Below are 230,686 nucleotides of genomic sequence, written 5' to 3' on the forward strand. Positions count from 1 at the left end.
CGCCCTGGAGGCGGCGATCACCCTGGCCGAGGAAGAGGGCGAGTACGCGGGAGCGGGTGTCCTGGTCACCGGCTCCGTGATCACGGTCGGCGAGGCCCGGCTGCTGTTGGGGAGGGGCTGAGCCATGCGCACCCTGTGTGCCAGCACGCTGATCGGTGAGTTCTTCGTGATCGGCTTCGCCGGTCTGGTCGCCATGCAGACCTCGGACGTGCCCACCGCCACGGTCTGGACGGTGAGCGGTATCGCCATGCTGCTGTCGGTGCTGCTGTGCGGCATGCTCACCCGCCCCGGCGGCGTCCAGCTCGGCTGGGCCCTGCAGATCGCGCTGAACGCCAGTGGTTTCGTCATCCCGACGATGTTCTTCCTGGGCGCGGTCTTCGCCGGTCTGTGGTGGTGCTCGGTGCACTTCGGGCGCAAGGTCGACCAGGCGAAGGCCCGCTGGGCGGCACAGGCCGAGGCGCAGCCGCAGTCGCCCGGCGCCGGGGCCGAACCGGCGTGATCCCGCCGGGCCCGGCGCTCGGTGCCGGGCCCGCCGTCGACGCCCCGCCGGTGCCCGCAGCCGCGGGCCGGCCCGCGCGCTCCCGTCCGCCGAGCGCCACGGTCCACTCCGCGAGCCCCCGCGATCCCGCCGCGCGCCCCCGCGCCCCCGTCCGCCGGGTGCCCCGCGCGACACCGCGTACGGCCCGGTCACGACGCCCATGTAGCTTTGGTGCACCGCTGACCGTCCCAAGCACACAAGGAGCCCCTCCGTGAGCCAGCGCACGCTCGTCCTGCTCAAGCCCGACGCCGTACGCCGCGGCCTGATCGGCGAGATTCTCGGCCGCATCGAGAAGAAGGCGGGCTGGACGATCAGCGCGCTGGAACTGCGCTCCCTGGACCGCGCCATCCTGGAACAGCACTACGCCGAGCACGTCGGCCGCGACTTCTACGAGCCGCTGGTGGCCTTCATGTCCTCCGGCCCGGTCGTCTCCCTGGTCGTCGAGGGCGAGCGGGTGATCGAAGGCGTACGGGCGCTGGCCGGCCCGACCGACCCGATCAAGGCGCCCAGCGGCTCCATCCGTGGCGACTTCGGGACCATCACCCGGGAGAACCTCATCCACGCATCGGACTCCGAGGAGTCCGCCGAGCGGGAGATCAAAATTTTCTTCCCCCATTTCTCCTGACGGCCCATCGGCCCCGAACCCCCTCGTGACCAGGGGCGACCGACAAATCCTCGGTCGCCCTTCGGCATATGCGGCGCAATCAGGGGAACGCATCCACGCGACACGACGTCCCATTGAGGGGGGCGGGTAGGTCTTCCGCCGACAATGGCGGAGGAACCTCGCACCGTGTTCGAGTGGGCGCCACCGCGCGACTACGATGGAAGCTCCCGCGCCTTACAGCGCATCACACCTGCCGACCTCAAGTAAGCATTCGCTCCAGTTGGGAAGGCCAGACGTATCCTCATGGGGAACAACATGTCGTTCATCGGCCGTGACATGGCTGTCGACCTCGGGACCGCCAACACGCTGGTGTACGTCAGGGGTCGTGGGATCGTCCTCAACGAGCCGTCGGTCGTGGCCATCAACACCAACACCGGCGGCATCCTCGCGGTGGGCGCCGAGGCCAAGAAGATGATCGGCCGGACCCCCGGCAACATCGTCGCGGTCCGCCCCCTGAAGGACGGGGTGATCGCCGACTTCGAGATCACCGAGCGGATGCTCCGCTACTTCATCCTCAAGATCCACAAGCGGCGGTACCTGGCCCGTCCGCGTGTCGTGGTGTGCGTTCCCTCCGGCATCACGGGAGTCGAGCGCCGTGCCGTCATCGAGGCGTCCACCCAGGCCGGTGCCCGTCAGGTGCACATCATCGAGGAGCCGATGGCCGCCGCGATCGGCTCCGGCCTGCCGGTCCACGAGGCCACCGGCAACATGGTCGTGGACATCGGCGGCGGTACGACCGAGGTCGCCGTCATCTCGCTCGGCGGCATCGTGACGGCGCAGTCCATCCGTGTCGCGGGCGACGAACTGGACAATGCGATCATCCAGCACATCAAGAAGGAGTACAGCCTCCTGCTGGGCGAGCGCACGGCCGAGAGCATCAAGATCACCATCGGTTCGGCGTACGACCTCGAACAGGACGAGCACACCGAGATCCGCGGCCGGGACCTGGTCTCCGGTCTGCCCAAGACCGTCGTCATCTCGGCGGCCGAGGTCCGCAAGGCCATCGAGGAACCCGTCAACTCCATCGTGGACGCGGTCAAGACGACCCTGGACAAGTGCCCGCCGGAGCTCTCCGGCGACGTCATGGACCGCGGCATCGTGCTCACCGGCGGCGGCGCCCTGCTGCGCGGCCTGGACGAGCGCCTGCGCCGCGAGACCGGCATGCCCATCCACATCGCCGAGGACCCGCTGGACTCCGTCGCACTGGGTTCCGGCAAGTGCGTCGAGGAGTTCGAAGCACTCCAGCAGGTACTGGACTCCCAGCCGCGCCGCTGAGGAAACCCGGTCTGCCGTACGGGTGATTCCACCGCCGCACGGCAGATCGCTGATATACAGGCACAACGCCGAAACGAACACGCTGCGCACAGCTCACCGCCGAGCACGGCACGGCTCACCGCCGGGCACGGCACACAAGCGCCGCCCGTACGAGATCCGTCACCGGCCCGTACGAGCGGCGCACACAAAGGCACAACGAAAAAGGCACAACGCTCACTCTCCCCAGCGAGACCGGCGCGGGCCCGCGGCCGGCCGGTCCTACGAGGAAGGACACGGCCGCCGCACGTGAGGGACACACGAGAGAGCCGGCTGCTGCTGGTGCTGCTGGTCGCGATCGCGTTCGCGCTGATCACGGTGGACATCCGCGGCGGCGAGCAGTCCCCGCTCCATGGCGCCCGGCAGATCGCGGCCTCCGCCTTCGGGCCGGTCGAAAACGGTCTCGCCGGCGTCGTCGACCCGATCGGCAACGCCGTGGGCGCCGTACGCGACTCGGGTGAACGCCACACCCGCATCAGCGAACTGGAGCGGGAGAACGCCCTGCTCAAGGCGAAGCTCGGGTCCTCCGACCGCAACCGCAACCGCGCCGCCGAACTGGACAAGATGCTCAAGAGCGCCGGCGCCGGCCAGTACGGCATCAAGGGCGCCCAGGTCATCGCCATCGGCGCCGCCCAGGGCTTCTCCTGGACCGTCACCATCGACGCCGGCGCCCGCGACGGCATCACCCGCGACATGACCGTCCTGAACGGCGACGGGCTGGTCGGCCGGGTCACCACCGTCGGCCCCGGCACCTCCACCGTCCTGCTGGCCACCGACCCCGACTTCACCGTCGGCACCCGCATGGAGAAGACCAACGAGATCGGCTTCGCCAACGGCCAGGGCGACCGCTCGCTGCGCGTCCAGCTCCTCAACGGCAAGGCCGACGTCAAGAAAGGCGACCGCCTGGTCACCTTCGGCTCCAGCGCCGACAAGCCCTTCGTCCCCGGTGTCCCGGTCGGCGAGGTCGTCAAGGTCGAGCCGTCCAACGGCGACCTGACCCGCACCCTCCAGGTCCGCCCGTACGTCGGCTTCACCCAGCTCGACGTCGTCGGCGTCGTCGTCCAGCCGCCCCGCGAGAACCCCCGCGACGCCGTCCTGCCGCCCAGGCCCGCCAAGCCCAGGCCGACGCCGACGGTCACCGTCACGGCCACGCCCTCCGCGAGCGCCACCCCCAGGAGCTGACCGATGCGCATCAACCGGATCCTGCTCTCCACCGCGCTGGTCCTGGTGGCCCTGGTCGTCCAGGTCAGCGTCCTGGCGCGGCTGCAACTGCCCGGCGCCGTACCGGACCTGCTGCTCCTGGTCGTCCTGGGCCTCGCGCTCGCCTACGGGCACGTCGGCGGCGCCCTCGTCGGCTTCGGCGCCGGCCTGCTCGCCGACCTCGCGCCGCCCTCCGACCACGCCATCGGCCGCTACGCCCTGGTCCTGTGCGTCATCGGCTACCTCGCCGGCCTGACCCGGCCCGAGAACGGACACCACCGCTCGGTGGCCGTACCGCTGATGGTCGTCATCGGCTCCGCCATCGGCTCCACCCTGCTGTACGCGGTCGTCGGCTCCCTCGTCGGCGACACCGCCGCCCGCCATGTGGGCCTGGCCGGGCTGCTGTTCAGCGCCACGCTCTACGATCTGCTGCTGGCTCCCTTCGCCGTGCCGGTGGTCATGGCACTGGCCCGCCGGTCGGAGAACGATCCGCTGGCCGCGGACGGAGCCGCCCAAAAGGGTGGTCCGTCCAAGGGCCGCGACGGCGCCTACGGCTGGATCAGCCCCGGCAAGGGACTGAAGGCCAGCCGTACGATCCGTACGTCCAAGGTGGCCCGGATCGGCGGCCAGCGCGGCGGACTGCTCGGCAAGTCGGCCCGTAACAAGGCCGGCCGCATCAAGGGGGTCAAGCGACTGTGAGGCGGCAACCACCCAACGGCGACGGCGACCACGAGGGGCGGCGGTGAGCAACATCCCCGAGACCGGACGGACCTCCCGCGTCAGGATCCGCCTGATCGCCATTCAGATCCTGGTCTTCTCCCTGCTGCTCACCCTCGGCGGCCGGCTGTGGTACCTCCAGATCCGCAACGGCCAGGAGTACGCCGCCGAGGCCCGCAGCAACCACGTCCAGCAGGTCGTCCAGCCCGCCACCCGCGGCTCCATCCTGGACGCCCGCGGCGTCCCGCTGGCCGACAACCAGACCCGCCTGGTCGTCTCCGCCAGCCGCACCGAACTGCTGAAGATGAAGGACGGCGGCAAGGCCGTGCTCGGCCGGCTCTCCCAGGTCCTTGGCATGTCGCAGCAGGAGATCCGCAACAAGGTCCGGCTGTGCGACGCCAAGACCCCCCAGCCCTGCTGGAACGGCTCGCCCTACCAGCCCATCCCGATCACGGACGAGGCCACCACCCAGCAGGCCCTCCAGATCCGCGAGCGCTCCGAGGACTTCCCCGGCATCAGCGCCGAGCCCACCGCCGTACGCCGCTACCCCGCCCCCGGCAAGGCCAACACCGCACAGGTCCTGGGCTACCTCTCGCCCGTCACCGACGCCGAGATCGAAAAGGCCAAGAACACCCGCTCGCCCCTGCTGCGCGCCGACCAGATCGGCCGCTCCGGCCTTGAGCGTACGTACGACAGCGCGCTGCGCGGCAAGGCGGGCGTCACCCGCTACGAGGTCGACAACCTCGGCCGGGTCATCGGCAAGGCCAAGAGCGACCCGGCCGTCCCCGGAGCCAACGTCGTCACCAGCATCGACGCCCGCGTACAGGCCATAGCGGAACGGGAGCTGGACCAGGCCATGAAGGACGCCCGCAAGGAGTTCGACAAGAACACCGGCCGCAACTACAAGGCCGACGCGGGCGCCGTGGTGGTCATGGAGAACAAGACCGGACGCATCATCTCCATGGCCTCCAACCCCACCTACGACCCCAACGCCTGGGTCGGCGGCATCTCCGGCAAGGACTACCAGAAACTCACCGGAAAGGACTCCAACTACCCGCTGCTCAACCGCGCCATCCAGGGCCAGGCCGCCCCCGGCTCGATCTTCAAGGTCATCTCCACCTCGGCGGCCGTCAACGCCGGCTACGACTTCAACGGCAACTACGACTGCTCCAGCTCCTTCAGCATCGGCCGCCAGGTCTTCAAGAACTTCGAGTCCAAGAGCTACGGGCCGATCAGCCTGGGCCGGGCCCTGGAGGTCTCCTGCGACACCGTCTTCTACGGGCTGGCCTACCAGCAGTGGCAGAAGGACGGCGGCAACGACCCCAAGAACCCCAAGGACTGGTTCTACCGGACCGCGCACCAGTTCGGCCTGGGCAAGGAGACCGGCATCGACCTGCCCAACGAGGTCACCGGCCGGGTCCCCGACCGCCGGTGGAAGCAGGCGTTCTGGAAGGCCAACAAGGACGTCTGGTGCAAGGAGGGCAAGAAGGGCGGCGACTACGTCCAGCAGCTCTCCTACGAGAACTGCCTCGAAGGCAACCGGATGCGCGCCGGTGACTCCGTGAACTACTCCATCGGCCAGGGCGACACCCTCGTCACGCCGATACAGATGGCGACGATCTACTCGGCCATCGCCAACGGCGGCACCCTGTACAACCCGACCGTCGGCAAGGCCGTCATCAGCGCCGACGGCAAGAAGATCCAGCGGATCCAGCCCAAGGCACACGGCAGGCTGCCGGTGACCTCCCGCACGCTGGCCCAGATCGACAGCGCGCTGGCGGGCGTGGCCACCCGCGGTACCGCCGCCTGGCGCTTCCAGGGCTGGCCGCAGGACAAGATCCCCATGCACGCCAAGACCGGTACGGCCGAGGTCCACGGCAAGCAGACGACGTCGTGGTTCGCGACGTACACCAAGGACTACACCGTCATCATGACCATCGCCCAGGGCGGTACGGGCTCCGGCGCCTCCGGACCCGCCGTACGCAAGATCTACGACGCGCTGTACGGCGTGGACGACAAGGGCGCCATCGACCGGAAGGCGGCCCTGCTGCCGCAGCCGGAAACCAGGCTCCCCAAGATCGAGAGCGACGGCCAGATCCAGGCCCAGCCGGTCAAGCCGTACGTACGGCCCTCGCCGTCGTCCTCGGCGCAAGCGGAAAGGCCCGTCCGGTGAGCGGCACCCCCACCTCCCGTACGTACGCCATCCGCCGCTACTCCCCGGAACTGGGCACCTGGGGCAAGCTCACCGCGCGCGACTCCACCGTCCGCCGCCTGGACTGGATACTGCTCCTGGCGGCGCTGACGCTCTCGCTCATCGGCGCGGTGCTGGTCTTCTCCGCGACCCGCAACCGCACCGAGCTCAACCACGGCGACCCGTACTACTTCTTCCTCCACCACCTGCTGAACACCGGCATCGGACTGGCCCTGGCCGCCGGCACGATCTGGCTCGGCCACCGCACGCTGCGCGGCGCGATCCCGGTGCTCTACGGCCTGTCCGTGCTGCTCGCCCTGCTCGTCCTGACCCCGCTCGGCGCCACGATCAACGGCTCGCGCTCCTGGCTGGCGATCCCCGGCGGCTTCTCCCTCCAGCCCGCCGAATTCGCCAAGATCACCATCACGCTCGGCATGGCGATGATCCTGGCCGCCCGGGTCGACGCGGGTGACCGGCCGCACCCCGACCACCGCACCGTCGTCCAGTCGCTCGGCCTGGCCGCGATCCCCGTCGGCGTCATCCTCCTGATGCCCGACCTCGGCTCGGTGATGGTCCTGGGCGCCATCGTCATGGGCGTCCTGCTGGCCTCCGGCGCGTCCAACCGCTGGATCCTGGGCCTGCTGGGCACCGGCGTCGTCGGCTGTCTGGCCGTATGGCAACTGGGCCTGCTGGACGACTACCAGATCGCCCGGTTCGCCGCCTTCGCCAACCCCAGCCTGGACCCGGCGGGCGTCGGCTACAACACCAACCAGGCCCGGATCGCCATCGGCGGCGGCGGCCTGACCGGCTCGGGCCTCTTCCACGGCAGCCAGACCACCGGCCAGTTCGTCCCCGAGCAGCAGACCGACTTCATCTTCACCGTCGCCGGCGAGGAGCTGGGCTTCCTCGGCGCCGGTCTGATCATCGTCCTGCTCGGCGTGGTCCTGTGGCGTGCCTGCCGCATCGCCCGTGAGACCACCGAGCTGTACGGCACGATCGTGGCCGTCGGCATCATCGCCTGGTTCTCCTTCCAGGCGTTCGAGAACATCGGCATGACCCTGGGCATCATGCCGGTGACGGGACTTCCGCTGCCCTTCGTCTCCTACGGCGGCACGTCCATGTTCGCCGTCTGGATCGCCATAGGACTTCTGCAGTCCATCCGCGTCCAACGCCCGGTATCGGCCTGAACCGTGCGCCCGGCCCTGCCGGTCCGCGTACCCCTCCTGGGATGCGCGGACGGCATGAACCAGTAAAGTATTCGCTCATGTCGAAGCCCGATGAGCTGCTCGTCGATATCGCCTCCAGGGTGGAGTCGGAGCGCAGCAATCAGATGTCTCTCACCGTGGTGGTCCAAGGAGCCGTCATCACCGGACGGCTGGCTCCCGAGGCCGTGTGGCACCAGCGTGTGGCCGAGGTGCTGGAAGGGTCGGAGCGGCTGGGGGCGTTCTCCGCCCTCTTCAGCCACCCCGCGGGGAAAACCGGCGCGCCGGAAGGCGACGAGCCGCCCACGCACCTGCATTTCCATGTCGCGCGCATCCTCCAGGGCAGCATCGGCATTCCCGAGACCGGCGGAATGTACCGCGTCGCCATCAAGGATGTGGGGGCGTGGACGGTGGGTGATTTCAGCTACTCCGACCACTGAAGCCGGTCACTGCCGGGGGCGTCGGTGCTGTCCCGGTCGCGACCACGGAAGACAGCCGCCCGGCCGGGATGTCCCGGCCGGGCGGTTTTTCGCGTTCGGCCATCACCTTCGGCCTTTGCGTACGGCCTTTGCGTGCGGCTTTTTGCATACGGCCTTGGCGTGCGGCCGTCGCTTCGGGTACGGGCCCCGGCCCCGGCCCCGGGCAGGTCTTATGGGCCCGGGTCAGGCCGCAGGGGCCAGGCGCGCCTGGCCGAACAGCAGCGCGTACCCCTCGGGAAGCTGGTGCAGGATGCGGCGCAGCAGGCCGGGGTCGATGTGGCGGGTGAGCACGGTCAGGACGGAACCGGCGTCCCAGCGGGCCGTGGCCTCGGTGGCGCCGTCGACGCCGGACGCCTCGGCGAGGGCGCGGGTGAATTCACCGGCGGTCAGCGGCTGCGGCGAGGGAATCTGTGAGACGAACGCGACGGCGGCCTCGTCGGGGAGCAGGCGGGCGAGTTCGACGCGTTCGTCACCGACCAGTTGCCGGCCCAGTGCCGCCAGTACGTCGTGGACGACCCGCTCGGTCATCCGCTCGGTCGGGTAGCGACCCTCCTTTTTCACCGCCTTGACCAGTTCGTCATACCTCATGACAGCCTCCCGATGCGGGGCGGAGTGGCACGGATCTCTCCTTCCGGATCATGACTGCGCCCGGAACCTTAATCGAGTGGACTACAGTTGTCTACTGTGACGAGTACAGTTTTTCGCCATGCGGCACAGTAGGTGTGCTGCCCTCCTCGGCCCTGCCGTCACCGTTCGCCGTTGTGCCAGGCAAGGCGCGTTGGAGGGTCCGCACTCTTGCCGGGGCCTGGCGGGGCTTGTGGGCATCAGCGAAGGTACGGGGGCATCGCGAGGGTGCCGCGGGGGCGTCGAGAGGGCCCGCGGCGGCGAAAAATCTATCGCGACGGACGTAGACAATCGCATGCGTGGCCCCTAGGCTCGTTCCTGTAGCCAAGTGACAGCACAAGGCCGGTGTACGGCGTCGGCAGATGGTGTTGAATTTCTCGGGGCCCTGGTGCCGTACGGTGCCGGGGCCCTTGGCACGTCCGACCGACGAAGAAGAGGTGCGATGACTTCAGAGCCCCAGCCGCGCTCCACCGACAAGCTCGATGACGACGACTACCCCGCCTACACCATGGGCCGCGCCGCGGAGATGATCGGCGCCACCCCGGCCTTCCTGCGGGCCGTGGGCGAGGCCCGGCTCATCGCCCCGCTGCGCTCCGAGGGCGGCCACCGCCGCTACTCCCGCCACCAACTGCGCATCGCGGCCCGCGCCCGCGAACTCGTCGACCAGGGCACGCCCATCGACGCCGCCTGCCGCATCGTCGTCCTGGAGGACCAGCTCGCCGACGCCCGGCGGCTCAACGAGGAACTGCGGCGCCCGGGCGCCGGAACGGACCGGCCGGCCGACGCGTGAGGCGCCCGCGGCGCCCGGGCGCCGGCCCCTGGGACGCACCGAAGCACCCACGCGTCGGCCCCCGGACGCGTCCGCACGCCGGGGGCCGACAAAGCGATGAAGCGACAGGGACGCGAGGCGTCAGGCTGTCTGCTGCAGAGCGCGCAGAGAAGCGGTGAGCTGGTCCACCTCCTCGGAGGTGTTGTAGAGGGCCAGGGACGCCCGGGCCGCACTCTCCAGCCCGTAGTGGGCCAGGGCCGGCTGGGCACAGTGGTGGCCGGCGCGGACGGCGATGCCGTCCCGGTCCAGCCAGTCGGCGACGGTGGCCGGGTCGTGCCCGGCCAGGGTGAAGGTCAGTACGGCGATACGGTCCGGCGCGGTGCCCAGGACCCGCAGGCCCGGGACGGTGGCCAGGGCCTCCATCGCGTACTGCATCAACTGTGTCTCGTACGTGGCGATGGCCTGACGGTCGAAGGACGTCAGCCAGTTGAGGGCGGACAGAAGGCCGACCACGCCCGCGATGTGTCCCGTACCGGCCTCGAAGAGGTGCGGTTCGGGGCGTAGTCGGTGCGCTCGAAGGAGACCGAGTCGATCATGTTGCCGCCGCCCTGCCACGGCGGCATGGATGCCAGCACCTCCGGCTTCCCGTACAGCGCGCCGATCCCCGTGGGGCCATAGAGCTTGTGGCCGGAGAAGGCGTAGAAGTCGGCGTCCAGGGCCTGTACGTCCACCGGGAAGTGGGCGACCGCCTGGGCGCCGTCGATCAGCACCTTGGCCCCGTAACGATGGGCCAGCGCCGTCATCTCCTCGACGGGCGGCACGGTGCCCAGGACGTTGGAGGCGTGGCTGATGGCGACGAGCTGGGTGCGGCTGGACAGCCGGTCGGCGTAGGCCGCCTGGTCGATCTGACCGTCCGGCAGCAGCGGCAGCGGGACCACCCGCGCGTGCCGTTCGGCGGCGAGCATCTGCCACGGCACGATGTCGGAGTGGTGTTCGAGTACGGGGACCAGGATCTCGTCACCCGGCCCGATGTTGGCCTTGCCCCACGTCTGCGCCACGAGGTTGATGGCCTCGGTCGTACCGCGTACGAAGACGATGTTGTCGGGCGAGGCCGCGCCCAGGAAGTCGGCGGTCGCCGCCCGGCCCGCCTCGTACGCCTCGGTGGCCTCCCGGGCCATGGTGTGGGCACCGCGGTGGATGTTGGAGTTCATCGCGCCGTAGAACGCGGCGAGCGCCTCGATCACCTGACGGGGCTTTTGGGTGGTGGCCGCGTTGTCCAGCCAGACCAGCGGGCGGCCGTTCACGGTCCGGTGCAGGATCGGGAAGTCCTGGCGGGCCGCGTCGGGGGAGAAGGCCCCGGACGCCCGGGTGCCGGCGGTGGCCGGCATGCCGGAGGCGGTCGGCAGGCCGGCGGGCATGCCCGAAGCCGCGTCGGCGGGCATGCCGGTGGGAACCCCGGAGACCGTCCCGGTCGGCATGCCGGTCGGGGTGGCGGGTACGGCGGGCGCGGTGGGTACGGCGGCAGCCGCCGGCACACCCGGCACCGCGGTCATGCCCGGCACCGCGGTCATGCCCGGCACCGCGGTCATGCCCGGCACCGCGGTCATGCCCGGCACCGCGGTCATGCCCGGCACCGAGGGAACTCCCGGGACGGCGGGAACGCCCGGAACCGAGGGGGTCGTCGGCAGGCCCGGGACCGACATCATCCCCGAGACGTCGGACATGCCCGGGACGCCCGGTGCGCTTGGTGAACCCGGCACGCCCGGTACTCCCGGTACTCCCGGTACTCCTGGCACCGCCGGCACGCTCGCCGCGCCCGGAACCGACGGCATCCCCGGCATCCCTGGTATCCCCGGCATCCCCGGCATCCCTGGTAGGCCCGGGACCGCCGGAGCATCCGCCGTGCGTCCCTCCGGGCCCGTACCCGTCCCCAGGCCCGTACTCGTCCCCGGACCCGTACCCGTGCCCCTGCCCGTAACGTCAGGAGTAGTCATGGTAGTTGGACACCTCGACGTTCTGCAGTACGGCGATGGCGTCCTCGACCAGGACCGCGGTGTTGAAGTACGCCGTCACCAGGTACGAGGTGATCGCCTTCTGGTCGACGCCCATGTTCCGTATGGACAGGCCCGGTTCGGCCTCGTCGGGCACCGACGCCGGGCGCAGGCCGACCACGCCCTGCTCGGCCTCGCCGACCCGCATCAGCAGGATCTCGGTCGTACCCGCTCCGTTCGGGCCGGTGATGCCCACCTTGTCCGAAGGCAGCAGCGGCACTCCGCGCCAGGTCAGCAGCGGGCTGCCGAACCGGCTGTCCGTCACCGGGGGCACACCCCGGCGGGTACATTCGCGGCCGAACGCGGCGATCGCCCTGGGGTGCGCGAGGAAGTACGCGGGCTGCTTCCAGACCTTGGCCAGCAGCTCGTCCAGGTCATCGGGCGTCGGTGCACCGGTGCGGGTTTGCACCCGTTGCCCTGGTGCAACGTTGTTGAACAGCCCAAACTCCGGGTGGTTGAGCATCATCGCCTCTTGGCGCTCGCGCAGCGCCTGTACGGTCAGGTTGCTCTGCGCGCGGGTCTGGTCGATGGGCTGGTTGTAGAGATCGGCGACCCGGGTGTGCACCCGCAGCACGGTCTGGGCCAGGCTCATGTGGTACTCGCGCGGGGTGTCCTCGTACTCCACGTACGTACCGGGGAGGGCGGGTTCGCCGACGTGGCCGGCGGCCAGGTCGATGGGAACCTCGGCCCCGGCGGGGGGCGTCTGCCCGGAGCAGTGGGCCTCCAGCGCGCCGCGCACGCCCTCGTCGCGCTCCGTTATGCGCTGCAGTGCGCCGCGCTCGATGCACAGCGCCACGCCGGGAGTCAGGGCACGCAGGCAGTAAGGCAGCGGCTCGTTCTTCGACCAGGCGTCCAGGTCGAAGAACTGTCCGTCGCCGACGATCTCCAGCAGCGCGTCCTCGCCGTACCGGCCGGTGACACGCTTCTCCACGCGCCCGCGCACCAGGATCCACAGCCGGTCCGCGGGGTCGCCCTCCGAGGCGAGCAACTGTCCGCTCTCGAAGGTGACCTCGGTGGCGGCCTGCGCCAGTTCGCGCAGCGCTTCCTCGTCGGCCTGGCGCAGGTAAGGAACCTCGCGCAGGTCCTCGGGGACGATGCGGTGGCTGCCCTCCTCGGTGTACGTGCTGATCCGGTCGTCGCCCAGGATGAACGTACGGCGGCGGTTGACCCGGTAGACGCCGGCCTCGACGTCCACCCAGGGCAGCGCGCGCAGCAGGTAGCGCGGGGTGATGCCGCGCATCTGCGGGCTGGTCTTGGTGGCGGTGGCGAGCTGCCGTGCGGCATCGGGACTCAGCGACAGGCGATCACTCATCGTGACTCCTCATCAAGAGGCGTGGGCTCCGGCCGTCCGGGGCACACGGGTGGATGACGGCCCGATCGTCCGAGGGGCCCGTGCCCGCCACAAGACGGCCTTTGTCTGGACCAGGCCGGAAACGCACCACGCGCACGGCACGCCACACTGTGCGGTGACAAACGTTTTGTGACCCCTGGGCCCATGGCCATGCCCTGCGCCTCCGCGCCGTCTTCGCTCACCCGCTCCCCTCCCCCTCTCCAGGGGCTGCCCCCGCGCCGTACACGCGACTAGATTCGATCCATGGCGGAGACCGTGCGGGAAATCGAGCGGAAGTACGAAGCCACTGACGGGGCCGGGGTGCCCGACCTGACCGGCGTGACCAGCGTGACCGGCGTCGCGACCGTGACGGACGAGGGCACCGTGCACCTCGACGCCACCTACTACGACACGGTGGACCGGCGGCTCGCCGCCGACGGCAGCACCCTGCGGCGGCGCACCGGCGGCGCCGACGCGGGCTGGCACCTGAAACTGCCGGTGGCCCCCGGCGTACGGGACGAGGTGCGGGCACCGCTGACGGACACGCTGCCGCCGGAGCTGGCGGCGCTGGTCCGCTCCCGGGTCCGCGGCGGCGAGCTGGCGCCCGTCGTACGGCTGCGCACGCGGCGTACGGTCCGGGTGCTCAGGGACGCGCGGGGCACGCCGCTCGCCGAGGTCGCCATCGATGCCGTACGGGCGGAGCGGCTGGCCGGGGCGGACGGGGCCGCCGGGGCAGCCGCATCTGCTGGGTCCGACGGGCCTGCCGGAGGCAACGGGGCGGACGGGGCCGAAAGCACAGGCGGTGTGAATGGGGCGGTCGGCGCGTCCCGCCGAGGACGCCCGCACGCACGCTGGGTCGAGATCGAGGTCGAACTGACGGAGGGGGGCGACCCCCGGCTCCTGGACGCCATCGACACCGTCCTCACCGGCGCGGGGCTGCGCCCGGCCACCGCGGCGTCGAAACTCGCCCGGGCGCTGGCCGAGACGGCCCCGCGACCGCCCGACGGAACACCCCGAGAGCCCGGATCCGCCGAACTCGGATCCGCCGAGCCCGGGTCCGCCGAGCCCGCCTCCGGCAAGCGCGCACCCGCGAGCCGCCGCCGTCGACGCGCGGGGGCGGCGCCCCCCACCGCGGGCGACACCGTACTGATGTACGTACGCGACCAGGTGCGGGCGATCGTCGAGCTGGACCCGGCGGTACGGCGCGACCTGCCGGACTCGGTGCACCGCATGCGGGTCGCCACCCGCCGGCTGCGCAGCGCCTTCCGGTCCTACGGCACGCTGCTCGACCGTTGCGTCACCGACCCCATCGGCGACGAACTCAAATGGCTGGCGGGGGAGCTGGGAGCGGACCGGGACCGCGAGGTGCTCTGTGAACGGCTGCACGGGGCCCTGGGCGAACTCCCCCGGGAACTGCTGCTCGGCCCGGTGGAGGCCCGGCTGACCATCTGGTCCCGGCGCCGGCAACTGGGCTCCCGGTCCCGGCTGATCGAGGCACTGGACGGCGAGCGCCATCTGGCGCTGCTGGAGGAGCTGCACACCCTCCTGGAGGACCCGCCGCTGCGCCCGGCCGCCGCCCGGCCGCCGAAGAAGGTGCTGGCCAAAGCCGTACGCAAGGACTACCGGCGGCTGGCGCGGCGGATGGACGCCGTACGCCACGCCCCGCCCGGCCGGGAACGGGACGAGGCGCTGCACCGGGCCCGCAAGGCGGCCAAGCGCACGCGCTACGCGGCGGAGGCGGCCCGCCCGGCGCTGGGCGGCCCGGCGAAGAAGTTCGCCGGGCGCGCCAAACGGGTACAGCAGGTGCTGGGTGATCACCAGGACAGCGTGGTGGCGCGGGAGGCACTGCGTGAGCTGGCGACCCAGGCGCAGGCGGCCGGTGAGGGCGGCTTCGCCTTCGGGGTCCTGTACGGACGGGAGGAGGCGCGGGCGGCGGACCGGGAGCGGGAGCTGCCGGGGGTGTGGAAGAAGGTCTCCCGCCCCAAGCTGCGCGCCCGGCTCGGCCCGTAGCCGTCCGACCCGTAACCGTACGCGCGGTCGATCGTTGTATCGGTGTACGGCTGCATGGCTGACCGGCCCGCCCCGGCGGAGCCGGTCACCGAACCAGGGGGGGAAGAGATGACACGGCAGGTGCATGCCACGCGGGTGGCGCAGGGCGGCTGCGTTCGGGTGACCGGGCCCGGCCGGGCGCGGGTTACGCTTGAGAGTCGCCCCATGCCAGCTCACGAAGGTTCGAGATGTCTGCCGAGTCGGTCTTCCCACAGCTTGAGGCCCTGCTCCCGCATGTGCAGAAGCCCATCCAGTACGTCGGCGGTGAACTGAACTCCACCGTCAAGGACTGGGACTCCTGTGATGTCCGCTGGTCCCTGATGTACCCGGACGCGTACGAGGTCGGACTGCCCAACCAGGGCGTCATGATCCTCTACGAGGTGCTCAACGAGCAGGAGGGCGTGCTCGCCGAGCGTACGTACAGCGTCTGGCCGGACCTCGAAGCGCTGATGCGCGAGCACGGCGTGCCGCAGTTCACCGTCGACGCCCACCGCCCGGTCGGCGCCTTCGACGTGCTCGGCGTCTCCTTCTCCACCGAGCTGGGCTACACCAACCTGCTCACCGCCCTTGACCTCGCGGGCATCCCGATCGAGGCCAAGGACCGTACGGAGGACCACCCGCTGATCCTGGCGGGCGGCCACGCCGCCTTCAACCCCGAGCCGATCGCGGACTTCCTGGACTGCGCGGTCATCGGCGACGGCGAGCAGGCGGTCCTGGAGATCACCGAGATCATCCGCGCCTGGAAGAACGAGGGCCGGCCCGGTGGCCGCGACGAGCTGCTGTTCCGCCTCGCGAAGACCGGCAGCGTGTACGTCCCCAAGTTCTACGACGTCGAATACCTGGCCGACGGGCGCATCTCGCGCGTCGTCCCCAACCGCTCCGGCGTCCCGTGGCGGGTGTCCAAGCACACCGTCATGGACCTGGACGAGTGGCCCTACCCCAAGCAGCCGCTCGTCCCCCTGGCCGAGACCGTCCACGAACGGATGTCGGTCGAGATCTTCCGTGGCTGCACCCGCGGCTGCCGTTTCTGCCAGGCCGGCATGATCACGCGTCCCGTACGGGAGCGAAGCATCACCGGCATCGGCGAGATGGTGGACAAGGGTCTGAAGGCCACGGGATTCGAGGAGGTCGGCCTGCTGTCGCTGTCCTCCGCGGACCACACCGAGATCGGTGACATCGCCAAGGGACTCGCCGACCGGTACGAGGAAGACAAGATCGGTCTGTCGCTGCCGTCGACCCGGGTCGACGCCTTCAACATCGATCTTGCCAACGAGCTGACGCGCAACGGCCGCCGGTCCGGCCTGACCTTCGCGCCCGAGGGCGGCAGCGAACGCATCCGCAAGGTCATCAACAAGATGGTCTCGGAAGAGGACCTGATCCGTACGGTCTCCACCGCGTACGGCAACGGCTGGCGCCAGGTGAAGCTGTACTTCATGTGCGGCCTGCCGACCGAGACCGACGAGGACGTCCTCCAGATCGGCGACATGGCCGTCAACGTCATCGCCGAGGGCCGCAAGGTCTCCGGCCAGAACGACATCCGCTGCACCGTCTCCATCGGCGGCTTCGTCCCCAAGCCGCACACCCCCTTCCAGTGGGCGCCGCAGCTCAGCGCCGAGGAGACGGACGCCCGGCTGGAGAAGCTGCGCGACAAGATCCGCGGCGACAAGAAGTACGGCCGCTCCATCGGCTTCCGCTACCACGACGGCAAGCCCGGCATCGTCGAGGGCCTCCTCTCCCGCGGCGACCGCCGCGTGGGCGCCGTCATCCGCGCCGTCTACGAGGGCGGCGGACGCTTCGACGGCTGGCGCGAGCACTTCTCCTACGACCGCTGGATGAAGGCCGCCGAGGAGACCCTGCCCGCCTACGGCGTCGACGTCGCCTGGTACACCACGCGCGAACGCACCTACGAGGAAGTCCTGCCCTGGGACCACCTGGACTCCGGCCTGGACAAGGACTGGCTCTGGGAGGACTGGCAGGACGCCCTGGACGAAACCGAGGTCGAGGACTGCCGCTGGACCCCGTGCTTCGACTGCGGCGTCTGTCCTCAGATGGACACGTCCATCCAGATCGGCCCGACGGGCAAGAAGCTGCTGCCGCTGTCCGTCGTCAAGTAGCGGCCGGGCGTCCGGGGACGCCCACCGTACGCCGGGTCGGCCCGGCCACCGCCATGGTGCGGTGGCCGGGCCGATGTGCTGTGCGGACCGCCCGACCGGGCCGGTGGGGGTGCAACCACGGGGAACCGTGGGGCGTGAGCGGAAGTGGGTGGGGAGTCGGTGGATGGTTTGGGCGGGGGATGGGTTGGAACGGGGGAGCAGGGGTATGAGTGGGGCGCGCGGGGAGGTCCGGGTGGAGGACGGGGCGTACGCGGCGGGTGAGGGGTGCCTGGTCAGGGTGGTCCGCGTTCCGGTGCGGATCGTGGTGCTGGTGGTCGTGGTGCCGGTGCGTGTGGTGTGGGACGCGCTCGTGGGCTGCGGGAAGGGATTGGAGCGGGTGGTGCTGCGCCCTGTGGGGCGTGGGATCGGGTGGCTGTGGCGGACGCTGGTGGCGGCGCCCGCGCGTGCCATCGGTACGGGCCTGGGGTGGCTCGGACGGACGCTGGTGGTGGCGCCGCTGTCGTGGGTGTACCGCTCTCTGCTGACGCCGCTCGGTCGCGGGATCGCGTGGTGCCTGCGGGGGCTCGGCGCGGGAGCGGCCTGGCTGGGCAGGGCGCTGTTCGTGTGGCCGTGGGCCGCGCTGTGGCGGTATGTGATCGCGCCGGCCGGGCGGATGACGGGCGCGGGGCTGGCCTGGCTGTGGCGGCATCTGGTCGTGGTGCCGGCGGGGTGGCTGTACCGGTCGGTGCTGACGCCGGTGGGGCGGGGCATCGCGTGGGTGGCGCGGGGGACCGGGGCCGGGATCGCCTGGGTCGTGGCAGGGGTCGCGGGCGGGGCCGGGCTGCTTTTGCGGGGTGTCGGCGCGGTGCTGTTGTGGATCGTGCGCTGGACCGTGGTGGTGCCGGCCGTCGCGCTGTGGCGGTACGTGCTGCAGCCGGTGGGGCGCGCGGTGGTGGCCGCGGTGACCGTGGTCGCGCGCGAGGTCGGGGACGCGCTCGGGCACTGCTGGCGGGCGGCGGGGTTTGTCTCGCGTGCCGTCGGCCGGTTCCTGGGAGCCGTGCTGTACACCCTGCTCGTACGGCCCGCCCGGTGGGTCCACCGGACGGTGCTGACGCCGCTCGGCCACGCCGTACGCGACGGGCTGTGGCGTGTGGCGCGGCGGATCACGCGTGATGCGGCGGCGGCCGTGACGGGGGCGGTACGGGGCACCGGCCGGGCCATCCGGCAGGCGCTGACCGCCGTCCGGGACAGTGCCCGGCGCACCCGCGCGGACATCCGGCGGGCGCTGTTCGGCGCCCCGGAAAGAGCCGGGGCGGCCGGGACCGCCGGGGCCGCCGAGCGGGGCGAGCCCCTCCGGGAACCGGCCGGGCCACGGACACGTACTCTAGGTAGCAGTACGACCGCACTCACGAAGGACTGAGCGACACTGGGCAAGCGACAGCCCGAAGGCCCGCCGCCCGCACCCGCGGTGCAGCGCATCCGACTGCGCTACACCAAGCGAGGCCGCCTCCGGTTCACCAGCCACCGTGACTTCCAGCGCGCGTTCGAGCGAGCACTGCGCCGCGCCGAGGTCCCCATGGCCTACTCGGCGGGCTTCACCCCGCACCCCAAGGTGTCGTACGCCAACGCCGCACCGACGGGTACGGGCAGCGAGGCCGAGTACCTGGAGATCCAGCTCGCCGAGCGCCGCGACCCGGCCAGACTCCGCGAGCTGCTCGACGAGTCGCTCCCGGCGGGCCTGGACATCATCGACGCCGTCGAGGCGCACACCTCCGGCCTGGCCGACCGACTCCAGGCGTCGGTGTGGGAGATCCGGCTCGACGGGGTGGCGCCGAGCGCGGCGCAACGCGCCGTGGAAGCCTTCCTTGCCGCGGAAGAGGTGCAGGTCGAACGCCGTACGAAGAACGGCATCCGCACCTTCGACGCACGCGGCGCGGTGGCCCGCCTTGAGGCCGCCGGACCCCGGGGCGATAGGACCGGCGGCGATGCCTGTGCGATACTGCGGCTGGTTGTTCGGCATCTGACACCTGCCGTACGACCCGACGACGTCCTGTCCGGCCTCCGAGCTACGGCCGACCTGGCGCCGCCGGTCCCCGCAGCGGTGACCAGGCTGGCGCAGGGGCTGCTCGATGAGGAGACCGGCGCGGTGACCGACCCGCTCGCGCCCGACCGCGACGCCGCCACGGCCGCCACATCAACGGCCGCCGGCTGAGTGCCGCGATGAAGGTACCTCCCACACGCGGGGGAGCGCCGGACGGTACCGCGTAGGGACCGCCGTCGTCGCGTCGCCGATCGGCCAGGGAGCCACCCCGGTCCGGCGGACGCACTGACCAGGAGACTTTCGCCGGTCCCGGACACGGGCCCGGCGAGCGAGACGACAGCTCCCGTGCGGCGCCCGCGCCCCGGTGAGCGGAACCGCGCACATCACGCGGGCCGCGACCGGAACCAGGCGTGGCGCCCGGGAGCGTGACGGGAGAACCGCCCGCATGCTCGAACCCATTGAGCCCACAGAACCTGCCGCCCCTTCGGAGCAGCGCTCCGAAGGCGCCGGGGGGAACACCCCCAGCGACACCCTGCCGCCGCGCCGCCGGCGCCGTGCGGCCACCCGGCCCGCCGGCCCGCCGTCGGCCGCCGCCAGCGGGAGCGGTGACGCGGCGATGAACGGCACCCAGCCGACCGCCGCCGCACCTTCCACCGCCGCTGCCCCTGCCCCTTCCGCCGCTGCCGACGGGTCCCCGGCGGAGACCGGCGAGAGCGGCGCCACTGCCGAGACCGGTGCGACCGCAGCGCAGGCCGAGCCGGCCGCCCGTACGCGTCGCCGGGCGACCCGTAAGGCCACCGCTCCGGCGGGGGCGCCGCGGGTGAAGACCGACGAGGCGCCCGAGGCCGCCGAGCCGCAGCCCGCCGCGGAAGCCCCGGCCGTCGCCGAGCCGCGCGCCGAGGACGAGGCACCGGCCGCCGCGGAGGCGCCGCGCGGCCGTACCCGCCGTCGCGCCACCCGTAGGGCATCGGCCCCGGCGGGCGCCCCGGAGCAGGCCGCGCCGTCGCTCACGGCCGCTGACGACAACACGGCCGACGCCACCGACGCCACCGTCACCGACGCGGAGGAGGAGGCTGCCGAGGAAGCGGTCGCCGCTCCGGCCGAGGAGAGCAAGCCGGCCCGTACGCGCCGTCGCGCCACCCGTAAGGCCACCGCCCCGGCGGGCCCGCCGCAGACCGCGGCCGGCACGGCTGACACGGCCGGCCCGGCACCGCAGGCGCCGGCCGCCACCTCCGTCGCTTCCGAGGCCGCGTCCGCCGACGCACAGGAGGCTGCTGCCGAGGAGGCGGTCGCCGCTCCGGTCCAGGAGAGCAAGCCGGCCCGTACGCGCCGCCGTGCCACCCGTAAGGCCACCGCCCCGGCCGGTTCCCCGAAGGCCGCCGCCGAGGAGCCCGAGGACCGGTCCGCCCCGGCCGCCGCCGCTCCCGTGGAGCCCGCTGCCGTGGCCCCCGCCGAGGCGGGCACCGGCGAGCCGGACGCCGACGCGGCGCCGCGCCGCCGTACCCGCCGCCGTGCCGAGCGCGCCGCCGAACCCGTACGGCAGGACCACGCGGCCCAGGAGCCGCGGACCGCCGAGGAGCCCGCGCAGGAGACCACGGCGGCTCCGCAGGCCCCGGAAGCCCCGGCGGCCCCCGCGCGCGGCCGTCGCCGGGTGCAGAAGCCGCCGACCGCCGTCTTCCAGGCGCCGGTCTTCACCGAGCCGATGTTCCAGACGCCGGAGACCGCCGCCGCTGCCGCTGCCGCCGCCGCGCGCTCCGCGCAGGAGGAGGAAGAGGCTCCCGAGCAGGACGAGCAGCCCGTCTCCGGCAGTACTCGCCGTCGCCGCCGCCGTGCTCCGGCCGCGGTGGAGGCCGAGCAGGTGACCGCCGTCGAGCCCGCCGGCCGGCCGGTGGCCGCCGACGAGGAGACCGAGGAGGACACCGAGGCCGCCGAGGACGAGCACGGCGAGTTCGCCGACGCCGCCGAGGACGAGTCGGGCGACCGCCCCTCCCGTCGCCGCCGCCGCGGTGGCCGTCGCCGCCGCCGCGGTGAGTCCGCCGACGGCATGGACGAGCAGGGCGACCAGGAAGTCCAGGGCGCCGAGGAACCGTCCGGGGCGGAGGAGCCGGCCGAGGACCAGGACGCCGCGGAGCGCGTCGGGGCCGCACCCGTCGAGGAGGCCGAGGACCAGCAGGGCGGTGGCTCCAGCAGCAGCCGCCGTCGCCGTCGCCGCCGTCGCCGCAGCGGGGACGCGGTGGACCTGGAGACCGCTCAGGGCGATGACCCGGAGCGTACGGTCGTCAAGGTCCGTGAGCCCCGGGAACGCCGCGCCAAGGACACCGAGCCGTCCGACGAGGTGCAGTCGATCAAGGGTTCGACGCGCCTGGAGGCCAAGAAGCAGCGTCGCCGCGAGGGCCGCGAGCAGGGCCGCCGCCGGGTGCCGATCATCACCGAGGCGGAGTTCCTGGCGCGCCGCGAGGCCGTCGAGCGCGTGATGGTCGTCCGCCAGAACGGCGAGCGCACCCAGATCGGTGTCCTTGAGGACAACGTGCTCGTCGAGCACTACGTCAACAAGGAACAAGCGACCTCGTACGTAGGCAACGTTTACCTCGGCAAGGTTCAAAACGTCCTGCCGTCGATGGAGGCCGCTTTTGTCGACATCGGCAAGGGCCGCAACGCCGTCCTGTACGCGGGCGAGGTCAACTTCGAGGCACTGGGCATGGCCAACGGGCCGCGCCGTATCGAGACCGCGCTGAAGTCCGGCCAGTCCGTCCTGGTCCAGGTCACCAAGGACCCGATCGGCCACAAGGGCGCCCGGCTGACCAGCCAGGTCTCCCTCCCGGGCCGCTACCTGGTGTACGTGCCCGAGGGCTCGATGACCGGCATCAGCCGCAAGCTCCCGGACACCGAGCGGGCCCGGCTGAAGCAGATCCTCAAGAAGATCGTCCCCGAGGACGCGGGCGTCATCGTCCGTACGGCCGCGGAGGGCGCGAGCGAGGAGGAGCTGGCGCGCGACGTCACCCGGCTGCAGGCGCAGTGGGAGGAGATCCAGAAGAAGGCGAAGAGCGGCAACGCCCCGACCCTGCTGTACGGCGAGCCGGACATGACCGTCCGTGTCGTGCGTGACATCTTCAACGAGGACTTCTCCAAGGTCATCGTCAGCGGCGACCAGGCGTGGGAGACGATCCACGGATACGTCTCGCATGTCGCCCCCGACCTCACCGACCGCCTCCAGAGGTGGACCTCCGAGGTCGACGTCTTCGCGACGTACCGGATCGACGAGCAGCTCATGAAGGCGCTGGACCGCAAGGTCTGGCTGCCCAGCGGCGGTTCGCTGGTGATCGACAAGACCGAGGCCATGGTCGTGATCGACGTCAACACCGGCAAGTTCACCGGCCAGGGCGGCAACCTGGAGGAGACCGTCACCAGGAACAACCTGGAGGCGGCCGAGGAGATCGTGCGCCAACTGCGGCTGCGCGACCTCGGTGGCATCGTCGTCATCGACTTCATCGACATGGTCCTGGAGTCCAACCGCGACCTGGTGCTGCGGCGGATGCTGGAGTGCCTGGGCCGGGACCGTACGAAGCACCAGGTGGCCGAGGTCACCTCGCTGGGCCTGGTCCAGATGACCCGTAAGCGGGTCGGCCAGGGGCTGCTGGAGTCCTTCTCCGAGCCGTGTGTGCACTGCAACGGCCGCGGTGTCATCGTCCACATGGACCAGCCCTCTGCGGCCGGCGGTGGCGGCGGCAAGCGCAAGAAGAAGGGCAAGGGCACGGGGAACGGCGGTCAGCACGACCACCAGCACGCCGACCAGCACGAGCAGCAGGACCAGCACGAGCACCAGGAGCACCCGGGTGGGGAGGCGGCGTACGCCGAGGACCACACGGCGCAGGAACTGGAGCCCGCGCCGGTGACCGAGGCGGAGCTGCGGCCCGCGGTCGCGGACACCGACGAGTGGTTCGGCAGCCCGGCGGAGGCCGAGGCCGCCGCCACGGCCGGTGGTGCCCGGGGCAGGGGCCGCCGTCGCGCGAGCCGTAAGGTGTCCGCTCCGGCGGGCGCGCCCAAGGCCGCGCAGGAGGCCGCCGCGATCGTGCTGCCCTCCGGACCGGCCCGGGCGGCCGAGCCCGAGCCGCAGCCGGAAGCGGTCGTGGAACCGGCCGCGGAGCCGGTGGCGGCCGAGTCCGCGCCCGAGCCGGCGCCCGCCCGTCCGCGCCGCCGGGTGACCCGTAAGGCGACCGCTCCGGCGGGGCCGCCGCAGATCTCCGAGGAGGCCGCGCCGGCCGTCGGTACGGCTCCGGCCGCCGCGGAGAATGCCGCGCGGACCGGGTCCGAGGCTGCTTCCGAGGCCGCGGGCGAGCCCGTGGCGGAGGTGGTGACGACGGCCGGCTCCGCCGACGAGGCATCCGCCGGGAGCGCCGAGGCGGCTTTGGAGACCCCGGAGGCCGAGCCCGTGGCCAAGAAGACCGCGAAGAAGGCTGCGGCCAAGAAGACGGCCACGAAGAAGACGGCCGCCAAGAAGACCGCGGCGAAGAAGACCACGGCCAAGAAGACGGCGGCGAAGAAGACGACGACCCCCGCCGCCAAGAAGACGACCACCGCCAAGAAGGCGGCGGCCAAGAAGACCACCACGAAGAAGGCGACGACGAAGAAGGCGGCGGCCAAGAAGACCGCAGCCGCCGAGCAGAGCGCTTCGTCGGTGTCGGCTTCGACGGAGGACTGAGCGGCGGCGTGCCCCGGGCCACCGACGGCCCGGGGCACGGCCGTCCCCCGAACCGGTTCCGGCCGGTTCGCCCCCTGGACCGGCCGCGGCCGGTTCGCCCCCGGACCGGCCCGGAGCCGGTTTGACCCCCCGGTCAAGGCCCCGTAACCTTGACCGTCGGCGTCTGTAGTACGCCACACCACTGAGCAAACACCTCCCGGCCCGCCGGGAGAGGCCGCTCGTCCACTCGGATTCCACGGGCCCGCAAGAGCCTGTGAGAGCGGCTGGCATCAGAGGTCCCGTTTCTAGCGAGAGAGAGTTCCGCGTGTACGCGATCGTGCGCACCGGCGGCCGTCAGCAGAAGGTCGCTGTCGGTGACGTCATTGAGGTTGACCGCATTTCCACCAGCAAGGTCGGCGACTCCGTCGAGCTCTCCACGCTGCTGGTCGTCGACGGCGACTCGGTCACCAGCGACCCGTGGGTCCTGGCCGGCGTGAAGGTCCAGGCCGAGGTCGTGGACCACCACAAGGGCGACAAGATCCGCATCCAGAAGTACAAGAACAAGACCGGTTACAAGAAGCGGATCGGCCACCGTCAGTTGCACACCGCGCTGAAGATCACCGGCATCGACGCTCCGGCGAAGTAAGGGACTGAGGAGACATGGCACACAAGAAGGGCGCATCGTCCACTCGGAACGGTCGCGATTCCAACGCTCAGCGGCTCGGTGTGAAGCGCTTCGGCGGTCAGGCCGTCAACGCCGGTGAGATCCTGGTCCGCCAGCGCGGCACCCACTTCCACCCGGGCACGGGCGTCGGCCGCGGCGGCGACGACACCCTGTTCGCGCTGGCCGCGGGCGCGGTGCAGTTCGGCACCCACCGTGGTCGCAAGGTCGTGAACATCGTTCCGGTCGCTGAGTAATCAGCCCGGCCGGGCGATCGCCCCACCGCACCGCACCGTAGCCCGGCCGCACCGGGCGGCGGCCCGGTGAGAAGGGGCGGCAGTTCAGCAGCACCACTCCGAGGGCGGACCGCCTTTCTCGCTTCGTGCGGGAAGGCCGGTCCGCCTTCGGCGTGTTAGTACAGAGACATTCCCGTACGTATCTGGAGGCACCCACCATGACCACCTTCGTGGACCGCGTCGAGCTGCATGTCGCCGCGGGTAACGGAGGCCACGGCTGCGCCTCCGTACACCGTGAGAAGTTCAAGCCCCTGGGCGGTCCGGACGGCGGCAACGGCGGCCGTGGCGGCGATGTGATCCTGGTCGTCGACCAGGACGTCACCACGCTCCTGGACTACCACCACCACCCCACCGCAAGGCCACCAACGGCCAGCCGGGCGCGGGCGACAACCGCGAGGGCAAGAACGGCAAGGACCTGATCCTGCCGGTCCCGGACGGCACCGTCGTCATGAGCAAGAACGGGGAGGTGCTCGCCGACCTCGTCGGGCAGGGCACCACCTTCATCGCGGGCCAGGGCGGCCGTGGCGGCCTGGGCAACGCGGCGCTGGCCTCGGCCCGCCGCAAGGCCCCCGGCTTCGCGCTGCTGGGTGAGCCCGGCGAGACGCGCGACATCGTGCTGGAGCTGAAGACCGTCGCGGACGTCGCGCTGGTCGGCTACCCGAGCGCCGGCAAGTCCTCGCTGATCTCGGTGCTCTCGGCCGCCAAGCCGAAGATCGCCGACTACCCCTTCACGACCCTGGTCCCCAACCTCGGTGTCGTCACGGCCGGTTCGACCGTTTACACGATCGCCGACGTGCCCGGTCTGATTCCCGGCGCCAGCCAGGGCAAGGGCCTGGGCCTGGAGTTCCTGCGGCACGTCGAGCGCTGCGAGGTGCTCGTCCACGTCCTGGACACCGCGACCCTGGAGTCCGACCGCGACCCGGTCTCCGACCTGGACGTCATCGAGGCGGAGCTGGCCCAGTACGGCGGTCTGGAGGACCGGCCGCGGGTGGTCGTCCTGAACAAGATCGACATCCCGGACGGCCAGGACCTCGCCGACATGATCCGGCCCGACCTGGAGGAGCGCGGCTACCGCGTCTTCGAGGTCTCGGCCGTCTCCCGTACGGGCCTGAAGGAGCTGTCGTACGCGCTGGCGGACATCGTGGCCAAGGCCCGCGCCGCCAAGCCCGTACAGGAGGCCACCCGTATCGTCATCCGGCCCAAGGCCGTGGACGACGCGGGCTTCACGGTCACCCCGAGGGCGAGGACCTCTACCGCGTACGGGGCGAGAAGCCCGAGCGCTGGGTCCGCCAGACCGACTTCAACAACGACGAGGCCGTCGGCTACCTCGCCGACCGGCTCAACCGTCTGGGCGTGGAGGACGCGCTGCTCAAGCTGGGCGCGCGGGCCGGTGACGGCGTGGCGATCGGCCCCGAGGACGACGCGGTCGTCTTCGACTGGGAGCCGACGATGGCGGCGGGCGCGGAGATGCTGGGCCGGCGCGGCGAGGACCACCGTCTGGACGCGCTGCGGCCGGCCGTGCAGCGCCGCCGGGAGCGCGAGGCGGAGCGGGACGAGGCGGAGCAGGAGTTCCGGGGCTTCAGCCCGTTCTAGCGGGGCGCCGCTCACGGCGGGCGCCGGCCGTAGGCGTACGTACGGCGCCCGCACGGCCGACACGCCCGCACGGCCGACACGCCCGCACGGCCGACGCAGCGCAGTCCGTGGTCCGCCATCAACAGGCAGCAGTCAGCGGCTCGTGGCGCGTCGACAGCTCATACGTGCGGCGCCTCAACAGCTCATAGGGGAAACCCCGGGAGAGGAATCCCGGGGTTTTCCCCTATCCGGGTGAGCCGGGACCTCCGGCCGCCCCCGCGCCCCCGGCCGCCCCGGATGACCCGGCAGCCTCGGCGGATTCGGAGAACCCGGCGGCCCCGAAAGCCCCGGCGGTGGTCTGCGCCGCACCGACGTCCCTCTGGGAACGCTGGCCCGGAATCCCGTTGAGCCGGTTCTCCACCCGGGCGCGCCGCTCGTCGGCCTTGACGCACAGCGCCAGCGCGGCCCGCTGGAAGCGGACGGCCGACGGCGGTACGGACGGGCCCAGGAGGTGCTCCTTGAGCTCGGCGCGGGCCGCCGCGAACGTGTCCTTCTCCGGGTGGCGTACGGCCTCCAGCAGGCCGGTCACCCCCCGTGCCGCGGGCGTGAGGATCGTGGCGGCCCGCACGGTGGGGAAGTGCGCCCGGAAGTCCTCCTCGCTCATCCCCGAGGTGTTGACGACCGCGTACGGCTTCTCGCTGGAGAGGTAGTCCGACACCACGCTGGAGACATCGCTGATCAGCACGTCCGCCTGGTTGAAGCAGCCGAACACGCCGGGGCGGGCGGTGGTGACCACCCGGTGTTCCCACTCGGGGAAAGACGCCCAGTAGGCGTCCTCCCAGGCCGCCACCGCGGCGGCCACGGCCGCGGCACGGCCCGCCGGCGCAGTGCCCTGGAGCCGCATCCGCTCCACCTCGTCCGCGCTGCCGCGGAAGTCGGAGGTGGTCAGCCGGTCCAGTTCGGCGGTACGGCGCTCCAGCTCGGCCGTGGCTGCGGGACCCGGCAGCGCACCCCCGCTCACTGTTGGCCTGCGCGATCATCGCCTGGATCCGGGCGTCGGCGGCGCCCGCGCGCGGGTCCACGGTCCCGGTCATCGGGTGCGGCTTGTAGAGCAGCCGCACCCGGCGGTCGGCGAGCAGCTCGCGGACGATGTTCTCGCCGGCCAGGACGACCGAGGTGTTGCCCGGGTTCCCGTCCCAGCCCTCCCACGTCGGCGCGTACAGGACGGTGGTGTACCGGCCGAGCGGCGCGCCCTCGTACGGCCGGACCGGCGCGAGCTGGGGCCGCCCCACCTCGACGACGTCCTTGTCCTCCACGCCGATGTCGGCGAGCTGGTAACGGTCGCGCGCCGCGGGCCCGGCGACCCACACCTCGTCGTACGCCTTCGCGTACGGGTTGCAGGAGGAGAGCTTGTCGCTCTCGCCGTGGTTGATGAAGGCGTGCTTGATGGAGGGGACGCGCAGGATCTGGGAGGTCTTGCCGGAGTTGGCCGGGTGCAGCAGCACCTTCAGCGAGGAGCGCTCCAGGCGCAGGAGGTGGGCGACCTTGGGGATGCACAGCACCGGCACGTCCGTCGCCTCGACCTTTTGCACCATGAACCGCTCGCGCAGGATGACCACCGGCCTGCCGTCCAGGCCGGCGAGGGTGCTCAGCCACATGTTGGCCTGGTAGGCGGAGGCGGAGCCGCCGGAGAAGTACATGCCGATGGTGGGCCGGTAGGCGGCGAGCCAGGAGTCCAGCCACGTCAGCGCCGTACGCTCGTCGACGACGCGCTTATGAGGCAGCAGCCAGGTGGCGAGGCGGAGCGTGCCGCCGACGGCCAGGAGCAGCGAGAGCGCCACGCCCGCACCGCCCCAGTACGCGTCCGCGGTGAGCGCGGTGACCGTCAGGCCGGCGGTGCCGGGAAGCGAGAAGCACAGCAGGCGGTGGCCGGCCCGGCGGGAGAGGAGACGCGGCGGGGCGTTCGACAGGCACAGCGCCGAGACGTCGATGTTCCGGGTGACGAACGGGAGCGTACGGTTGCGGCGCACCACCACCGCGACCGCCTGGCACACGAAGTGGGCGCCGTAGAAGAACAGCAGCGCCACGGTCAGCGGTGCCTGCTCCGTGAGCGGGTCGATGCCGCCGATGTGCAGCAGGCCCACCAGGACGAGCAGGTCACGCAACAACTGGCGCACCGTGACGTCACAGCGGATCCTGCCGAGCGCGGAGAGCAGTCCTGGCCGCGCGTACTGCAGGACGAGGTCGAGAACCAGGTTGACCAGGGAGGCGGCGGCGAACAGCGGGACGACGGGCAGCAGGGCGCCGGCCAGTTGGGCGGTGAAGGCGACCAGCAGGGAGAGCGGGGCCACGAGCTGTACGGCTCGGCGTGGGGGGAATCCGGCTGATGGCACGGGGCGGGGCTCCTGGCAGCAGGACGGTCAGGTGGGGGCCGTGGGGGAGGGTGGCCGGGGCGCGCGCTGCGACGCCGCCCGGGCGGCGGAACGGGACCGGGGAGACCCGACCGTATGACCTTGCCGGCCTTGGTGACAATCTGCTGTGGCTCTCATCGCAGCGTAATTGGACCATTCGAGGGCAACCTGAGCGGCCCGTGGATCGTCCAACGAACTTACCCTCTTGCGCTTCCCGACCGGCTCAACCGCCCGGCACCCGGCGTTGCCCGTGGCGTCGTCCGTGGCCGCTGTCCGTGATGTCGTCCGAGGTGTTGTCCGTGGTGGCGTCCGGCGCCGGCGGTCGTGCGGGCCGCTGCCGTAGATTGCGTGAAAAAGACGCCGGGTGCGCGACCACCCGTACATTTGCTCTTACGGATCGCTCGTACGGACCGTGCGACCGTGCGCCCACGGCACGGAAGCCGGGCGGCGACACGACCGGGCGGCAGATCGCGCCAGCAGATCGCGCGAACAGATCGGGCGGTCAGAATTCGACGGCGGAACTCGCCGACGAACTCGACGACGGAAGTCGCGGACGAATACGACGACGGAAGTCGCGGACGAATTCGACAACGCAACGTGGCGAGGGAACTCGCCAACAGGACTCGGCACAGGGGTACACAGGTGGCAGGCGCAAGGCAGGACGTGACGAACGCCCGCAGGATCGTGGTCAAGGTCGGCTCGTCCTCGCTGACGACGGCGAGCGGCGGACTGGACGCGGACCGCGTGGACGCGCTGGTGGACGTGCTGGCCAAGCACCAGGACAAGGAGATCGTGCTGGTCTCCTCCGGAGCCATCGCGGCCGGGCTCGCCCCCCTCGGACTGGACCGGCGCCCCCGCGACCTGGCCCGGCAGCAGGCCGCCGCCAGCGTCGGCCAGGGACTGCTGGTCGCCCGCTACACCGCGTCCTTCGCGCGGTACGGGCGCCGGGTCGGGCAGGTGCTGCTGACCACGGACGACACCAGCCGCCGCGCCCACTACCGCAACGCCTTCCGCACGCTGGAGCAGTTGCTCGCCATGGGTGCCGTACCGGTCGTCAACGAGAACGACACCGTCGCCACCGACGAGATCCGCTTCGGCGACAACGACCGGCTCGCGGCGCTGGTCGCCCATCTCGTACGGGCCGACCTCCTCGTGCTGCTCTCGGACGTGGACGGGCTCTACGACGGCGACCCGGCCACCCCGGACACCTCGCGCATCACGCAGGTCGCCGGGCCGCAGGACCTGGAAGGGATCTCGATCGGCAGCGCGGGCCGGGCCGGGGTCGGCACCGGCGGCATGGTCACCAAGGTCGAAGCGGCCCGGATCGCCGCCGCGGCCGGCATCCCGGTCGTCCTGACCTCGGCCGTGCACGCCGCCGAGGCGCTGGCCGGCGGCCCCACCGGCACCCACTTCCTGCGTACCGGGCGCCGCTTCGCCGACCGGCTGCTGTGGCTGGCGCACGCCTCCACGCCGCGCGGCGCGCTCGTCCTGGACGACGGGGCGGTACGGGCCGTGGTCGAGCGGCACTCCTCACTGCTGCCGGCCGGGATCGCGGCGGTCGAGGGGGAATTCACCGCGGGCGACCCGGTCGAACTGCGGGACGCGCGGGGGCGCGCGGTGGCCCGCGGGCTGGTCAACTTCGACTCGCGCGAAATCCCTCGACTGATCGGCCGCTCGACCCGTGACCTCGCTCGTGAGCTGGGTCCGGCGTACGAGCGCGAGGTCGTGCACCGCGACGACCTGGCCGTACTGCACCAGTGACGGCCATGTGACGCCCATCTGACGACGATGTGACGGCCGTTGCGACCGGACCAGACGTAAGCGCGGGCCTCCCGGACGCGCGGGAGCCCGCCGGGACCGAGGCGTGGACACGGGACAGGCGCGGGGGCGACCGCGACGGACAGAAGGCTCCCAAGACCGGTCTTTCAACGGGGACCTTCTCGAAAACGCCCCCGCGACGGCCCGCGGACTGGTCAACTTTCTTCTGGGGGCGCCGGCAGGGGAGCGGCGACCCAGGCGCGTGAGAACGCGCGACACCCGGGAGAGACCGCACCCAATCGGCTCCGCCGCGCGCGAGCGGAGCGATACGCATAACAGGAGGCCGCCGGTGAGACGAGGGCGCCCAGGGGCGCTGCCCCGAGGGACGGCGGAGCGCGCACTGACCAGCGTCGGAACCGGCGAGAACGACGCCGGCGCCGAACGTGACCACGGCACGGAGCGGAACACGGCGGCACGGGAGCAGCCGACGACGGCCCGGCGGGAGGCCAGTCGGCTGTGGCACATCACTCTCAGCGTCTCGGGGGCCCAGGCGCCCGTGCAGGAGGTGCGGCGGGGGCTGGAACAGCTCGCCCACGACCACCCCTTCCTGCTGACCAGCCGCTACGCCAACGATCACGCCGAGATCCGCTACTGGGAGGAGGCGCGGGACCTGCACGACGCCGCGGCGGTCGCACTGCGCCTGTGGGGCGAGCACCGCTCGTCGGCGAGGCTCCCGCCCTGGGAGATCGTCGGCCTCGAAGTCATCGACCGGGAGACCTATCACCAGCGCATCGCGGAGGGCTACGGTCCGCCGCCGGCCTCACCGGTGGGCGTCCACCCGTACTGACGGCACGGCAGCCGTTATATGTGTGCCACGGTTCAGATCCCGGTGACGTCACGTGTCGATAAATACACGTGGCGTGCGTACGCCGGCGTCCGGTCGGTGAACGACTGTCGTCGGCAATGGAAGTCGACACGGATACGTATCGACAAACAGCCTTTACGGAAAGTGACGACGGTGACCTGGGCGACCGACAACCGCCCCACAGCGACGTCGCCGCCGTCGCACGTCACCCTCATATGGCCGCACGTCACCCTCATATGCACGTGGGGCACTGTCACTGACACCGTCACTGCCACCGTCACCGATGACCACGAGACGGCCGACGTCATCCACGCCAAGCGCCGTCATTCGCGCCGCACGGGCGCCGTCCCGTCCCGCGGAGTGGAATCCGCCAGGGCCACGGTCACCCGTCGGGCTAGGCTGCGCCCATGACCAGCAGCGCCGCCACTCCGCAGTCCGACACCCCGCAGTCCACGCCCGTCCTCGACACGGCCCGCCGCGCCAAGGAGGCCGCGGCCGTCCTGGCCCCGCAGCCGCGGACGGCCCGTGACGGCGCGCTGCTCGCCATCGCCGACGCCCTGGTGGCCCGTACGGAGGAGATCGTCGCCGCCAACGAGGGGGACGTCGCCAAGGCACGCGCCGCGGGAACCCCCGAGTCGGTCGTGGACCGGCTCACGCTGACCCCGGAGCGGATCGTGGCGATCGCCGCGGACGTACGTGACGTGGTCGCGCTGCCGGACCCGCTGGGCGAGGTCGTGCGCGGCTCGACCCTGCCCAACGGTCTGGACCTGCGACAGGTCCGTGTCCCGCTCGGCGTCGTCGGCATCATCTACGAGGCGCGCCCCAATGTGACGGTCGACGCCGCGGCGCTGTGCCTGAAGTCGGGCAACGCCGTGCTGCTGCGCGGCTCCTCCTCCGCGTACGCCTCCAACAGCGCGCTGGTGGAGGTCCTGCGGGACGCCGTCGCCTCGGCCGGGCTGCCCGCCGATGTCGTTCAGTTGGTGCCCGGTGAGAGCCGCGATTCCGTACGCGAGCTGATGAGGGCGCGCGGACTGGTCGACGTGCTGATCCCGCGCGGCGGTGCCTCCCTGATCCGTACGGTCGTCCACGAGTCGGTCGTCCCGGTGATCGAGACCGGCACGGGAAACTGCCATGTGTACGTGGACGAGGCCGCCGACATCGACATGGCCGTCGACATCCTGGTCAACTCCAAGGCGCAGCGGCCGAGCGTGTGCAACGCCGCCGAGACGGTCCTGGTGCACGCGGGCATCGCGGACGCCTTCCTGCCGCGCGCACTGGCCGCCCTGACGGGGGCCGGGGTGGTGGTCCACGGTGACGAGACCTGGCAGCAGGCCGGTCCCGGCCTGGTGGCGCCCGCCACGGACGAGGACTGGGCGACGGAGTACCTCTCGTACGACATCGCGGCGGCCGTGGTGCCCGACCTGGACGCGGCGGTGGCGCACATCCGGCGCTGGAGTTCGGGTCACACCGAGGCCATCGTCACCACCTCGCAGGCCGCGGCCCGCCGCTTCACCCAGCTCGTGGACTCCACGACCGTCGCCGTCAACGCCTCGACCCGCTTCACCGACGGCGGCCAGTTCGGCTTCGGGGCCGAGATCGGCATCTCCACCCAGAAGCTGCACGCCCGCGGCCCGATGGGCCTGCCCGAGCTGACGTCCACGAAGTACATCCTCACCGGCGACGGCCACACCCGCTGACCCGGCGCACCGGCCGTCGGCCGGGCTGCGGCGGGTGCTCCGTACCGGGCACCGTACCGAGCGCTCCGTGCTGGGCGCGCCCGCCGGCGCAGCGTCCCGCCCGGCGGGGCGTACCCAGTGGTCCGGTACGAGCCGCAGGCGGCGCGCGTGGAGTTCCGCGCGCCGCGCGCCGACCGTGGGATTCCCTTACTCCCTGCCCAAATCCGGCCGCCACGGTTAACCTGGACCCGTGCCGGACGACGTGGGGGGCAAGCCGTTCCCGGACGGTCAGGAGCCCGACGAGCACGACCAGGGGAGCCACGGGGAAGCGGACGTGGGTCCCTCCTCTCCGCTGGACCGCGCTTCCTCCATGGACCGCGCCTCGCCCGTGGACCGCGTCGAGGACGTGTTCGCCTCCGTGGTCTTCGACGAGGACTTCGTACGGGCCGCGCCGGTCCATGAACCGACCGCCGTGGAACGGATGCTGGCGGCGGCCCAGGCCCGTGCCGAGGCCGAGGCGGCCCGCTCCCGGTCCGGCTACGGCCCGGACGCCAAGGAGCCCGAGGACACGGACGGCCCCGACGACCTGGCCCGCCACGCTTTCGGTCCGGTCCCCGACGAATTGCGCGGAGTGGGGCCCGGCGAGGAGTACGAGCAGTACCGGGAGTACGGCGTACACAGCCCGTACGGCCTGTACGGCGGGGCCCTGCGCCCGTACCGCGGCGGTCCGCGCTGGCACCGCCCGGTCGCCTGGGTGCTCGCCGTCCTGATGGGCATCGGACTGGTCGCCCTCGCCTTCGCCGCCGTCTACCGGGGAACCTCGGGCCGGACGCAGAGCCCGGCGCCGCCGCCCTCGACCAGTGGGGTCGACGGGGCGCGAACCGTGCACCCCGGCGCGCTGCCCTCGGTGTCGGCCGACTCCCACCCGCCGGCCGCCTCCGCCGTACCGCGGGTGAACTGAGCAGGCAGGGGCGAAGGGGGAGAAGGCGAACGGGGAGGAAAGAGAGGAAAAGCGGGCGGCTGCCGCGGGGGCTCACCGGGCGGTCCGGGGCGACGGCGTACAGGCGCTCACGCGGGGCGCGTTCGCCCTGCTCACGCGAGCCCGGAACTGATGTACGCAAAGGCCGGACGCCCTCCGGCAGATCGGCGAAAGTTGACGTGTACCAGGGCGTTTACCTACGCCTCCGCAGACCTACTCTTGTTGTATGGCCGGGCCTGGTGACCCTCCCGAAGGGACCCCCGAGGGCGCCGCGGGAGGCGGAGAGGACGAATACCGCTCCATCGTTTTCGATGAATCGTTCGTCCGGGCTGCACGCCTTCAGGAGTACTCCGCGCGCGAGCGGATGGGCGACCACGCGCGCGCCGTACGCACCCGGCACACCTGGCCCCGCGCCGGCGGACCGCGGCAGGCGTTACTGCTCGTCCTGCTGATAGCCCTGGCCTTCGGCACCGCCATCTACATGGGCGTACGACACCCCTACAAGACACCCGAGCCGGTCCGGGCAGAGCCGCTGCGCACCACGGTCCTGCCGCTCGCGCCGACCGGCGCGGTGCCCGGCGCCACGCCGGGCGACCTGTTCGCGCACAGCCCGGCCGCGGAGTTCCGCGTAGGGGCGGCCGGCATCAACCTGCCCGCCGCCGAGCGCACCGACCACTTCTCCGACGGCCAGATCATCACCGCCCTGACCATCGCCAAGGACTACATCGTCCGCTCGTCCATCGACCCGGCCACGCTGACGCACGGATCCGTGCGGCCCGTACGGCTGCTGCTCAATACCAGCCAACTCGACCAGTTCGACCGGAGCATCGCGCACCCCGCCGACGACGGGCGGCACGCGGCGACCGGCTGGCTGGTCCGTTTCGACCCGGCGCGGACCGAACTCGCGGACCCGGGCGTCCGCGTCAACGGCGTCCTGGGCGTCACCGAGACGACCTCCAACACCCTGGAGGTCACCGCCGATTACACCTTCGTCTACGCCGTACGAGCCGTCACCGGCGCCGCCGCCCACCGCGACCGGGGACCAGCCGACCAGGGCACGGCCGGCAACCACGCCGCCGACAAGAGCGCCACCGGCGACCACACGACTGACAAGAACACGACCGGCAAGCACGCGTCCGATCAGAACGCATCCGGTGACCACGCCGACAGCACAGCAGCACCCGGTACGGCCGTACGCGCGGGGGAGCAGCGCGCGCAGAAGCCCGGCGTCGCCTCGCTGTTCACCGTACGACGCGAGCTGCGCTTCCGGATCGGGCGGGACGACCTGAGCGATCACCGCCTGGAGGTGCTGCAGAGCAACCTCCAGGCGGGTCCGCTGGCGTGCTCCTCCGAGCCGGCCGACGAACTGCGTCCCCTGCTCGCCGGGCAGCGCGCCGGTGACGCCCGGCCCGCCGGCACCGACCCGTACGCCCGAGGCCGTACGAACACCGCGCTCTGCGGCGAACTGGCCGCTACCGCCCAGCCGACCCCGGCCCGTCCGGCCCGTTAGAACCGTTCGCGCCACCGGATCCCGCGGATCCGCCCGAACCACCGGAACCGCCGCGGAAGACCGTGTCACGCAGCTTGCTGCCCAGGTCACCGGCGCCGCCGGCTATGTCGCGCACCAGACCCATCAGCGGATCCTTGCTGTTGCGCACCGACTCGGCGTAATGCGCGGCGGACTCCCGGAAGGAGTCGGACACCGAGGCGTCCTTGTCCTCCTCACGGCGCGGGTAGTGACCGTCCATGATGCGCTGGTAGTCGCGGCCGGCCGCCCACTTCTTCAGCTCGGCCGCCCGCACGGTGGTGAACGGGTGGCTGCGCGGCAGCACGTTGAGGATCTTCAGGACCGAGTCGCGCAGGTCACCGCCCGCCTCGTACTCCTCGGCCTGCTTGAGGAAGGCGTCCACGTTCATCTCATGGAGGTGGTTGCCGCCGGCCAGCTTCATCAGGCCGCGCATGGAGGCCCGCAGGTCCTGCCCCACCAGAAGACCGGCGCGGTCCGCGGACAGCTCCGACTTGCGGAACCACTCACGCAGCGCCGTCACTATCGCCATGATCGCCACGTTGCCGAGCGGGATCCAGGCGACCTTGAGTGCGAGGTTCGTCAGGAAGAGCAGGATCGTGCGGTAGACGGCGTGCCCGGACAGGGCGTGCCCGACCTCGTGGCCGATGACCGCGCGCATCTCCTCCTCGTCGAGCAGCTCGACCAGACCGGTGGACAGGACGATGACCGGCTCGTCCAGACCGATGCACATCGCGTTGGGCTGCGGGTCCTGATTGACGTACATCGGCGGGACCTTCTCCAGGTCCAGGATGTAACAGGCGTCCCGCAGCATGTCGTTCAGATGCGCGAACTGCTGGTCGCTGACCCGGACCGAGTCCGAGAGGAACAGCAGTCGCAGGCTGCGCTCCGGCAACAAGCCGCTGAGCGCCTTGAAGACGGTGTCGAACCCGCTCAGCTTGCGCAGCGCGACCAGCGCGGAGCGGTCCGCCGGGTGTTCATAGGCACGGGATGAGATCCCGGGGAACCGCCTGCGGTCCCGGCTCGGTACGCGCTCGCTGCCGCCTGGGCTCTCCGTCATTGGGGCCTCCCCCTGCTCGATGCGTCTGTTCAGACTAGAGGACGCCACTGACAGGCGTTTGGATGCCCGGGCGTACGCTGGCGAGCGCATCAATGCCCGTACATGCCCGCACAAAGGGAGCACGACAGCCATGCTGAACACGAGTGTGCTGCTCGCCGCCGCGGCGGCCCAGACCTCGAAGGACGACGGCCCGGGGTGGCTCCTGCGCACCGTCATCGTCGTCGGCGTACTGGGGGCGGTCCTCCTGGCCTGGGTGCTTCTGCGGGGTTACGGCCATCAGGGCGGTGACGGGAACGAGCCGCGCAGCGGGAACCGGGCCAAGGGACAGGGGCCCGGCACAGGCTCCGGCACGGTTCAGGGATCCGGCGCCGCCAAGGGCCCGGGCACCACGAAGAGCTCAGGCACCACGAAGGGCCCGGGCACCGGCAAGGGCAGCGCCCCGGGCGGCCGTGAGGACGGGAACGGGGACGGCGGCACCAACTGATCCGGCCCCGTCCGGCGGGCCGAACCGGCCCGATCGTCTCCGATCAGGCTGCCGGCCGGTGCGTGCTGGAGGCGGGTGACGCCTGCTCCGGACGGCCCGCACCGCCCTCGCACGGACGGCCCGCACCGCCCTCGCACGGCCGTGCGCCGCACCCGTGGAGCGGAGTCGGCGTGATGTCCGCACCGGCTCGCGCTTACGATGTGGCGGAAGTCTCTGCCACCCCATCCCGGATTGGTCCTGCCGACGATGAGCCTGAACAGCACCGCACAGTCCCTGGTCGCCCTCGCCGAAGGCGGGAATGAGGGCGGCGGGCACGCCAGCCTCAGCCCCTTCGTGACGGGCGGCGGCGCCCTGATCGCCCTGCTCCTCCTGCTCTGGATCGTCACCCGCTTCAACCGGGACCGCTGAGGACGGACACCGGGCGCCCGGTGGTACGCGGCGCCCAGTAGGGTCTGCACGCATGGGAGAGCAGACGGAGCCCGTGAAGCGGCGGCTCGGAGTGATGGGCGGAACCTTCGACCCGATCCATCACGGACACCTGGTCGCCGCCAGCGAGGTGGCCAGCCAGTTCCATCTCGACGAGGTCGTCTTCGTACCCACGGGACAGCCCTGGCAGAAGAGCCACAAGAAGGTGTCCCCAGCCGAGGACCGGTACCTGATGACGGTCATCGCGACCGCGTCCAACCCCCAGTTCTCCGTCAGCCGGATCGACATCGACCGTGGCGGCAACACCTACACGATCGACACCCTCAGAGAACTGCGCGCCCTGAACCGCGACACGGATCTCTTCTTCATCACCGGTGCCGACGCGCTCAGCCAGATCCTGACGTGGCACGACGCCGAGGAACTGGTCTCCCTCGCCCACTTCATCGGAGTGACCCGGCCCGGACACGACCTCGCCGATCCCGGGCTCCCCGAAGGCGGGGTGTCCCTGATCGAGGTGCCCGCGCTGGCCATCTCCTCGTCCGACTGCCGCGCGCGCGTCGCCCAGGGGGAGCCGGTGTGGTACCTGGTGCCTGACGGTGTCGTGCGCTACATCGACAAGCGTGAGCTGTACCGCGAGGACCGCGCCGACCAACACCACCGTGGTGACCGCTGACGACGGCCGTCGCCGGCACCGCTGACGACGACCGCCGAAGGGCCTACGGAAAGGGGCACCGGTGAACGACCGACAGGACCCGTACGCGCCGCGCGACCCGTACGCCCCTGAGCAGCAGGCCCAGCAGGGGTATCCCTACGACGCGTACGACGCCTATGGGCGGCCGGTGCACCAGGAGGTGCCACGGCAGGTCTCCTACGACCAATACGGACAGCCGGTTTCCTACGACACGTCCTATGAGGGTCACGGTTCGGCCGCCTACGGTACGGGCGGCCCCGCCGCGTACGAAGGACGGCGTGAGGGGCACGACAGCCGGTACGACGCGGATGAGGGCCGCTACGACGGGCACTACGGGAGCCCGGCCGCCGGCTCGTCGTACGACCCCTACGGACAGCAGCACCACGGTGCAACACCGCAGCACCACGATCCCCATCAGGGATACGCCTACGACTACGACTCCTACGGGCGGCAGGAGCAGCAGTCCCCGTCCTCGCCGTACCCGCAGCAGTACGACCCCTACGGCCGGCCGGAGCAGCCCCGGCACACCCACGGGCAGGAGTGGATCCCGCAGCAGGCCACCCAGCCGCCGTACGAGCCGACCTCCTACGAGCCGACCTCCTACGAGCAGCAGCAGTACCCGAGCCACGACCCGGCCCAAGGCCAAGGACACGGCCAAGGGCACAGCCAGGGACAGGACCCGAGCCAGGGACAGAGCCAGGGCCAGGGGCACAGCCAGGACCGGCACGAGCACCGGGACCGGCAGCAGGACGGGGAGGCGGACCAGCGGTCCCGCTCCCACGCGTACGACGGCCCGGAGCCCTCGCACCACCGCGCCCCGGCCGACGCCCCCGCCTCAGGCCGCGCTTCCGGATCCGCCGCCACCGACCGGGACTCCTCGGCGCCCGATTACCGCACCGAACAGTTCTCGTTCATCGAAGAGCCGACCGAGGACTCCGAGGACGTCATCGACTGGCTGAAGTTCACCGAGAGCCGTACGGAGCGCCGCGAGGAGGCCAAGCGGCGTGGCCGCAGCCGCGTCATCGCCCTGGCGGTCGTCCTGGCCGTGCTGCTCGTGGGCGGCGTCGGTTACCTGTGGTGGGCGGGCAAGCTGCCCTTCGGACTGTCCGGCTCCGGCCAGGACGCGGAGAACGCCGGCGGGGCGCAGAAGCGCGACGTGCTCGTCGTCCACCTCCGGGACGGCAAGGGCGGCAAGAGCGCCACGGCGCTGCTGGTGGACAACGAGACCACTCATAAGGGCACCACGGTCCTCCTCCCCAACGACCTGGTCGTCACCAAGGACGACGGGACCCCGACCACCCTGGGCAAGTCCGTGACCCAGGAGGGCACCGAACCCACCAGGGAGTCCCTGAACACGCTGCTGGGCGCCGACGTGAAGGCGAGCTGGCGGCTGGACACCCCGTACCTGGAGAACCTCGTCGAGAGGGTCGGCGGCATCACCCTGGACACCGACGCGACCGTGCCCGGTGCGAAGAAGGGCGATGCCGCCCTGGTCACCCAGGGCACGGGACAGACCCTCAACGGACAGGCGGCGGTCGCCTACGCCACGTACCAGGCGAAGGGCGAGCCGCAGACCAAGCAGCTCCTGCGGTTCGGGCAGGTCATGCAGGCCACGCTGAAGAAGGTCTCCAGTGACGCGGACGGCGCCACGGCCACCGTGAAGTCCCTCCTCCAGGTGCTGGACCCGCCGCTCACCGAAGGCCAGCTCGGCAGTTCCCTGGCCCGGCGCGCGGAACTGGCCAAGGCCGGCGCCTACCGCACCACCGTCCTGCCGGTGCAGCCGGACGGCACGCTCAGCCGACAGACGGCCGACAGCGTGGTCAAGGACGTCCTCGGCGGCACGGTCAAGAACACCGATCCCGGCGCCACCGCGCGGGTCAGCGTCCAGAACGCCAGCGGCGACAAGGCGGCGACCGGCCGGGCACGGGTCGCGCTGCTCAACGGCGGCTACTCCTTCGTCGACGGCGGCAGCGCCGCGGCGCGGGCCGGCTCGGAGGTGACGTACGCCGACGCGGGCCACAAGGCCAAGGCCGAAGAGGTCGCCAAGACACTGGGCCTGCCGACGAGCGCCCTCAAGCAGGGCAAGGGAGCCGCGAACGCCGATGTCACGGTCGTCCTGGGACGTGACTACAAAGGGTGAGTTCCGAGGCGTCAAGGTGACGGAAGTGCCCCGCCGGGACTGAAGGTGAAGGACAAGCCTTCAGGGGACCGCGGGTGGCGAGGGTGCCCTCGCCACCCCGGCCCGCGGCACTCATATGGGCGTCGGGGCAGGTCAGCACCGGTGATCGAAAAAACACGCGGGAGTGTCGGCGGTCCGTGAGACCCTTGTTGGGTACCTGACCGCCGACCCGGCCGTGGTGTACGGGGGCCGCCCCCGCGACCCGGCGCGGGGAGGTCTGCCTCCGACCGGAAGTCCCGCTTGTGACCGCCACCGACCGTTCCATCGAGCTCATCAACGCCGCCGCCCAGGCAGCCGCCGACAAGCTCGCGCACGACATCGTCGCCTACGACGTCAGCGACGTCCTCTCGATCACCGACGCCTTCCTGCTGGCCTCGGCCCCCAACGACCGCCAGGTCAAGTCGATCGTCGACGAGATCGAAGAGCGGCTGAACAAGGACCTGGGAGCCAAGCCGGTGCGCCGCGAGGGCGACCGCGAGGCCCGCTGGGTCCTGCTGGACTACGTCGACATCGTCGTGCACGTCCAGCACAGCGAAGAGCGCGTCTTCTACGCCCTTGAGCGCCTGTGGAAGGACTGCCCCGAGCTCGACCTCCCCGAGGAGGCCAAGGCCACCCGCGGCAAGGCGGCCGAGCACGCCCGGGCCACCGCGGCACAGACCTCGGCGGACGAGCGGGACGGAGAGCTGAGCTGAACGGCACCAAAGGCGGCCGGGGCCGCCGCATCGTCCTGTGGCGGCACGGCCAGACGGCCTGGAACCTGGAGCGCCGCTTCCAGGGGTCGACGGACATCGAACTGACCTCCGTCGGCGTCGACCAGGCCCGCCGCGCCGCCCGCCTGCTGGCGGCCCTCAAACCGGACGCGATCATCGCCTCCGACCTGAAGCGGGCCGTGGCCACGGCGGCCGAGCTGGCCGCCGTGACCCGCCTGGACGTGACGTACGACGCGGCACTGCGCGAGACGTACGCGGGCGCCTGGCAGGGGCTGACCCACGAGGAAATCATCGCTCAGTACGGCGAGCAGTACGCGGCATGGAAGCGGGGCGAGCCCGTACGGCGCGGCGGCGGCGAACTGGAGACCGAGGTCGCCGACCGCGCGGCTCCGGTCGTGGAGCGCAACGCCGAGAAGCTGCCGGACGGCGGGACGCTCGTCGTCGTCAGCCACGGCGGAACGATCCGCACCACCATCGGGCGGCTGCTGGGCCTGGAGTCCCACCATTGGGAAGGGCTGGGCGGCCTGTCGAACTGCTGCTGGTCCGTCCTGGGCGAGGGCGCGCGGGGCTGGCGCCTGATGGAGCACAACGCCGGCACGCTGCCGGAGCCGGTGCTCGGCGACGACGCCTGAGGGGCCCCGGGAGCGGGCCCGTAGAGGGCCGCGACGGGCCTTCGGACGGGGGCGACCGACCGGATTTCACATTTGGCCAGGTCGCAGGCTAAAGTTCTTCTTGTTCGAGGCGCCGCCGGGAAAACCGGAGGAGCAAAGAACAAGACCCGGGGCTATAGCTCAGTTGGTAGAGCGCCTGCATGGCATGCAGGAGGTCAGGAGTTCAATTCTCCTTAGCTCCACAGCCCGGATGATCCCGTCTCCCAGTGAGGGAGGCGGGATCATCGCGTTTGCGCCTCCCCCGTCGCTCCTGACGGCGTGGCCGTGCCCCTGTCCGTTCCCGCCGGTGACGTACGTCTCATAGGGGAGACGGCCGACGGACGACGTGACCGATGCCACGCGCAGGACAGCGTAAGAGGGCGCGGAACGGGCGCGGATCTCCACACGGCTGCGGGACTGACCTGATCGACGGTCCGTGGCAGAATTCGGACGGCGTCGGCAGGGGAGGAGACAACGCGATGCCCACGAGCACCTTCGAGGAGATCGACGGCCTGCCCGTCGACGACCTGCCCGTCGCCGTCCTGCCCGATACGGCCGAGGCGCAGGACCATGAACGGCTGCGGGGACACACGCTCCGCTCCACCGGCCCGGCCTCCACCCCCGGAACCGCCGGCCGTGCCGCCCCCGGCGCCGCGGGCGCCGTACTGCGCTGCCCCGCCTGCGGCTCGGAGCATGTGGCGCAGGTGCTGGGCGACAACGGCGGGGTCTCCTTCGTCTGCACGGCCTGCGGCCACAGTTGGAGCTGACCGATGGGCGCTCACAGCAGGAAGTGCGACTGGTGCGGCAGCGGTACGCCCATCGTCCGCGACATGGAGCCGATCAACTCCGACTACCAGTACTGGTGCGAGGAATGCGCGCGGGCGCTGATCATAAAAGGCGACCCGATCGAGACCTACCGCGAACTCGACGGCGAGCCGATCTACGGCCGTCTGCTGGACGAGCACTGCACCCTCAAGCGTTTCTACTCCTTCGCCACCGCCTGACGTGCGCATTTTCACCGGCCCCAAGATTTTTTCGGAAAACGCGGAACTCCCGGCGGTTCGTGGGGCGTTGTATGTCGCAAGAGCTGCCGCCGGAAACGGCCGGCGGCACGGGGGAAGCGACACGGGGGTCGCATCTTGTCCGACACGACGATCAATCCTGTCCACGCAACGTACGAGACCGAAGGCGCCCAGGAAGCCGGCCCGGACGCCGGCAAGCGGGAAGCCGTCGCCGAGCTGACGCCCTTCCTCGACGCACTGCGCGTTCCGCCGACCCTGCGGCCCAGCCGCAAAGACGGTCTGCGCGGCATCGACGTCAACCTGACCGCCGCATGGGTGCGCCTGCACTCACAGCTCCCGCCGACCAAGGTATGGGCCTACGACGGCCACTTCCCAGGGCCGACGATCGAGGTACGGCGACATCAGATGCTGCGCATCGCCTGGACCAACCGCCTCAGTGGCGCGTACCCGGTCACGGTGGCCGAGGCGACGGCGGGCATCGACGAGCCGGGCCGCAAGGCGAGCACCCTCCTCGAAGGAGCCGATCAACTCCCGCCCTGGACGGTCACCCACCTCCACGGCGCCCGCACCAACGGCGGCAACGACGGCTGGTCGGAGAACGCCGTCTCGCCAGGTGACGCACAGCTCTCGGAATATCCCAACGACCACCGCGCCACGTGCTGGTGGTACCACGACCACGCCATGGACATCACGAGGTGGAACGTCTTCGCGGGCCTGGCGGGCATGTACCTGATCCGCGACGAGGAGGAGGACGCACTGCGCCTCCCCAGAGGCGAGCGCGAGATCCCGCTCGTCCTCATGGACCGCAACCTCGACACGGACGCCGACGGCCGGCTGACCGGCCGGCTGCTCCACAAAACCCTGATCGTGGGCAAGGACCGGGACGGGAAGAACCTCACCCTGCCCTTCACGGGCCCCTACACCCTCGTCAACGGCACGATCTGGCCGCATGCGGAGGTGGACGCGCGCTGGTACCGCTTCCGGCTGCTGAACGCCGCCAACGCCCGCATCTTCGACCTCCGCCTGGTGGACGACGAGACCGGGGCGCCCGTCACGGGAGCGATGTACCAGATCGGGACGGACGGCGGACTGCTGCCCCGGCCGGTCCCTGTGGACGCCGGGCTGTCCGTGGCGCCCGCCGAGCGGATGGACGTCCTGGTTGACTTCGGCAGGCTCCGCGGCCGTACGCTGCGGCTGGTCGACGCCGCGCCCGGCGTGACGTACCCGCAGGTCATGCAGTTCCGGGTGGGGAAGGACAAAGTACGTGACCCGTTCGTCCTGCCCGGGGTGATCTCCTCGTCCTTCGTGCGGCTCACGCACGACAACGTGCCCGATCACGAGCACCGGCTGATCGCCCTCACCCCGCCCGGCCCGGTCGGCAACGGTCACCCGGAACTGTGGGAGATGCACCAGATCGATCCGGACGGGGTGCAGATCCCCTCCGAAGGCGTCATTCAGATCCGGGGCGCCGACAAGAAGGTACGGACCTACCGGCGCGGCGCCCGGATGTTCGACGACGCACTGGGGTTCCTGGTCAAGTACGGCGACTGGGAGCAGTGGAGCTTCCTGAACCTCGGCGGCGCCGGCACCCATCCGATGCACATCCACCTCGTCGACTACCAGGTCCTCAGCCGGGACATCTACCCGGAGGACCCGAACAGCCCGTACGACAACACCATCGGGGGAACCCGCTCGCCTCTGGAGTACGGCGGCACGGCGCCGATATCACCGGGCGACCAGGGCTGGAAGGACGTCATCCAGGTCCACCCGGGCCAGATGGTGAACGTGATCGGTCAATTCCACGGTGCGCGGGGCCGGTTCATGTACCACTGCCATCTGCTGGAGCACGAGGACATGGGGATGATGCGCCCGTTCGTCGTCATGCCGCCCGAGGTCGTGAGGTTCCATCACCACCAGCCGGGCGGCCACGGCCACGGCCACGGGGGCCATTGAGCAGCCCGTACGGCCATGGAGGTCACCGACCGGCCCCTACGGACACGGAGGCTACCGACCTGCGCGTACGACCACGGAGGTCACCGACCCGCCGGGGGCCGCGAATCCGGCACGTTTCCGGTCCGCCGGAACGCCGGCCGGAACACCTGGCGGGCAGCCAGCAGGAGGAAGGCCAGCCCGGCGAGCTGATAGCCGCCGGAGAGCAGCATCTGACCGGCGTTCTGGTGGAGTTCCTCGTGCTGGTGCCAGCGGTGCGGGACCCACCACAGCGCGTACGAGCAGAAAAGGAGGGAGAAGACGCCGGCCGTCACCCACCAGCGCCGGTCCGGCCGGCCGGCCGGGGCAGCGCGCCGCCGTGCCTGGGAGCCGAGCAGGATCACCATCGGTACGCACCACACCCAGTGGTGCGACCAGGAGACGGGGCTGACCAGAAGGGCGGTTGCCGCGCAGGCGACGGACGCCCAGGCCCGCCGGCCGTGCAGCAGCGCGGTGACGGTCACGGCCAGGCCGAAGGCGGCGGCGAGGGCCGCCACCACGAGCCAGGCCAGGCCGGGGTCGTGGGTGTGCAGCAGCCGGGCGAGCGCGCCGCGCAGCGACTGGTTGGCGGTGATCTCCACCTCGCCGACCCGGTCGGCGGCGAAGACGATCTCGGTCCAGAAGCGGCGTGAGTCACCGGGCAGTGCGACGGCGGAGACCACGACGGTCGCCAGGAAGGTCAGGGTGGCCACGGTGGCCTGCCGCAGCCAGGGGTTCCACGGGCTCCCGGGGCCCCCGGACATGCGGACGCCACCGCCGGACCGGGGGCCGCCCGGGGCGGGGTCGCCCACGCCGCCGGGACCGTCCGTCCGCGGTCCACGTCCTCGGCCCGTACGCAGCCGCTGCCCGGCACGTACGAGCCCGGCCAGCGCCAGGAGGACGGCGAAGAGAGCCGGGGTGAGCTTGATGCCCGCCGCGACGCCGATACCGGCACCCGCCCACCGGTTGGTGTCCTTGCGGGTCATGTCCCACAGCACGAGTACGGCGAGAAGGAGGTTGATCTGCCCGTAGCGCAGCGTCGTCCATACGGGTTCGCACCACACCAGCACCGCGGAGAGCGCGAGCGTCGCGGCGAGCCGTGGTGTGCCGTACGTCACCCGGAGCCCGCCCCGGTCCGCCGTGCGGGGCCGGGCACGCGGAAGGCCGGCCAGGCGCAGGGAGAGATGGACGACGGCGACGAGCAGCAGCAGATTGCCCAGCGTGGCGAGTATCTGCATCTCCCGGACACCGACCAGCGTCAGCGGGGTGAACAGCAGGGCCGCGAAGGGCGGATAGGTGTTGGGGAGGTTCGCCGAGGTCGCCACCATGTCGTACAGGTCCTCGCCGTTGCGGGCGGTCCAGCCCTCGGCGCGGTAGACCATCAGATCGATCATCGTCACGTGCGCCAGGCGCTGCGCGGTCCAGAAGGCGGCGAAGGAGACCAGGCACGCCAGCGTCGCGCAGGCGACCGGACGGCGCCGCACGAACGCCCGCAGAGGGGAGGGGGCGCGGGCGTCGGCGGGCTGTTCCAGCTCCAGCGCGGTCACGGCGTACGGCTCCCCAGGAACGAATCGGGCACGGTTCGCCGACAGTACCTCGCGTCGCTCGAACACGGTGCCGGGACGGATTTGGCATAAGCCCGGGGAGCCGTGTAATGTAGGCGATGCCGCAGCGGGGAACCGAAAGGGAAACCGAAGCGGGCAGGACCTGGGGCTATAGCTCAGTTGGTAGAGCGCCTGCATGGCATGCAGGAGGTCAGGAGTTCAATTCTCCTTAGCTCCACAGGAATCAGAGCGGGCCGTCCAATCGGACGGCCCGCTCTGTCATGTTCTCCCTCCTCTCCTGCACCTCTCTCCTCTTCTCCTCTTCTCCTCTTCTTCTCTTCTTCTCTTCGATCTTCGTCCCTTTCCGTCTCGGTTCCGTCCGGCTCTGCTCGCCCTACGCCTGTTCCAGCCGCAGGGCGAGCGCGGGGCAGCGGCGTACGGCCCGTTGGGCGCGCCCTCGAAGCCGGTCGGCCAGCGCGCCGTCGGCGATCACCGGGTAGCCGTCCGCATCCAGCCGTACGGCCTCGGGAAGCAGCCCGGCACACAGACCGTGCCCCTCACACAGCGTCCAGTCCACCGCCAGCCGCTCCCGGCCGGCCGGACCGCCCGTCACTTCACCCGCCGTGCCGCCCGCCGACGGCATCGCACCGGACGGCCCGGGCAGCGGCAGCATGCCGACGGTGTCCCGGCCGCAGCCGTCGCCCAGGACATGCGCGGCCAGGTCGTCGGTGAAAGCCGTGAGCGCGGAGAGCACGAAACGCGCGGCGCCGTCCGGGTGCTTGCACGCACCGCGCCCCCGTACACCGCGCGCCGCAGCCCGCAGCGACTCCAGCGCCTCCCGCCCGCCTCCCGCCAAGGTGTCCGCCAGGATGCCGGCCAGCGCCGGCAGGCCCAGTCGGCATGGACCGCACTGGCCCGCGGACTCGGCCGCCAGCCAGTACGCGATCCGCAGCGTCTCGCCCAAGGGACAGGTGCTGTCGGGTACCGGCAGCACCGCGCCCGCGCCCAGCGCGCCCCCGCGAGCCGCGAGCGCCTCCCGCGAGACCGTCGCTTCGTACGCGGCTGGTGCATCGAGCCAGGCGCCGTGATAGCCGCCGACCAGCACGCCCCCCAACGACGGTTGTGCACCGCACATCTGGAGGACATAGGAGAGTGGCACCCCGCTCGGTGCCTCGACAACAGTCGGGGAGGGCACGGCGCCGGACACGGTGAGCAACAAGGTCCCGGGTTCTTCGGCCGTACCGGTCGTGCCGTAACGGTGGGCTCCCAAGCGGGCGGCGACGGCGAGTTGCGCGAAGGTCTCGGCATTGGAGACGAGGGTCGGCACACCGCCGAGCCCGGACTCCGCGGCCCGCGTCCGCCGCCCGGGGGGCAGTGCCGGGCCGCCCTCCGCAGCCCGGATCAGCGCCGAGGCCTCACCGGAGACCAGGCGCTCGGGGGCGCGTACGACCCGCGCGCGCAACGTCCGGCCGCGCCGGTCACTCAGCCCCCGCTCGGCCAGCGCAGCTCGCACGGACTGCTCGGTGGTGTCCTTGGTCACACCGGCCACCAGGACCCGGGCCCCCAGCGCCTCGGCGACGAGCAGCGCGCCGTCCAGAACCAGGTGTGGCGCACGGCACAACAGAACGGTGTCCTTACGGCAGGCGGGCTCACCCTCGCACCCGTTGACGACGACAGCCGGCCGGGTCCCTGTGCGCCGCGTGTGCCGTACGACAGCCTCCAGCTTCCGTACGAGCGGGAATCCCGCGCCGCCGCGCCCGCACAGGGCGATGTCACGGGCGAGTGCGGTCAGGCGGTCCTCGGAAAGGGCGGGCAGTGAGCCGTGGGCCAGGAGGTGGTCCTTGCGACCGAGCCGCTCGGCGTCCTCGAAACCAGCGGTCAACCGAGGCAGACCCAGAACCCGTACGGGTGGGGTGTCCGGAAGCGGAGCGGCGGTCATGAACGCGCACCGCTCCACCGGGCGAGGCGCGCGGGCGCGCGATGAGCGGCATGCGACTCGTCGCCATCGGAGCGTTCGGGCGCGGACACGGGCGCGGACACGGGCTCGGCTCCGAGGCAGGAGTGGGCGGATCGGAAGCGGGAGGACGGCTCGGGGTGGGCGGCGGGGACCGCAGGAAGGTCCGGGAGCGTGTCGTCGGAAAGCGGGTCGCGGGCCGGGCGGGCGCCGGCAGGCGGATGACTGTCTGGAAACACGCAGGCGTCACAGCGCATATGAGTGTCACGGTGCACGTCGATGCCGGCGTCGATGCCGGGGGGAAAGGCATCAACGCCGCGATGCGTGCCGGCTTCCTCCTCGGAAGGCGTATGCGTGTCAGGTGACTCGTACGGCAGCGCGTTGACGATCCCGTACGCCGGTGTGTGTGTCGACTCGTGCGCCACCTCATATGAGGGTGACGGCGACGGCGGCTGCGAAGACCCGTACGGCGGAGTCGGGTGAGGCTCGTATGAAGACGCGTGCTCGGTGGCGTACGGAAAGACGGGCGCCGACTCAGGTGACCGGGACGCCACGGGTGACATGAGAGGTGTCGTGGTTGACGAAGCCACGTACTGAAGGTCGTGAGGCTCATAGGAAGACCGCTGCGGGCGCAAGAAGGTCGCCTCGGCCTCGGCGACCGCCTTACGTACGCCACGGGCGCGGCGCCTCAGGATGAGGACGCGGGCCACGAGCGCGCCGAGGACCGCGATCAGGCACAGCGCATACCCGGCGGTCACCCAGGCCGAAGGACTGCGGCCGGCCTTGAGGCCGTGCAGCAGGGCCAGACACCAGGCCGGGTAGGCGCAGGCGTGCAGGGCGCGCCAGCGGCCCGACGCGCGCCCCCGCCCGGCGAAGGCACTGCGCAGTGCGCCCGTCGCCGCGGCCAGCACCATCAGGTAGCCGCTGAGCGCGCCGAGACCGATCAGGGCGGACGCGCTGAAGGGGGTGAGCGGCAGGAGCGCGTCGAGAAGGCGGGCGTGGCCCTCGCTGATCTTGACGGTGATGTGCAGCAGCAGGAAGCCGAGCGAGGCGGTGGCGACGGCCCGGTGGACGGCCTGGGCCAGAAGTCTGCTGCGTGCGGTCAGCAGCGTACGGTCCGAGGCGATCAGACCCCAGACCACCGCCGCGGTAAGAGAGACCAGGGCCAGCACACCGCCCGTACGGTCCAGGAAAGCGCGGAACGTGCCGAGGGTGGCGAGGAGAGGAAGGACGAGCAGTGCGAGTGTCCCGGCGGTGATCGCCGGGCGGGGTAAACCGCGCGGAAGACCGGGGAAGCTCGCAAGGCGCGGGCCGGAGGGTAAGCCGGGCAGACGTGAGCCGGGGGCCGGGCGGCTCCTGCGGTGCGGATGCATATGGGGAAAGTAGGGGGTCGTGCGGGGAAGTCGGGCGGGCTTTCGACAAGCGGGACCGGGTGGGCCGGACCGCTGCTAGCGTCGGTCCGTTGACCGTCAAGATGCCCGCTGCCCCAGAGGGGCCGCCGCCGAAACCGGCGAGACGTCCGAGTCCGTGCGGCGGCTGCAGACCGCAGTACCCGCCACTATCCGGAATGGCTGGCCGGGTGTCGCTGCCGTTCGGACACGCTCGGTCATGTGGCGACGGCCGGTGTACGTATGGACGGCGGGCGTACGTATTCAGGCCAACCGATGGTCCGTACGGGTAAAGCTGAGGCCAACGCTGAGGGGAACCTCCGCGCAGCCGCCACGCCCCCTGCGGTACCCTGGCGCCATGCGTGCCGTACGCCTTCTGCTTAGCGGGCCGCGCTGATCAGTACCGACCGGTGAAAAGTACGGTCGGCATCGGCGCGGCGTCCCCTCCTGTGCGAGGGGTCTTTTTGTTTCCGCGAATTTCCGCAGTACCCACAGCAGCAGCCGCAGGCAGAGACGATCGATGGAGCTTTGAGGACGATGAGCGAGACGAACTCGGCTGCCGAGGTGGCAGCCCCGCACCGCTATACGGCCGCGCTGGCCGCCGACATCGAGGCACGCTGGCAGGACTTCTGGGACGAGCAGGGCACCTATGAGGCGCCTAACCCCACCGGTGACCTGGCCGGGGATGCCGAGCGCCTGGCCCGCCCCAAGAAGTTCGTCATGGACATGTTCCCCTACCCCTCGGGTGCGGGACTGCACGTCGGCCACCCGCTCGGCTTCATCGCCACCGACGTCTACGCCCGCCACCTGCGGATGACCGGCCACAACGTCCTGCACACCCTGGGCTTCGACGCCTTCGGCCTGCCCGCCGAGCAGTACGCGGTACAGACCGGCACCCACCCCCGTGTCTCCACCGAGGCCAACATCGAGAACATGCGGCGCCAGTTGCGCCGCCTGGGTCTGGGACACGACCGGCGCCGCTCGATCGAGACGATCGACCCGGGCTACTACAAGTGGACGCAGTGGATCTTCCTCCAGGTCTTCAACTCCTGGTACGACGAGGAGGCGAAGAAGGCCCGGCCGATCGACACGCTGATCGCGCAGTTCGAGACCGGCCGGCGGCAGACCCCCGACGGCCGTCCCTGGAGCGCGCTGAGCGCCCGCGAACAGGCCGACGTCCTGGGTGAGTACCGGCTGGCGTACGCCTCGGACGCGCCGGTCAACTGGTGCCCCGGGCTGGGAACCGTACTGGCCAACGAGGAAGTCACCGCCGACGGCCGGTCCGAGCGCGGTAATTACCCGGTCTTCAAGGCCAAGCTGCGTCAGTGGAACATGCGCATCACGGCTTACGGCGACCGGCTGCTGGAGGACCTGGACGCGCTGGACTGGCCCGAGGCCATCAAGCTGCAGCAGCGCAACTGGATCGGCCGGTCCGAGGGTGCGCGGGTCGACTTCCGGGTCGCGGTCGACGGCACGGCCGCCACGGGCACGGACAATGCCTCCGGCGACAAGAAGATCACCGTCTTCACCACCCGACAGGACACCCTGTTCGGCGCCACCTATATGGTGCTGGCCCCCGAACACGACCTGGTCTCGGGCCAGGACTCGATCGTGCCGGCGGCTTGGCCCGAGGGCACCCACGAGGTCTGGACCGGCGGGCACGCCACCCCGGCCGAGGCGGTCGCCGCCTACCGCAAGCAGGCCGCCGCCAAGTCCGACGTCGAACGCCAGGCTGACGCCAAGGAAAAGACCGGCGTCTTCACCGGTGCGTACGCGGTCAACCCGATCAGTGGCGACCGGGTGCCGGTCTTCATCGCCGACTACGTCCTGATGGGCTACGGCACCGGCGCCATCATGGCCGTCCCGGCGCACGACAGCCGCGACTTCGCCTTCGCGCGCGCCTTCGAGCTGCCCATGCGGTGCGTCGTCGAGCCGTCGGACGGCCGTGACACCGACCCCGCCACGTGGGACGACGCCTTCGACTCCTACGACGCGAAGATCATCAACTCGTCCGGCGAACATATCTCGCTGGACGGGCTGGTCGTCAACGACGCCAAGGTGAAGGCCACCGAATGGCTGGCCGCCAACGGCATCGGCGAGGCCACGGTCAACTTCCGGCTGCGTGACTGGCTGTTCAGCCGGCAGCGCTACTGGGGCGAGCCGTTCCCGATCGTGTACGACGAGGAGGGGGTCGCGCACGCGCTGCCCGAGTCGATGCTGCCCCTGGAACTGCCCGAGGTCGAGGACTACTCGCCGCGCACCTTCGACCCCGACGACGCCGACACCCAGCCCGAGACCCCGCTGTCCCGTAATGAGGACTGGGTCAACGTGGAACTGGACCTGGGCGACGGCGCCGGACGCAAGCGCTACCGGCGCGAGACCAACACCATGCCCAACTGGGCCGGCTCCTGCTGGTACGAACTGCGCTACCTGGATCCGAACAACGACCGGGCGCTGGTCGACCCGGCCAACGAGCAGTACTGGATGGGACCGCGCGAAGGACAGCCGACCGGTGGCGTCGACCTGTACGTCGGCGGCGCCGAGCACGCCGTACTGCACCTGCTGTACGCCCGTTTCTGGTCGAAGATGCTGTACGACCTGGGCCACATCTCCTCCTCCGAGCCCTTCCACAAGCTCTACAACCAGGGCATGATCCAGGCGTTCGTCTACCGGGACCAGCGGGGTATCGCGGTTCCGGCCGCCGAGGTCGAGGAGCGCGACGGCGCGTACTACTACCAGGGCGAGAAGGTCAGCCGCGTCCTGGGCAAGATGGGCAAGTCCCTGAAGAACGCCGTCACGCCGGACGAGATCTGTGCGGAGTACGGCGCGGACACGCTGCGGCTGTACGAGATGGCGATGGGCCCGCTGGACGTCTCGCGGCCGTGGGACACCCGGGCCGTCATCGGCCAGTACCGCCTGCTGCAGCGGCTGTGGCGCAACATTGTCGACGAAGCGACCGGCGAGACCACGGTCGTCGATGACGCCGAGCCGGACCAGGACACGCTGCGCGCGCTGCACAAGGCCATCGACGGCGTCAACCAGGACCTGGCGAACCTGCGCTTCAACACCGCCATCGCCAAGGTGACGGAGCTGAACAACCACCTGACCAAGGCGGGCGGCCCTCTGGCACGGTCGGTGGCGGAGCGGCTGGTGCTGCTGATCGCACCGCTGGCGCCGCACATCGCCGAGGAGCTGTGGCGCAAGCTGGGCCACACCGACTCGGTGGTGCACCAGCCCTTCCCGGTCGCCGACCCGGCGTACGTCGTGGACGAGACCGTGACGTGTGTCGTGCAGATCAAGGGCAAGGTCAAGGCGCGCCTGGAGGTCTCGCCGACCATCTCGGAGGCGGACCTGGAGGCGGCGGCGCTGGCCGACCCGGCGGTCGTGGCGGCACTGGGCGGAGCCGGCATCCGCAAGGTGATCGTGCGGGCACCGAAGCTGGTCAACATCGTGCCTGCGTAAGCGGTCCGACGCGACGGCGGGCCGGCCGTTTTCCGGCCGGTCCGCCGGTTTGCGGTCTGGCGGTCTGCCGACTTGCGGACCTGCCGGTCCAAAGGAGTAGGCGGTCTGTCGGTCTGCGGGTGTGGCCGGTCCGTCGGTCGACGGGCCGGCCGATGTGTCGATCTGTCGACAGGCCACGGCCAAGGGCAATGCTGTTTGCGGCTAAGGGATGTCCACTACGGGCAGGTTGGGGGTTCGAAAGGAACCACCGGCCTGCCCGAGGCGTTTACCGTTGAGGGGCGGGGGCAAAAGCTCCGGCCGTGTCCAGGCCCTGACCGCGTCATGGCACATCCGTCGGGATGGCTCCTCGACCGTGTCGCGGACCGACCGCCGTGGACTCGCGTCACAGAAACCTCTGAGGAGAGAGCCCATGGAAGCCGCCATCGCGATCGTCGGGCTGCTGGTCCTGCTGTTCGTCGTGGCGGGCGTCATCCTGACCGTCAAGGCCGTCAAGGCGGCCAAACGGGGTGTGGACCGTACGGTGGCGCAGGCGCGCAGGGCCGTCGAGGACACCAGCCTGCGGGCCCGGCAGTTCGCACAGCCGGGCATGGTCGGAGAGCTGGCGCAACTGCGGCTGTCGCTGCGGACCTCCATGCGGGCCACCCAAGAAGCACTGCGGGCCGGATCCTCCCAAGATCCGTCGCTCAGCGAGGCATTGGGGCTGTTCGAGCGGCTCAGCGCGCACGGCCACGAGCTCGATGACGACCTCAAGCGCCTGGAGCGCGAGCCCGACAAGGCGAGCGTCGCCTCCCGGCTGCCGGAGCTCCGCGAGCGTACGGAGCAGATCACGCAGTCCGCGGAGTCCCTGCGCTGGGCGGCGCGCGACCGGGCCCGTAAATTCGCCGACGACGACCTCGGTGCGCTGCGGGACCAGATCGACGTAGAGGCCGGCGCGCTGCGGCACTGGACCGAGGACCCGCTGGCGGACCCGTCCGGAGCGCCTGCCGGGCCGACGACGGCCTCCTCGACCCCGACGGCGCCGTCCGCGACTCCCTCCCGCCCGTCCGCGGCCCGCTCCGACGGCGCCTCCGCCGCAGGTGACTCCTGGGGGCCGGTGACGGACGAGCCGCCCGCCATAACGGCGCGGGACCCACGCGCCCAGGTCACCCACCCCTGGCAGAAGGCACCCCGCAAGAAGGAGACGAGCTGACGGGCCAAAGGCGCGTGTCCGGCACCGCGCGTCACGGCCTTCTTGAGCTGGGCCGGCCCCTTGGCGGATCCTTGGTCAAACCTGGAAGATCTTGAGAAGGGGCCCGCACTGTCGGGCATCCGGATCCCCGGATAACCTCCCAGTCATGTCCCGCCATGTCGCGATCGTCACCGATTCAACGGCCTACCTGCCGCGGGCGGCACTGGAACGCCACGGCATCACCGCCGTGCCGCTGACCGTCGTCCTGGGAGACGAAGCCCTGGAGGAGGGCACCGAGATCTCGGCGAGATCGGTTGCCCAGGCCCTGCAAAAGCGCACCTCCGTGACGACCTCGCGGCCCAGCCCGCAGACCTTCGCCGCCGCCTACGACGCGGCGGCCCGGGCGGGTGCGAACGGCATCGTCTCGCTGCACCTGTCCTCGGAGTTCTCCGGTACGTACGACGCGGCCGTGCTGGCCGCGAAGGACGCCCCGGTACCCGTACGGGTGGTGGACACCGGCATGGTCGCCATGGCGCTGGGATTCTGCGCGCTGGCCGCGGCGGAGACGGCGGACAGCGGCGGAAACCTGGATGAGGCGGTGGCCGCCGCCGAGAAACGCGCCGAGGGAACCTCCGCCTATTTCTACGTCGACACCCTGGACTACCTGCGACGAGGCGGACGGATCGGAGCAGCGCAGGCACTGCTCGGTTCGGCGCTCGCCGTCAAGCCGCTGCTCCAGCTCACGGAAGGCCGTATCGAGCTTCTGGAGAAGGTGCGTACGGCTTCCCGGGCCATCGCCCGGCTGGAGGAGATCGCCGCGGAATGTGCGAGGCAGGGGCAGGTCGACATCGCGGTACACCACCTGGATGCGGCGGAGCGAGCGGAATCACTGGCACAGCGGCTGCGGGAGCGGGTGCCGGGGCTGCGGGAACTGCATGTGAGCGAGGTGGGCGCGGTCATTGGTGCCCATACAGGGCCGGGGCTGCTGGGCGCGGTGGTCTCCCCCAGGTGAGGGGCAGGGAAGGCCGCGATCGACGCCGTGGGGCCCACGCAGTGGTCGGCGTGTGCTCGGGCCCTGGGCCGGGGCGTGCCGGACGGAACCCGAGATGCGGGCCAACGGCTCGCCCTACCTCCTTCGAGTGACGAAGTTATCCACAACTCGCGAGTTACCCCCAGGAATTGGCGCTGCTCAGCGCGCTTTTCCCATCCCGCCTAACGTCCTCGGGCATGACGCACCGACCTTCCTCCGCCACCACGGGCCCCGGCCGGACACCCGGCTCCGACCTTCGCGACCGCCACCGCAACCGCGGGCGCTCCCGCACACACCCACCGTCCTTCCCCGTCCTCCACCCGCCCCCTCTCCTCTCTTCACCCCGGCGTTCCGCCGAAGCCGTCCGGCGACCCATGCGGGGGCGGGCCGCCCGCCGCGCCGAGACCGTTGCGGCAGCGCGCGCCCGGGCCCAGGCGCTCTTTCCCGAACCACCCGGCTGGGCCGAACAAGCACCCTGCCCAACACCGGACGACAAACCACCGCCCACACCACCGGCGCGCACTCCCTCACCCACAACAAACACCGCCTCCTCCCCGTACGCCTGCAACACCTCCGCCACCGAACCCGGACGAACAGGCCCGCCCGGAACCACCACACTCGCCGGCCCCGTCACCGTCCCCCCGCCCTCCTCCACCTCCGACTGGCCGGAACCGGCTTCAGCGGATGACACGGACGACACCGCGCCGCCCTCCGCGGTACGGCGCCCAGGACGGCGGGAAAGGGCATGGGTGGCGGTACGCGAACGACTGCCCCTGTGGGTGCAGTTGAGATGCGGGACCGATCCCAAGGCGCTTCTCGGCCTGACCGTCGTGCTGGTGGCGGCGGTGGCCCTCGCCGTCCAGCATTTCTGGTCCGCGCGCCCCCAGCCCGTACGGGCCCCGGCCGCCGCACCGCCCACATCGGTGCCCGTCCCCGCGCTCCCTCCGCCCTCCACCCCGGCGGCGGCCGGTGCACCGGGCACCGCGGGCAAGCCCCTGGTCATCGATGTCACGGGAAAAGTCCGCCACCCCGGCATCCACCGACTGCCCCAGGGCTCACGGGTCGCTGACGCCCTACAGGCCGCCGGCGGCGTACTGAGGGGCGCCAGTCTCCGGAGCCTGAACCGGGCACGCCTGTTGACCGACGGCGAACAGATCATCGTCGGCGCGGCCGGCTCCAGTGGCCAGAACTCGTCGAGTACGGACTCCGGCGCCGGCCTCGGCGCCGTACCTGGGCCCGGTGACGCGAACGGGGGATCCGTGACCGGACCCGCCGTAACCGGCCCGGTGAGCCTCAACTCGGCGACCGCGCAACAACTCGACGCGCTCCCCGGCGTAGGCCCCGTCCTGGCCCAGCACATCATCGACTTCCGCACCCAGCGCGGCGGGTTCACTTCGGTGGACCAGCTTCGCGAGGTGAACGGCATCGGTGACCGACGCTTCGCCGACCTCCGACCCTTGGTGCAGCCATGAGCACTCCACGCAATCCGGTCCACGCGTCGGCAGACTCGCCGCACGGAGCCAGCGACCCCCGCCGGCAGGAGCAGGCCGACCTCCGCCTCGTAGCCCCCGCCCTGGCAGCCTGGGGCGCCTGCGCCCTGGCTCTGACAGCCCCGCCCCAGGTGGTGACGGCGGCCTGTGTCACCGCCCTGGTCCTCGCCGCTCTCGCCCTCTGCTCCGCCCTCCGCCACCCCCGCACAACTCCGAACCCCCAGAGCCCCGATACGGACGTACGTCCCGTAGCTCCCGCCCCGGACAACCGAGCCGCCACCGCCACTCCGCAGCCCCCTCCCGCACCATCCCACCCGACAGCGCCCGCACCCGCCGCACCGCATGCGAGGGCCCCGGAGCTGGGGACCCGGCCGTCAGGGACCCGTCCACCTGGGACGCGGCCGTCCGCATCACCGACGCGTACCCATCCGTCTCACCCAAGGGACGAGGACCAGCCGCTCTCACCGACCCGTAGGCGGCGGGTACCGGGGCGGACCCCGGAGCACCGCGTCACACGACACCGCGTACCGGGCGTCAAGGAGCTGGGACTCCGGGCACCGAGGCCGCACGGCCGACGAGCCGGAGCCCCGACCACACGAGCACACGGAACACCTTCACGGCATTCGACCGAACCGACGTCACGATCACAGGAACCCAAGGCCGCAACCCAAGCAACTCACGAGCCGCATATGTCTCCCGGGGTGCCGGCCCCCGCTCCATCACGGCCGCAGCAGCAGATGCCCAGCGCCCCCGTCCCCGCTCGCGCTCCCGCCCCCGCTTCCGCGGCCCGAAGCCGGGGTGCCGACGAAATCGAGATCGACGCTCCCAGCGGTCATCACTCCGCCTCTTGGCAACCGGACGGCCCCCGTGGAAACGAGCCTCAAGAGCCGCCGGGACCTCGCCCGCCTGCCGAAACGCCGGCGAAGCAGGAGCAAGGTCCGAAGTCGCGGGTCGGCGGGATGCCGCTGGTGCCTCGGACACCAACGTCCAAGGTAGTCAAGCCGACGGGTCCCAGGACGCTGACCCCCAATACGCGCACTCTCCGCATTCCTGCGTCCGTTTCCCCCAAACCCGGCACGCCGACCCCAAGCACCTCAGCGCCCGCACCACAGGCCCCAACGACACGACAGCCGAGCTCCCATCAGGTCCGCGACGACCACGGCAGCCAGGAGCCTTGCGGGTCCACGCCGACGGGAGGCAGTGACGGCCGCGGACGCCGGCGGTGGTCAGGGAATGCGGGAGCGCGGGTGGCGTTGGCGGGCGTACTGCTATGCGCGGCGGCGGGAGCCGCGTCGGCAGCGCTGCACGCAGCGGACCTGCGACGGGGACCACTGCCGGACCTGGCACGCCGGTACGCCCACGTCACGGCCGAAGTAGAAGTCACCGGCGACCCACGGACGACTCGCCCGAAAGTCCTCGGTTCCCAAAGGATGCCGCCCCTACTGACGTTCACCGCCGACGCCGTCCGCGTCATTGCGGCCAACGGTGAAGTGACCAAAACCCACACACCGGTCTTGGTCGTCGTACATCAGCACCAGCGACAGCAAGAACAACTCCACAAGCCAGCGAAGGGAAGAACCGGCGGGGCATCGGACGAGGCGCGGCAGCACGCGGCGGCCTGGCGTGGGCTGCTGCCCTCCACCCGGATCCGCGTCACGGCCCGCACAGCACCGGCTCTGACATCCTCCGACGGCATAGCCGCCGTCCTGCGAGTGTCCGGTGACGGGCCCCCGCAGGAAGTGGCTGCACCGTCCGCCCTCCAGCGGCTGGCCGGGGATCTGCGATCCGGTCTGCGCCGGGCGACCGACGGCCTCTCACTCGATGCCCGCGCCCTGTTACCCGGCCTGGTCGTAGGAGATACCTCCCGTGTACCGCCCGACCTGGACGACGCCTTCCGAGCCACCGACCTGTCCCATCTGCTGGCCGTATCCGGAAGCAACCTGACCATCGTGCTTGCGCTACTGATCGGCCCGCCCCACCTTGCCATACGTGCCGAACGGCGGGGCCTGGCGCCGCGCCTGGGACTGTCTCTGCGCCTTACCGCCCTGGTCGGCGGCACGATTGCGCTCGCCTTCGTCGTCGTCTGCCGTCCTGACCCCAGCGTGCTGCGCGCCGCGGCCTGCGGACTGATCACGCTGCTCGCCATCGGCACGGGCCGACGGCGTTCCCTGGTTCCCGCGCTCGCCGCGGCGGTCCTGCTGCTCGTTCTGTATGATCCCTGGCTCGCTCACAGTTACGGTTTCCTGCTCTCCGTCCTGGCGACCGGTGCTCTGCTCATGCTTGCCCCACGGTGGAGCGCGGCGCTCCAGCGCCGCCGGGTCCCGTCACGCCTGGCCGAGGTGCTCGCCGCGGCGGCTGCGGCCCAGGCGGTCTGCGCGCCCGTCATCGCCGTACTCGCGGCCAGGGTCGGCCTGGTGGCCGTCCCCTGCAACCTGCTGGCCGAGCCGGCTGTCGCTGCTGCCACCATCCTTGGCTTCGCCACTCTCGCCGCCGCGCCCTTACTACCGCCACTCGCCGGCGGACTCGCCTGGTGTGCCGGCTGGCCCGCCGTGTGGATCGCCGGCGTCGCCCGTACGGGGGCGGCCCTGCCAGGGGCGGAATTCGACTGGCCGGGTGGATGGACCGGGGGACTGCTGCTGGCGGCTGCGATCGTGGTCCTCGTGCTGCTTGGGCGCCGACTGCTGCGCCATCGCCTGCTGTGTGTGCTCTGCGCGTTGCTCCTGCTCGTCGTGGTCCTGCGGCCCGTCCTGTTCACCCGTGTCATCACCGGCTGGCCGCCCCCGGGCTGGCGAGCTGTCGCGTGTGACGTGGGTCAGGGGGACGGACTGGTCATCGCGGCCGGGGAGGGGACAGCCTTGGTCGTGGACACCGGACCGGAGCCGCGAGCCATCGACCGTTGTCTTACGGACTTGGGCGTCCACCGCATCCCGCTCCTGGTACTGACACACTTCCACGCCGACCATGTGGACGGGCTTCCAGGGGCGCTGCGTGGTCGCTCGGTCGGTGCGATCGAGACGACGTCGCTCGAAGAGCCGGGGTACCAGGTTGACTTCGTACGCCGCCAGGCCGCGGCGGCAGGTGCGCCGGTGATCCGCGCCGCGGCGGGCGAACGCCGTACCCTCGGCCCGCTGTCCTGGGAAGTCCTGTGGCCGCCTGTACTCCCTCCGTCCCTCCCGCCCGGGCCTCCTCTGCTCGCACCTGCAGCAAAGCTGATGAAAGGGGCGGGCGTGGGTGCGTCGACGGCCGGGAATGGCACCGCGCGGGCGACTCCGCGTCTTTTCGAGGGACCCAACGACGCGAGCGTCACCTTGTTGATCCGTACGGCCGGTTTGACGTTTCTTCTCCTTGGCGACCTTGAACCACCGGCTCAAGAAGCCCTGCTGTCCACCCATCCCACCCTGGGGGCAGTCGACGTGCTGAAGGTGGCGCACCACGGCTCCGCCTACCAGGATCCACACCTGATGCAGCGGCTCACCCCGCGCCTGGCCTTGATCTCTTGTGGTGCCGGCAACCCGTACGGGCATCCGGCACCCGGCACGATCCGCGCGTTGCGCTCGGAAGGAGCCACCGTGCTGCGGACCGATACCGAGGGCGCCATCGCGGTCGTCGGCAGCCCGGGCCGACTCGGCACTGTCGTGCAGGGCGGTGGACGTCGGCCGGCACGCTCAGCCGGCCGGCGGAGAGCCCGTGCTCGCTTCCCCGCATGAATGCCGCTGTCCTGCGCTGTTGTGCCAAGGGGCGGAGGGAGGGGGGTGTCTCCGGTCGGTGCTGGAGGTCGGCGGGTGATGAACCCGGATCTGTAGAATCCAGAATATGAGGATGAGTGAGGGCGTCGAGTGGGGCTTGCACTGCTGTGTGACGCTCGCGTGGCTCGGCGGGGACACGCCGGTGTCGACAGCCAGGCTGGCGGCCTCCTTCGAGCTTCCCCCGGCCTACCTGAACAAGCGCCTTCAAGCTCTCGTGCGAGCGGACATCCTGACCTCCACCCCGGGGGCCCGGGTGGCTTCCGTCTCGCCCGGCCTCCGGAGAAGATCTCCTTCATGGATGTCGTCGCCGCCATTGAGGGCACCGAAGACGCCTTCCGCTGCTCCGAGATCCGGCGCCGGGGCTCCGGGGCCGAAATGCCCGCACACGTCTACCGCCGCCCCTGCGGGATTTCCCAGGTCATGCACAAGGCGGAGCTTGCCTGGCGCCGTGAGCTCGCCAAACAGACCGTCGCGGACATCGTTGCCGGAACTCCGGAGTCGGTGGCCGAGCAGGTCCGGCGCTGGTTCGCCACCGAGAGGGTGGGTAGCTGATGGACCCCGAGCGTACTGACGCCTACCTGCGGCGGATCGGCGCCGACCGGCCCGCCGCCCCGGACGCCAAGGCGCTGCGTGACCTCCAGTTCCGCCATCTGCTGACCGTCCCGTTCGAGAATCTCTCCGTCCATCTCGGCGAGGACATCGTGCTGGAGGACAAGGCCCTGGTGGACAAGGTGGTACGGGCTCGGCGCGGTGGCTTCTGCTACGAACTCAACGGTGCCTTCGCGGCTCTCCTCAAAGCGCTGGGATACGACGTCCAACTGCTTGCCGCCCGTGTTTTTGGTCCCGATGGCGTCGGGATTCCGTACGACCATCTCGCCCTGCGGGTCGACACCTCCGCCGGACCGTGGCTGGTGGATGTCGGCTTCGGCCGTAACAGCCACTTTCCCCTGCGCTTCGACAGCCGTGACGATCAGCTCGATCCCGGTGGCGTCTTCCGTATCGAGGAGACGCCTGAGGGGGACCTGGACGTGTTGCGGGACGGCGCGCCGCAGTACCGCGTCGAGCCGCGCCCGCGCGCGTTGCGTGACTTCGAGGCCGGTAGCTGGTGGCATCGCACCTCACCCGCATCGCACTTCACCCGGTCCCTGGTCTGCTCGCGTCTGACGGAGACCGGCCGGGTGACGCTCTCCGGACGTACGTTGGTCACCAGCGGCCCCGATGGCGGCCGTGCGGAACGCGAGCTGTCCGAAGACGAGGTGCTTCCGGCCTACCGTGCGCACTTCGGGATCGTTCTGGACCGGGTGCCCGAGCTCCGAGCCCGCAACTGACCGGTTTGTATCGGAGTGGGCTCGGGGCGGGGCGCGTCCCGTTTCGCCTCGCTCTGCGTTGTGCGGATCGGCTCCGGGGTGTGTGGTTCGTGGACCGTCTCTATTCGGTCTCCAGCCAGCCTTCGTATGAGTCCGCCAGCTCATGGAGCCCGGCGGGGTCGTACGAGCCTGTCGGGTCTTCGAGTACCACCAGCCACTGGGCGTCCTCGGCGTCGTCCTCGCCGGCCAGCGCGTCCCGTACGAGCTGAGGTTCTTCCGCGAGACCGAAGCGTTCGGCCAGGGCTTCGGCCACTTCCTCGGCGGCGTCGCGATCGGGCAGTACCAGTACATGTCGAACATCGCTCACCGGATCATTGTCCGACAGCCCGGGGGTGAGGCGGGCGGCGGGCGTACCAGGTCGCCGGTCCACCGGCTGGTGGGTGACGGAGCGGTGTCAGTGGGCCGTGGGATGCTGGAGCGCGATGGCCAGGAAGACAGCAAACGACGACCCGCTCGCCCCCGTCACGCTCGCCGTGGGCCAGGAGGACCTGCTCCTGGACCGCGCGGTGCAGCAGGTGGTGGCAGCCGCCCGTGCCGCCGACGCGGACACCGATGTGCGTGACCTCGGTCCCGATCAGTTGCAGCCCGGCACCCTCGCCGAGCTCACCAGCCCTTCCCTCTTCGCCGAGCGGAAGGTCGTGGTGGTCCGTAACGCCCATGAACTGTCCGCCGACACGATCAAGGACGTCAAGGGCTACCTCGGCGCGCCCGCCGAGGAGATCACGCTGGTGCTGCTGCACGCCGGCGGCGCCAAGGGCAAGGGGCTGCTGGACGCGGCGCGCAAGGCCGGTGCGCGTGAGGTCGCCTGCGCCAAGATGACCAAGCCAGCAGACCGGCTGGCTTTCGTCCGTTCCGAGTTCCGTACGGTGGGGCGCTCCGCCACTCCTGAGGCGTGCCAGGCGCTCGTCGACGCCATCGGCAGCGATCTGCGGGAGCTGGCCTCGGCCTGTTCCCAGCTCGTCGCCGACATCGAGGGCGCCATCGACGAGGCCGTCGTCGCCCGCTACTACACGGGCCGGGCCGAGGCGTCGAGCTTCACCGTCGCCGACCGTGCTGTGGAGGGGCGGGCCGCCGAGGCCCTGGAAGCGCTGCGCTGGGCCATCGCGACGGGCGTCGCCCCCGTCATGATCACCAGTGCGCTCGCCCAAGGGGTACGGGCCATCGGCAAGCTCGCCTCCGCGCCGCGCGGTGCCCGGCCCGGCGATCTGGCCCGGGAGCTGGGTATGCCGCCGTGGAAGATCGACCGGGTGCGGCAGCAGATGCGTGGCTGGTCGGCGGACGGCGTGGCCACGGCCCTGCGAGCCGTGGCCGACGCCGACGCCGGCGTCAAGGGCGGCGGAGACGACCCCGAGTACGCCCTGGAGAAGGCCGTCGTCACCATTGCCCGCGCCGCCCGGTCCCGGTGAGGGAACCGGGGAGGGCGGCGTCAGCGGGTGCCGGAATCGGCCGGCTGCCGCTGTTAAGAAGCCGGGTGAAGGGTGGCCGGGTCCCGGGTGCACAGGTCGCATGGGCCCAGGGCACTGCGGCCTGCCGGGTGGGGCGGTCACGGCCGTGTGGCGGGTGTCAGTGGCGGAGTTTCTTCAGTGTTTCCGTCGTGCTGTTCTTCAGCATGTCCGCGATCTGGTCGGTGCTCGGCGGCTTGCCGGAGCTGCTGGAGGTGTAGCTGGACCAGGTCACCTGGTAGGTCATCCAGCCCTGTCGGACGCCGAGGAGCACATAGGAGCTGGTGCTGTTGCTCTCCTCGTTGCGGGTCACCAGGTACGCCTCGTCGCCGATGCCCGAGACCTGCGTGACCTTGTACGTGATCGAGGACTTCTGGCTCTCGTACGCGTGGTAGGTGTCCGCGAATTCCGGGGTCGGGTCGGCCTTCTTGTGCAAGGTGGCCGCGCTGTAGACCCACATCGAGGAGTAGTCGGTGCTGCTTCCGCTGCCCGCGCTGGACGGCTGGAGCTCGGTGTTGCACCACATGGAGTCCAGGGAGTTCTGCTGGATGCCGCTGTGCTGGGGGTTGTCCCCCTTCGAGCCCGCGCTGCCGGCGGGTTTCGTCTTGAAACCCGCGTTCTCATAGGGCGTGAGCGAAGTGATGGCGCACAGGTCGCTGGTGTACGAGTAGCCCGCGAGATCGGCGGTGGGCTGTGCGTCCTCCAAAGCGCCGGTGGCGAAGAGTACGGCGCCGCCCATCGCCAGGGCGCCGACGGCCCCGCCGAGCGCCCACAGCCAGCCGCGTGCGCCCTTCCCGGGGGCGTCGGGAGAGCCGGGTCCGCCCGGGGGCGTGCTGGGCGGCAGGCCGGTGCCGGGTGCCGGATAGCCGTACGTCCCGGCCGGGGGCTGGCCCGGGGACGGGTAGGGGGCCGACTGGGCGTACGGGTTCTGCTGCGCGGGCACCGGGCCGGCCGACTGGGCCGCCGGCCCCGTTCCTGCCGGGCCGCTCTGCCCCACCTGGCCGTACGGGCCCGGCGGTGGTGTCGGTGGCTGGGAGGGAGGCTGCGGCTGTGCGTAGGGATGGTTCTGATCCCCCGAAATGGACATGCGCCGCAGCGTAGCGGACCGGACCGCCCCCGCAGGACCAGGAAGCTTCGGTCCTCAATTACCGGTATGAGAGTCAATGTGACCAACGGCAGGGCGCCGCTCCGGCAGGCCGAGCGGCAGATGGCGGACCAGGACCTCACCTCAGGGCAGGACCCGGGTCCTGGCTGACGTCATCACGGCCCCGCCCCTGTCCGTACACGACAAACGGCCCCGCACCACCCTGGGGAAGGGTGGATGCGAGGCCGTGTGCCTGAGGCGTTGTTTCCGTTCCACGGACGGAACAGGTGCGCCGCACCCGCGTGGCGAACGCAGGCCGCGTGCGGCGCGGTGGTGCACCGGAAGGAGCGGAGAGAGGGGCCGCTGGGTCCCTGCCGGCGAAAGAAAGCTCTGAGGTCAGCCCTTGAGCGCGGCGACCTTCTTGGCCAGCGCGGACTTCTTGTTGGCGGCGGCGTTCTTGTGGATGACGCCCTTGCTGACGGCCTTGTCGAGCTTCTTGCTCGCCTCGGCGGCGGCGGTGGTGGCCTTCTGCAGGTCACCGGCCTCCACGGCCTCGCGAGTACGACGGATCGAGGTCTTCAGAGCGGACTTGACAGCCTTGTTGCGCTGACGAGCCTTCTCGTTGGTCTTGATCCGCTTCATCTGGGACTTGATGTTCGCCACGAAAGAGCCTTTTCAGGTTCGTTGGAATTTCGAGTCGCGCCTCGCACGTGAGAGGGCACAAAGCGCAGTGGACCAGGCTACCAGCAGTGGTCACGGCCTCCCAAACCGGACCGGGGCCGCCGCTCATGGGACGATAGGGGGCACACATATAACCGAGTCCCGCCTACCCGCGTTCACTGAATGGACCCTGCGTGCCCGCGACCCCTACGAACGTGCCGGAACCGAGCCGTACCGACCCGGCTCTCATCCGTAACTTTTGCATCATCGCGCACATCGACCACGGCAAGTCCACGCTCGCCGACCGGATGCTCCAGATCACCGGTGTCGTCGATCAGCGGCAGATGCGCGCGCAGTACCTCGACCGCATGGACATCGAGCGCGAGCGCGGCATCACGATCAAGTCCCAGGCGGTCCGGCTGCCCTGGGCGCCGAGCGAGGACAGTGGCAGGACCCACATCCTCAACATGATCGACACCCCGGGCCACGTCGACTTCACCTATGAGGTGTCCCGCTCCCTCGCCGCGTGTGAGGGGTGCATCCTCCTGGTCGACGCCGCACAGGGCATCGAGGCGCAGACCCTCGCCAACCTGTACCTGGCGATGGAGAACGACCTCACGATCATCCCGGTGCTCAACAAGATCGACCTGCCGGCCGCCCAGCCCGAGAAGTTCGCCGCCGAGCTGGCGAACCTCGTGGGCTGCGACCCCTCCGACGTGCTCCGTGTGTCCGCCAAGACCGGCATGGGCGTCCCCGAGCTGCTCGACAAGGTCGTCCGTGAGGTTCCGCCGCCGGTCGGCGTCAAGGACGCGCCCGCCCGTGCGATGATCTTCGACTCCGTCTACGACGCCTACCGTGGCGTGGTGACGTACGTGAAGGTCGTCGACGGTACGCTCAGCAAGCGCGAGCGCATCAAGATGATGTCCACCGGCGCCGCTCACGAGCTGCTGGAGATCGGCACCAACTCGCCCGAGATGACCGCCGCCGACGGACTGTCGGTCGGTGAGGTGGGTTATCTGATCACCGGCGTCAAGGACGTCCGCCAGTCCAAGGTGGGTGACACGATCACCCAGCTCAGTGGGGGTGCCACCGAGGCGCTGGGCGGATACAAGGACCCCAAGCCGATGGTGTTCTCGGGTCTGTACCCGCTGGACGGCTCGGACTACCCGGAGCTGCGTGAGGCGCTGGACAAGCTCCAGCTCAACGACGCCGCGCTGGTCTACGAGCCGGAGACCTCGGCGGCCCTGGGCTTCGGCTTCCGCGTCGGCTTCCTGGGCCTGCTGCACCTGGAGGTCATCCGTGAGCGTCTGGAGCGCGAGTTCGGCCTGGATCTGATCGCCACCGCGCCGAACGTGATCTACCGCGTGGACATGGAGGACGGCAGCGAGCATGTCGTCACCAACCCCAGCGAGTTCCCCACAGGCAAGATCGATCAGGTGCACGAGCCGGTCGTACGGGCCACGATCCTGGCGCCCAGCGAGTTCATCGGCGCGATCATGGAGCTGTGCCAGACCCGGCGCGGCAGCCTGCTGGGCATGGACTACCTCTCCGAGGACCGCGTGGAGATCCGTTACACGCTGCCGCTGGCCGAGGTCGTCTTCGACTTCTTCGACCAGTTGAAGTCCAAGACCCGCGGCTACGCGTCGCTGGACTACGAGCCCACCGGTGAGCAGATCTCGGACCTGGTCAAGGTCGACATCCTGCTGCACGGCGACAAGGTCGACGCGTTCTCCGCGATCACGCACAAGGACAAGGCGTACGCGTACGGTGTGCGGCTGGTCGCCAAGCTGCGCGAGCTGATCCCGCGGCAGAACTTCGAGGTGCCGATCCAGGCCGCCATCGGCAGCCGGGTCATCGCCCGTGAGACGGTCCGCGCGATCCGCAAGGACGTCCTCGCCAAGTGCTACGGCGGCGACATCTCCCGTAAGCGCAAGCTGCTGGAGAAGCAGAAGGAAGGCAAGAAGCGGATGAAGATGGTCGGCAGTGTGGAGGTTCCGCAGGAAGCCTTCATCGCCGTGCTGTCCTCCGACGACGGCGACGCCAAGGCCAAGAAGTGACCTCGCGTTGACGTCCGCGTACAGCCCGTGAACGAAAAGTCACTCTGGCGGGTGACTTTCGGGAGCCAGGATTGACTTTCTGGTGACCTCGGCGTCGTGTCGTACGACAGTGACGCCGGGCAAAGCGTCCGTCCCTCTTCGGGGCGGGCGCTTTTGTCGTACGCCGGGCATGTGGCGCAGGGAGTCGTACGCCCTGCATGTATGTGGCACCTATCGGGCTGGTCACATCCTGAACCAGTCGGCCGCAGCCCCTTACATGGCGGCGGATGGCGCTCTACCCTGATCACTGCTCGAAGGTTACTCGCGAGTCACCAGCAACGATGCGGGCCCCGGAGGATGCCGTGACGGACACCCAGACGTTGATCGAGAACCGGCCGTCCTCAGTGGCGGCCCTCTTCCTGGAACGCGTCGCGGCAACTCCTCAGGCCGAGGCGTTCCGCTACCCGGTGCCCTGCGCCTCCGGCCGGGGCCCGGACGAGTGGCGCTCGATGACCTGGGCCGAAGCCGCGCAGCGGGTGTACGCCACCGCCGCGGGCCTGATCGAGCTGGGCCTGCGCCCCGAAGAGCGGGTGGCGCTCGCGGCGAGCACCCGCGTCGAGTGGATTCTCGCCGACCTGGGGGTGCTGTGTTCCGGCGCCGCCACCACCACCGTCTACCCCAGCACCAACGCGGAGGAGACGGCGTACATCCTCTCCGACTCCGGCAGCCGGCTGCTGATCGCGGAGAACGCCGAGCAGCTCGCCAAGGCCCGCGAGAAGCGCGCCGAGCTGCCGGACCTGGCGCATGTCGTGGTCATCGACGAGGCGGACGCCAAGGCCGAGGAGGGCGACCCGCAGGACTGGGTGATCTCCCTGGCCGAGCTGGAACGGCGTGGCGCGGCCTACCTGGAGAGGAACCCGGCCTGCGTCAAGGACAGCGTGCAGTCACTGCGCGCCGACCAACTCGCGACACTCATATACACCTCCGGTACGACCGGCCGGCCCAAGGGCGTACGGCTGCCGCACGACTGCTGGTCGTACATGGCGCGCGCGATCCAGGCGACCGGGCTGGTCCTGGAGGACGACGTGCAGTACCTGTGGCTGCCGCTGGCGCACGTCTTCGGGAAGGTGCTGACCGCCGGGCAGATCGCGCTCGGTCATGTGATCGCGGTCGACGGCCGGGTGGACAAGATCATCGAGAATCTGCCGGTCGTGCGGCCGACCTATATGGCGGCCGTTCCGCGGATCTTCGAGAAGGTCTACAACGGTATCGCGGCCAAGGCGCGGGAGGGCGGCAGCGCCAAGTTCAAGATCTTCCAGTGGGCGGCCGGTGTGGCGCGCGAGTACGCCAAGGTCTCCCAGGAGAACTTCCGCCGTACGGGCAACGGCTCGGTGCCCTTCGCGCTCGCCGCCCGGCACAAAGTCGCCGACGCGCTCGTCTACAGCAAGCTGCGGGAAGCCTTCGGCGGACGGCTGCGCGCCGCGGTCTCCGGCTCCGCCGCGCTGGCGCCCGAGATCGGCTACTTCTTCGCCGGCGCCGGGATCCACATCCTGGAGGGGTACGGGCTGACCGAGTCCAGCGCCGCCAGCTTCGTCAACCCCGAGGCGTACCGCACCGGCACGGTCGGCAAGCCGCTGCCCGGTACGGAGGTACGGATCGCCGAGGACGGCGAGATCCTGATGCGCGGGCCGGGCATCATGCAGGGCTACCACGGGATGCCGGAGCAGACCGCCGAGGTGCTCGAACCGGACGGCTGGCTGCACACCGGGGACATCGGCGAGCTGTCCCCGGACGGCTATCTGCGGATCACCGACCGCAAGAAGGACCTGATCAAGACCTCCGGCGGCAAGTACATCGCGCCGGCCGAGGTCGAGGGTCAGTTCAAGGCGGTCTGCCCGTTCGTCTCCAATGTGCTGGTGCACGGCGCCAACCGGAACTTCTGCAGCGCGCTGATCGCCCTCGACGAGCCGACGATCATGGTCTGGGCCCGGGAGCACGGCATGGAGGGGAAGACCTACTCCGAGGTCGTCGCCTCCGAGGAGGCGCGGGCGCTGATCGACGGATATGTGCAGCGGGTCAACGAGGGGCTCCAGCGCTGGCAGCGGATCCGCAAGTTCCGGCTGCTGCCGCGTGACCTGGACATCGAGCACGGGGAAGTCACACCCAGCCTGAAGGTCAAGCGGCCGGTGGTGGAACGGACGTTCAAGGACCTGTTGGAGGAGATGTACGCGGGGACACGCGAAACCTGACGGGCACGCCGGGCGCGGCGGGCGTACCGGGTATCACCCCGGCCGCGCCCGCGCGCCCCCGCCTCGCTCCGCACTCCCTCCTGCGCGCCTGCTGCGTACGCGCACGCCCCATACGCGTACGCCCCATACGCGCCCGTACGCCACCCCACCCCGGCCAGGCCGATACCCCGCCCCGGCGGCACCTCCTGCTCACAGCACGCCGCGCTCACAGCACCCCCCGCTCACAGCACCCCTCTCACAGCACCCCGCGCCGCAGCGCCCGTACCGACTCCTCCATCCGTGCCACGCTCTGCGCCAGTTCGCGTACGTCCAATGTGTCGCTGTCGGCCAACTGCCGTTCCACTTCGCCGATCCGCTCCGCGAGCCGGCCGATCCGGTGGTGGTTCTGCTCGATCAGCCGCCGCAGTTGCCGGTTCTTGCGGTGCAGGTCCAGGAAGACACTGACCTTGGCGCGCAGCACCCATGGGTCGAACGGTTTGGTGAGGTAGTCCGCGGCACCGGTGGAGTAGCCGCGGAAGGCGAATCCGGAGTCGCTGTCGGTCCCGGTCAGGAAGATGATCGGGATGTCCTTGGTCTGGTCGAGGCGTTTGATGTTGGACGCGGTTTCGAAACCGTCCATGCCGGGCATCAGGATGTCCAGCAGGACGACCGCGAACTCCTGGCGCAGCAGTGCCTTCATCGCCTCCTCTCCCGAGCGCGCCCGCACGAGCGGCTCGCCCAGGGAGGCGAGGACCGCCTCCAGGGCGGCGAGATTGTCCTCCATGTCGTCGACGAGGAGGATCCCCGCCCGGTCTTCCGCGTCGGTGCAGGTTCCATTGGTCATCATGGGCCTCTGAGCCTTAAGGACCCCTACGGTGTCGCCTCGGGGTCGAGCGTGTCGGATGCGCCGTCCGCTGCCGGGGCGGCATTCTGCTGCCGGGACAGCAGCTCCACGGCCACCGTCAGCAGGCGGTCCACGTCAACGGGTTTGGGAACGTATTCGTTGGCGCCACTCTCCAGGGACTTCTCACGGTCGCCGGGCATGGCCTTGGCGGTGAGGACGATCACGGGCAGGTCGGCGAAGCGGGGGGTGCGGCGGATGGCCCGGATGGTCTCGTAGCCGTCCATTTCCGGCATCATGATGTCCATCAGGACGAGGTTGATGCCGGGGTTCTTGCCCAGCAGCTTGATGCCCTCGCGGCCGTGTTCGGCGTAGACCACCCGCATGCCCACCCGGCTGAGGACGTTGGTGAGGGCGAAGACGTTGCGGATGTCGTCATCCACGACCAGTACCTGACAGCCGGAGAGCAGGGTGCCGGCCGGGCCGGTCACCCAGTCCTCCAGACGGGAGGCGGTCGGCCACGGGGAGTCCTCCCGGCTGCCGGGCCCGCCGGTACGCGGCTGCGGAAGGGGACCGTTGAGGTACCGGGCGGTTTCGGGACGCTGGTCCTGCGGTGAGCTGTCCGGGGGCAGATCGGCGTATCCGGGGCACACGGCCGGTACGTACAGGGTGAAGACGCTGCCGTGCCCCGGCCGGCTGGAGGCGGTGATCCGGCCGCCCAGCAGGCCCGCGATCTCGCGGCTGATGGACAGGCCCAGGCCCGTACCGCCGTACTTGCGGTTGGTCGTGCCGTCCGCCTGCTGGAACGCCTCGAAGATGACCGGCAGCTTCTCGGGGGCGATGCCGATGCCGGTGTCGGTGACGGTGAAGGCGATCGAGTCGTCCTGGCCGCCGCGGTCGACCCGCAGGTCGATCTTTCCGGCGGCGGTGAACTTCACGGCGTTGGACAGCAGGTTGCGCAGCACCTGCTGGAGCCGCTGCTCGTCGGAGAACAGCTCCTTGGGGACGCTCTCGCTCACCGACACCTCGAAGGCCAGGCCGCGGTCCAGGGTCATCGGGCGGAAGGTGTCGTGCACGTAGTTCAGCAGCTTGATCAGCGGCAGCCGCTTGGGGCGTACGTCCATCCGGCCGGCCTCGATCTTGGACAGGTCCAGGATGTCGTTGATGAGCTGGAGCAGGTCGGAGCCGGAGCGGTGGATGGTCACCGCGAACTGCACCTCCTGCTCCGTCAGGTGCCCGTCGGGGTTGTCGGCCAGCAGCCGGGCCAGGATGAGCAGGGAGTTCAGCGGGTTGCGCAGCTCGTGCGACATGTTCGCCAGGAACTCGGACTTGTACTGGGAGGAGCTGGCCAGCAGCGCGGCCTTCTCCTCCAGTTCGGCGTTGGAGCGCTGGAGTTCGGCCTGCCGGCGCTGGAGTTCGTCCGTACGCTCCTGGAGCTGGCGGGCCAGCCGCTGGGACTCGCCGAGCAGGGATTCGGTACGGGAGTTGGCGACGATGGTGTTGATGGCGACGCCGATGGTGTTGACGAACTGGTCGAAGAAGGCGAGGTGGACGTCGGAGAAGCGGGAGAAGGAGGCCAGCTCGATGACGCCCAGGGTCTGGTCCTCGAAGAGGACGGGGATGATGACGACGGTCGCCGGTTTGGCCTCGCCCAGACCCGAATTGATCTTGATGTAGTCCGGCGGGGCCTCCTCCACCAGGATGCGTTTCTTCTCCAGCGCCGCCTGGCGCACCAGGCCGTGGTCCAGGGACCCGGGCGTGTCGAGGGTGGTGTCCTGTGCCGAGCCGTAGCCGGCGATGAAGGCCAGGTGGAGACTGTCGGGGTCGGTGTCGGCCAGGAAGAACGCGCCGTACTGGGCGTTCACCAGCGGCGTCAGCTCGCGCAGGATCAGATCGGCGACCTCCACCAGGTCGCGGTGGCCCTGCATCAGGCCCGCCAGCCGCGCCAGGTTCGACTCCAGCCAGTCCTTGGCGCGGGTGGTCTCGCGCAGGTTGGAGACCATCAGGTTGATGTTGTCCTTCAGTTCGGCGACCTCTCCTTGGGTCTCGACGGTGACGTTACGGGTCATGTCGCCGGCGGCCACCGCGGAGGCGACCTCGGCGATGGCCCGTACCTGCGTCGTCAGGTTGGAGGCCAGTTCGTTGACGTTCGTCGTCAGCCGCTTCCACGTGCCGTACACGCCCTCGACCCGGGCCTGGCCGCCGAGCCGGCCCTCGCTGCCCACCTCGCGGGCCACCCGGGTCACCTCGGAGGCGAAGGAGGACAGGGTGTCGACCATGGTGTTCAGGGTGGTCTTCAGCTCCAGGATCTCGCCGCGCGCGTCCACGTCGATCTTCTTGGAAAGGTCGCCCTGGGCGACGGCGGTGGCGACCAGCGCGATGTTGCGTACCTGGGTCGTGAGGTTGGAGGCCATGAAGTTGACGTTGTCGGTGAGGTCCTTCCATACGCCGGACGCGCCGCGGACCTGGGCCCGGCCGCCCAGGTTGCCTTCGGTGCCGACCTCGCGGGCCACCCGGGTGACCTCGTCGGCGAACGCCCGCAACTGCTCCACCATGCTGTTGACGGTGTCCTTCAGCTCCAGGATCTCGCCGCGCGCGTCGACCGTGATCTTCTTGGACAGGTCGCCGTCGGCCACCGCCGTGGTGACCTGGGCGATGTTGCGTACCTGGGAGGTGAGGTTGGAGGCCATGAAGTTGACGTTGTCGGTGAGGTCCTTCCAGACGCCGGACGCGCCGCGGACCTGCGCCTGACCGCCCAGGTTGCCTTCGGTGCCGACCTCGCGGGCCACCCGGGTGACCTCGTCGGCGAACGCCGAGAGCTGGTCCACCATCGTGTTGATCGTCGACTTGACCTCCAGGATCTCGCCCTTGGCCTCGACGGTGATCTTCTTGCCGAGGTCGCCCTCCGCCACGGCGGTGGCGACCAGCGCGATGTTGCGCACCTGACTGGTCAGGTTGTCGGCCATGAAGTTGACGTTGTCCGTGAGGTCCTTCCAGACCCCCGACACCCCGCGGACGTGCGCCCGGCCGCCGAGCCGGCCTTCGGTGCCGACCTCGCGGGCCACCCGGGTGACCTCGTCGGCGAACGCCGAGAGCTGGTCCACCATCGTATTGACCGTCAGCTTCAACTGAAGGATCTCGCCGCGCGCGTCGACGGTGATCTTCTGGCTGAGGTCGCCGTTGGCGACGGCGGTGGTGACCTGGGCGATGTTGCGTACCTGGGAGGTGAGGTTGGAGGCCATGAAGTTGACGTTGTCGGTGAGGTCCTTCCAGACCCCCGACACGCCCCTGACCTGCGCCCGGCCGCCGAGCTGCCCTTCGGTGCCGACCTCGCGGGCCACCCGGGTGACCTCGTCGGCGAACGCCGAGAGCTGATCGACCATCGTATTGACGGTCATCTTCAGCTCCAGCAGCTCACCCGCCGCCTCGACCGTCACCTGACGGGTCAGGTCACCGCGCGCCACCGCCGTGGTCACCAGCGCGATGTCACGCACCTGGGCCGTCAGCCGCGCCGCCATCGTGTTGACGGCCTCGGTGACATCCCGCCAGCTCCCCGACAGCCCCGCCACCTTCGCCCGGCCGCCGAGCCGGCCCTCCGTCCCGGACTCGCGGGCCACCCGGGTGACCTCGGCGGTGAACAGGGAGAGCTGGTCGACCATGCGGTTCACCGCCCGGCCCAGGCGGCGCCGGTCGCCGCGCAGCGGGCGGTTGCCGTCGTGCAGGTCCACCCGCAGCGTCAGGTCGCCGCCCGCCACCGCGTCCAGCACCTGCGTGGCCTGGGCCGTGGGGATGACCAGGGCGTCGATGATGGCGTTGGCGGCCTGTACGGAGGTGGCCCACGTCCCCGGACCGGGGCTCGCCGACATCCGTTCGTCCAGCCGCCCCTGCCGTACGACTTCCGAGCGCAGCCGCGACAGCTCGTCGGACAGGTGCTGGTTGCGGGCCGCGACCTGGTTGAAGACGGCGGACAGCTCGGCGAGCACCCCCTCGTGGGCGACCGGCAGCCGGGTACGGAAGTCCCCGGCCGACATGGACGTCAGCGCCGTCAGAAGCGGTCTGAGGTCCGCCTCACGGACCTGGTCACCACTTGACGCGCCCGACACTCGGGGAACTGCCGAATCCACTGCCATGACCGCCCACTTCAGTAACTCGGTGCTTATAGGCGCGCTCAGTCTGTCACTCTGGCAGTGGCGTGTTTGGCGCTATTGCGGAACTGCTCGGGAGTTGCTCAATGTGGACGCCGACTTCATCACCGAGGGACGTCGCCGGGGCGCGTGCGGCGGCCCGTACCGGAGCCGGTCAGCCCGCTGCCGGTACGTGCGGCGCGGGTGCGTGCGGGGAGCGGGACGGCACGGACGGCGGCCGGTCCGGCGCCGCGCCGGGCCGCGGCGCGCCCGCGTCCACCGGCCCCTTCGCCGCGGCGCCCGCGCCCGCCTCCGGGCCTGCGTCCGGGCCCGCGCCCGCCGCCGGTCTTCCCTCCGGCTCTCCTCCCGTCCTTCCTTCCGGTTCTCCTTCCGCTTGTGCCTCCGCACCGGCCGGCTCCTCTCCAGAGCAGGCCTCCGTTCCCGCCGGCGCCGGCCCGCCCACCGAGGCGGGCCGCGGTGGTTGCGAGGGCGGTTCCGGTACGGACAGCGACGCCGGCGGCAAGGCCCGCCCCGGTGCCGGGCCGGATCACGGCCCCAGGACCGAGGGCACCGCCGGTTCCGGGGACGGCAGGGGTTCCGGGCCCGGCCCCGGCCTCGGGACCGGTACAGCATCGACCGGTACGGCATCGACCGGTACGGCGTCCGTGCCCGGCCCGGGTTCCGCTTCCCGTTCCGAAAGCTCCCCCGCGAGCACTTCTTCCGTGAGCGCGTCCTCGTCCGCGGACACCGCCTCTCGCGCGAACGCTTCCGACGTCGACACCCACGGCGGTACGGGCCGCGCCCCCGACAGCGGTACGGGCCGCGCCCCCGACGGCGCGCCCGCGACGGCCCCCGGCCTCGGACCCGGAACCGGTCCGGGGTCCGGATCCGGCCCCGGCGCCGGATCCGGTATCGATGCCGCTGTCGATCCCGGTCTTGACTGCGGTGTCGGTTCCGCCGCGCCCGGCGGCGCGCACGGTGGAGGCGGCAGCACCCGCCGGGGCCGGCTGCCCGGCAATCCGAGCGCCGCCGCTGCCGCCCGCCAGTTCGTACGGGCCTCCCTCGCCGACTGGATCTCGCGGGGGCTCCCCGGCGCCGAATCCCTCGACGACCGCCTGGCCGACGAAGCGGTCCTCCTGGTCAGCGAACTGGTCACCAACGCGGTGGTGCACGCGGGCACGGCCGTGGAGCTGATGGCCCGGCTGGAAGCCGACGGGCCGCGCGCGGCGCTGGTCTTCGAGGTGTCCGACCACCACCCGGCCCGCGCCGTACGGGGCCACCACGAGACCGCGCCGACCGAGAGCAGCGGCCACGGCCTGCAACTGGTCGGCGCGCTCGCCGAGTCCTGGGGCGTGACCTACCGCCGCGACATGAAGAGCGTGTGGCTGCGGCTGATCGCCGACGAGGCGGACCGCCCGGACACCTGGAACCTGCCGTCCTCCTACGACGAGCAGGCCCTCCAGCGCGGGCTGCGCGCCGCCGAGCTGCTGGCGCCCTCACCGCAGCGTGCCGCGCTGCGCCGGGCCGACGCGGACTGGATCAACCACGGCGCGCTGTCCTTCCTCGCCGAGGCCTCCGACCTGCTCGCCGGTCAGTTGGACGTCGACCAGGCCGCCTCCGTCACGGCGCAGTTGCTCGTACCGAGACTGGCGGACTGGTGCGCGGTGTGGCTCTACGACGGGGGCGCGCCCGGCGGCGGCCCGGGGGAGGGCGGCCAGCCGCGGCTGGCCCGCGTCTGGCACTCCAACGAGGCGCGGATCGAGGCGCTGCGCATGGTGCTGGAGAAGGACCCGCCGGTGCCCGACCGGGCGGGCCGGGGCGGACAGCCCGCGGGTCCGGCCGGCCCCGCGGTGCCCTGGCCCTGGCCCCAGGAACCGTGCGGATACGGGCCGGGCGGCGCGGCGCTGGCCTGCCCGCTGGTCGCCGGCGGGCGCCGGCACGGCACGCTGCTGCTCGGCCGGGCCGGACTGATGCGCTTCCCCGACGAGGTCAGAGGGCTGATCGAGGATCTGGCGCGGCGCGCGGCCCAGGCCATCGCCACCGCCCGCGCCTACGCCCGCCAGGAGCGCATCAGCCAGGTCCTCCAGCGCAGGCTGCTGCCCGCCGGGCGGGTGACGGTGCCCGGAATCGAGTCCTCGGTGGTCTACGAGCCGCGCGAGGGCGCCTGGGCGGGCGGCGACTTCTGGGACCTGTTCGAGGCCGGTGGCGGACGCTGGTGCTTCGCGCTGGGCGATGTGTGCGGCAGCGGCCCCGAGGCGGCGGCGGTGACCGGCCTGGCCCGGCCCGTACTGCGTCTGCTGGCGCGGGACGGCTTCGGGGTCGCGGAGGTCCTGGACCGGCTCAACAAGACCATGGCGCGGGAGGCCGCCGACTCGGTGGCGGCGGTGGCGGCGGCGGTCGTCGCGGCCGGCAGCGTACTGGAGCCGGCCGTCGAATTCCGGGACGAGGGTGAGCAGGCCCGCTTCCTGTCCCTCCTGTACGGCGAGATCGTGCCCTATCCGGGGCCCGGCGGCGGCGCCCGCTGCACCCTCGCCAGCGCCGGCCACCCGCTTCCGCTGGTGCTGGGCGCCGACGGCAAGGTCCGGGTCGTGGCGGCCCCGCAGGTGCTGCTCGGCGTCATGGAGAACGCGGCGTACGAGAGCGAGTCCTTCGACCTCCTGCCGGGCGAGAGCCTGCTGTGCGTCACGGACGGGGTGACCGAGCGCCGGTCGGGCCGCCGGCTGTTCGACGACGAGGACGGGCTGGCGGCCACCCTCGCGGCCTGCACCGGCCTGAACGCCTCCGGCATCGCCGCATACCTCCGGCGCGCCGTGCACGACTTCGACTCGGCACCGCCGGACGACGATCTGGCCATGCTGGTGCTCCAGGCGGCCTGGCCCCAGTAGAAGCAGCCACCCGCCGACGCTGCCTCCGCCGGTGCCGTCCCCGTCGGTGCCGTCCCCGTTCCCCGTCGGCGCCGTCCGCCGTCGGCCCTGTCTACGGCCCATAGGCCACGTACCCCCACAGGCCCGCCCTTCCGCCCCCCCGTACACCTCCCCGCTCGGCCGGCCGGGGAACCCTCGGCATGGCGGACAATGGGAGGTATGCCTTCCGCACTGCCTGATGGTGAGCCCATGCCCGACGACGGGGCGCTGCCCCCTCATGCCCTGGCGGGAGCGGGCGGCCGGCCCCTCGGGTTCTATCTGCACGTGCCGTACTGCGCGACCCGCTGCGGCTACTGCGATTTCAACACCTACACCGCCACCGAGCTGCGCGGCTCCGGCGGCGCGCTCGCCTCGCGGGAGAACTACGCGCAGACCGTCGCCGAGGAGATCCGGCTGGCCCGCAAGGTGCTCGGGGACGACCCGCGGCCGGTGGAGACCGTCTTCGTCGGCGGCGGCACCCCGACCCTGCTGCCCGCCGCCGACCTGGGGCGGATGCTCGCCGCCATCCGGGAGGAGTTCGGCCTGGCCGAGGGCGCGGAGATCACCACGGAGGCGAACCCCGAGTCGGTGGACCCGCGCTACCTGGAGGAGCTGCGCGCGGCCGGGTTCAACCGTGTCTCCTTCGGGATGCAGAGCGCGCGGCAGCACGTACTGAAGATCCTGGACCGTACGCACACCCCCGGCCGCCCGGAGGCGTGTGTCGCCGAGGCGCGGGCGGCCGGCTTCGAACACGTCAACCTCGACCTGATCTACGGGACGCCGGGGGAGAGCGAGGAGGACTGGCGGGCGAGCCTGGACGCGGCGATCGGCGCGGGCCCCGACCATGTGTCGGCGTACGCGCTGATCGTGGAGGAGGGGACCCAGCTCGCCCGCCGCATCCGCCGCGGCGAGGTCCCGATGACCGACGACGACGTGCACGCCGACCGCTACCTGATCGCCGAGGAGGCGCTGACCGCGGCGGGCTTTGGGTGGTACGAGGTCTCGAACTGGGCGACCGGTGAGGCGGGCCGGTGCCGCCACAACGAGCTGTACTGGACCGGCGCCGACTGGTGGGGCGCGGGCCCCGGCGCGCACAGCCACGTCGGCGGCGTGCGCTGGTGGAACGTCAAGCACCCCGGCGCGTACGCCCAGGCGCTGGCGGCGGGCCGCTCACCGGGCGCGGGCCGCGAGGTCCTGCCCGAGGAGGACCGCCGCGTCGAACGCATCCTTTTGGAGCTGCGTCTCGCGGCCGGCTGCCCCCTGGACATCCTCGCCCCGGCCGGTGCCCGCGCCGCCGCCCGGGCGCTGGCCGACGGTCTGCTGGAGCCCGCCCCGTACCAGGCGGGACGCGCCGTACTGACCCTGCGCGGACGGCTGCTGGCGGACGCGGTGGTCAGGGACCTGGTGGACTGATCACTCACTTGAGTGAACTGGTTTCGCTACGCCGAGTGTCCGCCTGTGCCGTCCTTAGTCTGGCGCCGTAAATGCGGCGACAGAAAACGACAGGCCAGGGAAACGACCGCTGTGGATGAACGCCGGATGCCGGAGCTCTTGGAGAACCTTCAGGTTCCCGACGGCCTCAAGGCCGAGCTCCTCCGGGGGGAAATCGTGCTGACGGCGAGCCCGGATTGGGTCCACAACTGCATCGTTACGGATGTGATGGACCAGATCCCGCGACAGCGTTGGCGGCGCGTTCAGACGCAGGATGTCGACATCCTCGGTGAGAACAGCGAGCCGGTGCCCGACCTCGTGGTGCTGGAGCGCGGTGCCGGACCGGTGTCCGGGCGGCTGCTTCCCTCCGCCGTCCTCACGCTGCTCGTGGAAGTCGTCTCCAGGACCAGCGTCGAACGTGACTACGACATCAAGCGCTCCGTTTATGCGGCGGGCCGGGTTCCCGCCTACTTGATCATCGATCCCCTCATAGGACGGTGCGTCCTGCTCACCGAGCCCACCGGCAGCGGCGACGGCGCCGATTACGCCGTGCAACGCATCACCGAGTTCGGCGATCCGGTGCCGCTGGACCTGCTGGACGTCGGACTGGACACCCGTGCGTTCAGGACGCTTCCCCACGCTGGGCGGCACTCCCGGCCGTGACGAAGTCGATCAGTTCCTCCACCCGTCCCAGCAGCGCCGGTTCGACGTCCTTGTAGGAGCGTACGGAGGACAGGATGCGCTGCCAGGCCGCGCCGGTGTTCTGCGGCCAGCCCAGTGCCCGGCACACGCCCGTCTTCCAGTCCTGGCCGCGCGGTACGGACGGCCAGGCCGGTATGCCGACGGAGGACGGCTTCACGGCCTCCCAGACGTCGATGTACGGGTGGCCGACGATCAGGACATCGGGGTCGGTGACCGACGCCGCGATACGGGACTCCTTGGAGCCCGGAACGAGGTGGTCGACCAGGACGCCGAGGCGGGCGTCCGGGCCGGGGGAGAAGGAGCGCACGACGGCGGGCAGGTCGTCGATGCCCTCCAGGTACTCCACGACGACGCCCTCGATGCGCAGGTCGTCGCCCCACACCCGTTCGACCAGTTCGGCGTCGTGGCGGCCTTCCACGTAGATGCGTCCGGCGCGTGCCACCCGGGCGCGCGCTCCCGGGACGGCCAGTGAGCCGGATGCCGTACGGGCCGGGCGGCCGGCCGTGGCACCTCCCTGGGCGCCGCGGGGGCGTACGAGAGTGACGACCTGGCCCTCCAGCAGGAAGCCGCGCGGCTCCATGGGGAAGACCCGGTGCTTGCCGAAGCGGTCCTCCAAGGTGACCGTCGGACCCTGGGCGGATTTCTCGCACCGGACCACCGCGCCGCAAAAGCCCGTGGTGGCCTCTTCGACCACCAGGTCCACCGCCGCCTCGACCTGTGGCGCGGGCCGCTGCTTCTTCCACGGGGGCGTGAGATCGGGACCGTACTGTCTGCTGCGCATTGGACAGACGATAGGAAGCTTCGGCAGGTCAGGAGGGCGACACGCCGAAGCGGCGGCACAGCTCGGCACGCTGCGCACGGACGAAAGGGGCATCCACGACAGCGCCGTGTCCCGGGACGTAGACCGCGTCCTCGCCACCGAGGGCCAGCAGCCGGTCCAGCGCCGCCGGCCACCGGTCGGGCGCCGCGTCCGGCCCGGCCTGCGGTGCGCCGGACTCCTCGACCAGGTCGCCGCAGAAGACGACCGCGGGGGTGCCGGGCCCGGCGGGGACCAGGACCGCCAGGTCGTGGGCGGTGTGCCCGGGGCCGGCCACGGCCAGCACCACCTGCCGGCCGCCGAGATCCAGGACGTGTTCGCCGTGGACCGGGTGGCGCGGGCGGACGAGCAGATCGGTGGCCTCGGCGGCGGCGTCCGGGTCGGCCCCGTGCCGTACGGCGTCGGCGCGCAGGCCGTCCTTGTCGCGGGCCAGCAGCTCCGCCAGCCCGGCCGCGCCGAAGACCTCCACCCCGGCGAAGGCGGCCGTCCCCAGGACGTGATCGAAATGGGCGTGGGTGAGCGCTACGTGTGTCACCTCACGGCCGCCCGTCAGCCCGCGGATCTGCCGGCGCAGCCCGGCGCCGTCCGCGATCGTGGCGCCCGTATCGATGACCAGTACCCCCGCCGAGCCGATGACCAGGCCGATCGTCTCGTCCCAGCCGGGCATCCGGCGCCGTGCGACGCCCGCGCCGAGCTGTTCCCACCCGGCCTCTTCCCAACTCCTTTGCATACCAAGACGCTAGCCGTATCGCGGTAGCGTTGCCCGCCGGGCCGCGGCGGGAGCGACCCGGACGGAAGGGGGAAGGACGGCGGCGCCGGGCGGGCCGCCGTGAGAGGCGTCATGCCGACCGCCCTTGCCCTGGCCGTGTGACCCGGCCGTACACTGGCACAGGGTCTGGCACTCGGCCCCTGTGAGTGCCAGGCGGATGACCTGGAACAAGCCGAAGAAGACGGCCGGACTGGAGGTGTGCGCGATGCTCAGTGAACGCAGGCTCGAAGTGCTGCGCGCCATCGTCCAGGACTATGTCGGTACCGAGGAACCGGTCGGGTCCAAGGCGCTCACCGAGCGCCACAAGCTCGGCGTCTCCCCGGCCACAGTCCGTAACGACATGGCGGCGCTGGAGGACGAGGGTTTCATCGCCCAGCCTCATACGAGCGCCGGGCGGATCCCGACCGACAAGGGATACCGCCTCTTCGTCGACAAGCTGGCGGGCGTCAAGCCCCTGTCCACCCCGGAGCGGCGGGCCATCCAGAACTTCCTGGACGGCGCCGTCGACCTGGACGACGTGGTGGGGCGCACCGTCCGGCTGCTGGCACAGCTCACCCGGCAGGTCGCCGTCGTGCAGTACCCGTCGCTGACGCGCTCCACGGTGCGCCACGTCGAACTGCTGCTGCTGGCGCCGGCCCGGCTGATGCTCGTCCTGATCACGGACACCGGACGGGTCGAACAGCGCATGGTGGACTGCCCGGCGCCGTTCAGCGAGATGTCCCTGGCGGACCTGCGGGCACGGCTGAACAGCCGGGTCGTGGGCCGCCGGTTCACCGACGTCCCGCAACTGGTGCAGGACCTGCCGGAATCCTTCGAGCAGGAGGACCGCGGCACGGTCTCGACAGTGCTGTCGGTGTTGCTGGAGACTCTGGTCGAGGAGACCGAGGAGCGGCTGATGATCGGCGGAACCGCCAATCTCACGCGCTTCGGACATGATTTCCCACTGACCATCCGGCCGGTGCTGGAGGCCCTTGAGGAGCAGGTGGTGCTCCTCAAACTGCTCGGAGAGGCCAAGGACTCCGGCATGACCGTACGCATCGGGCACGAGAACGCCCACGAGGGCCTGACGTCCACATCGGTCGTCGCGGTCGGCTACGGTTCGGGCGACGAGGCAGTGGCCAAACTCGGCGTGGTCGGACCGACCCGCATGGACTACCCCGGAACGATGGGAGCGGTACGCGCAGTGGCACGTTACGTCGGACAGATCCTGGCGGAGTCGTAAGTGGCCACGGACTATTACGCGGTCCTGGGCGTACGGCGCGATGCCTCGCAGGACGAGATCAAGAAGGCTTTCCGGCGGCTGGCGCGCGAGCTCCACCCGGACGTGAACCCCGATCCCAAGACCCAGGAGCGGTTCAAGGAGATCAACGCCGCCTACGAGGTGCTGTCGGACCCGCAGAAGAAGCAGGTCTACGACCTCGGCGGCGACCCGCTCTCCCAGTCGGGCGGCGGCGGAGCGGGCGGCTTCGGCGCCGGCTTCGGCAACTTCTCCGACATCATGGACGCCTTCTTCGGACAGGCGTCGCAGCGCGGACCGCGCTCGCGCACCCGGCGCGGCCAGGACGCGATGATCCGGCTCGACATCGAGCTGGACGAGGCGGCCTTCGGCACGACCAAGGACATCCAGGTCGACACGGCCGTCGTCTGCACGACGTGCAGCGGCGAGGGCGCGGCGCCCGGGACTTCGGCGCAGACCTGTGACATGTGCCGCGGCCGGGGTGAGGTCTCCCAGGTCACCCGGTCCTTCCTGGGCCAGGTCATGACCTCGCGCCCGTGCCCGCAGTGCCAGGGCTTCGGTACGGTCGTGCCGACCCCGTGCCCGGAGTGCGCCGGTGACGGCCGCATCCGTTCGCGCCGTACGCTGACCGTCAAGATCCCGGCCGGTGTCGACAACGGGACGCGCATCCAGCTCGCGGGCGAGGGTGAGGTCGGCCCCGGCGGCGGCCCCGCCGGTGACCTGTACGTCGAGATCCACGAGCTGCCGCATCCGGTCTTCCAGCGGCGCGGCGATGACCTGCACTGCACGGTCACCATCCCGATGACGGCGGCGGCGCTGGGCACCAAGTGCCCGCTGGAGACGCTGGACGGGGTGGAGGAGGTCGACATCCGGCCCGGCACGCAGTCCGGCCAGTCGATCCCGCTGCACCAGCGCGGCGTGACGCATCTGCGCGGCGGCGGACGCGGTGACCTCGTCGTACACGTCGAGGTGCAGACCCCCACCAAGCTCGACCCCGAGCAGGAGGAACTGCTGCGCCGCCTCGCCAAGCTCCGCGGCGAGGAACGCCCCACGGGACAGTTCCAGCCGGGGCAGCAGGGGCTGTTCTCGCGGTTGAAGGATGCGTTCAACGGGCGGTAGGTCTGTGCCGACCGGGGGTCCGGGGGTTGCCTCCGGGTGAGAGGGGTCAGCCGGGGCAGCAGGGGCTGTTCTCGCGGTTGAAGGACGCGTTCAACGGGCGGTAGGTCTGTGTCGGCCGGGGGTCCGGGGGTTGTCCCCGGGTGAGGGGGGTCAGCCGGGGCAGCAGGGGCTGTTCTCGCGGTTGAAGGACGCGTTCAACGGGCGGCAGGCCCGGTTCAGTGGAGGGCGGTGGGCGTGACACGATGTGGTCATGCCCACCGCGCTGACCGATCTCTGCCGTCACCCGATCGTGCAGGCCCCCATGGCGGGAGGTGCCGCCTCCCCGGTGCTGGCCGCCGCCGTCTGCGAGGCCGGCGGTCTCGGCTTCCTGGCCGCCGGGTACAAGACCGCCGACGGCATGTACCAGGAGATCAAGCAGCTCCGTGGGCTGACGGGCCGGCCCTTCGGCGTGAATGTGTTCATGCCGCAGCCGCCGCTCGCCGATGTCGCCGCCGTCGAGGTCTACCGCGAACAGCTCGCGGGTGAATCGTCCTGGTATCAGACGCCGCTGGAGGAGATCGACCCGTGCGGCGGCGTGGACGACGGCTACGAGGCCAAGCTCGCCATCCTGCGTGAGGACCCGGTACCGGTGGTCTCCTTCACCTTCGGCTGCCCCTCCCGCGCCGTCTTCGACGCGTTCGCCAGGATCGGCACGTACACGGTCGTCACCGCCACCACCGCGGCCGAGGCACAGGCGGCCCAGTGGTCCGGCGCGGACGCGGTCTGTGTGCAGGGCATCGAGGCGGGCGGCCATCAGGGCACCCACCGCGACGACCCGCACGCCGACGCCACCGGCGCCGGCATGGGGCTGCTCTCGCTCGTCGCGCAGGTGCGCGAGGCCGTACAGATTCCCGTCATCGCCACGGGCGGGCTGATGCGCGGCTCGCAGATCGCCGCGGTGCTCGCGGCGGGCGCGTCGATGGCGCAGCTCGGTACGGCGTTCCTGGCCACCCCGGAGTCGGGCGCCCACGTGCTGCACAAGCAGGCGCTGACCAACCCCCTGTTCACCCGTACGGAACTGACCCGGGCCTTCTCCGGGCGTCCGGCCCGCGGCCTGGTCAACCGCTTCATGCGCGAGCACGGCCCGTACGCCCCGGCCGCCTATCCCGCCGTCCACCACCTCACCTCCGGCCTGCGCAAGGCCGCGGCCAAGGCGGGTGACGCACAGGGCATGGCGCTGTGGGCCGGGCAGGGGCACCGGATGGCGCGCGAGCTGCCCGCCGGGGAACTGATCGAGGTGCTGATGGCCGAACTGGAGGCCACCCGGCAGTCGTTGCGCGCGGGTGACGTCATGAGCGGCGGCATCGGCGGTGAGGTGAGCGGTGACAGGAACGGCGGCGTGAGTGGCGCGATGAGCGGCGAGATCAGTGGTGGCACGGGCGGCGACATCAGTGGTGGCACGGGCGGTGGCATGAGTGGCGGCATGAGCGGTGACATGAGTGGCGGCATGGGCGGCAATCCGGGAAGCGCGTCATGACGGCGCCGGTCTTCCTCGTGGAGAAGGTGCCGGGGCCCGGCGAGACCGTGCTGGACGGGCCCGAGGGCCGGCACGCGGTGTCCGTACGGCGGCTGCGCGCCGGTGAGGACGTGGTGTTGACCGACGGGCGCGGCAGGGCGGCCGAGGGCGAGGTGGTGGCGACCGAGGGCAAGGACCGCCTCGTGGTGCGGGTGACCGCCGGACGGACCGAGCCGGAACCCGTCCCGCACATCACGGTCGTCCAGGCTCTCCCCAAGGGCGACCGCGGCGAACTGGCCGTGGAGACCATGACGGAGACCGGCGTGGACGCCATCGTCCCGTGGCCGGCGGCGCGCTGCATCACCCAGTGGAAGGGGGAGCGGGCCGCCAAGGCGCTGGCCAAGTGGCGTGCCACGGCGCGCGAGGCGGGCAAGCAGTCGCGCCGGCTGCGTTTCCCCGAGGTCACCGACGCGATGACGACCAAGCAGGTGGCCGAGCTGCTGGCCGGGGCCGATCTCGCGGCCGTCCTGCACGAGGACCGGGTGGCGGACAGCGTGCCGCTGGCCACCGCCGAACTGCCCGCCGAGGGCCGGATCGTCCTGGTCGTGGGACCCGAAGGCGGTGTGTCGCCCGAAGAGTTGACGGTTTTCGCCGCGGCGGGGGCGCGGCCGTACCGGCTGGGTACGAGCGTGCTGCGTACCTCCACCGCCGGTACGGCCGCGACCGCGCTGCTGCTGGGGCGCACCGGGCGCTGGAGCTGAGCTACCGGCCGTGACGGGGCGCCGGCCGGCCGGTGGGCCGTTGCCCCGGCGCCCGGTGGACGGTCGGTGGCCGCCCGGTGGGCGCACGCCCTTTCAGGTGCCCCTCGGCCCGCCCGTCAGGCGCCCTGCGGGCGGGCCGGGCCCTCCGTCCCGGCCGGCCCGCGGGCGCCGAAGGCCCTCAGACCAACTGCGCGTCGAGGGTGATGTTCTTGACCCCGGCCAGCGCCTGGCTCACCGGGCAGTTGGCCTTGGCGTCCTGTGCCGCGGCCTGGAAGTCCTCCTCCGAGAGGCCGGGCACGCTCGCCCGCACGGTCAGCGTGATGCCCGTGATGCCCTCGCCCGGCTGGAAGGTGACATCGGCCTTGGTGTCGACCGACGCGACGGTGTAGCCCTTGCCCGCCAGGCCGTGGGAGAAGGCCATGGAGTAGCAGGAGGAGTGGGCGGCGGCGATCAGCTCCTCGGGGCTGGTGCGCCCGTTGGGCTGCTCGGCGCGGGAGGGCCAGCTCACCTCGTACGAGCCGACGTTGGAGGACGTCAGGGCGACGGTGCCCTTGCCCTCCATCAGGTTGCCTTCCCAGTGGGTCTGGGCGGTGCGCGTGGTTGCCATGGTGGACAGCTCCCGGTTCGTGGGCGAAAGGCCCGGTTCATGGGCGAAAGCCTTCTGTGGTGGATCAGCTTAGTGACCGGGGGCCGCCCGTTCGGTGCCGCCGCAGCCGGTTGGCCGGTTCTTCGCCCGCCCGCCGGTCAGGGGCCGCCCGACGAACCACGTACGCGTGCCCGTCCGGGGGTTCGTACAGGGGGAGGCCGGGGGCGGCCGGCGCGTGGCACTCTGGCCGAGCCGTGGCTGTCGGTCCGCGTACGGCGATGGCAAGCTGCCTGTCATGGGCGCTATACGGCGCGTAGGAGACCTACGGAATCCACGGAACCCAAGAATCCCGCGCATCCAGCGGATCCGCCGGATCCGGCGCACCCCGTCGCTCCCGCGGCACCTGCGCCCCAGGCGGCTGCTGGCGGCGGTCGGGGCGGCGGGCGCGGCGGTCGCCGCGGTGACGGCTTGTGAGCCGGCGGGCGGACTGAACACCGCGTCCGTGGCGTACACCACCGACCAGACCGGCACCAGGGCGCTGGAGCACGCGGGCGTCCAGGTGCGCTGGCTGAGCTGTACGGCCACGATCCCGGGTGACGGATGGGCCACCGCCAACCCCACCCACACGCCCCGTACGCGACCGGTGGCCGTCGTCGACTGCCAGGGCGAGTCCGCCGGGGGAGAGAAGATCACCATCAAGGGGCTGGTGACACAGGAGATCGACAGCCGGTGCGTACGGGGACGGCTGACGGCCCGGGTCGGCAACCGTCTCGTCTTCCGGGTGTCCGTCCTCGGCGACTGCAGCGGCGACCAGCCGACGGCCAATCCGCCGCGGCCGACCGTGACCCATACGGTCTGGCCGCCGAGCCGCCCCCCGACCGTACGGCCGCCGTACACGCCGCCGGTGACGGTGACCGTCACGGCGAGCCCCGACCCGCCGCCGCCTTCACCGGACCCGGACCCGTCCCCCAGCGACACCTGCTCGGACGACCCACAGGGCAATGACGGTCACGACGACCCCGGCCAGAACAACGGCAACAACGGAAACAACAACAACGGGAACAACAACGACGGAAGCAACGGTGACGGAAGCAACAACGACGGAAACAACAACGACGGAAACAACAACGACCACCCCGATCCCGGCAAGACCTGGGCCGCGTACCACTAGCCGGTAACCGGGCGCTGCGCCACCGGGCCCGGACGGGCCGGTACCATCCGGAGTCGTACGCGCGATCGGCCCGTACGCGAGACGCGCGCGGGCCGTAGACCCGGGAGGAGCCCACTGGTGGCCGGAGAACCGCAGGCCGACTGCTTGTTCTGCAAGATCGCGGCGGGGGACGTGCCCGCGACGATCGTGCGGGAGACCGAGACGACCCTCGCCTTCCGCGACATCAGCCCGCAGGCCCCGACCCACGTCCTGGTCATCCCCAAGGTCCACTACTCCGACGCCGCGGAGCTGGCCGCCGCCGAACCGGTGATCGCCGGGGACGTGCTGCGCGAGGCGGGCCAGGTGGCGGCCGACGAGAAGGTGGACGGAACGGGCTACCGCATCGTCTTCAACACCGGCCCCGGCGCGGGCCAGACCGTCTTCCACGCCCACGCGCACGTCCTGGGTGGCCGCGACCTGCAGCGCCTGGTCTGACGGGGACGGGGCCGGCTCCTTTGTCCGTACGCGAGTTCGTCGTCCTGGGGACCGCCAGCCAGGTCCCCACCCGGCACCGCAACCACAACGGTTATCTGCTGCGCTGGGACGGCGAGGGCATCCTCTTCGACCCGGGGGAGGGCACCCAGCGGCAGATGCTGCGGGCCGGGGTCGCCGCCCACGACCTGAACCGGATCTGCGTCACCCACTTCCACGGCGACCACAGTCTCGGGCTCGCCGGGGTCATCCAGCGCATCAATCTGGACCGGGTGCCGCATCCGGTCACCGCCCACTACCCGGCGAGCGGCCGGCGCTTCTTCGAGCGGCTGCGGTACGCCACCGCCTACCGCGAGACGGTCGAGCTGTGCGAGCAGCCGGTCCGCGCCGACGGCGACCTGGCCGTGACCCCTTCGTACGTCCTTCAGGCGCGCAGGCTCTCCCATCCGGTGGAGTCCTTCGGCTACCGCCTGGTCGAGCCCGACGGGCGGCGGATGCTGCCCGAACGGCTGGCGGCACACGGCATCGCCGGGCCGGAGGTGGGGCGGCTGCAGCGCGAGGGGACGGTGCGCGGTGTGACGCTGGAGGAGGTCAGCGAGGTACGGGCCGGCCAGCGCTTCGCCTTCGTCATGGACACCCGGCTGTGCGAGGGCGTACGGGAGCTGGCCGAGGACTGCGACCTGCTGGTCATCGAGTCGACCTTCCTCGACGAGGACACCGGCCTGGCCGAGGAACACGGTCACCTGACGGCCGGTCAGGCCGCGCGGGTGGCCGCCGGCGCCAACGTACGCCATCTGGTCCTCACCCATTTCTCGCAGCGCTACCCCGACCCCTCGGAGTTCGAGCGCCAGGCGTGCGCGGCGGGGTTCACGGGGGAGCTGACCGTCGCACAGGACCTGATGCGCGTCCCGGTCCCCAAGCGCCGCTGAGCCGACCGTCACCGAATCCGGCCGCCACTGGTCCGGCCGTCACCGAATCCGGCTGTCACCGAATCCGGCCGCCGGAGGCCGGCGGCCGGACCACCGTCCGCTACGGCAGGTAGTACATCGGGTTGGGCAGCTTGAAGGTACGGTCCCCGTAACCGCCCTTCAGGTCGCTGTACTGGTCGCCGAAGTTGGCGACGATGTCGTAGCCCAGCGACTCGATGTGCTTGCGGGTGCCGGACTTGAACTGCACCGTGGTGCAGTTGGCGCCGCACGGCAGGTAGGCGGGCGGGTTCTTCTTGTCCTTGAGGTAGACGTGCTTGCGGTCCAGCGGCACGTTGTACCCGACGTTCTTCAGGTTCCGTACGCTCCAGGCGCGCTGCGCCTCCTTGCGGCCGGTGAGGAAGAAGACCTCGTACCCGGCCTTGTGCGCCTTGTTGACGAGCTGGTTCATGCCGAAGACGGCGGCCATGTCGGTGCTCGCCAGGTACTTGTCCTGGGCCTCGGGGTGTGGTGGAAGCCGACCTGGAGCTCGTAGTTGTAGGTGAGCAGGGTGGTGTCGTCCATGTCCAGGACGATGGCGGGCTTGGCCGGCTTGTGCCCGTGCCCGTGGTCGGAGGCCGCCACGTGCTGCCCGCCGCTCTTGGGACGGCTCTTGTCGAGGGCGTCGGTCAGATAGCGCTCGGCCTTGGCCTCGATGCCGCGGACCTGCTTGGCGTAGTTGCTCTTGTCCGAGGCGTAGTGCTGCCCGTCAGAGGTGACGGTGTCGCCGTAGTACGCCTTGATCTGGTCCTGGACCAGGGTGAGGTTGGGGATCTCCTTGTCCGTACGCGGTACGGCGTGGTCGGCGGTGGCCTGGCCGATGCCGAAGGCGGCGGTGCCGACGGCGAGGGCGGTGGCGACGGCGGCGGCGCCCAGGCGGGTGCGGTGGTGCACGGTGCTGCTCCTTGAGGGGGTGTGGGGGGTGAGGACGTAGTAGATCTAGCAGGCGGGGCAGCGCCGATCTACGCGCGAAGATTCAACGGTTGGCAAAGGCTGGAGCCGATGGGGTGAATATGAGGGCCGGGAATGGACGCCGGTGGCCCGGTCCCGGCAGGAAGTCGTCTGTGCGCCGCCGCCCGGCCCGCGTACGGTATTGCTCCCGTACATGATCTTCGGAAGGGGCTGTCCCGATGGCACAAGAAGTCCGTGGCGTCATCGCGCCGGGCAAGAACGAGCCGGTCCGGGTGGAGACGATCGTCGTGCCGGACCCGGGGCCGGGCGAGGCCGTGGTGAAGGTGCAGGCGTGCGGGGTGTGCCACACCGACCTGCACTACAAGCAGGGCGGGATCAACGACGACTTCCCCTTCCTGCTCGGCCACGAGGCGGCGGGCGTCGTGGAATCCGTCGGCGCGGGGGTCCAGGACGTCGCACCCGGCGACTTCGTGATCCTCAACTGGCGCGCGGTGTGCGGCCGGTGCCGCGCGTGCCGGCGCGGGCGCCCCCAGTACTGCTTCGACACCCACAACGCCCGGCAGAAGATGACGCTGAAGGACGGCACCGAGCTGAGCCCCGCGCTGGGCATCGGCGCCTTCGCCGACAAGACGCTGGTGGCCGCCGGGCAGTGCACCAAGGTCGACCCGGGCGTCTCCCCGGCCGTGGCCGGACTGCTGGGCTGCGGTGTGATGGCCGGCATCGGGGCCGCGATCAACACCGGCGCGGTGGGCCGCGGCGACCGGGTCGCGGTCATCGGCTGCGGCGGCGTGGGGAACGCGGCGGTCCTCGGCGCCCGGCTGGCGGGCGCGGCCCGCGTCATCGCGGTGGACATCGACGACCGGAAGCTGGAGACGGCCAAGACCGTGGGCGCCACCCACACCGTCAACTCCCGCCGCCACGACCCGGTGGAGGCGATCCGCGAGCTGACCGACGGCTTCGGCGCGGACGTGGTGATCGACGCCGTGGGCCGCCCCGAGACCTACCGGCAGGCGTTCTACGCCCGGGACCTGGCCGGGACGGTCGTCCTGGTCGGCGTACCGACCCCGGAAATGCAGCTCGAACTCCCGCTGCTGGACGTCTTCGGCCGCGGCGGCGCGCTGAAGTCCTCCTGGTACGGCGACTGCCTGCCCTCCCGCGACTTCCCGATGCTGATCGACCTGCACCAGCAGGGGCGGATCGACCTCGGCGCGTTCGTCACCGAGACCATCGGCATCGGGGATGTGGAGCAGGCGTTCACGCGGATGCACGCGGGTGACGTCCTGCGCTCGGTGGTGACGTTCTGATGGCGGCACGCGTCGACCACCTCGTCACCTCCGGCACCTTCTCCCTGGACGGCGGCACCTGGGAGGTGGAGAACAACGTCTGGATCGTCGGCGACGACCAGGAGGCGATCGTCATCGACGCCGCCCACGACGCCGAGGCCATCCTCACCGCCCTCGGCGGCCGTACGCTGCGCGCCATTGTCTGCACCCACGCCCACAACGACCACATCGACGCCGCCCCGGCGCTGGCCGCCCGCACCGGCGCCATGATCCACCTCCACCCGGACGACCTGCCGCTGTGGAAACTCACCCACCCGGACCGGGCGCCGGAGGCCACGCTGACCGACGGCCAGGTGCTGACCATCGCCGGTACGGACCTGACGGTGCTGCACACCCCCGGCCACGCCCCGGGCGCGGTCTGCCTCCACGCCCCCGCGCTGGACACCGTCTTCACCGGCGACACCCTCTTCCAGGGCGGACCGGGCGCCACCGGGCGCTCCTTCTCGGACTTCCCGACGATCGTCCGCTCGATCCGCGAACGGCTGCTGACCCTGCCGCCGCACACCGTGGTCCGCACGGGCCACGGCGACTCCACCACCATCGCCGCCGAGGCCGCCCATCAGGAGGAGTGGCAGCCCTAGGGCGCTTCTGACGGATCTCCGCGGCCTCGCGTCGCCCGGCACGCACCCTCGCCGCACGGCGCAAAGGGACAGGTGGCTCCGCCACATGACCCTTCACACCGCACGCCGAGCGCACGCACCGAACACCGCTCCGTCTTCCACGGAGATCCATCAGAAACGCCCTAGGAATCCGCCGACCGGAGCGGTCACCGAAGGCGCCGCCGGGCACGAGGAGTCCGGAGGTCTCAGGCCGTGGCCGCCCGCTCCAGGATGCGGGCGGCGACCGCCGGGGAGTCCACCAGGGGGTGGAGGGCCAAGGCGCGCAGTGCCGCGTGGCGGTCCTTGAAGGTCGCGGCTTCCACCGTCGCCCGCTCCACCGCCTTGACCTGGAGCATCAGCCCCAACTGGTCTTCCCGCAGGGGGGCGCACGGCAGCGGGCGCGGGCCGTGCGCGGAGACCTCGCACACCGTTTCGATGATGGCGTCGGGGGCGAGCTGCGGAACCGTCGCCCCGTTGCGTACGTTGAGGATGAGCCGGCCGCGCCGGTCCTGCGCGATGGCGTGCATCAGGGCGAGCGCGACCCGGTCGTAACCGCCGCCCTCCAGGTCGCATTCCTCACGCTGCCAGCCGCCGCCGGCCTCCCGGGCGTCGGCCATGTACGTCTCCTCGCGCTCCCGCCGGGTGCGCTCCCACAGTTCCAGCGCCTGGTCCGGCGCGGCGGCGGCCTCGGTGAAGAACGCCCCCTGCTGCCGGTCCAGGAACGCGCCCCGGGTCTGCCGCGCCTCCTGTACGGCGCGCAGCGTCTCGCGGCGGAAGTAGTAGTAGTGCAGATACTCGTTCGGGATCGCGCCCAGGGCGCGCAGCCAGTCCGCGCCGAAGAGCCGGCCCGCCTCGAAGGAGGCCAGGGCCCGGTCGTCGGCGAGCAGGCCCGGCAGCAGGTCACGGCCGTCCAGGGTGAACGACCGCAGCCAGCCGAGGTGGTTGAGCCCCACGTAGTCGTACGTGACGGTGCCGGGCGCGGGCCGCCCGCCCGGGCCCGTACCGCCTGCCGCCGGCCCGTCGGACAGGTCCGCAGAACCGGCCCCGGCCGCCCGCGCCACGTGCCGCACCAGTCCCGCCGGCGAGTCGCAGATCCCGATGACCCGCTCGCCCAGCACCTGCGCCATCGCCTCCGTCACCATCCCCGCCGGATTGGTGAAGTTGATGACCCAGGCGTCCGGCGCCAGCGCCGCGACACGCTCGGCGATCTCCAGCGCCACGGGGATCGTCCGCAGCCCGTACAGCACACCGCCCGCGCCCACCGTCTCCTGGCCCAGCACGCCCTCGTCCAGGGGGATCCGCTCGTCACGCACCCGGCCTGCCGTACCGCCGACCCGGATCGCGCAGAAGACGAAGCCGGCGCCGCGCAGCGCCTCGTCGAGTCCGTCGGCGACCCGTACGGGTACCGGGTCGGTGCGTCCTTGGGCCAGCCGTTCCAGGACCGCGGCGATCACCCCCGCCCGCCGGGCGTCGGTGTCGTACAGCGTCACCTCGGACACGGTCCTGGCGGGATCGTCCAGCACGGCGCGGTAGACCAGCGGCACGCGGAACCCGCCGCCACCGAGAATCGTGAGCCTCATGGGCCGGAACGTACCGCAGCATCGGGCACACTGGCGTCAGGGGCGAAAGGACCGGCCACCGCGCACGCGCGCGGGAGGAGACGAGCAGGGGCAGGCACGGTGAGCACACAGGACCGCCGACAGGCCGCGCACACGGCGCCCACGGGACCCTCGGCGCCCGTCCTGGACCCGCTCGCCGCCGTACGGGCCGAAGGCGACCCGCCCACCGACGTCTACCTCACCGGAACGGTCTTCTTGGACATCATCTTCACCGGCCTGGACTCCGCCCCCGTACGCGGCACGGAGTCCTGGGCCCGCGGCATGGGCTCCAGCCCCGGCGGCGTCGCCAACATGGCCACCGCGCTGGCCCGCCTGGGCCTGCGCACCTCCCTGGCCGCGGCCTTCGGCGACGACAAGTACGGCGAGTACTGCTGGGAGGCGCTCGAACAGGGCGAGGGCATCGACCTGACGCTCTCCCGCACGGTCGCCGGCTGGCACTCCCCGGTCACCGTCTCCATGGCGTACGAAGGCGAGCGCACGATGGTCTCCCACGGTCACGAGGCGCCGCCCACCGAGCCCCCGGAGCGCGCCGCAAGCGCCGGGAGCGCAGGCGCCGGGGGCCCCGGGGGCTTCGGGAGTGCCGTCCCGGGCCCCTTCGACGGCAAGCACGCCCCCGGCTGTCCGCCGCCGACCCGTGCCTGCGTCGCCTCCCTGGTCCCCGGCCGCAGCGAGGGCTGGCTCGGCTGCGCGGCGGGCCGCGGCAGCCGGATCTTCGCCGACGTGAGCTGGGACGACACCGGCCGCTGGGACCCCGCCGACCTCGCCGACCTGGAGCACTGCGAGGCGTTCTTGCCCAACGCCGAGGAGGCGATGCGCTACACCCGCACCGACTGCCCGCGCGCCGCCGCCCGCAAGCTCGCCGACCTGGTCCCGCTCGCCGTCGTCACCATGGGCGCCCAGGGCGCCTACGCCGTCGACAGCCGTACGGGCGCCGTCGCCGAGGTCCCGGCCATCGCCGTCGAGGCCCTGGACCCGACCGGCGCCGGGGACGTCTTCGTGGCGGGGTTCGTCACCGGGACACTGGCCGGCTGGCCGCTGGCCGACCGGCTCGCCTTCGCGGCACTGACCGCCGCCCTGTCGGTGCAGGAGTTCGGCGGCTCGCTCTCGGCGCCCGGCTGGGTCGAGATCGCCGCCTGGTGGCAGCACGTACGGTCCTACGACGACCAGGACCCGGCCGCGCTGCGCCGCTACGCCTTCCTCGACGCGGTCCTGCCGGCCCACGGCCGCGCCTGGCCACTGGCCCGCGCCGTCCCCACGCTCGGCTTCCGCCACCCGGCATGACCGCCCCTCACGCAGCGTGACCGCCCGCCCTCACGTCCCGGTCCGGGAACGCCTGACGGAAATACCCTCGGGCATGTCAGTGCACCGTCGTACCCTTGGTATCCCGAGGGGCCGGGTCGCCGGCACCTTCCTCACCAGCAAGGAATGGGGGTTGAGCAGGCCACCAGGGCCGGCCCATGACTCAGACACCCACGCGACCGCAGGCGCACGCCCAGTTCACCGTCCCGGCCAAGCACCCCATGGTCACGGTCCTGGGATCCGGCGACTCGCTCCTGCGCGTGATCGAGAAGGCGTTCCCGGCGACCGACATCCACGTTCGGGGCAACGAAGTCAGCGCTGTCGGCGACGCCGCGGAAGTCGCCCTCATCCAGCGCCTGTTCGACGAGATGATGCTGGTGCTCCGCACCGGACAACCGATGACGGAGGACGCAGTGGAACGCTCCATCGCCATGCTGCGCGCGGCGGAGAACGGCGAGGGGGCCGGCGAGACGCCCGCCGAGGTGCTCACCCAGAACATCCTGTCCAACCGCGGCCGGACGATCCGCCCCAAGACGCTCAACCAGAAGCGCTACGTCGACGCCATCGACCGGCACACCATCGTCTTCGGCATCGGCCCGGCCGGTACCGGCAAGACGTACCTGGCCATGGCCAAGGCCGTCCAGGCACTTCAGTCCAAGCAGGTCAACCGCATCATCCTGACCCGCCCCGCGGTCGAGGCCGGCGAACGCCTGGGCTTCCTGCCCGGCACCCTCTACGAGAAGATCGACCCGTACCTGCGCCCCCTGTACGACGCGCTGCACGACATGCTCGACCCCGACTCCATCCCGCGCCTGATGGCGGCGGGAACGATCGAGGTCGCGCCGCTCGCGTATATGCGGGGACGGGCGCAACCGGTGTTCACGAACGTCTTGACTCCGGACGGCTGGCGTCCCATCGGCGACCTCCAGGTGGGCGATCTGGTCATCGGGTCGAACGGTGAGCCCACCCCGGTCCTCGGTGTCTACCCGCAGGGTGAGAAGGACATCTACCGCGTCACCGCGCAGGACGGTTCCTGGACCCTGTGCTGCGGGGAACACCTGTGGACGGTCCGTACCGCGGCCGGCAAGCGCCGCGACGAGCCGTGGCGGGTCCTGGAAACCAAGGAGATGATCGGCAACCTCCGCACGGCGCACGCCCGTCGGTACGAGCTGCCGCTGCTCACCGCGCCGGTGTGCTTCCCGGAGCGGGCGGTGCCCATGGACCCGTACGCGCTGGGTCTGCTGCTCGGGGACGGCTGCCTGACCGGCCGCACCACGCCGTCGTTCTGCACCGATGACCAAGAGCCGGCCTTCGCTGTGGAGGCGGCACTTCCCGGTGCGGAAGTACGGCGGAAGAACCGCGTCGATGACACGCTGAACCCCGTGAAGGCACCGGGCGATGTCGTCACTGTGGAGAACCCGGTCACGGGCGCTCTGCGCGCCCTTGACCTGCTCGGCACCGGGTCGTACACGAAGTTCGTGCCGGACGCCTATCTCCAGAACTCCGCGGAGGTCCGTCTGGCCGTCCTGCAGGGGCTGCTCGACTCCGACGGCGCACCGGTGACCCAGGCCGACCGGACGTGCCGGATCCAGTACACGACGGCATCGGACCTCCTCCGGGACGACGTCATCGCGCTGGTCCAGTCGCTGGGCGGCGTGGCCTGCACCCGCCGCAGGGCAGCCGAGGGCAGGAAGCCGGGGAGGGCAGGGGACCGTGATGTCGTCCACCACCGGGACGCGCACATCGTCGACATCCGTCTTCCCGAAGGAATCGAGCCGTTCCGTCTCGCCCGCAAGGCCGAGACGTACCGTGCGGCCGGGGGCGGCGGACGTCCGAGGCGGTTCATCGACTCCATCGAACCCGCGGGGCGTGAGGAAGCCGTGTGCATCCAGGTCGCGGCCGAGGATTCGCTGTACGTGACACAGGACTACCTGCTCACGCACAACACCCTGAACGACGCCTTCATCATTCTCGACGAGGCGCAGAACACCAACCCCGAGCAGATGAAGATGTTCCTCACCCGCCTGGGGTTCGACTCGAAGATCGTCATCACCGGTGACGTCACGCAGATCGACCTCCCCGGCGGTACGAAGAGCGGTCTGCGGCAGGTCCAGTCGATCCTGGACGGGGTGGAGGACGTGCACTTCTCGCGGCTCACCAGTCAGGACGTCGTACGGCACAAGCTCGTCGGCCGTATTGTCGACGCGTACGAGAAGTACGACAGCCGCAACGGCCAGTGACCCTGAGAAACGAGAAACAGCACTTCATGTCGATCGACGTCAACAACGAGTCCGGAACGGACATCGACGAGCAGGCCGTCCTGGATGTGGCGCGCTACGCCCTGGCCCGGATGCGTATCCACCCGCTCTCCGAGCTGTCGGTGATCGTCGTGGACGCCGACGCCATGGAGCAGCTCCACATCCAGTGGATGGACCTGCCCGGTCCCACCGATGTGATGTCCTTCCCGATGGACGAGCTGCGCCCGCCGGCCAAGGACGACGAGGAGCCCCCGCAGGGGCTCCTGGGGGACATCGTGCTGTGCCCGGAGGTCGCCGAGAAGCAGGGGCGCCAGGCGCCGACGGGGCACTCGATGGACGAGGAGCTGCAGCTCCTGACCGTCCACGGCGTGCTGCACCTGCTCGGTTACGACCACGAGGAGCCGGACGAGAAGGCCGAGATGTTCGGCCTCCAGGCGGCGATCATCGACGGCTGGCGTGCCGAGCGGGGCCTGACCGGTCCCTCCCCGGCCCCCACCATCACCTGACCGGGTGACGATGACCACTCAGCTCATAGCGGTCGCCGTCCTCCTGGTCGTCATCGCCTGGCTCGCGGCCTGCGCGGAAGCCGGTCTGGCCCGTACGACCAGCTTCCGCGCGGAGGAGGCCGTACGGTCCGGGCGGCGCGGCAGCGCGAAACTGGCCGCCGTGGCCGCCGACCCCACCCGCTACCTCAACGTCGCGCTGCTGGTGCGGGTCGGCTGCGAGATGGCGGCCGGGGTGCTGGTCACCTATGCCTGTCTGCGTTCCTTCCAGGAGACCTGGCAGGCGCTGACCGTCGCCATCGCCGTCATGGTGCTCGTCTCCTACGTCGCCGTCGGCGTCTCCCCGCGCACCATCGGCCGCCAGCACCCTTTGAACACGGCCACGGCCGCCGCGTACGTCCTGCTGCCGCTGGCCCGGATCATGGGGCCGATCCCGCCGCTGCTGATCCTCCTCGGCAACGCGCTGACCCCCGGCAAGGGGTTCCGCCAGGGCCCGTTCGCCTCGGAGGCCGAGCTGCGCTCGCTGGTGGACCTGGCGGAGAAGGAGTCGCTCATCGAGGACGAGGAGCGCCGTATGGTGCACTCCGTCTTCCAGCTCGGTGACACCCTCGTGCGCGAGGTCATGGTGCCGCGTACGGACCTGATCTCCGTCGAGCGCTACAAGACCATCCGTCAGGCCCTCACCCTGGCGCTGCGCTCCGGTTTCTCCCGCATCCCGGTGACCGGTGAGAACGAGGACGACATCGTGGGCGTGGTCTACCTCAAGGACCTCGCCCGCAAGGTGCACATCAGCCGGGACGCCGAGAGCGAGCTGGTCTCCACGGCCATGCGCCCGGCCGTCTTCGTCCCCGACACCAAGAACGCCGGTGACCTGCTGCGCGAGATGCAGCGCGACCGCAATCACGTGGCGGTGGTCATCGACGAGTACGGCGGCACGGCCGGCATCGTGACGATCGAGGACATCCTGGAGGAGATCGTCGGGGAGATCACCGACGAGTACGACCGTGAGCTGCCGCCCGTGGAGGACCTCGGCGAGGGCCGCTACCGGGTCACCGCCCGGCTGGACATCGGTGACCTCGGTGAGCTGTACGGGGTGGCGGAGCTGGACGACGAGGACGTCGAGACGGTCGGCGGGCTGCTGGCCAAGCATCTGGGGCGGGTGCCGATCGCGGGCGCCACGGCCGAGGTCGATCTTCGCGACCACCCGGCCGATCCGTCCCTGAAGGCGCTGCGGCTGACCGCGGAGGCACCGGCGGGGCGCCGCAACAAGATCATTACGGTGCTGTGCGAGCCGGTCCGCGAGCGGGAGCCGGCCGATGAGGGGACGGGCGGGGGCGCGGGCGGCTGAGGCCGCACGTTCTTTCACGTTCTTTCGCCCTTCTTCCACGTTCTTCACGGACACCTTGCAGGACACCCCACCGCTGCCCGGCGCGTTCTTCGATCGCGCCGGGCAGCGGTGTCAGGAAGGCGGTGGCAGGAGGGTGGTGTGAGGAAGGTGGTGTCAGGAGGGCAGTGGCGTGACGTCGGCGGTGGCGTGAGCGCGGTTGCCACAGCGGCTCGTGCTCATGCCGCGGGCGGGGTGCCGCGTCGCGTACGGGTCCGGCGCAGGCCCACCGCGACGAGGAGGGCGACGACCGCGACGAGGGCGGCGTCCAGGCCCAGGCCGAGCTTGATGCCGCCGAGCGTGGCGTCCGCGAAGCCCGTACCGCTCTCGCGCAGCGCCGCGATGCGCGCCGAGGCCACGGCGCTCAGCAGCGGGATGCCGACGGTGATCCCGACCTGCTGGGAGCTGCTGACCAGGCCGGTGGCCAGTCCCTGCTGGTCGTCGGGCACGCCGGAGGTGGCCGTCACGCCGTAGGAGATGATCGCCCACAGGTGGCCGAGGCTGCCGATGCTCACGCCGGCCAGGGCCAGCCAGACACCGGCGCCGTCGCCGGGTCCGGAGCCCACAGCGAGCAGCGCGGCGGTGAAGACGGCCTGGACCAGCAGGCCGAGGACCAGGGTGCGGTGGGCGCCGATACGTCCGATGACCTTGGGCGCGAGGATGCCGGCCAGTGCCGAGACCACGCCCTGTACGCCGAAGACCAGCCCGGTCCGGAAGGCCGTCAGCCCCAGCACCTCCTGGAGGTAGAGCGTCAGGAGGAAGACGACCGTACTCATCATCGCGAAGGTGATCAGGCCCGCCAGGTTGCCCCAGGCGACCGTGGGGCGGCGCAGCATCGGCAGCGAGACCAGCGGCTGGTCGGTCCGCGACTCCACGACGGCGAAGGTGATGAGCAGGACCACGCCCACGACCAGGGTGCTCAGGACGTCCGGGCGGCCGAAGCCGGCTTCGGCGGCGGTCGACAGGGCGTAGATCAGGGCGAGCAGACCGCCGGTGACGGTGACCGCGCCGGGGACGTCGATCCGCGGGCGCAGCGGGTTGCGGGATTCCGGGAGCAGCAGCGGGGCCGCCACCAGTACGGCCACACCGGCCGCGCTCAGCAGGCCCATGGTCGAGCGCCAGCCCAGCGAGTCGGTCATCACGCCGCCCAGCACCATGCCGACGGTGAATCCCGTGGAGAGCACGCTGCCGCTGATGCCCAGGGCGCGTTCGCGCCGTGGGCCCTCGGTGAAGGTGGTGGTCAGCAGGGACATGCCGGTCGGCACGATGATTGCCGCGCCCAGGCCCTGGACGGCGCGTCCGGCCAGGAAGGTGGCCGGGTCCCAGGCGAGGGCGGCCAGTACGGAGGCCACGGTGAACAGGGCGAGCCCGGCGAGGAAGAGCCGGCGCCGCCCGTACAGGTCGGCGATGCGGCCGGACAGCAGCAGGAAGCCGCCGGAGGGGAGGGCGAAGGCGGTGACCGCCCACTGGAGGTCGGCCTGGCCCATGCCCAGGTCCTTGCCGAGGACGGGCAGCGCCACGTTCAGGATGGTGAAGTCCAGCGCGATGATGAACTGCGCGGCGCACAGCACCATGAGGATGAGCTTGTCGCGGGTGGTCATCCGCTCGGGCGCGGCGGGGGGTGCGGGAGCTGCGGGCGTTGCGGACGCCGTCTGCGCGGTCTGTGCGGTTGGCGCGGTCTGTGTGGTCTGGGCGGTCGGCGCGGTGCCGGGGAGCAGGGACGTATCGGTTGGCATATGAGGAGCTTGGAGCCGCGGAATATCCGGTGGGGAGCGGCAACTTATCGTGGTGTCCGTACCACCAGCCTGGGATGACAGGGGGAACAGGTGACCAGGGGGAGCAATGCGGCGGGTGCCACCGCCGGCGCGGCCGTCACAGCCGCCACCGGTCCGGGGCCGGCGGCCGGTCCGGGGCCGGCCACCGGAGCGGGAGCCGCCGGTTCCGGTGCCGCTGCCGGTATCGGTGCCGGTGCCGATGTGCGCCGGCGGCAGGAACTGCGCGACTTCCTGATGAGCCGCCGGGCGCGGGTCAGCCCGGCCGAGGCGGGGCTGCCGGACGGCGGCCGGCGCCGTACGCCGGGGCTGCGCCGCGAGGAGGTCGCGGTGCTCGCCGGTGTCGGTGCCTCGTGGTACCAGTGGCTGGAGCAGGGGCGGAACATCACCGTCTCGCCGCAGGTCCTCGACTCCGTGGCGCGGGTGCTCAGGCTGGACGGCGCCGAGCGGCGTCATCTGTACGTCCTGGCGGGTCTGAACCCGCCGCTGCCGCAGGGGCCGGACAGCGGCACCGGTGTCGGTGACGGCCTTCAGCGGCTGATCGACGCGTGGATGCCCTTCCCGGCGCACATCATGGACCCCTACTGGAACACCATCGCCTACAACGACGCCTCGCACCTGGTCCTGGGGCACGGTCAGGAGGGGGTCTCGCTCAACTGCATGATCGCCTTCTTCACCGACCGGGTCTACCGTGCCCGGGCCAGGAACTGGGCCCGCAACGCCCCGGCCGTCGTCGCGCAGTTCCGCGCGGCGTGTTCGGAGCGGCCCGGTGACGAGGGGTACGAGGAGGTCGTACGGGCGGCGTCGCAGGCCAGTCAGGAGTTCGCGGAGCTGTGGGCGCTGGGTGACGTACAAGACGGCGGGCAGATCCAGAAGGAGATCGAGCATCCGCTGGTCGGGGCGCTGTACTTCGAGAGCACGCAACTGCGGGTGCCGGCGCGTCCGGATCTGACCGTGGTGCTGCACAATCCGCAGCCGGCGACGGATACCGCCGCGAAGCTGGAGTGGCTCACCTCGCCGGAGGGCCGGCGGGGCGGGATGTACTCGGTCGCGCTGTCGGGATGAGGCCCGCATATGCTCGCCCGTATGAGCGAAGCCGCACCGCTGGACCCGGAAGACCGGAAGATCATCACCCTCGCCCGCTCCGCGCGCGCCCGTAACGGCGTGCCCGAGGGCGCGGCCGTACGCGACGAGACCGGACGTACCTACGTCGCCGGTACCGTCGCGCTGGACTCGCTGAAGCTCAGCGCCCTGCAGACCGCCGTCGCGATGGCCGTGGCCAGTGGTGCGCGGTCCCTGGAGGCGGCGGCCGTGGTGACCGGGGCCGAGGAGGTGTCCGGGGCGGACCGCGCGGCCGTGGGCGACCTCGGGGGCCCGGGGACGCCGGTCCTGCTGGCCGGTCCCGACGGGACGCTGCGTGCCACCGTCCGGGCGGGCGCGGACGCATAGCGGTCCCCCAGGCGAGTCGCCCCGTGGGCGCCGGCCCTGGTCGGGTGATCCGGTGCTCACGGGGCGTTCATGGTTCGCCGTGTCGCTTTGTCGCTGAAGCGACAGGCGCTACAGCGCGGCGGCTGTTGCCTCGGATGTGACATCGAGTGCTGTCACGTCGCCTGCCGCTGCATCGGCGGTCGCTATGTCGCTACAGCGACACACGTCACCGTACGTCGACGAAGTCCTCCTTGCCGACGCCCACGAAGTGCTTGCCGTCGGGGTAGAAGAAGACCGGCAGCCAGGTGCCGTCCACGTCGGCCGTGAAGCTCTTGCGGAACGTGCCGTTGGCGCCGGTCCGCACCTCACCGCGCAGGTACCACTTGCGGTCGCCCTTGGGGCGGAAGAGGATCTGCACCTTCTGCTTGCCGTACGCCTTCCAGCCGGCGGTCTTGTGCTGGAGGGTGCCGGTGACCGTGAGCTTGTGGCCCCTGCGGACCGGTTCGGGCCCGGCGTCGAAGCCGGAGATGCGGGTCTCGGTGCGCTGCTCCTTGAGGATCTTGCTCACCGAGCCGCGGATCTTGGAGGTGCCCTGGTAGACCGCGGCGTAGAAGCCCTTGGCCGGCGCGTTGAAGCTCGTGGAGAAGTGGCCGCCGCGGACGGCGACCGTCTTGGCCCGGTACCAGTTGTTACGGCCGTTCGCCGACCAGGCGATGATCACCTTGGGCGCGCGGTCCTTGGTGCCGCGGAACTTCAGGTCGCCCTTGGCGGTCAGTACCGCGAACTTGTTCAGCGAGGTGTCGAAGCGGCTGATGGAGCTGGTGCCGGTGAAACGGGCGGCAGCCGCGGCCCGTACGGCGACGGGCCTGCCGGCCTCGGCGGCCTTGATCGCCTGGTCCGCCGAGGCGTTGCCGGCGAGCGGGTCGGCCGTGGCGGCGGCGGTCCGCTCGACGGCCGGCGCGGACACGGTGACCGCCGCCGGGCCGGACCCGGCCGCCTGCGCCGCGGTGGCGGGCACAGCCATGACGCCCAGTGCGACTGGGGTGCACAGGGCGAGGGAAAGGATGCGCTTCAAGATCGTCCCCCCGGACGTGAATAAGGGGCGCGCGGAAAGCGCCGCGCGCCGATGTCCGCATCATATGGTGCGGCAGTGACAGAGATGACGTGAGTTGTTCCTGAGTGGTCGGTGTCGTCCCGGGGATCGGGGACAATGGGCGCCATGAGCGTTCGTACAGACTCCTCCGCCCCGCACCGCGCCGGCTTCGCGTGCTTCGTCGGCCGCCCGAACGCGGGCAAGTCCACCCTGACGAACGCTCTCGTCGGCACGAAGGTGGCCATCACCTCCAACCGCCCGCAGACCACCCGCCACACCGTGCGCGGCATCGTCCACCGCCCCGACGCCCAGCTCGTCCTGGTCGACACGCCGGGTCTGCACAAGCCCCGTACGCTGCTCGGTGAGCGCCTCAACGACGTCGTACGGACCACCTGGTCCGAGGTCGACGTCATCGGCTTCTGCCTGCCCGCCGACCAGAAGCTCGGCCCCGGCGACCGCTTCATCGCCACCGAACTGGCCGGCATCAAGAAGACCCCCAAGGTCGCCGTCGTCACCAAGACCGACCTGGTCGACTCCAAGACGCTGGCCGCCCAGCTCATCGCCGTGGACCAGCTCGGCAAGGACCTGGGCATCGAATGGGCCCAGATCGTCCCGGTCTCGGCCGTCGGCGACCGCCAGGTCTCGCTCCTGGCCGATCTGCTCGTGCCGCTGCTGCCCGAGAGCCCGCCGCTGTACCCGGAGGGCGACCTCACCGACGAGCCCGAGCAGGTCATGGTCGCCGAGCTGATCCGTGAGGCCGCGCTCGAAGGCGTACGGGACGAGCTGCCGCACTCCATCGCCGTGGTCGTCGAGGAGATGCTGCCGCGCGAGGACCGCCCGGCCGACAAGCCGCTGCTGGACATCCACGCCAACGTCTACATCGAGCGCCCCAGCCAGAAGGGCATCATCATCGGCCCCAAGGGCAAGCGCCTGAAGGACGTCGGAATGAAGTCCCGCAAGCAGATCGAGGCGCTGCTCGGCACGCCGGTCTTCCTGGACCTGCACGTCAAGGTCGCCAAGGACTGGCAGCGCGACCCCAAGCAGCTCCGCAAGCTGGGGTTCTAGGAAGCTCCTGAGCTGTCTCCGCCTGTGATCAGCCGGCTTGCCGAAGGCTGCCGGCTGCTGGTCCAGATGGCCGCTGCGCGCGGACGGGGTCCGGCGAGGCAGCTCTCGCGGAGTGCTGCGAGGTGGCTCCCGGGCGTCTTGCCGTAGCGCATGGCGATGCGCCTCCAGTCCTTCACCCTCCAGTCCTTCATCCTGTTGATGGCCCGCTCTGCCGTGGCGTGATCACGGGAGAGACATGGTGCGATCACGGGAGGGACCGCATCGCGTATGACAGGCGACAGGCGACAGGCCGACTGCCCCGGCCGCCTTTCTTCCTGCGGCTGGCGGCCCGGTCCTTCTTCCGCGCAATGACCGCCTGGTCCAGCAGGGCCAGAAGGGCGCCCGCGACATGCCATCGCCATCTTCGGCCTTGGTCCCGGCGAAGTCGGCCCTCTTGGTGAAACGTACGGAGAGGTGGTGGTCCGGTCCGCATCCGAGAGTTGCAAGGACCCCTTGCAAACGCCCTTTGCAACTTATAGCCTTCCGGCATGGCCGACCAACCGCCCGCTCAAGAGATCACCGATGTCGAGGCGCTGCGCGCTTTCGCGCACCCGATGCGGCAGAAGATCGAGCAGTGCCTGCGCCGAGGGCCGGCCAACTCCGCCGCACTGGCACGCGAGTTGGGTGAAAGCACGGGGCTGGTCAGCTACCACCTGCGGCAGTTGGCCAAGCACGGCTTCGTCGAGGAGGTCCCGGAGCTGGCGAAGGGGCGGGAGCGGTGGTGGCGGACGGTGCCGGGGGACCGGCGGATCCCGCCGTACAGCCGGCAGCCGCCGCAGTTGCGCGAGGCACTGACCGAGATGCACCGGCTCAGCCTGGCCGAACTGATCGACTCCGCCCGGCGGTTCGAGGAGGCGCGCGACACCCTTGGGCCCTGGGCCGACGCGGCGCTCTTTTCGCGCGCCACGCTGCGGGTCGAGCCCGCCCGGCTCCGTGCGTTCTTCGAGGAATACATCGAACTCCTGCACCGGTACTCGGCCCCGGAGTCGGAGGACGCGCCCGAGGCGCGGCCCGTACTCATCCGACTGCTCGCCATTCCCGACACCGACTGACCGTGCGGTCCGACCGACAACGAAGGGGAACGCACGCCGTGCTGCTCTCGGCTACGTCCGCATCACTGATACGCGCCACAGTGGCTGTTCTGTCCGGGTTGCTGACCGGCGCCCTCCTCCTGCTGACCGCGCCGATGGCGCACGCCGAGGGGGACGGGCTGGTTCGCCAGGAGGTCACCTTCCGGGGCGGCCGGGGACTCGTCCTGCACGGCACCGTCCTGAGCAACAACGGACCGCCCGGCGCGAAACCCGGCATCGTACTCGTCGGCGGCTCAGGCTCCGGTCCCCGGGAGGAGTACCGGCAGGAGGCCGAGGCGTTCGCCCGGGCCGGGATCACCACGCTCGTCTACGACAAGCGGACCATCGGCTACTCCCTGCTCCACCGGGACTTCGGCCTGCTGGCCGACGACGCGGTTGCCGGGGTACGGCTGTTGCAGTCCAGGAGCGGGGTGAACCCACGTCAGGTCGGGCTGTGGGGGTTCAGCGAGGGCGGCTGGGTGGCGCCGCTGGCCGCAGCGCGCTCCACCGACGTCGCGTTCGTCGTCACCATCGGCGGCTCCGGCTACGACCCGCTGCGTACGCAGACCTGGAACCTCGCCACGCATCTGCGCCACCAAGGGGTGGGCGCACCGTTCCGTCGCACCGTGGCCGGCCCCGCCGCCCAGTTCGTGGCCTCCACCGGCCGGTTCCCCGCGGCCGGCTACGACCCCTTGCCGGCGCTGGAGCGGCTCCACCGGACGCCGGTGCTGGCGCTGTGGGGCGATCACGACACGCAGGTGCCGCCGCAGGAGAGCGCACAGGTCTTCCGCGAGGCCCTGGCCCGTGCGGGCAACCGGCACGCCGTCATCGGCTTCGTCGCCGGCGGTGCGCACAACGGGCACCGCACCTCGGACGGGTTCGACCGGATCGGCGGCCCGCCCTTCCACGGCAAGAAGCTGGGGGAGCTGGCCCCAGGCTATGCGCAGACCATGACCTCATGGGTACGGGCGGTGGCCGCCGGCCACCCACCGGCGTCGAGCGCCGCCGCCGCCCCCGGGCAGGCCCTTGCCACCACCCCCGTACCGGGCCACACCTGGTATGCCTGGCTCGCCCCCGCGCTGCTGCTCCTGGGCTTCGCCGCCTATCCGGTGAGTGCCCTCCTGCGCCGGGGCCCCGTCCTGCGCCCGGTGCGGTGGCTGGCCGGGCTCGGCCTGCTGGCGGTCGTGGCGACGGTGGCCTGCTCGATCGCCGTCTTCGTGGCGGGAGACGGTGTGGCGGCGCCCGTTGTGTGGGGCCGTCCGGCTCTGTGGCTGGTGGCGCAGGGGCTTGCCGTCGCCGTGCTGGTGTCCGCCTGTCTCTCGGCAGTCGCACTCCGGCGCCGACCGCTGACCTGGAACCGGGCGGCCTGGCTGCGCCTGGCCCCGGTCGGGCTGGCCGCGGTCGGGTTCCTTCCGTGGGCGGTGTGGTGGGGTCTCGCCGCGTGAGGACCATCGTCCTGCTGCGGCTGACTCCAGCAGCCCGCTGAATCGTTGATTGCGGCTGAAGACAGCCCCTTGGGGCTTGACGGTACCCGGTCACCGCCGCGCGCGGGTTACGCCACCGAGCGGATCCGCCGCACCAGCAGCGCCCCCGCCAGCCCCACTCCCGCCGCGACCAGGTAGAGCACCGGATAGCCGCCCAGGTACGTCACGACCGGGGCGGCCAGCGCCGGGGCGGCCACCTGGGGCAGCGAGTTGGCGATGTTGATGACGCCGAGGTCCCTGCCCCGGTGGGCGGCGGCCGGCAGTACGTCCGTCATCAGCGCGAAGTCCACGGACGTGAAGACGCCGAAGCCGATGCCCAGCAGTGCCGCCGCGACCAGGGCCCCGGCCCAGGTCTGCCATACGGCGAGCAGCGCGGTGGCCACCGCCATGATCACCCCCGCCGCCAGCACGAACGGCTTGCGGCGGCCGGTGCGGTCCGACCAGATCCCGCCGATCACGACGGTGGTGAGCAGCATGACGCCGTTGACGGCGGTGAGCACCAGCACGCCGTCCTGCGGACGCGGCCGGTGCAGCGCGTCGCGCAGGTAATACAGCAGGTACAGCAGGGCGATCGCGTTGCCGAGGTTGACCAGGAAGCGGGTCAGCCAGGCCCATCCGAGGTCGGGGTGGCGGCGCGGGCTGATCCAGAACCCGGCGAGGAAGGACCGCCAGGCGAACGGCGGCCGGTCACCGCGTCCGGTCTTCAGGTCGCGGTGCAGCACGACGTACGGAAGCGAGCCCAGCACCGTGAAGACGGCACAGGCCGCGTAGCCCGCCGCGATGCCGCCGGCCGCCGACGCCAGGCCCGTACCGGCGGCCACGCCCAGGAACTGCGCCGCGCCCAGCCAGCCGCCGACCGCGCCGCGCTGGAGGTGCGGCACGCGGTCGGGAACGGCCGCGGTGATCGCGGCGAACGCGGCGTTCAGGCACAGTTGCACCAGGCACCAGCAAGCCGCCATGGCCAGGACGCCACGGGCGGCGGCCAGCAGGCACAGCGCCGCGCCGCCGCCCAGGACACCGGCCGCGATCCACGGCGTACGGCGCCCCCAGCGCGACGCCGTACGGTCCGACAGCGCGCCGAAGAGCGGGTTGGCGAGGAGGGAGACCACGGCGCCCAGCCCGGTGACCCAGGCCAGCACCGACTCCTTGGAGACGCCGGGCGGCGCCAGCTCGGCGGCCTGGAGCGCCAGCAGGATCTGGAGCGGCCCGTACCAGCCGGCCCATATGGCCCCGTTCGCCAGACAGAGCGAGGCGATCCAGCCGCGGCCGGCCCGCTCGGCCGGCTCGGTGAGGGCCCCGGGCGTCTCCGCGGCCCCCGCGGTGGTCACCGCTGGGCCCGCAGTACGTCCCGCAGCCAGTGGTACGAAGCCTTCGGCGTCCGCGCCAGCGTCCCGTAGTCGACGTGCACCAGCCCGAACCGCCGGGCGTAGCCCTCGGCCCACTCGAAGTTGTCCAGCAGCGACCAGACGAAATAGCCGCGTACGTCCACCCCGGCGCCGATCGCCTCGTGCAGGGCCCGCAGGTGCGCGTCCAGGAAGTCGATCCGCTCCTGGTCCTGGATGCCGTCGTACGCGCAGCCGTTCTCGGTGATGACCAGCGGCGGCAGGCCGGCGCCGTACCGGTCGCGAAAGCCGGTGAGCAGCTCGGTCAGTGCCGCCGGGACCACCGGCCAGCCGAAGTCCGTGCGCGGATATCCCTCGATCTCCCGGGGGGCGAACGGCAGGCCCGGCGGCAGTTCGATTCCCGCGAAGCCGGCCGGCCCGTCCGCCTGCGGGTCCGGCGCGCCGACCATCGTCGGCTGGTAGTAGTTGATCCCGTACCAGTCCAGGGGCTCGCTGATCACCTTCAGGTCCTCGGCGACCGCCGCCGGGTCCGGGAGCAGCGCCGCGAGGTCCTCCGGGTAGCGGCCGAGCAGCAGCGGATCTGCGAAGAATCGATTCAGCAGCAGATCGTAGAGATCCGCGGCCCTCCGGTCGGCCTCGGAGTCCGACGCGGCCCACGTCGGCCCGTGCGAATTGGCGATACCGATCTCACGCGCCCCGCCCGCCCGCAGTGCCTGTACGGCCAGCCCGTGCCCCAGCAACTGGTGGTGCGCCGCCGCCAGCGCCTCGAACCCCAGCCGCTTCCCGGGCGCGTGCTGCCCCAGCCCGTACCCCAGCAGCGTCAGTTCCGCGGGCTCGTTGAGCGTGATCCACCGCTTCACCCGGTCCCCGATCCGGTCCGCCACCACCTCCGCGTACGCCGCGAAGCGCCGGGCGGTCTCCCGTACGAGCCAGCCGCCCGCCTCCTCGACCCGCGCCGGGGTGTCCCAGTGGAAGAGCGTCGGCACGGGCCGTACGCCCGCCGCGCACAACTCGTCCACCAGCCGGTCGTAGAAATCCAGCCCCGCCGTGTTGACCCGCGGACCACCGTCCGGCATCACCCGCGGCCAGGCGACGGAGAATCGATACGCCCCGACGCCCAGCTCCTTGATCAGCGCCACGTCCTGCCGGTAGCGGTGATAGTGACCGGTCGCCACCCGGGCGTCCGACCCGTCCTTGACCCGCCCCTCCTCCTCCACGAACACGTCCCATGAGGACCGCCCCCGCCCGTCCTCCTCCACCGCCCCCTCGATCTGGAACGCGGAGGTCGACACCCCCCACAGGAACCCTTGGGGAAAACGCGGCAACGGACGCGAGGAGGACCCGGACGACACGAACGAGGAGTTCATGCGCCGGATCCTGGGACCGCCACGTACCGGTGTCAAGAGACGTGCGGCGTGGTGCTGTTGCCGCGCGTCTCAGGTTCCATGTCTCTCAGGTCTCTTGTCTATCAGGTCCCTTTTGTCGCAGTCGCTTCTGGCGAAGACTCTTTTGCCTCAGGTTCCTTCTTTCAGTACGCGGGTGATCAGCTTGCGCTGTTCGTCGGTGAGGCGGGGGTCGGAGCAGTAGACGGTGCGGCCGTCGATGGTGAGCTGGTAGCTGAAGCCGTCGGGTACGCCTATGGGCGGGGTGCCCCGGCCGGCGGCCAGCGCCTGCTCGGCCAGGGCGTTCCACTCCTGGGCGTCGGGGCGCCCCGAGGTGTCCACCTCGGCATAGCGCTCGATGCCGGCGAAGCCGCCCGTGCGTCGAACCTGGATTCGCATAAGAGGCTTCCTACCCCGGGAAGGCGGGGTTACGTAACCGGAGGGCGGTGGATCGGTGCGCCCGGCCCGGTCCACCGGTCCGGTCCGCCTGTCCGGTTCACTTGGTGGGGACGCCGACCTGGGACCAAGACTTGAGCAGGGACTGGTGCTCGTCGCCGTCGCCGTAGCGGGTGTGCGCGGCGGCGACAGTGAGCTTGGCGAAGTCGGCGAACTGGGCGTCGGAGGCCAGGTTCCCGCCGGTCAGGACGTCGTACCAGATCTGGCCCGCGCGCTCCCACGCGTTGCCGCCCAGGGCGTCGGCGAACAGGTAGAAGGCGTGGTTGGGGATGCCCGAGTTGATGTGCACGCCGCCGTTGTCGCGGGAGGTCTTGACGTAGTCGTCCATCGTCGCGGGCTGCGGGTCCTTGCCCAGGACGTCGTCGTCGTACGCGGTTCCCGGGGCCTTCATGGAGCGCAGGGCCTCGCCGGTGACGTTGGGTCCCAGCAGGCCGGCGCCGATGAGCCAGTCGGCCTGGGAGGTGGACTGGCTCAGCGCGTACTGCTTGATCAGCGAGCCGAAGACGTCCGACATGGACTCGTTGAGCGCGCCGGACTGGCCGAAGTACTCCAGGTTGGCGGTGTACTGGGTCACGCCGTGGGTCAGTTCGTGGCCGATGACGTCGACGGGGATGGTGAAGTCCAGGAACAGGTCGTTGTCGCCGTCGCCGAAGACCATCTGCTGTCCGTCCCAGAAGGCGTTGTCGTACTTCTCGCCGTAGTGGACGGTGGCGTTCAGCGCGAGGCCGGAGTCGTCGATGGAGTGCCGGCCGTAGATCTTCAGGTACAGCTCGAAGGTCGCCCCGAGGCCGGCGTGCGCGCGGTTGACCGACGCGTCCTTGGAGGGCTTGTCGGCCTCGGAGTGCACCTTCTTGCCCGGCAGGGTCTCCTGGTGGCGGGCGTCGTAGATGGTGCGGTCGGGCTTGTCCGACGGGGCGCCGGGCGCGGCGGGGGCGATGCCGCGGACGGTGGTGATACGGCGCCGGGTGCGCTGGAGGGCGTCGTGCTCCAGGGTGCGGCGGGCGTTGTCGGACAGGCGGGGGTCCTCGGCGCGGGCGAGCTTGTCGAGGACGTGCGGAGGCACGATGGTGCAGAAGACCGGGTTGACCGGATTGGCGTTGGCGTCCATGCACGGCAATGTGGCACTGGGTCACCGTCATGTCACTCCCTGGCGTCAAGATTCCTGAAATCGTGTGGTTGCCCGCGCTTCGTCCTGACGGCCAGGCGATCCCGCATACTGATACGGGACCGCCGATCGTCGTACACCTCGGCTAGGGTGCTGTGCATCATGCGTTACGGGCTGCTTCTCCTTAGCTGCCGCGGCGAGGGTCTGTAAGTCGACAGGCCGACCCCTCCCCGCGGAGTTCGGTGTTGCGGTGATTCCGCCCCGTCGGCCTTCCCCGAGCTCTCATGGAGCAGGGGATCCCTTGCGGACACACGAGGAGCACCGCGTCCCATGACGAATCCGCCGAATCCCTCGAACGCGTCTAAGCCCCACCAGTCCCCGCAGTCGCAGCAGCCTCCGCAGTTCACCCTGAGCCCGCCGGAGCACTCGGTGGGCCGTCCCACCCCGCTCACCAACGCCACGGTCACCCAGAAGCCCTCCGGGATGCCCGTCCACAAGTACGGCCCGTACGAAGCCGTGCACCTGCCCGACCGGACCTGGCCCGAGCGGCGCATCACCAAGGCCCCGCGCTGGCTGTCCACCGACCTGCGCGACGGCAACCAGGCCCTGATCGACCCCATGTCGCCCGCCCGCAAGCGCGAGATGTTCGACCTGCTGGTGAAGATGGGCTACAAGGAGATCGAGGTCGGCTTCCCCTCCTCCGGCGCCACCGACTTCGACTTCGTACGGTCCATCATCGAACAGGGCGCGATCCCTGAGGACGTGACGATCTCCGTCCTGACCCAGGCGCGCGAGGAGCTGATAGAGCGCACCGTGGAGTCGCTGGTCGGCGCCCACAAGGCCACCGTCCACCTCTACAACGCCACCGCCCCGGTCTTCCGGCGCGTGGTCTTCCGCGGCTCACGCGAACAGGTCCGGCAGATCGCCGTGGACGGCACCCGGCTGGTGATGGAGTACGCGGACAAGCTGCTGGGCCCCGAGACCGTCTTCGGCTACCAGTACAGCCCCGAGATCTTCACCGACACCGAGCTGGACTTCGCGCTGGAGGTCTGCGAGAGCGTGATGGACGTCTGGCAGCCGGAGGACGGCCGCGAGATCATCCTGAACCTGCCCGCCACCGTCGAGCGCTCCACGCCCTCCACCCACGCCGACCGCTTCGAGTGGATGTCGCGCAACCTGTCCCGCCGCGAGCACATCTGCCTGTCCGTACACCCGCACAACGACCGCGGTACCGCGGTGGCCGCCGCCGAGCTGGCGCTGATGGCCGGCGCCGACCGTATCGAGGGCTGTCTGTTCGGCCAGGGCGAGCGGACCGGCAACGTCGACCTGGTGACGCTGGGCATGAACCTGTTCTCCCAGGGAGTGGACCCGCAGATCGACTTCTCGCAGATCGACGAGATCCGCCGTACGAGCGAGTACTGCAACCAGATGGAGGTCCACCCGCGCCACCCCTACGCGGGCGACCTGGTCTACACCGCCTTCTCCGGCTCCCACCAGGACGCCATCAAGAAGGGCTTCGACGCCATGGAGGCCGCGGCGGCAGCGGCCGGCAAGACCGTGGACGAGATCGAGTGGGCGGTGCCGTACCTGCCCATCGACCCCAAGGACGTCGGCCGCTCCTACGAGGCCGTCATCCGGGTCAACTCCCAGTCCGGCAAGGGCGGCATCGCCTACGTCCTGAAGAACGACCACAAGCTGGACCTGCCGCGCCGGATGCAGATCGAGTTCTCCCGCACCATCCAGGAGAAGACCGACGCCGAGGGCGGCGAGGTCACCCCGGCCGACATCTGGGCCGTCTTCCAGGACGAGTACCTGCCCACCCCGAGAACGCCTGGGGCCGGATCGCGCTGCGCACCGCCCAGACCTCGACCACCAGCCAGGGCATGGACGCGCTCACCGTCGAGGCGGTCGTGGACGGCGTGGACACGGTCCTGACGGGCAGCGGAAACGGTCCTCTGGCGGCGTTCATCGACTCGCTGGCCGCGGTGGACGTGGACGTACGGGTGCTGGACTACAGCGAGCACACCCTGAGCGAGGGCGCCGGCGCGCAGGCCGCCGCGTACGTCGAGTGCGCGGTGGGGGACCGGGTGATGTGGGGCGTGGGCATCGACGCGAACATCGTCCGCGCCTCCATCAAGGCCGTCGTCTCCGCGGTCAACCGCGCCGGCCGCTGAGCCGGCTCAGGCGTCGGGGATCCGGCATCCGGATGCCGGTCAGCCGCCCGGCCACGGCCGCCGGCTGCTGTTTCGCGACCGCCGACCGCCGACCGCCGGCCCGGCCCCGGATACCGGTCCGGGCGTCGGCCGGGGCCGGCCGGGCGTCCGTTCGGGTGTTCTCCGCGTCCCGCCCGTCAGCCCCGGACGGGCGGGACGCCCGTGCGCGCGGCGGCCTCCCACGGCCCTCCCGTCCGTCCCGGGCTACTGACGCCGCGTCGAGGATGTGGCTAACATCACGTCAACGCGGCTGGGAGGGCGCGGGGGTGCCTCCCGTCCCCGAAGGGCTACGCGGGAGTTACGGAGGTTCGACGTGATGCACAAGCTGGCCGTGATGGGTGTGCGTACGTCATGGCGCACCGTCGCCGACGGCGAGTTCTTCTGCCCCGCATGCGGTGGTGACCGCAACTATCAGCGCCGCACCGGCCGCCGCCGCCTCGCCGTCCTCGGTGTCCCGCTGCTGCCGCGCGGCACCGCCGGGCCGGTCGTGGAATGCTCCGCCTGCCGCGGGCACTTCGGCCTGGACGCGCTGGACCACCCCACCACCACCCGTTTCTCCGCGATGCTGCGGGACGCCGTGCACACCGTCACCCTCGCCGTCCTGGCCGCGGGCGGCACCTCCTCCCGCGCGGTCCGTGACGCCGCCGTCCGTGCCGTCCGCGCGGCCGGCTTCACCGAGTGCACCGAAGAGCAGCTCCTGACGCTGCTCGCCGCGCTGGCCGCCGACACCGGCCGGCTGCACGGCACGTACGAGACGGGCGTCTCCCGTACGGCCCCGGGAGGCGCCCGGGACGGCGTAGAGCCCCCGCTGGCCTTCGGCATGGCGGGCCCCAGCGGCACCGCCCTGGCCATAGAGCTGCACGAGGCCCTGGAGCCGCTGGCCCCGCACCTCGCCCCGGTCGGCCGCGAGTCCCTGCTCCTCCAGGGGGCGCGGATCGCGCTCGCCGACGGCCCGTACAGCCCCGCCGAGCGCGAGGCGCTGACAACGGTCGGCGCGGCGCTGCTGCTGTGTCCGGACGACACCGCCCGGCTGCTGGCGGCGGCCCGCACGCCGTCCTGAAGACCCGCGTTCCGGCGTGAAAAGTCCCTGAAAGTGCCTGAAAGCCCCAGGAAGCTCTAGAAAGTCGCTGAACGCCCCGGGAGGCCGGAGGCGTACGCCGGCCAGGGGGTCGACCCGGGACCCGTGCCGTGTCTGTGCCGTACCCGTGCCAGGACCGGTCCCGCGGCGGCCCCGCTGCGGATCCGCGTCCGGCCCGGCGCCGGGTTCGGCGGTGGCGTGGGCGAGAATGGGGCCATGAGTCTGTTCCGTGATGACGGCATCGTGCTGCGCACCCAGAAGCTGGGCGAGGCCGACCGGATCATCACGCTGCTCACCCGCGGGCACGGACGGGTCCGCGCCGTGGCGCGCGGCGTCCGGCGGACCAAATCGAAGTTCGGCGCGCGGCTGGAACCTTTCTCACACGTGGACGTGCAGTTCTTCGCGCGCGGCAGCGAATTGATCGGGCGCGGACTGCCGCTGTGTACGCAAAGTGAGAGCATTGCCGCTTACGGTGGCGGAATCGTCTCCGATTACGCACGGTACACGGCCGGTACGGCCATGCTGGAAACCGCCGAGCGTTTCACCGACCACGAGGGCGAACCCGCCGTACAGCAATATCTGCTGCTGGTCGGCGGACTGCGGACGCTGGCCCGTGGTGAACACGAACCGCATCTGGTCCTGGACGCCTTTCTCTTGCGCTCGCTCGCCGTCAACGGTTATGCCCCGAGTTTCGACGACTGCGCCAAATGCGGCCTGCCCGGGCCCCACCGGTTCTTCTCCGTGGGTTCGGGCGGCGTGGTGTGCGGTGACTGCAGGGTGCCCGGAAGCGTCGTACCCTCCTGTGAGGCCATCGGGCTGCTGGCGGCGCTGCTCTCGGGGGACTGGGCCACGGCCGACGCCTGCGAGGCCCGCCATGTCCGGGAGGGCAGCGGGCTGGTGGCGGCCTATCTGCACTGGCATCTGGAGCGCGGCCTGCGCTCGCTGCGCTATGTAGAGAAGTAGCGAAGTAGACAAATAGAGAAGCAGTGGAACAGGCCGTCTCATAGGACGCCGGGTAGAACCAACCGCTTCATACGACGAGGAGACGTGACCGCATGGCACGACGCGGGATTCTGGGCCGTAACCGGCGTACCTATGAGACGCCCGAGCCGCACCCCTCCGGTGCCCGCCCGCCGAAGATCCCCGGCGAGCTCGTCCCCAACCATGTGGCGGTCGTCATGGACGGCAACGGCCGGTGGGCCAAGGAGCGCGGGCTGCCGCGTACCGAAGGCCACAAGGTCGGTGAGGGCGTCGTCCTGGACGTCCTCAAGGGCTGTATCGAAATGGGCGTCAAAAACCTGTCGCTGTACGCCTTTTCCACCGAGAACTGGAAGCGTTCCCCGGACGAGGTGCGCTTCTTGATGAACTTCAACCGGGATGTCATCCGGCGCCGCCGGGACGAGATGGACGCGCTGGGCATTCGTATCCGCTGGGTCGGCCGGATGCCCAAGCTGTGGAAGTCCGTCGTCCAGGAACTCCAGGTCGCCCAGGAGCAGACCAAGGACAACGACGTCATGACGCTGTATTTCTGCGTCAATTACGGTGGCCGGGCGGAAATCGCGGACGCGGCGGCGGCCATCGCCGCGGACGTACGGGCCGGGAAACTCGACCCGTCGAAGGTGAACGAGAAGACCGTCGCCAAGTACATGTACTACCCGGACATGCCGGACGTGGACCTGTTCGTGCGGCCGTCCGGCGAGCAGCGCACGTCCAACTACCTGATCTGGCAGAGCGCTTACGCCGAGATGGTCTTCCAGGACATCCTGTGGCCGGACTTCGACCGGCGGAACCTGTGGGACGCCTGCTTCGAGTACGCCAAGCGCGACCGCCGCTTCGGCGCCGCGCCGGAAGCCGGCACGGGTACGGGTACGGGAACCGGAAGCGAGAAGTAGGCGCGTGGGGCCGCCCGGCGGCAACGCGCCGGGACCTGCCCAGGAGCACCGAGAAGCACCGCCGGCCGCAGCGCCCGGCGGCCCGACAGCGGAAGAGAGCAACCATGGGGGAGCGTGCCGGGACGGCGGGCCACGGCGGCACGGGCGGACCAGCAGATGAATTGGCCGACCGGTCACCGGGCTGGTCACCGGGCCGGTCACCAGGCGGGACAACGGGCGGGTCACCGGGGGATCAACGGCCGGCGCAGTGGCCGGCGCAACGGCCGGGGTGGCAGCCGCACGGTACCGGGCGCATGGCCTCCCAGAAAACGCCGCCGCGCCCGCGAGCGGCCCCGGCGGGCGCTCCTGGGCGGTGCGCCTGAGCGCGGTCACCAAGATCCACGGCCGGGGCCGGAGCGCGGTGACCGCACTGGACGAGGTCAGCGTCGAGCTCCCGTACGGCACGTTCACCGCCGTCATGGGGCCCTCCGGCTCGGGCAAGAGCACCTTCCTGCACTGCGCCTCCGGCCTGGAGCGCCCCGACCGCGGCATCGTCGAGATCGGCGGCCGGGAACTGGCCGGCCTGAGCGAGACCGCGCTGACCAAGCTGCGCCGGGAGCGCGTCGGCTTCGTCTTCCAGGGCTTCAACCTGCTGCCCGCGCTGACCGCCGAGCAGAACATCACCCTGCCGGTACGGCTGGCGGGCCGCCGGATGCGGCTGGACCGGCCCTGGCTGGACCACCTGATCGACCGTACGGGCCTGGCCGACCGCCGCGGGCACCGGCCCGGCGAACTCTCCGGCGGCCAGCAGCAGCGGGTCGCCATCGCCCGCGCGCTGGTCACCCGCCCCGAGGTGGTCTTCGCCGACGAGCCGACCGGCGCGCTGGACACCACCTCCGGCCGGCGGGTGCTGGAGCTGCTGCGCGGCCTGGTGGACGAGATGGGGCAGACGGTCCTGATGGTCACCCACGACCCGGTGGCCGCCTCCTACGCGGACGCCGTACTGCTGCTCGCCGACGGGCGGATCATCCAGGCGCTCCCGAGGTCCTCCGCCGAGGTCATCGCCGAGCGCATGACCGGACTGGGGGCGTAGAAGCCGTGCTCTTCCCTTTGGCCTGGCAGACCATCAGGGCCCGCCGGGTGACCTTCGCGGGCTCCTTCGTCGCCATGACGTGCGCGCAGACGCTGGTGACCGCCTGCGCGGTGCTGGTGGACGCCGGCGCCCGGGCGAGGCCCGAGCAGGGCGGGGCGGCCCTGCTGAGCTTCATCGTGCCCTTCGGGTTCATCTGTTTGTGCGTGGCGCCCTTCGCCATCGCCGGGACCTTCTCGCTCGCCGTCCAGCAGCGGGTCCGCGAGATCGCGCTGCTGCGGGCGGTGGCCGCCACCCCGGCCAGGTGCGCCGGCTGATCGCGTACGAGGTCCTGGTGGTCACCGTGGTCGCGGCGGTGCCCGGCGCCGGCCTGGGGGCGCTGCTGGCCTTCGGCCTGCTGACCTGGCTGTCCGGCCAAGGTTTCGTCCCCGGTTCGCTGCCGCTGGTTTTTGGACCGGTCAGTGTGCTGATCGCGGTGGCGGTCTGCTGGGTGACCGCCGAGGCCGCGGTGTGGTCCAGCGGCCGGCGGGCGTCGCGGGTACGGGCCCTGCAGGCGCTGGGCGAGGCGGCGGTACCGCGCCGCGCGGTCGGCGTGGTCCGTACGGGCCTGGGCCTGGCGGTGCTGGCCGGTGGCGTCTGGGGACTGGCGGCCCTCAGTGAGGCGCCGGTCGCCGATGCCGCCGGCACGGCAGGGGGCATGGTCATGGTGCTGATGGTGGCCGTGGGCCTGCTCGCCCCCTGGGTCGGGAAGCTGGCGGGCGGCGTCTTCGGAGCGCTGTGCCGGGTGCTGTTCCCGGTGGTGGGCCTGCTGGTGCACACCAACCTCGGCTCCCGGCACCGCCGGCTGGGCGCGGCGGCCACCCCGCTCGCGCTCACCGTCGCCTTCGCCGCCGTCGCCCTGTTCGTCCCGCAGATGAAGTGGGAGGCGCAGCACGGGGACGACCAGCGGCGGGTGGTCGCCGACCGGCTGGTGTGGTCCGCGCGGGACCAGTTGCCGGTCTCCGCCACCCGTACGCTGCGCGGTGTCCCGGGCGCCGGCGCGGCCGTCGGCACGCTGGACACGTACGCCACCGTGTACGCCAAGGGAGCCGGCCCCGACGACCGCAAGGCCACCCCCGTCAACGGGAAGGGCAGGGCCGTGGCGGTCACGGACGGGCCGCTGTCCCAGGTCCTGGACCTGGCGCCGCGCCCCCGGCCGATCGAACGGCTGGGCCGTGACGAGGTGGCGCTGAGCGAGAACGCGGCCCGCCTGGGACACCTGCGGGTCGGCGACAAGGTGTGGCTGCGGATGGAGGACGACCGCGTGGTGAGCGCGCGCCTGGCCGCCGTCTACGCCCGCGCCGCGGGCTTCACGGACCTGCTCCTGCCCCACCGGCTGGCCACCGCCCACACCATGGACGAGCGCCCCGGCCTGGACACGGTGTACGTACGCGCCCGCTTCGGGCAGGAGAAGCGGCTGGCCGAGGGCCTGGCGGCGCTGGCGGCCCGGCACCCGGACTGGCAGGTGCAGGACCGGGCCGGCTACCGGGCGCAGGAGCTGCGGCAGCACCAGGCGTCCATGGCCGCCACCTACCTGCTGCTGGCGGTGATCACCGTCTTCACCTCGATCTCGGTGGTCAACACGCTGGTGATGACGACGATGGAGCGCACCGGCGAGTTCGCCCTTCTCCGGCTGGTCGGCGCCACCCGCCGGCAGGTGGCGCGCATGATGCGGTTGGAGAACGCGGTGACGGTGCTGGCCGCCCTGTTGGTGGGGGCGGCGGTGGGCGGGTCGGTGTTGGCGGTCTTCAGCCGGGCGCTGACCGGCTCGCCGTGGCCGCACCTGCCGGGGGCCGCCACGGCGGTCATCCTGGGCGGCGCGGGCCTGCTCGCGGTGGCGACGGGCGTGCTGACCACGCGTATCGCGCTGCGGCAGCGGCCGACGGGGGCGCTGCGGAGCCCGGAGCAGCACGGTTGAGGGAGCCGGGCCGGTTCGGTCCGGACGTTCCCGTTCCGGGTGGGCGGTACGCGCCGAGGGGGCCGGTCACCCGGCCCCCTCATACGGTGCGCACGGCCTCATGCGGCGCGTACGGCCTCATACAACGCGTACGGCCCCGTGCGATCCCTACGGCGTCCCGCGCGATGCGTCCGGCTCTGCGCGCGATGCATCCGCGCACGGCTGTCCCGCGGCGCCGCCCTCAGCCCGTCGCGTTCGCGGCCCCGGCACAGTCACCGCAGGTCCCGAAGATCTCGACCGTGTGGCCGACATCCTTGAACCCGTGCTCGGCGGCGACCTGCTCCGCCCACTTCTCCACGGCGGGGCCCTCCACCTCCACGGCCTTGCCGCAGGTCCGGCACACCAGATGGTGGTGGTGGTCGTCGGTGCTGCACCGGCGGTAGACCGCCTCGCCCTCGTTCGTACGCAGCACATCGACCTCGCCGGCGTCGGCGAGCGACTGCAGCGTCCGGTAGACGGTGGTCAGCCCGACCGAGTCCCCCGGTGTTTGAGCATGTCGTGCAGCTCCTGCGCGCTGCGGAACTCGTCCACTTCGTCGAGTGCCGCGGCCACGGCGGCGCGCTGCCGCGTCGAACGGCCGCGCACCGGAGATCCCGGGCTCGTCGCCACAGTTGCCTCCCTAGGAATCAGGACTTCCCCCTGCACATGCGTCCGGCCATTGTGCCAGGTGATGACCGGATCCCAGGTTGGCCGCTTACACGTACCTCTGGTTCCTTACACGTACCTCTGGTTCCGGAACGCGGGCCCGTCCGGTTCACGACGCCGGCGTCTGCTCCACGACCGCGACGTCGTCCGCGGCGGTGCGGCTGCGGGGAACCTCCAGGGTGCACCGCCGGGCGGCCTCGGCGGCGGCTTTCGCGCGTTTGCGGGCCAGCGGGGCGGCCAGCACGGTCATCGCCCCGAAGATCACGATGGCGAGCAGGACGATGCTGGCGCCGGGCGGGACGTCCACGTAGAAGGAGAAGACCGTACCGGAGAGGGTGACGGTCACGCCGATGGCGACGGCCAGCGCGAGGGTCGCCGCGAACCCGCGGGTGGCCTGCTGGGCGGCGGCCACCGGCACCACCAGCAGCGCGCTCACCAGCAGCAGGCCCACCGCCCGCATGGCGACGGTGACGGTGACGGCCGCGGTGACGGCGAGCAGCAGGTTCAGGGCCCGTACGGGAAGCCCGGTGACCCGCGCGAACTCCTCGTCCTGGCAGATGGCGAAGAGCTGCCGGCGCAGCCCCAGCGTGATCGCGATCACGAAGGCGGCCAGGACGCAGGTCATGGTGACGTCCTGCGCGGAGACGCTGTTCAGGGAGCCGAAGAGATAACTGGTCAGGTTGGCGGTGGAGCCGCCGGGCGCCAGGTTGATGATCAGTACGCCGCCGGCCATGCCGCCGTAGAAGAGCATCGCCAGCGCGATGTCCCCGCGCGCCTTGCCGTAGGAGCGGACCAGTTCCATGACGACGGAGCCGAGGGCCGCGACGATCACAGCCGTCCATACGGGCGAGGTGCGCAGCAGGAAGCCCAGCGCGACACCGGTCAGGGCGATGTGCCCGATGCCGTCGCCCATGATCGCCTGGCGGCGCTGCACGAGGTAGATACCGACGGCGGGCGCGGTCACGCCGACCAGGACGGCGGCGAGCAGCGCCCGCTGCATGAAGGCGTAATTGAGGAGGTCCATCTCAGCTCAGCAGTCCTGTCCGGACCGGCTGCGCCGCCTGGTCCGCGTGGGGGTGTACGTGGTCGTGGCCCGGCAGGCCGTGCTGGCCCACGGCCTGCGGGGGAGGGCCGTCGTGGACGACGCAGCCGTCGCGCAGCACCACCGCGCGGTCGATCAGCGGCTCCAGGGGGCCCAGCTCGTGCAGCACCAGCAGGACGGTCACCCCGGCCTCCACCTGTGCGCGCAGGGTCTTGGCCAGGACTTCCTGGCTGGCCAGGTCCACCCCGGCCATCGGCTCGTCCATGATCAGCAGTTCCGGCTCGCCGACCAGCGCGCGGGCTATCAGGACGCGCTGGTGCTGGCCTCCGGAGAGCGCGTCGACCGGGTCCTTGGCCCGGTCCGCCATGCCGACCAGCTCCAGCGCCCGGCGGACGGCCTCCCGGTCGGCCCGGCCGGGCCACTTCAGCTTCGTACGGGCCAGCCGGCCGGAGGCGACGACCTCGCGGACGGTGGCGGGGACCCCGCCGGCCGCGGTGGTGCGCTGCGGTACGTACCCGATGCGCGCCCACTCCTTGAAGCGGCGCCGGGGGGTGCCGAACAGCTCCAGTTCGCCGCCGCTGAGCGGGACCCGGCCGACCACGGCCCGTACGGCGGTGGACTTGCCGGAGCCGTTGGCGCCGAGGAGGGCGACGACCTCGCCGCGGCGTACGGTCAGGTCGATGCCGTGCAGGACGGGGCGCGCGCCCAGGGCCGCGCTCGCCGCACGCAGGGCTATGACGGTGTCGGTGCCGGTGCCGGCACCCGTGTCGGTCGTGGTGCCAGGACCCGTGTCGGTCGTGGTGCCGGTCTTGGCGTCCTCGGCGACGGCAGCGGCCGTTGTCGCCGGATGGTTCGTGGTCATCTCCGGTGCCTCCGTCGTCACTTGGCGCCGAGCGCCTTCTGCAGGGCCGTGAGGTTGGCCTCCATGACCTCGATGTAGTCCTTGCCCCGGGACTTGTCGGTGATCCCTTCGACGGGGTCCAGGACGTCGGTCTTCAAGTTGAGGTCCCTGGCGAGCGTCCTGGCCGTATCGGGGCTGGTCAGGGTCTCGAAGAAGACCGTGCCGACGTGGTGCTCCCCGGCCAGCCCGTGCAGCTCCTTGATGCGGCTGCCGCTGACGTCGCCGGACTCCGGGTCGATGCCGCTGATGGCCTCTTCGGTCAGGCCGTAGCGCTCGGCGAGGTAGCCGAAGGCGGCGTGGGTGGTGATGAAGGTGTCCGACTTCCTGTTCTTGAGCCCGTCCGCGTACTTCTTGTTCAGGTCGGCGAGCTTTTTGACCAGGTTGTCGGTGTTACGGGCGTAGTCGGCCTGGTGGGCCGGGTCGGCGGCGGCCAGGGTCTTGCCGACGCCCTTGGCGACCTGCGCGTACTTCACGGGGTCCAGCCAGATGTGCGGGTCCGCCCCGTCCGCTCCGTGATCGTGGCCGTCCTCGCCCTCTGCCTCGTGCTCCCCGCCTTCCCCGTGTTCTCCGTCCTCCCCGCGCGAGTGCCCGCCCACCTCCGCGCCGTGCTTCTTCAGCGGGGTCAGGGCGGCGGCGTCGACGATGTGCTCGACCTCGGTCTGCTGTACCGCCGCGTCCACGGCGGGCTGTACGCCCTTGAGGTAGACGATCACGTCCGACTCGGCGAGGTCCGCGGTCTCCCGGGCGCCGAGCTCCAGGTCGTGCGGCTCGGTGCCGGGGCCGGTCAGGTCCTTGACCCGGACGTGCTCGCCGCCGATCTCCTTGGCGAGGAATTCCATCGGGTAGAAGGACGCCGTCACGGCGAGCCGGTCGCCCTTCTTGCCCGCAGCGCCGGAGGAGGAGCAGGCGGTCGTAGCCGTCAGGCCGAGGGCGAGCGCTCCGGCGAGGGCCGCGGCGCGGAGGGGGCGACGTATGTTCATGACAGTCATTTTCAACAAAGATGGAAACGATTGTCAACAAGGAGGGGAAGGGAGGGATCGGAACCAAACCGATTTGATCCGGGGGGTACGCCCGCCGGTACCCTGAGTCATTCACCTGCCCGCCTCGTGACCACCCCCTCATCGAGGCGCTCAGCGCCGCACCTGTCCATCGTTTCGTCGTCGTAATGAAGAGAGCACCGTGGCCGCCGACAAGATCGACACCATCGTCAGCCTGAGCAAGCGCCGTGGCTTCGTATACCCCTGTAGTGAGATCTACGGCGGCCAGCGTGCCGCTTGGGACTACGGACCCCTGGGCGTCGAACTCAAGGAGAACATCAAGCGCCAGTGGTGGCGCTCCATGGTCACCTCGCGCGACGACGTGGTCGGTATCGACTCGTCGGTGATCCTGGCGCCCGAGGTCTGGGTGGCCTCCGGTCACGTCGCCACCTTCACCGACCCGCTCACCGAGTGCACCTCCTGCCACAAGCGCTTCCGCGCGGACCACCTCGAAGAGGCGTACGAGGCCAAGCACGGCAAGCTGCCCGAGAACGGCCTGGCCGACGTCAACTGCCCGCACTGCGGCAACAAGGGCGGCTTCACCGAGCCCAAGCAGTTCTCCGGCCTGCTCTCCACCCACCTCGGCCCGACCCAGGACTCCGGCTCGGTCGCCTACCTGCGCCCCGAGACCGCCCAGGGCATCTTCACCAACTTCGCCCAGGTCCAGCAGACCTCGCGCAAGAAGCCGCCGTTCGGCATCGCGCAGATGGGCAAGTCCTTCCGGAACGAGATCACTCCGGGCAACTTCATCTTCCGCACCCGCGAGTTCGAGCAGATGGAGATGGAGTTCTTCGTCAAGCCGGGCGAGGACGAGCAGTGGCAGGAGTACTGGATGGAGCAGCGCTGGAACTGGTACCGCGACCTGGGCCTGCGCGAGGAGAACATCCGCTGGTACGAGCACCCGGCCGAGAAGCTCTCCCACTACTCCAAGCGCACCGCAGACATCGAGTACCGCTTCCAGTTCGGCGGTTCGGAGTGGGGTGAGCTGGAGGGCGTGGCCAACCGTACGGACTACGACCTGTCCTCGCACTCCAAGGCGTCCGGCCAGGACCTGTCCTACTTCGACCAGGAGGCCGGCGAGCGCTACACCCCGTACGTCATCGAGCCGGCGGCCGGTGTCGGCCGCGCGATGCTCGCCTTCATGCTCGACGCGTACAACGAGGACGAGGCGCCCAACGCCAAGGGCAAGATGGAAAAGCGCACCGTGCTGCGCCTGGACCCGCGCCTGTCGCCGGTCAAGGTCGCCGTCCTGCCGCTGTCCCGCAACCCGCAGCTCTCCCCGAAGGCCAAGGGCCTGGCGGCGGACCTGCGCAAGCACTGGAACATCGAGTTCGACGACGCGGGTGCCATCGGCCGCCGCTACCGCCGCCAGGACGAGATCGGCACGCCGTTCTGCGTCACCGTCGACTTCGACACCCTGGAGGACAACGCGGTGACCGTGCGCGAGCGCGACACCATGAAGCAGGAGCGGGTCTCCCTGGACCAGATCCAGTCCTACCTCGGCGGTCGTCTGCTGGGCTGCTGACCTGGCGGCCTTCCAAGCCGTACAGGCCGTACGGGGTCTTCAGGGCCCGGACGCCGGCCGGGTGTGAGCGCTCATCGAGTCCTCACGCCCGGCCGGCGTCGCCGTGTCCGGCATGGCTCCGTGTGGCGTGGCTCTCCGTCCGGTGTGGCTCCGTCCGGTGTGGCTCTTTCCGGCGGCCCGTACGGCGAGCGCCGCGCACAGGGCCGCCAGCGGCAGCTCCGCGGCCACCGCCATCGCCAGCGCCGTCAGTAACTCCGCGCCCGGCCCGGCGGTGGCCACGTCCACGCAGGCGTCCACGGTCAGCAGGACCGCGGCCAGGCCCGCGCCCGTCCCGTGCCCCGGCTCGCCGCGCAGCAGCCGGCCCCCGGCGCTGAGCAGGCAGGCCGCCTCCATGGTGTCCAGGGCCACCCACGCCGCCGCCTGGGCCGGCGGCAGCGTCGCGGCCAGGTAGCCCATCCACGGCAGCAGCGCCAGCCCGGCCCCCGTCAGCAGCCGCCCCTGCCACCGGTTCCGCGCCACCGGCGACAGCCGGCGGGACCGGTAACGGGAGTGGTAAGGGGAGTTGAGGGCGATCAGTGCCATGACGAAAGCGCCTTCCGACGTCGCGAACCCGGCCGTCGGGCTCACGGTCAACACTTCCGGCCACGGCGCCGGAAGTCGGTAACGCGGCTTTCTGTTCCGGGGTGGCACTACTTGCACCCCCGAAGCGGGCAGTGGGTTCATCGCACCGGCACCCCGTGGCTGCCTATCGTCGGATCATGAACATCCCGCCCTGGCTGCGCCCCGGCCTGGTCCGGCTCCGCCGCGCGCTGCCACGACTGCGGCGCGACCTCCTCTTCGCCGCCGTCGGTGTGCCGCTGCACGCCCTCCCGCCACTGCTGGCCCTGTGGGCGCTGACCCAACTGGCCGGTCTGCTGGAGGGGACCTCCGACGCGGCTCCGGTGCTCCTGCCCGTCGCGCTCGGGGGCATGGTGGCCACCGCCTTCACGCTCACCGAAGGGCAGCGGTGGCGGCTGCGCAGGCTGTGCGGGGTGGATCTGCCGCGGCTGCGGTTCACCCAGGCACGGCGGCAGTTCGGCTACCACTTCCTCGCCGGGCCCTTGCTCGGCGTGCTCGAAGCGGCCCTGCTCGCCCTGCTGCTGGCGGGTCTGGCGGCGGCGTCGGTCTTCCTGTGGATCTGGGCGCTGCCGGCGGAGTGGCGGCTGGCCAACATGGGTTACGCGACCGAGGCCGGGTACGCCACCGCCCTGGGTCTGGCTGCGGTGGCCGTGGTGCCGCCCCTGGCCGCGCAACTCCTGCGGCTGGAGAACCTCCTGCTGACCTCGCTGCTGGGCGTCGGCCGGGCCGAGGAGCTGGCGCGCCGGGTCGAGGACCTGACGCGAAGCCGGGCCGGGGCCGTGGACGCGGCGGACGCCGAACGCCGCCGTATCGAACGCGACCTGCACGACGGCGCCCAGCAGCGGCTGGTCTCCCTCGCCCTGAACCTGGGGCTGGCCAAGGCCACGCTGACCGACCTGCCTCCCCAGGCCCGCCAGGTCATCGAGGAGGCCCACCGCGAGGCCAAGGAGGCCATCGAGGAACTGGGCAGCCTGGTCCGCGGACTGCACCCCGCCGTCCTGGACGAACTGGGGCTGGACGCGGCGCTGTCGGGCCTGGCGGCCCGGGCCCCGCTGCCCGTACGCCTGCGGGTGGAGATGGACCGGCGGGCCGCCCCCGCCGTCGAGGCCGTCGCCTACTTCGTCGTCTCCGAGGCACTGACCAACATCGCCAAGCACGCCCGGGCGACCCGGGGCGAGGTGACGGTGACCTTGCTGGGGGAGATACTGCGGGTGGTCATCGCCGACGACGGGGTGGGCGGGGCCGATCCGTCGGGGGGCAGCGGGCTCAAGGGCCTGGCGCAGCGCGTACGTTCCGTGGACGGAGCCTTCCGTGTGAGCAGCCCCGTGGGGGGCCCGACCGTGATGACCGTGGAGCTGCCGTGCACGCCGTGAAGCGCGCTGTGATCGCCGAGGATTCCGTCCTGCTGAGGATCGGCCTGGTCAAGGTCCTGGAGACGGCCGGGTTCGAGGTGGCGGCCGAGGCCGGGGACGCGCCGGGGCTGCTGGAGGCGGTCCGGGAGCACCGCCCGGACATCGCCGTGGTGGACGTCCGTATGCCGCCCGGCTTCGCCGACGAGGGCGTACGGGCCGCGCTGGAGATCCGGCGGCAGTGGCCGGACACCGCCGTCCTGCTGCTCTCCCAGTACGTGGAGGAACGCTACGCCGCCGACCTGCTGTCCGCGAACACCCGGGGCATCGGCTACCTCCTCAAGCAACGTGTCGCCGACGTCGAGGAGTTCATCGAGGCGCTGCGCCGGGTCGCCGACGGCGGCACCGCCCTGGATCCGCAGGTCGTGGCGCAGTTGCTGGTACGCCGCCCCAGCGACCCGCTGGAGCGGCTGACCGCGCGCGAGCGCGAGGTGCTCACCTTGATGGCGGAGGGCCGCTCCAACGCCGGCATCGCCGGACAGCTCGTGGTCAGCGAGAGCGCGGTGGCCAAGCACATCAACAGCATCCTGGCCAAGCTGGACCTTCCCCGGGCGGACGCGGACCACCGCCGGGTGCTGGCCGTCCTGCACTTCCTGGGTGTGGCCTGACGCCCCCCACCCTCCTGGCCGCAACTCATCGGCCACCGGTGACTCCCCGTCACCGGCCGTCACGGTAAGGGCATGATCGAGATGCGGAATCCGGTCTGCCGGTTCTACGATCTAACTGCGCGGGACGCGCGCTGTGAGCGGTTCCGGCAGAGCGGCGCGGAGGTCGCGATGGAGTACCCCGAGTTCGTGGAGCTCGTCTTCCAGGCGGCGGCGGAGGACGACACCGTCACCGTCCGGCGCACCGAGCGGTCCGGGGCCGGCGGCCATCCGGTGTACGAGGACGAGAGCGGCATCGTCCGCGCGGAGATCAGCGACCGGGGCGAGGTACGGATGCTCGCCACCGGCGGCCACCAGGCGCCCCATACGCCGGTGCTGGTCCGGCCGCTGGTGCACTGATCGCCCGGATGGATGGCCCCCGGGTCGCCCGGACGGCCCCCAGGGTTGCCCGGACGGCCCCCGGGTCCGCGGTCATCAGGCGCGCAGGCTCCGCAGAACCAGGCCGCACACGGCGGCGAAGGCCCGGTCGATGTCCGGGGCGGACCACTCCTTCGCGTAGCAGGGGTCGTGGAAGCGGCCCGTGGCGTCGAAGACCGCGCGGGCCGTCACGGCGGTGGAGGAGGCCGTGGGGGAGGCCGTGGCGGGGACAGCGGAAGGAGCGGCGGCGAAGACGCCCTGCCGTATGCCGTCCTCGATGATCGCGGTGAGCTGGCCGGTGAGGTCGGCGATGTGCCGCTCCACCACGCCGCCGCTCTCGCCGATCAGCGTCATGTAGGTGGCGAAGAGTTCGGGGTCGTCGCCCGCCTTGTGGCGCTTGGCCGCGAAGAGGGCGGACAGCCAGCGTTCCAGCCGCGCATCGGCCGGGCCGTCCTGCGCGACGATGTCCCGCAGTCGTTCGCTCGTGCGCTCCAGCCAGCGTTCCGTGACGGCCTCGCGCAGCGCCGTCTTCGTACGGAAGTGGCGGTAGACGCTGCCGTGGCTGACGCCCAGCGCGCGGGCGACGTCGACGACCGTGGCCTTGGCCGGGCCGTAGCGGCGCAGCACTTCCTCGGTGGCTTCGAGGATGCGTTCGGGGGTCAGGGTCTCGGCTGCCATCGGGGCGTTCGGCCTTTCGGGTCGGGAGCGCCGTACGGGGCGCCCTGATACGGACGCCGTGCGCGGGCGCCTTGGTCCGGACGCCGCGCGGGCGTCCTCCTACGGACCGTACCCGGGCGCCCCGCGGCGTGCGCGGGTGGTCAGCGCTCGCTGTCCAGGTGGGCCATCTGGTCGGCGGGGTAGCGCTCGCCGGCGGCGGCGCCGGGCGGGACGGCGGCCTCGATCGCGGCCAGATCGGCGGCCTCCAGCGTCACCTCGGCCGCGCCCAGCGCCTCGGCCAGCCGGTCCCGGCGGCGGGCGCCGACCAGCGGCACGATGTCCTGGCCGCGGGAGAGCACCCAGGCGATCGCGATCTGCGCGACCGAGACGCCCTTGCTCTCGGCGATCTTGCGCAGCGCGTCGGCCAGGCCCAGGTTGCGTTCCAGGTTCTCGCCCTGGAAGCGCGGGCTCATGCCCCGGAAGTCGTTCGCGGCCAGCTTCCGGTCCCGGCTCCAGTGACCGCTGATCAGGCCGCGCGCCAGGACGCCGTACGCGCTCACGCCGATGCCCAGCTCGCGGGCGGTGGGCAGAATCTGGGCCTCGATGCCGCGGGAGATCAGCGAGTACTCGATCTGGAGGTCGCTGATCGGGGCGACGGCGGCGGCCCGGCGCAGGGTGGCGGCGCCGACCTCCGAGAGGCCGATGTGCCGTACGTGCCCGGCCTGGACCAGTTCGGCGATGGCGCCGACCGTCTCCTCGATGGGGACGGCGGGGTCGACGCGGGCGATCCGGTAGATGTCGATGTGGTCGGTGCCCAGGCGCTGGAGCGAGTAGGCGGCGAAGTTCTTCACGGCCTGCGGGCGGCCGTCGTACCCGGTGAAGGCGCCCTCGACGGTGCGCAGCGCACCGAACTTCACGCTGATCTGCGCCGCTTCACGGCGGGCCGCGGGGGCGGTGCGCAGGGCCTCGTTGATGAGCAGCTCGTTGTGGCCCATGCCGTAGAAGTCGCCGGTGTCCAGCAGGGTGATGCCCGCTTCGAGCGCGGCGTGGATGGTGGCGACCGACTCGGCGCGGTCGCTGTCGCCGTACAGGGCGGACATGCCCATGCAGCCGAGGCCGAGGGCGGAGGTGCGCGGGCCGGTGGTGCCGAGGGTGCGGGTCTGCACGAGGGGGCTCCTTCGAGGGCGGGGTGGGGTGGCATCTCCACCATGACACGTGGACTGACAGGTTTCAATATCTGTCAGTCCACGCACGTCGATCCTCTCCGCGTCCCGGGTCAGCGCACGGTGCGGGGCAGCCGCAGGCCCAGTGCCGTGGTCACCGCCACCACCGCGAACTGCGTCAGCACGGCGATGAGCAGCGCGTCCCGCATGCCCAGCGACGGCAGCAGCGACAGGAAGAGCGTGCCGAGGGTGGCCACGCCCAGCGCCATGCCCGACTGCTGGGTGGTGACCATGACGCCGCCGCCCACCCCGGCCTGGGCGGCCGGCAGCTCACTGAGCACGACGCGCAGCAGTACGGGCAGCAGCAGGCCCTGGCCCATGCCGAGCACCGCCATGCTGGGCGCCAGCCCCGCCACCGAGATGTCCGGCCAGCCCGCGCGGACGGTCAGCGCCAGGGCGAGGAGGCCGGTGGCCTGGATCAGCGAGCCGGTGATCACCACCCGCCGTCCGAAGCGGGCGACCAGCCGCGGACCGGCCAGCGAGGCGGCGAAGAACGCCACACACAGCGGCGCCAGCGCCACACCCGCCGCCATCGGCCCGTACCGCAGCCCGTCCTGAAGGGCGATGGCCACCACGAACATGAAGCCGCCGAAGCCCAGCGTGAACGGAAGGATCATGGTCAGCCCGCTGCGTACGGACGCGATGCGCAGCAGCGACGGCGGCACCAGCGGGGTACCGCCGCGCCGTTCCGCGCGCCGCTCCACCACCAGGAACGCCACCGCCGTGAACGGGAAGACGGCGAGCATCACCCAGGACCACAGCGGCCAGCCCGCGGCCCGGCCCTCCGTCAGCGGCAGCAGCAGGGTGATCAGGGTGACCGCCAGCAGCACGGTGCCGGGGCCGTCCACCCGCGCCGGCTGCGGCGAGCGGGTCTCGGGGACCGTACGCAGCGCCAGCAGCAGTGCGACCACGGCGACCGGCACGTTCACCAGGAACACCGAGCGCCAGCCCGAGCCGGCCAGGTCGGCGGCGACCAGCGCCCCGCCGAGCACCTGACCCACGGCGCTGGCGACCCCGGCCGTGCCGCCGTACAGGCTCACCGCCTTGGCCCGGCGCTGTCCGCTGGTGGCCGCCTGGATCGTGGCCAGCACCTGTGGCAGCAGCAGCGCCGCGGCGGCGCCCTGCCCGGCCCGGGCCGCCACCAGCGTCCAGGGGCCGGGCGCCACACCGCAGGCCAGCGAGGTGACACCGAAGGCGGCCAGGCCCCACAGGAACAGGCGGCGCCGGCCGACCATGTCACCGAGCCGCCCGCCCAGGACCAGCAGCACCGCGAACGCCACGCCGTAACCCGCCACCACCATCTCCAGCAGGGCGGGCCCCGCGTGCAGATCGCGGTCGATGGTGGGCAGTGCGACATTGACGATGAAGAAGTCGACCATCGGGAGCGCGGCGCCCAGCAGGACGGTGCCCAGCCCCAGCGGCGTCAGCCGGGGCGGCGCGGGCGTGGGGGCGGTGGTCCGAGGGGGAGAAGCGGTTGCCGGTACAGGGACGGTGGTTCGTACTCGCGTGTCACTCACGAGAACGACGATCGCCGTCCGCTCAAAGTGGTACCAGAGTCTTCTTATCCTGGTACCGGCGCTACCTGGCAACAGGCTGGGCGTTCGGGCACTCTGGGATCATGACGACGACCGCGACGGAGGCACGCAGCACACCGAGGACCGATCCGCGCTTCGGTGCGCAGGTGGCACAGCGGGCAGTACAGCAGGCGGTACAGCAGGAGGCACCGCAGGCAGGGTCACCGGCCGGGCCGCGGTCCGACGCCCGGACCCGGCGGCAGGAACTCGCCGCGTTCCTGCGCAGCCGCCGGGAGCGGATCACACCGGAACAGGTCGGTCTGCCACGCGGGACGCGGCGGCGGACCCCCGGACTGCGGCGCGAAGAGGTCGCCCATCTCTCCGCGGTCGGTGTCACCTGGTACACGTGGCTGGAGCAGGCCCGCGACATCCATGTCTCCGCGCAGGTGCTGGACGCGGTGGCGGGCGCGCTGCTGCTGGACCGGGCCGAGCGCAGCCATCTGTTCGCGCTGGCCGGGGAGGTGGACCCGGCGCTGCCCGGCAAGGAGTGCACGGGGCCGCCGGAGGCGCTGCGGCTGATGATGGCGCAACTGGAGCCGTATCCGGCCGTCGTCCAGAACAGCCGGTTCGACATCGTCGCCTACAACCGTCCGTACGGGCGGCTGCTGTGCGACCTGGACGCGGTGCCCGAAGAGGACCGCAACTGCATGTGGCTGGCGTTCACCCATCCCCAGTGGCGGGCCGCTCTGGTGGACTACGACGAGACGGTCCGTACGATGGCCGCCAAGTTCCGGGCCGGGATGGCCGGGCATGTCGCGGAGCCCGCGTGGCGGTGCCTGGTCGACCGGCTGACGGCGGCCTCCCCGGAGTTCCGCGAGATCTGGGCGCGGCATGAAGTCCTGCGGCCGGAGTACCAGGCCAGGACCTTCCGGCAGGCGCGGGTGGGCATCGTACGGCTGACCGCGACCGTACTGTGGACGGGCCGTGGCGCCGGCTCGAAAATGATCGCCTACACGCCCGCGGACGACGAGACGCGTGAACGGCTGGAGCGGCTTCAGGAACTGGTGCTCGCGGAGGACTGACCCGGCTCCCGGCCGGGCGGATCCGGGTCCGCTGCGGGCCCGGGCGCGTTCCGGCCGGGTACGGGCTGCCCGGGCGGCTGCTCCCAGCGCGCCGCCGCACGCAGCGCGCCGGCCTGCGCCCGGTGGCCGGTGGTCAGCGCCCCCAGCAGCAGCACGGCCGCGCCGCAACCGGTGATGATCCACCAGGCGGACCGGCTCGCGCCGGCGAAGCCGGAGGTGCCGGCCGCGTGCACCCCGCCCGCCAGGACCGCGCCGATCACCGCGACACCCAGCGACTGCCCTACCTGCCGGCTGGTGGAGGCCACCGCCGCGGCGACCCCGGCCTGCGCCCGTGGCATCCCGGAGACGGCGGTGTTGGTGATGGGCGCGTTGACCAGCCCGAAGCCGATGCCGAACAGGACGTACCCGGTGAACAGCAGCGGGGTGCTCCCCTGGGCGTCCAGAGCCGCGAACAGCAGCCCGCTCGCGCTCATCGCCGTCCCGGCCGCGAGCAGCGGCAGCCGGGGCCCGCGGGCGCCGACCACCCGTCCGGACAGCGGCGCGCAGACCAGCGTCATCGACGCCATCGGCAGCATGTGCAGCCCGGCGTCCAGCGCGCTCATGCCGCGTACGTTCTGGAGGTAGAGGGTGTTGACGAAGAGGAAGCCGCCGAGCGCGGCGAAGGCGCACACCGCCACGACGGTGGCCCCGCTGAACGGCACACTGCGGAAGAACCGCAACTCGATCAGCGGCTCGGCGCGCCGGCGCTCGTAGGACAGCAGCGCGGCCAGGGCGGCGACGGCGACCGCGGCGCAGGAGAGGATCAGCGGCGAGGTCCAGCCGGCCTCCGGTGCCTCGATGATCGCGTACGTCACCGAGCCCAGGAGCACGATCACCAGCACCTGGCCGAGGGGATCCAGGCGGCGCGGACGGGGGGCGCGTGACTCGGGTACGTACCGGAGGGTGAGGAAGAGCGCCAGCGCTCCGATGGGGACGTTGATCCAGAAGATCGAACGCCAGCCGACGGACTCCACCAGCAGCCCGCCCACGATCGGCCCGGCCGCCATGCTGATGCCCACGACACCGCCCCACACCCCAATCGCGCGGGCCCGTTCGCGCGGCTCGGTGAAGGTGTTGGTGATGATCGACATGGCGACGGGGTTGAGCATCGAGCCGCCGACGGCCTGCACCATACGGAAGACGACCAGCCACCCCAGCGTGGGCGCCAGGCCGCACAGCAGGGAGCCGAGCGAGAAGACCGTCAGCCCGGCCATGAAGACGCGGCGGCGCCCGAGCCGGTCGGCGGTGGAGCCGGCCAGCATCAGGAGCGAGGCCAGGACCAGGGTGTAGGCGTCGATCGTCCACTGCATGCCGGAGACGGAGGCACCCAGCTCCTTCTGCATGGAGGGCAGCGCGACGTTCAGGACGGTGTTGTCGAGGCTGACGATCAGCAGGCTCAGACAGCAGATCATCAGGACGAGCAGACGCCGCCGGTGGCTGGGCTCGGACATACTTGAACGCTACAACGAGTTTGCGCCCGGGGGCACAAGGTGTGCCGCGGAGTGCGGGACAATGGGAGGTCGTTCCTGCCCGTGGGCCCGTGACGGGGCCCTCAGCCCGGGGCGGGGCGCCCATGAGCCCGCGAAGCCCGCGAGCTCGTGAACCCGCGGGCCCGCAAAGCGCGCGGGCCCGCGACGAGGCGCCCGACGTCCCGACGAACCGCCGAAGGAAAACCGCTCCCCATGACTTTGCTGAAGATCGGCCCGCACGCGGTGCAGCCGCCGGTGGTGCTCGCACCGATGGCCGGGATCACCAACGCCCCCTTCCGGACGCTGTGCCGGGAGTTTTCCGGCGGCAAGGGGCTGTTCGTCAGCGAGATGATCACCACCCGGGCGCTGGTCGAGCGCAACGAGAAGACCATGCAGCTCATCCACTTCGACGAGACCGAGAAACCGCGCTCGATCCAGCTCTACGGCGTGGACCCGGACACCGTCGGCAAGGCGGTCCGCATGATCGCCGAGGAGGACCTCGCCGACCACATCGACCTGAACTTCGGCTGCCCGGTCCCCAAGGTCACCCGTCGCGGCGGCGGCTCGGCGCTCCCGTACAAGCGGCACCTGCTGCGCGCGATCCTGCGCGAGGCCGTGGCCAACGCCGGTGACCTGCCGGTGACCATGAAGATGCGCAAGGGCATCGACGACGATCACATCACCTACCTGGACGCGGGCCGGATCGCGGTGGAGGAGGGCGTCACGGCGATCGCGCTGCACGGGCGGACGGCGGCGCAGCACTACGGCGGTACGGCCGACTGGGAGGCCATCGCCCGCCTCAAGGAGCACGTCCCGGAGATCCCGGTGCTGGGCAACGGCGACATCTGGTCCGCGCACGACGCGGTGCGGATGATGCGCGAGACCGGCTGCGACGGGGTGGTCGTGGGGCGCGGCTGCCTGGGGCGGCCGTGGCTCTTCGGGGACCTGGTGGCGGCGTTCGAGAGCGGTGGTACGGGAGCCACCGGCGCCGACGACAGCCCGGCCCGGGCGGAGGACGGCTCGGTTCCGGCGGAGGACGGCTTCGCGCGGCCGACGCTCAAGGAGGTCGCACGGGTGATGCGGCGGCACGCCCAGCTCCTGGGCGAGTGGCTGGGGGACGAGGCGCGGGGCGTCATCGACTTCCGTAAGCACGTCGCCTGGTACACCAAGGGCTTCTCCATCGGCTCCGAACTCCGTAAGAAGCTGGCGATCACCTCTTCTCTGGATGAACTGGACGCTCTGATGAGCGAGCTGGATCTGGACCAGCCCTGGCCGGTGGGCGCGGACGGGCCGCGCGGCCGTACGTCCGGACGCAACCGTGTCGTGCTGCCGGACGGGTGGCTGGATGATCCGTACGACTGCGCGGGGGTCGGGGCCGAGGCGGAACTGGACACCTCGGGGGGCTGAGAGCGGCGTGATTCTCGCCACCCTTGATAGGGGTTGCGCTCAGATGAGCACCTAGCGAGGGGCTCTATCTCTCCAAAGTGTGGCACTGGGTGCCATGCTCACCGAGTTCAGTTGATCACCACTTCGATCACCCTTCGTGATCGAAGTGGCGTTTCTCCTTGCGCACAGGAGTTATGCCTTCATTTCTTGAAGATGGGGCTTGGCAGGGTGTGACTTTCGATCTGCTGGCGGACGGCTGGTTAAGGGCGCATGTCGACCGAGTGGACGTACCCAGACACCTTCGATCTGGGTATGTTCCTCGCCGTCAGGGCAGCCGTCCGGAGGAGTCCAGTCCCGTGCCGGAAACACAAGATCCCCAGGTAACCCAGCCTGAGTCCACGAAGTTCGTCTACGACTTCACCGAGGGCAACAAGGACCTCAAGGACCTTCTCGGCGGCAAGGGTGCCAACCTCGCCGAGATGACCAACCTGGGCCTTCCCGTCCCGCCCGGCTTCACGATCACCACGGAGGCCTGCAAGGTCTACCTGGAGAGCGGCGAAGAACCGGTGGCACTGCGTGCCGAGGTCTCCCAGCACCTCGAAGCGCTGGAGACGACGATGGGCAAGCGGCTCGGGCAGGCCGACAACCCCCTCCTCGTATCGGTGCGTTCGGGTGCGAAGTTCTCCATGCCCGGCATGATGGACACCGTTTTGAACATCGGCCTCTCCGACGCCTCGGTCGCCGGGCTCGCGGCCCAGGCCGGTGACGAGCGCTTCGCGTGGGACTCCTACCGGCGCCTCATCCAGATGTTCGGCAAGACCGTGCTGGGCGTGGACGGCGAGCTGTTCGAGGACGCGCTGGAGGAGGCCAAGAAGGCCAAGGGCGTACGCGTCGACGTGGACCTGGACGCCGCCGACCTCAAGGCGCTCGTCGGCCGCTTCAAGGACATCGTCGCCAAGGAGACCGGGCGCGGCTTCCCGCAGGAGCCGCGCGAGCAGATGGACCTGGCCGTCCGGGCGGTCTTCGACTCCTGGAACACCGACCGCGCTAAGCTCTACCGCCGCCAGGAGCGCATCCCCGGTGACCTCGGCACCGCCGTCAACATCTGCTCGATGGTCTTCGGCAACCTCGGCCCCGACTCGGGCACCGGTGTCGCCTTCACCCGCGACCCGGCCAGCGGCCACCAGGGCGTCTACGGCGACTACCTGCAAAACGCCCAGGGCGAGGACGTCGTCGCCGGCATCCGCAACACGGTGCCGCTCGCCGACCTCGAAAGCATCGACAAGGCGTCCTACGACGAGCTGATGCGCATCATGGAGACGCTCGAAACGCACTACAAGGACCTGTGCGACATCGAGTTCACCATCGAGCGCGGCAAGCTGTGGATGCTCCAGACCCGCGTCGGCAAGCGCACCGCGGGCGCCGCGTTCCGTATCGCCACCCAGCTCGTGGACCAGGGCCTGATCGACGAGGCCGAGGCGCTCCAGCGCGTCAACGGCGCGCAGCTCGCCCAGCTCATGTTCCCGCGCTTCGATGAGAACGCCGAAGCCGACCTGCTCGGCCGGGGCATCGCCGCCTCGCCCGGTGCCGCCGTCGGCAAGGCCGTCTTCGACTCCTACACCGCCGTGAAGTGGTCCCGTTCCGGCGAGAAGGTCATCCTGATCCGCCGGGAGACCAACCCCGACGACCTCAACGGCATGATCGCCGCCGAGGGCATCCTGACCTCGCGCGGCGGCAAGACCTCGCACGCCGCCGTGGTCGCCCGCGGCATGGGCAAGACCTGTGTCTGCGGCGCCGAGGAGCTGGAGGTCGACACCAAGCGCCGGTGCCTGACCGCGCCGGGCGGCGTGGTCGTCGAGGAGGGCGACACCGTCTCCATCGACGGCTCCACCGGCAAGATCTACCTGGGTGAGGTGCCGGTCGTGCCCTCCCCGGTCGTGGAGTACTTCGAGGGCCGGATGCACGCCGGCGCCGACGACGCGGACGAGCTGGTCAAGGCCGTGCACCGGATCATGGCGTACGCCGACCGGGTGCGCCGGCTGCGCGTGCGGGCCAACGCCGACAACGCCGAGGACGCCGCCCGCGCCCGCCGCTTCGGTGCCCAGGGCATCGGCCTGTGCCGTACCGAGCACATGTTCCTCGGCGAGCGCCGCGAGATGGTCGAGCGCCTGATCCTCGCCGACACCGACGCCGACCGGGACGCGGCCCTGGAGGAGCTGCTGCCGCTCCAGAAGGCCGACTTCATCGAGCTGTTCGAGGCGATGGACGGGCTGCCGGTCACCGTACGGCTGCTGGACCCGCCGCTGCACGAGTTCCTGCCCGACATCACCGAACTGTCGGTACGCGTCGCCCTCGCCGAGGCCCGCAAGGACGCCAACGAGAACGACCTGCGCCTCCTGCAGGCCGTCCACAAACTGCACGAGCAGAACCCGATGCTGGGTCTGCGCGGCGTACGGCTCGGCCTGGTCATCCCCGGACTGTTCGCGATGCAGGTACGGGCCATCGCCGAGGCCGCGGCCGAGCGCAAGAACGCCAAGGGCGACCCGCGCGCGGAAATCATGATCCCGCTCGTCGGCACGGTCCAGGAGCTGGAGATCGTCCGCGAGGAGGCGACCGCGGTCATCGCCGAGGTCGAGCAGGCCCGCGGCGTGGAACTGGGGCTCACCCTCGGGACCATGATCGAACTGCCTCGGGCCGCCCTGACCGCCGGTCAGATCGCCGAGTCCGCCGACTTCTTCTCCTTCGGCACCAACGACCTCACCCAGACGGTCTGGGGCTTCTCCCGGGACGACGTGGAGGCCAGCTTCTTCACCGCGTACCTGGAGAAAGGCATCTTCGGCGTCAGCCCGTTCGAGACGATCGACAAGGACGGCGTGGGCTCACTGGTCCGCAGCGCCGTCCAGGCCGGCCGCCGTACCCGCCCCGACCTGAAGCTGGGCGTGTGCGGTGAGCACGGTGGCGATCCGGAGTCGGTGCACTTCTTCCACGAGGCGGGTCTGGACTACGTCTCCTGCTCGCCCTTCCGCATTCCGGTCGCCCGCCTGGAGGCGGGCCGGGCGGCGGCCGAGTCCCAGGGCAGCGACAGCCGCTGACCCACGGAAACCGGAAGCCATACCGGAGCCGGTGGCCGGGCGCCTTGTGTGACCCTCAGCCTCGCCACCGGCACTCCATGAGGGCGGCACCTTGTGCGGAGGTGCCGCCCTCGCTTTTGTCCCACGGCTTTGTCGCACGACCTCACAGAAGCAAACCTGCTGGAACACCGTCCGACCAGCAGCTTCCCTGCTGTGAAGTCCGCCCGCCCCAGGGCGACTTGCTCAGCAGCCAACCTGCTGGGTACATGGCTCCTCAGCAGCTTCCCTGCTGAGTAGCCGACTGCTCAGCAGCAGCCTGCCTGCTCGCGAGCCGCCTGTTCAGCAACCCGTCGGCGGCAGGAGGTGATCCAGCCCCGCCGCACACTCCTTGGCGTGAGTGCCCGAGCGCGGCAGCATGACGTTCTCGTACGCGCGCACGGCGGCGTCGACGTCGGGCTCGGCAACCAGGGCGGCGGCGAGTTCCGCGCCGTCGAGCATGGCGAGGTTGGCGCCCAGGCCGAGCGGCGGCATCAGGTGGGCCGCGTCGCCCAGCAGGGTGACGCCGGGGACGTGCTCCCACAGGTGCGGGGCGGGCAGCGCGAACAGCCGCCGGTGGACGAACCCGCTGTCACTGTGGCGCAGGACGTAGCGCAGGCTCTCGTCCCAGCTCTCGTACCGCTTCAGCAGGTACTCGCGTACGGCCTCGGTGTCCGCGAAGTTCAGGCCGGCGCTCTCCTGCCAGTCCCGCGGAGCGCGCAGGGCGAGGTGCACACGGATGTGGCCGTTGCTGTTGCGCTGGGCGAACAGCGCCGTGCCGTTGTCCTTGGCGACCATGGTGCCGCTGCCGACCAACCGCGCGAGAGTGGGGTGGCGGGTGTCGCAGTCGTCGAGGCCGGTCTCGATGAAGGTGACGCCGGTGTAGCCGGGTACGCCGTCCGAGACGGCCGGGCGGACCCGTGACCAGGCCCCGTCGGCACCGACGACCAGATCGAAGTCCTCCCTGCCGCCGTCCTCGAAGCGCAGTCCGCAGGTGCCTTCCTCGCCGTTCGGTATGGCCTCGCGCACCGCGCGGCCCCATCGGACGGTGCCCGGCGCCAGGGAATCCAGCAGTAGACCGCGCAACTGGCCGCGGTCGATCTCCGGCCGCTCCTCGCCGTCGTCGTCGGGCATGTCCAGGGGGACGGGGATGGCGGTGGCGGGATCCACGGCCCGCCAGTCCTGCCCCTCCGGGCGGCACAGCGTACGGAACCCTTCGTACAGCCCCGCCGCGCGCAGAGCGGTCTGGCCGGTGCCGGGATGCATGTCGAGCGAGCCGCCCTGAGGGCGGTCGTCGGGGGAGGTCTCGCGTTCGAAGACGGTGACGGAGCGGCCATGGAGCTGGAGGACGCGGGCGCAAGTGAGGCCGCCGAGGCCGGCGCCGACGATCGCCACACGGGTGTCAGAAGCGGCGGAGTGCATGGTGCAGTCCCTTCGGAAGGAGCGGCAGGAGAGGAAGGAGCGGGAAATGGGCGAGGCGCGGGAGACGGGGGAGGGGAAGTGGAAGGCGCCGGGAGCCCGGCCCGTGACCAAGAAAGCACACCGACTAAGAAAGTGCAACGACTAAACCTTATGGCTCGCTACACGTTCGTAGTGAGTGTGCTTTGAGGTACGGTGAGCCGGTGACCGAACCGATGGGGCGCCGCGAGCGCAAGAAGGCCCAGACGCGCCAGGCGCTGGCCGACGCCGCACTGCGGCTCTTCCTCGACCGTGGCTATGACCAGGTCGGCGTCAAGGAGGTCGCGGACGCCGCCGACGTCTCGGTGACGACCTTGTTCAAGCACTTCCCCAGCAAAGAGGCGCTCGTCTTCGACCTGGACGACGACCGCGAGAGGGAACTGGTCGCCGCGGTGCGCGACCGCGCGCCGGGGCAGACGATCCCCCAGGCCCTGCGGGACTTCGCCCTACGGACCCAGTCCCACATGGAGGACCCGCAGACGGCCGCTTTCTTCCGCATGGTGCGCGACGCCCCAGCTCTGCGCGATTACGCCCGCCGCATATGGCTGCGCCACGAAGTGGCCGTGGCCCGCGCCATCGCCGAGGAGGTCGGCGCCCCCGAAGACGACGCCGCCTGCGCCGCACTGGCCCACTTCGCCATCGAGGCCCACGACCTCATCCAGCGGCACCCGGACCCCCGGCGTGCCATTGAGGAGATCTTCGCCCTCCTCGAACGCGGCTGGTCATCCGTCCACCCGGACAACTGATCCACCTCGGCCCGGCGACTGGCCGCCCGGCCCGGCAACTGACCGCCCGGCCCGGCAACTGACCGCCCGGCCCGGCGGCCGGTGCTCCGGACCCGGCGCCGGCCGGCTTCCGTACGCACGTCAGGACGCAGCACGAAACGAGGGCGGCACCTGTGCGGAGGTGCCGCCCTCGCTTTTCTCCGGACTCCCCCCTCGGGAGTTGCCGCCTCCCATGTCGGCCTGGCAGGCGGCCTTCGGCGGCGAATGCTGAGCGGTCGGTTATTGGCTCGTCACCCCCCACGGGATCGAGCAAGCCGGTCCATTCGCACCGCCGTCGAATTGAGTACCAGCTTTCCCGGTACGCGGGCGTGGCGCGACCCCTTTCAAGTGTGGCCAAAAGGGCGTGGTGACAGCGCGTGTCTGCGTGCATACTCGGATGGCCGGGGGCCGACTACGGATGCCATTGGTGGGGGTAGGTTCGGTGTTACGTGTCCATTTCAGTGGACTCGATCTGGCCCGGGTGCGCATTGCCGCGCGCCCTGACGTGCTATGGGAGACCATTTTAAGTTTCCACCGACTGCGCGACAGGCGAGCCGGCCTGGCCTTCGGCAATTGGCGCTCCGAAACACGCTGCCGGTTGAACGGTGAAACACGGCTGCTCGCGCCGCTCGTTCCCACCCGGGGCTATTTCCCCGATTTCCTGACGCCGCCCGAAGGGCTGCACGGCATCGGCGAGGCGCTGGAAGCGGTGCGCGCGACCCCGGTCGAGCGACTTCACGCCGAACTTTCCCGGCTGCCCAGTGCCCGGCCGCTTCCGGCATGGATACAGGCGATGCGGGAAGGCGAATCCCGTCCGCTGGGACGGCTGGCCGGGGTGCTGCACAGTTATTACGAGGCGGCCGTCGCCCCGTACTGGCCACGGGTCCGGGCCCGCGTCGAGGCGGACCGTGCCAGCCGCGGCCGGGCCCTGGTGGACGGCGGCGCCGACCAACTGCTCGGCTCGCTGCCGCCGACGATGCGCTGGCGCTCCCCGGTGCTGGAGGTCGACTATCCCGTCGACCGCGATCTGCACCTGCACGGCCGGGGGTTGCTGCTGCTGCCGTCCTTCTTCTGCCGTGGCGCTCCCGTGACGTTCCACAACCCGGACCTCACCCCGGTCCTGGTCTATCCCATCGAGCGCACCGCCCCGCGCGTGGTGCCGCCGCCGGTCCCCGCGCACTCCCTGGGCCGGCTCGTGGGACGTACCCGTTCGGCGATCCTGCACGGCATCGGCGGCGGCTGCACCACCAGCGAACTGGCCCGCCGGGTGGATGTCTCCCTCGCCTCCGCCAGCCAGCACGCGACCGTACTGCGCGAGGCCGGCCTGCTGCTGACGCTGCGCCAGGGCAACGCGGTGCTGCACACGCTCACCCCGCTGGGCGCCGCCCTGCTGCGCGGCGCCGAGCCCGAGGAGTACGAACGCCCGGCGTGAAGAACGCGGACAGGCTTCACGTCGTGGCGGGAACGGGGCGGGGGCGGAGACATCTGGCCCGGGGCCCGGGCACACCGGCATCGTCCCTCAGTCATCGATGCCGGTGCGCTCGACCCCTGCCACGATGTAACGCTGGAACGCAGCGAACACCACCACCAGCGGCACGATCGAGACGGCCGCCGCGATGAACAGTTCGTGCAGGTTGACGCTCTGGGCGGTGGTGAAGGTGGACAGCGCCACCTGCACCGTCCACGCCTGGCGGTCCTGTCCGATGACCAGCGGCCACAGGAACGCGTTCCAGGCGCCGATGAAGACGATCGTGCCGACGGCCGCGAAGACGGGCCGCGAGTTGGGCACGACCACCTTCCAGTACGTACGCCAGTAGCCCAGGCCGTCCACCCGTGCCGCGTCCTCCAGTTCCCTGGGGAAACCCAGGAAGTACTGCCGGAAGATGAAGCAGGCGAACGCGCTGAAGAGGGTCGGGATGATCAGCCCGCGCAGGGTGGAGATCCAGCCGAGCGAGGAGACCAGGACGAAGCTCGGTACGAAGGTGACGGCGGCCGGGACCATGAGCGTGCCCAGGATCGCGTAGAAGACGGCGTTGGCGTGCCGGTAGGGGATGCGGGCCAGCCCGTACCCGGCGAGGGAGGCCAGCAGGACCGTACCGAGTGTGGTGAAGACGGCGATCAGCGTGGAGTTCAGCAGCGCCCGGGCCATCGGCAGGTTCGGGTCGTCGAAGACCTCGGTGAGGTTGGACCACTGCACCTCGCGCGGGAAGAACGTCCAGTGGGGCGAGGTGATGTCCTGCTCGGTGGCCAGCCCGTTGCGTACCAGGAGGTAGAAGGGGATCAGGAACAGCAGCGCCAGCGCGATCAGCAGTACTACGCGCAGCGCCCGCCCCACCCGCGCCGACGCGTCGTACCGGTCGTACGCGTCATGCTTCCGTGGCAACCGTGTCATGGTCATTCCTCCCTGCGCCCCAGGCCGAACCAGCGGGCCTGCGCCACGGTCGCCACCGCGATGATCAGCGCCAGGACCACCGCGCCCGCGCTGCCCAGCCCCAGGTTCTGTTCCTTCCCCAACGCCGTGTAGTACAGGTAGACCAGCGGCGGCCGGGCGTAGGGCGGGTAACCGCGGGCGTCCGACAGCAGGTTGTAGAACTCGTCGAACGCCTGGAACGCGTTGATCACCAGCAGCAGTACGACGGCGACCGAGGTCGCGCGCAACTGCGGAAAGGTGATGTACCGGAAGACCTGCCAGCCCGGCCGGGCGCCGTCCACCGCTGCCGCCTCGTACAGCCGCGGGGAGATCCGCTGGAGCCCGGCCAGGAAGAGGATCATGTAGAAACCGGCCTGGAGCCAGAGCCGTACCGTCACGATCACCAGCCAGTACCAGGGCGGGTCGGTGGTCGACAGCCAGGCCGTCTGGTCGGAGCCGAACCACCCCAGGACCGTGTTGGCCAGCCCGAACCGTACCCCGTTGAAGATCGACAGCTTCCAGATCAGCGCCGCGACGACATACGAGCAGGCGGTCGGCAGGAAGAAGACGGAACGGAAGAACGCCTGGGCGACGCGCAGCCGGTTGACCATCAGGGCCAGCGCCAGCGACAGCGCGAACGTTGCCGGAACGATGAAGAGCGTGAAGAGCACGAACGTGCCCAGACTGCTCAAGAACGCGTCGTCGCCCAGAATCGCCGTGTAGTTGCCCAGTCCCACGAAGTCCGTCGGGCTGACGGTGTTGTGCGCGTCGAAGAAACTGAGGTACACGCTCCACAGCAGCGGTACGTACGTGAACAGCCCCAGTCCGGCCGCGAACGGCCCGACGAACACCCAGAACCACAACGTACGGTTCCGCCGCCCGGCCGTCCCCGGCTCCCGCCCCGGACGCGGTTTCGGTCCTGGCCTCCGTTCCGGCCCCGGTCCCGGCCCCGACTCCGGTCCTGGCCCCGCTCCCGGACGGCCGCGACGCGCCCTCGCTGCTTCTCTCACTTCTTCTTGACCCGCCGGAGCTCGGCCTCGGTCACCCGCACCACGGCCTTCAGTTCACGCTCCGGGTCGGCCCCGTCCTTGATGATGCGGCTGAGCGCGTCCTGGTAGGCGGTACGGCTCGGGTTGGTCCACAGCAGCGGCTCGGCGTAGCCGTGCTCGGTCGCGTACGTGACCGCGTCGGCCGCCGGCCCCTCCTTGAGCTGCCCGGCCTGCTTGGCGAGCGAGGTGCGGGCCGGGATGTGGAACCCGTACGACAGCGCGAAGTCCCGTTGATAGTCGGTCCGCTCCACCCACAGCCACTTCACATACGCCTTGGCTTCCTTCTGGTGCTTGGACCGCGCACTCACAGCCGCCCCATAGGCACCGACCGGCACGGAAGGTTTGCCCGACGCCCCGTCCTCGGGGAACGGCAGTACGCCGAAATCGTCCCCCAGCGCCTTTTTCACCTGCGGCAGCGCCCACAGCCCCGACCACTGCATCGCGGTCAGTCCCTGGATGAACGCGGCCGGATCCGACCAGTCGGCAGGCGCCCCCAGCAAAAGCGACTTGTCGACGTACATCTGCCGGACCTTGGCGAGCGCCCGGGCAGCGGCCGGATCGTCGAACCCGGCCTTTCCGTCCTCGGTGATCAGACTCAGCCCCGCCGCGTACAACGGCGTCCCGCCCAGCACCCCCACCCCGCCGTCGTTCCCGAGGAACAGCCCCTTGACCCGGTCCCCCCGGTTCTTCTCGGCCAGCGTCCTGGCCGCGTCAACCAACTCGTCCAACGTCTGCGGCGGTCGCACCCCGGCGGCCTTCAGCAAACTCTTCCGATAGAACAGAAGCTGCGTGTCAATGGTCTGCGGAATCGCCCAGACCTTCCCGTCCCACACCTTGGGCGTCAACACGGCTTGATTGAAGTCACTCCTGGCCGACGCGATCTCGTCGGTCAGATCCACCACCTGCCCGCGCTGGATCTGGTCCAGCGTCGGCCCGTTCACCTCAAATACATCCGGCCCCGAGTCCGTCAGCAGCGCCGCCGCCGTCTGCCGGTCGTAATCCCCCGGCCGCCACTGCACCGTCACCCGCGCCTTGTCGTACGCGGCGGCGTACCGCTTGACGGCCTGCTCGGTCCCGGCCTCCCCGTACTGGTGATACCACTGACTGATCCCGGTCCCCGACCCCCCGCCCCCGCCCCGCCCGGTGTTCGACCCGCACCCCGCCAGCGCCCCCGCCACCACCATCCCGCCGGCCATGCCGAGCAGCCGCCGTCTCCCGATGTCCGCCATACCTCGTCGCTCCCTGAGCCGGTCGTTCCAAGGATCACCGCGTCGTGCGATCAACCACTTTGCCCCACCGCTGTGAAAAACGCATGACACCTGTACGAATCCACGCGCCGACCGGACGCCGTGCGCGCACGCGGCTGGGACCGTGTACGTAACCGTAGGAGGCCGTATGAGCACCCGACCCCCGGACCCGGAGCGGTACCCGCCCAACGGCATACCGCTGGGCCGAAGCGCGGATGACATCCGGTTCGGCAGCGGCTACTCGACCGAAACCCCACGTATCCGAAAGCTGTGGTGGCGCATCAGGGACGCCCTGCGCCGACCGGTGAGGAACGGCGGTCAGAGGTAACGGGTAACGGGGTACCAGGTCCTGCCTCTTCAGCGGAGCGGCACGAGCGTGCCCTCCGTGACGGCGACCCGGAACGCCGTCCAAGCGGCCGGGCTGAGCTGGAGTATCGAGCCGTCGGGGTCTTTCGAGTCGCGTACGGCGACGGCGCCAGGGACGGTGACAGCGACCTCGACGCACCCGCGTTCCTGATTGCTGTAGCTGGACTTGCGGTAGACGAACTCGGGCATGCTCACAGCCCTTTGCTGAGGTTTGTGACGAAGTTGCATGACTCTTCCTCGGTCAGGGAGTGCTCAGCGATTCTCTCGAACAGAGCGTCATGGCCGGAAGCCTCCTCTCCGCCTTCGAGCCAGAACTCGGTTCGAAGGGCTCCACGAAGATCAGCTCGACTACACACCGCATCCCAAGAGCATCGCGCTCGCCCGGCACCGGGCCGCGCGGCTCGTCGGGGAGTGGGGGCATATCCGGCTTGCGGGGGACGCGGCGCTGTTGTTGTCCGAGCCGGCCTCGAACGCGCTGCTGCACGGGGGCGTTGCGGGGCGGCTCATTCGCGTACGGATCACGCTGACCCCGGATGTGCTGCGGACCGCGGTGGGGACGCGCGAGGTGACGTACGGCCGTGTGTGCGGGAGGCGGGGGCGGAAGGCGAGGACGGCTGGGGGCTGGCGCTGGTGGGGGCGTTGGCGGCGCGGTGGGGGTGGGGGAAGGAGGCGAGGGGGAGGCCGGGAAGGTGGTGTGGTGTGAGATCGATGTCAAGGAGTCAAGGAGATAAGGGTCAAGGAGCGGTGGCGGGCTTCGTGTTCGCTGAGGGGCCGGTCAGGGTGATGTTCCAGCGGTAGCCGAGGGAGTTGTCCGGGCGGTTGAGGGCCGGGTCGTATGTGGCGATCAGGCGGTGGCGGGTGGGGGCGTCGGGGATGGCGTGGAGGATGGGGTCGTAGGGGAGGAGCGGGTCGCCCGGGAAGTACATCTGGGTGACCAGGCGCTGGGTGAAGGCGTTGCCGAAGATGGAGAAGTGCAGGTGGGCGGGGCGCCAGGTGGTGGCGCTCTCATCGAGGGGGTAGGCGCCCGGCTTGATGGTGGTGAAGGTGTAGGCGCCGTTGTCGTCCGTCAGGGTGCGGCCCACGCCGGTGAAGTTGGGGTCCAAGGGGGCGTTGTGGCGGTCGCCCCGGTGGGCGTAGCGGCCGGCGGAGTTGGCCTGCCAGAGTTCGATGAGCTGGTGGCGTACGGGGCGGCCGTCGCCGTCGACGACCCGGCCGGAGACGGTGATGCGCTCGCCCAGCGGGTCGCCGGGGTGCTGCCGGGTGAGGTCGTGGTCGAGGGCGGTGATGTCGCTGTGGCCGAAGACGGGGGTGTGGAGTCCGGCGGCTTCGGGATCGGTGGGGAGGACGGTGACTCTTACCGGCTTTTGGGTGGGGTGGCGGAGTAAGGCCCCTGCGTACGGGGTGACGGTGGGCGGGCTCCCCGGATATGCGGGTGAGGTGGGCATGGCCCAGTTTCGGGGGCGGGGGCCAGGAGCGGCAAGATGGTGGGGCGGGGGCCGAGGGTGACACCTCCACTCGGCCGCCCGCCCCGTACGGCCTGCGTCAGGCGCCTGAGGTCAGGCGGAAGCGCAGGCGGCAGATGGCGGCATTCGTGTCGCGGCGGACCGCGTGGGCGACGACCGCGCCGCGCTGGTTCTGAAGGAGCCGCTGCCACAGGTGGGCGGGTTCGACCTCGGGGATCAGCACGGTGACACGGGTGCCGGGGTGGCGGTCGGTGAGTTCGCGTACGTACGCGGCGACCGGGCGGCCGACGGTGCGCGTGGCGGAGGGGAGCTCCAGCAGGTCCACGCCCGGGTTCCACAACTCCCAGTCGCGGCGCAGGGACTCGGCGGCCTGGCGGTCCTCGGGGGCGGAGTGGGTGACGGTGACGGCCACGACCTCGTCGCCGAGGGAGACCGCCGCGTTCAGGGCCTCGCAGGTCAGCTTGGAGAGGTGGGAGACGGGGACGACGACCAGGGAGTGGTCGCGGTGCGGGGTCTCGGGGACGCGGCCGAGGCCGAGGCGGTCGCCGATGCGTGCGTACGCCCGGTGGACGGACTCGAAGGCCAGGACGACCAGCGGCAGCGCGATGACGATCAGCCAGGCGCCCTCGGTGAACTTGGTGGCGGTGACGACGACGGCCGAGACGCCGGTCAGCAGCGCGCCGAAACCGTTCAGCGCGATCTTTCCGCGGTAGCCGGGGGAACGTTCCAGCAGCCAGTGCCGGACCATGCCCACCTGGCAGATGGTGAAGCCGACGAACACACCGATCGCGAAGAGCGGGACGAGGGTGTTGACGTCGCCGCCGGAGAAGACGAGCAGGGCCGCGGCGACGGCGGCCAGCGCCAGCACGCCGTGCCGGTGGACCTGGCGGTCGGCCTTGAGGCCGAAGACGTGCGGGAGGTAGTTGTCGCGGGCCAGCAGGGCCATCAGTACGGGCAGGCCGCCGAAGGAGGTGTTCGCGGCCAGTGCCAGCAGAATCATTGTTGCGAACTGGACCACGTAGAAGCCCCAGTTATGGCCGAGCGAGGCGTCGGCGAGCTGGGCCAGGACGGTGACACCTTCGACCGGCTGGAGGTGGAAGCGCCCGATCAGGACCGACAGGCCGATCAGCATGACGCCCAGCAGCGCGCCGAGCGCGACCTCGGTGCGCTGGGCGCGCTTGGCGGCCGGGGCGCGGAAGGACGGGACGGCGTTGGCGACCGCCTCCACGCCGGTCAGTGCCGAGCAGCCGGCGGCGAACGCCTTGAGGAGGAGCAGCGCTCCCACGGCGGTGGCGTTGCCGGCCAGTACGGAGGCGTGCCCGTCGGCGGTGACGGTCGAGACGGGCGCGTCCCGGAACAGGCCGACGACGACCACGGCGAGGATCGAGGCGATGAAGACGGCCGTGGGCACGATGAACGCCTTGGCCGACTCCACGATGCCACGGAGGTTGACGCCGGTGACCAGCACCAGCACCGCCAGGCACAGCCACACCCGGTCCCCGTACAGGGAGGGGAAGGCGGAGGTGAGGGCGGCGACGCCGGCCGTCACGGACACGGCGACGTTCAGGACGTAGTCCAGGATGAGGGAGGCCGCGGCGACCAGGGCGGTACGACGGCCCAGATGGGCCTTGGCGACCGCGTACGAGCCGCCGCCGTTGGGGAAGGCCGCGATCACCTGGCGGTAGGAGGCCACCAGGACCGCGAGCAGGGCGGCGATGGCCAGGGTGACGGGGAGGGTGAAGCCGAGGCCGTACGCGCCCGCTGCCGCCAGGACCAGGACGACGGACTCGGGACCGTAAGCCACCGAGGCCATGGCGTCGAGGGAGAGGGCGGCGAGGCCCTGCACGGCGGTCAGCCGGTGGCGCGCGTCGGAAGCGGAAGCGGAGGCGGCGTCGGAAACGGTTGCCGGAGCGGTGCCGGAAGTGGTTCCCCGAGCGGTTCCCGAAACGGTGCCGGAAGCGGCCCTGGCGCCGGCCGCGGCCCCCGCCCCGGTATCGGGCGGCTCCTCGGACCGGCTCGCGGGCTTGGACACCATCGACATCTCTCGTCATACCTCCGTGCGGCGCGTCAGGGACAGCACGGTGACCGGTGAAGGTTGATGACCCGTGCAGGCCCAGCGTGAGTGCCGCTCCGCGCGCCCGCGCACGTCATTGGCGCCGCCTTTGCGCCCTTCACCACCTTCTTCACGCGTTCTTGACGTCCGTACGTGTTCCCGGGCGGGCGGGACGTGCGACGGTGGGGCGGTGGACGCCGCTGGAAGGCCAGGCCGGTGAAAGCCGGTTAAGGCCGGTTAAGGCCGGTTAAGGCCGGTTAAGGCCGGTGAAAGCCGGTGAGAGTCCGGTCGAGGCGTCTGCGACATGTCAGCGGGGCGTCAAGGTTCGCCGCATTCCCGTCAGTGCCGTGTCAACACCGTGACCGGGTCCGTGGCACCGTCCTAGCGTCCCGGCCATGGGACGGCGACGGGGCCCGGGGCCCGCATCGACACGGGGCGAGGGTGACGGCGAGCGGAACGATCGGCGCTGCCGTGACGATCGGAACGAGCGGAACGATCACAACGACCGGGATGACCGGGACGATCGGGACGATCGGGACGGCGCGAAGAGGGGTGGTGAGGCGGATGTGCGAGATGAGGTACGGGCCGCAGCGCTGCCACCCCCGGTGCGCGGCGGGCCGGCCCGCGACCGGCGCTGGGCGGCCGAACTGCGGTCCGCGATCCGCTGTGCGGCAGGACTGCTCGTCCTCATGCTCCTGGTCGACCTCACGGCCGGAACCCTGTCGGCGTTACGCGCGGCCTGCTGGACCGCCCTGGCGCTGGTGCTCTTCGGCGCGCTCTTCCCGGCACGGGTGACGGCCGGCCCCGGCTGGCTCGCCTGCCGGGGGCTGCTGCGCGAGCGCCGCGTACGGACCGATCTGCTGGTCCTGGTGCACCGCAGCGACGGTGTGGCGCCCCGGATCGTCCTGCGTGACGCGCTCGGTGGCCGGGTCGAACTGGACCCCAAGGTCCTGACCGCCAACCCCCTCCTGTGGCACCAGTTGGACACCGGCGCCCGCCACTCCCGCGCATCCGGACTGCTGCGCAGCGGCGCGGCACCGCTGACGACCCTGGCCCAGCACGTCGACCGGACCGGCGCCCGGGAGATCTTCCGTGCCTCGGGGCTGGACTGTGAGGGACCGGGAGACTGAGGGACCGGGAGATTGAGGCGCTGGGGGACTGATGCGCCGGGGGACCGGGGAACCGGCGGCGTCGCCGCGCGCCTGTCCGGAGGGTTTCATACGGCGGCCGGCGGCGCCGATCGCAGATCGCGGAGGCGGACCATGCGCACGCCGCACATGTCCTCGGGCTCGTCCTCCATGTCGAACACGGAGGCGATTATCCACAGGATCAGGAAGAGATAGCCGCCCAGCCAGCGTTTGAACAGGCGCGGCAGATGCGGGCGGGTGCCGGTCTTCTCCAGGATCACTCGGGTGCGGCACAGGTACTTGCCGACGCTGGCTCCCAGGACGCGGGTGAGCAGGACGTGGTTGACGAAGGACACGCCGAAGCCGCAGCCCGCCATCACCAGCCACGCCTTGGGGAAGTCCATGTGCACGCCGACCCGGGTGCCGATGACGGACACGCCGAGACACAGCGCGAGCAGGAAGCTGTCGACGGTGATCGCGCCGAAACGGCGCAGCAGGCCGGCCGGGCCCGGCACCCGTACGGATCCGGGGGCGGCGGACGCCGACGGTGCGGGCTGCTGCTGCCAGTGGGCTGCTTGCTGGGGGTGCTGTGGCTGCTGAGGTGACGGCGGCTGGTGAAACTGCTGCGGGTGTTGCGGCTGCTGGAACTGCTGGGGTGGCGGCTGGGGCGCGTATGCCTGCTGTGGGTATGGCTGGGCGGCGTACGGCTGCTGGGGCTCCTGCTGACCGTACGGCTGTTGCGGGTGGCCGTACGTCTGCGGAGGGCCGTACGGCTGTGCCTGCGGTGGCGGAGCGCCGTACGGCTGCTGCGGCGGCTGGGCGTACGGGTTGCCGGGGTCCGGTGAACTGTGCATGACCGAGGATTTTTCCACGGCGGGCGGCGAAGGGGACAGGACGGTCAGCCGGTGGGCGAAAGAGGGTCGGCGGGCGGGGTGAAGTCGTACGCGATGCCCGTCAGCTTCACCGAGGCCGACCACAGCCGCTCGGATGTGGTGTCGTCGGTGGTCCACGGGGCGCGGAAGGAGGGGGCGGGGGCGCCGCGCATCCCGCCACGGGGACCGACGAAGGCGTCGGGCTTCATATGAGGGGCGGTGGCGGCACACAGGACGGGCAGGGCGCCGCCCTCGGCGGACTGCCCCAGCACACGGTTGGCCAGCTCCACGATCCGCTGTACGGTCCCGCGCCCCTCCATCTTCGGGCCGGCCGTCTGGAGGTTGGTGGCCGCGTACCCGGGGTGTGCCGAGACGGCGACGGTGGAGGAGCCGGCGTCCGTGAGGCGGCGGGCGAGTTCGTGGGTGAAGAGCAGGTTGGCGCTCTTGGAACGCGCGTAGGCGCGCCAGCGGTGATAACCGCGCTCGCTGTTGAGGTCGTCCAGGTCGACACCGGCCAGGGCGTGGAAGCCGCTGGAGACGGTGACGACCCGCGAACCGGGGGTGGCGAGCAGCCGGGACAGCAGCAGACCGGTCAGGGCGAAATGGCCGAGGTGGTTGGTGCCGAACTGCATCTCGAAGCCGTCGGCGGTCCGGCGGTGGGGCAGGGCCATGACGCCGGCGTTGTTGATCAGGAGGTCGAGCCGGCCGCCGTCGAAGTCGGCCAGCTCCGCCGCGAAGGCACGTACGGACGTCAGGTCGGCCAGATCCAGCAGCCGCAACTGTACGTCCGCGTGCGGGACTTCGGCCCGCAGCCGGTCCACGGCGGCCCGCCCCCTGGTCTCGCTGCGGCAGGCCAGAACGGTCCGCGCGCCGCGACGGGCCAGCTCCCGGGCGGTGATGTAACCGATGCCGCTGTTGGCTCCGGTGACGACCGCGGAGCGGCCCGTCTGGTCGGGTATGTGGCGGATGTTCCAGCCGGTCACGCGGGGTCTCCTCCGTCGGTTCCGTCGGGAAGACCAGCGTACGCCGCGCGGGCACGCGCCTCCTGCCGAGTCGGTGGAGCGGGTGGCCGGCGGCCGGTGGGGCGGCGGTCACCGGGACAGCGGATCGGTGGATCGGCGGATCGGCGGAATGGCGGATCGATGGAACGGCGGATCGGTGGGCTGCCGGACCGGCATCGCGTCCCGGGCGCCCCGGGCGCCCCGGGCGTCCGTGCCCCTACCGGCTCGGTCGCGTACGGACCGGGTAGGTGGCCACCGAGACCCCGGCGTCGTCCAGGCAGCCGCCCGTCTCCAGGTCGAAGCGCTGCTTGAGGAGGGGCGAGGCGACGAAGGGTCGGCCGGCCGCCGTGCCCGTCAGCCCGCGGGAGAGGACGTAGGCGCCGGTGAAGGGGTCGCGGTTGGCGATCGCGTACAGATGTCCCGCGCGGTCCAGGAAGACGGCGGCCTGCGCGCCGCCGGGCAGTAGGGCGGCGACACCCCGGCCGGGCGTGAGGGCGGCGGTGGAGCACACCGGGAACCAGCCGTCGCCGGTGCGGATTTCGACGGTGGCCCCGGTGGTCCCGGTGGTCGCGGTGGCCGCGGCCACCGCGCCGGCCGTCACCGGCACCTGCGTGGCCGTTGCGGCTGCTGTGTCTGCCGTGACTGCCGTGTCTGCCGTAGCCGCCATATCTGCCGTAGCCGTCGTGTCTGCCGTGGTCGCCGTCATCGTCGTGGTCGTCATCAGGCGGTGCTTCCTTCCAGGGTGCGTACGGGCAGGACGGGCCCCGCCAGCAGGTCCGTGTCCGGCTTGATCTGGTCCCGCTCGGGCACGAAGCGCACGGCCGGGTCAGGGGTGTCCGGGGCGTTGACGAAGGACACGAAGCGCGCCAGCCGCTCGGGGTCGGCCAGGGTCTGCGCCCATTCGTCCCGGTAGTGCGCGACATGCGCGGCCATCAGCGACTCCAGTTCCTCACACAGCCCCAGGGAGTCGTGGACGACGACGTCACGTACGTGGTCCAGGCCGCCCTCGATGCGCTCCAGCCAGGCCGCCGTGCGCTCCAGGCGGTCCGCGGTGCGGATGTAGAACATCAGGAAGCGGTCGATCAGCCGGATCAGTTCCGCGTCGGAGAGGTCCTGGGCGAGCAGGTCGGCGTGGCGCGGGTCGGCGCCGCCGTTGCCGCCGACGTACAGGTTCCAGCCCTGGGCGGTGGCGATCACCCCGAAGTCCTTTCCGCGCGCCTCCGCGCATTCACGGGCGCAGCCGGAGACGGCCGCCTTGAGTTTGTGCGGCGAGCGCAGCCCTCTGTAACGCAGTTCCAGATCGATGGCCATACGGACCGAGTCCTGCACGCCGTAGCGGCACCAGGTCTGTCCCACGCAGGACTTCACGGTGCGCAGCGCCTTGCCGTACGCGTGCCCGGACTCGAAGCCCGCCTCCACCAGCCTCGCCCAGATCCGCGGCAGTTGGTCGACGCGGGCGCCGAACAGGTCGATGCGCTGACCCCCGGTGATCTTCGTGTAGAGGCCGAAGTCACGGGCGACCTCGCCGAGGACGATCAGCTTCTCCGGAGTGATCTCGCCGCCGGGAACGCGCGGCACCACCGAGTAGGAGCCGTTCTTCTGGAGGTTGGCCAGGAAGTGGTCGTTGGTGTCCTGGAGGGCGGACTGCTCGCCGTCCAGGACGTAGCCGCTGGCACCGAGCGCGGGAGCGAGGGAGGCGATGATCGAGGCGACGGCCGGTTTGCAGATGTCACAGCCGTCGCCGTCCCGGGCCTGGGGACGGCCGTGGGATTCCAGGAGCGCGGCGAAGGAGGTCAGCCGCCGGGTCAGCACGATCTCGTACAGCTCGGCGCGGGTGTGCGGGAAGCAGCCGCACAGGCCGGGGTCCACGGTCACGCCGCCGGCCGCCAGCTCGTCGTTGACCAGGGTGGTCAGGACCTTGACGCAACTGCCGCAGCCGGTACCGGCCTTGGTGCACTTCTTCACCTCGGGAACGGTGGTGCAGGAGTGCTCGGACACGGCGGCACGGATGGTGCCCTTGGTGACGTTGTGGCAGTTGCATACGACCGCGTCGTCGGGGAGCGCGGACGGGCCCAGGGCGGCGGGCGCGCCCACCCCGGCGGGCAGGACGAGCTGCCCGGGGCCAGGGGCGGGACGGTGCCGGTCAGCGGGCGAAGGGTGCCGTAGGACTCCGCGTCCCCGACCAGGACACCGCCGAGCAGCTCGCCCGCGGCGCCGATGACCAGCTTCTTGTAGACGCCGGAACGCGAGTCGGAGTAGACGACGTCCAGGCAGCCGGGGGTGGTGCCGTGCGCGTCCCCGAAGGAGGCCACGTCCACGCCCAGCAGCTTGAGTTTGGTGGAGGTGTCGGCGCCGGTGAAGGGGGCGGCCGTGGTGTCGCCGGCGATGGCGCCGGCGGCGGTCCGGGCCATCTCGTACCCGGGCGCCACCAGGCCGTAGACCATGCCGTCCGACGCCAGCGCGCACTCGCCGATCGCGTAGACCGCCGGGTCGGCCGTACGGCAGCGCTCGTCGACGACGATGCCGCCGCGCTCGCCGACGTCAAGGCCGCACTCGCGGGCGAGCTGGTCACGGGGCCGCACGCCCGCCGAAAAGATCACCAGGTCGGTGTCGATCCGGGACCCGTCCGACAGCTCCATGGCGGTCACCGCGCCGCCCTCGTCCGCGACGATCTTTTTGCCGCCGACGCCGGTGTGGACGATCAGCCCCATCTCCTGGACCGTACGGCGCAGCGCACCACCGCCGCCCTCGTCCACCTGGATGGCCATCAGCCGCGAGTTGAACTCCACGATATGGGTTCGCAGCCCCAGCCCCTTAAGGGCGCCGGCCGCCTCCAGACCGAGCAGGCCGCCGCCGACGACCGTGCCGGTGCGGGCGTTCTTCGCGTACGACTCGATGGCCAGGAGGTCCTCGACCGTACGGTAGACGAAGCAGCCCGCGCTGTCCTTGCCGGGGACCGGCGGTACGAAGGGGTAGGAGCCGGTGGCCAGCACGAGGGTGTCGTAGGTGACGGTCAGCCCGGAGCGGGCGGTGACCGTACGGGCCGCGCGGTCGATGGCGACGGCCGGGTCCGCCAGGTGGGCTTCGATGCCGTGCCGGGCCATGAAGTCCGGGGGCGTGAGGGAAAGGTCCTCGGGCGTACGGCCGGAGAAGTACGAGGTGAGCTGCACCCGGTCGTAGGCGGGGCGCGGCTCCTCGCACAGCACGACCACCCGGGCCCGCTCGGTGACGCCGCGGTCGGCGAGGGCTTCGAGGAACCGCTGGCCGACCATGCCGTGGCCGACGAGAACGATGGTGGGGGCGTTCGTGGCGGTGTTCGTGGCGGTGTTCATGGGGGTGCTCGTGGCGGCATTCATGGAGGCGGGTGTGGAGGCCGTCGTAGGGGTGGGCGGGTGCGCGGGAGTGGGCATATCAGCAGCCTCCGTCGGTGGTGAGCAGGTGGAGCGGCGGTGTGGAGGGCAGCGGCTCGTCGCCCTCCCACGCGCGGGCGAGCGCGCCGACGGCGGCGAGGTCGCCCAGGAGGATGCCGCCTACGAGACGGTCGCCGCGGACCACGACCTTGCGGTACGCGCGCCGGGTGGCGTCACTGAGGCGGATCACCTCGTCCCCGGGGGCGGGATCGGTCTCGCCGAACGCGGCCAGGTCCAGGGGGCCGGAGCCGTTGAGGGTCAGGCGGGTCAGGGCCCGGGTTCCGGTGTAACGGGCCGGGCGGCCGGTCAGGTGGTCCGCGAGGACATCGGCCTGTTCCAGGGCCGGGCCGGCCAGTCCGTACACCACGCCGCGGTGTTCGGCACAGTCGCCGATGGCGTGGATGCGGGGGTCGCAGGTGCGCAGCGTGTCGTCGACGACGACGCCGGTGCGTACGGTCAGGCCGGCGGCGGTGGCCAGACCGGTACGGGGACGGACGCCGCAGGCCAGGACGACGAGGTCGGCGGCCAGCTCGTAGCCGTCGGCGAGGATGACACCGCGTACGGCGGGGGCGGCGGATGCATCCGCGGCAGTGGCCGCGGCTGACGTGGCCCGGGCGGCGGATACGGCTGCCGTGCCGGGGGCGGCACCCGCAACTTCCGTGCGCAGGCCCCGTACCCGGCACTGGGTGTGCACCTCCACACCCAGGCCCGTCAGATGGTCGTGCAGCAGCTCGGCCGCACCGGCGTCCAGTTGGCGCTCCATCAGGCGCTCGCCCTGCTGGACGAGGACCACCTGGACACCGCGCTCGGCCAGCCCGCGGGCGGCCGACACGCCGAGCAGCCCGCCGCCGATCACCACGGCCCGTACACCGGGGCAGGCTGCGGTGGCCAGCGCCCGGCAGTCGGCCAGGGTGCGGAAGGGGTGGACGCCCTCCGGCAGGCCGCCGTCCGGGCACCGGCCGTCCGGGCACCGGCCGTCTGACAGGCCGCCGTGGCCCAGGCCGCGCAGCGCGGGAAGCACCGGATTGGAGCCGGTGGCCAGTACGAGGGTGTCGTACGGGATACGCTGCCCGTCGTCGCAGAGCACCACCCGGTCCGCACGGTCGACGCGGAGCGCCCGCACCCCGCGCCGGAAGGCCGCGGCGGGCTCGGGCAGCGCGATGACCTCGGGCGCGTACCGCCCGGCCAGGACCTCCGCCAGCAGCACCCGGTTGTAGGGGGCGCAGGGCTCCTCACCGATGACGGTGAGGGCGAGGCCCGGCCGCGCGGCGGCGCCGAGCCGCTGTACGAGCCGGGCGGCAGCCATTCCGCCGCCGATCACCACCACACGCCGTTCTTCGGGGGCCATGCCCAGCAGCCTGCGAGACCGCTGTTACCGACCCGTAACTTCACTGTTTCGCCGGGGGAACGCCGTCCTCATCGGGCAGGTGTGCGGGGTGTGAGGGGGCGTGCGGGGGAGGGGCGGAGCCGCGAGGGCGCCAGGACCGCGTGCCGCAGGTGGGGCAAGGGGTGGGGTAAACCGAACCTCCCATTGCCGTGGAGACACGATCGTGCAGCGGCGCGTGTTCCGGAAGTCTTGAGGCACAGGTTCTTTCCGTTGCCACCGCACGTCCGCACGTCCGTACTTCCGTTGTCCCGCTTCCAGCGAGGTTTCCGCCATGAGCACCGCACCGCAGTCGATCGCCCCCGTCCACCGCGCCCCCCTGGACGCGGGGAAGGAATTCCTGCGCACCCCGTTCCGGCAGGCGACCTGGCGGCGGGTGGCCTATCTGCTGCTGGCGCCCTTCGTGGGCGTACTGTGCCTGCTGCTGGCGCTGGTCGGCGGCCCGGCCGGGCGGATCCAGCGCTCCGTGGCACGGACGCTGCTGGGCGTGCAGGCCGGTGAGCCCGAGCGCACCGGGCCGCTCGCCCTCGCGCACGCCGTGATCAGCCTTCCCCTCAACTTCGTGGCCGCCGTGGTGACGGTCTACGGCTGGTCGATCGTCCCCATGAACCTCGGCTGGCCGCTGCGCCCGCTGATAGGCATGAGCGCCGACCCCACCGACGCCTGGGGCGGCCCGACCCTGGCCGGCGCCTGGGCGCTGCATGCCGTCGGCGGCGGCATCGGCTTCATGCTCCTCATGCCGTGGATCTGCCGTGGCCTGACCGCCCTCCAGGGCAAGCTCGTCGTCAGCCTGCTGGGCGGGCGCCGTACCGGGTACGGCTGGATCACCGGCCTCGCGTTGCTGGTCGCCGCCGCGGGCGCCGCTCTGGCCGTACCCGTCATCCACCAGCTCTAGGGCGCTTCTGACGGATCTCCGCGGCCTCGCGACGCCCGGCACGCACCCTCGCCGCACGGCGCAAAGGGACAGGTGGCTCCGCCACATGACCCTTCACACCGCACGCCGAGCGCACGCACCGAACACCGCTCCGTCTTCCACGGAGATCCATCAGAAACGCCCTAGGCCGAGCCACCGGCTCATCGGCTCTAGGTTGAAACCATGCACGATCCGCTCGACCCACAAAAATCACACAAACCGTACGGCCTGAAGAACCCTCATAACGCGCACTACTCGCACATATCAGCCACTTTGACGGCCCCCCGTCCGGCCGGCCGGACCCTTGCCCCGCTCACCCGGGCCCTGCTCGCCGCTCCGTTCAGCAGGCGCAGTCTGTCCGTTCTGCTGTACGCACTGCTCGCGCTGCCGCTCGGGCTGGCGGGGGCGGTGTTGGTGGCTGTGGGGCTGCTGGTCGGGGTGGTGCTGTCCTGGACGGCGGCCGGGCCCTGGGTCGTGGCGTTGACCGTACGGGGTGCGCTGGCGCTGGGGGAGGTCCAGCGCAGGCTGGCACGTGGGCTGCTGGGCCTGCGGATCGACCCGCCGGTGCGCCGTGGACGCGGTGCGCCGGGCGCCTTCGGGTGGCGGCGGTCCGTGCTCGGGGACCGGGCGGGCCGGCGGGCCGTCGGCTACGTCCTGGCCGCACCGTTCAGCGCGGTCCCGGCGGTCCTGGCCGTGGGCGTCGGCTACGTCTACGGGGTGCTGCTGACCCTCCACCCCGTCCTGCAGCGCTGGAACTACACCACCGTGCACGACCCCGACGGCACCGTACGCCATGTGTCGCTGCCGGTCGGCGACGGTGTGTTCGACCACTGGCCCGGGTGGCTGGTCCCGGTCTGCGCCGGGCTGCTGCTTCTGTTGTTCTCCCCCCGGCTGGTGTACGGGGCGCTGGCTCCGCACCGCGCGCTGATCACGGCGCTGCTCGGGCCCAGCGCCGCCGACCGGCGCATCCGTACGCTGGAGGAGACCCGCGCCCGGGCCGTCGACGACGCCGCCGCCACCCTGCGCCGCATCGAGCGCGATCTGCACGACGGCACCCAGGCCCGGCTCGTCGGCCTGGGCATGCACCTCACCATGATCCGCGAAATGATCGTGGCGGGCGCCGGCCGGCAGGACCTGCTGACCGTCGTGGAGACCGCGCAGGGCAACGCCAAGCAGGCCGTCGCCGACCTCCGCCACCTCGTCAAGGGCATCCATCCGCCCGCCCTGGACCAGGGGCTGGACACCGCGCTGGGCACGCTCGCCGCCGACAGCCCGCTGCCCGTCACCCTCACCACCGACCTCGGCACCGATACGGGCACGGGCGCCGGCCGCCGCCTCGCCCCGGCCATCGAGTCCATCGCCTACTTCTGCGCCGCCGAACTCCTGGCCAACGTGGTCAAGCACAGTGGCGCCCATACCGCCGGAATCCGGGTGAGCGCCCGCGACGGTGTGCTGCGGCTGTCCGTACGGGACGACGGACGCGGTGGCGCGGTGGTGGGCGCGGGCAGCGGCCTGAGCGGTCTGCTGGCCCGTGTCCGTACCGTCGACGGGACGCTGACCTGCGACAGCCCGCCCGGAGGGCCTACGGTGGTCTCCGTCGTACTCCCCGACCTCCCTGACCACAACAGCCACATCGACCGATAGGAACCCCACCGGCCATGCGTGTCGTCATCGCCGAGGACTCCGTGATCCTGCGCGACGGGCTCGTCCAGCTTCTCGCCCTGCGCGGCGTGGAGGTGGCCGCCGCCGTCGGCGACGCCGCCGCGCTGCTGGCCGCCGTCGCCCAGCACACCCCGGACGCCGCCGTCATCGACATCCGGCTGCCGCCCACCCAGACCGACGAGGGGCTGCGGGCGGCCCTGGAGATCCGCCGTACCGCGCCGGGCGTGGGCGTGCTGATCTTCTCCCAGTACGTGGAGACCAAGTACGCCGCACAGTTGCTGGGCGACGGCGGCGCGGGCGTCGGCTACCTGCTCAAGGAACGCGTGGTGGACATCGGCGAGTTCGTCGGCGCGCTGGAACGGGTCGCGGCCGGCGGCACCGCGCTGGACCCCGAGGTCATCTCCCAGCTCTTCGGCGCGAGCCGCCGGGCGACGGCGCTGGACACCCTGACCCCGCGCGAACGGGAGGTGCTGTCCCTGATGGCCCAGGGCCATACGAACCAGGCCATCGCCGAAGCCTTCGTCGTCACGGAACGGGCGGTGGAGAAGCACATCGCGAACATCTTCACCAAGCTGGACCTGCCGCCTTCGGGGACGCAGCACCGCCGGGTGCTGGCGGTGCTGCGCTACCTGGAGGCGGCCGGCTGACCCGCCGCCCGCCTCCTCGGCTCACCCGGTGCGTACGGTACGGGTGCGGGCGCCCGGTTCGTGCAGTACAGGTGCGGGGCGCCCGGTTCGTACGGGCAGAAGTCACCCGATGCCTACGGGTGCGGGCAACCCCGGCCGGCTCATCCCGTCGCCGCCTTCGCCGGGCACAGCCGCCGCGCCCGGTCCTCGCCGCGCAGCCGGGCGTCCACGCAGCCGCCCGGCAGCCCGTCGTGCGGCGTCCGGCCGAAGTTGGCGGTGACGGTCAGTACGCCGTTGCCGAAGACCGTGCGCTGAACGGTGCGGTCATCGGTCAGCCACCGGAAGGACGTCAGTTTCTCGGTGCCCGCGGCGCGGTGCAGCGGCGAGAAGTACTTCTGGAGCGCCGCCAGTTCCGCGCCGTGCGCTTGGAGCGACGGCCCGTTCAGGACGTAGTTGAGCGGGATGTTGTAGAGCATCGCGAGCAGCGCGCGGGTGGTCTTCTCCTTGGGGAGCTTGTCGTACGCCAGCTCCCAGCGCTCGACGTTGACCAGCGAGCCGTGCAGCGCGGTCTCGTACAGCGGCGCGCGGTACGTGGGGTCGTACATCGCCTTGGACAGGGCGGCGGGCAGTTCGGCGGGCCGGAAGAAGTTCTTCGGCCCGTCCTGCGGGTAGTAGCCGCCCCACTTCTTCTTGTCCCGCTCCAGCTTCCACAGGCCGTCGGCGACCGGTGTCGCCGCACCGTGGTCAAAGGCCAGCACCTTGTTCGCCCAGGGCATCGCCGACTCCGAGCCGAGCACCAGGTGGCGGGCCAGGCGCCGCATACGGGCCAGGCGGTGGCCGCGGTCCTGCTCCTTGGTCATGGGGTGGGCGGCGCTGTGGTCGCGGAACAGCTCGCCGGTGGCGTCCACGTCCAGGAAGTAACTGTCCGCGCCGTTCCCGACCATGGAGCGCGTGCGCTCGGCGAGGTAGTGCCGGGAGGGTTCGGCCTGCTCAAGGGCCCGGGAGCTGAGGTAGCAGCCGCGCCCGCCGAAGCCGGTCCGAGGGGTGCCGTCCGGGCGCTGTACGCAGAAGTCGGGGAAGACGGTGCCCGGCCACACGGAGGTGGGGCTGTCGGCGGTCCGGGGATTCTGGCCGTTGGCGAAGGAGTCGTACGGGCCCACGAGGTAGCCCGCCTCCTTGGCGGCCCGCACGGCCGTGGCGTCCATCGGGCCGGGCCCGGCGTCGTACCCCAGCCACATCCGGTCCACGCCCAGTCGGCGCAGCCGCTGGACGCCGGCCGCCTTGCGTGCCTCGCCCCACAGGTAGGCGTGGAAGGCCCCGAGCAGCTTGCCGTTGGCCGGATCAGCCTTGATCTTCTCGCGCAGGGAGCCGAGCTGTCCGTGCTCGGAGAGCCAGGAACGGTAGTCGGCGGCCGGGGCCACCGGATTGCCGTCGGTGAGGGCGAAGGTGACGGTGTAGGCGCGGGTGCCGTCACCGCCGTTGAAGGAGTGGGTGGCGGTGGTGCGCAGCCGCCCTTTCTCGGACCCGAACGCCAGCTTGGTGCCGATGTCGGTGGGGGAGAGGTAGCTGACGCCGTGCCGGCCCCGGGCGCCCCCGAAGGTGTGGCCCCACAGCGGCAGGCTCAGGCCCTCGCTCATCTCGACGGTGCTCCCGGCCAGTCCGCCCTGTGCGGAGTTCCAGAACCGGTCGCGTACGGGGATGTCCAGGCCCTCGCCGCGCGGCACCTGCACGGCCGAGGCGGCGGCGTCCGTACCGGTCACCGGCCACGTCAGCGACCCGTTCCGGTCCGCCTTCATGCTGATGCTCAGCCGTCCGCGCTCCGAACGGGCGGTGACGGTGAGCCCCTTGGCCGGATAGCTCCAGCGCGCGCCGTCGGCGGTACGGGTGAGCGGCCCCGGCGTGCCGAGGCCGGTGGGGGAGGGCGCGGACAGCACCAGCGTACGGCCGTCCCGGGTGCGGGCGTGCACCGCCAGCGAGGCGGTGTCCACGTCCGCCGTGCCGCCCTGTACGGGGAAGGTGAGGTGAGAGCCCCCGGCGGCCCCGGCCGCGGCCGTACCGCCGCAGCCGGAGGCGCCGGCCACGGCCGTCAGGGCGAGGGAGGCGGCCAGCACCCGGCGCGTACGGGCCCGCCGGCGGACCTGTACGCGCCGGACGCTGCGGCTGTGCCGGGCGCCCCGGCTGCGTCGAACACTCTGGTCGGCCGAGCCCGGGGCGTCGCCGGCCGGGCACGGGCCGCTGCCCACATCATCCGTGATCTTGTCGTCCATGGGGATGTGAATAGTGACCGCTCTTAAGAAGTCCCTAAGAACTCCCTACGAACACCCCGGGACCGGCGGTCCCGTGTGTGTCACGCGGACGCCCGCGCCCGTCCCCGGCCGGCCATGTCGAGCAGCAGCTCCGCGGCCACCCGCGCCCCGTCGGTACGGATCGTGCCGGCCACGTCCTCCGCCCGTGCGCGGGTCTCGTTGAACAGGGCAACGTTGAGCGCGGCCGACAGGGACTCGACGGTCGGTGTCCGGCCGTCGTGCACCGCGCCGATACCCAGCTCGGCCACCCGGGCACCCCAGTACGGCTGGTCCGCGATCTGGGGGACCACCACCTGAGGCGCCCCGGCCCGGGCCGCCGTCGTCGTGGTGCCGGCGCCGCCGTGGTGCACGACGGCGGCCACCCGGCGGAACAGCGCCTGCTGGTTGACCTCGCCGACCACGAAGCAGTCCGCGGCGTCGTCGACCGGCGCCAGGCCCGCCCAGCCGCGGGCGAGGAGCACCCGGCGGCCCTGCGCGCGGATCGCTTCGGTGGCCACCCGGGCGATGTCCTTCGGGGCGTGCGCGGCCATGCTGCCGAAGCCCACGTACACCGGCGGCGTGCCGGCCTTCAAAAACGCCTCCAGGCCGGCCGGGAGCGGGCGGTCGTCGGGCAGGATCCACGCCCCGGTCTGTACGAGGTCGAGCTCCGTCATCCCCTGCGACGGACACAGCACCGGGTCCGCCGCCAGCCACGGCCGGTCGGTGAAGACGTGGTCGCGGACGTTGTCCACCGGCGGCAGACCGATCGCCGCCCGGTGGCGGTTGAGCGCCTCGCCGTACAGCCCGTTCACCCTCTGGGCGTCCTGCTTCCACAGCACCCGGTGGTCGGTCTCCTCCTGCGGGGACGGCTCGCCCGGCCGCGACCCCGGACGGAAGTGCCGCGACGGCAGCCCGAAGGTGTGGAAGCACGCGAGCACGTAGGGAATGCCCAGTTTCTCGGCCACGTCCCGCGCACCGGCCGGCATCAGCCCGGTCGCCACCAGCGCGTCACACCCCTCGGCCGCCGCGCCCAGCGCCTCGAACCGCGCGGCGACCAGCTCGGGAGCGAGCCGGAACGCGTCCTTGGCCGTCGGCGGCTTCGCCCCGGCGACCACCGAGCGCACCGTCGGACCGAGCGGCACCAGCGGCACGCCGACACGTGCCATCAGCGCCGTGAACTCCTCGTCCGGCGGCACGCACACCGTTGCTTGTGCTCCGAGCTCCCGCAACCCCACCGCCAGTCCCGCCAGCGGTTCGACATCCCCGCGCGATCCCCATGACGTCAGCAACACCCGCATTTCGCAACCCCATTTCCACAGATTCCGGATTCCGCGGATTCCGGCTTTCGGCCGCCGATTGTGCGGGATGCCCCGGGTCTTGCCGCAAGCCCCCCTGTGCGCTATATGTTGAGAGTGGCGAGGAGTATGCGTTCTCCTTGCCTTTTGCTTTTGGAGCTTTCCAGCCGCAGCCGCAGCCGTGGTTGCAGTTGCAGTCGTGGTTGCGATCACGGTCGCCGGGCAGACCCACCGCCGTCCGCATTCCGTAGAATCCCGGTCATGGGCGTCTTCTTCTCCTGAACAGGCCGGCACGGTCCACGGCCACCCGCCCGGCGGTGCCGGGCTCCCTCGGCGTGCCCGCACGCCCTCTCAGGAAAGAACTCCCCCACCATGACCGCTCGTTCGACCAGCCCTGCCCTGGACGACCGCATCGCCCGGCTGCGACGGATCGCCCAGGATGACACCCGCCTGGAAGGCGTCCTGCTGTACGGGTCCTGGACCCTGGGCGAGGCCGTTGCCCATTCCGACATCGAGGCGTACCTCTACGTCCGTGACGGGGCCGTCGGAGATTTCGACGGCCCCGCGTTCCTGGCGCAACTCGCCCCGCTGCAACTGGCCTACACCAACATGTACGGCATCCTCGCCGTCGTCTTCGACGACCTGATGCGCGGCGAGTTCCACATCACCGCCGCCGGCCCCGGCATCGACGAGGTGCCCACCTGGGCAGCGGCTTCGGCCCCGTACCGCCAACCGCCCGCGCCCCGCGGCGTCCCGCGTCCTCACCCGTCCAGCAGCGCCGCGTAAGAGTCCAGTGTCCGCAGCGAGGTGTCACGGTCGGCCCGCGGCAGGTCCAGCGTCGCCCGGTCCACGCCGATGTCCCTCAGACGACGCAGGACGTCGGCCTCGGGCGGTACGGCCACGATCGTGACCTGCGGCGCCTCGGCACGCCCGGCCGCCGCCGCGCAGCCGCGCAGAAACTCCACGTCCGCGGCGAGCGCGTCCAGGTCCGTTCCCGGTACGTACAGCGGCAGCCAGCCGTCTGCGTACTCCACCACGCGCTCCAGCGTCCGTCGGCCCGAGCCGCCGAGCAGCACCGGCGGGTGGGGCCGCTGTACGGGCTTGGGCCACGACACGATGGGGTCGAAGTCGACGTACCCGCCGTGGAATTCGGCCTTCTCACACGTCCAGATCTCCTTGACGGCCAGCACCCGCTCACGCAGCAGCGCGCGCCGGGTCGCCGGGTCGGTGCCGTGGTTGCGCAACTCGCCGTGGATGCCTCCGGCGCCCACTCCCATGACCAGCCGGCCACCGGAGAAACGATCCAGCGTGGCGGTCTCCTTGGCCGTCACGATCGGATCCCGCTGGGTGAGCAGCAGTACGGACGTGCCGACGCGCAGGTTCTCGGTCACCGCCGCGGCAAAGGAAAGAGTGACCAGCGGCGCGGGGAGGCGGGGATAGCGGTCGGCGAGGAACCCGGGCCGGACCGTGGGCAGGGCGTCCACGGGCAGATGGGTGTGCTCGCCTATGAACAGCGACTCGAACCGCCGCTCCTCCAGCGCCCGCGCCAGATCGGTCACTCCGATACCGTCGTCGGTCATCATCGTATTGACGCCGATACGCATCAGGCCATGCCTCGCTCTCCGTAACCCGGTGACTCAGTGATTCAGTGACGTAGTGATTCAGTGACGCGGTGACGCAGTGATCCAAAGGCCCAGAGACTCCGTGACCTCTGCGCTTTCCGTGCGTTCCCCGCTTTACGGGACGTTCCGTGCCCTCCGTTTCCGGCTTGAGCAGCTCAACGAGCCGTCGGCGTACGTAATTCCGCACCCGGCACGCCCCACCCGTCTCTAAGATCGCCAGGTGCCCCATGACATAACCCTGACCACTCTGCTCCTGCTGTGCCTGGCCGCCCTCGCGGCGGGCTGGATCGACGCCGTGGTCGGCGGCGGCGGTCTGCTGCTCCTGCCGGCCCTGCTCGTCGGCCTGCCGCACACGCCCGCCGCCTACGTTCTGGGAACCAACAAGTCGACGGCGGTCGTCGGTACGGCCGCGGCGGCCGTCACCTACGTGCGCAAGGCCCCCATCGACCTGCGTATCGCGCTGCGCGTCGGTCTCGCCGCGCTGGCCGGTTCGCTGGCCGGTGCCTTCTTCGCGGCCGGCATCAACAGTGAGGTGCTGCGTCCGCTCATCATGGCCGTACTGGTGGGCGTGCTGGCGTTCGTCCTCTTCCGTCCCGCCTTCGGCACCGCCCCCGCCCCCTCGGGCCCGGTCACCCGGCAGCGGGTACTCGCCGCGGTGCTGATCGCCGGCCTGGGCATCGGCTTCTACGACGGCCTCATCGGCCCCGGCACCGGCGCTTTCCTCGTCATCGCCCTCGCCGCCGTCCTCCACATGGACCTGGTCACCTCGTCGGCCACCGCCAAGGTCGTCAACGTCTGCACCAACATCGGGGCGCTCGCGATGTTCGCCGTCCAGGGAACGGTGCTGTGGCAACTCGGTGCGCTGCTCGCGGTGTTCAACCTGGTAGGCGGGATGGTGGGCGCGCGGATGGCGCTCAAGCGGGGTGCCGGATTCGTCCGCGGTGTGCTGGTGGTGGTCGTCGTCGCCCTGCTGTGCAAGCTGGCGTACGACCAGTGGCTCGGCTGAGGGCCGAGAAGGAAGAGTGCGTACGGGGCAGCCCGTACGGCGAGGATCCCGCGCCGTCCCGGAGGATCCCGCGCCGTCCCGGCTGCCCGCCCCATCGCCGTCGGTCCGTCACCGGACCACGGCCGTCACCGGACCACGGCCGTCACCCGTTCGGCCCATCGACGAGCACGCGGCGCCGCCGCAACGGCCGGGGACGAGGACGGCCCGCAGACGGCGCTCGGCTGCTCTCGTAGCCGCTTGGCTGTGTTGGTGGTTGCCAGCCGCGGCGTGCTGCGGCACCCGGTCCGGAGCGTGGTGCAGACGCGCTGGGCGGATCGGGTGGTCTCGTTCGTACCGTTGTGGAGGACGAGGCGGGAGGGAGAGGATGAAAGGGACGAGGTGAGGGAGGAGCGACGATGAACCGCAGCCGGCGACAGGACCGTCGGTCTCCTCGTCCGGCGCGCGGGCGAGGTGCAGCAGTCCCCGAGCGGCTCCCGGTACGGCGATGATCTCGCCGCAGGGCGCCCGCGCAGCGCGTGTCTTCGACAGCCTCGGCATGGACTTCGAGCACGCCTTCGCCAGCCGGAAGCAGGCCCAGACCGACGCGGTGGAGGAACTCTCGCGCCGTCTGGCCCCCGGCTGCCGCGTCCTGGATGTGGGATGCGCGACGGGCCGTCCCACCACGGAGCAGCTCTGTGCCAAGGGCCTGGACGTCACGGGCACCGATGTCTCCCCGGTCATGCTGGCCCATGCGCGGCGTCAAGTGCCGCAGGCGCGCTTCGTGCTGGCCGACCTCTTCGGCGACGTTCCCGCCGGGCTCGGGGAGTACGACGCCGTCGTGTGCCTCTTCTGCCTCGTCGACCTGCCCGAGCGTACTTTCGTGGAGGGGCTGCGGCGGCTTGCTGCCCTGACCGCGCCGGGTGGCACCGTCCTGCTGGCGGTATTGGAGCGCCGTGACAGCGGCGAGGTGCGGTTCCTGGACCGTACGTACGATGCCGCGCGCTGCCGGCGCGAGGACGTCCACCGCTACGCCCGTCTGGCCGGTCTGGAGACCGAGCGCGTGGATGTCCGTATGGAGCAGCCGGCACGCGGCCGGACGGCGGCGGAGAGGAGCCTGTACCTGTGGGCCACAAGGCCGGTGTCGCCGTGCCGTGGGTCCGGCCCGTGCCCTGCCCCTCCATCGAACACTCCTTCCCCGACGCCCTGAGGAACGAGGCCGGCGAAGCATCCCCCACCACCCTCTGCACGGAGGTTCGTCATGACAGCGATACGCGACGGTTTGCCCGGAACGCCCCAGCCGCCCGAAGTGGACGTCGAATGGCCACTGCCCCGGCGCGGTGATGTCGTCCCCGAAGTGTGCGCGTGGCTGCGCGAGCACAAGCCCGTCGCCCGTGTCCGTACGTTCACCGGTGATCCGGCGTGGCTGGTCTCCACGCACGCTCTGGTCACGCGCGTGCTGCAGGACGAGACCTTCAGCATGTCGGCCCTGGCGGAGCCCGGCGCACGCCTGCAATACGCCCCGCTCTTCCCCGCGTCGAACCGCAGCAGCGTGAAAGACATGGTGGGCGTGGGGCTGCGCGAGACGGTGATGCAGGCCATCTCCCCTCACGTCGTCAACGAGGCCACCGACGCGTTCCGCCGAAAGGCGGACAGGCTGCTTGACGAGATGACGGCCGAGGGCCCGCCCGTGGACCTCCGGGCACGTTTCACCGAGCCCTATACCGCGTCCGTGATGTCCACGATTCTGGGCCTGTCCGAAGACCACGGCCGCCTGCTGATGGACGGCTTCGACATCAGCATCATGACCGTGCCGTGCTCGTTCGAAGGCGCGCGGGTCAATCTGGACAAATGTATGGCGCGCACCCGCGCCCGGCTGCTGTCCCCCGACGCCACCGACGCGCCGGGCCTGATGGGCGCACTGGCCCGCTTCCGAGCCGAGCACGGCACCACGGCCGAACTCGACGACGAGCTCGTGCTGATGCTCAACAACCTGTTCGTCGCAGGCGGGCTGAGCACCTCGGCCTTCTTGCTGCTGGCCCTGCTCCTCCTCATGGAGCATCGCGACCAGATGGAATGGCTGCGGGCCCACCCCGAGGCCATGGCGCCGGCCGTGGAGGAACTGCTCCGCTACAGCCTGGCCATCGGCGACGCACTGCCCCGCATCGCCACCCGGGACACCGAACTGGGGGGCCAGGCCATCGCCAAGGGCGACCTCGTCCTCGTCCTGGTCGAAGGCGCGAACCACGACCCCGCCGTGTTCGACCAGCCGCAGAAGCTGGACCTGACACGTAACCCGAAGACGCACGTGACCTTCGGCGCGGGCCGGCATTACTGCTCGGCCACCTTCCTCGCCCGCACCCACGCATCCGTCGCGCTGTCCGCGGTCCTGGACCGGCTGCCCGGCTTGCGCCTCGCCATCCCCGCAGAAGAGATCAACTGGCGGTCGGGGTGGATCAAGCGCACCCCGGAACGCCTTCCGGCCCTGTGGTGACGTCCCGGGCGCCGGTGCGCGCGACGGCACCGGTCGCAGGCGGCCCGCCTCCTCCAGGAGACCGAGCATGACCGTTTCGCTCGCCGACCGCACGGTACTTGCCCGCCGCGGCAGCATCGTACTGACGGAACAGCTCCCGGCCGACGCGGAACGCCTCGCTTCCCGCCCGGACAGCGCCTTCGAAGTGGACAAGGGCCTGCATTCCGACCCGCTGCCCATCACCACCGTCATCAGGCACGCTGCCGTGCTGGACAGCGCGGCGGAGGAACTGCTCGGATCGGTTACCTGGCGTGCCGTCACCTACGGGCCCGTCACGTCGTGCCTGGCCTGGAACATCGGTATCTACCTGCTGCCGTACGCGCGCGGACGCGGCGCCGGCAGCACCGCCGTCGGCGTGCTCGGCGAGTACCTCTTCGCCACGACCGGGTTCTGCCGGCTGGAGTATCAGACCGACATCGACAACCGGGCCGCACAACGGACGGCCGAACGGGCAGGATTCCAACGGGAAGGCATCCTTCGCGGAGCCCAGTTGCGCGGGGGACGACGCCGCGACCTCGTCAGCTACAGCCTCCTGCGAAGCGACCCGTGAAGCTCAGCGTACGTCGGCGGTGGCCGAGGAGGCCGTGACCGCGGTGGCGGTGACGGCGGTGAGCAGGACCGCGGAGTCCTCGACGGCTTTCAGGCCGTGGCGTTCGTGCGGAAGGGCCATGATCTGACCGGCGATCAGGTCGCGGCCCGCGCTCTGGTCCGCGCTCCGGTCCGTGCCCTGCTCCATGCCGTGCTCCGTGCCCTGCTCCATGCCGTGTCCCGCACTCTGTCCCGCGTCCCCGCTCCCGGACCGGCGCTCGCTCCCGTCGGCCGGTGTCAGCCGTACGTGGCCGTGCAGCACCTGGAGGCTGGCCGCCGGGGGAGTGGTGTGGTCATCCAGCGCCGAGCCGGCGGTCAGAGCGATCACGGTCTGCCGCAGCGGCCCGTCGTGGAGGAAGAGGTGGGCGCTGCGCCCGTGGGCCGACGCCCTCGCGTCGTCGAGCTGGTGGCGGGCGAGTGTGGTGAGATCGTCCATGGCGCGGGCCTTTCGGTCGTGGGACCTGCGACGGTGGTCCCGATCCATCCTGGCCGGTGTGCCGGTGGACGCAAGCCGGGATCCGGGCGCGGTTGCCGGCCGGGCGGCTCGTGGGGTCCGTCCGCGGCGCGTACGTACGGCGCGCCGTCCCGCGGCGAGTCGACGAGGAGCCCTCCGTGAGTGAACGAACCGACCGGAACGAGCACGGCGACCGGAACGAGCACGGTGACCGGAACGAGCACGGTGACCCGAGCCGGTACGGCGCCCGGACCGGCGGGTCCGCCGGCGATGGCACGGCCGCCGACGCGGCTGCCGGCACCGGGTTCCTGGTCGTCATGACGACCACCGACGGCGCGCGGAAGGCGCAGGCGCTGGCGCATGGCGCGGTCGAGGCCCGAGTCGCGGCCTGTGCGCAGATCAGTGCCCCGGTGACCTCCGTGTACCGCTGGCAGCAGGCGATCGAGACCGCGCAGGAGTGGCAGGTGACATTCAAGACGACCACCGCTCGTTACGGGGAACTGGAGCGGTACCTCCTCGGGGCGCACGACTACGACACCCCCGAGATCATCGCCATCCCCGTCACGCACGGCGGCGCGGACTACCTCGCCTGGATCACCGAGGAGACGAGCTGACGTGCAGTCATGGCAGCGAGCCCGAGGTGGAGGCCGGGTGCGGCGTGCGGCGGTGGCGGCAGCGGCGCTGTGTCTGACGGCGGCGGCAGCGGCCCCCGCCGGTCCGGCCGGCGGTGCGAGCCGTGGTGACCGTGACCGTGACCGGTGGACGAGTGAGGCCGCGAGCCGCTACTGGACGCCCGCCCGGATGGCCTCGGCCGTCCCGCTCGTCCCGGAGCCCGGGGAGCCACGGTCCCGTTCGGCCCCGTCCGGCACTTCCCGTACGGTTCGCGCATCCCGTACGTCCCGCACATCCCGTACGTCTGCGGCCGGGCTCCGGTCCGGCACGGCGGTCACCGCGCAGCACTTCGACGGTGTTCCCTCCGTCGGCGTGCTCTTCTCCACCACCAAGGACGCCCGCGCGCACTACTGCACCGCCAGCGTCGTCCACAGCCGCCGCGGAAATCTGATCATCACCGCGGGCCACTGCCGCCCCGGCGGGCGAGCCGCCTTCGTCCCGCAGTACCGTTCCGGCGCGCGCCACCAGCCGTACGGCATCTGGGCGATCGACCGTGGCTTCACCCACCCCGGCCGCGCCGACTCCGGAGCCGGCTCCGACCTGGACTTCGCGTTCGCGACGGTACGGCGGGACCTGCTGGGCCGGTCGGTGGAGGCACTGACGGGCGGCAACGTCCTCACCCGCACACCCGGTTACCGCGTCCTGGTCACCGTCATCGGCTATCCGACGCCCCGGCACGACCCCGCCGACCGCGCCGTACGCTGTACCACCCGGACGAGCCGGCTGGCCGGCCACCGCCAGCTCCGTATGGTGTGCGGCGGGTTCCACGGCGGGACCTCCGGAGGGCCGTGGCTGACCGCTTTCGACGAGAAGACCAAGACCGGGAAGGTCATCGGCAACATCGGCGGACTCAACCGAGGCGGCCCCAGCGGCCGGGACAGCCACCGGATCTCCTACAGCCCCGTCTACGGTGACGAGGTCTTCAAGCTGTACGCGCGCGCGGTGGCCGGCTAGGACACGCCCTCCCCGTCCGGCCCGCCGCGTCACGGTTGCAACGCCCGTGTGATGCCGTCCTCCCGCGGCCCCAGGAACGTCGGATCGGGCTTCAGCAGGGCGTTGGCCGCTGCCTTCGGAGCCGCGAGGATTTCCCGGATCTCGCCGTAGTACCAGGTCGAGTCGTGTACGGCGGACACCGCCACCCCGTACGCGTCGATGCCGGCCGCCTCGCACAGGGCGAGCGTGCGCCGGATGTGGAAGCCCTGGGTGACCAGGACGGCCCGGTCCACGCCGAAGATCCGGCGGGCGCGGCTGCACGAGTCCCAGGTGTCGAAGCCCGCGTAGTCGCTGACGATCCGTTTGCCGGGCACGCCGTGCGCGACGAGGTAGGTCCGCATGGCGTCCGGCTCGTCGTAGTCATGACGGCCGTTGTCGCCGGTGACCAGGATCGCGCGGACCGCGCCGCGCTCGTAGAGGCGGGCGGCGGCGTCCAGGCGGTGGGCGAGGTAGGGGGACGGCTCGCCGTTCCACAGACCCGCGCCGAAGACGACGGCGACCGGCGCGGAGGGGGCGTCCTCGACGGTACGGACCCGGTCACCGGCGACCACGTTCATCCACGTCGCCGGGGCCAGCGCGAGCACGCAGAGCAGCACCACGGCCTGGAAGACGCGCCGCTGCCCGTGCCGGGTCCTGGGCAGCCGTGGCCGCAGCCGCCCCAGGAACCCCACCGGTCCCGGCAGCCGTATCCGCCCCGGCCCCTGTCGCATCCCTGCCCCTCTCCTCGGTTTCCTGAGCGCGTGTTCCGTCGCCGGGCACGCTCCGCGCGCCGGTGACACGGCCCGCCATCGCTGCGACGCGTCCGCGCCTGGCATGGTTGCGAAGACCACGTATGACGCGACCCATGACACGGCACACGACGCGGCACGTGACGCGTCGTACGACATCACGCACGAGACCAGGCACGAGACCAGGCACGGCGCCCCGTACGACGCCACGTGTGGCACCGCACACGGACGCGACCCCGGGCGAGACCACAGCGACACCGGAACGAGAGGATGCCCCGCCCATGGCCACCGAGTCCCAGCGCCTGCCGTTCTTCGTCTACGGGACGTTGCGCCCCGGCGGAATTCACTACGCCTGGGCGCTGCGCGGGCGTACGGCGAGCGAGGAGCCCGCGCAGGTCGGCGGCGCGCTGCTGTTCGACGGGCCGGGATATCCGTACGCCGTGGCCGGGCCCGCCGGGGCGGTCGTCCACGGCGACCTCGTCCTGCCGCGGGCCGCGGACCACGACGAGGTGCGGGCCGTGCTGGACCGGCTGGAGGGGTATGTGCCCGGGGCGCGGCAGAACGTTTACGAGCGGGTGGCCGTGACGGCGGTCCGCGCGGACGGCGGGACCGTACGGGCCTGGATGTACCTGGCCGGCGAGCCGCTGGCGACCCGGCTGCGGGCCGGCGGCACGCTCATCCCCGGCGGTGACTGGCTGCGCCGTCCGGCGGGTCCCGTCCCGGCCACCGTGGGGGACTTATCCGTAAAGTCGGAATCTGCGGCATCGGCCTCCGCAATGCCGGAGTCCGTACGGCCCAAAACCGTGACGCCGCCGCAAACCGAGGCCTCCACAACAGAACAGGTGTGATCCCCCAGTGCCTGCCCTCCCCTCGGCCACCTCCGCCTCCGCTTCCGCCCCGGCCTCCGCCTCCGCTTCCGCCCCGGCCTCCGAGCCTGAATCCGCCCCGGCCTGTGCCCCCGCCCTCGCTCCGGTGCCTGCTCCGGCGCCCAAGCCGCCGCTGCCCAAGGCCGAGCTGCACGTCCACATCGAGGGAACGCTGGAGCCGGAGGCGGCCTTCGCGTTCGCCGGGCGCAACGGCGTACGGCTGCCGTACGCGAGCGAGGAGGAACTGCGCCGCGCCTGCTCCTTCACCGGCCTCCAGTCCCTCCTGGACCTGCAACAAAAGCTGACGGTGGTGCTGCGTACCGAGGAGGACTTCGCCGACCTCGCCGCCGGCTACCTCGACCGCGCGCGGGCCCAGGGCGTACGGCACGCGGAGATCTTCTTCGACCCGCAGGCGCACACCTCGCGCGGCGTCCCGTTCGCCACGGTCATCGACGGCCTGACCCGTGTGCTGGACACCGCCCAGGAGACGTACGGGATCAGCACCCGCCTGATCATGTGCTTCCTGCGGGACGAGAGCGCCGCGTCGGCCCTGGCGGCCTTCGAGGCGGCCCGGCCGTACCTGGACAGGATCACGGCGGTCGGGCTGGACTCGGCGGAGGCACACCACCCGCCGTCGAAGTTCGCGGACGTGTACGCGCTGGCGCGGCAGGCCGGGCTCAAGTGCGTGGCCCATGCGGGGGAGGAGGGGCCCGCCGCGTACGTATGGGAGGCCCTGGACATTCTGAAGGTGGACCGGATCGACCACGGTGTGAGCGCCATGGAGGACGAGCGGCTGGTCGCCCGGCTCGCCGAGGAGCAGGTGCCCCTCACGCTCTGCCCGCTGTCCAACGTACGGCTGCGGGTGGTCGAGGACCTGGCGGACCACCCGCTGCCCGCGATGCTGAAGGCGGGCCTGCTGGTCACCGTCAACTCGGACGACCCGGCGTACTTCGGCGGCTACGTCCACGACAACTTCACGGCCGTACGCGACGCCCTCGGCCTGGACGAGGAGACCCTGCGCGCCCTCGCCCGCAACTCCTTCCGCGCCGCCTTCCTGGACGAGCCGACACGCGAGAAGTACTTGAGGGAAGTCGCGGCGTACTAGGTCATGCCGGGTGTGCTGCGTGTGCCGGATGTGATGGGTGCGTTGGGTGGGTTGGGTGCGCGACATTAGTGTGTGCCACACAGTATTGTGTGCCACGTGTCCGTGGAAGAACTGACTCTCGCCCAGGCCCAGGAGCTACGCCGTGGAACGGTCGTCCTGGCCTGCCTGGGACTGCTCCGGGAGCCGCAGTACGGCTATGCGCTCCTTGAGACGCTCAACGCCGCCGGGGTCACCGTCGACGGCAACACGCTCTATCCCTTGCTGCGACGGCTGGAGAAGCAGGGTCTGCTGACCAGCGAATGGAACACCGACGAGTCCCGGCCGCGGAAGTTCTACCGGGTGAGTGCCGACGGCGCGCGGGTGCGGGCCGGCCTGGTGCGCGAATGGCAGGACCTCGTCACCTCGATCTCACGACTCACCCAGGGGGAATGAATGAGTACGCCTACGAGTACGAGTACGGGCGCGGTTCCGGGCCCGGGTCCGAACGCCGGCGCCGGGTCGCTCACCGAGCGGTATGTGCACGAGGTCGTCCGGCGGCTCCCGGTGGACCAGCGCCGGGACATCGCCGACGAACTCCGTGCCACGATCGCCGACACCATCGAGGCGCGCGGAGCGGCCGGCGTCCGCTCGGCGGAGCGTGAGGTGCTGAGCGAGATGGGCGACCCGATCCGGTGCGCCGCCCGGTACGCGGACCGGCCGCTCGGGCTGATCGGGCCCGGCAACTACCCGGCGTACATACGCCTGCTGGTGCTTCTGCTGGGCTCCGTACTGCCGGTGATCACCGTTGGGTCCATGCTGGTGGAACTCGCCGACGGACGCGACGTCGGCGTGGCCATCGGCACCGGCGTCACCACCGTCTTCACGCTCGGCGCCCAGATGTTCGCCGGGGTCACCCTGGTGTTCGCGGTGGCCGAGCGGATCCGCCACCGCGAGGGCAGACCGCCGCGTACGGCCACCTGGACCCCGGATGACCTCCCCGAGGTGCGGCAGCCGGACAAGGGCGGTGCCTGGGCCATGGTCGCGACGCTGTGGAGCGCCCTGCAACTCGCGGCGGTCGTCTGGCAGCACACGGCGCAGCCCTACCGGCTCCAGCACGGTGCCGGGGCCGGCGGGCGGATCGACGTACTCGACCCGGCCCTGTGGAACGGGTGGATCTGGCCGGTCCTGGCCGGGCTCGCCGCGCGGGTGGCGGTCTGCGCGGTCCGGGTCGCCGGCCGCGGCTGGACCGTACGGCTGGCGGTCTGCAACGCCGCCGCCAAGGCGGCCTTCGCGCTGCCGCTGGCCTGGATCCTGCACCACGAGAGGCTGTTCAACCCGGAGTTCCTGGCGGACATGCGCGGCAATCTGCTGACGCAGGACGTGCGCAGCGGGCTGGCGGCGATCGTGCTCGCCGTCAGTGCCTATTCGGTGGTCAAGGCATTCCGGAAAGCGCGCCGTTGACCGGTCCTGGTGACAGTGTCCGGGGAAACGGTGTCCGGAGAAACGGTGTACGGGAGACAGCGTCTGGGGAGACGGTGCCTGGGGAGACGGCGTCCAAGGACGTGGTCTCCGGGGCAACGATGCCCAGGGAGGCGGTGTCCGGGGCAACGGTGCCCAGGGAGGCGGTGTCCGGGGCAACGGTGCCCAGAGATGCGGTGTCCGGGGCAACGGTGCCCAAGGACGCGGTGTCCGGGGACTTCTCACCGCGCTTCTCACCGGATGTCTCACCTCCGCGCGGCGTCGGCCGGAGTCGGATGCGCGGTACCGGCCACACGTTCCAGCCGTACCGCGCAGACCTTGAACTCCGGCATCCGCGACGTCGGGTCCAGCGCCGGATTGGTCAGGGTGTTGGCCCGGCCCGCACCCGGCCAGTGGAACGGCATGAACACCGTGTCCGGCCGGATCGCCCTCGTCAGCGCGGCCGGGGCGACCGCCCGGCCGCGCCGGGAGACCACCGCGACCGGCTCGCCGTCCACGATCCCCAGGCGCTCGGCGAGCCGCGGGTGGAGCTGGACGAAGGGGCCGGGCGCGGCGGCGTTCAGCTCGCCCACCCGGCGGGTCTGCGCCCCTGACTGGTACTGCGCCAGCACCCGGCCCGTCGTCAGCAGCACCGGGTAGTCCGCGTCGGTCTCCTCGGCCGCGGGCCGGTGGGTGACCGGCGCGAAGCGCGCCCGGCCGTCGGGGGTCGCGAAGCGGTCCAGGAAGAGGCGGGGCGTACCGGGATGGTCCTCCTCCGGACAGGGCCAGAAGACGCCGTCCCCGGCCGCCAGCCGCCGGTAGGTGATGCCCGCGTAGTCGGCGGGCCCGCCTGCGGACGCCCGCCGCAGCTCCTCGAAGACCTCCTCCGGGTCGGCGGGGAAGCCCTTCGGCCGGCCGAGCCGGTCGGCGAGGGCGTGGATGACCTCCAGGTCCGTACGGACACCGGGCGGCGGCTCCAGGGCCCGGCGCCGCAGCAGCACCCGGCCCTCCAGGTTCGTCACGGTGCCGTTCTCCTCCGCCCACTGCGCCACCGGCAGCACCACGTCCGCGAGTGCCGCCGTCTCGGAGAGCACCACGTCCGCCACGGCCAGGAAGTCCAGCGCCTTCAGGCGGCCCTCGACGTGGGCGGCGCGCGGCGCCGAGACGACCGGGTTGGACCCCATCAGCAGCAGCGCGTGGATGTCCCGGCCCAGCGCGTCCAGCAGCTCGTACGCGCTGCGGCCCGGCCCCGGCAGCGTGTCCGGGTCCACGCCCCACACCTCGGCCACCTGGCGGCGCGCCTGAGGATCGTCCAGTTTGCGGTAGCCGGGCAACTGGTCGGCCTTCTGCCCGTGTTCGCGCCCGCCCTGCCCGTTGCCCTGCCCGGTCAGGCACCCGTAACCGGACCGCTCACGCCCCGCGCGGCCGGTCGCCAGGCACAGGTTGATCCACGCGCCGACCGTGTCGGTGCCCTTGGACTGCTGCTCGGGCCCGCGCGCCGTCAGCACCATCGAGGACCCGGCGTCACAGAACAGGGCGACGGCTTCGCGCAGTTGCGGGACCGGCACACCGGTGATCCGCTCGACCAGTTCCGGCCAGTACGCCATCGCCGCGGCCCGTGCCTCGTGCCAGCCGGCCGTACGGGCCGCGATGAACTCCTCGTCCGTACGGCCCTGCGTCACCACCAGGTGCAGCAGGCCCAGCGCCAGCGCCAGATCGGTCCCGGGGCGGGGCGCGAGATGCAGATCGGCCTGCTCGGCGGTACGGGTGCGGCGCGGATCCACCACGATCAGCCGGCCGCCGTTCTCACGCAGCTCCGTCAGGTAGCGCAGCGCGGGCGGCATGGTCTCGGCGAGGTTGGAGCCGACCAGGACGACACATCCCGTACGGGCCACGTCCGCCAGCGGGAAGGGCAGCCCGCGGTCCAGCCCGAACGCCCTGGTGTGCGCCGCGGCGGCCGAGGACATGCAAAAACGGCCGTTGTAGTCGATCTGCGAGGTGCCCAGCGCCACCCGCGCGAACTTGCCCAGCGCGTACGCCTTCTCGTTGGTCAGCCCGCCCCCGCCGAAGACGCCGACCGCGTCCCTGCCGTACACGGCGCCCGCGCGCGTCAGGCCCTCGGCGACCCGGTCCAGCGCCTGGTCCCAGGAGGCCGGCGCCAGTTGGCCGGTGGTGGCGTCGCGTACCAGCGGACCGGTCAGCCGGGCGCCGGGGGAGAGGAGTTCGGGTGCGGTACGCCCCTTGCCGCACAGGGCACCGCGGTTGACCGGGAACGCCGTCCGCTCCACGACCTCGACGCCGTACGGGACGCTGTTCGGTTCCCCGCCCGGTTCCCCGCTCGGCACGCCCCTCGGTCCGCCGCCGGGGTCGGCGGGGCCAGTGAGGCCGGTGAGGCCGGTGGGGCGCAGCGTCATGCCGCACTGGAGCGAGCAGTACGGGCAGTGGGTGTCGACCGGTGCGGCGGCCGGGGTGTCGATCGTGTCGGCCGGGGGAGTGCTCATGACCAGGAGTCTGGGACGGCGATGTTACGGGCCCTGTCGCGCGGAGGTTACGCACGGGGCAACCACGCCTCACGGCCGGTGGCCGGGGGCCGTGAAGTGAGACGTGAAGTGAGAGTGGACAGGGTTACGGGCACGACGTCGGGCGCGACATGGACGTGACGCGGGCGTGACTACTGGCATGACTCCGCACGGAATACGGTCGGCAGGCAGTGAGATGCCGGAAACAGACCGTCACATGCGTGCAACAGCCAAGCAATCACTGGCTGTCAGGCTCTCCCCATGACGGCGTCGAACTCCTCCCCACCCGCCCCGAACCTCCCCGGCGGCCCCCGTTTCGACAGCTCGGCGCAGCTCATGACCGAGATCGCCGCACAGCTCGGCTCCGGGCTCAGCCGGGCCGCCAGGCGGTACGGGCTGGGCCGGCCCGCGCACCCGGCCGGCCCGGACCGTACCACCCGTCCGGACCCGGACGGCGCGGGCGCCCCGGCCGCGCGCCGCCCCGTCCTGGTCGCCGTGGCGCACGGCAGCCGTGACCCCCGCGCGCAGCGGACCGTACGCGCCCTGCTGGACCGCGTACGGGCACTGCGCCCCGGACTGGACGTACGGCTCGGCCACATCGAGCTGAACGAGCCCCTGCTGCCCGACACGCTGGCCACCCTCGACGGGCCGGCCGTGCTGGTCCCCCTGCTGCTGACCCGGGGCCATCACGTCACGTACGACATCCCCGCCGCGTCGGCCGCCTTCCCCGGCCTGACGGCCCGCATCGCCAAGCCCCTCGGCCCGCACCGACTCCTCGCCCGGGCACTGCACGCCCGCCTCACGGAGGCCGGTTTCCCCGGCAACGCCTGTCTTCCTGGTTCTGCCGGTGCTCCTGGTGCTTCCGGTTCTGACGGTCCTGCCGGTCCTCCCGGGTCTCCCGGTTTTCTCGGGACGGGCGGCGCAACCAGTCTCCTGGGACGGCACCCAAGCCCCCGACCGGGCGGTGTCCCCGGACGGAGTGGCGTTCCCGGACGACGGAGTGGCGCGTGTGGCCCGGATGGCGGCCCCGGTCCGTACCCCCCGCGTACCGCCGTCGTCCTGGCCGCCGCCGGTTCCCGGGTGCCGGAATCGGCCGCCGACACCGCCCGTACGGCACGTCTGCTGTCCGCCCGGCTCGGCGGCGTCCCCGTCGTCCCCGCGTACGCCACCGCGGCCCCCAGCGTCCCCGAGGCCGTACGCGCCCTGACGGCCCGCGGTTACGACCGCGTCGCCGTGGCCTCCTGCTTCACCGCCCCCGGGCTCTTCGCCACGCAGTGTGCGACGGCCGCGCCCTGGATCGCCTCGGCGCCGCTCGGCGACCACCCGGCGCTGGCCCGGCTCGTCCTGCACCGCTACGACCGGGCGTCGGCCGCGCCCACCTGGTGTGACCTCCACCCCACCGAGGCGGCTACCGTCGCTGTATGACGGGCACACCACCGACCACCGGACGCGAGAGCACCGGCCCGGGGTTCGCCGGCCCCGGACCGGCCGGCCGCCCCGGAACGACCGGCCGGGAACGACCGGCCCGGGAACGACCGGCCCGGGAACGACCGGCTCCGGAACGACCGGCCCCGGAGCCGAACGCGCGATCCCCGGCTACGAGCAGGCCGACACCGAGCGCTGGGTCCCCGAGCCCGACAAACGGCCGGGCCGTACGGCCTTCCAGCGCGACCGGGCGCGTGTGCTGCACTCGGCCGCGCTGCGCCGGCTGGCCGGCAAGACCCAGGTCGTCACCCCCGGTACGACCGGACACGTATGGGACGCCAGCCCCCGTACCCGTCTGACCCACTCCCTGGAATGTGCCCAGGTGGGCCGGGAACTCGGCGCGGCCCTGGGCTGCGACCCGGACCTGGTCGAGACCGCGTGCCTGGCCCACGACCTGGGCCATCCGCCCTTCGGGCACAACGGCGAGCAGGCGCTGAACGAGGTGGCCGCGCCGTGCGGCGGCTTCGAGGGCAACGCCCAGTCGCTGCGGCTGCTGGCCCGTCTGGAGCCCAAACGGTTCGTACCGGCTGCCGACGGCTCGGCCGTCAGCGTCGGCCTGAACCTCACCCGTGCGGCCCTGGACGCCGCGACGAAGTACCCGTGGCCGCGCGGCGCCCACCCGACCGACCCCGCCTCCCCCAAGTTCGGCGTCTATGAGGACGACCTGCCGGTCTTCGCCTGGTTCCGGCAGGGCGCGCCCGAGCGTGCGCGCAGCTTCGAGGCACAGGTCATGGACTGGGCCGACGACGTGGCGTACTCGGTCCACGACGTCGAGGACGGCCTGCACGCCGGCCACCTGGACCCCAACTGTCTGCTCGCCGACGCCGAACGACAGGAGATCTTCGCCGTCGCAGCCGGGCGGTACGCGCCCGGCGCCGACCCCGAGGAACTCGGCGCGGCCCTGGACCGCCTGCTGGACCAGGAATGGTGGCCGCACGGCTACGACGGTACGGCGCTCGCCCAGGCCCGTCTGAAGGACGCCACCAGCCAGCTCATCGGCCGCTTCTGCCTGGCCGCCGAGACGGCGACCCGGGTCGCGTACGCACACCTGTCGGGCCGTCAGGACGGTACCGGCGGGGCGGGAGGCGCGCTCGGTACGGGGAATGCCCGCGAGGTGGCGGACCCGCTCGGTACGGACGGCGGCTCCGTACGCCTGACCCGCTACCGCGCGCAGCTCGTCGTCCCGTACGAGACCCGGCTGGAATGCGCCGTTCTGAAGGCGGTAGCCGACCGCTACGTCATGCAGCGCCCCGATCAGGAAGCACTCCGTGCCGACCAGCGAGTGATCATCGCCGAACTGGCCGAGGCGCTGCTGGCCCGCGCGCCCGACGGCCTGGACCCACAATTCCGGTCGCTTTTCGACGCGGCCGAGGACGACCGGGCCCGGATGCGGGCGGTCATCGACCAGATCGCGGCCCTCACCGACGCCTCGGCCCGTACGTTGCACGCGCGGCTGACCCGCTCGCCGGGTGTCGGCCGGAGCAACCGAGGGTGACCTTCAGGGGACGGACCCTCTTCCCGCATCACGCTCTGTGCGGGACGCTCATGCCTGACCGACAGCGGAGGACAGTGCACGGCAGCAGGCGACGGCAAACGGAAACGGACGGCAGCAGGCCGACAAGAGAAGGCGGGCCGGAAACCGGCAAGGAGGAGGGGGCCGGGGACCGGCGTACTCATGGAAAGGGGAGCGGGCAAGGGCCGACCGGTACCGGAACGCCGGAGTCCGGAAAACGCGGGTCGCACGACGGGACGGGGGCACGATCGGGGGGCGTTCACGGGCGCGGACGCATCGCGCCGCAACGAGGAGGAAGACAAGTGGTCGACGCACACCAGACGTTCGTCATCGTCGGGGGTGGCCTGGCCGGGGCAAAGGCCGCCGAGACCCTCCGCTCGGAGGGCTTCACCGGCCGGGTGATCCTCATCTGTGACGAGCGCGACCACCCGTACGAACGCCCCCCGCTCTCCAAGGGGTACCTCATCGGCAAGGAGGAGCGCGAGAGCGTCTTCGTCCACGAGCCCGCCTGGTACGCGCGCTGCGACATCGAGCTGCACCTCGGCCAGCCCGCCGTCCACCTGGACCGGGCCGCGCGGACCGTACGGCTGGGTGACGGCACGCTCATCGCGTACGACAAGCTCCTGCTGGCCACCGGCGCCGAACCGCGCCGCCTGGACGTCCCCGGCACCGGCCTGGCCGGCGTCCACCACCTGCGCCGGCTGGCGCACGCCGAGCGGCTGCGCGGTGTCCTGGCCTCCCTCGGCCGCGACAACGGCCACCTCGTCATCGCGGGCGCGGGCTGGATCGGCCTGGAGGTGGCCGCCGCCGCGCGCTCGTACGGCGCCGAGGTGACGATCGTGGAGCCCGAGCCGACGCCGCTGCACGGCGTGCTCGGCCCCGAACTGGGCGCCCTGTTCACCGACCTGCACCGCGAGCACGGCGTCCGCTTCCACTTCGGCGCCCGCTTCACCGAGATCACCGGACAGGACGGCGTGGTGCTGGCGGTACGGACCGACGACGGCGAGGAACACCCCGCGCACGACGTCCTGGCCGCCATCGGCGCGGCGCCGCGCACGGCCCTGGCCGAACAGGCGGGCCTGGCCCTGGTGGATCCGTCCGACGGCGGCGGCATCGCCGTCGACGCCTCACTGCGCACCAGCGACCCGCACATCTACGCCGCCGGCGACGTCGCCGCCGCCCCCTACCCCCTGGCACCGGGCGCGCCCGACTCCGGAGTCCCCGGTCTGCGCGTCGAACACTGGGCCAACGCCCTCAACGGCGGACCGGCCGCCGCCCGCGCCATGCTCGGCCAGGAGGTCACGTACGACCGCGTGCCCTACTTCTTCTCCGACCAGTACGACATCGGCCTGGAGTACTCCGGCTACGCGCCGCCCGGCTCCTACGACCAGGTCGTGTGCCGCGGTGACGTCGGCAAGCGGGAGTTCATCTCCTTCTGGCTCGGCGACGGGCGCCTCCTGGCGGCCATGAACGTCAACGTCTGGGACGTCACCGAGACCCTCCAGAACCTCATCCGGTCCGGCCGCCCGCTGGATCCGGAGAGGCTGGCCGATCCGGAGGTACCGCTGGACTCGCTGCTCTCGTAACGTGAGCCGCATGAGCGCTGTGAGCGGCACGGGTGGTACGGGTGGTGCGGGTCGTACGAGCGGTGTGGGTCGTATGAGTGACGGGGGCCGTACGAGCGATACGAGTCGTACGACCTCCACGGGGCCTGCGAGCCGCCGTATGACCCATATAACCCATATGAGTCGCACGGACCGCACGGATGACCCCGCGGCCGGCCGCCCGGCCGCAGTCACCCTTGCCGACGTCCAGGACGCCGCCGCGCGCCTCAAAGGCGTGGCCCACCGCACACCCGTACTGCGCTCGCGGACGCTGGACGCGCTGGTGGGCGCCGAGGTCTTCCTCAAGTGCGAGAACTTCCAGCGCGTCGGCGCGTTCAAGTTCCGCGGCGCCTACAACGCGGTCTCCCGGCTGACGCCCGCGCAACTGCGCCGCGGAGTGGCCGCGTACTCCTCCGGCAACCACGCCCAGGCCGTCGCACTGGCCGCCCGCGAACTGGGCAGCAGCGCCGCCATCGTCATGCCGGAGGACTCCCCGCGCTCCAAGGCCGAGGCCACGGCCGGGTACGGCGCCGAGATCGTCACCTACGACCGCTACACCGAGGACCGGACGGCCGTCGCGGAGCGGCTGGCCGCCGAACGCGGGCTGACGCTGATCCCCCCGTACGAGCATCCGCACGTCATCGCCGGACAGGGGACGGCCGCACTGGAGCTGATCGAGGAGACCGGCCCGCTGGACGCGCTGCTCGCACCGATGGGCGGGGGCGGCCTGATGGCGGGATCGGCGGTCGCCGCCACCGCGCTGGTCCCCGGCATCCGCATGATCGGCGTCGAGCCGGAGACGGGTGATGACCACCGGCGCTCGCTGGCGGCCGGACACCGGGTAAGGATTCCTGTACCGCGCACCATCGCCGATGGGCAGGCGATCGAGATCCCCGGCGAGCTGACCTTCTCCCTCAACCGCACGCTGCTGGACGGTGTCGTCCTGGTCGGCGACGAGGAGATCCGTACGGCGATGCGGCTGGCCTTCGAACGACTGAAGATCGTCACCGAGCCCAGCGGGGCGAGCGCCCTGGCAGCCCTCCTCACCGGCAAGATCACCGGCCGCCCACGCCGCGTCGGCGTGGTGATCTCCGGCGGGAACATCGGCCTGGACCGCTTCCTGCGCATCATGGCGGGCGAGGGCGAGGGCGCAGATATGGGTGCGGATACGGGCGCAGGCGGGGCCCCGGTGAAGGGAAAGGCGGAGGAGGGCTACGGGCGGCCGGGAGCGAGCTAGGTCGCCAAGTACATGCCAAGCAGGTCTCCATGTGCGGCGCGGGTTCTGTACGGCGCGGGACAGGCCGCCCGCCGCGTGCGGGCGGGGGAGGCACCCCGCCTACGGCGTGAGGTAGCCGACCGCCTACGAGGGTAAATCGAACGCCGCTTGTCCCCCGACCGGGGGTTACCCACTGAGACGATGCCAGAACCACCCACGCAGCGACCGCCTACGAGGGAGGCAGTCGGCCCCTATGAGGCGGAGGCAGCCGACCACGTACGGCCGGGGCGCCCCGACCGCATACTGCCGAGGCGACCGACCGCGTACGGCGCGAGCCAGCCGACCACGTACGGTCAGGGTGGCCGATCGCGTACGGCGCGGGAGAGGCCACCGCCTACAGGGCAAATCGAACGCGGCATTCCCCCCAGCCGGGGGTTACCCGCCGATGCAGGACCGGAACCAGAATCCTGGCTCAAGGCAGCACAGTACCGAGGCGGGACCGGACAGGACGAGGGATGATGGTCCGCAGGTCCGCAGGCCCGCAGGCCCGCAGGTTCCCGGGGCGCGGGTCGGGACCGACGGCGGGAAAGCGCGCCGGAGTGCCGCGGAGTGGATCACAGGCTTACGCCGAGCCGCCGCACAGCCTCGTACCGAGCCGCCGCACAGTGCCACGCGAGCGCCGCGCGATACCGCCCGAGCACCAGCGCCGACGCCACAGCGCGTGACGCGAGCGCCGGAACGGGCCACGGGAACGGCGTCCGGTCCCCGCTGTCACACCCCACCCGTAGAATTCACGCGTGGCAGGCAGGATCAACGGTGAGGACGTGAAGGCGGTTCGGGACGCGGTCCCGATCGACGCCGTCGTGTCCGAGTACCTCCAGTTGCGCAACGCGGGTGGCGGCAACCTCAAGGGACTGTGCCCCTTCCACGACGAGAAGTCCCCCTCCTTCCACGTCAGTCCCGCCAAGGGCCTCTACCACTGCTTCGGCTGCCAGGAGGGCGGGGACACCGTCGACTTCATCATGAAGATCGACCACCTCTCCTTCGCCGAGACCATCGAGCGGCTCGCCGCCATCGCCGGCATCACCCTGCGTTACGAGGAGGGCGGCTACACCCCGGCCGCCAGCAGGGCGAGCGGACCCGCCTGGTGGAGGCCCACAAGGCCGCCGCGCAGTTCTACATCGAGCAGCTCGACAGCCCCGAGGCCGAGATCGCCCGTACGTTCCTCGCCGAGCGTGGCTTCGACCAGGCCGCCGCCCAGCACTTCGGTGTCGGTTACAGCCCGGCCGGCTGGGACCACCTCACCCGCTTCCTGCGGGGCCGCGGTTTCAGCGACAAGGAACTGATCCTCTCCGGCCTCTCGCAGGACGGCCGCCGCGGCCCCATCGACCGCTTCCGGGGCCGCCTGATGTGGCCGATCCGGGACATCGCGGGCGAAGTCGTCGGCTTCGGCGCCCGCAAGCTCCGTGAGGACGACAACGGCCCCAAGTACCTCAACACCCCCGAGACCCCGCTCTACCGCAAGTCCCAGGTCCTGTACGGCATCGACCTGGCCAAGAAGGAGATCGCCCGGACCAGCCGCGCGGTGGTCGTGGAGGGCTACACGGACGTGATGGCCTGCCATCTGGCCGGCATCACCACCGCCATCGCCACCTGCGGCACGTCCTTCGGCGAGGGCCACATCAAGATCCTGCGCCGCCTCCTGATGGACAACTCCGGCGCCGAGGTGATCTTCACCTTCGACGGTGACGCGGCGGGCCAGAAGGCGGCCCTGCGCGCCTTCGAGGACGACCAGAAGTTCGCCGCCGAGACCTCCATCGCCATCACCCCCGGCGGCATGGACCCCTGCGACCTGCGGCTGGCCAAGGGCGACGGGGCCGTTGCCGACCTGGTCGAGTCCCGTACCCCCTCTTCGAATTCGCCCTGCGCCATGTCGTCTCCCGCCACAACCTGGACACCACCGTGGGCCGGGCCGCGGCGCTGGACGAGGCGGCGCCCATCGTCGCCAACATCAAGAACAGCTCGATCCAGCACGAATCCGCCGTCCAGCTCGCCGGCATGCTCGGCATCCTGGACACCCAGTTCGTGGTGCGCCGGGTGGGCCAGCTCGCCCGCTGGGCCCGCGAGCGCGGGCGGGACGGCCAGGGCGGTCAGGGCGTTCCGGGCGGCCGTCAGGCCCCGTCCCGTACGGCAGGCGGCCCCGGCGGCCCGTACGGGGGCAGTGGCGGCAGCGGCGGACCGTACGGCCGTCGTGACGTCCCGGACCAGGCGTCCGGCTACGGACCCTCCGGCGGCCCCTCCACCTACGGCCCCTCGGGGAACGGCGGCCCGTCCGCCGGGCGCAGCGGCCCCGCCCTGAACCTGCGCAGCCCCGCCCACCGCGTCGAGCGGGAGCTGCTCAAGCTCGCCCTCCAGCGCCCCGACCTGGTTTCCCCGGCCTTCGACGCGTACGGTGCCGACGAGTTCACCGCCCCGCCGTACGCGGTGGTCCGCCGCTGCATCGAGGAGGCGGGCGGGGCCGCCGCCGGCGCCGGTGACGGCGGCTATCTCGCCCGCGTCCGCGAGGCGGCCCCCGACGACACGGTCCGCGCCCTGGTCACCGAGCTGGCCGTCGAACCGCTGCACACCCGCAAGGAGCCCGACGAGGCGTACGCGGGCGTCCAGTTGGTGGCGGTGCGGCTGGCCGCCGTCAATCAGCGCGTCACGGAGATCCGCGGCGCCCTCCAGCGCCTGGGCCCGAACGCGGACCCCGAGCACCTCACGGCCGTCCAGAACGAGCTGTGGGTCCTCCAGCAGTACGGCCAGTCCCTGCGCGAACGCGGCTTCGCGGCACTGTAGACGCGCGGGGCCGGGCCGGACGGCTGCCGGCTCCGCGCCCTCAGGACCGGGCCCCGGCCCGGCAACCCGCTGCAGCCATCACTCCACGGCGGAGCACCCCCGCTCCGATGCCGGGCACCCCACCGCTCCGATGCAGAGCACCCCACCGCTCCGGAGCAGGACTGCCCACGTCACCACCGTCTTCGCATCCGGACGCGCACCCCACCCCGCCGTAGCCGGATGGTCACGGACCGGACTCAAAAAGTGCTCGCACGCCCCTCGTGGCGGACCTGTGTCGTACTCCACACTGAGGAACGGTGCCTGAGTCCTCGGAGCGCGGTGGGTCCGGCCGTACGGAGCCGGAAACCCCCGCCCAACCGCTCTTGATGTACGGGACGGACCGCGGCGTGGCCGTGGTCGTTCCCGGCCTTTCCGCCGCCTCAGCCGCGAACACCCTGGAGGTCGCCCCCGTGCAGACCCAGACCCTCACCGGCGCGCCGGCCGCCAAGGCGGCCTTCGTGCCGCAGCAGGCCGAGCCACCGCTTTCCGAGATGCTCGTGCAGGAGATCGCCCCGGAGCCGCTGCCGCGCCCCGACGCAGGCGGCCCCTCCTCCGACCTCTTCCGCCAGTACCTGCGGGAGATCGGCCGGATACCGCTGCTGACCGCCGTGGAGGAAGTCGAACTGGCCCGCTGCGTGGAGGCCGGCCTGTTCGCCGAGGAGAAGCTGCACAGCACCCCCGACCCGGACACCCAACTCGCCGTGGACCTCGACAAGTTGGTCGTACTGGGCCGGATGGCCAAACGCCGGCTGATCGAGGCCAACCTGCGGCTGGTCGTCTCCGTCGCCAAGCGGTACGTGGGCCGCGGCCTGACCATGCTGGACCTGGTCCAGGAAGGCAATCTCGGCCTCATCCGCGCCGTCGAGAAGTTCGACTACGCCCGCGGCTACAAGTTCTCCACCTACGCCACCTGGTGGATCCGGCAGGCCATGTCCCGGGCGCTGGCCGACCAGGCCCGTACGATCCGGGTTCCCGTCCACGTCGTGGAGCTGATCAACCGCGTCGTACGGGTCCAGCGCCGGATGCTCCAGGAGCGCGGCTACGAGCCGACGCCGGCCGAGGTCGCCGCCCACCTCGACCTCCCCGAGGAGCGGGTCAGCGAGGTGCTGCGGCTCGCCCAGGAACCGGTGTCCCTGCACGCCCCCGTCGGCGAGGAGGACGACGTCGCGCTCGGTGACCTCATAGAGGACGGCGACGCCGCCTCGCCCGTGGAGTCCGCCGCCTTCCTCCTCCTGCGCGAACACCTCGAAGCGGTGCTCTCCACGCTCGGCGAGCGCGAACGCAAGGTCGTACAACTGCGGTACGGGCTGGTCGACGGCCGCCCGCGCACCCTGGAGGAGATCGGCCGGATCTTCGGCGTCACCCGCGAACGCATCCGCCAGATCGAGTCCAAGACTCTCAACAAGCTGCGCGACCACGCCTTCGCCGACCAGCTCCGCGGCTACCTCGACTAGCGCGCACCGGCGCGGTACGCACCGACCCGGCACCCGCCCAGAACGGCTCAGAACACGGCTCGGGGCATAGCCCCGAACACGGCCCGGAACAGGCGCAGGACCGGTTAAAGACGCGACCCAGGACCACCGGCTCAGCCGGCCGCCTGGAAGGCATCGGGATAGCTCTCGTCCCGTACGGCCACGTACTGCTGGCGGACGGCCTGGCCCACCGGCAGGTCCTCACCCGGGTCGAAGACCTGGCCGGCCGCCGCGGGCCAGTGGGGCGGCTCGTGCGGCGCCAGGGTGCCATGCGCCGCGCCCAGCGCCCAGGCCGCCTGCCGGGCCGCGCCCAGTGCCGCGTAGTCCGCGGGCTGCGGCACCACGACCCGTACGCCGAACAGGCCCGGCGCCGCCGCCTGTACGGCGCCCAGTTCCGCCGCCGCGCCCAGCAGGAAGACCCGGTGCACCTGCACGCCGCGCCCGCGCAGCACGTCCAGCGCGTCCGCCAGGCCGCACAGCATGCCCTCCACGGCGGCCCGCGCCAGGTGCTCGGGCTTCATGCTCTCGCGCCGCATGCCGTGCAGCGAGCCGGCCGTGTGCGGCAGGTGAGGGGTCCGCTCGCCCTCCAGGTACGGCAGCATGACCATCCCGTACGCGCCGGGCGTGGAGCGCAGCGCCAGCTCGGACAGGCCCGGCAGGTCCGTACCCAGCATTTCGGCCGCGCCCCGCAGCACCCGTACGGCGTTGCTGGTGTGCACCACCGGCAGGTGTCTGCCGGTGGCGTCGGCGAAGGAGGTGATGGTCCCCGTGGAGTCCGCCAGTGCCTCGTGGTGGATGGCGAAGACCGACCCGGAGGCGCCCAGCGAGATCACCGCGTCGCCCGGGCCCACCCCCAGCCCGAAGGCGGCGGCCATCGTCTCGCCGGTGCCCGCGGAGATCAGCAGGCCCTCCGGCGTGAAGCCGGCCGTACCGGAGGGACCCAGCACCTCCGGGAGCCGCACCTGATGCCCCAGCGCCAGCTCGATCAGATCGGGCCGGTAGCCGCCGGTGGCCGCCGACCAGTAGCCCGTCCCCGAGGCGCCGCCCCGGTCCGTGGTCCGCCGCGCGGGACGGCCCAGCAGTTGCCACACCAGCCAGTCGTGCGGCTGCATGACCTCCGCGACCCGGGCGGCGTTCGCCGGCTCGTGCCGCGCCAGCCAGCGCAGCTTGGTCACCGGGTGTGCCGCCTGCGGCACCGCCCCCACGGCCTGCGCCCAGGCCGCCCGCCCGCCGAGCGAGTCGACCAGGTCCGCCGCCGCGCTCTGCGCCCGTCTGTCGTTGCCGAGCAGCGCTGCCCGTACGAGGTTGCCCTCGGCGTCCAGCGGCAGCAGCCCGTGCTGCTGCGCGGAGACCCCGATGGCCTGTACGCCCTCCAGCAGCCCGTTTCCCGCCGCCTCGCCCAGTGACATCAGCCACGCCTGCGGATCGACCTCGTGGCCCTTCTCGGCGGGGTGCGGCGCGTATCCCTGCCTGATGACGGCACCCGTGTCGGTGTCGCAGACGACGATCCGTGTGCTGTCGGACGAACTGTCCAACCCGGCGACTATCCCCATGCCCCCAGATGATGCCCCATGCGCGTCACGGTGACCCCGCCAGGTCACATCCGGCCACGGCCCCCACCACAACCCCCACAGGCCCTCTCATCTCCCCACACACCACCCGGCCCTCGCCCGCCCCCTCAGGTACTGCCGGCCGCCCCTCAGGTACTGCCGGCTCAGGTACTGCCGGCCTCCCTAGGTGTTGCTGGTCCCCCAGTCATCCGCACCGCTCTCGCCGCGCTGCTCGCGCAGCGAGCGGACCCGTTCGCCCACCGACCCCGGCAGCTTGTCGCCGACCTTCTCCGACACCGTGCCGAACGCCTTGGTCGCGGCCTGGCGGCCGGTGAGCGCCGCCGACTCCGCGGTGTTGCGGACCACCGGGTTCTGCGCGATCCGCTGGGCACCCTTGCGCAACTGTTCGTACCGCTCCCGGCCGGCCCGGGAACCCAGTACGTATCCGATGGCCAGTCCCGTCACGAACGTGAGCCGGTAGCGCATAGCTCCACCCTTCCCTCTCGTCCCTCTCATCGGTCCGCCCGCGCGTGCCGCGCCGGACACCTGCCTGCCTGCGTACCTGCGTGCCTCGCCGTCACGGCGCCCTGTGGAGCGCCCCGAAGCACCGGACCGCCGGCCGTGCTGCCCGTCTACCCTCAGGGCCACAGATCACCCCGGACGGCACCGATTGGCGGAGCACCCCCCTGCTTGCGCTAATGTATGTGTCGCAGCGAGCGCACGCCGCCGGGAGCCCCGGTCGGCAGTGCATTCGAGGCACACGGAGCATTCCCCTGTAGCTCAATTGGCAGAGCAGCCGGCTGTTAACCGGCAGGTTACTGGTTCGAGTCCAGTCGGGGGAGCTCGGTCCCCTGTAGCTCAATTGGCAGAGCATTCGGCTGTTAACCGGAGGGTTACTGGTTCGAGTCCAGTCGGGGGAGCAGGACGGAGGAGGGCCCCGCGAGGGGCCCTTTTTCGTGCCGGGAGGAAAGTGATCGAGGCCCGGAAGGAACCGGACACCCGGTGATCGAAGTCCTTCCGGACATGCAAGGTCGCCCAACGAGGACCCACACGGGCAGCAGATCGTATGAGCGGCTATGCTGCGGCAGACGGCGCGCACAAATGTGCGCGGCGCGCCGTTACGGGGGCGGTAGCTCAGCCGGTTAGAGCAGCGGACTCATAATCCGTCGGTCCTGGGTTCGAGTCCCAGCCGCCCCACCACTTCAAGTGGTCGAAGAAACGTTCTGACCAGCGCCTTAGCTGGTCGGGACGATCTTCGGGAGATCTTGGCGACGCTTCTCGATCATGGTTTCATGATCGTGAGGACAAATTGAGGACGCAGGTCACGCGGTGGGACGCAATCCCTCGTTCGGCCCACCCTCGTACGCCTCGGAAGCCTCGTCGGCGCCCTTTTCGGCCTGGTTCTGGGGCCTGTCCTGCTCCTCTTTCGGAGGGGTCTTCTTCTGTTGCGGGGACCGGGGCACGACCGCGCTCGTCGACTCCGCCTCGGCGGTCAGGAGTTGCGGCAGGACGCTCGTGTACGTGTCCGAGGTGATCTGGCGGGAACTGTGGCCAAGCCGCTCCTGGACCACCTTGATGTCTGCCTTGCCAAGGAGCGCCAGCGTGGCCGACAGGTGCCGCGTGTCGTGCAGGCGAATCGGCGGAAGTCCTGACAGCTCCACGAGCCGGTTGAAGCGTCGGCTGATCCAGTCGGGATGCAGGGGCTCGCCGTTCTCGTGCGTCCAGACCCGGTTGCTCTCAACCCAGGCGGCTTCGCCGGACCACTGGTCACGCTCCTTGGCCTGGGTGACCTGCCACTCCTCCCACTTCCCGCGCGTCTGGGAGTCGAGGGTGACGGTGCGGACGCTGTCCTGCTTCGGGGCCTCGTCGTACTGCCGGTACGCGATCTCCACGATCTGGGCAGAGATCCGGAACCACGAACCGGAGAGGCTGACCTCCGTCCAGGGCAGCGCGCACATCTCGCCGCGTCGCGGGCCACGGAAGATGAACCCGTGCCACATGCCGCAGAGTCGGTCGTCGGAGACGAAGTCGAGGAACTGGCCGGTCTGCTCCGGGGTCCAGACCATGACGGGGCTGGGTTTCTGGCCGGTGCGCTTCCACTCCTCGACCCGCTCGGGCGTCCAGACCAGGGCCTTGGGGCGCCTGACCGCCGGCAGCTCGACCATGGCGGCCCAGTTGGTCGCGTACTCGCCGCGCTTGATGCCGCTGCCCAGGAACGAGCTGAGGGTGGCGTTGATGCGGTGCATCGTCGCGGCGCTGGTGATCTTTCGCTTGCCCTTGCGACCCTCGCGGAGAGCGGCATTGGCGGCCAGGTAGGCCCGGCGCGTGGCGCGGCGCTTCTCCTTTTTGCCCGCGGCACGAACCCACGCTGTGTGGGCTGCGTCGCGTGCCGCCTCCAACTCCACCACCTTGGCGTGGTGAAGCAGCCGTTCGGCGTTCTCTCGCTCGATCGCGTCGTACATCGCCTCGACGTGGCGCAGCTTGAGATCCCGCCGCTTGATGTGCCCGAGGTGCGGTTCGAGGTAGAGGTTGATGTGCTCCTCGTACCCGTGCCGGGTGGTGCGGGCCAGGCCCCTCTTCCTCTTGAGCCAGCTATGCAGGTCTTCGCCCACGGTGGCGTCGCTGAGCACGTCAGCGCCTCCGATGGCGTCGCGGTAGGTCTCCTCCGCCTTGGCCTTCGCGTCGTTCTTGGTGGCGAATCCCCCTCGCCGTACGCGTCGACGCTTTCCGCCCTCCCCGGCTTCCAGCTCGAAGTAGAAGTACCAGGTGCCGTGCCCCTTCTGCGGGAGCTTCGGGCAGTTTGCGTCGAGCATGCGCATTTTAGGCTCCCCGTTGGCGTTGAGTATGGGAGCGCCGTCCTCGTCAACGGCCGGTGCCTTGCACGCGCAGCGCCGGTAGTAGCTGGGATCGAACACGAACATCCCCTTCGCGGCTTTCGAATGTGGAACTTCTGTGCCGGTCCTTGTCGAACCGATGCTCCATCTTGCCCCAACACTTCAGTGTTGGCGTATCCTTATGTGACGTTGGCGCGGGGGAGAACGCGACAACGGGAATGACCACGAAGAACGCTTCTGTAGCTACGGGCCCCGGGGCCGGCGCCATGACCCTGGAGGAGCTGCTTGCACTGCCGCCGACGGTGAACGTCACAACGGCTGCGCGGGCACTGGGGATCGGTGTGCACAAGGCTTACAAGTTGATCAAGGAAGGGTCTTTTCCCGTGCAGACGCTCACGATGGGCAGCACAGTGAAGGTCCCTACTGCCGCGCTGTGGCGAGTGCTCGAAGTGACGCCACCTGCGGGCTGATCACGTAGCTTGGGCATATCGGTTCCCCTGGCTCACGACCCCTTCCACAGGGCTGTGATCTAGGATCGGGCGGCTAGGGGGCGCACCAGAGAAGAACGGACGACCGCATGCCACGGCTCTACGGTTTCGACGACGCGTCGCGTCGTCGGCTACGTGATGACGAGGTGGGCCCGCTTCGCCAGATGGTGAGCCGGGCGTTGCAGGGCGGTCAGTCCGACGCGGCCATCGCCGTGTGGGCGAATGGTGAGGGCTACCGGGGCACGCTCGGAGGAGAGTGGAAGGACGCATCGGTCGGACGCCTGTTCCGGAACCCGGCGATTGCCGGATTGCGCTATGACGACGATGGCGAACTCGTCGACGCCGGCCACCCGGGCGCCATCACTCCGGAAGAGTTCAAGGCCCTCCAAGAGCGGGACCAGCGCCGCAAGACGGGGGAGGCGGCTCCGCCCTACGACTACCTCCTGGTGGACGGCGCCAGCACGTGCGGCAAGTGCACCTGGGCGCTTCAAGGGGCTCGCACGAACGCCGGGACGCCCGGGTACCGCTGCCGTCCAAAGGACAAGAGCGGTCGCGGAGGCTGCGGTGAGGTTCGCATCGATGGCGAACTCCTGGAGAACTATGTCGGCGAGTACGTTGTGGCCGAACTCCTCAAGCCCGGCATCCGCGACCAGATCCTCAAAGCTCAGGCTGCCGTCCGCGCCCAGGTCGAGAAGATGAAGGCGACCATCGAAGAGCTGGAGGGCCGCCGCGGTGAAGCGGCGACCCTCTACGGTCAGCGACAGATCAGCAGCGACGCGTTCGTGGTCGCCGATCGCGAGATCACAGCAAACCTCAAGGACACCCGAGCGCGCCTTCGGTACGCCGAGCAGATGGCGGACTTCTCCCTCGGCAACGCCAAGGACCTGGTGCGGTGGTGGAACACGGCGCCGTCCGCGTCCAAGAGAGCCATCGTGAGATTGTTCCTGGAGAACATCGAAGTGTTCCCCGCGAGGGCCCGAGGAGTGCGCACCGTTGAGCCTGGCAGGGTTGTCCTGCACTGGCGCAAGCTGCCCGGCCTGTCAGACGCCCGCTGAAACAGATGCCTTGCGCAGTGCAATGCGCCTACCGACCATCGCCATGGTCAGGCCCGAGATGAGCGCGATGGTGGCGAGACCGGCCAGGGCGGGCGAGACGATCTCCTCGGCGTGCAGCGGCCATGGGTGGCCGAGGTAGTGGGTCACCAGGTATGAGCCCTTGCTGGCCGCGTACGCGACACCCAGGATGGCTGCTGCGGCCGACAGCCCCAAGCCGCGCGCCGACCAAACGTGTCCGCTCCGCCGCACGGACAGTGCCATGCCAAAGCAGAGGAACGCGATCTCGCCGCACGTGACCGCCACATAGGTCAGGTAGATCATGAGGTAGACGGTGACGCCTGGTACCGCGGCGTGCTCCGTCGTGAACTCAATGCTCTCGCCCGTGGTCGCGACGAACAGCGGCAGCATCGCGGCGAGGACGCAGACAGCGAACGCGATCCGCGCGTACAGGCTGGCCTTCAGCACCTCGTGGTTGTACGACCAGTCGACGAGCATGAGCTGAAGGCTGCCGCACCAGAGCACGGCGCAGAAGTGTGCTCCGAGCTTGGCCGCGTTGTTCATGCCGGTCATGGACTCACCGAGGTCTTCAACCGGGGGTATGGCGAAGATGACCCCGATTGTGCAGACGCCGAACGCCACGGTGCGGGCTAAGCGGGCGATGCGGTAGTCGTTCCGGCTGCGCTGGCGCCAGGCTTCCCTGGCGGAGAGCACTGTGCCCACTACGCCAAAGAGCGCGCATAAGCCGAAGACGATGCCGTCCATTCACGTTCCTTCCAGATCAGAGACCGCCCGTTCTGCCGCTTCAGTGAAGCTGAGCCGCCGCCGCCGGCCTGGCCGCGGTGGTTCAGCGGCAGGCGGTATCGGTTCGGGAACCTCGGGGACGGTGAGATCGGTACGTCCGTGACGTAGTCGAATCTCACGAGCGGCCTCAAGGAGTTCAGCGGCTCCAGCTTCGCCCAGATCGTGGACTAGCCGAAGCGCCTCACGGGCGTCTTGTTGCTCCTCATAGACCGACAGAGAGGTCAAGCCGTTGTAACCAGGCAGTAAGAAAGCTACCGGACAGTCGAATGCTCGTGCGAGTCCGCGAAGTTGTGAGATCGACGGGTTTGACTTGACGCCGTTCAGCAGGTCGTTCACGACCTGGTGGGTCATCGCAGGTCGCTCTTCGGGCCTCTCGGCCGTCGCGGCGGCCAGCGCGCGGGTGCTCGGAGTCTTACCGTCCGCCTCGGTCTTTCGGCGCAGCAGCAGGGCGAGCTTGCTGGCGAGGGGAACATCCGGGCCGGATGGCATGGTGCTGGGCGCTCCTTCGGGGGTGTGGGAGGCCCGGAAGGGGGGCCAGCGGTCGGGCGGTGTAACGAGTGAGACTCACGAGACAGCCTAATGTCTAGGTTGGTTGACATTAGGCTGAGCTGCGAAGCAAGATCTGTTAGGACACGAGTACTTCGCGTTACACAGCATGCGGGTCCCACCCTTCTTCCGCTCTCCAGGCTGCGAGATTGTGACCGGTGCCCCTTGATCGATCAATGTGTGCCGCGAAACTTTCTGTGTGGGGATCTAAGAGTGCCGTCACTCATCGAGAAGGCGGACGCTGCAACGCGTGGAGGAATGGGTGGGGATCGAGCTGGGGCGAGTACTGGCCCGATTGGCGGAGTCCGGTGGCAAGGAGAACGTCGCCTTGGGTGAAGGGTCGGCCCTCGACGCGCTGGGTGCTCTGTCGGTCGTCGACCCGGAGCGGGTCGACTGTGACGCTGAGCGGCTGTGTGATGCCGTCGCGGGCTGATCGAGGAGTGAACGAACGCGGGCTTCCTTCGGAGGCCCGCGTCTACGCGTCTGACCTGCGAAAACTTCTCGAAAATCATGGACCTCTCCCTGGAATGCATATAGAATGAAAGCACAAAGAAGGGGGAGGGAAGAAGCCCCCATCGACCTCTTGGGAGCCTGAAATGCCGCATAAGTACGCCGCCCTGAAAATGCGCCAGGTCCGCCGCAACCCGAACCAGCCGCGCAAGACCTTTAATGAGGAGGCCCTAGCCGAGCTGGCTGACTCGATCAAGAAGCACGGACTGATGCAGCCCATCGTCGTCCGCAAGGCGGACGAGGGTGGCTACGAGCTGGTTGCCGGTGAGCGCCGATACCGCGCCAACGAGATGGCGGGTAACGTCACCATCGAGGCGAAGATCCTTCTCGCTGACGGTGGCGCCGAGGTCGGTGACCTGGACTCCTTCAAGAAGGCCATGACCGAGAACCTGAACCGCGAGGACATGCTTCCGCTGGAGGAGGCGCGCGGGTTCAAGAAGGTCCTGGACGAGGAGGAGGGCGCCGACCCCGCCAGCGTCGCAAGGGCCTTTTCCAAGTCGGTCCAGTACGTCAACCAGCGCCTGGCCCTGCTCGCTCTGCGCCCCGAGATCCAGACGGCAGTTGACCTTGGGCACATCGGTACCCAGGCCGCCGTCCAGATCGCTGCCCTGTCCCGGGACAACCAGAAGGCCGTCTTCCAGGACTGGAAAAAGGGCGACAAGAGCGACAACCAGCTCGTGCACATCGCCTACGCCATGCGCAAGCAGGAAAAGGCGGCTCAGCAGGACTCCATGGTCGACGTCGAGGAGATGACGCCCGAGGAGAAGGCCCAGCGCACCCGCGCGCAGGCCAAGGCAAAGAGCGACCTCGACGACATCGAGCGCATGTGCGAGCTGCTGGACGGCATCGGCAAGGCCGACCCGATGGAGCTGGCTCGCGCGCTGGAGGGGCAGGTGGGCAAGCGACTGCAGCAGATGGACAGGGTCGCCGCCTTCGTGCAGAAGGCCCGCTTCAACCTCCGTCAGGCCAAGGCCCACGCAGACGCCAGCGAGATCATGGTCACCCCCGCGGCGGCTGCCCCCGACCTGGTCGCGGAGGCCGACGCCGCGCTGGCCCGCTTGGAGCCCACCGCCGACAACAGCTCGGAGACAGAGACGGAGACTGCCACCGCCCCGCAGGCCGGGGCCACCGACGGCGCGGTGCACCAGTCCGCCCCGGACTCGGAGGAGAACGACACCGACGCCGGCGCCCAGCCTGCCGCCGCAGGACCTGTTCTTCACGGACGGACCGACCGGGCACGGAACGGCGCCCTTTGAGGGGTTCGGATACGGGGCGCCGTCTGACGGGAGGGGTTACGCCGGGCGCGAGATAGATCCCAACACTGAGTAATGGTACGGTCTATCTCGTTGGTGGGAACGGCCACAGCCGAGGAACCGGCCCACCAGCACGCCGTGGCATGCGGCATCCCCTTCGGTGCCTGGCGGGTGGCCAATCCCCCGCGCCCTACCCGCCAGGCACCGGCTCCGCGCCGAAGCGAAGCCGCCGGGACCGCGACGCCACGAACACGACCGGACCCGCCCCCGCCACGCCGGGGGCGGGTCCCGTGCACTCCGGAGCGACATGAGCGCAGAGGACTTCAACGGAAATCCCGAGGACCGCGAGCTGTACCTACGTCTCCTCATCGAGCGAGACGGGCCCCCGGACAAGGCCGCCGACGAGCGGGACCCGGGCCGACGAATCCGCAAGGCCCCCGACCGGGGCGCCGCACGGCGCAGCGCGGAACTCGAAGCAGCCATTTCGACCAGACGACCACCCAGGAGAACAGCGGCATGACCGAGGACCAGACACCGGGGCGGACCGGGCACGGCGAACCCCCCGTTCCCGGCGCGGAGTGGTGCAACTCCTGCGAGTCGTGGTGCCTGCCGCCAGGCATCTGCCGCTGCAACAACCGCTAGACGCTGGGGCGGTGGCCGTGGCCACCGCCCCAGCGGTCATCCCGACTCAAGGAAGTGCTTCATGACCACCGGTCTCTACAACTCCTTCGCCGCACTCGCCAGCGCCCAGATCGAAGGCATCGACTACCAACGCTCCTGGCGCTCCTCCCCAATCTCCACACTGCTCCACCTGGCCATCCACGGCGGGGGGATCGAGCAGGGGACGAGTGAACTCGCCAGCGCAGCCGCAGGCGACGTGCACGACTTCTACACGTTCGACGGGATCAAGCAGGCCAACAACGGTGACCTGCACATCACCTCGACCAGCTTCGACGACCCCCAGGCGCTGGCACTCGCCCAGGGCGCCACCCACATCGTCTCCTGGCACGGAGCCGCCGGCGCGACGCCCATGACGAACCTCGGCGGGCTCGACTACCCCCTGCGTGACCGCATCGGACAGTCCCTCGCGCAGGCAGGGTTCGCCGTCCAGGTCGCCAACGAGGAGGTCAACGGCAACGACGTCACGAACATCTGCAACCGCGGCGTACGCGGCATGGGCGTGCAACTGGAGATCAGCACCGCCCAGCGGCAGGCATTCTTCCTCAACGGCGACCTGTCCCGCGCCAACCGCGGGAACGTGACAGACGCCTTCACGACCTACATCACGGCGGTCACCCGCGCCATCACGCAGACCCTCGTCGCCGCAGGCAAGGGCCAGCCGGTAGTCGTCACCCAGCCGGGCCGAGAGACGGTCGACTCAGTAGCGTCGGGCGCATGACGACGTCGCGCCAGTACACCGGTGAGCGCATCGACCTCGACCCGCTCACCGCCAGCACCATCACCGACAACCACCTCGACGCCATCCACGCCGAACTCCGGCACTACCGGGACAGAGACGAGACGGCCAACGCCGCGACCACTGACGGCACTCCACCAGCAACCGGGCAGGCCGCGCCGGCCGCCAGCCTCCTGGCTGAACCGAGCCGACGGCTCGGCTGATCGTCTAGTGTTGGCGTGCGTAGGGCGCGGGGAACGGCCTACACAAGGGACGCCCGTGACCACGCTCGCCAACATCCCCGAACAGCTTCTGCCGCTCGCCGTTCCGATCGGCGACCTGGCCCCGTACCACCGCAACCCCCGCACCGGCGACCTCCCGGCCATCGCCGAGTCGCTGACGGTCAACGGCCAATACCGGCCCGTCGTGGTCAACAAGGGCACCCACACCGGACGGCCCAACGAGATCCTGGCAGGCAACCACACCGTGGCCGCCGCCCAGCAGCTCGGCTGGGAGCACATCGCGGCCACCTGGATCGACGTCGATGACGAAGCCGCAGCACGCATCGTCATCGTCGACAACCGGACCAACGACCTCGCGGGATACGACACCGCCCTGCTGGCCGAAGTCCTCTCCGAGATCCCCGACCTCGCCGGTACCGGGTACGACCGCGAGAGCGTCGACCGGCTTCTGGACGACACCTCGCTCCCCGAGACGCTGGAGCTGACCTCCGACGGCGCGGGCACCGGAGCCGCCGCCACAGTGGACTACCTCCAGTGGGGCTACCTCCAGTGGGAGTCCAAGCGGGTACGGATCACCTCCGAAGAGGTCGAAGCCCTCAACGCCATCTACACGAAGTTCGTCGACGACACCAACAGCGACCTCGGCTTCGGCTGGCATGTCCTCCAGGAAGCCCACCAGGAGGGCGACGCCGCATGAGCAAGGCACCCACGACGACGTTCTACGAGTCGTACCCGCTCGATCAACTGCGCCCCGCCGACTACAACCCGCGCCGCCTCAGCGAGACGGCCTTCGTCCGGCTCCAGGCATCGCTGCGCCGCCACGGAGTCGTCAAGCCGGTGATCCTCAACGCGGACGGCACGCTGGTCGCAGGCCACCAGAGGACGAAGGGCCTCAAGGCCATCGGCATGACCCACACCCCCGCGGTCATGCTCGGCACGAAGGTCCGCCTCCAGGACGAGATCCAGTTCAACCTGCTGCACAACCGGGTGGAGACCGAGGCCAGCGTCGTCTACGCGGAGCCTGGGGAGATGGGCTCCTGGTCCTGGATCCCGTGGCAGTCCATCCGCGTCGCCGAGCGCAAGAACCTCTCCTTCGTCAACGCCATCGGCCACATGACCGCCGGCCACGGCCCCTGGGGCAGCGTCGTCATCGACGACCAGGGCCGCATCGTCCTCAACGCCGAGTACGCCGTCGTCGCCTCCTTCTCGCGCTTCGACCTCCTCGCCTGGACCGTGGCCTCGGCCGACGCCGCCCAGCTCCACGCCGACCTCACCGGCGAGTACGGCGTCTACGACTGGAGCGCCATCGAGAGCAAGGCGCCCGTCTGGAACCAGCACATCGTCCAGCCCAAGCGGCTCCGCCAGTTCTCCTCCAAGGCCAAGGCGGGCAAGCTCGCCTACGGCTCCGAGACCTGGGACCAGCTCGTCACACCGTGGCTCAAGCCCACTCACCGCGTGGTCGACTTCGGCGCCGGATACGGCGACTACGCCAAGCACCTGCGCGCCAAGGGCTTCGACATCCACGACTACGAGCCCTACCGCTGCCGGGACGGCTCGTACGCCGTCGACATCCGGGCCGTCGTCGGCATGATCCGCGACATCGACAAGGACATCCAGGCCAACGGACTGTACGACGTCGTTGTCCTGGACTCCGTCATCAATGCCACCACCTCGCTCGACTACCAGCACTGGGTGATGACCACCGTTAACGCCCTGTGCGCTGCCGACGGAGTGGTCTGCCTCGGCACACGGAGCCTCGCCCGCGAACTCCGCGACGAGCAGGCCAAGCGCGTCACCTCCCAGACCGCGACCACGAAGATGAGCTTCCTCGACGAGCACAACGTCGAGATGAACTTCGTCAAGGGGAAGTGGCAGAAGCTCCGCTTCCACACCCCCGAGACGCTGGAGCCCATGCTGCGCCGCTACTTCGAGGACGTGAAGGTCACGGACGTCAGCGGGTCCAACCTGAAGGCGACATGCCGCCGTCCCATCGCGCTCCCGAAAGAGGAATACGAGAAGGCATTCGAAGAGGAATTCAATATGCCGTACCCGAATGGCTTCCGTCATGACAGGCATCTGGAATTGGTGGGAAATTTGATAAAATTGGTAGTAGAGAGAAATGAATCTCTCGCCAAATAGGAAACGCAATTGGGGAGCGCATGTCGCAGCGAATACAGATACAGATCGAATCGCGAAGTCGGTACCACATCATGTGGCTGGCTGGCGTGCGACACGTCGCCCTCGATCAGCACTGCCTGCGCAGCTTCGGCCAGCCCGACCGCCCTCGGGTGGACGTCCGCCGCCGGCACCAGGCCCTCGAACTCCCGCAGGAAAACCCGCCGCTGGCCTGGTACCTGTGCGCTCTGCCCAACCCATGGAACTGGAGCCAGAACGCCCATCTGGCCTTCGAGGGCGCACCGGGAGAAGAGTGGGAAGGGCCCGCCCTCGTGCCCGGCCTTTTCGTTCACCTGGACAATGCTCGCCCCATCACCGGATGGGGCGAGCACAACATCCCGCCGACAGAGCCGCGCCGGAACTCCGTGCGCTACCGCACCTGCCGGAACTACCAGTTCGCCTGGTGGCTGCGGGCTCACCGCAATGCGCCGGATGCGCCGCCGGAGTTCATCCCGCCCAGGAGGCCAGGTGAAGGCGAGCAGATGTCACTGATGTGACGGCGGCGCTGGCGCGGCAGAATCCGCCTCGCCACGCCGCTCCGCGCCGACCTCTGATCCAGCAGTTTCGGACTGCACCGGGTCGGCGGTCGGCGCATCTGCACTCTCCGGTGCAGGCGGCGTCCCACGCCCTGTCGAATGGTTCCGCTCGCTGTCGTCCCGAAAAGTGCTGCGCAGCTTGCGCCATGCCCTGATCAAGGGGATGAGTTGCCCCAGGATTCCAGTCAGGACGAAGATCAAAACAGAGATCACGCCCGACCAAGCGAGAATCCAAAGAACCGCAGACGAGTCCACCGTTCGGTCCCTTTCTGTACAGGGCCGAACTGAATGCGGGCAGGCATGCTCAGCTCGGCCACAACTCGTGGCTGAACTGAGTTCCGTACCCGCGATAGAAACTCAGGACCTTCAGACTTTTCTGGCTCCTTCGTGTGTGGTGCGAAAGTGGGTCGCTCGTCCGTGCACCGTGGTCAGTCAGGCAGGCCGCTGGATCCACCCGGACTTCTCGGAGCATCCGGGAGCGCACGCCCTTCAACTGTGGGGGCTTCCCGGACTTTCACCCGAAATGGTAGTGGGCCGCAGAGTCGCTGTCTGCGGAACCGGTGAAGTGGCGGAGCGCCGGTTCCTGCCGACGGTGCGATTATGGACCCGGGCGCGGGGGCGCACCCGAGCTGTGGAGGACCCCCGCCGTGGGACGCCCCGACAAAGCCGCGCGTGCGGCCATCGCGCGCCGCCGCTCGGACGCCATCGACCTGCGACTCGCCGGCGTGGACTGGCTCACGATCGCCCGCAAGCTCGCCGCCGATCCGACCGCCAACTCTGACGGCATCGCCTACCCCCAGGGCTATGGCATCGAGCGGTACCGCAAGAACCAGGACCCGCCCACTGATGAGGCCCTGATCCACGCGGCCTGCCGCGATGTCCGCACTGCCCTCGCCGACCGCCGTGCCGAGCTGAACGACGACGTAGACGAACTGCGCGCGCTGGAAGCCGACCGGCTCGACCGGCTGTTCTTCGTGGCGTACAAGAAGGCGGTCCGCGACCAGGACCTCGCGGCGATCGACCGAACCCTGCGGATCATGGAGCGGCGCGCCCGGCTGCTCGGCCTCGACATGCCCGTCAGGACGGAACTGTCCGGCCCCGACGGCGGGCCGATGCAGATCGAGAACGTCACCGCCGACGAACTCGACGCCCTGATCGCCCTCACCGATCCGGACGCCGAATGAGGCCCCGCGACAACGAGAGCGTCATCGCCCAGTACAAGACGCTCCCCCCGGCCCAGCGCCGCGCTATCGCTCGGTCCGCCTCCCCAACGCTGCGGGCTGAGCTGGCACGCGCGGAACGGCAGTTGGCCATGGACCGCTCGCCGGGAGCCCTCGCCGCCGTCCTCACCGGCGGGCGGGAGATGCAGGCGCCGCACCTGGACCTGATCGACCGTGCCTTCATCGACATGGCCGAGGGCCGGTGCGACCGCGTCATGCTCACCATGCCCCCGCGGCATGGCAAGAGCCGACGCGCCTCGCGCTGGGCACCGCTCTGGTACCTCCGGCGCAACCCCGGCCACCGCATGATGATCGCCAGCTACTCCGCCGACCTGGCCGACGACCACGGCCGCTGGATCAGGGACGCCATCTACACCTGGGGCGACGACCTCGGCATCCAGCTCGCGCTCGGCAGCAAGGCCGCCAACCGCTTCGACATCGTCGGCGGCGAAGGCGGGCTCCTCGCGGCGGGCATCGGAGGTGGCCTCACCGGACGCGGCGCCCACATCGCCATCGTGGACGACCCGGTCAAGGACATGGCCGACGCGGACTCTCCGACCATGCGCAAGCGCGCCTGGGACTGGTGGACCTCCGTCATACAGACCCGACTCGAACCGACCGGCGCCATCTGCCTGATCCAGACCCGCTGGCACGAAGATGACCTCGCCGGACGCATCCTCGCCACCGAGCGCGACGCGTGGCGCGTCATCGACCTACCAGCTCTCGCCGACAGCCCCGACGACCCGCTCGGCCGGGAACCCGGCGAGCCGTTGTGGCCCCAGCGGTTCGACGCAGCCCACCACGCCCGAACCCGCAAGCGTGTCGGCGAACGGGTCTGGGGCGCCCTCTACATGCAAAAGCCGCGTCCGCCGGAGGGAGGCGTCTGGAAGCGCGAGTGGATCGACACCGCCAGGATCAACGCCGTCCAGTTCTCCGGCATCGACATGGCGCGCATCGTCGTGGCCGTCGACCCCGCCGGCGGAGAGTCCACCGTCGGCGACGAGACCGGCGTCATCGGCGTGGGCCGGGACTTCGACCGGCAGCTCTACGTCCTCGCTGACCGGTCAGGCTCCATGGGCGCCAACGACTGGGGCCTCGCCGCCTGCCGACTTGCCCTCGAACTCAAGGCAGACGCCATCGTGGTCGAGAAGAACTACGGCGGAGACATGGCAAGGCAGATCGTCACGCAGGCATGGGAGCAGCTACGCCGTGAGGGCGTCACCAAGGGCCTGCTCATGCCGATGATCCTGGAGGTCACCGCCAAGGTAGGCAAGCGCCTCCGCGCTGCGCCCGTGGCCCAGCTCTACGAACAGCAGCTCGTTCACCACGTCGGTGAGTACACCGAGCTGGAAGACCAGATGGTCACCTGGGTCGAAGGAATGGACAGCCCGGACCGAATGGACGCAGCCGTGCATGGACTTACGGAACTGGCCGATCCAGATCAACTCGATACGCTGCCAACGGACATTGTCGACAGTCGCTTCGGCGGCCGTCGCTGACCCGCACCTGCGGCGGTCCCGGAAACGGCCCCAAGAGGAAACGGCCCAGCCCGTTCCCGAGTCCGAGACCGCTGCTAGCCTCACGATCATGGGGACCAGGGGGAGTTGGACCACAGTCCTGTGCACTGCCGCCCTCGCGATCGCGTGCCTCACGGGCTGTTCGGCCGGAGCGGAGAAGCCGACGACCGAGGAACAGCGCGCCGCACACCTCGATCGCGTACGCGAGACGTATTGGCTTGGGCGCAGCGAAGGGATGGCCTTGCAGCGGGAGAAGATCAACGACGGCACGCCGCCTGCCTACTCCAGCCCGAGCGAGAAGGAGTGCGCGGAACGGTGGGACCAGCTCGATGAGCGCCAGCAGAGCGCGGGCGACCGAGACGGCTTTCTGTCCGCGTGCTCCTCATTCCCGGCGCCAGGAATGCCCGGATACGACGATGCCGTGGCCCAGGCGGCCGGGAATAGGCCGTGATCTGCCTCGGGCACGGTGGCGGTCGCACCACTGGAGCGACCGCCACCGACTAGCTATCGCCGCTGCTCGAACATGACCAGGAACGGGGAGACGAATCCCGACGCTTCGACCGGGCTGGTGTCCCCGATGATGATCAGCAGCACGCCGGCCACCAGGGCGAGCCCGTACATTCGGGCCGCGGTGGCGTCGTGGCCGTTGCTGACTTCGGGCACGGCGTTGTTTTCGCACATAATGGTGTAGCTCCTGTTCTTTGCTGGACAAGGGCACACGGTTACTCACAGCGACTAGGACCCCTGTGGTAACCAGACGGCGGCTGGGGCGGCGGCGCATTTGCGGTGCGCGTACTGCCTCAGCCGTTAGTCATGGGTCGACGTGAAGCCTCCTTCAGGGTTCGGCCATACGACCTCGACGCACAGGGACGCGCAGAGGTCGAGCAGGTCCTCTCTCGGCTCTGCGGGCACGAGCAGCGTGAGGGTGGGAGTCGGGTGGAAGAAGCGGCGATAGTCCATCAGGGCGCCGATTGCACTTCGAACTGACTGCCGGGTGGTGTTGTGTTTCACCTCGATGAGCCTGTTCTCGGTGGCGTCCAGGAGATCGACGCGGGCAATCCTGGTCTCGCCCTTCACTCGTACTTGTGCGCTGACGACCTCCCGCCCGAGACCGTGCAGGTGACTCGCGTAGTCCAAGGTCAAGCGTCGGAGGATGTCGTTTGTGGATTCCTGAGGCCGTCGGCGCACGCGAGCAACGGTGATCTCAGGTGCCTTGGTGATGCGCGTTTCAGTCAGCGGAGTGACCGGCAAGCGGGGTCCATCGGGGACGGTGGCTCCTACCGGCCGCAGTCGGAAGACGATCACGGTCCGCATCTGGCCGTTCGCGTCTGGAGCATCCGCGATGTAGTACGGCTGCTCAGAGTCGACCTCGAAGCGACCCAGGTGGCGATAGAGCCGACCTAGTTCGTCTGAAGACCTACGGAGTTGGTGGAACAGGTGCACCGCGCGGCCCTGCTCCTTATGACGCAGCAGTGCCAGATTCCCCCGCGTCATCTCCTGGTCGCCGTGCATGCCGACGCCCGAGAAGTGGAAGATTCCGTCGTCCCCCCACCCTGTGAAGTCATCTGGGGTTGGTCGCTCAGCGACAAAGGCCATCACCATCCGAGCCTGGGTCGACGGAGAGATACCGCCTTGAGGGGTACCACCGAAGCGCGCGTGCAGATCGCGCCGCGCTACTACCTCGCCTACCTTCAGCTCATCCTTGGCCACTGCCTCACCTCCCATGACATGAAGGCTAGCGCAGTCACCGTGATGGAAGAGGGTGACTTGCGATCGTCACCTGAAAACGCGAGTCCCTGGAACTGCGTGTATGCGTCGAAAGCGCCGCGAAATCACCCGCATGCTCCTCGTGAGTGTTATGGACTCGTTACATGCGGACTTGATGTGGGCATCGGGCACGTAGGGTGTTGCCTGCGGCGCGGGGCCGACTGCCTGGAGGGGCACCGTGGGCCTGCGCGAGCTGATCACCGACGTCTGGAGCTGGCTGGACTACAAGCCGGTCATGGCGGACCCACGGCGTCCGGGCCGGAACACCTGGGCAGAGCTGACCTCGTCCTGGGTTCCTGACGAAGACCTGCGCCGCCTGGCCGCCTACCGTCTGCTCGCGGCGTACGACTCCAACCAGGCCGGCCAGGTCGCCGCGATCACCGGAGACGACGAAGCCGGGGCCGAACGGCGTGAGCTCGGCGACGCCTCGAAGCTCGTCGACACCGCGCTCGGCTACCTCCTCGGCTCCGAGCAGACCATCACGGTCGCGGGCGCGGAGCATGCCGACGACGAGCCGACGACCGAGGCCGCCGTGGCGCTGGCCGTTCAGGACAAGCTGAGGGCCTGGGCGGAGAAGGAGCTCCTGCCGCTGCGCATCCAGCAGGCGGAGCGGACCGCGATCCTGCTGGGCGACGCGGTCTACAGCCTCGCCTGGGAACCGGCCAAGGGCCGCGTTCTGCTGCGCACCTGGGACCCCGGCCTGTACTTCCCGGAGTGGCCGGAGGACGGGGAGCAGGACGGTGCCGAGTTCCCCATGCGGGTGCACCTGGCGTGGGAGCTGCCCGAGGACAAGCGGCGCGGCCTGAAGGCCAGGCTCCGCCGCATCACCTACGAACTCGGCCCGATCGCTCCCGCGAGCCGACGCGGCACCGCGAAGAACGGCAACGCGGTACGCGAGTACATCTACGCCGACGACGGCGCACCGGTCCTGAGCACAGGCGACTCCTTCAACAGCGAGACCGGCGCGATCACGCGAACCTACCCCTGGGCGCCGGGACGGCCGACCCCGTGGACCTGCTACCTCACCGACGCCGAATGGGAGCTGGACGACCTCAAGTGCGCCGATTTCCTCTACGCCCTGCCTATGGACAAGGCCACCTACCGAGTCCGGTCAGACGGCGAAGTCCTCGACCGCCTCGACCTCATGGTGGACTTCATCCCCCTTGTCCAGGTCACCAACTCCATCCCGGCCAGCGGCGAGCACTGGGGTAAGCCCACCGTGGCCACCGTCCTTCAGGCCCTGGACGAGCTGTCCGCCACCGACACCGACAGCTCCGGCGCCTCAGCCACCACCGGTTCACCGATCATCGGCCTCGCCGGGGCACGGCTACCCATTGACCGCGCCACCGGACAGCCCCTCCCCGTCAAGGTCCGGGCCGGGACGGTATGGCAGCTCAACGACAACGGGCGCATGGACGTCCTCGACACATCTGCCCAGCTCGCAGAACTGCGCGCCCGCGTCGACCATATCCTCGACCGGATCGCCGCGAACAGCCGCCTCACCGCCGCTGGCCTGGGCACGCTGGACCCGACCGCCCTGCCGTCCGGCTACGCCCTGCAACTCGCACTCGGCCCGCTGGACTCGCTCGTCGCCGCGATGCGCCTGGCCCGGACCCACAAGTACGTCGTCCTGCTGCGCATGGTGCAACGACTCCACCAGGCAGGGCAGGCAGAGGGCTGGCCCGCGGGGGAGTCGCTTCCTGCGCGCCTGATGTGGGGGCCGCACACCCCGACCGACCGCGCTGCCGTCCTGGATGAGGTGGTCAAGGCCGTCGGCGCCGGGGTCCTGTCGGTGGAGACCGGCATTCGCATGCTTATCGACGCCGGATACCCGATCGACGACGCCCAAGCGGAGATCGAGCGCATCCAGTCCAGAGCCTTTGAGGCCGCTGCACGCCTCGCGGACGCAACCGGGGACAACGCCGCTGTGCGTGAATACCTCGGCCTTCCAAAAGCTGGACTGGAGCTGCCGAGGATCTCGTCGAATAGCTTTGTATCCGAACCCTCGGATGTGAATGATAACTGACGGGAACTTGGCGCCCATTAGGCGTCTTATGTACGTCGAAGTTTCATTCGGTCGCGAGCGAAGCGAACGAAAGCGATAAACAAGAATGCTATTCCGATTACAGGTGTGATGCTCCCGGCTATGATCCAGGTCGTTCCCCACCAACCGCGATCTCCATCGGGATCTATGAATGGGATCCAAAGGAAATTGCTGGCGATGACTGAGAGCCATCTCCAGGTCTCTTTGGGGAAGCGCCCGGCTCGGAATTCAAAGTACATGGTCAGCGCCATGAAAAACATAAAGGCGTAGAGGTTGAGTACCCACAGGGTCGGACTTACGGTCGGCGATCCCTCGGCGAAGCGGATTTGGCGAGGCCACTCCCACGCCATAATCGTGACCAAGATCAGTAGCGGGAGAGAGCGGCGCACGTCTTTTGCGATGACTCCAAGGCGCTCCTCGTGGCGGAGGGTGAAGCTGGCCAAGCCTTCGAATAGGGGATTGGGTGCTGTCAGGGGGTCCAGTCCCTGCCTTGCGCGGACGGCTTCGGTTAGCGCATCTTCTTGAGTCGCCGCGCGAATATGCATCCTAGTGTCCCCGACATAGGTTGCGACATCCGTGTAGAACTGATGGACAGTCTCTTCCGACAGCGGTGACGTGTTTGGTATTTGCACCCAGCCGGGGTGTTGGTCGGTGGCCTTGAGATTTTCGGTCAAATTTACCCAGAAGAGCTCTCTTTTCTTCATGTCATAGACGACTCCGATGATTGGAATTCGACTCTGGCGCCAATCGTCGAAGTGGTCTTCGATAGGGATCGCGTACCCATTTGCGCGCTTGTATTTTTTGCCGCTCTTTACCTGGATGGCGATCCAGCAGCCAGTCCGCTTCCCGCCGCGCGTGAAGTTCACGATCATGTCCTCGCCGTGATCGTTACCTCCGTCGATCTCCTGAACGATGTGGTCGTTTTCCTCAAGGAGCGCGCGAAGAGCATTGACGCCTGCCCTCTCAATGCGGCGGCTAGAGCGCACAGTTGACACTGGTCCCCCTTCGATCGACGACGGTCAGGATACGGGATGGCACTGACAGTGATCTTGCCTCGACGGGGTACGTCAGGGCTGAGCTGGACAGATGCTTGCGCTCGCTACACTGATCAATGGCGCGGGGGCGCTGGAGATCTGTGGATGGTTCACGCATGACGCGCCCCTCGCTCCCCAACCCGCTCGAACCGGTCGGGCACCGCCGTGACGGGCGGCCGATCTACCCAATCCTCGGTGCTTCACCCGAGGACGACTCCAACAAGCCCGAAGGCGACGGCGGCACGGCCGGCGGGTCGGTCACGCAGGAAGACCTGTCACGGCTGCTGGCCCGCGAGAAGACGCAGGGCGGACGCGCCGCCGTGAAGAAGCTGCTCGGCGATCTCGGCTTCGACAACTCCGAGGCGCTGACCGAGTTCATCACCACCAAGCGCGACGCCGAACAGGCTGCGCTGACGGAGATCGAACGCAGGGAGCAGGCCGCCGAGGAGAAGCTGAGGGCGGCCGAGGCCCGCGAGGCGCAGGCTGCAGCCAGGGAGCGCATCGCCATCCGACGCGCCGCCCTCGCCGGACTCGGCGCAGCAGGAGACGACCTCAGTGACGCGATCCTCCTCATCGACCGCGCGCTCGACGATCAGCCCGACGCCGACGAGGATGCGGTGGCTGCGGCTGCCGAGCAGTTGAAGGAGCGGCGACCCGAGCTGTTCGGTCGGATCAGCGCAGTCACACCGCCCGCCCCCGGCGGTTCTCCCGCCGGCGGTCCGCCTTCGCGTGCCGGTGTGCCACCGAAGCCCGGCGCGGCAGGACTGGAGATGGCCCGGCGTCGGGGCTTCGTCACCGGCTGACCAGGTCAAGCGACGTCATGGCGCACACCATGACCCCACCGGCGGGATAGCCGGACGTGGGGACCACGCCCCTTGCACCTCCCGTGGACGGCGCCACAACCAGGTGAGCGCGCGAATCCGATTCGCTTCACGTCCATGGGAGGACGGCTGTGACACTCCAGCCCATCACCACGTCGACGTCGTACACTGCCGACCGGGCCTGGCTCGCGTCGCTGCACGGCACCGACTCCACCGAGACCATCACGCTCGACCTGTCGAAGCTGACCGCGGGCACGCATACCGTCGCGTCGACCGACACCGCCCAGCCCTACAGCCGAGTCCTGTCCGGCGTACCCGTTGGCAAGATCACCGCGAGCGGTCTGTACGGGGCGTTCGATCCGACGGCGACCGACGGCCGCCAGAACCTCGCCGGTCACGTCTTCGCCGAGGCTCTGTTCGCGCCGACCGCCGCGAAAGTGCCCGCCGCGCTGTTGTGGCACGGCGTCGTCGTTGCTGCGAAGGTCCCCGGCGGCATCGACCCCACCAAGGTCACCCCGTCGATGACCGGTCCGCAGATCCGGTACGTGTGAGAGGCGGCCGACGATGACCATTCAGGATCTGATCAAGAACGTCGCTGCCCGCGACCTCACGACCTTCGCCCGCGCGATCCCCTCGCCGGCGGACCACCTGTTCACCAAGGACGGCGGGATCATCCCGACCTTCGAGCAGGACGAGGTGAAATGGCGGGTCAAGGACAACGGCCGGTACGTCAACGTCGCGAAGTACCGGGCCTTCGACGCGAGCGTGCCGTTCGCGTCCCGCGAGGCGTGGCAGACTACCCGTGAGGGCATGCTGCCGCCGCTGGGTCAGAAGCTCCTCGTGGGTGAGCAGGAGCAGATCCTGCTGGAGGCGTCCCGAGGCGCGGACGAGGACCGGCTGGTCGAGCTGCTGTACGACGACACCGAGCGGCACGTCGAGGCGATCCGTTCCCGAGTCGAGCTGGCTTGGGGTGACGTCCTAGTCGACGGCAAGTTCTCGCTCGTCGCGGAGAACGGTTTGACCACGGAGGTCGACTGGGGCGTGCCGGCGGGCAACCTTCCGACCGTGCCGAAGCTGTGGTCGGACCCCACCTCCGACCCGATCAAGGACGAGCTGGGCTGGATTCAGTACCTCGACGACCGGGGTGCTCCCTTCCCGGAACTGGTGGTCACCAGCCGCAAAGCGTTCTCGTTCCTGGCGGCCAACAACGCCTACAGGGCGGCGTACTACGGCTCGGTGAACCCCTCCAACACTCCGACGGCCACGCTCACTCCGCAGCAGATCAACGTCGTGCGAGACAACTACGGCCTGCCCCCGATCACCTTCTACAAGGGGCAGGTGCGCGTCGACGGCGTCCAGACCAAGGTGCTCCCGGAGGACCGGTGGATCATGCTGCCGCCAGACCGTGCGAAGTGGGGGCAGACCATCTTCGGCGTGACCGCCGAGGGCCTGGCCCTGTCGCGCGGCACGAACCCGGAGATCACCAAGGAGGACCGTCCGGGCATCATCATCACCCGCGGTGCCCAGGACGATCCGGTCCAGATCTGGACCAAGGGAGCGGCAGTCGGCATGCCCGTGCTGCACACGCCGGACGCTCACATCGTCGCGAAGGTGATCTGATGGGCCGCCGCCTTGCAGCCGCCGTACGTGTCGAGCACCCGACGACCCGCGAGTGGGTGGTGCTGAAGCCCGGTGACGAACCCGACGGCGAACTGGCCGCTGAGGTCACGAACCCGCATGCGTGGGAGGACGACGAGCCAACGGCCAACCAGGAGGAGCCTGAGTCCGACATGCCTAAGTAGGAGGTGTCGCCGCCCTTCGGCTTCACCGGGCAGCCCGAGGCCGAGGCCGAGCCCGCGCAGCCGGCGCCACGGCGGCACCGGAAGGCCGCCGACACCGACGAGTAAGCACACGAGATACGTCAGCCCGTTCCCGCCCGTCCAGGCGGGGGCGGGTGACGGCCATCCAGGAGCACTGATGGACCCGATCCTCCTCGCCTGGCTGCGGGCGCAGCTCGGCACTGCCACGGACGAACAGGACCTCGTCACCCGATACGCACGCCTCGGCCGTGCCCGCTCTGTCGCCGCCGAAGTCCTCGCCGAGCGCCGAGCCAAACTGCTCGCCGAGCCACTGCGCATGACGGTCGACGGCGTGGTCACCATCGACCAGAGCAACAACCTCGCCGGACTGGAACGCCAGATCACGGGTCTTGCCGAACTCGTCGCACCGGATGACCCGGCTGTTGGGGAGGCGAGTGCCGACCTGGTCTCAGCGCCGCTCCTGCCGTCCCGGCGCACGAGGTAGGGCGGCCGTGCCGTACGAGTGGCCGCCGCTGGTACCGGGAGACCCCGACGAGATCGCGCGCAGGGTCGCCGCCGTACTTGAAGACGCCTGGCAGCGCCTGGCTGCCAAGCAGCGCGAGGTGATCACCAAGTTCGCGGACAACGCGCGAGCGCCGTACGCTCTGGCGACTCTGGAGGAGTTCAAGAAGGCTATCGCGGCCTTCCGGAAGCGCGTGGACCAAGAGGCACGGCAGTTCGTACAGCGTCAGCTTCCCCATCTGTACGAAGAGGGCGTGCGCACGGCTGCCGAAGCCCTGGGCACGACCTTCACCTGGTCCACGTTCCACCGTGACGCGCTCCAGTCGCTCGCAGCGGACTCCTACGCCGACTTCCTGCGGCGCTCCGAGGAGGCCGAACGGATGGCCAGCCAGTTCTACCGTGCCGCGCGCCAAGCTGCGCGCCGCGAGGTGCCGTTGCTGGCCGCAGGCAACATGACCGCGAAGCAGGCCGCCAAGAACCTCGCCGACCGGCTCGCCGCCAAGCACAAGCTGACGCACGTCGTGTACCGCAACGGAGCGCGCGTCCCAGTGAAGGACTGGGCGGAGGCGGCGACCCTGGCCAAGTCCGCCGTCGCCTACAACGCGGGCACACTCAACAGGACACGGCAGGCCGGCGTACGAGTTGTCGAGGTCTTCGACGGGTCCGACTGCGGCTGGACTTCGCACCAGGACCCCGACAAGGCCAACCGGTCGTTGCGTAGCGTGGAAGAGGCCGCTGACTGGCCGATCAGCCACCCCCGGTGTCGTCGAGGCTTCGGGCCCCGGCCCGACGCGGAACTACCTGCCCTCGTATGACACGTTCACCGCGACGAGGGGCCTGTTTCGGTGCGAACATGGCATCCCCGCCTTCCCGCAAGGCGAATACCGATGACCCTCCCCTAATCGCCAGAGGAGGGCCATCGGCCTGCTTGCAAGGGCAGTTCGTACGACGTCAGACGGTGCCGAAGTCGGCCTCGCCCGAACGCACCAGCCCCACGAACGATGACCACCCGGCCGGGCTGAACTGCAAGGCCGGGCCGCTCGGGTCCTTGGAGTCGCGAACACCGACCACCCCGCGGGCGGCGATCACATCGGCGATCTCGACACAGCTATTTCCGGAGCCGCCGCTGTACGACGACTTGTACCAGGCATCTTCCGGTGCCAGCTCAAGGGCTGGGATGTGAGTGTTGATGGCTCTACAACTCTCGTGCTAGTCGTTGCATGAATTCGGGCGTCTCCCTGGGCGGAAGCGCCGTGGCGATCATCTCGTTGAACCTACGGGTGAACCGTGCCACCTCCTTGGGCTTGTCCGATGTGGAGACCGCACCCCAAGCGTTGTCCACCTGCACCATCGGCGGCAGTCCGTCACCCAGGTCGAGGATGGCCAAGTCGCTGCTGGCCCTATACCCCTGAGCGTCGATGGGCAGCACCTGGATTTTGACATGTTCGAGTGAGCACAACCGCGTGATTTCTTCGTACTGCTCGCGCATGACGTCCGGGCCCCCGATGAGATAGCGCAGTCCTGCCTCGCCGAGGATGACCCACAGCTTGACCGGGTCGGGCTCGCGCTCCAAGACCCGCTGCTTGCGTTCCATCCGCAGTGCCACGTTGGCCTGATTGAACTCTGTCTTCGTCTCTTCGATGGGCTTCTCGATCTCGAAGATCGCCTCCGCGTACGCCTTGGTCTGTAGCAGCCCGTGCACCACCTGCGGGTGGTAGATCCGAATCTCCTGAGCCTCTGCCTCGATTCCCACGAACCCCTGCATCGCGGGCAGCACCTGGCCCCGGTAGCGCGTCACCCAGTCCTGACTGGTCGCGTCGCGGTTCATCTCGACGAAGGACTCGACGGTCTCCTCGTCTTCCACTCCGTACTTGGCCAGCAGCTTCCTGAGATCACCGACGTTGCGGAAGTTGAGGCCCCCGGTCTCGATGCGCTGGAGTGCGGCCTCGGAGAGCCTGGACCCCTGCACCGCTACCTTGCGGGTCATCGGCTTGCCGTTGACGAGGATGTTCTCGCGGATGCCTCTTAACTGCAGTCCCAGTTCGAGGCGCCTACCTGTCGCCCCCCGCTTCGCTGCCACCTGTGCGCGCTCCCTGTGTTCGTGTGCCGACCTTGAGGTGCCGTGTGCAGAGTGTTGCACCTCATGCTCGGGTCTGACAGCCCCTTGTGCAGGTTCACGCATAGTCCAATATCGTCTCCGCTGAATTTTCAGTGCAGATGCGGTTGCAAATGAACCCGCTTACGGGCCACGGTAGTTGAGCCAGGACGAACGCGGGCAGCGTAGCAAGGGATCTGATCAACCGATCGTACGGAATCCTTGCGTCTTGCCCTTCTGAGCTGCGAAGGAGTGGGGCATGGCTGTCGCTGCACTGGATCCGGAGATCCTTGAGGAGCTGCGCACCGGCTGCGCTACGAACGCCATACCCACCGTCCTCGACTACCTCTCGCTGACCCTCGATAGGGAGTACCTGACGGCTGACGGAGACGTGCCGAGCACGACAGCGGTTTGGGTCGGGCGGGTTCGCCGGATCGGCAGGGCCAAGCTCACTGTCTGGGGCCTGTCGGCCCTGGTTGATGACGTACAGCTACTGATCAGCGAACTCGTCACGAACGGCTTCCGGCATGGCAGCGGTCGGCATATCACCTTCCGGCTGGTGATCGGCGCGGGGCTGCTGCTCATGGAAGTGGACGACGGCTCATCGGTGCGTCCCCAGCTTCGCGACGCCGGCACCGACTCGCTCAGCGGCCGTGGTCTCTTCCTCGTGGACGCCATCGCCTCGTCATGGGGCGTCAGTTCGGACGGCACAAGGACCTGGTGCACCCTCAATCCCCTTGAGCAGGAGCGGAGAAGCGAATGCGGAGCAGCGTGCTTGAGCGCGATCCGGGCGCCGTCCCTCTGAACCACGGAGGAGAAGCGCAAAACGACGATCAGACAAAGGCGCGGCTTCTTGCCGCTCTGAGAGCGCGGTTCCTGCTGGAGTCGCCGGAGATCCCCGTCGTAGACGTCATCTTCGATGACCTCGAGCGCATCCTCGGTGAGGGCGCCGCCTTGACGGCCTCGGAGGTCGCCAGTCTCACCCCGCGTCTCCACGCGCTCTACCGACGTGCTGTCCGCGCGTCCCGGCACCCGAACAGCGGCGTGCGTCCCGCGACGGTCGCTGCGTCCCACCGTCTCTTATTCGAGCGATTCCCACCCGAGTTCCTTCCGGCTCTCGCTCACCTTCGGCGCCTTGCCTTGGCCGTCTCGGATTTGCTCGATGAGCTGCTGGAGGACATGCCGTGAGCCGTCGAGTGGCTGCTCCTGAGCAGCACGACCGCGCCCGCTCTCCGCTGGCGATCAAGGTACTGCCCGCTCGCGAAGCCTACGATTCCGAACTCGTGACCGCCCTCCTGCGCGACCCGAACCTCCTGCTCGACAGCGTTGCCGTGTGCATCTTCCGGGCGCCTTCCCTCGCTGTCCCTGTGAGCGGGTGCAGACGTGGCGGACGGATCGACGCGGGCCCGATGACGGCTGCGCTGGTCGTACGCACCGCACTCCTCGGCCGGCCGGGGCTCCCCTGCCCCGCGTCAGCCTGTCCAGGGTGGCGTACGGCGAGAGCTGGCTTGTCGAATGGGGAGACCGGGCCCCGGACCAACCGGTCGGCAACCCCGAACGTCTGCGCTTCTTCGGGAACTCCACCGGCTCCGACTGCCCGGAGCCGCCGTTTCACCGTGCAGCCGCCAGCGAGGGTACCTGTCTCCCTCTCCGCCCGCTCGTCCTGGTCCCCCGAGATGAGCCGGTGGGGGAGGGGCTGTCGATGAGGAATGACATGTGCCAGCACCAGCCTCCGTGTCCGCCAGCAGAAGCTTCTGACCGCGAGGCCGCTCGCGCCGCAGCACATCATCCCGAGCAGGGATGGACGCTGCTGTGCAACGGTGTCTTGATCTTCGAGGACACCGGCGAGTTGCTGCCGGACGGCAGGATCGTCGCGCCGCACCGCCCACTCTCGAACGTGGTGGGAGCAGCAGCATGAACACTTCCCCGTCTTGGTCCGCCGCCGTCCCGTACATCACTGCTCGCCGCGGCGAGGAGGCGGAGATCACGGCCATGCTCGGCTTTCGCCCCGGCGGCGGAGGGTTGTGCTATCTGGACGAGGGCCCTGGGGACCGGGATGACCAGGGGGTCCTTTGGGCTCGGTGCTCACAGTCCCGCGAGGATGGCTGGCCGGTCGGCTCGCCGCGATGGGGAATGGTGCATCCGTCCCGGCAGCGCGAGACGATGCAGGGCCTACGGTGCCAGGTCTGCATCGTCCAGCCGGCCAGCCGCACCGCCAGCGGCTACTTGTTCCTCTCGACGAGGCCGAAGGTAACGGGGCGGGACTGGCCGGAGGGAGTCCTTACCTGGCAGCCGCCCCTTTGCCTCGGCTGCGCCGTGATCGCTGTCGAGCAGTGCCATCACTTGTTGAGGGCCGGAGCCGTCGCGTTGCGGGCACGCGTGCCGCGCCTGTACGGGGTAATCGGCATCCTGTACACCACAGGGACCGATTTGCGGCCGGTGCCCGTGCAGGTGAGCGAGGAGGCGAGAGACACCCCGCTGCCCTACAAGGACCATCTGCTGAGACCCTGGTTCCTCGCCTCGCAGCTCGTACGCGAGCTGCGTGGGGTAACGGTTGTCGACCTCGAACGGGAGATCGCGACAGCCCGCCTATAGACGGCCGCCTCGGCGAATCGGTGGGTACGAACCCGACCGCTGGGGCGGCACAAGACTCCGACCTGGGACAGGCGGCCCTGCACGGTCCACGTGAAGGGCATGGCACCCCGGGCGGAGCCGGGTATCACTTCTGCAGCGGCATGGACTTCATACGCTCCGTACGTAGATGTCCGGCAGACCCATCGTCCGCAATTCTGTTAGCACCAAGGGGGTTCGCATGAGTTTCCAGAAGACACACGCCACGCAGGAGAAGCCCCAAGGCTTGGGCACGACGTCGGACGGTTTCGACCTGGACGTCAGCCTGGTCGAGGTCTCCGACACCGCCGGTCTGATCAGCCTGACGGACGACGGCTGTGGCGAGACCTGCGGCGCCTGCACCACCAACGTGGCCTGACCTGAGCCGCACGTCATCTAGGCCGGTGCCTTCGCGACTCACCGTGCGAAGGCACCGGCCCGCCTGGACCACGGAGATCGTGATGGCTCCAAGCACCGTGTATCGCGCTGGGAAGACCGCACTCCTGCGCGCCGTCGCTCGGCCGGAACTTCCTGTACCCCCGTGTCCCGACCTTGACGACTCGTCCCCGCGCGGTGCGGCTGCCCGGCTCGCCTGGCTGCGCGAGGTCTGGACCGAGGAGGACCTTGCCGAGGCTCTGGAGCACGCCAGCCCTGCTCTCGCTTCGCAGGTGAGAGCCCTGTGCTCGTCCAGTTCCCCGGTCGCGCGAGACGTGCGGCGTGCCGTCGCCTCGGTAGCGCGGTACGTGCTGCGTGCCGAACACCGGGCGACGCCGTTCGGCCTGTTCGCCGGCGTCGCATCGGCCGCCATCGGGCCCAGGACGCGCGCTGTGTGGGGTTCGGAGCACACGGTTGTCGGCCGGGCGAGTGGGGAGTGGTTGACTGCTGTGGTCGAACGGCTGGAGTCATGCCCCGAGCTGATGGAACGGCTCTTGGTGGTCGTCAACAACGCCACCGCGACACGCGATGGCCGGCTCATCGTGCCGTACAAGTCCGCTTCCGAGGGAGACCGCCGGCATGCGATCGAAGTATCGGTGGCCCTGACCGGGCCGGTGCAGACAGCCCTGGAAGCAGCACGGGCGCCGGTCCCCGCGGGTGTTCTCGCGGAAAATCTTGCTGCTGAGTTCCCCGCAGCAGATTCTGCAAAGGCGCAACGGCTCGTACGAGAACTCGTTCAGCACGAGGGGCTGATCACGAACCTGTGTGCACCGAGTACGGAGACCGACGCACTGCGCTATCTGCTGAGCCAGCTCGACGCGGTGAGTGCTGACAGCGTGGCGCCGGTCGCTGATACGGTGCGCGAACTGCATGCCGTTCAGCTCGACCTCACCAGTTGTGGTTCCCGCAGCGGCCGGGCCCGCGCCGCAGCGCGGATGCGGGCTGTGGTCCCAGACTTGAAGCGGCACCCTCTGGCACTGGATCTCTGCCTGGACGCTCAGGTTGAGTTGCCCCAAGCGATTGCGCAGGAGATCGAGCGTGCCGCCAGTGTCCTGACCCGGGTGAGCGCCCACCCGTACGGGACAGCGGCTTGGAAGGCGTACCAGCGGCGGTTCTACGAGCGGTACGGCATCGGCACCATGGTGCCGCTCGGCGAAGTCCTCGCCGACAGCGGTACCGGCTTTCCCGACGGGTACCCGGGCACCCGGATTACTGAGGGCCGCTCTCGCCTCTCCGTACGGGACGACACCTTAGTGCGGCTTGCTCAGGCCGCTGTTCTCGACGGCCGCGACGAGGTGGCGCTCACCGACGACCTGATCTCCGCGATGGACGTGGGGCCGGAGTGCCCGAGGGTGCCGCCGCACCTGGAGGTCGGTGTCCGGGTGCACGCGGCCAGCATCGAGGAGCTGCACCGCGGTCGCTTCCTCCTGGAGATTGCGAACGTGTCCCGTGGAGTTGGGGTCACCATCGGCCGCTTCCTCGGGGTCCTGGCTCCCGAGGACCGCGAGCGGCTGTCACCGGAGCTGGCCGACCTGCCGACCGCTGACGCTGGCACCATTCCCGCGCAGTTGTCGTTCCCGCCTCTGCTGTCCACGAGCGCCCACGTCACGCGGGCTCCACAAGTGCTGCCCACGGTGATCAGCATCCAGGAGTACCGCGACACCGGCAGCGACGTCCTGACGCCCGGCGACCTGGCGGTGGCGTGCGACGGGCGCCGCATGTATCTGGCGGCACCAGAGCTGGGTCTTCGCGTCGAGGCCGTGGGGATGCACGCGCTGAACCTCACCACACACACTCCGCCGCTCGTCCGATTCCTCGCCGAGCTGTCCCGCGCCCAGTGCGCGCAGGTCACCCTCTTCAACTGGGGTGCCGCAAACGCGATGCCCTTCCTGCCCCGGCTTCACTACGGCCGCACGGTGCTCGCCCCCGCACGGTGGCGGCTGGACGCGGCCGAGCTGCCCCGCCACGACCGCCCTCAAGACCAGTGGGATTCCGCCCTTGAGGAATGGCGGACCCGACGGCGGATGCCGCTGCGGGTCGTGCTGGCTGAGGACGACCGGCGTCTGCACCTCGAACTTGACCAGGCCGGACACCGCAACCTGCTGCGCCAGCACCTCAACCGCGTCGGCCTGGCCGTCTTCGTGGAAGCCCCAGCCGCCGATGCGTACGGCTGGTCCAACGGCCGTGCGCATGAGGTCGTCCTGCCGCTCAAGGCGACGCGACCGCCGGGGTGGCCCGCGCTGCCGACCCCCACACCGGCCCGCACCTTCTCCCCGGAGCAGATCCAAACGCCCGGAGCCTCGTCCCTGCTGCTGACCACCCTGTACGGCGATCCGCGCCGTCAAGACACCCTGCTCGCGCAGCACCTCCCGGTCCTGCTTGATCGGCTTGGCGGCCCACCGTGGTGGTTCATCCGGTTCCGCGACCCGGATCAGCATGTGCGGGTGCGGATCGCCTTGCCTGACCCCGATGCCTTCGCCGCGACAGCCCGCACGGTCGGCATCTGGGCCAATGAACTGCGCACCGCCGGCTTGCTGTCGGACATGCGCTTTTCCACCTCCTATCGCGAAATGGGGCGTTGGGGTTCGGGGGCTGCCTGGGACGCGGCCGAGGAGGTGTTCCGCTCGGACTCGCGTGCCATCGTCGCCCAACTCTCACAGTCGAATCGCCCGTCCCAGCGCGCACTGGTGGCGGCCCACACGATCGCCATCGCCACGGCGTTCCTCGGCAGCGTCGAGGAGGGGATGCACTGGCTGATCGAACACATCCCGCCAGCCGCGCCCACGACGGTGCCACGCCCGCAGTTCACCGAGGCCGTACGGCTGGCCGACCCGTCCGGCGACTGGGCAGCCCTCCGCGGCGTGCCCGGTGGGCAGGCCATCGCGGAGGCATGGGCCGACCGCGACGCGGCGCTCGCCGCCTACCGGCCGCATCTCCCTGGTCCGGACACCCGGGGCATCCGCCTGGACGACGTCCTCTCCTCGCTCCTGCACGTCCACTTCGTACGGCACATCGCGGTCGACTTCACCGAGGAAGAGATCTGCCTCTACCTCACCCGCGCCGCCGCCCTGGCCTGGATGTCCAGGAGGGCGCAATGACCCACCCCCTCGCGCTCAAGACGGTGGATGCCGTCGCCGACCTCCTGGCCGACCCAGCTACCGCACCCACGGGACCAGGTGATGCGTCTCTGCACCGCCAGCACCTCGCGTACGGGCCGACCGGCATTGCCCTGCTGCACATCGAGCGGGCCGCCGCCGGTCTGGGGCCGTGGCAGCGGGCCCACGACTGGCTCGCCGCAGCCGCTCGGCAGCCGTTCACCAGTGGCCCCGACAGCCACCCCTTCTACGGCGCACCTGCCCTCGCACACGCCGTGGCCTGTGCCGCCGACCACCTGACCGGCGCCTACGAGCGAGCCCGGGACTCTCTGAACCAGCGGATGAGCGCCGACGTTCGCCGCCGCCTGGAGGCCGCGCACCGTCGCATCGACACGGGGCGCCTTCCAGAGCTGGCGGAGTTCGACGCCATCCGGGGGCTGGTGGGCTACGGCGCCTACTTCCTGCGCCGCGATACGACCGGTGCCGACCTCCGCGCCATCCTCAGCTACTGCGTACGTCTCGCCGAGCCGGTGACCTGCGACGGCGGAGCTTGCCCGGGATGGTGGACGCCGAGCGGACCATCCGGCCGACTGGACGACCGCTTTCCGGGCGGCCACGCCAACAACGGAATGGCGCACGGCATCGGTGGTGTGCTCGCGCTGTTGGCCCTCGCTGCCCGACGCGGTGTCACCGTTGACGGTCATCGCGAGGCCGCCTACACCATCCTGACCTGGCTCGACCGGTGGAAGGAGAAGACTGGCCGAGGTGGGGCGTGGCCTTACTGGGTCACGCGAGACGAGCTGCGCTCCGGCCGCCCTGATCCGTCCCCGCGCCGGCGACCGTCGTGGTGCTACGGAACGGCCGGCCTGGCCCGTGCCCGGCAGCTTGCCGCCCTCGCCTTCGGCGACACCGAACGCCAGCTCGACGCGGAGAACGCGCTCGTGTCCGCTCTTACGGATCGCGGGCAGCTCAAGGCGACCACGGACAGCGGATTGTGCCACGGCTTCGCCGGTCTGGCCCACATCGCGGCCCGGACCGCCGAGGGTGCGCACGCCTCCACTGCCGGACAGCTTCGCGCGGTGATCCCCTCGCTCCTGGCTGCGGTCTGCCCGCCGGGCACTGTTCCAAAGGACAAGGCGGAGGCGGTTGTCCAGGCCAGGGCGGCAGGGCCCGGGTTCCTGAACGGCGCCGCTGGTATGGCGCTGGCGCTTCTGGCCCCTGCCGCCGACGCCCCGCCCCGATCCGCCTGGGACACCTGCCTCGTCATCGCCTGACCCACCGACCGAAGGACTCGCCATGTCCCCGGACCGCTGGTACCAGCACAATGTCACCTTCGCCGACCGCGCCACCGGTAAGCGGGCCATAGCCGACTGCCTCGGCCCTGCCCTGCTCGAAGCCGAGAAAGACGGGCAGCTCACCGCCTGGTGGTTTATGAACAAGCAGCCTTGGCCGCTGCGATACCGCTCTGCTGCGCCGTCCCCGCTCATCGAGTCCGTGCTGAGCGATCTTGTCGACGACGGAGCGGTCCGGGCGTGGGTTCCTGGCATCTACGAGCCGGAGACCACGGCGTTCGGGGGGCCGGAGAACATGGACGCCGCCCACGAGCTGTTCCACCAGGACAGTCGCCACCTGCTCACCTACCGGCCTGGACCCGGACGACTGGGCAGACGGGAGACCGCCGTCCTTCTGATCAGCGCACTGATGCGGGCTGCCCGTCTGGACTGGTTCGAGCAGGGCGACGTGTGGGCCAAGGCCGCCGAACTCCGACCGGCGCCGCAGGAACTGGCTCCCGATCGGGCCACCGCCCTGGGCCAGGCGGTGAAGCGGTTGATGACCGTCGACAGCCGCAGCCTGTGCCGTCCGGGCGGTCCGTTTGACGGTCACGATGAGTGGGTGGCCGCCTTCGAGCGGGCCGGTGCGACACTCGCCGACCTGGCTGCCCGGGGCGGCCTCACGCGCGGCGTGCGCGCCATCGTCACCCACCACCTGATCTTCCACGCAAACCGCGCAGGTCTCCGCTCGGATGACCAAAGCGCCCTGTTCAACATCGCACGAAAGGCAGTCATGGGATCCAGTGACAACACCGCGTCGTCCGCCGAGGGGACGCCCGAAACCACTAGCGTCAGGGCGGTGAATACCGACACGCTCGCCAACTCCGAGGCCGACGCAGCACAGCTCCGCAACGCCCTGGTCGACAAGATCCGCGAATCCGGCTACGCCCGCACCGCCGCGGTCGAGACCGCGCTGCGCACCGTGCCCCGCCACCTGTTCGTGCCCGACGCAACGCTCGAAGACGCGTACGCCAACACGCCGGTCAACGTAAAATACGACACCGACGGCACGTCGATCTCCTGCGCCTCCCAGCCCGGAGTCGTCGCGCTCATGCTGGATCAGTTGGACGCTCAGCCCGGCGAACGCATCCTCGAACTCGGTGCCGGCACGGGCTACAACGCGGCGCTGCTCGCTCACCTCGTCGGCGAGACGGGCCATGTCACCACCATCGACGTGGACGACGACCTTGTGGAAGGCGCCCGTGCGCACCTGGCTGCCGCCGGATTCACCAACGTCGAGGCCCTGATCCGCGACGGAGCGGTCGGTCACGCCGACGGTGCTCCGTACGACCGGATCATCGCCACCGTCGGCGCGCATGGCGTCCCGCACGCCTGGATGCAGCAGCTCGTACCCGGTGGACGCCTCGTGGTTCCCCAGCGCCTCAAGGGCAGCGTCTCCCGCTCCATCGCCTACGAACAGCGCGACGGCCGCTGGACCAGCGTCAGCAGCAAAATGAACACCTTCATGCCGCTACGGCGCGGCATCGCCGACGACGACCGCCGCGTCATCCCTCTCAGCACGGACGGCACCGTACGGCTCCAGGCCCCTGCCGGGCAGCCCATCGACGCCCAGGCCCTGGCTGGAGTGCTGGACCAGCCGCGTACCGAGAAGTGGACCGGCATGACGGTTCGCGCCATGGAGTCGCCCGAGTGGATGGAGCTGTTCGTCTCCTGCTCTGTGCCCAGCGGCCTGATCCGGATGCTGTTCCCCGCCGACGCCAAGGGCACGCTGCTCACGGAGGACCCCTACCCCTCCTCGACCGCGGCTGTCGACAAGGGCGCCGTCACCTACCTCGCCCGCCGCGTGTCGGAGAAGAAGACCCCCGAGGGCGGCAAGCTGTGGGAGTTCGGCGTCATCGGCCACGGTCCCGGCGGCGACGAGCTCGCCGCGCGGGTCGTGGACGCCATTCGCACCTGGGACCGTGAGTACCGCGATCGTGAAGCCACGTTCGAGATCCAGCCCCTCGACGCCCCGGCCATCGAGCAGGTGCCCGGCCTGTTCGCCCTCGACACTCCGCTGAACCGCATCGTCGTCGACTGGCGGTGACTCAAGCTCGGCTGTGAAGAAGGTGGTGCCCATCGCACGGCCGAACTGCACCCTCTCGCCCTCCCTCATCCGGGTACCGTCGCACCAGGGGGACACATGGACCCGCACGGCCCGATAGCAAGGCGCTTTCCGCTCGTCGCCCGATTCCGGCCCGCCTGCTCGCCGCTGCCTGCCCGCGTGCGGTCCCTGGCCGAACTCGCCGTCAAGGCAACAAACCAAGATGATCAGGGTGTTGCCTCCGCCGTCTTCAACCAGGCCGCGCTTGTCGCCTCTGACACCGGCCTGCCTGACCTCGCCCGGTCCATGTGCCACCGGCACGCCGAGGCGTACCTCCGGGCGGGCCCGCTGCCCGCCATGAGCGCCATCCGTGGGCTGGAACCCCTGGTCAACCTGGCGCGCTTGCAGATCCGCGCCGGCCACAACGACGACGGCCGCCAACGGCTTCTGGACCTGTACGAAGCCGTCGGAACGGGCCACACCGCGGTCTTCGAGGGCATCACTGTGCCAGCGGACCTCACTTGCACAGACGAGGACCGGCGGGAGGTTCACGCCTGGCTGTGGCGTGTGGTGCTCGCGGACGGCACGCGTAGCCTCACCGCTCAGGGCCGTTGGCGCGAAGCCCTGTCCCATATCGAGCGGCACCGCGGCGTGGGCACACGGATGCTCGACGGCCGCCAGGTCGCCGTGGTCGCGGCCCTCACCGAAGGCCACACCGAACGCGCCGTGGAACTGCTCACGGGGACGGCGCCCGGCGATGCGTGGGAACAGGCCGTCACCGCGTGCCTGACCGCGCTGTGCCGCCGCGACACCGGCCAGAACCTCGGCGACGACGCAGACGAACTGGTGAGCACCTACTTCAACCAGGAGGCTCAACCAGGCCGTACCGTCTTCGACATCCGCCTCGGGCTCACAGTCTTGGACGCGGTCGGCGCCCGACATCCCGCAGCCCACCAACTCGTCGAAAACCTGTTCCTACGGACCAGGGAAACGCTCGACGGGTACGCTGCCCGCGAAGTCCTGGCGCACGCGCTGTTCACTGCCCTCGTTTCAGACAATCAGGCTCAGGAATGCCGTGACATGCTCCTGTCCTGCGGCCTGGGGACAGGAATCATCGCTGATGACTTGGCCGGCGCACTCTCAGCCGCGCTCGACGCCGCTGAAGCCGTAATCACTCGCTCCCTGAACGCCGTGACGCCGAGGTGAGCCGAGCGCGCGGAATCCGGCCTGTCGTTACTCGCGGCTACTCTCGAACGCATGAGCGCGCCTACTGAAGGGCTGACTCTGGGGGCCGTCAGCGCGATCGTCGAGAAGAAGATCCTCACCAACAAGATCCGCATCTACCGGCCCGGCAAGCCGGTGTTCAACCCGGACACGGGGCAGTACGAACCTGGACCGCCCGTCACCGTCTACGAGGGCCCGGGCGCGATCTTTCCAACGGGCGGGCCGTCCGTCGTCCTGCACATCGCAGGTCAGGCGTACGTAGATGACACGCCGTCTCGGTACCGTCTGCTGACGCCGCTGTCGGCGCCGGTCGCCTCGCGCGAAGACACCGTTGCCATCGTGGAAGCCGAAGACAAGTCAGCTATCGGCCGGACGTGGCGCGTGATCGACATCGGGGAGACATCAACGCTGAGCATCGTCCGTACCACCTGGGTGGACCAGAACACCCAGACCACCGGAGCGTGAAGTGACGACAGCGATCGATCCGGAGGAAGTGCGGCAGGAGCTGGAGGCCAAACTCTTGCTCGATACCGTGCGAGTCACCCGGCCCACCGGCACGCCGACGCTCGACCTCTCAACCGGCCTCCTTGGCGAGGTACCTGCCGATCTGGTCTACGAGGGGCCTGGCGCGATGCTGTCCGGACACGGGCAGGTGACCGCCGAGGGGATCATCGGCAAGCAGTGGCTCGACGACACCGTGTCCTGGTACCGGCTGCTGACACCGCTCGGGGCGCCGGTGCCTGCGCGGTACGACCGGGTAGAAGTGACGGTCGCGCATTCGGGCAGTGCCGCAACCGGCGGTCGTGTCTGGCAGGTCCTTGACCCGGCCGAGGCGTCGACCGTGGAACTGGTCCGGGTGACGCGGTTGGACGAGATCACGCCGCCGTCCTGAGGCAAGTGGAGTGTCCGCGAACCGTCCTACGCTCGGTACATGGAGATCACGGACACTCCGCCCGCCGACATTCAGCAGATCAGGGTCACGGCGGACGGCAGCAAGGCTTCGATACAGATAGCCGGAATCGACTACTCGCGAGTCGTCTCCGGCTACACCATCCACCAACAAGCGGGGGAGGCCGCGGATTTGGTAGTCCAGTTCGCGCAGGGCAGGACGAGCCCTGACTTTGACGGCTACGCCAGGGTCGCGGTCGGCATCCCGTACGAGCCGGGGCCGGCAGCCGCCCACTTCCTTTCAGCGATCGACCCAGGACTGCTGGAGAAGGAGGCCCTGGCAAGGCCGGACATGGGCGGCGGTCCGCACGGCTTCACCAGGGCCGTACTGGCGCAGCTCCAGGAGTGGGCGCGGGGGGAGTTCGACCAAGCCAAGGAGGCGAGCTGATGGCATCTCCACGGAACCCACACCCGAACGCGCACCCGTCGGCGGGGGCGTACAGCAACGCGCCGCAGATCGCGGCTCTGTTGAATTCCCGCGCGGCAGCCGTGCTCCCTGCGGTGGCCAGTGTCGTCCAGCACTACGCCATGCTCCTGGAGACGGCCATCAAGGCCAATGCGAGCGGCCGGCCGGGACCGAACGCGCCGACGGGTGACTACCGGCGGTCGTGGACCCACGAGCTCAACACGAGCGGCCTGAATATAGAGGCGATCGTCGGCACCAACAAGCCGCAGAGCAGGCGCCTGGAGTACGGCTTCGTCGGAGCCGACAGCCTCGGACGGATCTACAACCAGCCGCCGTTTCCCCACGTCGGCCCAGCCGTTGAGCACATCCGTCCCGCGTTCCTGGCAGCCGTCGGAGCGGCGGTGGGTGACTGATGGCCGTATCGGGACGAGTGCTCAGTCTTGCCGTTCAGGCGATGCTCGGTACTGCGACCGGCCGATCCTGCGGGTACGGCACGGCGCCAACCGCCAGCAGCTTGCCGACCGGCGCCGCGACGCCGTACAGCGTACTCTATCCGGTCGGCTCCACCAGCGACGGACCACCCTTCGGCGATGCGAGCGCAGATGCGCGGATCGTCTACCAGATCACGTCAGTTGCCAGCACGACCGAGCAGGCTGAGTGGATGGCAGACAAGGTCCGGGCAGGGATGCTGGCCCGCACCACACTCGGCTACACCTACCCGATCAACGCTACCGGCTACGTGGTCATGTCCCGTGAGCTGGACAAAGAAGAAGGCGTGACTGTGGCCAGCGGCGTATACAGTTACGTTCAGCGGTTCGCGATCGAGGTCACCAGCCTCGGCTAACTGCCGCACCTCACCTCACCGCGGAGGCCTATCGCGGACGCCCGACCACTCGGTACGGGCCGACTCCCAGCTTGATCCGTTGGGGACGTGCCTGCCGTATTCCCGGGCCGTCAGCGTCCCCGGAGAGTGAGAGTCGCGTGGCAACCACGCAGCAGCGTTTCATGCGCCGAGGCACCACCCTCTTCTACTTCCTGCAGAAGATCACCTCCGACGGCAACATCCCCACTCGCGCCGAACTCGGTCCCAGCAACGCCACCAACCTGTCGGACACCATCTCCGACGTCGAAGGCTGGTCGCTGGAGAACACCCCGATCGACACCCCGGACATGGGGTCGACGTTCGCCACTACGATTCCGGGCGAGGACAAGGCGGACAACAGCTCGCTGACGTTTTACGAGGACAAGGTCAGCGACGAGATCGAGACCCTACTGTCCAAGGGCGTCATCGGCTTCATCGTTATCCTGCGCAAGGGCGACGTACCTCAGTCGAAGTCGATGGACGTCTTCCCCGTCCGCGTCGGCAGCCGCAGCCCCTCGTACAGCACCGCGAGCGAGCCCGCCAAGTTCAAGGTCACGTTCGGCATCACCGACGAACCGGCCCTCGACGCCGCCGTGCCGGCGAAGACCGTCTGAGCCGTGGCTGCCGCATGACCACCACAGCGATATCCGAACCCCCGGCCGCCGCCGTCGCCCGTGACGCCCACTGGTCGGCGAAGATGGCGCGACTCAAGGCCCGCCAGCTCCCCGAGCGCAGTCTGCGGCTGTGTGACGACGACGAAGCGAAGAAGAACGCCACCGATGCCGCCCTGGAGCTCGCCAAGGCGCGCACAGTCGCCCGCGGCCAGTCCATCGAGCAGGGCGTCTCGGAAGCCGACCGCGAGGAATGGACAGTCAGCCAGCCGGAAGTCGTCGCCGCGCAACTGCGACTGGACGCCGCCGAACAGGTCCTGGAGGACGCGACGATCGTCCTGACCTTCCGAGCCCTTCCGCGTCCGGCCTGGGAACAGCTCCTGCGCGATCATCCGCCGACAGAGGCCCAGGCCGATCAGGGCATGGAGTACAACGTCGAGACCTATCCGGCAGCTCTCATCGCCGCATGCCACATCGAGCGGGACGAGTCCGGTGGCGAAGTTCCCGGGATGAGCGAGCAGGAAGCGCAGGAACTTCTTGACGCGTGGCCTGACTCCGAGGCCAAGGCCCTGTTCACCTGTGCGCTGCTGGTCAACCAGACGCTGAGGGCGGATCTGGGAAAAGGCTGACCTCCGACCCGGGCTTCCGAGCGGAGATGGAGGTCTGTGCCTCGTACGGCATCCCTCATTCGCAGTTCACCGGCGCGGGAGACGGGCGGTGGTCGGCGCTCGACCGTGCGAAGGCCATCGCGTACCTCAGCCTCTCGCGAACGGTGTGCGAGTCGTGCGGAACCAGGCCGGAGGAGTGGGACGAGCAGGCGGGTGGCGACCGCTTCGCGTACGTCACAGAGACACACCGGTGTGTCGGCTGCGAGCTGATCGCCATGGAGCAGGAACAGGTCCCGGAGGGTCCGGAGGGGCGTGGGGTGAAGGTGGGGCTTCGGCCCAGAAAGAAGGCTTAGCCAGTGGCTGGGGCCTACACCCTCTACGTCCAGGTCCAGGCCGGCGTGACTGGCCTGGTGGGAGGTCTGCGAACAGCGGCGGGCCAGGTAACCGCGTTCGGCGGCCAGGTCCGCCGCCTCGACGGCGACCTCAACGCGCTCGCGGCGCGATCGGATCGGACCCGTCGGGCGATGGCCACCGGGTTCACTGTTCTGGGCGTCGCGATCGGCGGCGCGTTCGTCATGGGCGTGCGCAGCGCCATTGAGCTTGAGAAGCGCATGGCGAACGTCATGACAATCTCGAAGAAGATCAACAGCACCAACATCAGCCACTTTACGGACCAGATCGTCGAGCTGAGCACCCAGCTCCCGCAGTCCGCCGACCAGCTCGCCGAGGGCCTGTACCAGGTCGTCTCGACCGGCTTCGACGGCGCCGATGCGATGACGATCCTCCGGGTGGCTGCCCGCGGCGCCGCCGCTGGCCTTACGACGACCGAGACGTCCGCCCGAGCCCTGCTCGGCGTCCTCAAGGCATACGGGATGGACGCCTCACAGGCCAGCGACGTCATGGACGTCATGTTCCAGACCGTCAACTACGGCGTTGTGTCGTTCACCGAGCTGGCACAGCAGCTCGGCGACGTCGTTCCGATGGCCGCCGCGGCGGGTGTGAAGTTCGAGGACATCAGCTCGGCGCTTGCAGCGGTCACGCTCTCGGGCATCCCGGCAGCCGAGGGCGTCACTGCGCTCAACATGCTGCTGACGCGCATGATGAAGCCCACCCAAGAGCTGTCGAACATGATCAGAGGCTTCGGGTACGAGTCGGCCGCCGCCGCCCTCCAGCAGGACGGCCTGTACGTTGTCATGCAGAAAGTCCGCAACGCCACCGGCGGCAGCGCGGACCAGTTGGTTCCCCTCCTGCGCGACATCCGAGCGGTCCGTGCCGCTCTGGCACTCTCGGCCGCCGACGGCGAGAACTACGCCGCGACCTACCAGGGCATCAGCCAGGAGGTCGAGCGCGCCGGCGCGACGCAGAAGGCGTACGCGATCCAGATGGACACCACTGCGGGCCAGTGGAGTCTGTTTCAGAACCAAGCCCAGGCCCTTGGCATCGACATGGCGCGCGTTCTGCTGCCCGCCCTGCAAGGTGTCGGGGAGTACCTGAATGTCCTGGCCGGGGCCATCAACGACCTACCGGGTCCAGTGAAGTCGATCACGGGCGCTGTGCTGGCGCTCTCGGCTGCGGCGCTGCTCGCCAAGGCTGCCTTCCTGCGGTTCGGCGCCCAGCTCACCGTGTTCCGGACCAACCTCGCGGCGGCACGAGCCGGGGGATCCGCCCTCCCTGCGGTTCTCAGCGGAGCGGGCATCGCCGTGGCCGGGTTGACGGCCCTGATGGCGATCGGCATCGGGGTGTACGCCGCCTACTCGGCCAGCAAACAGAAGGCGAAGGCCGCGACCGAGGAACTGGCCGACGCCCTGCGCAAGGAAAGGGAGGAGGGAGAGCAAGGGGCTGGACTGCGGACCCTGACGGAACAGCTCACGAACAGCGACGACGTCAAGAAGCTGAAGGACGCAGGGATCGACGTGGCGACCGCCATCGACGCGATCACGTCAGGCGGCGCGAAGCTCAAGAAGCTCAAGGACAAGCTGCATTTGCAGAAGGCGTCGACCTGGAAGATCGGCTCGTATGCGCCCGAGCCGGAGTGGGACGCTGCCAAGGAGGTCCTGGACAAGCAGCACAAGATCTGGAGCAACGCGGTCAAGCAGGAGAGCCAGCTTGCCGCGAGCATGGCGATCGTCAACAACAAGATCAAGAACAACCGGCGCGAGATGCGCGGCGCTTGGGATCTCACGCAGTCCCTGCCGACGGACAAGAACGGGAAGCCGCAGTTCACCGAGCAAATGGAGGCGATGGCCAAGTCTCTCGGCTCGATCGTCGACCCGGCGAGGGCGTGGAAGGCCGCGCAGGACAAGGTGGCCGAGGCCAA

At 70.7% G+C, this 230,686-nt stretch carries 193 protein-coding genes, 5 tRNA genes and 9 pseudogenes (2 of these 207 cut by a window edge); 144 read left to right on the forward strand and 63 right to left on the reverse strand.

Translation table 11 applies throughout. The annotated features are described in order from the left end of the window. The 9 genes from KGS77_RS24050 to KGS77_RS24090 form a co-directional block, all read left to right on the forward strand. Positions 1-121, forward strand: the end of a protein-coding gene (locus tag KGS77_RS24050) for a folylpolyglutamate synthase/dihydrofolate synthase family protein (protein ID WP_242585057.1). The gene continues 1,406 nt to the left of window position 1, outside the view; only the last 121 of its 1,527 coding nucleotides appear in the window; its start codon lies off the left edge, out of view; it ends in the stop codon at positions 119-121. A gap of 3 nt (positions 122-124) precedes the next feature. Continuing rightward, on the forward strand, positions 125-499 hold the full coding sequence (locus tag KGS77_RS24055) for a DUF4233 domain-containing protein (RefSeq protein ID WP_242585058.1): 375 nt from the start codon (positions 125-127) through the stop codon (positions 497-499). 250 nt (positions 500-749) lie between these two features. Then, positions 750-1,163, forward strand: a complete 414-nt coding sequence (gene ndk, locus KGS77_RS24060; protein ID WP_242585059.1) for a nucleoside-diphosphate kinase — start codon at positions 750-752, stop codon at positions 1,161-1,163. Between the two features lie 294 nt (positions 1,164-1,457). Next, positions 1,458-2,477 carry a rod shape-determining protein gene (locus KGS77_RS24065; RefSeq protein WP_003985182.1) on the forward strand — a complete coding sequence of 340 codons (1,020 nt, stop codon included), beginning with the start codon at positions 1,458-1,460 and terminating at the stop codon, positions 2,475-2,477. 285 nt (positions 2,478-2,762) lie between these two features. Further along, complete coding sequence (gene mreC / locus KGS77_RS24070) at positions 2,763-3,695, forward strand: rod shape-determining protein MreC (protein ID WP_242585060.1); 933 nt, start codon at positions 2,763-2,765, stop codon at positions 3,693-3,695. A gap of 3 nt (positions 3,696-3,698) precedes the next feature. Next, positions 3,699-4,412, forward strand: a complete 714-nt coding sequence (mreD, locus tag KGS77_RS24075) for a rod shape-determining protein MreD (RefSeq protein ID WP_242585061.1) — start codon at positions 3,699-3,701, stop codon at positions 4,410-4,412. A 43-nt stretch (positions 4,413-4,455) separates the two neighbouring features. After that, on the forward strand, positions 4,456-6,603 hold the full coding sequence (mrdA, locus tag KGS77_RS24080) for a penicillin-binding protein 2 (RefSeq protein WP_242585062.1): 2,148 nt from the start codon (positions 4,456-4,458) through the stop codon (positions 6,601-6,603). Between the two features lie 29 nt (positions 6,604-6,632). Beyond that, positions 6,633-7,808, forward strand: coding sequence for a rod shape-determining protein RodA (rodA, locus tag KGS77_RS24085; protein ID WP_242587654.1), 1,176 nt, complete (start codon positions 6,633-6,635; stop codon positions 7,806-7,808). Positions 7,809-7,885: 77 nt separating this feature from the next. After that, entirely contained in the window at positions 7,886-8,263 is a 378-nt protein-coding gene (locus KGS77_RS24090) for a hypothetical protein (protein ID WP_242585063.1), read from the forward strand. A 222-nt stretch (positions 8,264-8,485) separates the two neighbouring features. Here the strand turns inward: KGS77_RS24090 and KGS77_RS24095 are convergent, their stop codons facing one another. After that, positions 8,486-8,890: a DUF2267 domain-containing protein gene (locus KGS77_RS24095; protein WP_242585064.1), complete on the reverse strand. Its 405-nt coding sequence runs from the start codon at positions 8,888-8,890 to the stop codon at positions 8,486-8,488. Between the two features lie 478 nt (positions 8,891-9,368). Here KGS77_RS24095 and KGS77_RS24100 point away from each other — a divergent pair, with 478 nt between their 5' ends. Beyond that, the gene (locus KGS77_RS24100; protein ID WP_242585065.1) at positions 9,369-9,716 is read left to right on the forward strand and encodes a MerR family transcriptional regulator; all 348 of its coding nucleotides are present in this window, start codon (positions 9,369-9,371) and stop codon (positions 9,714-9,716) included. Positions 9,717-9,836: 120 nt separating this feature from the next. Here the strand turns inward: KGS77_RS24100 and KGS77_RS35060 are convergent, their stop codons facing one another. From KGS77_RS35060 to KGS77_RS24115, 3 genes are all read right to left on the reverse strand, one after another. Next, positions 9,837-10,208, reverse strand: coding sequence for an aminotransferase class V-fold PLP-dependent enzyme (locus KGS77_RS35060; RefSeq protein ID WP_347404526.1), 372 nt, complete (start codon positions 10,206-10,208; stop codon positions 9,837-9,839). Then, positions 10,175-11,419 (reverse strand): aminotransferase class V-fold PLP-dependent enzyme, encoded by a 1,245-nt coding sequence (locus KGS77_RS35065; protein ID WP_347404527.1) that lies wholly within the window; start codon positions 11,417-11,419, stop codon positions 10,175-10,177. The genes KGS77_RS35060 and KGS77_RS35065 overlap by 34 nt, the downstream gene beginning before the upstream one ends. Before the next feature lie 256 nt (positions 11,420-11,675). Next, complete coding sequence (locus tag KGS77_RS24115) at positions 11,676-13,058, reverse strand: family 2B encapsulin nanocompartment shell protein (protein ID WP_242585066.1); 1,383 nt, start codon at positions 13,056-13,058, stop codon at positions 11,676-11,678. Positions 13,059-13,340: 282 nt separating this feature from the next. Between KGS77_RS24115 and KGS77_RS24120 the strand changes: the two genes are divergently transcribed. From KGS77_RS24120 to obgE, 8 genes and pseudogenes are all read left to right on the forward strand, one after another. After that, positions 13,341-15,086 carry a CYTH and CHAD domain-containing protein gene (locus KGS77_RS24120; protein WP_242585067.1) on the forward strand — a complete coding sequence of 582 codons (1,746 nt, stop codon included), beginning with the start codon at positions 13,341-13,343 and terminating at the stop codon, positions 15,084-15,086. Between the two features lie 227 nt (positions 15,087-15,313). After that, positions 15,314-17,239, forward strand: a complete 1,926-nt coding sequence (locus KGS77_RS24125) for a TIGR03960 family B12-binding radical SAM protein (protein ID WP_242585068.1) — start codon at positions 15,314-15,316, stop codon at positions 17,237-17,239. 205 nt (positions 17,240-17,444) lie between these two features. Beyond that, on the forward strand, positions 17,445-18,638 hold the full coding sequence (locus tag KGS77_RS24130) for a hypothetical protein (RefSeq protein WP_242585069.1): 1,194 nt from the start codon (positions 17,445-17,447) through the stop codon (positions 18,636-18,638). A 48-nt stretch (positions 18,639-18,686) separates the two neighbouring features. Further along, the gene (locus tag KGS77_RS24135) at positions 18,687-19,430 is read left to right on the forward strand and encodes a TIGR03936 family radical SAM-associated protein (protein WP_242585070.1); all 744 of its coding nucleotides are present in this window, start codon (positions 18,687-18,689) and stop codon (positions 19,428-19,430) included. 274 nt (positions 19,431-19,704) lie between these two features. Further along, positions 19,705-23,958 (forward strand): Rne/Rng family ribonuclease, encoded by a 4,254-nt coding sequence (locus KGS77_RS24140; protein ID WP_242585071.1) that lies wholly within the window; start codon positions 19,705-19,707, stop codon positions 23,956-23,958. A 304-nt stretch (positions 23,959-24,262) separates the two neighbouring features. Further along, on the forward strand, positions 24,263-24,583 hold the full coding sequence (gene rplU / locus KGS77_RS24145; protein ID WP_242585072.1) for a 50S ribosomal protein L21: 321 nt from the start codon (positions 24,263-24,265) through the stop codon (positions 24,581-24,583). 14 nt (positions 24,584-24,597) lie between these two features. Then, entirely contained in the window at positions 24,598-24,855 is a 258-nt protein-coding gene (gene rpmA / locus KGS77_RS24150) for a 50S ribosomal protein L27 (protein ID WP_009717948.1), read from the forward strand. Positions 24,856-25,052: 197 nt separating this feature from the next. Beyond that, positions 25,053-26,487, forward strand: a pseudogene (gene obgE, locus KGS77_RS24155) (GTPase ObgE). 223 nt (positions 26,488-26,710) lie between these two features. Here obgE and KGS77_RS24160 read toward each other — a convergent pair. Next, positions 26,711-28,859, reverse strand: a pseudogene (locus tag KGS77_RS24160) (hypothetical protein). Positions 28,860-29,540: 681 nt separating this feature from the next. Between KGS77_RS24160 and proB the strand changes: the two are divergent. From proB to KGS77_RS24185, 5 genes are all read left to right on the forward strand, one after another. Continuing rightward, positions 29,541-30,638, forward strand: coding sequence for a glutamate 5-kinase (gene proB, locus KGS77_RS24165; protein ID WP_242587655.1), 1,098 nt, complete (start codon positions 29,541-29,543; stop codon positions 30,636-30,638). A 346-nt stretch (positions 30,639-30,984) separates the two neighbouring features. Next, positions 30,985-31,482, forward strand: coding sequence for a hypothetical protein (locus tag KGS77_RS24170; protein ID WP_242585073.1), 498 nt, complete (start codon positions 30,985-30,987; stop codon positions 31,480-31,482). 425 nt (positions 31,483-31,907) lie between these two features. After that, entirely contained in the window at positions 31,908-33,197 is a 1,290-nt protein-coding gene (locus tag KGS77_RS24175; protein WP_242585074.1) for a glutamate-5-semialdehyde dehydrogenase, read from the forward strand. Positions 33,198-33,426: 229 nt separating this feature from the next. Then, a complete protein-coding gene (locus KGS77_RS24180; RefSeq protein ID WP_242585075.1) occupies positions 33,427-34,137 on the forward strand; it encodes a hypothetical protein in 711 nt (236 codons plus the stop codon). A 244-nt stretch (positions 34,138-34,381) separates the two neighbouring features. Further along, positions 34,382-35,665 (forward strand): hypothetical protein, encoded by a 1,284-nt coding sequence (locus KGS77_RS24185; RefSeq protein WP_242585076.1) that lies wholly within the window; start codon positions 34,382-34,384, stop codon positions 35,663-35,665. Here the strand turns inward: KGS77_RS24185 and KGS77_RS24190 are convergent. Continuing rightward, positions 35,628-36,740 carry a M48 family metallopeptidase gene (locus KGS77_RS24190; protein ID WP_242585077.1) on the reverse strand — a complete coding sequence of 371 codons (1,113 nt, stop codon included), beginning with the start codon at positions 36,738-36,740 and terminating at the stop codon, positions 35,628-35,630. The genes KGS77_RS24185 and KGS77_RS24190 overlap by 38 nt on opposite strands. 130 nt (positions 36,741-36,870) lie before the next feature. Here KGS77_RS24190 and KGS77_RS24195 point away from each other — a divergent pair, with 130 nt between their 5' ends. The 10 genes from KGS77_RS24195 (at position 36,871) to phsA (ending at position 44,855) form a co-directional block, all read left to right on the forward strand. Next, a complete protein-coding gene (locus KGS77_RS24195) occupies positions 36,871-37,224 on the forward strand; it encodes a hypothetical protein (protein ID WP_242585078.1) in 354 nt (117 codons plus the stop codon). 246 nt (positions 37,225-37,470) lie between these two features. Beyond that, positions 37,471-37,632: a hypothetical protein gene (locus KGS77_RS24200; RefSeq protein ID WP_242585079.1), complete on the forward strand. Its 162-nt coding sequence runs from the start codon at positions 37,471-37,473 to the stop codon at positions 37,630-37,632. A gap of 52 nt (positions 37,633-37,684) precedes the next feature. Further along, the gene (gene nadD / locus KGS77_RS24205) at positions 37,685-38,323 is read left to right on the forward strand and encodes a nicotinate-nucleotide adenylyltransferase (protein ID WP_242585080.1); all 639 of its coding nucleotides are present in this window, start codon (positions 37,685-37,687) and stop codon (positions 38,321-38,323) included. A gap of 61 nt (positions 38,324-38,384) precedes the next feature. Further along, complete coding sequence (locus KGS77_RS24210) at positions 38,385-40,481, forward strand: LytR C-terminal domain-containing protein (RefSeq protein ID WP_242585081.1); 2,097 nt, start codon at positions 38,385-38,387, stop codon at positions 40,479-40,481. Positions 40,482-40,762: 281 nt separating this feature from the next. Further along, complete coding sequence (gene rsfS, locus KGS77_RS24215) at positions 40,763-41,212, forward strand: ribosome silencing factor (protein WP_242585082.1); 450 nt, start codon at positions 40,763-40,765, stop codon at positions 41,210-41,212. Continuing rightward, entirely contained in the window at positions 41,209-41,862 is a 654-nt protein-coding gene (locus tag KGS77_RS24220) for a histidine phosphatase family protein (protein WP_242587656.1), read from the forward strand. The genes rsfS and KGS77_RS24220 overlap by 4 nt, the downstream gene beginning before the upstream one ends. 148 nt (positions 41,863-42,010) lie before the next feature. Further along, a tRNA-Ala gene (locus tag KGS77_RS24225) sits at positions 42,011-42,083 on the forward strand. Positions 42,084-42,359: 276 nt separating this feature from the next. Next, positions 42,360-42,647, forward strand: coding sequence for a hypothetical protein (locus tag KGS77_RS24230; RefSeq protein ID WP_242585083.1), 288 nt, complete (start codon positions 42,360-42,362; stop codon positions 42,645-42,647). 3 nt (positions 42,648-42,650) lie between these two features. Continuing rightward, positions 42,651-42,884 (forward strand): hypothetical protein, encoded by a 234-nt coding sequence (locus KGS77_RS24235; protein WP_242585084.1) that lies wholly within the window; start codon positions 42,651-42,653, stop codon positions 42,882-42,884. A gap of 234 nt (positions 42,885-43,118) precedes the next feature. Then, positions 43,119-44,855: an O-aminophenol oxidase PhsA gene (gene phsA, locus KGS77_RS24240; RefSeq protein WP_242587657.1), complete on the forward strand. Its 1,737-nt coding sequence runs from the start codon at positions 43,119-43,121 to the stop codon at positions 44,853-44,855. 80 nt (positions 44,856-44,935) lie between these two features. On the opposite strand, the gene KGS77_RS24245 is transcribed toward phsA, so the two are convergent. Then, positions 44,936-46,417 (reverse strand): glycosyltransferase 87 family protein, encoded by a 1,482-nt coding sequence (locus KGS77_RS24245; RefSeq protein ID WP_242585085.1) that lies wholly within the window; start codon positions 46,415-46,417, stop codon positions 44,936-44,938. Between the two features lie 162 nt (positions 46,418-46,579). On the opposite strand from KGS77_RS24245, the gene KGS77_RS24250 reads away from it, so the two are divergent. Then, positions 46,580-46,652, forward strand: a tRNA-Ala gene (locus tag KGS77_RS24250). Between the two features lie 156 nt (positions 46,653-46,808). On the opposite strand, the gene KGS77_RS24255 is transcribed toward KGS77_RS24250, so the two are convergent. Both KGS77_RS24255 and KGS77_RS24260 read right to left on the reverse strand, forming a co-directional pair. Then, positions 46,809-48,353 (reverse strand): NADH-quinone oxidoreductase subunit NuoF family protein, encoded by a 1,545-nt coding sequence (locus tag KGS77_RS24255; protein ID WP_242585086.1) that lies wholly within the window; start codon positions 48,351-48,353, stop codon positions 46,809-46,811. Beyond that, a complete protein-coding gene (locus tag KGS77_RS24260; protein ID WP_242585087.1) occupies positions 48,350-49,741 on the reverse strand; it encodes a ferric reductase-like transmembrane domain-containing protein in 1,392 nt (463 codons plus the stop codon). The genes KGS77_RS24255 and KGS77_RS24260 overlap by 4 nt, the downstream gene beginning before the upstream one ends. 552 nt (positions 49,742-50,293) lie before the next feature. On the opposite strand from KGS77_RS24260, the gene leuS reads away from it, so the two are divergent. The 7 genes and pseudogenes from leuS (at position 50,294) to KGS77_RS24295 (ending at position 61,980) form a co-directional block, all read left to right on the forward strand. Continuing rightward, positions 50,294-53,218 carry a leucine--tRNA ligase gene (gene leuS / locus KGS77_RS24265; protein WP_242585088.1) on the forward strand — a complete coding sequence of 975 codons (2,925 nt, stop codon included), beginning with the start codon at positions 50,294-50,296 and terminating at the stop codon, positions 53,216-53,218. A gap of 409 nt (positions 53,219-53,627) precedes the next feature. Continuing rightward, a complete protein-coding gene (locus KGS77_RS24270; protein WP_242585089.1) occupies positions 53,628-54,407 on the forward strand; it encodes a hypothetical protein in 780 nt (259 codons plus the stop codon). Positions 54,408-54,552: 145 nt separating this feature from the next. Then, entirely contained in the window at positions 54,553-55,398 is an 846-nt protein-coding gene (locus tag KGS77_RS24275) for a DegV family protein (protein ID WP_242585090.1), read from the forward strand. A 767-nt stretch (positions 55,399-56,165) separates the two neighbouring features. Next, the gene (locus tag KGS77_RS35070; protein ID WP_347404528.1) at positions 56,166-56,888 is read left to right on the forward strand and encodes a ComEA family DNA-binding protein; all 723 of its coding nucleotides are present in this window, start codon (positions 56,166-56,168) and stop codon (positions 56,886-56,888) included. A gap of 1,265 nt (positions 56,889-58,153) precedes the next feature. After that, positions 58,154-60,613: a ComEC/Rec2 family competence protein gene (locus KGS77_RS24285; protein ID WP_242585092.1), complete on the forward strand. Its 2,460-nt coding sequence runs from the start codon at positions 58,154-58,156 to the stop codon at positions 60,611-60,613. 106 nt (positions 60,614-60,719) lie between these two features. Continuing rightward, a pseudogene (locus KGS77_RS24290) lies at positions 60,720-61,204 on the forward strand (Rrf2 family transcriptional regulator). Continuing rightward, positions 61,204-61,980 (forward strand): arylamine N-acetyltransferase, encoded by a 777-nt coding sequence (locus KGS77_RS24295; RefSeq protein ID WP_242585093.1) that lies wholly within the window; start codon positions 61,204-61,206, stop codon positions 61,978-61,980. The pseudogene KGS77_RS24290 and the gene KGS77_RS24295 overlap by 1 nt, the downstream one beginning before the upstream one ends. A 100-nt stretch (positions 61,981-62,080) precedes the next feature. Here the strand turns inward: KGS77_RS24295 and KGS77_RS24300 are convergent, their stop codons facing one another. After that, entirely contained in the window at positions 62,081-62,326 is a 246-nt protein-coding gene (locus tag KGS77_RS24300) for a hypothetical protein (protein ID WP_242585094.1), read from the reverse strand. Positions 62,327-62,441: 115 nt separating this feature from the next. Here KGS77_RS24300 and holA point away from each other — a divergent pair, with 115 nt between their 5' ends. Beyond that, a complete protein-coding gene (gene holA / locus KGS77_RS24305; protein ID WP_242585095.1) occupies positions 62,442-63,425 on the forward strand; it encodes a DNA polymerase III subunit delta in 984 nt (327 codons plus the stop codon). Positions 63,426-63,582: 157 nt separating this feature from the next. Here the strand turns inward: holA and KGS77_RS24310 are convergent, their stop codons facing one another. Further along, on the reverse strand, positions 63,583-64,548 hold the full coding sequence (locus KGS77_RS24310) for a hypothetical protein (RefSeq protein ID WP_242585096.1): 966 nt from the start codon (positions 64,546-64,548) through the stop codon (positions 63,583-63,585). 393 nt (positions 64,549-64,941) lie between these two features. Next, the gene (gene rpsT, locus KGS77_RS24315; protein WP_242585097.1) at positions 64,942-65,208 is read right to left on the reverse strand and encodes a 30S ribosomal protein S20; all 267 of its coding nucleotides are present in this window, start codon (positions 65,206-65,208) and stop codon (positions 64,942-64,944) included. Between the two features lie 191 nt (positions 65,209-65,399). Here rpsT and lepA point away from each other — a divergent pair, with 191 nt between their 5' ends. Together lepA and KGS77_RS24325 are read left to right on the forward strand one after the other, a co-directional pair. Further along, positions 65,400-67,262, forward strand: coding sequence for a translation elongation factor 4 (lepA, locus tag KGS77_RS24320; RefSeq protein WP_242585098.1), 1,863 nt, complete (start codon positions 65,400-65,402; stop codon positions 67,260-67,262). Positions 67,263-67,603: 341 nt separating this feature from the next. After that, entirely contained in the window at positions 67,604-69,490 is a 1,887-nt protein-coding gene (locus tag KGS77_RS24325; protein ID WP_242585099.1) for an AMP-dependent synthetase/ligase, read from the forward strand. A 235-nt stretch (positions 69,491-69,725) separates the two neighbouring features. On the opposite strand, the gene KGS77_RS24330 is transcribed toward KGS77_RS24325, so the two are convergent. Both KGS77_RS24330 and KGS77_RS24335 read right to left on the reverse strand, forming a co-directional pair. Beyond that, complete coding sequence (locus KGS77_RS24330; protein ID WP_242587658.1) at positions 69,726-70,313, reverse strand: response regulator; 588 nt, start codon at positions 70,311-70,313, stop codon at positions 69,726-69,728. A gap of 26 nt (positions 70,314-70,339) precedes the next feature. Then, positions 70,340-74,341, reverse strand: coding sequence for a HAMP domain-containing protein (locus KGS77_RS24335; RefSeq protein ID WP_242585100.1), 4,002 nt, complete (start codon positions 74,339-74,341; stop codon positions 70,340-70,342). A gap of 1,100 nt (positions 74,342-75,441) precedes the next feature. Between KGS77_RS24335 and KGS77_RS24340 the strand changes: the two genes are divergently transcribed. The 3 genes from KGS77_RS24340 (at position 75,442) to KGS77_RS24350 (ending at position 79,431) form a co-directional block, all read left to right on the forward strand. Next, positions 75,442-77,319 carry an ATP-binding SpoIIE family protein phosphatase gene (locus KGS77_RS24340; RefSeq protein WP_347404590.1) on the forward strand — a complete coding sequence of 626 codons (1,878 nt, stop codon included), beginning with the start codon at positions 75,442-75,444 and terminating at the stop codon, positions 77,317-77,319. 198 nt (positions 77,320-77,517) lie between these two features. After that, the gene (gene hemW / locus KGS77_RS24345; RefSeq protein WP_242585101.1) at positions 77,518-78,750 is read left to right on the forward strand and encodes a radical SAM family heme chaperone HemW; all 1,233 of its coding nucleotides are present in this window, start codon (positions 77,518-77,520) and stop codon (positions 78,748-78,750) included. A gap of 126 nt (positions 78,751-78,876) precedes the next feature. Next, positions 78,877-79,431, forward strand: a complete 555-nt coding sequence (locus tag KGS77_RS24350; RefSeq protein ID WP_242587660.1) for a Uma2 family endonuclease — start codon at positions 78,877-78,879, stop codon at positions 79,429-79,431. Here KGS77_RS24350 and KGS77_RS24355 read toward each other — a convergent pair. Further along, complete coding sequence (locus KGS77_RS24355; protein ID WP_242585102.1) at positions 79,391-80,251, reverse strand: DUF3097 domain-containing protein; 861 nt, start codon at positions 80,249-80,251, stop codon at positions 79,391-79,393. The genes KGS77_RS24350 and KGS77_RS24355 overlap by 41 nt on opposite strands. A gap of 28 nt (positions 80,252-80,279) precedes the next feature. Continuing rightward, complete coding sequence (locus tag KGS77_RS24360) at positions 80,280-81,017, reverse strand: MBL fold metallo-hydrolase (RefSeq protein WP_242585103.1); 738 nt, start codon at positions 81,015-81,017, stop codon at positions 80,280-80,282. 244 nt (positions 81,018-81,261) lie between these two features. Between KGS77_RS24360 and hrcA the strand changes: the two genes are divergently transcribed. From hrcA to KGS77_RS24380, 4 genes are all read left to right on the forward strand, one after another. Beyond that, positions 81,262-82,278 carry a heat-inducible transcriptional repressor HrcA gene (gene hrcA / locus KGS77_RS24365; protein ID WP_242587661.1) on the forward strand — a complete coding sequence of 339 codons (1,017 nt, stop codon included), beginning with the start codon at positions 81,262-81,264 and terminating at the stop codon, positions 82,276-82,278. Next, positions 82,279-83,412: a molecular chaperone DnaJ gene (gene dnaJ / locus KGS77_RS24370; RefSeq protein ID WP_242585104.1), complete on the forward strand. Its 1,134-nt coding sequence runs from the start codon at positions 82,279-82,281 to the stop codon at positions 83,410-83,412. A gap of 250 nt (positions 83,413-83,662) precedes the next feature. Continuing rightward, complete coding sequence (locus KGS77_RS24375; RefSeq protein ID WP_242585105.1) at positions 83,663-84,928, forward strand: nitronate monooxygenase; 1,266 nt, start codon at positions 83,663-83,665, stop codon at positions 84,926-84,928. After that, the gene (locus tag KGS77_RS24380) at positions 84,925-85,668 is read left to right on the forward strand and encodes a 16S rRNA (uracil(1498)-N(3))-methyltransferase (RefSeq protein ID WP_242585106.1); all 744 of its coding nucleotides are present in this window, start codon (positions 84,925-84,927) and stop codon (positions 85,666-85,668) included. The genes KGS77_RS24375 and KGS77_RS24380 overlap by 4 nt, the downstream gene beginning before the upstream one ends. Before the next feature lie 178 nt (positions 85,669-85,846). Here the strand turns inward: KGS77_RS24380 and KGS77_RS24385 are convergent, their stop codons facing one another. Further along, positions 85,847-86,275: an OsmC family protein gene (locus KGS77_RS24385; RefSeq protein WP_242585107.1), complete on the reverse strand. Its 429-nt coding sequence runs from the start codon at positions 86,273-86,275 to the stop codon at positions 85,847-85,849. A 274-nt stretch (positions 86,276-86,549) separates the two neighbouring features. Here KGS77_RS24385 and KGS77_RS24390 point away from each other — a divergent pair, with 274 nt between their 5' ends. From KGS77_RS24390 to KGS77_RS24400, 3 genes are all read left to right on the forward strand, one after another. Beyond that, positions 86,550-87,425, forward strand: coding sequence for a hypothetical protein (locus tag KGS77_RS24390; protein WP_242587849.1), 876 nt, complete (start codon positions 86,550-86,552; stop codon positions 87,423-87,425). Positions 87,426-87,542: 117 nt separating this feature from the next. Beyond that, positions 87,543-87,899: a histidine triad nucleotide-binding protein gene (locus KGS77_RS24395; protein ID WP_242585108.1), complete on the forward strand. Its 357-nt coding sequence runs from the start codon at positions 87,543-87,545 to the stop codon at positions 87,897-87,899. Between the two features lie 20 nt (positions 87,900-87,919). Next, positions 87,920-88,825, forward strand: a complete 906-nt coding sequence (locus tag KGS77_RS24400) for a ribonuclease Z (protein ID WP_242585109.1) — start codon at positions 87,920-87,922, stop codon at positions 88,823-88,825. A 100-nt stretch (positions 88,826-88,925) separates the two neighbouring features. On the opposite strand, the pseudogene KGS77_RS24405 reads toward KGS77_RS24400, so the two are convergent. Further along, positions 88,926-89,755, reverse strand: a pseudogene (locus KGS77_RS24405) (HAD family acid phosphatase). Positions 89,756-89,991: 236 nt separating this feature from the next. Between KGS77_RS24405 and KGS77_RS24410 the strand changes: the two are divergent. Next, positions 89,992-91,077, forward strand: a complete 1,086-nt coding sequence (locus KGS77_RS24410) for an S-(hydroxymethyl)mycothiol dehydrogenase (RefSeq protein WP_242585110.1) — start codon at positions 89,992-89,994, stop codon at positions 91,075-91,077. After that, on the forward strand, positions 91,077-91,697 hold the full coding sequence (locus tag KGS77_RS24415) for an MBL fold metallo-hydrolase (RefSeq protein ID WP_242585111.1): 621 nt from the start codon (positions 91,077-91,079) through the stop codon (positions 91,695-91,697). The genes KGS77_RS24410 and KGS77_RS24415 overlap by 1 nt, the downstream gene beginning before the upstream one ends. A 224-nt stretch (positions 91,698-91,921) precedes the next feature. Here the strand turns inward: KGS77_RS24415 and KGS77_RS24420 are convergent, their stop codons facing one another. Continuing rightward, positions 91,922-93,295, reverse strand: a complete 1,374-nt coding sequence (locus tag KGS77_RS24420) for a 6-phospho-beta-glucosidase (protein WP_242585112.1) — start codon at positions 93,293-93,295, stop codon at positions 91,922-91,924. Between the two features lie 162 nt (positions 93,296-93,457). Between KGS77_RS24420 and KGS77_RS24425 the strand changes: the two genes are divergently transcribed. From KGS77_RS24425 to KGS77_RS24440, 4 genes are all read left to right on the forward strand, one after another. Beyond that, positions 93,458-94,615 carry a PfkB family carbohydrate kinase gene (locus KGS77_RS24425; RefSeq protein ID WP_242587662.1) on the forward strand — a complete coding sequence of 386 codons (1,158 nt, stop codon included), beginning with the start codon at positions 93,458-93,460 and terminating at the stop codon, positions 94,613-94,615. 176 nt (positions 94,616-94,791) lie between these two features. Next, positions 94,792-96,873 (forward strand): PhoH family protein, encoded by a 2,082-nt coding sequence (locus KGS77_RS24430; protein WP_242585113.1) that lies wholly within the window; start codon positions 94,792-94,794, stop codon positions 96,871-96,873. Between the two features lie 26 nt (positions 96,874-96,899). Further along, positions 96,900-97,397, forward strand: a complete 498-nt coding sequence (gene ybeY, locus KGS77_RS24435; protein WP_242585114.1) for an rRNA maturation RNase YbeY — start codon at positions 96,900-96,902, stop codon at positions 97,395-97,397. 10 nt (positions 97,398-97,407) lie between these two features. Next, positions 97,408-98,742 (forward strand): hemolysin family protein, encoded by a 1,335-nt coding sequence (locus KGS77_RS24440; RefSeq protein ID WP_242587663.1) that lies wholly within the window; start codon positions 97,408-97,410, stop codon positions 98,740-98,742. A 215-nt stretch (positions 98,743-98,957) separates the two neighbouring features. Here the strand turns inward: KGS77_RS24440 and KGS77_RS24445 are convergent, their stop codons facing one another. Beyond that, a complete protein-coding gene (locus KGS77_RS24445) occupies positions 98,958-100,379 on the reverse strand; it encodes an MFS transporter (protein ID WP_242587664.1) in 1,422 nt (473 codons plus the stop codon). Between the two features lie 408 nt (positions 100,380-100,787). Between KGS77_RS24445 and KGS77_RS24450 the strand changes: the two genes are divergently transcribed. Together KGS77_RS24450 and KGS77_RS24455 are read left to right on the forward strand one after the other, a co-directional pair. After that, positions 100,788-101,615, forward strand: coding sequence for a helix-turn-helix transcriptional regulator (locus tag KGS77_RS24450; protein WP_242587665.1), 828 nt, complete (start codon positions 100,788-100,790; stop codon positions 101,613-101,615). A 9-nt stretch (positions 101,616-101,624) separates the two neighbouring features. After that, positions 101,625-101,999, forward strand: coding sequence for a cytidine deaminase (locus KGS77_RS24455; protein ID WP_242585115.1), 375 nt, complete (start codon positions 101,625-101,627; stop codon positions 101,997-101,999). 205 nt (positions 102,000-102,204) lie between these two features. On the opposite strand, the gene KGS77_RS24460 is transcribed toward KGS77_RS24455, so the two are convergent. Further along, complete coding sequence (locus KGS77_RS24460; RefSeq protein WP_242585116.1) at positions 102,205-103,002, reverse strand: hypothetical protein; 798 nt, start codon at positions 103,000-103,002, stop codon at positions 102,205-102,207. Positions 103,003-103,197: 195 nt separating this feature from the next. On the opposite strand from KGS77_RS24460, the gene era reads away from it, so the two are divergent. The 3 genes from era (at position 103,198) to KGS77_RS34690 (ending at position 106,690) form a co-directional block, all read left to right on the forward strand. Next, positions 103,198-104,136 (forward strand): GTPase Era, encoded by a 939-nt coding sequence (gene era / locus KGS77_RS24465; RefSeq protein WP_242585117.1) that lies wholly within the window; start codon positions 103,198-103,200, stop codon positions 104,134-104,136. A 527-nt stretch (positions 104,137-104,663) separates the two neighbouring features. Further along, positions 104,664-105,227: a helix-turn-helix domain-containing protein gene (locus KGS77_RS24470; protein ID WP_242585118.1), complete on the forward strand. Its 564-nt coding sequence runs from the start codon at positions 104,664-104,666 to the stop codon at positions 105,225-105,227. An 80-nt stretch (positions 105,228-105,307) separates the two neighbouring features. Continuing rightward, the gene (locus KGS77_RS34690; RefSeq protein ID WP_277994263.1) at positions 105,308-106,690 is read left to right on the forward strand and encodes a prolyl oligopeptidase family serine peptidase; all 1,383 of its coding nucleotides are present in this window, start codon (positions 105,308-105,310) and stop codon (positions 106,688-106,690) included. Positions 106,691-106,797: 107 nt separating this feature from the next. On the opposite strand, the gene KGS77_RS24480 is transcribed toward KGS77_RS34690, so the two are convergent. The 4 genes from KGS77_RS24480 to KGS77_RS24495 form a co-directional block, all read right to left on the reverse strand. Then, on the reverse strand, positions 106,798-108,057 hold the full coding sequence (locus tag KGS77_RS24480; protein ID WP_242585119.1) for an MFS transporter: 1,260 nt from the start codon (positions 108,055-108,057) through the stop codon (positions 106,798-106,800). Beyond that, complete coding sequence (locus KGS77_RS24485; protein WP_242585120.1) at positions 108,054-109,439, reverse strand: GH1 family beta-glucosidase; 1,386 nt, start codon at positions 109,437-109,439, stop codon at positions 108,054-108,056. Before KGS77_RS24485 ends, KGS77_RS24480 begins: the two co-directional genes overlap by 4 nt. Before the next feature lie 147 nt (positions 109,440-109,586). Further along, complete coding sequence (locus KGS77_RS24490; RefSeq protein WP_242585121.1) at positions 109,587-109,853, reverse strand: protealysin inhibitor emfourin; 267 nt, start codon at positions 109,851-109,853, stop codon at positions 109,587-109,589. 97 nt (positions 109,854-109,950) lie between these two features. Beyond that, the gene (locus KGS77_RS24495; protein ID WP_242585122.1) at positions 109,951-111,018 is read right to left on the reverse strand and encodes a M4 family metallopeptidase; all 1,068 of its coding nucleotides are present in this window, start codon (positions 111,016-111,018) and stop codon (positions 109,951-109,953) included. Between the two features lie 480 nt (positions 111,019-111,498). On the opposite strand from KGS77_RS24495, the pseudogene leuA reads away from it, so the two are divergent. From leuA to KGS77_RS24530, 7 genes and pseudogenes are all read left to right on the forward strand, one after another. Continuing rightward, a pseudogene (leuA, locus tag KGS77_RS24500) lies at positions 111,499-113,189 on the forward strand (2-isopropylmalate synthase). Positions 113,190-113,544: 355 nt separating this feature from the next. Then, positions 113,545-114,288, forward strand: coding sequence for a TerB family tellurite resistance protein (locus KGS77_RS24505; protein ID WP_242587666.1), 744 nt, complete (start codon positions 113,545-113,547; stop codon positions 114,286-114,288). 234 nt (positions 114,289-114,522) lie between these two features. Then, complete coding sequence (recO, locus tag KGS77_RS24510) at positions 114,523-115,269, forward strand: DNA repair protein RecO (protein ID WP_242585123.1); 747 nt, start codon at positions 114,523-114,525, stop codon at positions 115,267-115,269. 92 nt (positions 115,270-115,361) lie between these two features. After that, positions 115,362-116,198, forward strand: a complete 837-nt coding sequence (locus KGS77_RS24515; protein ID WP_242585124.1) for an isoprenyl transferase — start codon at positions 115,362-115,364, stop codon at positions 116,196-116,198. 352 nt (positions 116,199-116,550) lie between these two features. Further along, entirely contained in the window at positions 116,551-117,270 is a 720-nt protein-coding gene (locus KGS77_RS24520) for an ABC transporter ATP-binding protein (RefSeq protein ID WP_242585125.1), read from the forward strand. Positions 117,271-117,275: 5 nt separating this feature from the next. Then, positions 117,276-117,584, forward strand: a complete 309-nt coding sequence (locus KGS77_RS24525; RefSeq protein WP_242585126.1) for a hypothetical protein — start codon at positions 117,276-117,278, stop codon at positions 117,582-117,584. Further along, positions 117,572-119,224, forward strand: coding sequence for an ABC transporter permease (locus tag KGS77_RS24530; RefSeq protein WP_242585127.1), 1,653 nt, complete (start codon positions 117,572-117,574; stop codon positions 119,222-119,224). Before KGS77_RS24525 ends, KGS77_RS24530 begins: the two co-directional genes overlap by 13 nt. A gap of 220 nt (positions 119,225-119,444) precedes the next feature. Here the strand turns inward: KGS77_RS24530 and KGS77_RS24535 are convergent. The 4 genes and pseudogenes from KGS77_RS24535 to KGS77_RS24550 all read right to left on the reverse strand — a co-directional run bounded on the left by KGS77_RS24535 (position 119,445) and on the right by KGS77_RS24550 (position 122,831). Then, positions 119,445-119,872: pseudogene (locus KGS77_RS24535) on the reverse strand (transcriptional repressor). A 145-nt stretch (positions 119,873-120,017) separates the two neighbouring features. Next, a complete protein-coding gene (locus KGS77_RS24540) occupies positions 120,018-120,932 on the reverse strand; it encodes a metal ABC transporter permease (protein ID WP_242585128.1) in 915 nt (304 codons plus the stop codon). A gap of 1 nt (position 120,933) precedes the next feature. Beyond that, positions 120,934-121,812: a metal ABC transporter ATP-binding protein gene (locus KGS77_RS24545; protein ID WP_242585129.1), complete on the reverse strand. Its 879-nt coding sequence runs from the start codon at positions 121,810-121,812 to the stop codon at positions 120,934-120,936. A 17-nt stretch (positions 121,813-121,829) separates the two neighbouring features. After that, positions 121,830-122,831 (reverse strand): metal ABC transporter substrate-binding protein, encoded by a 1,002-nt coding sequence (locus KGS77_RS24550; protein WP_242585130.1) that lies wholly within the window; start codon positions 122,829-122,831, stop codon positions 121,830-121,832. Positions 122,832-123,030: 199 nt separating this feature from the next. Between KGS77_RS24550 and KGS77_RS24555 the strand changes: the two genes are divergently transcribed. Next, complete coding sequence (locus KGS77_RS24555; protein ID WP_242585131.1) at positions 123,031-124,413, forward strand: glycine--tRNA ligase; 1,383 nt, start codon at positions 123,031-123,033, stop codon at positions 124,411-124,413. 39 nt (positions 124,414-124,452) lie between these two features. On the opposite strand, the gene KGS77_RS24560 is transcribed toward KGS77_RS24555, so the two are convergent. Then, complete coding sequence (locus KGS77_RS24560; protein ID WP_242585132.1) at positions 124,453-124,995, reverse strand: hypothetical protein; 543 nt, start codon at positions 124,993-124,995, stop codon at positions 124,453-124,455. A 176-nt stretch (positions 124,996-125,171) separates the two neighbouring features. On the opposite strand from KGS77_RS24560, the gene KGS77_RS24565 reads away from it, so the two are divergent. The 3 genes from KGS77_RS24565 (at position 125,172) to KGS77_RS24575 (ending at position 127,444) form a co-directional block, all read left to right on the forward strand. Continuing rightward, on the forward strand, positions 125,172-126,404 hold the full coding sequence (locus KGS77_RS24565; RefSeq protein ID WP_242585133.1) for a sensor histidine kinase: 1,233 nt from the start codon (positions 125,172-125,174) through the stop codon (positions 126,402-126,404). A gap of 8 nt (positions 126,405-126,412) precedes the next feature. After that, entirely contained in the window at positions 126,413-127,048 is a 636-nt protein-coding gene (locus KGS77_RS24570) for a response regulator transcription factor (RefSeq protein ID WP_242587667.1), read from the forward strand. Positions 127,049-127,216: 168 nt separating this feature from the next. After that, positions 127,217-127,444 carry a DUF6296 family protein gene (locus tag KGS77_RS24575; protein ID WP_242587668.1) on the forward strand — a complete coding sequence of 76 codons (228 nt, stop codon included), beginning with the start codon at positions 127,217-127,219 and terminating at the stop codon, positions 127,442-127,444. Between the two features lie 75 nt (positions 127,445-127,519). On the opposite strand, the gene KGS77_RS24580 is transcribed toward KGS77_RS24575, so the two are convergent. The 3 genes from KGS77_RS24580 to KGS77_RS24590 form a co-directional block, all read right to left on the reverse strand. Further along, positions 127,520-128,140 carry a TetR/AcrR family transcriptional regulator gene (locus tag KGS77_RS24580; protein ID WP_242585134.1) on the reverse strand — a complete coding sequence of 207 codons (621 nt, stop codon included), beginning with the start codon at positions 128,138-128,140 and terminating at the stop codon, positions 127,520-127,522. 140 nt (positions 128,141-128,280) lie between these two features. Further along, complete coding sequence (locus tag KGS77_RS24585) at positions 128,281-129,285, reverse strand: aldo/keto reductase (RefSeq protein WP_242585135.1); 1,005 nt, start codon at positions 129,283-129,285, stop codon at positions 128,281-128,283. Between the two features lie 110 nt (positions 129,286-129,395). After that, positions 129,396-130,859, reverse strand: a complete 1,464-nt coding sequence (locus tag KGS77_RS24590; RefSeq protein ID WP_242585136.1) for an MFS transporter — start codon at positions 130,857-130,859, stop codon at positions 129,396-129,398. A 101-nt stretch (positions 130,860-130,960) separates the two neighbouring features. Between KGS77_RS24590 and KGS77_RS24595 the strand changes: the two genes are divergently transcribed. Beyond that, positions 130,961-131,938 (forward strand): helix-turn-helix transcriptional regulator, encoded by a 978-nt coding sequence (locus KGS77_RS24595; RefSeq protein WP_242585137.1) that lies wholly within the window; start codon positions 130,961-130,963, stop codon positions 131,936-131,938. On the opposite strand, the gene KGS77_RS24600 is transcribed toward KGS77_RS24595, so the two are convergent. Further along, positions 131,911-133,428 carry an MFS transporter gene (locus KGS77_RS24600; RefSeq protein ID WP_242585138.1) on the reverse strand — a complete coding sequence of 506 codons (1,518 nt, stop codon included), beginning with the start codon at positions 133,426-133,428 and terminating at the stop codon, positions 131,911-131,913. The two genes, KGS77_RS24595 and KGS77_RS24600, sit on opposite strands and share 28 nt — an antisense overlap. 231 nt (positions 133,429-133,659) lie before the next feature. On the opposite strand from KGS77_RS24600, the gene dusB reads away from it, so the two are divergent. Together dusB and ppdK are read left to right on the forward strand one after the other, a co-directional pair. Continuing rightward, complete coding sequence (dusB, locus tag KGS77_RS24605; RefSeq protein WP_242585139.1) at positions 133,660-134,853, forward strand: tRNA dihydrouridine synthase DusB; 1,194 nt, start codon at positions 133,660-133,662, stop codon at positions 134,851-134,853. A gap of 335 nt (positions 134,854-135,188) precedes the next feature. Continuing rightward, positions 135,189-137,924: a pyruvate, phosphate dikinase gene (gene ppdK / locus KGS77_RS24610; RefSeq protein ID WP_242585140.1), complete on the forward strand. Its 2,736-nt coding sequence runs from the start codon at positions 135,189-135,191 to the stop codon at positions 137,922-137,924. Positions 137,925-138,242: 318 nt separating this feature from the next. Here the strand turns inward: ppdK and KGS77_RS24615 are convergent, their stop codons facing one another. After that, positions 138,243-139,361, reverse strand: coding sequence for an NAD(P)/FAD-dependent oxidoreductase (locus tag KGS77_RS24615; protein ID WP_242585141.1), 1,119 nt, complete (start codon positions 139,359-139,361; stop codon positions 138,243-138,245). Between the two features lie 212 nt (positions 139,362-139,573). Between KGS77_RS24615 and KGS77_RS24620 the strand changes: the two genes are divergently transcribed. Further along, entirely contained in the window at positions 139,574-140,143 is a 570-nt protein-coding gene (locus KGS77_RS24620) for a TetR/AcrR family transcriptional regulator (protein ID WP_242587669.1), read from the forward strand. 616 nt (positions 140,144-140,759) lie between these two features. Then, positions 140,760-141,593 (forward strand): winged helix-turn-helix domain-containing protein, encoded by an 834-nt coding sequence (locus KGS77_RS24625; RefSeq protein ID WP_242585142.1) that lies wholly within the window; start codon positions 140,760-140,762, stop codon positions 141,591-141,593. An 87-nt stretch (positions 141,594-141,680) separates the two neighbouring features. On the opposite strand, the gene KGS77_RS24630 is transcribed toward KGS77_RS24625, so the two are convergent. The 3 genes from KGS77_RS24630 to KGS77_RS24640 form a co-directional block, all read right to left on the reverse strand. Continuing rightward, complete coding sequence (locus KGS77_RS24630; protein ID WP_242585143.1) at positions 141,681-142,553, reverse strand: carbohydrate ABC transporter permease; 873 nt, start codon at positions 142,551-142,553, stop codon at positions 141,681-141,683. Between the two features lie 2 nt (positions 142,554-142,555). Continuing rightward, a complete protein-coding gene (locus KGS77_RS24635) occupies positions 142,556-143,434 on the reverse strand; it encodes a sugar ABC transporter permease (protein ID WP_242585144.1) in 879 nt (292 codons plus the stop codon). Positions 143,435-143,577: 143 nt separating this feature from the next. Next, entirely contained in the window at positions 143,578-144,849 is a 1,272-nt protein-coding gene (locus tag KGS77_RS24640; RefSeq protein ID WP_242585145.1) for a sugar ABC transporter substrate-binding protein, read from the reverse strand. 166 nt (positions 144,850-145,015) lie between these two features. Here KGS77_RS24640 and KGS77_RS24645 point away from each other — a divergent pair, with 166 nt between their 5' ends. Next, positions 145,016-145,195, forward strand: coding sequence for a hypothetical protein (locus KGS77_RS24645; protein ID WP_242585146.1), 180 nt, complete (start codon positions 145,016-145,018; stop codon positions 145,193-145,195). A 29-nt stretch (positions 145,196-145,224) separates the two neighbouring features. Here the strand turns inward: KGS77_RS24645 and KGS77_RS24650 are convergent, their stop codons facing one another. From KGS77_RS24650 to KGS77_RS24660, 3 genes are all read right to left on the reverse strand, one after another. Beyond that, positions 145,225-145,422, reverse strand: coding sequence for a DUF397 domain-containing protein (locus KGS77_RS24650; protein WP_242587670.1), 198 nt, complete (start codon positions 145,420-145,422; stop codon positions 145,225-145,227). A gap of 545 nt (positions 145,423-145,967) precedes the next feature. After that, the gene (gene pcaH / locus KGS77_RS24655; protein ID WP_242585147.1) at positions 145,968-146,678 is read right to left on the reverse strand and encodes a protocatechuate 3,4-dioxygenase subunit beta; all 711 of its coding nucleotides are present in this window, start codon (positions 146,676-146,678) and stop codon (positions 145,968-145,970) included. A gap of 97 nt (positions 146,679-146,775) precedes the next feature. After that, on the reverse strand, positions 146,776-148,737 hold the full coding sequence (locus tag KGS77_RS24660) for an APC family permease (protein WP_242585148.1): 1,962 nt from the start codon (positions 148,735-148,737) through the stop codon (positions 146,776-146,778). 578 nt (positions 148,738-149,315) lie between these two features. On the opposite strand from KGS77_RS24660, the gene KGS77_RS24665 reads away from it, so the two are divergent. Then, on the forward strand, positions 149,316-149,879 hold the full coding sequence (locus KGS77_RS24665; RefSeq protein WP_242585149.1) for a hypothetical protein: 564 nt from the start codon (positions 149,316-149,318) through the stop codon (positions 149,877-149,879). An 86-nt stretch (positions 149,880-149,965) separates the two neighbouring features. Here KGS77_RS24665 and KGS77_RS24670 read toward each other — a convergent pair whose 3' ends face one another. Further along, complete coding sequence (locus tag KGS77_RS24670) at positions 149,966-150,391, reverse strand: RDD family protein (RefSeq protein WP_242585150.1); 426 nt, start codon at positions 150,389-150,391, stop codon at positions 149,966-149,968. A 99-nt stretch (positions 150,392-150,490) separates the two neighbouring features. Here KGS77_RS24670 and KGS77_RS24675 point away from each other — a divergent pair, with 99 nt between their 5' ends. Further along, positions 150,491-150,721 (forward strand): hypothetical protein, encoded by a 231-nt coding sequence (locus KGS77_RS24675; RefSeq protein ID WP_242585151.1) that lies wholly within the window; start codon positions 150,491-150,493, stop codon positions 150,719-150,721. A 53-nt stretch (positions 150,722-150,774) separates the two neighbouring features. Here the strand turns inward: KGS77_RS24675 and KGS77_RS24680 are convergent, their stop codons facing one another. From KGS77_RS24680 to KGS77_RS24695, 4 genes and pseudogenes are all read right to left on the reverse strand, one after another. After that, the gene (locus tag KGS77_RS24680) at positions 150,775-151,731 is read right to left on the reverse strand and encodes an oxidoreductase (protein WP_242585152.1); all 957 of its coding nucleotides are present in this window, start codon (positions 151,729-151,731) and stop codon (positions 150,775-150,777) included. A 235-nt stretch (positions 151,732-151,966) separates the two neighbouring features. Next, on the reverse strand, positions 151,967-152,287 hold the full coding sequence (gene nirD, locus KGS77_RS24685) for a nitrite reductase small subunit NirD (RefSeq protein ID WP_242587671.1): 321 nt from the start codon (positions 152,285-152,287) through the stop codon (positions 151,967-151,969). A 182-nt stretch (positions 152,288-152,469) separates the two neighbouring features. After that, a pseudogene (gene nirB / locus KGS77_RS24690) lies at positions 152,470-155,105 on the reverse strand (nitrite reductase large subunit NirB). Between the two features lie 55 nt (positions 155,106-155,160). Continuing rightward, a complete protein-coding gene (locus tag KGS77_RS24695) occupies positions 155,161-156,507 on the reverse strand; it encodes an FAD-dependent oxidoreductase (protein ID WP_242585153.1) in 1,347 nt (448 codons plus the stop codon). A gap of 310 nt (positions 156,508-156,817) precedes the next feature. Between KGS77_RS24695 and KGS77_RS24700 the strand changes: the two genes are divergently transcribed. From KGS77_RS24700 to KGS77_RS24710, 3 genes are all read left to right on the forward strand, one after another. Then, complete coding sequence (locus tag KGS77_RS24700) at positions 156,818-157,438, forward strand: sensor domain-containing protein (RefSeq protein WP_242585154.1); 621 nt, start codon at positions 156,818-156,820, stop codon at positions 157,436-157,438. 291 nt (positions 157,439-157,729) lie between these two features. Beyond that, the gene (locus KGS77_RS24705) at positions 157,730-159,100 is read left to right on the forward strand and encodes a sensor domain-containing protein (protein WP_242585155.1); all 1,371 of its coding nucleotides are present in this window, start codon (positions 157,730-157,732) and stop codon (positions 159,098-159,100) included. A 14-nt stretch (positions 159,101-159,114) separates the two neighbouring features. After that, positions 159,115-159,765: a response regulator transcription factor gene (locus KGS77_RS24710; RefSeq protein WP_242585156.1), complete on the forward strand. Its 651-nt coding sequence runs from the start codon at positions 159,115-159,117 to the stop codon at positions 159,763-159,765. A 140-nt stretch (positions 159,766-159,905) separates the two neighbouring features. Here the strand turns inward: KGS77_RS24710 and KGS77_RS24715 are convergent, their stop codons facing one another. Together KGS77_RS24715 and KGS77_RS24720 are read right to left on the reverse strand one after the other, a co-directional pair. Continuing rightward, entirely contained in the window at positions 159,906-162,011 is a 2,106-nt protein-coding gene (locus KGS77_RS24715) for a glycoside hydrolase (RefSeq protein WP_242585157.1), read from the reverse strand. 80 nt (positions 162,012-162,091) lie between these two features. Beyond that, entirely contained in the window at positions 162,092-163,327 is a 1,236-nt protein-coding gene (locus tag KGS77_RS24720; RefSeq protein ID WP_242585158.1) for a glycosyltransferase, read from the reverse strand. Between the two features lie 369 nt (positions 163,328-163,696). Between KGS77_RS24720 and KGS77_RS24725 the strand changes: the two genes are divergently transcribed. Beyond that, the gene (locus KGS77_RS24725) at positions 163,697-164,110 is read left to right on the forward strand and encodes a hypothetical protein (protein ID WP_242585159.1); all 414 of its coding nucleotides are present in this window, start codon (positions 163,697-163,699) and stop codon (positions 164,108-164,110) included. Here the strand turns inward: KGS77_RS24725 and KGS77_RS24730 are convergent. Beyond that, positions 164,086-164,904 carry an LLM class F420-dependent oxidoreductase gene (locus KGS77_RS24730; protein WP_242585160.1) on the reverse strand — a complete coding sequence of 273 codons (819 nt, stop codon included), beginning with the start codon at positions 164,902-164,904 and terminating at the stop codon, positions 164,086-164,088. The genes KGS77_RS24725 and KGS77_RS24730 overlap by 25 nt on opposite strands. Positions 164,905-165,166: 262 nt before the next feature. Here KGS77_RS24730 and KGS77_RS24735 point away from each other — a divergent pair, with 262 nt between their 5' ends. From KGS77_RS24735 to KGS77_RS24750, 4 genes are all read left to right on the forward strand, one after another. Further along, complete coding sequence (locus tag KGS77_RS24735) at positions 165,167-165,952, forward strand: TSUP family transporter (RefSeq protein ID WP_242585161.1); 786 nt, start codon at positions 165,167-165,169, stop codon at positions 165,950-165,952. Positions 165,953-166,436: 484 nt separating this feature from the next. Then, positions 166,437-167,138, forward strand: a complete 702-nt coding sequence (locus KGS77_RS24740; RefSeq protein ID WP_242585162.1) for a class I SAM-dependent methyltransferase — start codon at positions 166,437-166,439, stop codon at positions 167,136-167,138. Positions 167,139-167,189: 51 nt separating this feature from the next. Then, positions 167,190-168,422, forward strand: a complete 1,233-nt coding sequence (locus tag KGS77_RS24745; RefSeq protein ID WP_242585163.1) for a cytochrome P450 — start codon at positions 167,190-167,192, stop codon at positions 168,420-168,422. Between the two features lie 67 nt (positions 168,423-168,489). Next, positions 168,490-169,011: a GNAT family protein gene (locus KGS77_RS24750; RefSeq protein ID WP_242585164.1), complete on the forward strand. Its 522-nt coding sequence runs from the start codon at positions 168,490-168,492 to the stop codon at positions 169,009-169,011. A 3-nt stretch (positions 169,012-169,014) separates the two neighbouring features. On the opposite strand, the gene KGS77_RS24755 is transcribed toward KGS77_RS24750, so the two are convergent. Next, positions 169,015-169,485 carry a cupin gene (locus tag KGS77_RS24755; RefSeq protein ID WP_242585165.1) on the reverse strand — a complete coding sequence of 157 codons (471 nt, stop codon included), beginning with the start codon at positions 169,483-169,485 and terminating at the stop codon, positions 169,015-169,017. A 335-nt stretch (positions 169,486-169,820) separates the two neighbouring features. On the opposite strand from KGS77_RS24755, the gene cutA reads away from it, so the two are divergent. After that, on the forward strand, positions 169,821-170,117 hold the full coding sequence (cutA, locus tag KGS77_RS24760) for a divalent-cation tolerance protein CutA (RefSeq protein WP_242587672.1): 297 nt from the start codon (positions 169,821-169,823) through the stop codon (positions 170,115-170,117). Between the two features lie 37 nt (positions 170,118-170,154). Next, positions 170,155-171,129, forward strand: a complete 975-nt coding sequence (locus KGS77_RS24765; RefSeq protein WP_242585166.1) for a trypsin-like serine protease — start codon at positions 170,155-170,157, stop codon at positions 171,127-171,129. Positions 171,130-171,158: 29 nt separating this feature from the next. On the opposite strand, the gene KGS77_RS24770 is transcribed toward KGS77_RS24765, so the two are convergent. Continuing rightward, on the reverse strand, positions 171,159-171,878 hold the full coding sequence (locus tag KGS77_RS24770; RefSeq protein WP_242585167.1) for an ElyC/SanA/YdcF family protein: 720 nt from the start codon (positions 171,876-171,878) through the stop codon (positions 171,159-171,161). Positions 171,879-172,177: 299 nt separating this feature from the next. Between KGS77_RS24770 and KGS77_RS24775 the strand changes: the two are divergent. From KGS77_RS24775 to KGS77_RS24790, 4 genes and pseudogenes are all read left to right on the forward strand, one after another. Continuing rightward, a pseudogene (locus KGS77_RS24775) lies at positions 172,178-172,591 on the forward strand (gamma-glutamylcyclotransferase family protein); the annotation flags it as partial. 277 nt (positions 172,592-172,868) lie between these two features. Next, positions 172,869-173,867, forward strand: coding sequence for an adenosine deaminase (locus tag KGS77_RS24780; protein WP_242585168.1), 999 nt, complete (start codon positions 172,869-172,871; stop codon positions 173,865-173,867). A 96-nt stretch (positions 173,868-173,963) separates the two neighbouring features. Beyond that, positions 173,964-174,299 carry a PadR family transcriptional regulator gene (locus KGS77_RS24785; protein ID WP_242585169.1) on the forward strand — a complete coding sequence of 112 codons (336 nt, stop codon included), beginning with the start codon at positions 173,964-173,966 and terminating at the stop codon, positions 174,297-174,299. After that, on the forward strand, positions 174,300-175,307 hold the full coding sequence (locus KGS77_RS24790) for a hypothetical protein (protein ID WP_242585170.1): 1,008 nt from the start codon (positions 174,300-174,302) through the stop codon (positions 175,305-175,307). Positions 175,308-175,570: 263 nt separating this feature from the next. On the opposite strand, the gene KGS77_RS24795 is transcribed toward KGS77_RS24790, so the two are convergent. Then, positions 175,571-177,805 (reverse strand): molybdopterin oxidoreductase family protein, encoded by a 2,235-nt coding sequence (locus KGS77_RS24795; protein WP_242585171.1) that lies wholly within the window; start codon positions 177,803-177,805, stop codon positions 175,571-175,573. Between the two features lie 279 nt (positions 177,806-178,084). Here KGS77_RS24795 and KGS77_RS24800 point away from each other — a divergent pair, with 279 nt between their 5' ends. From KGS77_RS24800 to KGS77_RS24835, 6 genes and pseudogenes are all read left to right on the forward strand, one after another. After that, positions 178,085-179,248 (forward strand): sirohydrochlorin chelatase, encoded by a 1,164-nt coding sequence (locus KGS77_RS24800; RefSeq protein WP_242585172.1) that lies wholly within the window; start codon positions 178,085-178,087, stop codon positions 179,246-179,248. A 163-nt stretch (positions 179,249-179,411) separates the two neighbouring features. Continuing rightward, positions 179,412-180,803, forward strand: a complete 1,392-nt coding sequence (locus KGS77_RS24805; protein ID WP_242587673.1) for a deoxyguanosinetriphosphate triphosphohydrolase — start codon at positions 179,412-179,414, stop codon at positions 180,801-180,803. A 320-nt stretch (positions 180,804-181,123) separates the two neighbouring features. After that, entirely contained in the window at positions 181,124-182,407 is a 1,284-nt protein-coding gene (locus KGS77_RS24810; protein WP_242585173.1) for an FAD-dependent oxidoreductase, read from the forward strand. A 157-nt stretch (positions 182,408-182,564) separates the two neighbouring features. Continuing rightward, complete coding sequence (locus KGS77_RS24815) at positions 182,565-183,662, forward strand: threo-3-hydroxy-L-aspartate ammonia-lyase (RefSeq protein WP_242585174.1); 1,098 nt, start codon at positions 182,565-182,567, stop codon at positions 183,660-183,662. Positions 183,663-184,438: 776 nt separating this feature from the next. Continuing rightward, positions 184,439-186,479, forward strand: a pseudogene (gene dnaG / locus KGS77_RS35075) (DNA primase). A 296-nt stretch (positions 186,480-186,775) separates the two neighbouring features. Further along, the gene (locus KGS77_RS24835) at positions 186,776-187,972 is read left to right on the forward strand and encodes an RNA polymerase sigma factor (RefSeq protein WP_242585176.1); all 1,197 of its coding nucleotides are present in this window, start codon (positions 186,776-186,778) and stop codon (positions 187,970-187,972) included. Positions 187,973-188,103: 131 nt separating this feature from the next. Here KGS77_RS24835 and KGS77_RS24840 read toward each other — a convergent pair whose 3' ends face one another. Both KGS77_RS24840 and KGS77_RS24845 read right to left on the reverse strand, forming a co-directional pair. After that, complete coding sequence (locus KGS77_RS24840) at positions 188,104-189,543, reverse strand: FGGY family carbohydrate kinase (protein WP_242585177.1); 1,440 nt, start codon at positions 189,541-189,543, stop codon at positions 188,104-188,106. Between the two features lie 180 nt (positions 189,544-189,723). After that, positions 189,724-190,026, reverse strand: a complete 303-nt coding sequence (locus KGS77_RS24845) for a YtxH domain-containing protein (RefSeq protein WP_242585178.1) — start codon at positions 190,024-190,026, stop codon at positions 189,724-189,726. A gap of 283 nt (positions 190,027-190,309) precedes the next feature. Between KGS77_RS24845 and KGS77_RS24850 the strand changes: the two genes are divergently transcribed. The 3 genes from KGS77_RS24850 to KGS77_RS24860 all read left to right on the forward strand — a co-directional run bounded on the left by KGS77_RS24850 (position 190,310) and on the right by KGS77_RS24860 (position 190,740). Next, positions 190,310-190,382: transfer RNA gene (locus KGS77_RS24850), tRNA-Asn, on the forward strand. 5 nt (positions 190,383-190,387) lie between these two features. Then, positions 190,388-190,460 (forward strand) — tRNA-Asn (locus tag KGS77_RS24855). A gap of 203 nt (positions 190,461-190,663) precedes the next feature. Then, positions 190,664-190,740, forward strand: a tRNA-Ile gene (locus KGS77_RS24860). 122 nt (positions 190,741-190,862) lie between these two features. Here KGS77_RS24860 and KGS77_RS24865 read toward each other — a convergent pair. Then, positions 190,863-192,353, reverse strand: a complete 1,491-nt coding sequence (locus KGS77_RS24865) for a tyrosine-type recombinase/integrase (RefSeq protein WP_242585179.1) — start codon at positions 192,351-192,353, stop codon at positions 190,863-190,865. Positions 192,354-192,592: 239 nt separating this feature from the next. On the opposite strand from KGS77_RS24865, the gene KGS77_RS24870 reads away from it, so the two are divergent. Beyond that, complete coding sequence (locus tag KGS77_RS24870) at positions 192,593-192,844, forward strand: DNA-binding protein (RefSeq protein WP_242585180.1); 252 nt, start codon at positions 192,593-192,595, stop codon at positions 192,842-192,844. 107 nt (positions 192,845-192,951) lie between these two features. Beyond that, the gene (locus KGS77_RS24875; protein ID WP_242585181.1) at positions 192,952-193,917 is read left to right on the forward strand and encodes a recombinase family protein; all 966 of its coding nucleotides are present in this window, start codon (positions 192,952-192,954) and stop codon (positions 193,915-193,917) included. Here the strand turns inward: KGS77_RS24875 and KGS77_RS24880 are convergent. Continuing rightward, on the reverse strand, positions 193,903-194,679 hold the full coding sequence (locus KGS77_RS24880) for a hypothetical protein (RefSeq protein ID WP_242585182.1): 777 nt from the start codon (positions 194,677-194,679) through the stop codon (positions 193,903-193,905). The genes KGS77_RS24875 and KGS77_RS24880 overlap by 15 nt on opposite strands. Next, positions 194,680-195,207, reverse strand: coding sequence for a hypothetical protein (locus KGS77_RS24885; RefSeq protein ID WP_242585183.1), 528 nt, complete (start codon positions 195,205-195,207; stop codon positions 194,680-194,682). Between the two features lie 319 nt (positions 195,208-195,526). On the opposite strand from KGS77_RS24885, the gene KGS77_RS24890 reads away from it, so the two are divergent. The 12 genes from KGS77_RS24890 to KGS77_RS24940 all read left to right on the forward strand — a co-directional run bounded on the left by KGS77_RS24890 (position 195,527) and on the right by KGS77_RS24940 (position 204,564). Continuing rightward, complete coding sequence (locus KGS77_RS24890; RefSeq protein ID WP_242585184.1) at positions 195,527-195,697, forward strand: hypothetical protein; 171 nt, start codon at positions 195,527-195,529, stop codon at positions 195,695-195,697. A 163-nt stretch (positions 195,698-195,860) separates the two neighbouring features. After that, complete coding sequence (locus KGS77_RS24895) at positions 195,861-197,030, forward strand: ParB/RepB/Spo0J family partition protein (protein WP_242585185.1); 1,170 nt, start codon at positions 195,861-195,863, stop codon at positions 197,028-197,030. 304 nt (positions 197,031-197,334) lie between these two features. Beyond that, on the forward strand, positions 197,335-197,547 hold the full coding sequence (locus KGS77_RS24900; protein ID WP_242585186.1) for a hypothetical protein: 213 nt from the start codon (positions 197,335-197,337) through the stop codon (positions 197,545-197,547). After that, positions 197,544-197,669 (forward strand): hypothetical protein, encoded by a 126-nt coding sequence (locus tag KGS77_RS34695; protein WP_277994264.1) that lies wholly within the window; start codon positions 197,544-197,546, stop codon positions 197,667-197,669. The genes KGS77_RS24900 and KGS77_RS34695 overlap by 4 nt, the downstream gene beginning before the upstream one ends. A 61-nt stretch (positions 197,670-197,730) precedes the next feature. Then, entirely contained in the window at positions 197,731-198,426 is a 696-nt protein-coding gene (locus KGS77_RS24905) for a poly-gamma-glutamate hydrolase family protein (protein ID WP_242585187.1), read from the forward strand. Then, a complete protein-coding gene (locus KGS77_RS24910) occupies positions 198,423-198,647 on the forward strand; it encodes a hypothetical protein (RefSeq protein WP_242585188.1) in 225 nt (74 codons plus the stop codon). Before KGS77_RS24905 ends, KGS77_RS24910 begins: the two co-directional genes overlap by 4 nt. 55 nt (positions 198,648-198,702) lie before the next feature. Then, a complete protein-coding gene (locus KGS77_RS24915) occupies positions 198,703-199,362 on the forward strand; it encodes a ParB/RepB/Spo0J family partition protein (RefSeq protein WP_242585189.1) in 660 nt (219 codons plus the stop codon). After that, positions 199,359-200,804, forward strand: coding sequence for a methyltransferase domain-containing protein (locus KGS77_RS24920; protein ID WP_242585190.1), 1,446 nt, complete (start codon positions 199,359-199,361; stop codon positions 200,802-200,804). The genes KGS77_RS24915 and KGS77_RS24920 overlap by 4 nt, the downstream gene beginning before the upstream one ends. 20 nt (positions 200,805-200,824) lie before the next feature. Beyond that, complete coding sequence (locus KGS77_RS24925) at positions 200,825-201,337, forward strand: hypothetical protein (protein ID WP_242585191.1); 513 nt, start codon at positions 200,825-200,827, stop codon at positions 201,335-201,337. Between the two features lie 686 nt (positions 201,338-202,023). Next, the gene (locus KGS77_RS24930) at positions 202,024-202,560 is read left to right on the forward strand and encodes a hypothetical protein (RefSeq protein WP_242585192.1); all 537 of its coding nucleotides are present in this window, start codon (positions 202,024-202,026) and stop codon (positions 202,558-202,560) included. After that, on the forward strand, positions 202,557-204,095 hold the full coding sequence (locus KGS77_RS24935; RefSeq protein WP_242585193.1) for a terminase family protein: 1,539 nt from the start codon (positions 202,557-202,559) through the stop codon (positions 204,093-204,095). Before KGS77_RS24930 ends, KGS77_RS24935 begins: the two co-directional genes overlap by 4 nt. Positions 204,096-204,183: 88 nt before the next feature. Further along, complete coding sequence (locus tag KGS77_RS24940; RefSeq protein ID WP_242585194.1) at positions 204,184-204,564, forward strand: hypothetical protein; 381 nt, start codon at positions 204,184-204,186, stop codon at positions 204,562-204,564. 53 nt (positions 204,565-204,617) lie between these two features. Here the strand turns inward: KGS77_RS24940 and KGS77_RS24945 are convergent, their stop codons facing one another. Together KGS77_RS24945 and KGS77_RS24950 are read right to left on the reverse strand one after the other, a co-directional pair. Then, entirely contained in the window at positions 204,618-204,794 is a 177-nt protein-coding gene (locus tag KGS77_RS24945; protein WP_242585195.1) for a hypothetical protein, read from the reverse strand. Between the two features lie 126 nt (positions 204,795-204,920). Further along, positions 204,921-205,823 (reverse strand): restriction endonuclease, encoded by a 903-nt coding sequence (locus KGS77_RS24950; protein ID WP_242585196.1) that lies wholly within the window; start codon positions 205,821-205,823, stop codon positions 204,921-204,923. 235 nt (positions 205,824-206,058) lie between these two features. Here KGS77_RS24950 and KGS77_RS24955 point away from each other — a divergent pair, with 235 nt between their 5' ends. Then, the gene (locus KGS77_RS24955; protein WP_242585197.1) at positions 206,059-207,906 is read left to right on the forward strand and encodes a hypothetical protein; all 1,848 of its coding nucleotides are present in this window, start codon (positions 206,059-206,061) and stop codon (positions 207,904-207,906) included. A gap of 26 nt (positions 207,907-207,932) precedes the next feature. Here the strand turns inward: KGS77_RS24955 and KGS77_RS24960 are convergent, their stop codons facing one another. Further along, the gene (locus KGS77_RS24960; RefSeq protein ID WP_242585198.1) at positions 207,933-208,919 is read right to left on the reverse strand and encodes a DUF4365 domain-containing protein; all 987 of its coding nucleotides are present in this window, start codon (positions 208,917-208,919) and stop codon (positions 207,933-207,935) included. A gap of 155 nt (positions 208,920-209,074) precedes the next feature. Here KGS77_RS24960 and KGS77_RS24965 point away from each other — a divergent pair, with 155 nt between their 5' ends. From KGS77_RS24965 to KGS77_RS24975, 3 genes are all read left to right on the forward strand, one after another. After that, positions 209,075-209,761, forward strand: a complete 687-nt coding sequence (locus KGS77_RS24965; RefSeq protein WP_242585199.1) for a hypothetical protein — start codon at positions 209,075-209,077, stop codon at positions 209,759-209,761. A gap of 149 nt (positions 209,762-209,910) precedes the next feature. After that, positions 209,911-210,330: a head decoration protein gene (locus tag KGS77_RS24970; protein WP_242585200.1), complete on the forward strand. Its 420-nt coding sequence runs from the start codon at positions 209,911-209,913 to the stop codon at positions 210,328-210,330. A gap of 13 nt (positions 210,331-210,343) precedes the next feature. Further along, a complete protein-coding gene (locus tag KGS77_RS24975; protein WP_242585201.1) occupies positions 210,344-211,399 on the forward strand; it encodes a major capsid protein in 1,056 nt (351 codons plus the stop codon). On the opposite strand, the gene KGS77_RS24980 is transcribed toward KGS77_RS24975, so the two are convergent. Continuing rightward, positions 211,375-211,518 (reverse strand): hypothetical protein, encoded by a 144-nt coding sequence (locus KGS77_RS24980; protein WP_242585202.1) that lies wholly within the window; start codon positions 211,516-211,518, stop codon positions 211,375-211,377. The genes KGS77_RS24975 and KGS77_RS24980 overlap by 25 nt on opposite strands. Before the next feature lie 238 nt (positions 211,519-211,756). Between KGS77_RS24980 and KGS77_RS24985 the strand changes: the two genes are divergently transcribed. Then, on the forward strand, positions 211,757-212,083 hold the full coding sequence (locus tag KGS77_RS24985) for a hypothetical protein (RefSeq protein ID WP_242585203.1): 327 nt from the start codon (positions 211,757-211,759) through the stop codon (positions 212,081-212,083). Positions 212,084-212,090: 7 nt separating this feature from the next. After that, positions 212,091-212,915 carry a hypothetical protein gene (locus tag KGS77_RS24990; RefSeq protein WP_242585204.1) on the forward strand — a complete coding sequence of 275 codons (825 nt, stop codon included), beginning with the start codon at positions 212,091-212,093 and terminating at the stop codon, positions 212,913-212,915. 136 nt (positions 212,916-213,051) lie between these two features. Here the strand turns inward: KGS77_RS24990 and KGS77_RS24995 are convergent, their stop codons facing one another. Continuing rightward, the gene (locus KGS77_RS24995) at positions 213,052-213,291 is read right to left on the reverse strand and encodes a DUF397 domain-containing protein (protein WP_347404591.1); all 240 of its coding nucleotides are present in this window, start codon (positions 213,289-213,291) and stop codon (positions 213,052-213,054) included. A 4-nt stretch (positions 213,292-213,295) separates the two neighbouring features. Next, positions 213,296-214,180 (reverse strand): helix-turn-helix transcriptional regulator, encoded by an 885-nt coding sequence (locus tag KGS77_RS25000; protein WP_242585205.1) that lies wholly within the window; start codon positions 214,178-214,180, stop codon positions 213,296-213,298. 274 nt (positions 214,181-214,454) lie between these two features. Between KGS77_RS25000 and KGS77_RS25005 the strand changes: the two genes are divergently transcribed. The 17 genes from KGS77_RS25005 to KGS77_RS25085 all read left to right on the forward strand — a co-directional run. Then, on the forward strand, positions 214,455-215,000 hold the full coding sequence (locus KGS77_RS25005) for an ATP-binding protein (protein ID WP_242585206.1): 546 nt from the start codon (positions 214,455-214,457) through the stop codon (positions 214,998-215,000). Next, the gene (locus tag KGS77_RS25010) at positions 214,955-215,383 is read left to right on the forward strand and encodes a DUF6415 family natural product biosynthesis protein (RefSeq protein ID WP_242585207.1); all 429 of its coding nucleotides are present in this window, start codon (positions 214,955-214,957) and stop codon (positions 215,381-215,383) included. The genes KGS77_RS25005 and KGS77_RS25010 overlap by 46 nt, the downstream gene beginning before the upstream one ends. Positions 215,384-215,909: 526 nt before the next feature. Further along, a complete protein-coding gene (locus KGS77_RS25015) occupies positions 215,910-216,113 on the forward strand; it encodes a DUF5999 family protein (protein ID WP_242587676.1) in 204 nt (67 codons plus the stop codon). Positions 216,114-216,634: 521 nt separating this feature from the next. Further along, a complete protein-coding gene (locus tag KGS77_RS25020) occupies positions 216,635-216,790 on the forward strand; it encodes a hypothetical protein (protein WP_242585208.1) in 156 nt (51 codons plus the stop codon). 217 nt (positions 216,791-217,007) lie between these two features. Further along, positions 217,008-217,184, forward strand: coding sequence for an FxLD family lanthipeptide (locus KGS77_RS25025; protein ID WP_242585209.1), 177 nt, complete (start codon positions 217,008-217,010; stop codon positions 217,182-217,184). Positions 217,185-217,266: 82 nt separating this feature from the next. Next, positions 217,267-220,338, forward strand: coding sequence for a lantibiotic dehydratase (locus KGS77_RS25030; protein WP_242587677.1), 3,072 nt, complete (start codon positions 217,267-217,269; stop codon positions 220,336-220,338). Further along, entirely contained in the window at positions 220,335-221,609 is a 1,275-nt protein-coding gene (locus tag KGS77_RS25035; RefSeq protein WP_242585210.1) for a lanthionine synthetase C family protein, read from the forward strand. The genes KGS77_RS25030 and KGS77_RS25035 overlap by 4 nt, the downstream gene beginning before the upstream one ends. Before the next feature lie 22 nt (positions 221,610-221,631). Further along, positions 221,632-223,713, forward strand: coding sequence for a methyltransferase, FxLD system (gene fxlM, locus KGS77_RS25040; protein WP_242585211.1), 2,082 nt, complete (start codon positions 221,632-221,634; stop codon positions 223,711-223,713). A 96-nt stretch (positions 223,714-223,809) separates the two neighbouring features. Continuing rightward, positions 223,810-224,916: a hypothetical protein gene (locus tag KGS77_RS25045; RefSeq protein ID WP_242585212.1), complete on the forward strand. Its 1,107-nt coding sequence runs from the start codon at positions 223,810-223,812 to the stop codon at positions 224,914-224,916. Positions 224,917-224,967: 51 nt separating this feature from the next. Continuing rightward, positions 224,968-225,399 carry a DUF6093 family protein gene (locus KGS77_RS25050; RefSeq protein WP_242585213.1) on the forward strand — a complete coding sequence of 144 codons (432 nt, stop codon included), beginning with the start codon at positions 224,968-224,970 and terminating at the stop codon, positions 225,397-225,399. Between the two features lies 1 nt (position 225,400). Next, positions 225,401-225,826, forward strand: a complete 426-nt coding sequence (locus KGS77_RS25055; RefSeq protein WP_242585214.1) for a DUF6093 family protein — start codon at positions 225,401-225,403, stop codon at positions 225,824-225,826. Between the two features lie 39 nt (positions 225,827-225,865). Beyond that, a complete protein-coding gene (locus tag KGS77_RS25060; protein ID WP_242585215.1) occupies positions 225,866-226,270 on the forward strand; it encodes a hypothetical protein in 405 nt (134 codons plus the stop codon). Next, on the forward strand, positions 226,270-226,701 hold the full coding sequence (locus KGS77_RS25065) for an HK97 gp10 family phage protein (protein ID WP_242585216.1): 432 nt from the start codon (positions 226,270-226,272) through the stop codon (positions 226,699-226,701). The genes KGS77_RS25060 and KGS77_RS25065 overlap by 1 nt, the downstream gene beginning before the upstream one ends. After that, positions 226,701-227,132 carry a hypothetical protein gene (locus tag KGS77_RS25070; protein WP_242585217.1) on the forward strand — a complete coding sequence of 144 codons (432 nt, stop codon included), beginning with the start codon at positions 226,701-226,703 and terminating at the stop codon, positions 227,130-227,132. Before KGS77_RS25065 ends, KGS77_RS25070 begins: the two co-directional genes overlap by 1 nt. A 137-nt stretch (positions 227,133-227,269) precedes the next feature. Further along, entirely contained in the window at positions 227,270-227,764 is a 495-nt protein-coding gene (locus tag KGS77_RS25075; protein ID WP_242585218.1) for a hypothetical protein, read from the forward strand. A gap of 14 nt (positions 227,765-227,778) precedes the next feature. Continuing rightward, a complete protein-coding gene (locus tag KGS77_RS25080; RefSeq protein WP_242585219.1) occupies positions 227,779-228,390 on the forward strand; it encodes a hypothetical protein in 612 nt (203 codons plus the stop codon). 335 nt (positions 228,391-228,725) lie between these two features. Continuing rightward, positions 228,726-230,686, forward strand: partial view of a phage tail tape measure protein gene (locus KGS77_RS25085; RefSeq protein WP_242585220.1) — the 5' end (the start) only. Its footprint extends 2,311 nt past the window's final position; only the first 1,961 of its 4,272 coding nucleotides appear in the window; the start codon lies at positions 228,726-228,728; its stop codon lies off the right edge, out of view.

It is taken from the genome of Streptomyces sp. MST-110588 (genome assembly GCF_022695595.1).
Classification (GTDB): Bacteria; Actinomycetota; Actinomycetes; order Streptomycetales; family Streptomycetaceae; genus Streptomyces.

Bases quoted from the DNA above. Each gene is read 5' to 3' on its own strand.
- KGS77_RS24175 (WP_242585074.1), top strand. From the start codon at position 31,908: ATGACCAGCAGCGCCGCCACTCCGCAGTCCGACACCCCGCAGTCCACG.
- KGS77_RS24645 (WP_242585146.1), top strand. From the start codon at position 145,016: ATGAGCACCCGACCCCCGGACCCGGAGCGGTACCCGCCCAACGGCATA.
- leuS (WP_242585088.1), top strand. From the start codon at position 50,294: ATGAGCGAGACGAACTCGGCTGCCGAGGTGGCAGCCCCGCACCGCTAT.
- KGS77_RS24580 (WP_242585134.1), bottom strand. From the start codon at position 128,140: ATGGCAGCCGAGACCCTGACCCCCGAACGCATCCTCGAAGCCACCGAG.
- KGS77_RS24725 (WP_242585159.1), top strand. From the start codon at position 163,697: ATGACCGCTCGTTCGACCAGCCCTGCCCTGGACGACCGCATCGCCCGG.
- KGS77_RS24200 (WP_242585079.1), top strand. From the start codon at position 37,471: ATGAGCCTGAACAGCACCGCACAGTCCCTGGTCGCCCTCGCCGAAGGC.
- KGS77_RS24065 (WP_003985182.1), top strand. From the start codon at position 1,458: ATGTCGTTCATCGGCCGTGACATGGCTGTCGACCTCGGGACCGCCAAC.
- KGS77_RS24495 (WP_242585122.1), bottom strand. From the start codon at position 111,018: ATGGACGCCAACGCCAATCCGGTCAACCCGGTCTTCTGCACCATCGTG.
- KGS77_RS24875 (WP_242585181.1), top strand. From the start codon at position 192,952: ATGCCACGGCTCTACGGTTTCGACGACGCGTCGCGTCGTCGGCTACGT.
- KGS77_RS24940 (WP_242585194.1), top strand. From the start codon at position 204,184: ATGGGGACCAGGGGGAGTTGGACCACAGTCCTGTGCACTGCCGCCCTC.
- KGS77_RS24720 (WP_242585158.1), bottom strand. From the start codon at position 163,327: ATGCGGGTGTTGCTGACGTCATGGGGATCGCGCGGGGATGTCGAACCG.
- KGS77_RS24270 (WP_242585089.1), top strand. From the start codon at position 53,628: ATGGAAGCCGCCATCGCGATCGTCGGGCTGCTGGTCCTGCTGTTCGTC.
- KGS77_RS24445 (WP_242587664.1), bottom strand. From the start codon at position 100,379: ATGACCACCCGCGACAAGCTCATCCTCATGGTGCTGTGCGCCGCGCAG.
- KGS77_RS24800 (WP_242585172.1), top strand. From the start codon at position 178,085: ATGACGGCGTCGAACTCCTCCCCACCCGCCCCGAACCTCCCCGGCGGC.
- KGS77_RS24055 (WP_242585058.1), top strand. From the start codon at position 125: ATGCGCACCCTGTGTGCCAGCACGCTGATCGGTGAGTTCTTCGTGATC.
- KGS77_RS24710 (WP_242585156.1), top strand. From the start codon at position 159,115: ATGCGTGTCGTCATCGCCGAGGACTCCGTGATCCTGCGCGACGGGCTC.
- KGS77_RS24715 (WP_242585157.1), bottom strand. From the start codon at position 162,011: ATGGACGACAAGATCACGGATGATGTGGGCAGCGGCCCGTGCCCGGCC.
- KGS77_RS24910 (WP_242585188.1), top strand. From the start codon at position 198,423: ATGACGACGTCGCGCCAGTACACCGGTGAGCGCATCGACCTCGACCCG.
- hrcA (WP_242587661.1), top strand. From the start codon at position 81,262: ATGCTCAGTGAACGCAGGCTCGAAGTGCTGCGCGCCATCGTCCAGGAC.
- KGS77_RS24695 (WP_242585153.1), bottom strand. From the start codon at position 156,507: ATGGCCCCCGAAGAACGGCGTGTGGTGGTGATCGGCGGCGGAATGGCT.
- KGS77_RS24490 (WP_242585121.1), bottom strand. From the start codon at position 109,853: ATGCGAATCCAGGTTCGACGCACGGGCGGCTTCGCCGGCATCGAGCGC.
- KGS77_RS24620 (WP_242587669.1), top strand. From the start codon at position 139,574: ATGGGGCGCCGCGAGCGCAAGAAGGCCCAGACGCGCCAGGCGCTGGCC.
- KGS77_RS24945 (WP_242585195.1), bottom strand. From the start codon at position 204,794: ATGTGCGAAAACAACGCCGTGCCCGAAGTCAGCAACGGCCACGACGCC.
- era (WP_242585117.1), top strand. From the start codon at position 103,198: ATGAGCGTTCGTACAGACTCCTCCGCCCCGCACCGCGCCGGCTTCGCG.
- KGS77_RS24660 (WP_242585148.1), bottom strand. From the start codon at position 148,737: ATGTCGATGGTGTCCAAGCCCGCGAGCCGGTCCGAGGAGCCGCCCGAT.
- KGS77_RS24925 (WP_242585191.1), top strand. From the start codon at position 200,825: ATGTCGCAGCGAATACAGATACAGATCGAATCGCGAAGTCGGTACCAC.
- KGS77_RS24745 (WP_242585163.1), top strand. From the start codon at position 167,190: ATGACAGCGATACGCGACGGTTTGCCCGGAACGCCCCAGCCGCCCGAA.
- KGS77_RS24190 (WP_242585077.1), bottom strand. From the start codon at position 36,740: ATGACGGAGAGCCCAGGCGGCAGCGAGCGCGTACCGAGCCGGGACCGC.
- KGS77_RS24100 (WP_242585065.1), top strand. From the start codon at position 9,369: ATGACTTCAGAGCCCCAGCCGCGCTCCACCGACAAGCTCGATGACGAC.
- KGS77_RS25005 (WP_242585206.1), top strand. From the start codon at position 214,455: ATGGCTGTCGCTGCACTGGATCCGGAGATCCTTGAGGAGCTGCGCACC.
- KGS77_RS24125 (WP_242585068.1), top strand. From the start codon at position 15,314: ATGTCTGCCGAGTCGGTCTTCCCACAGCTTGAGGCCCTGCTCCCGCAT.
- KGS77_RS24795 (WP_242585171.1), bottom strand. From the start codon at position 177,805: ATGAGCACTCCCCCGGCCGACACGATCGACACCCCGGCCGCCGCACCG.
- KGS77_RS24885 (WP_242585183.1), bottom strand. From the start codon at position 195,207: ATGCCATCCGGCCCGGATGTTCCCCTCGCCAGCAAGCTCGCCCTGCTG.
- cutA (WP_242587672.1), top strand. From the start codon at position 169,821: ATGACGACCACCGACGGCGCGCGGAAGGCGCAGGCGCTGGCGCATGGC.
- KGS77_RS24275 (WP_242585090.1), top strand. From the start codon at position 54,553: ATGTCCCGCCATGTCGCGATCGTCACCGATTCAACGGCCTACCTGCCG.
- KGS77_RS24545 (WP_242585129.1), bottom strand. From the start codon at position 121,812: ATGACCACGAACCATCCGGCGACAACGGCCGCTGCCGTCGCCGAGGAC.
- KGS77_RS24380 (WP_242585106.1), top strand. From the start codon at position 84,925: ATGACGGCGCCGGTCTTCCTCGTGGAGAAGGTGCCGGGGCCCGGCGAG.
- KGS77_RS24330 (WP_242587658.1), bottom strand. From the start codon at position 70,313: ATGACCAATGGAACCTGCACCGACGCGGAAGACCGGGCGGGGATCCTC.
- KGS77_RS24415 (WP_242585111.1), top strand. From the start codon at position 91,077: ATGGCGGCACGCGTCGACCACCTCGTCACCTCCGGCACCTTCTCCCTG.
- KGS77_RS24575 (WP_242587668.1), top strand. From the start codon at position 127,217: ATGGAGTACCCCGAGTTCGTGGAGCTCGTCTTCCAGGCGGCGGCGGAG.
- KGS77_RS24390 (WP_242587849.1), top strand. From the start codon at position 86,550: ATGGGCGCTATACGGCGCGTAGGAGACCTACGGAATCCACGGAACCCA.
- KGS77_RS24140 (WP_242585071.1), top strand. From the start codon at position 19,705: ATGCTCGAACCCATTGAGCCCACAGAACCTGCCGCCCCTTCGGAGCAG.
- KGS77_RS24295 (WP_242585093.1), top strand. From the start codon at position 61,204: ATGGACCCCGAGCGTACTGACGCCTACCTGCGGCGGATCGGCGCCGAC.
- KGS77_RS24455 (WP_242585115.1), top strand. From the start codon at position 101,625: ATGCTCGCCCGTATGAGCGAAGCCGCACCGCTGGACCCGGAAGACCGG.
- KGS77_RS25045 (WP_242585212.1), top strand. From the start codon at position 223,810: ATGGACCCGCACGGCCCGATAGCAAGGCGCTTTCCGCTCGTCGCCCGA.
- hemW (WP_242585101.1), top strand. From the start codon at position 77,518: ATGCCTTCCGCACTGCCTGATGGTGAGCCCATGCCCGACGACGGGGCG.
- KGS77_RS24515 (WP_242585124.1), top strand. From the start codon at position 115,362: ATGGCACGACGCGGGATTCTGGGCCGTAACCGGCGTACCTATGAGACG.
- KGS77_RS24770 (WP_242585167.1), bottom strand. From the start codon at position 171,878: ATGCGACAGGGGCCGGGGCGGATACGGCTGCCGGGACCGGTGGGGTTC.
- KGS77_RS24255 (WP_242585086.1), bottom strand. From the start codon at position 48,353: ATGACCGCCGCTCCGCTTCCGGACACCCCACCCGTACGGGTTCTGGGT.
- KGS77_RS24355 (WP_242585102.1), bottom strand. From the start codon at position 80,251: ATGCGCAGCAGACAGTACGGTCCCGATCTCACGCCCCCGTGGAAGAAG.
- KGS77_RS24440 (WP_242587663.1), top strand. From the start codon at position 97,408: ATGACCACTCAGCTCATAGCGGTCGCCGTCCTCCTGGTCGTCATCGCC.
- KGS77_RS24505 (WP_242587666.1), top strand. From the start codon at position 113,545: ATGCACAAGCTGGCCGTGATGGGTGTGCGTACGTCATGGCGCACCGTC.
- nadD (WP_242585080.1), top strand. From the start codon at position 37,685: ATGGGAGAGCAGACGGAGCCCGTGAAGCGGCGGCTCGGAGTGATGGGC.
- KGS77_RS24895 (WP_242585185.1), top strand. From the start codon at position 195,861: ATGCCGCATAAGTACGCCGCCCTGAAAATGCGCCAGGTCCGCCGCAAC.
- KGS77_RS24090 (WP_242585063.1), top strand. From the start codon at position 7,886: ATGTCGAAGCCCGATGAGCTGCTCGTCGATATCGCCTCCAGGGTGGAG.
- KGS77_RS24115 (WP_242585066.1), bottom strand. From the start codon at position 13,058: ATGAGTGATCGCCTGTCGCTGAGTCCCGATGCCGCACGGCAGCTCGCC.
- KGS77_RS24130 (WP_242585069.1), top strand. From the start codon at position 17,445: ATGAGTGGGGCGCGCGGGGAGGTCCGGGTGGAGGACGGGGCGTACGCG.
- KGS77_RS25015 (WP_242587676.1), top strand. From the start codon at position 215,910: ATGTGCCAGCACCAGCCTCCGTGTCCGCCAGCAGAAGCTTCTGACCGC.
- KGS77_RS24600 (WP_242585138.1), bottom strand. From the start codon at position 133,428: ATGTCCGAGCCCAGCCACCGGCGGCGTCTGCTCGTCCTGATGATCTGC.
- KGS77_RS24470 (WP_242585118.1), top strand. From the start codon at position 104,664: ATGGCCGACCAACCGCCCGCTCAAGAGATCACCGATGTCGAGGCGCTG.
- KGS77_RS24755 (WP_242585165.1), bottom strand. From the start codon at position 169,485: ATGGACGATCTCACCACACTCGCCCGCCACCAGCTCGACGACGCGAGG.
- recO (WP_242585123.1), top strand. From the start codon at position 114,523: ATGAGTCTGTTCCGTGATGACGGCATCGTGCTGCGCACCCAGAAGCTG.
- KGS77_RS35065 (WP_347404527.1), bottom strand. From the start codon at position 11,419: ATGTCCGACGTCTCGGGGATGATGTCGGTCCCGGGCCTGCCGACGACC.
- KGS77_RS25035 (WP_242585210.1), top strand. From the start codon at position 220,335: ATGACCCACCCCCTCGCGCTCAAGACGGTGGATGCCGTCGCCGACCTC.
- KGS77_RS24185 (WP_242585076.1), top strand. From the start codon at position 34,382: ATGGCCGGGCCTGGTGACCCTCCCGAAGGGACCCCCGAGGGCGCCGCG.
- KGS77_RS24640 (WP_242585145.1), bottom strand. From the start codon at position 144,849: ATGGCGGACATCGGGAGACGGCGGCTGCTCGGCATGGCCGGCGGGATG.
- KGS77_RS24260 (WP_242585087.1), bottom strand. From the start codon at position 49,741: ATGCATCCGCACCGCAGGAGCCGCCCGGCCCCCGGCTCACGTCTGCCC.
- fxlM (WP_242585211.1), top strand. From the start codon at position 221,632: ATGTCCCCGGACCGCTGGTACCAGCACAATGTCACCTTCGCCGACCGC.
- ybeY (WP_242585114.1), top strand. From the start codon at position 96,900: ATGTCGATCGACGTCAACAACGAGTCCGGAACGGACATCGACGAGCAG.
- KGS77_RS24385 (WP_242585107.1), bottom strand. From the start codon at position 86,275: ATGGCAACCACGCGCACCGCCCAGACCCACTGGGAAGGCAACCTGATG.
- KGS77_RS24450 (WP_242587665.1), top strand. From the start codon at position 100,788: ATGAGCCGCCGGGCGCGGGTCAGCCCGGCCGAGGCGGGGCTGCCGGAC.
- KGS77_RS24595 (WP_242585137.1), top strand. From the start codon at position 130,961: ATGACGACGACCGCGACGGAGGCACGCAGCACACCGAGGACCGATCCG.
- KGS77_RS24550 (WP_242585130.1), bottom strand. From the start codon at position 122,831: ATGAACATACGTCGCCCCCTCCGCGCCGCGGCCCTCGCCGGAGCGCTC.
- KGS77_RS24615 (WP_242585141.1), bottom strand. From the start codon at position 139,361: ATGCACTCCGCCGCTTCTGACACCCGTGTGGCGATCGTCGGCGCCGGC.
- KGS77_RS24900 (WP_242585186.1), top strand. From the start codon at position 197,335: ATGAGCGCAGAGGACTTCAACGGAAATCCCGAGGACCGCGAGCTGTAC.
- dusB (WP_242585139.1), top strand. From the start codon at position 133,660: ATGACTTTGCTGAAGATCGGCCCGCACGCGGTGCAGCCGCCGGTGGTG.
- KGS77_RS24790 (WP_242585170.1), top strand. From the start codon at position 174,300: ATGAGTACGCCTACGAGTACGAGTACGGGCGCGGTTCCGGGCCCGGGT.
- KGS77_RS24905 (WP_242585187.1), top strand. From the start codon at position 197,731: ATGACCACCGGTCTCTACAACTCCTTCGCCGCACTCGCCAGCGCCCAG.
- holA (WP_242585095.1), top strand. From the start codon at position 62,442: ATGGCCAGGAAGACAGCAAACGACGACCCGCTCGCCCCCGTCACGCTC.
- KGS77_RS24880 (WP_242585182.1), bottom strand. From the start codon at position 194,679: ATGGACGGCATCGTCTTCGGCTTATGCGCGCTCTTTGGCGTAGTGGGC.
- KGS77_RS24375 (WP_242585105.1), top strand. From the start codon at position 83,663: ATGCCCACCGCGCTGACCGATCTCTGCCGTCACCCGATCGTGCAGGCC.
- KGS77_RS24235 (WP_242585084.1), top strand. From the start codon at position 42,651: ATGGGCGCTCACAGCAGGAAGTGCGACTGGTGCGGCAGCGGTACGCCC.
- KGS77_RS25050 (WP_242585213.1), top strand. From the start codon at position 224,968: ATGAGCGCGCCTACTGAAGGGCTGACTCTGGGGGCCGTCAGCGCGATC.
- KGS77_RS25030 (WP_242587677.1), top strand. From the start codon at position 217,267: ATGGCTCCAAGCACCGTGTATCGCGCTGGGAAGACCGCACTCCTGCGC.
- KGS77_RS24650 (WP_242587670.1), bottom strand. From the start codon at position 145,422: ATGCCCGAGTTCGTCTACCGCAAGTCCAGCTACAGCAATCAGGAACGC.
- KGS77_RS34695 (WP_277994264.1), top strand. From the start codon at position 197,544: ATGACCGAGGACCAGACACCGGGGCGGACCGGGCACGGCGAACCCCCC.
- KGS77_RS24985 (WP_242585203.1), top strand. From the start codon at position 211,757: ATGGACCCGATCCTCCTCGCCTGGCTGCGGGCGCAGCTCGGCACTGCC.
- KGS77_RS24195 (WP_242585078.1), top strand. From the start codon at position 36,871: ATGCTGAACACGAGTGTGCTGCTCGCCGCCGCGGCGGCCCAGACCTCG.
- KGS77_RS24095 (WP_242585064.1), bottom strand. From the start codon at position 8,890: ATGAGGTATGACGAACTGGTCAAGGCGGTGAAAAAGGAGGGTCGCTAC.
- KGS77_RS25070 (WP_242585217.1), top strand. From the start codon at position 226,701: ATGGCCGTATCGGGACGAGTGCTCAGTCTTGCCGTTCAGGCGATGCTC.
- KGS77_RS24975 (WP_242585201.1), top strand. From the start codon at position 210,344: ATGACCATTCAGGATCTGATCAAGAACGTCGCTGCCCGCGACCTCACG.
- KGS77_RS24120 (WP_242585067.1), top strand. From the start codon at position 13,341: ATGGCGGAGACCGTGCGGGAAATCGAGCGGAAGTACGAAGCCACTGAC.
- KGS77_RS24750 (WP_242585164.1), top strand. From the start codon at position 168,490: ATGACCGTTTCGCTCGCCGACCGCACGGTACTTGCCCGCCGCGGCAGC.
- mreD (WP_242585061.1), top strand. From the start codon at position 3,699: ATGCGCATCAACCGGATCCTGCTCTCCACCGCGCTGGTCCTGGTGGCC.
- KGS77_RS24935 (WP_242585193.1), top strand. From the start codon at position 202,557: ATGAGGCCCCGCGACAACGAGAGCGTCATCGCCCAGTACAAGACGCTC.
- KGS77_RS24230 (WP_242585083.1), top strand. From the start codon at position 42,360: ATGCCCACGAGCACCTTCGAGGAGATCGACGGCCTGCCCGTCGACGAC.
- KGS77_RS24740 (WP_242585162.1), top strand. From the start codon at position 166,437: ATGATCTCGCCGCAGGGCGCCCGCGCAGCGCGTGTCTTCGACAGCCTC.
- KGS77_RS24540 (WP_242585128.1), bottom strand. From the start codon at position 120,932: ATGGACCTCCTCAATTACGCCTTCATGCAGCGGGCGCTGCTCGCCGCC.
- KGS77_RS24870 (WP_242585180.1), top strand. From the start codon at position 192,593: ATGACCACGAAGAACGCTTCTGTAGCTACGGGCCCCGGGGCCGGCGCC.
- KGS77_RS24420 (WP_242585112.1), bottom strand. From the start codon at position 93,295: ATGAGGCTCACGATTCTCGGTGGCGGCGGGTTCCGCGTGCCGCTGGTC.
- KGS77_RS25025 (WP_242585209.1), top strand. From the start codon at position 217,008: ATGAGTTTCCAGAAGACACACGCCACGCAGGAGAAGCCCCAAGGCTTG.
- KGS77_RS24310 (WP_242585096.1), bottom strand. From the start codon at position 64,548: ATGTCCATTTCGGGGGATCAGAACCATCCCTACGCACAGCCGCAGCCT.
- KGS77_RS24865 (WP_242585179.1), bottom strand. From the start codon at position 192,353: ATGCTCGACGCAAACTGCCCGAAGCTCCCGCAGAAGGGGCACGGCACC.
- KGS77_RS24840 (WP_242585177.1), bottom strand. From the start codon at position 189,543: ATGGGGATAGTCGCCGGGTTGGACAGTTCGTCCGACAGCACACGGATC.
- pcaH (WP_242585147.1), bottom strand. From the start codon at position 146,678: ATGCCCACCTCACCCGCATATCCGGGGAGCCCGCCCACCGTCACCCCG.
- KGS77_RS24410 (WP_242585110.1), top strand. From the start codon at position 89,992: ATGGCACAAGAAGTCCGTGGCGTCATCGCGCCGGGCAAGAACGAGCCG.
- KGS77_RS25080 (WP_242585219.1), top strand. From the start codon at position 227,779: ATGACCACCACAGCGATATCCGAACCCCCGGCCGCCGCCGTCGCCCGT.
- KGS77_RS24815 (WP_242585174.1), top strand. From the start codon at position 182,565: ATGAGTCGCACGGACCGCACGGATGACCCCGCGGCCGGCCGCCCGGCC.
- KGS77_RS24965 (WP_242585199.1), top strand. From the start codon at position 209,075: ATGACGCGCCCCTCGCTCCCCAACCCGCTCGAACCGGTCGGGCACCGC.
- KGS77_RS24700 (WP_242585154.1), top strand. From the start codon at position 156,818: ATGAGCACCGCACCGCAGTCGATCGCCCCCGTCCACCGCGCCCCCCTG.
- KGS77_RS24350 (WP_242587660.1), top strand. From the start codon at position 78,877: ATGCCGGAGCTCTTGGAGAACCTTCAGGTTCCCGACGGCCTCAAGGCC.
- KGS77_RS24565 (WP_242585133.1), top strand. From the start codon at position 125,172: ATGAACATCCCGCCCTGGCTGCGCCCCGGCCTGGTCCGGCTCCGCCGC.
- rpmA (WP_009717948.1), top strand. From the start codon at position 24,598: ATGGCACACAAGAAGGGCGCATCGTCCACTCGGAACGGTCGCGATTCC.
- KGS77_RS24335 (WP_242585100.1), bottom strand. From the start codon at position 74,341: ATGTCGGCCGGGGACTTCCGTACCCGGCTGCCGGTCGCCCACGAGGGG.
- KGS77_RS24730 (WP_242585160.1), bottom strand. From the start codon at position 164,904: ATGACCGACGACGGTATCGGAGTGACCGATCTGGCGCGGGCGCTGGAG.
- KGS77_RS24360 (WP_242585103.1), bottom strand. From the start codon at position 81,017: ATGCAAAGGAGTTGGGAAGAGGCCGGGTGGGAACAGCTCGGCGCGGGC.
- KGS77_RS25010 (WP_242585207.1), top strand. From the start codon at position 214,955: ATGCGGAGCAGCGTGCTTGAGCGCGATCCGGGCGCCGTCCCTCTGAAC.
- KGS77_RS24430 (WP_242585113.1), top strand. From the start codon at position 94,792: ATGACTCAGACACCCACGCGACCGCAGGCGCACGCCCAGTTCACCGTC.
- KGS77_RS24560 (WP_242585132.1), bottom strand. From the start codon at position 124,995: ATGGCACTGATCGCCCTCAACTCCCCTTACCACTCCCGTTACCGGTCC.
- KGS77_RS25060 (WP_242585215.1), top strand. From the start codon at position 225,866: ATGGAGATCACGGACACTCCGCCCGCCGACATTCAGCAGATCAGGGTC.
- KGS77_RS24460 (WP_242585116.1), bottom strand. From the start codon at position 103,002: ATGGCTGTGCCCGCCACCGCGGCGCAGGCGGCCGGGTCCGGCCCGGCG.
- KGS77_RS25065 (WP_242585216.1), top strand. From the start codon at position 226,270: ATGGCATCTCCACGGAACCCACACCCGAACGCGCACCCGTCGGCGGGG.
- KGS77_RS24630 (WP_242585143.1), bottom strand. From the start codon at position 142,553: ATGACACGGTTGCCACGGAAGCATGACGCGTACGACCGGTACGACGCG.
- KGS77_RS24845 (WP_242585178.1), bottom strand. From the start codon at position 190,026: ATGCGCTACCGGCTCACGTTCGTGACGGGACTGGCCATCGGATACGTA.
- KGS77_RS24920 (WP_242585190.1), top strand. From the start codon at position 199,359: ATGAGCAAGGCACCCACGACGACGTTCTACGAGTCGTACCCGCTCGAT.
- KGS77_RS24980 (WP_242585202.1), bottom strand. From the start codon at position 211,518: ATGCGGGTTCGTGACCTCAGCGGCCAGTTCGCCGTCGGGTTCGTCACC.
- KGS77_RS24485 (WP_242585120.1), bottom strand. From the start codon at position 109,439: ATGAACTCCTCGTTCGTGTCGTCCGGGTCCTCCTCGCGTCCGTTGCCG.